Below are 230,686 nucleotides of genomic sequence, written 5' to 3' on the forward strand. Positions count from 1 at the left end.
AGCGGCAAGCCTACTGGTCGCCGCCAGCCGCGATCAGCCGAGAGTCTCCGGGTCGACCGTGACGCTGAGCAGGCCGCGTTCCTTGCGGGCGGAGCGGATGGCGGCGGCGTTCTTGAGGCGACGCACGAGGTCGCGAGCCCCGTCGAGCGGCGCCCTGAGCAGCGCGGCCCACTGCTCGTCGTCGACCTCAGTGGGGCCGAGCACCTGGACGCCCGCCCAGTCGTCGTTGTCGAGGAACTCGTCGAGCGCCTCCTTGTCCCCGACGATGCGGGCGAGCTTCACGGCCGGCACGAGGCCGGCGTCGGCCCGGTCATCGAGCTCGCGCGAGATGTAGCCCTGCAGGTCCGCCCGCATCAACGCCTGCACCGCCGGATGCGTGGACTCCCCGACGATCAGCACCGACCCCCCATCGCGGGGTGCCCTCGCCAGCGCGGCCGCCGCGCTCCACCGGCGCACGGCCTCCTCGCCGGCGCGAAGGTCCGCGCGGGCGAGCGTGACGTCCGCGTCGAGGATCAGCACACCGGCGTAGCCGGATGGCGACCTCGGCTCCGCGCCGGGAGTCGCGACGACGATCGCCGGCTCATCGGGGATCTCGTCGCGGATCCGATCCGCAGAGCTGTTGACAGCGAGCACGCCGGGGAACGCCCGGGCGAGCTCCTCCGCGGTGCGGGCGGCGCCGGGCAGCGGGGTCTCCAGCTGCGAGGTGTGGCAGTGCGGGCAGTTCCACCTGGCCGGCCGGAAGCCGCACAGGGCGCACTCGGGCTGATCCCGTCGGCGGGCACGCATCGGGCCCGAGCACTTCGGACAGCGGGCGAGGTTGCGGCAGCGGGCGCAGCGCAGCGTGGCCGAGTGTCCGACGCGGGGCACCTGCACGAGCACGGGGCCGACGGACAGGTGGTCGCGCAGGAACCGGAACGCAACCGACGGGATGCGCAGCCGGGCGGCGGCCGGGTCCCGTTGGCGGTCCCTGTCGTTGACGGCCCGCACCGGGGCCGAGACCTCACGGGCCGGGCCCGGGGGCAGTGTGAGGTCCCCGAGCCAGCCGCGACGCAGCAGCGCCTGGGCATCCGTGCTGCGTCCGTGCCCCGCGAGCAGCAGGGCGGCCGAGTCCCGGGCGGCCCGCAGGATGGCGACGGAGCGGGGATGCGGGTGTGGGGTCCGAGGCTCGGCGTGTGCGTCGTTGCCGTCGTCGACGACGACGATCAGGCCAAGATCCGTCAGCGGGGCAAACATCGCCGCCCTGGTGCCGATCATGATCCTCGCCTCGCCGCGCAGCGCGGCCAGGTAGTTACGGTAGCGGGCGGACTGCCCCGCGTCGGCTGACAGGGTACCGACGCATCCGTGACCGAAGACCTCCACCAGGCGTGCGGTGGCCGAGGTGAGGTCCCGGACGGTGGGGACCACGATCAGCGCGGACCGGCCGGAGTGGAGCGTCGCGGCGACGGCCTCGACAATCCCGCCGACGAGGTCCCCGGGGCCGCCGTGCACCGCGGCCACCTGCCACAGGGCGCGGGGGGAGCGCCCCTCCCGGACGGCCTCGAGGAACGATCCGCCCGCCGGGTAGGAGGGCAGCACCGTCGGCGCGGGCGCCTCGAGAGGCTGGGGCCAGACGCGCTGGGCGGCCTTCTCCGTGCTGGCGTGGCGCGGCGGCACCGCAAGCCGGGACACGTCGGCGAAGGTGCCGGCGTAGTGGTCCGCGACCGCCCGGATGAGGCCGTACACGGCGGGGGTCATGACGGGTTCGCTCGAGATCACCTTGCCGAGCGGCGCGAGCGTCTCGACGTCGGACTCCTCGGCGAGCTCGACGATCCAGCCGCGCTGCTGCTGGCCGCTGAAGCGGACCTGGACCCGCGCACCGACGACCGCGTCGTCCGCGAGCTTGTCCGGAATCTCGTAGTCGAAGAGCCGGTCAAGGTGTGACAGCGGCACGTCGACCGCCACGCGCGCGATGCGGCGCGGCGCGCCCCGGTGGGCGCCCATCAGCGCAGGCTGCCCACCGGTCACGCACTTACCCCTTGACGGCGGCCGCCAGCGCGGCGGCGCGGTCGGTCCGCTCCCAGGTAGCGTTGGGCAGGTTGCGGCCGAAGTGGCCGTAGACCGTCACGTCGCTGTAGATGGGGCGTAGCAGGTCGAGGTCGGAGATGATGGCACCGGGCCGCAGATCGAACGTTGCGAGCACGGCGTCGCGGATCTGTGACTCGGGGACGGCGGAGGTGCCGAACGTATCGAGGTAGAAGCCGACCGGGTGGGCCTTGCCGATTGCGTAGGCGACCTGCACCTCGCAGCGGCGGGCCAGCCCTGCCGCGACGACGTTCTTGGCCACCCAGCGCATCGCGTAGGCGGCGGAGCGGTCGACCTTCGACGGATCCTTGCCGGAGAAGGCGCCGCCGCCGTGGCGGGCCATGCCGCCGTACGTGTCGACGATGATCTTGCGGCCGGTGACACCGGCGTCGCCCATGGGCCCGCCGATGACGAACTTGCCCGTCGGGTTGACCAGCACGCGGCCGGGGGTCCCGAGCCCGTAGCCCTCGAGCACCGGGCCGATGACCTCTCGGCGCAGATCGGCCGCAATGCGCGACTGGGTGGCGTCCTGGTGGTGCTGGCTGCTGACCACGACGGTGTCGATGCCCTCGACTGCCCCCTCGGCGTCGTACGCAACGGTGACCTGGGTCTTGCCGTCGGGCCGCAGGTAGTCGAGCGTGCCGTTCTTCCGCACCGCGGTGAGCTGCTCGGCCAGTCGGTGGGCGACGTCGATCGGCAGCGGCATCAGGGACGGGGTCTCGTCGCAGGCGTAGCCGAACATCAGGCCCTGATCGCCGGCGCCCTGCAGGCTCGCGACGTCACCGTCGACCTCGACACGGTGCTCGTAGGCCTCGTTGACGCCCTGGGCGATGTCGGGAGACTGGTTGCCGATCGCGACGCTCACCCCGCAGGAGGAGCCGTCGAATCCCTTGGCGGACGAGTCGTAGCCGATGTCGAGGATCCGCTGGCGGGCCAGCGAGGCGACGTCGACGTAGCCGGACGTCGAGACCTCGCCGGCGACGACCACGAGGCCGGTGGTGATGAGCGTCTCGACGGCGACGCGTGCGTTCGGGTCCTGCCGGAGCAGGCCGTCGAGCACGGCGTCGGAGATCGAGTCCGCGATCTTGTCGGGATGACCCTCGGTCACCGACTCGGACGTGAAAAGACGGCTCATGACAGAGCACTCCTAGCGCGGCGACAAGCCGCATCGACAATGGGGTGCGATGGCGGCGACAAGCCGCCCCCCGGGGGTTGGCCGGATGGACTTCAGGCCTGGGTGGTGTCGGTCTCCCCGCCGGTGGCGAAGGGATCGACGAAGGTGAAGGCCGGGTCGACGTCGGTCGTCGCGACCTCTTCGTTCGGGTCGATCTCGGTGTACTTCAGGAGGCCCTCCTCCATTTCGCGCAGAGCGATCGAGAGGGGCTTCTCCTCGGGGGCGGCGGGGACCATGGGGCCGACGTTCTCGAGCAGGCCCTCGCCGAGCTGCGAGTAGTACGCGTTGATCTGCCGTGCACGCTTCGCGGCGAAGAGCACGAGGCGGTACTTGGAGTCGATGTTCTCCAGCAGACCGTCGATCGGCGGGTTGGTGATGCCTTCAGGCTGAGTGTTCAAGGTGATCCTTCGAAGATGGGTGATTGATCACAGGCCCATCAAGCTTACCAGAGCGTCCACAGTTTCATCGAGGCGCTCGTTGACGATGACGTGGTCGGCCTCGGCCATGTCCTGCAACTCGACCCTGGCCGTGGCGAGCCTGCGGGCCTGCGTGGCCTCGTCCTCCGTGCCACGCCCCTTGAGCCGGTTGACGAGCTCGTCCCAGGACGGTGGCGCGAGGAAGATCAGCCGGGCCTCCGGCAGGTTCTCCTTGACCTGACGCGCGCCCTGCAGGTCGATCTCCAGGACGACCTGCTGCCCCCTCGCCAGGGCATCGAGGACGGGACCGCGCGGGGTTCCGTAGGAGTTGGTCCCGTGCACGACGGCCCATTCGAGCAGCTCGCCCTCCGCAGCCAGCTGCGCGAACCTGTCAGGGGTGACGAAGTAGTACGACTCGCCGTCCACCTCGCCGACGCGTGGTGGTCTGGTGGTCATGGAGATCGAGTAGTACGCCTGCGGGTAGCGCTCCTTGAGCCGGGAGCACACGGTGCCCTTGCCCACCGCGCTCGGACCGGAGATCACCCACACCTGAGAATCCGTCACAGCCACGAGGATATCGTCAGGTGAACAGCTCCGTGAGTCGGTCGACCTGATGGCGCCCGAGTCCGCGGATGCGGCGGTTGGGGGCAATCTGGAGGTTCTCCATGATCTCGGTGGCGCGCGTGACGCCGACCCGGGGCAGTGCGCGCAGCAGATCGATCACCTTGATGCGCGAGAGCGTGTCGTCGTCGACGGCCTTGTTCAGCGCCTCGGTGAAGCTGATGGTGCCGTTCTTGACCTGCTCCTTCAGCTCAGCGCGGGCGCGCCGGGCCTCGGTGGCCGCACTGCGCGCGGCCTCCAGCTGCTCCGTGCTCAACTGAGGAATTGCCATGTGTCCAACCCCGTTCCCGGCCGTCGTCACCGACGGCGATGTGTTTACCGAACAGGTGCAATCTAGCGCGCAGGTGAGCCATACCGAAGCACGGCGGAACACTGAATCGCGCAGTCAAACCCCTAGTAGGGAAGATTCTCAGCCCAGAACGGCAACCTGGGCGAGCAGCCGCCCGGCCCGGGCCGTCAGCTCACCGGCGCCGTGTCCGATGACCTCGCGGCTGGCCGTGGGCAGCACATGCCCGAGCGCCTGCCCGAAGATGGATGCCAGCGACTCCACCGTGCCGCCCTGCGCGCCGATGCCTGGCACGAGCAGGGAGCCGTTGAAGGCGTCGAGGCGGCAACCGGAGTCGGCGTGAGTCGCGCCGACGACCAGCCCGATGGCGTTGTCGCGGGTCTCGTTCAGACTAGCCGCGGCGTCGACGACGTGCTGTGCGACGGTACCCTCCGCGGTATCGGCCAGCTGGATGGTGGCGCCGTCGGGGTTGGAGGTGCGGGCGAGCACGTAGAGGCCCTGTCCACCGGCCACGGCGGCGTCGATGGCGGGGCTGAGCGACCCGACGCCGAGGTAGGGGCTGAGCGTGATCGCGTCGGCCCACAGTGGCGCGCCCTCGCCGAGGAAGGCCGAGGCGTAGCCGGCCATCGAGGAGCCGATGTCTCCGCGCTTCACGTCGAGGATGCTGAGCGCGCCTGCCTCGCGGATGTCGACGAGCACGCGCTCGAGCACCGCGATGCCCGCGGAGCCGTGTGCCTCGAAGAACGCGGACTGCGGCTTGAACACCGCGACGGTGCCTCCAAGACGCTCTACTATGCCGCGTGCACAGGCCTCGAGGCCCGCCACGTCGTTGTCGAGGCCCCAGGCGTTCAGGACCGAGGCCATGGGGTCGATGCCGACGCACAGCCGACCGCGATCGGTCGTGGCGGCCGCCAGGCGTTGGGCGTAGGTGCTCATCGGGTGCTCCCCAGCTCCTGGATCCCGCGGATCAGCGCGGGGCCCTCGTAGATGAATCCGGTGTACAGCTGCAGCAGCTGGGCTCCCGCGTCGAACATACGGGCCCCGTCCGCGGGGCTCATGATGCCGCCGACCCCCATCACGGGCAGGTCGACCGTGGTGGCGAGGTGCTCGACGAAGGCCAGGGCCTTCGCGGTGAGCGGGCGCCCGCTGAGGCCGCCCTCCTCCTGCGCCAGCCGGGCGTCGGCGGGCGAGAGCCCGTCGCGGGTCAGTGTCGTGTTGGTCGCGATCACCCCGGCGACGCCGGAGTGCGCGACGGCCGCGAGCGTCTCGGTGAGGTCGTCGCCGACGAGGTCCGGGGCGAGCTTCACGAAGATCGGCACCGGCCGTTCCGACAGCTCCGCTGCCTCGGCGGTCAGCGCGCCGAGGAGCCCTGCGAGCTCTCGGGCCTCCTGCAGGCTGCGCAGGCCCGGGGTGTTGGGACTCGACACATTGACGGCGATGTAGTCGGCGTAGGGGGCGAGCAGCCGCATGGAGAACAGGTAGTCGTCAGTGGCCTCCGCCAGCGGGGTGACCTTCGACTTGCCGATCGAGACCCCGAGCGGGATTCCGAGAGCCTGGTTGCCGCGCGCCACCTTCCGGCGCCCGAGGACCTCGGCCAGCTGCGTCGCGCCACGGTTGTTGAAGCCCATACGGTTGACGATGCCCTGGCTGGCGACGGCCCGGAACACCCGGGGTCGGGGGTTGCCCGGCTGGGCCTTGGCAGACACCGTCCCGAGCTCGGCGAAGCCGAACCCGAAGTGCGCCCAGGTGTGGGCGGCGATGCCGTCCTTGTCCATGCCGGCCGCCAGGCCGACGCGGTTCGGGAATCTGATGCCCGCGACCGTCACCGGATCCGCGACCCTTCCCCGGCCGCCGCCGGGGAGCTTCGACAGGACCTTGATGGTCAGCTCGTGGACCTTCTCCGGGTCTCCCCCGGCGTAGCGGAAGAGTCCGGCACGAGCGAGGTGGTAGGCCGAGCGAAGGGCGTTGGTCGCGGCGGAGGTCACAGCTCGGCCCCCAGCGCGGCCCACTCCTGTAGGGAGCGCACGTCGATGGCGCCCCTCTGGAGCGCCTCGATCCCCTGCGTCGCCGCGCCCAGGCCAGGGACCGTGGTCACGAGCGGCACGTCGGCGAGCACGGCCGCGGTGCGGATCTGGTAGCCGTCCTCGCGGGTGCTGGCGCCGGAGTCGCCGGTGCCCTCGGGGGTGTTGAAGATCAGGTCGATGTCGCCCGAGGTGATCCGCTCGATGATGCTCGGCTGCGTGGCGCCCTCAGCCATCTCCGACAGCTTCAACACCTCCTCGGCCTGCACGCCGTTGCGGCGGAGGACCGACGCGGTGCCGCTGGTGGCCAGCACCGTGAACCCGAGGTCGACCAGCCGCTTGATCGGCCAGATGGCGTGACGCTTGTCGCGGTCGGCGATCGAGACGAAGATCTTGCCGGAGGTGGGCAGCGGGCCACCGCCGGCGGCCTGCGACTTGGCGTAGGCAGTGCCGAAGTTGTCCGACAGACCCATCACCTCGCCCGTGGAGCGCATCTCGGGGCCGAGAAGTGTGTCGACGAAGGCGCCGGAGGCGGTGCGGAACCGGTTGAACGGCATCACGGCCTCCTTGACCGCGACGGGGGCCCCGGCCAGCGGGATCGAGCCGTCGCCGGCGGCGCGCAGCATCCCCTCGGCCCGCAGCTCGGCGATGCTTGTGCCGAGCATGAGGCGGGCCGCGGCCTTCGCGAGCGATGTGTTGGTCGCCTTGGACACGAACGGCACGGTGCGCGACGCACGCGGGTTGGCCTCAAGCACGTAGAGCGTGTCGGCGTGCAGGGCGAACTGGATGTTCAGCAGGCCGCGGACTCCGACGCCGTCGGCGATCTCCCGCGTGTAGTGCCGGATCTGGTCGATGACGGCATCACCGAGCGTGATAGGCGGCAGCGAGCAGGCCGAGTCACCGGAGTGGATGCCAGCCTCCTCGATGTGTTCCATCACGCCGCCGATGTACAGGTCAGTGCCGTCGTACAGCGCGTCGACGTCGATCTCCACCGCGTCGTCCAGGAATCGGTCCACGAGTACCGGGCGCTCCTCGCTGACCTCGGTCGCGTTCGCGATGTAGGTCTCAAGCGCCTCGTCGTTGTAGACGATCTGCATGCCGCGGCCGCCGAGCACGTAGCTTGGGCGCACGAGCACCGGGTAGCCGATCTCCTGCGCGATGGCCTTGGCCTCGGGAGCCGAGGCCGCCATGCCGTGCTTCGGCGCGGGCAGGTCGGCGCGGGCGAGCACGCGGCCGAAGGCGCCGCGCTCCTCGGCGAGGTTGATCGCCTCCGGCGAGGTGCCGACGATCGGCACTCCGGCGTCCTTGAGCGTCTGTGCCAGCTTGAGGGGGGTCTGGCCGCCCAGCTGGCAGATGACGCCCGCGACGGGGCCGGCCTTCAGTTCGGCGTGGTAGACCTCGAGGACGTCCTCGGCGGTCAGCGGCTCGAAGTACAGGCGGTCGGAGGTGTCGTAGTCCGTCGAGACGGTCTCCGGGTTGCAGTTGACCATGACGGTCTCGTAGCCGGCCTCCCGCAGGGCCATGGTGGCGTGCACGCATGAGTAGTCGAACTCGATGCCCTGCCCGATGCGGTTGGGGCCGGAGCCGAGGATGATGACGGCCTCCCTGGTGCGGGTCGGCACCTCGGATTCCTCGTCGTAGGTCGAGTAGAAGTACGGCGTGGTGGCGGCGAACTCGCCGGCGCAGGTGTCGACGGACTTGTAGACCGGCCGGATTCCGAGCGCCCAGCGGACGCCGCGCACGACGTCGGTGCTCAGGTCGCGCAGGGCGGCGATCTGCGAGTCCGCCAGCCCGTGCCGCTTGGCGGTGCGCAGCAGCTCCGGGGTGAGCTCGTCAGCCTGCTTGACCTCGAGCGCGACGTCCATCAGCAGGGCCAGCTGGTCGAGGAACCAGGGGTCGATCTTTGTCGTCTCGAACAGCTGCTCGACGCTCGCGCCGGCCCTCATGGCCTTCATGACGTCCTGGATGCGGCCGTCGTGCGGACGTGAGGCACTGTCGAGGATCTCCTCGAGAGGGGGCAGCGGCCGGTTGAACTCGAAGGGCGCCTTGGGGTCCTCCAGGGAGCGCAGCGCCTTTCCGAGGGCCTCGGTGAAGTTGCGGCCGATGCCCATCGCCTCGCCGACGGACTTCATGTGCGTCGTCAGGTAGGGGTCGGCGGCGGGGAACTTCTCGAAGGCGAAGCGCGGGATCTTGACGATGACATAGTCGAGGCTCGGCTCGAAGCTGGCCGGGGTGACGCGGGTGATGTCGTTGGGAATCTCGTCGAGCGTGTAGCCGACGGCAACCTTGGCCGCGATCTTCGCGATCGGGAAGCCGGTGGCCTTGGAAGCCAGCGCCGAGCTGCGGGACACACGCGGGTTCATCTCGATGACGATCATGCGGCCGTCGGCCGGGTTGATCGCGAACTGGATGTTGCAGCCGCCGGTGTCGACGCCGACCGCGCGGATCACGCCGATGCCGACGTCGCGCATGCGCTGGTACTCGCGGTCCGTCAGCGTCATCGCCGGGGCGACGGTGATGGAGTCGCCCGTGTGGACGCCCATCGGGTCGAAGTTCTCGATGGAGCAGATGATGACGACGTTGTCCTTCGTGTCGCGCATCACCTCCAGCTCGTACTCCTTCCAGCCGAGGATCGACTCCTCGATCAGGACCTCGGTCACGGGCGAGGCGGCGAGCCCGGCGCCGGCGATGTTGCGCAGCTCAGCCTCGTTGTGGGCGAAGCCGGAGCCGACGCCGCCCATCGTGAAGGACGGGCGCACGACCACGGGGTAGCCGAGCTCCTCGGCGGCGGCGATGACCTCGTCCATCGTGTGGCAGATGCCCGACTTCGCAACCTCGGGCGCGCCGCCCGGGATGTCGGTCATGGACAAGCAGATCTTCTTGAACTCCTCGCGGTCCTCGCCGCGCTGGATCGCGTCGATCGAGGCGCCGATGAGCTCGACTCCGTACTTCGCCAGGACGCCGTTCTCGTGCAGCGCCACCGCGGTGTTGAGCGCGGTCTGGCCGCCGAGGGTGGCCAGGACCGCGTCGGGGCGCTCCTTGGCGATGACCCGCTCGACGAACTCCGGCGTGATGGGCTCGACGTAGGTGGCGTCGGCGAAGTCGGGGTCCGTCATGATCGTCGCCGGATTGGAGTTCACCAGGATGACGCGGAAGCCCTCCTCCCGCAGCACGCGGCAGGCCTGGGTGCCTGAGTAGTCAAACTCGCAGGCCTGGCCGATGACGATCGGGCCCGAGCCGATGACGAGGATCGAGGAGATGTCCGTGCGGCGGGGCATTCAGGCGTCCTTTCCGGCCGACATGACGTCGACGAAGCGGTCAAAGAGGTAGTTCGCGTCGTGGGGGCCGGCCGCCGCCTCTGGGTGGTACTGCACGGAGAAGCCGACCAGCCGGCCGTCGCGGTGCAGCTCGAGGCCCTCGACGACGTCGTCGTTGAGGCACATATGGCTCACGGCGGCCTCGCCGAACTCGGTGGTCGTGGCGCGGTCGGTGGGCGCGTCGACGGCGAAGCCGTGGTTGTGCGCGGTGACCTCGACCTTGCCGGTGGTCCGGTCCATCACCGGCTGGTTGATGCCGCGGTGGCCGAACTTCAGCTTGTACGTGCCGAACCCGAGCGCCCGGCCGAAGAGCTGGTTGCCGAAGCAGATGCCGAAGTAGGGGATGTCGGCTTGCAGGACCTCGCGCAGCAGCGTGACGGGGCCGTCGGCGGTGGCGGGGTCGCCGGGGCCGTTGGAGAAGAAGACGCCGTCCGGTGCGATCGCGCGGATCTCCTCGATCGTGGTCGAGGCGGGCAGCACATGGACCTCGATGCCGCGGGCCGCGAGCTGGGCGGGCGTCATGGATTTGATGCCGAGGTCGACCGCGGCGACCGTGAACCTCTTCTCGCCCACGGCCGGCACGACGTAGGGCTCGGCGGTGGTCACGTCGCCGACGAGGTCGGCCCCGGCCATCTGCGGCTGGGCGAGGACCTTGTCGAGCAGTGCCGTCGGGTCGGTCGTGGTGGTGGAGATGCCGACGCGCAGCGCTCCCCCGTCGCGGACGTGGCGGGTCAGCGCGCGGGTGTCGACGCCGCTGATGCCGACGACCCCCTGGCGGTCGAGTTCCGCGTCGAGGCTGCGACGCGAGCGCCAGTTCGAGGGGCGAGGGGCTGGATCCCGGACGATGTAGCCCGCGACCCAGATGCGGGCTGACTCGTCGTCCTCGTCGTTCCAGCCCGTGTTGCCGATGTGCGGGGCCGTGGCGAGCACGACCTGCCGGTGGTAGCTGGGGTCGGTGAGGGTCTCCTGGTAACCGGACATGCCGGTGGAGAAGACCAGCTCGCCGAACGTCTCGCCGGCGGCGCCGAAGGAGTGGCCACGAAACACGCGCCCATCCTCCAGAACCAACAGTGCAGGAATGGGAGTCATGCGTGACCTCTCGTTCAGTTCGTCGTGGGCTTCTCAGCCAGCGCCTTGGACAATAGTCCGTTCAGGAACGCCGGTGATTCGTCGGTGGAAAGGTCGCCCGCCAGTCGGACAGCTTCCGCGATCACAGCCTGGGGTGGGGTGTCGGTGTAGTCCATCTCGAAGACGGCGATGCGGGCCAGGTTGCGGTCGACGGCCGGCATCCGCTCGATGGGCCACGCATCGGTGGTCGCGTGCATGATGCGCGTGTCGATGTCGTGACCATGTTCGACGACGCCGAGGATGATGCTGCGCGTCAGCTCACGGGTCGGGTTGCCGGTCAGCGTTCGCTGCTCGGCGAATGTCTCGCTCAGGTCGGCGTCGCGCTGCTCCGCCATGAACAGGATGTCCAGGGCTGCTTTGCGCGCCTTCGTCTGGGCGCCGTAGTGGGGGGCGACCTCTGCCATGGTCAGTTGGAGACCCGGCCCTGGTAGGACGCGTCGCGGGTGTCGACCTTGATCTTCTCGCCCGTCGTGATGAACAGCGGGACCTGGATGATCTTGCCGGTCTCCAGCGTTGCGGGCTTGGTGCCGCCGGTGGAGCGGTCGCCCTGCAGGCCGGGCTCGGTGTACGTGACCTCGAGCTCGACCGAGGCCGGGAGCTCGATGAACAGCGGGTTGCCCTCGTGCGTGGCGACGATCGCGTTCTGGTTCTCGAGCATGTAGTCCTTGGCGTCGCCAACGGTCTCGCCGGGGATGGTGAACTGCTCGTAGGAGGTGTTGTCCATGAAGACGTAGTCCTCGCCGTCGAGGTACAGGTACTGCATCTCGCGGCGGTCGACGGTGGCGGTGTCGACCTTGGTGTCGGAGTTGAACGTCTTGTCAATGATCTTGCCGGTCAGCACGTGCTTGAGCTTCGTGCGGACGACGGTGTTGCCCTTGCCGGGCTTGTGGTGCTGGAACCAGAGAACCTGCCACAGCTGGCCGTCGAGGTCGAGAACCATTCCGTTCTTCAGATCATTGGTGGATGCCATGGGCTTCTCCTCGTTGTTTCTGCGTGCGACCGTCCCCGGCCAACGGACCATCATAGTCATGGATCGGCCCCGCACCTAACGCGCCGCGAAAGCCGTCGCTGGGGTGTGAACCGCGCTGCGAACCACACCGCCGAGCTTCCTCGGGTCGCCGAGCACTTCGACAAGCTCAGCACCAGCCCGTCGAGGTGCCTCGAGCGAAGCGAGAGGAAGTCCCTTCGCTCCGCTCAGGGCCCTTCGACAAGCTCAGGGAACCGGGTCACCGGGCCTCCTCGGGTCACCGGGCCTCCTCGGGTCACCGGGCCTCCTCGGGTCGCCGAGCACTTCGACAAGCTCAGCACCAGCCCGTCGAGGTGCCTCGAGCGAAGCGAGAGGAAGTCCCTTCGCTCCGCTCAGGGCCCTTCGACAAGCTCAGGGAACCGGGACAGGCTCAGGGCCCTTCGACGCTGATACTTGTTAGGTCCTCGTCTCGGCGGGGTGTGGCTCTCCCTTCGACTGACTTCGTGTCTTGGGTTTGATCTGTCCACTCCGCCCGGGGCGGGGACACATTCTCGGAGTCCTGCCCGGGGACCCGTGGCATGTCTTGATAGGAGCCTGGGGCTTGATTGGCAAGCCGCCGTCAGCGTCCTGACTGCCTGGTCCCCGAGCAGGTGTCACCCCCCTTGAAAGGCGACACCTCACATGATGCCAACCCATCCATCCACAGTGGTAGCGGGAGTCGATACCCATCTCGCCACCCACCACGTCGCGGTCCTCGACCACACCACCGGGGCACTCCTCGGCGACCTGGAGATCGAGACCAGTCTCACCGGGTACCGCCAGCTGCTGGACTTCGTCACTTCGTTCGGGACGGTCGCACTGGTCGGGGTCGAGGGAACCTCGTCGTATGGGGCGGGCCTGTCCCGGTTCCTGACCCGGGCCGGGATCGCAGTGCGTGAGGTGATCCGCCCGAAACGCGCCGCCCGCAGACTCCATGGCAAGACCGACCCGTTGGACGCGATCCTGGCCGCCCGCACCCTCCTGACCGGCGAGACCCTCCCCCTGCCGAAACCCGGCACCGGCAATGTTGAAGCGATCCGGGTCCTCCTGACGGCGCGGGAGTCCGCGGTCAAGGCCCGCACCCAGGCCATCGTCCAACTCAAAAGCCTGCTCGTGACCGCCCCGGACCAGGTCCGCGACACCTACCGCCGACTCACTGGGAAGGCCCTCCACGCGAAGCTGGCCGCCTGCCGACCCCACGGCCCCGTCGACCAGTCCTCCACCATGACCGCGCTGCGGTCCCTGGCGCGACGGATCCGTGACCTCGACGACGAGATCAACCTCCTCAACCCCCAGCTGCAGACCCTGGTCGCCCAGACAGCACCCGGCGTCCTCGATCTCGTCGGGGTCGGGGTGATCTCCGCCGCCCAACTGCTGGTCACCGTCGGCGACGACCCGACCCGGATCCACTCGAAGGCAGCGTTCGCGAAACTCTGCGGCGTCGCCCCGATCCCCGCCTCCTCCGGCAAAACCCACCGGATGCGCCTCAACCGCGGCGGAGACCGACGCGCGAACCGGGCCCTACACACCATCGCCCTGGCCAGAGCCCGCATCGATCCTGACACGATCGCCTACCTCGCGAAGAAACAAGCAGAAGGCAAAACCCGCCGCGAAGCGACCCGCTGCCTCAAGCGCTACATCTCCCACCTGATCATCACCGCGATCTGGACCCCACCCGTGGTCCCACCCATCAACGACCTCAGACCCCTCCGCCACGCCAAAGGCCTCACCACCACCCAAGCCGGCCACGCACTCGGCGTCTGGCCAGCCCGCATCTCCGGCATCGAACGCGGAACACTGCGCAACGACACCCTCACCACCCGCTACAGAGAATGGCTCACAACCGCTTGACACCACATAGGAGCATCAAGCTCAGGGAACCGGGACAGGCTCAGGGCCCTTCGACAAGCTCAGGGAACCGGGACAGGCTCAGGGCCCTTCGACAAGCTCAGGGAACCGGGACAGGCTCAGGGCCCTTCGACAAGCTCAGGGAACCGGGACAGGCTCAGGGAACCGGGACAGGCTCAGGGAACCGGGACAGGCTCAGGGAACCGGGACAGGCTCAGGGAACCGGGACAGGCTCAGGGAACCCGCACGTCAGCGGGTGCCGTCGAGGGCGAGGATGCCGACGACTTCCTCGCGGGTCAGGTCGGCGTACGTCCGGCCGTTGTCGTCTTTCGCGCGGCGCCCGAAGTAGCCCTTCGCGGCGTCGTGCTTCATGGGGCCGATCGTCCGGACCGTGACGCGGCCCTCGCGACGCGCCCTCCCCCACGACGACAGCGGGGCGGTGGGCCAGCGGCCGGGGAATGCGACGGGACCCAGGAGACGCGTGGTGTCGCGGGAGCCGCGGAGATCCCAGACGTGTTCCATGCGGTCGAGGCCGGGATCGTCGCTGAAGATGCCTCCGACCGAGATCAGCGAGACGGGGACGCCCAGACCCGAGAGGAACCAGCCGGCCCCCAGTGCCATCTGCGCTCCGCCAGAGAAGCCGACGAGGTAGACAGGGTCACCTGAGCCGGGGACGTAGCCGTGTCGCTGGAGCGATCGCCACAGTTCCTGCGCCAGGCCGATGCTCTGAGTGGGGCCGTAGCGCGGGTCGGATGAGACGAGCACCTGGGCGATGTTGCGGATGTTGATGATGAAGTGGATCGGGTTGCTGCGCCACTGTCGGCGCGCGTTGTCCAGGAACTTCCACAGGTGCATGGTCGCCCGCTGCAGCAGGCCGCGGTTGTCCACCGAGTAGGGGAAGACGTCGGCGACGACGCAGACGTCCCGGAGGTCGTCATCGAGCGAGTCGAGCCAGGCGATCTCACGGCCGGACAACTCATCCCCGCCGAGCACCCCGACGCCGGAGAGGTAGACGACGAAGCGGTGCGAACGGTGCTCCTCCTCGACCTCGCTCGCGACGACTTCGAAGGTGCCGCGCACCTCCTTCTCCCCCTTGTCGGCCCACCACCGGAGCGACTCGAGCGGCGACAGGAGGACGAAGAGGAACAGGATGACTACGACGCTTCCGATCAGCCAGGAGATCACCGTTCCACCTCCTTCCGGAGGCCTGAGACCGGAATCAGCGGCGTGCCGGAGAGGATGTCACGCGAGGTGACCATCGTCGGGCGTCCGGTCGCGAGCGTCCACAGATGCGAGGACACCCAGCTGAACGGACGTTGCCCCACCCGGGAGATGACCTGAATGACCAGCCACCCGGCCAGGGTGAAACCGAAGGCCCACGTGATGCTCACGCCGAAGGCGTGGGACACGCCGACGAGTACGAGGAGGTAGCTCCACGCCTCGAATACGCGGCCGAACGCGAGCCCGAAGTGCGGCATGGCAGTGACGAAGTTGAACACCAGCGGCGCGGTGGAGAGGAGCGCGACCACGACGAGCGGGACCAGGGGCACGGGTCTCCCGAGCACCAGAGACGCGACGCTCCAGGTGATGGACATCTCCACGACCTTAAGTACCGCCAGCACCGCCGTCGACAGCAGCAGCGCCGCAAGGAGGCGCAAGCCTCGCACACGGTTGAGCGACAGCACCGCGACGTGCCCCAGCATGGTGGAGCCGGCGGCAAGGATCGCGATCCCGAGGGCGGCGACGAGCAGGGCGTAGGGACGGTCGTCGACCATCGAGAAGAGGGCAGGATCGAGGCGCAGGGCGCGGCCCATGACCCGCAGCATCTCGATCATGAGGCCACTTTAGGGCTAAGGACACGCCCTGCGACCATCGGACCTCACTGGATGCCGAACGCGATCAGTTCGTCGAAGGCGGCCAGCAGGGCGAGGTCACCCTCGCGCGAGGAGATGGCCGGCCGGCTCCAGACGAGCCGGTCCAGGTCCGCTGCCTCCCCCGAGATCACGGCGCGCGGCTCCGCACCGTCGTCCGCCCGGCGGCCTGCGACCTGGTCGGCGAAGTCCCTGCCCCAGAGTCGGCCGCTCCAGCGGTAGAGCTCGACCAGCCGGGACCCGCCTCCGCGCGGGCGCAGTTCGATGACCCCGAGCGGATGCTGTTCAACGTCGCCGGGGACCCAGTTCCACATCACGTCCAGCACGTGGTCGATGCCCGCGACGGCGACCTCGATGGGGATGTCCGAGACGGGCAGACCCGCGGTCAGCTCGGCGTCCACCCGGTGGATGGTGGCCTCGTGCGTCTGCATCCGACGGGTGAACCCGATGGTCTGGTCCGCCTCGAACCAGCTCCAGGCGCTATCGCGGTCGTCGCCGCTGCTGAGCACCGTGCCGAGCTCGTCCGTGGCCCGCTGCAGCAGGTCGAGTGCCTCGGCGCGCCCGGTGGGGCGCAGCGGCTTGGCCTTCTCGATGTCCTCGATCTGCTCGTCCGTGGTGGCGCCCGACGCGATGACGGCGCTCCAGAACAGGTGCACCTCGGTCAGGTGCCACAGGAGCTCGTCGGCGTCCCAGCCCGGGCAGGTCGGCACCGGCGTGGCCCCGTCGACGTTCTGGAGCGCCTCGGCGAACCTCGCCGTCTCACGCCGCATCACTTGGACCGGATCGAAACTCATGCGTGAGACTCTAGCCACCCGGCGGGGTCCGACTGCCGAGACGCGATTGACATTCTTCGTCGCATGAAGGCTCGCGGAGGTGTTCGAGCCATGCCTTGAAACGCGGGCGTGGAACGTCCTTCCACCATGTCCACGGCCGTCGCCAGCAGCAGTGGGCAGCGCTCGAACCGGGGCGAGTGGTTCGGCCACCGATCAGCCGACGAGCTCCTCGTACGCTGAACGCAGAACCGCCTCGTCCGGCGCGTCGATGATGCGCGGGTGCCCCTGGGCGGTGATGCCGACCAGCCTCAGCGTGGTGCCGCGCGCCTTCTTGTCGAGGCTCATGATCGGCCGCAGTTCGTCGTAGCTGGCGGGGTAGCTGAGCGGCAGCCCGAGTCCGCCGAGCAGGTCGTCGTGCAGTGCCACCAGCGCGGGGTCGAGGCCGAGCAGGTCCCTGCTGACGCGCGCGATCCACGCCATGCCGACGCTGATCGCCTGCCCGTGGCGCCACGTGAAGCGCGCGTGTTTCTCGACGGCGTGTCCCAGCGTGTGCCCGTAGTTCAGCGCCTCGCGTCCGACGCGGTCGCCGTGCGAGGTCGCCTCGCGGAGGTCGGCAGCGACCACGCGGGCCTTGACGGCGACCGCGCGGGTGACGAGGTCCGCGAACCGCGGCCCGGTGACGTCGCGGCAGTCGGCGAGGTCCTCCTGCGCCAGCCGCAGGATCTCGGGGTCCGCGATGAAGCCGCACTTGATGACCTCCGCGAGCCCAGAGGCGACTTCCACGTCGGCCAGGGTCCTGCAGAAGTCCAGGTCGCACAGCACTGCGCGGGGCTCGTAGAAGGCGCCGACGAGGTTCTTCCCCGCGGCCAGGTTGATGCCGGTCTTGCCTCCGACCGCCGCGTCGACCATGCCGAGCACGGTCGTCGGGACGCTGACGTAGGCGACTCCGCGCAGCCAGCTGGCCGCGACGAAGCCCGCGAGGTCGGTGGTCGCTCCCCCGCCGACGCCGACGACAAGGTCGTTGCGGGTGAACCCGGCGTCCGCCAGAGCGTCCCAACAGTCGGCGAGCACCGCGGGGGTCTTCGCGGCTTCGGCGTCCGGGACGCCGATCAGGGTCACCTCGCGGTCGATCAGCCCGGCGACGCGCTCCGCTAGCGACGGCAGCGAGGCCGGGTGGATCACGGCGACGCGTGAGGCGTCCCCGAGCAGATCCGGCAGGCGCCGAACCGCCCCCGGCTCGATGTGCACGTCGTAGGGACCCAACGCGGAGGCGACGTGGATGCTCACTCGGCGTCCTCGGCCGGCAGCCGCTCAGCGACGAGCTGGTCGGCGACCTCGGAGGAGCCGCGCCCGTCCGTCTCGACGACCTGCGTCGCCAGCTGCTCGTAGACGGGGGTCCGCTCGCGGAGCAGCTCGATGAGCCGACCGCGGACGTTGCCCAGCAGCAGCGGGCGGACGGTGTTCATGCCGACCCGGCGGCTGGCCTGGCCGATGGAGACCTTGAGCCATATGATCTCGTGGCCGTCGAGGGCCTCCCGGATGGCGGGGTTCATGACGGCGCCGCCGCCGAGCGAGATGACCTCGTGGCTGCCGAGCAGCTCGATGGTCGCCTCCTCCTCGAGGCGGCGGAAGTGCTCCTCGCCCTCGTCGGCGAAGATCTCGGCGACGGGCTTGCCGATGACCTCCTCGATGCGGGCGTCGACGTCCACGAAGGAGCGGCCGAGCTTGCGGGCCAGCCGCTTGCCGACGGTGGACTTGCCGGCGCCCGGCGCGCCGATCAGCACGATGGCCATCAGGCGATCTCCAGTCCACGGGCCGCGACGTCGGCCAGGTAGGCCTCGGCGTTGCGGCGGGTCTCGGCGACGGAGTCTCCCCCGAACTTCTCGAGCACCACCTCGGCGAGCACGAGCGCGACCATGGCCTCGGCCACCACGCCGGCGGCGGGGACGGCGCACACGTCGGAGCGCTGGTGGTGGGCGGCGGCGGGCTCGCCGGTCGCCGTGTCGATCGTCCGCAGGGCCCGCGGGACCGTGGCGATCGGCTTCATCGCCGCACGGACGCGCAGCACCTCGCCGGTCGACATGCCGCCCTCCGTGCCGCCCGAGCGATGCGAGGCGCGGCGGATGCCGCCCTCGGTCGGGAGGATCTCGTCGTGCGCGAGGGAGCCGCGGGTGCGGGCGAGCTCAAAGCCGTCGCCGAGCTCGACGCCCTTGATGGCCTGGATGCCCATCAGCGCGCCGGCAAGCTTCGCGTCGAGGCGGCGGTCGCCCTGCGAGTGCGAGCCGAGGCCCGGCGGAAGACCCCAGGCCAGCACCTCGACGACGCCGCCGAGCGTGTCGCCGTCGCGGTGGCAGGCCTCGACCTCCTCCAGCATCAGCGCGGAGGCGTCCTTGTCGAAGCACCGCAGCTCGTCGGCGTCGATCGCGGGCAGGTCCTCGATGGTCGGCAGGTCCTCGCGGGTCGCCTTGACGTGCCCGAGCTCGACGACGTGGCTGAGCACGGTGACGCCCAGCGCCTGCTGCAGGAAGGCCTGCGCCAGCGTGCCGAGCGCGACACGCGCGGCGGTCTCACGGGCGGACGCCCGCTCGAGGATGGGGCGGGCCTCGTCGAAGTCGTACTTCTGCATGCCGGCCAGGTCGGCATGCCCGGGGCGGGGTCTGGTCAGCGGGGCGTTGCGGGCCAGGTTCGCCAGCGTCTCCTCGTCGACGGCGCCCGGCGCCATCACCTGCTCCCACTTCGGCCACTCGGTGTTGCCGACCTGGATGGCGACGGGCGAGCCGAGCGTCTCGCCGTGTCGGAAGCCCGCAAGCAGCGTGATCTCGTCGACCTCGAACTTCATCCGCGCCCCGCGGCCCGCGCCCAGCCTGCGTCGGCGCAGGTTCTCGGCGATCTCTTTCTCGCCCACCTCGATGTGGGCCGGCAGGCCCTCGATGGTCGCGATCAGGGCCTGGCCGTGGGACTCCCCGGCCGTCAGGTAACGGAGCATGCGCCCCATTGTGTCAGAGAGCCGCCCTGCGGCTGAGTTCGCGACCGGCAGCTGAGCGGCACAGCTCGTAGCTGACTTCGGACCCCGTGAGCAGGAAGAACTGGTCGACGGCCTGCCCGGCGAGCAGGTCGAGCCCGTTCAGCCCGGGGATCCCCCGCAGCTGAGCCGCCTGCCCCAGCGGGGTTGGCCACGGGTCGTAGACCACGTCGAAGACCGCGCCGGCCGCGGCGGCCAGCCCCTCGGCGTGGGGGGCGGTGGCGGCGGCCGGGATGGTGTTGGCGACGAGGTCGACCTGCTCGATGCCGTCCCCCAGCAGCTGGACGCCGACCGCGAGCCCCAGGTCGCGGCCGAGCGCCGCCGCCGTCGTTGCCCGCGCCGGGTCGCGGACCACGAGCGTGACGTCGTGCGCGCCGAGCCCGGCGACGGCGAGCATGATCGACCGTGCGGTGGCGCCGTTGCCCACGATCGCGACGCTGGAGGGGGCGGCGAGCCTGTGGGCCCGCCAGGCGCGCACGAACCCGGGGACATCGGTGTTGTAGATCCGGGCGGCGCCGCCGTCGAACACGAGCGTGTTGCCGGCGCCCAGCAGCCGGGTGGGTTCGTCGGGCTCGCCGAAGGCGAGGATGGCCTCCTTGTGGGGGGCCGTGACGCTCAGCCCGGCCCACGCCGGGTCGGCGCACCGCTCGCGCACGAAGCCCTCCAGGTCTGCGGGCGCCACGGTGAACGCCTCGTAGTCCCAGTCGAGGCCGACCGCCGCGTATCCTGCGCGGTGGATCGCCGGGGACAGGGAGTGCGCCGCCGGGTTTCCGACGACGCCCGCGTGCCTCAGCAGAGCCCCTTGTCCGCGTTGGCCTGGCACCACTGCTGGAACTCGGCCACATTGGCGTTGTGCTCGTCGAGCGTGTCGGCGAACTTCGTCTCGCCCGTCTCGAGGTTGACGGTCACGAAGTACTTGTAGTCGACGTCGGCCGGATGCAGGGCGGCCTCGAGCGCGGTTTCGCCCGGGTTGCTGATCGGACCGGGCGGCAACCCCTTGTGCACGTAGGTGTTGTACGGCGAGTCCGACTTCCGGTCCTCCGCGGTGGTGGTGACCGTGCCCGACTTGCCGACCGCGTAGTGCACGGTCGAGTCCATCTGCAGCGGCATGTCGGCGTCGAGGCGGTTGTAGATGACGGCGGCGACGTTCGCCTGGTCCTCGACGTTACTGACCTCGCTGGCGATGATGGACGCGACGGTGACGACCTCGTCGGGGCTGTAGCCGAGATCCTCCGCGCGGCCCTCCAGCGACAGCTTCTCGGCGATCTTGTTGAACTGGGTGATCTGCGACGCGAAGATCGACAGCGGCTTGACGGGCTCGGCCACCTCGTAGGTCGACGGGAAGAGGTAGCCCTCCAGGTCACCGTCGGCGAACTCCGGCAGCGACGCGAGTTTGTCGGTCTGCTTCGCGGCCTTCTGGACAGTCTCGAGGTCGACGTCAAGCTTCGAGGAGATGATCTCAAACTGCTCCGCGTCGGTCGTCCCCTCGGGGAAGGTCACCTTCAGCCGGACCAGGTTGTCCGAGTCGAGCAGCATCGCGAACGCGGTCTCCGCCGGGAGCTCCTTCTTCAGCTCGTAGCGACCCGCCTGCAGCTTGTCGGCCTGGCCGGAGTCCTGCGCCGCCTGGCGGAAGGCCTTGGTGGAGCGGACGACGCCGTCCTCGGTCAGGATGTCACCGATCTGAGTGATGGAGGCACCCTTGGGGATCAGCACCTCGACGGGGTCGGTGCCCTCGCCGATGTAGTCGTCCGTGGTTCGCCAGGCGATGTACGCGTCGTGCGCCTTCGAGTAGACGAACCAGCCGCCGCCGACGAGCACCGTCAGCGACAGAAGGACCGCGAACACGCTGCGCGCCCAGTAGCCGACGGTTCGCCAGTTCAGGCTCTTGTCGTCGTTCCGGAATGCTGGGCTCACGTTTCCTCCCTCGGTGCGGGTCTCCCGACAGGCGCCCCGGTCCGCCCCTCGGCGTCCAGCGCTCGTTGCAGAATGTCGACAGCGGCCGCCTGATCGATGACACTGCGCTGCTGCTTCGCCTTACGACCCGCGCTCCCCATGCTGCGCGACGCCGTGACAGTGCTCATTCTCTCATCCACGAGCCGGACCTCCACATCCGCCACGGCGGTGGCGAGCGAAGCGGCCTTCTCCAGCACGAACTGCGCGGCGAAACCGTACTCCCCCGACAGCGTGAGCGGCAGGCCGACGTAGATCACTCCCGGCTCGTACTCGGCGACGATCTCCAGAAGCCGACGCTGCTCGTCGGCGCCGGCCGGCACGGTCGTCACCGGGTACGCGAAGTCCGTGCCGGCCCCGGAGGCGGCGACGCCGATACGTGCCTTGCCCCAGTCGATGCCGAGCCGAGCGCGGTCAGCCACGCTGGGCGATGGCCTCACGCACCGCGTCGAGGGCGCGCTGCGCGCCGGACGCGTCGGTGCCGCCGCCCTGCGCGAGGTCGTCCTTGCCGCCGCCCTTGCCGCCGAGCTCCGCGCAGGCGCGGGAGATCAGCCGGCCGGCCCCGAGGCCGAGGCCGCGGGCCGCCTCGTTCGTCGCGACGATGGCGGTGGGCTTCGCGTCCCCGCCGACCAGGGCGACGACGGCCGCCTCCGAGCCGAGGCGCTCGCGCAGGTCGATGGCGAGGGTACGGAGGTCTCCGCCGGAGACGCCGGGCACCGCGACGCCGAGGTAGCGCACCCCGCCCGCGTCCACGGCCTTGGACACCATGGCCTGAGCGCCGGCGAGCAGCTTCTCCGCGTTGAGGGCCGCGATCTGCTTCTCGGCATCCTTCAGCTGCGCGATCAGCTTCTCGACGCGGCCGACGACCTGGTCGGGCTGGACCCGCAGCGTGTCGGTCAGGGTGTTCACCAGCGCTCGCTCCGCGGCGAACTTCGCGAAGGCGTCGGTCGAGACCAGCGCCTCGACGCGGCGCACGCCCGAGCCGATGGAGGACTCGCTGAGCAGGTTGAGGACGCCGATCTCGGCGGTCGCGGCGACGTGCGTGCCGCCGCACAGCTCGCGGGACCAGGGACCGCCCAGCTCGACCATGCGCACGATCGGCGGGTACTTCTCGCCGAACATGGCCATGGCTCCGAGAGCCTTGGCTTGCGCCAGGGGCATCTCGGTGGCGGTGACGGCGTAGTTCGAGGTGATCGCCTCGTTGGAGACGGCTTCGACCTCCTGCTTCAGCTGCTCGGAGAGCCCCTTGGTCGACGAGAAGTCGAAGCGCATGTAGCCGGGCTTGTTGTAGGAGCCGGCCTGCGTGGCGGTGGAGCCGACCAGCTGGCGCAGCGCGGCGTGCACGATGTGGGTCGCGGTGTGGGCCTGGCAGGAGCCGTGGCGCGCGGCGGCGTCGACCCGGGCGTCGACCCCGGCGCCGAGCGGCAGCTCGCCGAGGACCTCGACGCGGTGCACGACCATGCCGGGGACGGGGCGCTGCACGTCGATGACGTTGAGGGAGAAACCGTCGCCGGTGATGATGCCGCGGTCGGCATCCTGGCCGCCGGACTCCGCGTAGAACGGGGTCTCCTCCAGCACGATCTCCACGGTGGACCCGTCGGTGGCGCGGTCGACCACGGCGCCGTCGGCGATGATGCCGCGGATCTTCGTGGTCACGTCGAGGTCGGTGTAGCCGAGGAACGGTGTCTCGCCGGCCTCGCGGAGCTCGCGGTAGGCCTCGTGCGAGCTGAGCCCGCCCTTCTTGGCCTTGGCGTCGGCGCGGGCGCGGTCCTTCTGCTCCTTCATGAGCGAGTCGAACTTCGCGCGGTCGACGCTCAGGCCGGCCTCGGAGGCCATCTCCATCGTGAGGTCGATCGGGAAGCCGAACGTGTCGTGCAGCTGGAAGGCCTTGTCGCCGGGCAGCGCGGTGGACCTGGCGGCCTTCGCCTCCGTGACGGCGGTGTCGAACATCACGGTCCCGGAGGCCAGCGTGCGGCGGAAGGTCTCCTCCTCCGCCTCGGCCGACTGCGAGACGCGCTCCCAGGCCTGGTCGATGTCCGGGTAGGACACGCGCATCAGGTCGCGCGAGACGGGCAGCAGCTCGCCGAGCACCGGGTCCTGCACGCCGAGCAGGCGCATGGCTCGGATGACGCGGCGCAGCAGGCGACGTAGCACGTAGCCGCGTGCCTCGTTGCCGGGGGCGACGCCGTCGGTCATCAGCATCAGGCCGGAGCGGACGTGGTCCGCGACGACCCGGAAACGGATGTCGTCGGCCGGGTCGGCGCCGTAACGGCGGCCGGACAGCTCGGATGCCTTGTCGATGACGGGGCGGATCTCGTCGATCTCGTACATGTTCGCGACGCCCTGCTTGAGCAGCGCGACGCGCTCGAGGCCCGAGCCGGTGTCGATGTTCTTCGCGGGCAGGGGGCGCAGCACGTCGAAGTCGTCCTTGGCGCGGACGGCGGAGAGCTCCTCGGACTGGAACACCAGGTTCCAGATCTCGAGGAAGCGGTCCTCGTCGGCCTCGGGGCCGCCGTCGGCGCCGAACTCCGGGCCGCGGTCGATGTAGATCTCCGAGCAGGGGCCGCCGGGGCCGGGGATGCCCATGTGCCAGTAGTTGTCCTTGAGCCCACGCTCCTGGATCCGCTCCCGGGGGATGCCGGCCTGCTGCCACAGGTCGATGGTCTCGTTGTCGCCGTGCAGCGCCGTGACCCAGACGCGGTCGGCGTCGAAGCCCCACCCGCCTGCCGACTCGGCGCCGGTGACCAGATCGAAAGCGTAGTTGATGGCGCCTTCCTTGAAGTAGTCGCCGAAGGAGAAGTTGCCGAGCATCTGGAAGAACGTGCCGTGGCGGGTGGTCTTGCCGACCTCGTCAATGTCGAGGGTCCGCACACACTTCTGTACGGAGACGGCCCGCTTGTACGGCGAGGGCTCGTCGCCCAGGAAGTACGGCTTGAACGGCACCATGCCGGCGTTGACGAACAGCAGAGTCGGATCGTTGTACAGCAGCGAGGCGCTGGGCACGACGGTGTGGTCGAACTTCGCGAAGAAGTCGAGGTAGCGGCTCCGGATCTCGGAGGTCTTCATGTGGTGTGGTCCTTAGCGGAGGTTCAGTCGTTGGTGGTGGTGGGGATGTTCAGCTCGCGGCGCAGCTCGGCCTCACGGTCGGCCATGGCGACGCGGAACGTCGCGACGAAGTCGCCGAACCCGGAGGCGGCCCGGTGGCCCTGCTGCTCGACCTGCTCCGCGATGCCGCGGGGCGTGATCCGGCGGTACAGCTCCCTGCCCTTGAACACCACGGCCACGGCGATCCCGGCGCCGACGAGGATCCAGAAGAGGCGGCGCATCACTTGCCCTTCTTGCCCTTGAACGCCTGGCGGACGCCGTAGGTGAAGGCCGCGGTCTTGACCAGCGGCCCGCCGAGGGTGGCGGCGAACAGCGTGGACAGCTGGGCCGCGTTCTCGGTGACGACGGTCGCGTGTCCCGAGACGCGGCTCGCGTCCTCGGTCACCACACTCAGCTTGGCGATCTCGTCGTTCGTGGCGACGACGGTGCCCTTGAGCTCCTGGAGGATCGGGACGCTGTTGTTGCCGACGTCGCGCACGGCCAGGCGCAGCTCGTCCAGCACGCGCCCGAGCTTCAGCAGCGGCACGGCGGCGAGCGCAACGAGCACGCAGGCGGCGATAGCCGCGATCAGTCCAGCGATTTCCCCTACGGTCATGGCGGCTACTGTAGCCGAACGGTCAGGGCCGCAGCAGGTGGCGTAGGGCCGCGACCCGCTCCGCGATCACGGCCTCCTGGCCGTTGTCCGTCGGGCGGTAGTACGACGCCTCCGCGAGGTCGTCCGGGAGATAGGTCTGCGCGACGACCCCGTGCGGGTAGTCGTGGGGGTAAAGGTAACCCTGCCCGTGCCCTAGCGCCTTCGCCCCCGCGTAGTGCGCGTCGCGCAGGTGCGGCGGGACCAGCCCGCCCCTGCCCGCCCGCACGTCGGCGATCGCCTCGTCGAGAGCCAGGTAGGCCGCGTTGGACTTCGGGGCGGTGGCGGCGGCCACGGTCGCGTGCGCGAGCGTGATGCGCGCCTCCGGCATGCCGAGCAGCTGCACCGCCTGTGCGGCGGCCACGCAGGTCTGCAGCACCCCGCTGGCCGCCATGCCGATGTCCTCGGAGGCCGAGATCATCAGGCGCCTGGCGATGAACCGCGGATCCTCGCCCGCCTCCAGCATCCGCGCCAGGTAGTGCAGGGCAGCGTCGACGTCCGAGCCGCGGATGGACTTGATGAAGGCGCTGATGATGTCGTAGTGCTGGTCGCCGTCGCGGTCGTAGCGGACCGCCGCCCTGTCCGCGGAGGACTCGACGGCGGCCTGAGAGATCTGCGTGGCGCCCAACGCATCGGCCGCGGCCGCCGACTCCTCCAGATAGGTCAGCGCCCGGCGCGCGTCGCCGCCGGCCAGCCGGATGATCAGGGCGCGGGCGTCGTCGTCGAGCGTCAGCTGTTCCCCGTCGGCGGTGCGGACGCCCCGCTCGTCGGTCAGCGCGCGTTCCAGCAGGCCGCCGAGGTCGTCGTCGGTGAGCGGCTGCAGCCGCAGCAGGAGGGAACGCGACAGGAGTGGTGAGATGACCGAGAACGAGGGGTTCTCCGTGGTGGCCGCGATGAGCGTGACAAGCCGGTTCTCGACGGCGGGCAGCAGCACGTCCTGCTGGGCCTTGGAGAACCGGTGCACCTCGTCCACGAACAGGACCGTCGCCCTGCCCCTGGCCAGCTCGGCGCGGGCCATCTCCAGCTCCGCTCGCACCTCCTTCACCCCGGCGGTCACCGCGGAGAGCTCCACGAACCGGCGCTTCGTGGCGCGGGAGACCACCGAGGCGATCGTCGTCTTGCCCACCCCGGGCGGCCCCCAGAGGAACACCGACATCGGGGCGCCCTCGGCGAGTCTGCGGAGCGGCGATCCCGGAGCCAGCAGCTGACGCTGCCCCACGATCTCGTCGAGCGTGCGCGGCCTCAGCCGAACGGCGAGCGGGGCCTGAGGGTTGGTGGCGTCGCTCAGCGACCCGCCACGCTGCGGCGGCGTGGGGTCGGGGTTGCCGAAGAGGTCGGTGGACACTCCCCCACCCTATCCGTCCACGCCTCGTTCCCGGTTTCGTGAAAACGGAATGGCACTCGGTATGCTCGTCGTTTGTCTCCTTCCGCAACTGATCCGCTGAGGCTGCCCATGGAATCCGACCTCGGTAACCGCTTCTCGAAGCGGCGCCGCATCGCCCTGATCGTCACTCTCGGCCTCCTGACGGGGCTTGGCCCGTTCACGATCGATCTCTATCTCCCCGCCTTCCCGGTGATCAAGCAGCAGTGGGCGCTCAGCGACGCGCAGATCCAGGTGACCCTGTCGGCCACGACGATCGGGTTCGCGCTGGGCCAGCTGATCGTCGGGCCGCTCAGCGACCGTCTCGGCCGCCGGTGGCCGCTGGTGGTCTGCTCGGCCGTTCACGTCCTCGCCTCCGTCATGGTCGCGATCGCGCCGAGCGTCGGCTTCCTGACGGCGATGCGCGCGCTGCAGGGCATCGGCGCCGCGGGCGGCGCCGTCGTCGCGATGGCCATGGCGCGTGACCTGTTCAGCGGTCGTCCGCTGGTGGTCATGCTGTCGAGGCTGGCGCTGATCAACGGGCTTGCGCCGATCGTCGCCCCCATCGTCGGCTCCTGGATGGTCTCCTTCATGCCCTGGCAGGGCATCTTCTGGGCCCTGGCCTGCTACGGCTCTCTCGTCGTGCTGCTGATCTTCGTGGTGACCGTCGAGACGCGCCCGCCGTCCGAGCGCACCACCGGCGGCCTCGCGCCGCTGCTGGGGGGATTCGGCAGCGTGCTGGGCGACCGCGTCTCGCTCGGCGCCATCACGGTGTCTGCGTTCGCCTTCGGTGGCCTGTTCAGCTACGTCTCGAGCTCATCGGTCCTGCTGCAGGAGGTCTACGGGCTGAGCGCGCAGGGCTTCGGCGCCGTGTTCGCCATCTGCAGCTGCGGCGTGTTCATCGGCGTGCAGTCCGGCAGCCGTCTCGCCACCCGGTTCGGACCCCAGTGGGTGCTTGCGGGATCGACCGTGCTGATGATGCTGGCCGGTGGCGCGGTGCTGCTTCTCAACGCGGCGCACGCCGGATGGCAGCCGCTGGTACCGGCGCTGTTCGCGTTCACGCTCGCCTTCGGCAGTTCGGCACCGTGCACGCAGCTCCTGACGCTCATGAACCACCGCGACAGGTCCGGCACCGCCGCGTCGCTGCAGGGTTCGACGACCATGCTGATGGGCTCGCTGGTGGGCCCGCTGATCGGTCTGGTGCCGATGACCAGCGCCGCCCCGATGGGCACGGCCATGCTCGCGTGCGCCGTCTGCGCGACGCTGGCGCTGTGGCTGGTGCTGCGGCCCTGGACGCTGCCGCGCGGCCTGATCTGAGGGCCTGACAACGCAGGGACGCCGACGGCCAGCGGCCGTCGGCGTCCTTCGTCTGTGGGATCAGGCCGAGGGGGCCACGACCTTCTTCTCGGCGTCGCCCTTCTTCTCCGGCTTCGCGTCAACACCGGCCTCGCGGCGCTGCTTGACGGAGATCTCGGCCGGGGCCTCGGTCAGCGGGTCGAAGCCGCCGCCGCTCTTCGGGAACGCGATGACGTCGCGGATCGTCTCGAAGCCGCCGAGCAGCATGACGAGGCGATCGAGGCCGAAGGCGATGCCGCCGTGCGGCGGGGCGCCGAAGCTGAACGCGTCGAGCAGGAAGCCGAACTTCTCTTGCGCCTCCTCGGCGCCGATCCCCATCACGTTGAACACGCGCTCCTGCACGTCGCGACGGTGGATACGGATCGAGCCGCCACCGACCTCGTTGCCGTTGCAGACGAAGTCGTAGCCGTAGCTGAGCGCGGAGCCGGGGTCGGTGTCGAACGTGTCGAGGGACTCGGGCTTCGGCGAGGTGAAGGCGTGGTGCACGGCGGTCCACGTGCCCTCGCCGACCGCGACGTCACCGGAGGCGACGGCGTCGGCCGTGGACTTGAACATCGGCGCGTCGACGACCCACAGGAAGCTCCACGCGCTCTCGTCGATCAGGCCGGTGCGTCGACCGATCTCCAGGCGGGCCGCACCGAGCAGCTCCTGGGACGCCTCGCGGGCGCCGGCGGCGAAGAAGATCGCGTCGCCGGGGTTGGCGCCCATGGCCTCGGCGATGCCCTCGCGTTCGGCCTCGGAGATGTTCTTGGCGACGGGGCCGCCGAGCGTGCCGTCCTCAGCCACGGTGATGTAGGCGAGGCCCTTGGCGCCGCGCTGCTTGGCCCATTCCTGCCAGGCGTCGAACTGGCGGCGGGGCAGCGAGGCCCCGCCGGGCATGACGACGCCGCCGACGTAGGGGTTCTGGAACACGCGGAACGGCGTGTCGGAGAAGAACGAGGTCAGCTCGCGGATCTTGAGATCGAAGCGCAGGTCGGGCTTGTCGGAGCCGTAGTTGTCCATCGCGTCGTGCCACGACATGCGGGGCAGCGGCGTGGGCATGTCGACGCCGATGAGCTTCCAGCAGGCGGCCATGACGGCCTCGCCGAGCGCGATGACGTCGTCCTGGTCGACGAAGCTCATCTCGATGTCGAGCTGGGTGAACTCCGGCTGGCGGTCGGCGCGGAAGTCCTCGTCGCGGTAGCAGCGGGCGATCTGGTAGTAGCGCTCCATGCCGGCGACCATCAGCAGCTGCTTGAAGAGCTGGGGGCTCTGCGGCAGCGCGTACCACTTGCCGGGGTGCAGGCGGGCGGGGACGATGAAGTCGCGGGCGCCCTCCGGGGTGGAGTGGGTCAGCGTCGGCGTCTCGATGTCGTAGAAGTTGCGCGCCGCGAGGACCTCGCGGATGGTGTGGGTCACGTCCGAGCGGAGCACCATGGCGTCGTGCTGGCGCTGGCGGCGCAGGTCGAGGTAGCGGTACTTGAGTCGTGCGTCCTCGCCGACGCCGGAGCGCTCGTCGATCTGGAACGGCAGCGGCGCGGCGGGGTTCAGGACCTCCAGCTCGCGGATCGCGACCTCGACCTCGCCGGTGGGGATGTTCGGGTTGACGTTCTCCGGGGTGCGCGCGTCGACGACACCGGTGACCTTGATGCAGAACTCGTTGCGCAGGTCGTGGATGCCGGCCGATTCGAGGTACTCGTCGCGCACGACGATCTGGGAGATGCCAGAGGCGTCGCGCAGGTCGATGAAGGCGACGCCGCCGTGGTCTCTACGCTTGGCCACCCACCCGGCGAGGACGACCTCCTTGCCAACGTCTGCGGCGCGGAGCGTTCCGGCTTCATGGGTGCGGATCACGGCATATTCCTCTCGTCGTCGGCTGCATAGACGGTGCAGCTCGCGACGGCCATGATATCGGCCCCGCGCTACTGACGCCGAATCCCCTTCAGCGCTTCGGCGGCGCGCATCGAGGCCGCCACGAGCGGGGCGCCCAGGATCATGCCGAGCGTGCCGGCGATGGTCCCGCCGACGAGCGTCGCGAGGAGCACGGCGACGGGATGGATCCGCAGCGATGAGCCGAGGGCCCACGAGCTGACGGCGCTCTGGACGGTGCCGTTGGACACCAGCAGCGACAGCGCCACGATCAGCGCCGCGGACGCCCCGCCGGTGCCGAACGCGATCAGGATCGCGAAGGCGCCGGTGAGCCAGGCGCCGAGGAACGGGATGAAGGAGAGGAAGAAGTAGAGGATGAAGATCGGGACGGCCAGCGGGACCTTCAGCAGGAGCAGCGGGACCATGAAGATCGGTGCCGTGATCAGCGCCGTCACTGCGATGCCCTTGAAGTAGCCGCGGATCGAGTCCTTCGCCGCCGACGTCACCGCGTCCACCGCGTCCGGTTCCAGCCGGGTCACGCGGGCCAGCCACTGCGGGAAGGTGCGCGCGTCGCGCAGCACGAAGAAGAGAAAGAAGATCGCGAAGAACGTGCCGACGCCGAACGAGAGGAGGCCCGAGAAGGTGCTCGACACGGCACCGAGGATGCCCTGGCTGACGGCGGGCACAGAGTCCTGGACCGCCAGCCTCGCGCGCTCGAGCCACACGGCGTCCAGCTCGAGCCCCCTCGCCCACTCCACGAGGGACACCCAGCCGAGCATGAGCTGCGCCGAGATCTCGGGCAGCTGGCGCAGGAATCCCCACACGACGATCAGGAGCACGCCGACGGCGACCGCGACCGCGACGAGCAGCGACACCACGGTGGCGAGCGTCGGCGTCAGGCCGCGCCGCTCGAGCCACTCGACGAGCGGCTCGAGGACGACGCCGACGATCACCGCGACCACGAGCGGGACGACGATGCCCCTGATCGCGCCGATCGCGGCCGCGGCGACCACGACGAGCACGATGGTTCCGAGCAGCGCCCAGCTGCTGCGGCCGAGCCTCCGCAGCCGCACGTCATCCACGGCGCGCCCTAGCCGGCGACGATCCCCGGGCGCAGGTCCGCCTCGGGAGGGGCCCAGCTGTCGGGCGAGGCCGACGTCTGGTCGCCGGAGCGGATGTCCTTGACCGAGTCGTCGTGACCGGCGCCGAACCACACGTACGGGATGCCGCGACGCTCGGCGTAGCGGATCTGCTTGCCGAACTTGTCGGGCTTCGGGGCGACCTCGACCGGGATCCCGCGGGCCCGGAGCCGGGCCGCGACCGCGATGGAGGCCTCGCGGGTCTCCTCCGCGTCGACGGCGACAAGCACCGCGGACGGTACCGAACGGTTGGCCGTGAGCTGACCCCTGCCGATCAGCGGCGCGAGGATGCGCGTGATGCCGAACGAGTAGCCGACGCCGGGGAAGGTGGTCTTCCCGTCGGAGGCGAGCGAGTCGTAGCGGCCGCCCGAGGCGACGGACCCGAGCTTGTCGGATCCCTCGAGGAGGGTCTCGTAGACGGTGCCGGTGTAGTAGTCGAGGCCGCGGGCGATCTTGAGGTCGACGACGACGCGGCCCGGGGCGGAGGCCCGGGCGACGCGGATCAGGGACGCCAGCTCGGCGAGTCCCTCGTCCAACAGCTCCCCGGTGACGCCCAGCGCGCGGACGGCGTCGACGAAGGAGTCGTCGGTGGCGCTGATGCCGGCCAGCGCGACGCACGCATCCGCCTGGGCTGCGGTCAGCCCGAGCTCGTCGGTCAGCAGCGCCGTGACGGCGGCCGGGCCGATCTTGTCGTACTTGTCGACGCGCTGCAGCACCTGCGCCGGGTCCTCGATGCCGAGTCCGCGGTAGAAGCCCTCCGAGAGCTTGCGGTTGTTGACGTGGATCGTGACCGGAGGAACGCCGAGCTCGCGGTGCAGCCGCTCGAAGACGTCGATCGCCACGAGCGGGATCTCCACGTCGTGGTGCGCGGCGAGAGCTCCCTGGCCGACGATGTCGATGTCGGCCTGCGTGAACTCGCGATACCGGCCCTCCTGCGGGCGTTCACCGCGCCACACCTTCTGCACCTGGTAGCGGCGGAACGGGAACTGCAGGTGCCCGGAGTTCTCCAACACGTAGCGCGCGAACGGAACGGTGAGGTCGAAGTGCAGGCCGAGCTCGTCGGCCTCACCCTCCTGCGCGTGCAGGCGCCGCACCACGTAGATCTCTTTGTCGATCTCCCCCTTGCGCGCCAGCTGGTCCAGTGGCTCCACCGCGCGGGTCTCGATCGGTGCGAAACCATGCAGCTCGAACGTGGACCGCACGATGTCGAGGACGCGGTTCTCGACGAATCGGCCGGCGGGCAGGAACTCGGGGAAGCCACTGAGCGGCTTAGGGCGTGCCAAGGCGGGACCTCACAGGTTCTCGGGTGGGTACATCGCGGCCATGCTACCGCCGCGTCAGGCGCCGCGAGGAGCGCCCCGTCGAACGCGGATTCCGGTCACGACGGCGTAACAGTTTCACGCACGCGCGTGAAACAGGGGTGGGCCAGGTGAGCGCCGTGTCGGCGGATCGGGATAGATTGGGGTCATGAGCGAACTGCAAGCGCCCTCCGACTTCGGCCGCGTCGATCCCGACGGAACGGTCTACGTCACCCAGGGTGGCATCGAAAGAAGTGTCGGGCAGATCCCCGACTCCACCCCCGAAGAGGCGATGGCGTTCTACGTCCGTCGCTACGAGAACCTGGCCGCGGAGGTCAGCCTCCTCGAGTCGCGCGTCGACGCGCACGCCATGAGCCCCGAGGAGGCGAAGGCCGCCATCGCGACGGCCCGCGGCTCCGTCGCGGAGGCGAACGCCGTCGGCGACCTGGACGCGCTGCTGCGTCGCCTCGACGCGATCGGCGAGCTGCTGCCTGCACAGATCGAGGCGCGCAAGGCCGCCAAGGCGGAGCAGCACGCCGCCACGGCCGCCGCCAAGGAGGCCATGGTCACCGAGGCCGAGACGCTGGCCGCCGGCAACGACTGGCGCGGCGGGGTCGACCGGTTCCGGGTCCTGCTGGAGGAGTGGAAGGCGCTCCCCCGCATCGACCGCGCGACCGACAACGACCTGTGGCACCGGTTCTCCTCGGCGCGCACGCAGTACACCCGCCGGCGCAAGGCGCACTTCGCCGAGCTGAACACCCGACGTGACTCCGCGAAGGCCGTCAAGGAGGCCATCATCGCCGAGGCCGAGCCGCTCGCCGACTCGACCGACTGGGGTGCCACCTCGGGTGCGTTCCGTGACCTGATGGCCCGCTGGAAGGCAGCCGGCAGCGCCCGCCGCGCTGACGACGACGCCCTGTGGGCGAAGTTCCGGGCGATCCAGGACCGGTTCTTCGACGCCCGCACCGCCGCGCAGAGCGCGGTCGACGGCGAGCAGGGCGAGAACCTGGCCGCCAAGCAGGCTCTCGTCGAGCAGGTCACAAAGGACCTCGAGGGCGTCACCGACGTCGAGCAGGCAAAGGGCATCCACCGCGAGTTCCTCTCGAAGTTCTCCGAGATCGGTCACGTGCCGCGTCAGGCAATGCGCGACCTGGACAACAAGGTCCGCTCCCTCGGCTCGAAGATCGCCGACCTGGAGGCTGCCGAGTGGAAGCGCACGGATCCCGAGGCGCGCAAGCGTGCCGAGGACACCGTCGCGATGTTCAGCGCCCAGATCGAGAAACTGAACAAGGACCTCGCCGCTGCGGAGGCCAAGGGCGACGCCCGCAGGGCACGCGACGCGGCCAAGTCCATCGAGACCTACACCTCCTGGCTCGACCAGGCAAAGGCGACCCTCGAGGACTTCACCCGCTGACCTGACCAGACCCGGCGGGGCCGCCGACCTTCTCCGGTCGGCGGCCCCGCGGCGTTGTGGGTCCTGTCGGGGATCAGCCGCTGACCCGGTACACGTCGTAGACGCCGGGGACGCGGCGGACCTGGTTCATCACGTGCTGCAGGTGGGTCGGGTCGGCCGACTCGAACGTGAACTTGCCGGTGAACTGGCGCTGCCGGTTGCTGGAGATGTTCACACTCAGGATGTCGACGTGCTGCTCCGACAGCGCGGCCGAGACGTCCGAGAGCAGGCGGGCGCGGTCGATGCCCTCGATCTGCACCGTCACGAGGAACGTGCTGCCCTGCTCGATGCCGGACCACTCCACCTTCACGAAGCGTTCGGGCTGCTTCATCAGCGCCGGCACGTTGGTGCAGTCGGCCCGGTGCACGCTGACGCCCTCGGTGCGCGTCACGAAGCCGACGATGTCGTCGCCGGGCAGCGGGTAGCAGCACTTGGCGAGCTTGACCTGCATGGAGTCGTCGCCGTCGACCAGAATGTGTGCGCCGTCGCGGACGGGGCGTCGTCGCCGGGTGACGACCACATCCTCCGTGACTGTGTCGGCCGTCTCCTCCTCGCCGCCGTGCAGCTGCACGAGCTTCTCGACAACCGACTGGGCGCCGACCTGGCCGTCGCCGATGGCCACGTAGAGGGAGGGCACGTCCTTGTGGCCCAGGTCGTTCGCCACCGCGGTGAGGTTCTCGAGCGTCAGCAGCCGCTGCATCGGCAGGCCAGTGCGGCGCAGGTCGCGGGCAAGCATCTCCTTGCCCTGCTCGATGGTCTCGTCGCGCCGCTCGCGCGAGAAGTGGGCCTTGATCTTCTGTCGCGCCCGCGAGCTGACGACGAAGCTCAGCCAGTCTCGGCTCGGCCCGGCACCCTCCGCCTTCGACGTGAGGATCTCGATCTTGTCACCCTGCTGCAGCGGGGTGCTGAGTGCCACCAGCCTGCCGTTGACGCGCGCGCCGATGGTGCGGTAGCCGATCTCGGTGTGCACGGCGAAAGCGAAGTCGACGGGCGTGGCGCCGACGGGCAAGGCCATCACCTCGCCCTTCGGCGTGAAGACGTAGATCTCGTCGGAGTTGATCTCGAACAGCACAGAGTCGAGGAACTCTCCTGGGTCCTCGGTCTCCTTGCTCATCACCGACAGCTGGTGCATCGCCTTGAGGCCCGCCTCCTCCGGCGTGACGCCGTGGCGCAGGTCCTCCTTGTACTTCCAGTGGGCCGCGACACCGTACTCGGCGCGGCGGTGCATCTCGTAGGTGCGGATCTGGAACTCGACCGGCTCGTTGTTCTGTCCGAGCACCGTGGTGTGCAGCGACTGGTACAGGTTGAACTTCGGGCCCGCGATGTAGTCCTTGAACCGGCCCGGCACCGGCTTCCAGCCCGCGTGCACCACGCCGAGCACGGCGTAGCAGTCCTTCACGTCGGCCACCAGGACACGCAGCCCGATGAGGTCGTAGATGTCGCGGAAGTCGCGGCCGCGAACCATCATCTTCTGGTAGATCGAGTAGTAGTGCTTCGGTCGGCCGTAGACGGTGGCCTGGATCTTGGACTCCGCAAGCATCGTCTGGAACTCGGCGATCAGCTCGCGGAGGTAGCGCTCCCTGCCGGGCGCCTGCTGCGCGACCATCTCGACGATCTCGGCGTAGATCTTCGGCTCGATCGTGGCGAAGGAGAGGTCCTCGAGCTCCCACTTGATGGTGTTCATGCCCAGCCGGTGGGCAAGCGGCGCGAAGATGTTGAGGGTCTCGGTGGCGATTCGGACGCGCTTGTCCGGACGCAGGTAGCCGATGGTGCGCATGTTGTGGAGGCGGTCCGCGAGCTTGATGACAAGCACGCGCACCTCCTCGCTGGTGGCCATGATCATCTTGCGGATGGTCTCGGCCTTCGCGGTCTCGCCGTAGGTGAGCTTGTCGAGCTTCGTGACGCCGTCGACCATCCGAGCGACCTCGTCGGAGAACTCGGCGCGCAGGTCCTCCAGCGTGTACTCAGTGTCCTCGACGGTGTCGTGCAGCAGCGCGGCGACGAGCACGGGCTCCGTCATGCCGAGCTCGGCCAGGATGGTGGCGACGGCGAGCGGATGCGTGATGTACGGGTCCCCCGACTTGCGCGTCTGGCCCTCGTGGTAGCGCTCCGCGACCCGGTAGGCGCGCTCGAGGATGGCGAGGTCGGCCTTCGGATGGTTCGACTTGACGATGCGGAAGAGCGGGTCGAGGACCGCCGACTTGGAGCGCACCGCTCCGAGCCGCGCGAGCCGATGTCGCATCCGCAGGCGCGGCTGTTCGGGCCCGGTCACGAGCCGGGAAGCACCGGTGGGCGCCGCCTCTTCAGCCATGCGCCCACTCTAGTGTGTCCGGCAACCCCGCTCCGAACCGCCCGCGGTGCCGAAACTCAGTCCTCGTCCCTGCGCAGCACGTCACGGTTGCTCGGCGGCTGGGCGCGACGCACCACGATCAGCTCGTCGCCCACCTCGATGCGGGTGGCCGTCTTGTCGTAGAAGCGGCGCAGCGTCCCGTTGCGGACCACGCCGATGACGCGCTCACCCTGGACCGCGGAAGGCGGCTGCCCGGCCTCGGAGGCCTCGGCGAGCCGCTGGTGCACCTCGAGCCCCTCCCCTCCGGTCAGCATGTCCTGGATGATGGTGCCCATGTCCGGCCCGATCGCGGACAGGCCGAGCAGGCGGCCGACCGTCTCGGAGCTGGTGACCACCGATGAGGCCCCGGACTGCTTGACCAGGGGAACATTGGCCTGCTCCCTTACGGCGACGATCACGCCGGCGGTCGGGTTCAGCTGGCGCACTGTCAGCGTCGCCAGCACCGCCGCGTCGTCGCGATCGAGGCAGATGATGACCTGGCGGGCCTTGCTGACCTCCGCCCGCCTCAGGAGCTCCCTGCGGGTGGCGTCGCCCTGGAAGGCGGCCAGCCCGTCGATGTTGGCCTCGTTGACCGCGACGGCATCGGAGTCGATGACGACGATCCGCTCGGCCGTCTCGCCCTGCCTGCGCAGCGTGTTGACGGCGCTGCGGCCTTTGGTGCCGTAGCCGATGACGACGACGTGGTTGCGCATCTTCTTCCTCCAGATCGAGTCCCGGATGCTGCGGCTGCCCTGGTTCGCGAGCACCTCGATGGTGGTGCCGACCAACACGACGAGGAAGGCTACCCGCAGCGGCGTGATGACCAGCGCGTTGAGCAACCTGGCGTGCGCCGTGATGGGGGTGATGTCCCCGTAGCCGGTGGTGGTGACGGTGACGGTCGCGTAGTACAGCGCGTCGATCAGCGAGACGCCGTCGGCGGCCGTGTTGTCGATGTAGGAGCCACGGTCGAGCCACACCATCCCCGTGATGGCGAACAGCAGGAGGAGGGCGAAGAGGCCTCGCCGTGCAAGTTCCTTGAACGGCGAGGTCTCGATCCTCGGCATGGAGACCAGGGACATGAGTTCGCCCCTGGAACGCAGCTTTGCCATGGGCTCAGACTGTCACCAGAGCGGAGTAGTTGTCGATGCCGAGCTCCGCCAGCTTGTCGCGGCCGTTCAGGAAGCTCAGTTCCATCACGACGCTCACCTGGGCGACCACGGCGCCGAGTCCACGCACCAGCGCGGCGGTCGCTCCGATGGTGCCGCCGGTGGCGAGCACGTCGTCGACCACCATCACGCGGGCGCCGGGCCGCACCGCGTCGCGGTGGATGCTGAGCGTGTTCTCGCCGTACTCCAGCTCATAGCTGGCGCTGACCGTGTCTCCCGGCAGCTTGCCGGGCTTGCGGACGGGCACGAACCCGGCTCCGAGAGCCAGCGCGACGGGGGCGGCGAAGATGAACCCGCGCGCCTCCATCCCCACGACGGTGTCGATGGGGCGCGGCGCGCTCGTCACCAGCTCCGTGATCGCGGCCTGGAATCCGATCGGGTTGCTCAACAGCGGCGTGATGTCCTTGAACATGATCCCGGGGCTCGGGAAGTCAGGCACGTCACGGATCAGTGACGCGACCCTCTCGACGCGGGACTCGCGTGTCGACATCACTTCTTCCGCCCCTTCCGCTCGGCTCGGCTGCCGGAGGTTCGACGCTGCTGCCGCGGTGCGGTCTCGACCGGCGCGGGACCTCCTGCGGTCGCCAGGGCAAGGGCCTCGGCCTCGCGCTGGGCCGCCTTGCGCTCCGCACGCTCTGCACGACGCTGGATCTGCTCGCGGTGCTTGACCATGCCGGGCTCCCGCTCCCGCAGCCACGCGAGCAGCGGGGCGGCGATGAACAGCGAGGAGTAGGCGCCGGCGATCATGCCGACCAGCAGGGCGAGGCCGAGGTCGGCAAGCTGAGCCGACTGGAGCCAGGTCCCGGCGACGAAGAGCGCGACGACCGGGATGATGCCGATGACGGTAGTGTTGATCGAGCGGACAATGACCTGGTTGACCGCCAGGTTCGCCTGCTCCGAGTAGGTGTGGTTGGTCTCCTCGAGCCCGTGCACGTTCTCACGGATCTTGTCGAACACCACGACGGTGTCGTAGAGCGAGTAGCCGAGGATCGTGAGCACGCCGATCACGGTCGACGGCGTGACGGTGAATCCCACCGCCGCGTAGACGCCGACGGTGACGATCAGGTCGTGGGCCACGGCCACGATCGCCGCGATCGACATCTTCCAGTCCCGGAAGTACACGGCGATCAGGAGCATGACCAGCACGGTGAACACCAGCAGCGCGATCACGCCCTGCCGGGAGATCTCCTTGCCCCAGGACGCGCCGATGGCGTTGTAGGCCACCTCGGAGCTGTCCACGCCGGCGATCTGGGCGATCTCGGCGCGGGTCGTCTGCAGCTCCTCGGTGTCGAGCGTGCGGGTCTGGATGCGGATGGCCGTCTCGCCGAGCGAGAAGACCTGAGGCTCCAGGTCGGAGACCGTGAGGTCGGCCGCCTGTGCCCGGACGGCGTCCACCGTGCCTGCCTCGATCTTCATCGGGGCCTGGAAATCTGTACCGCCGGTGAACTCGATACCGAGCGTCAGTCCTCGCACCAGCAGCAGCAGGATGCTCGCCACCACCAGCACGCCGGAGACGATGAACCACTGCCTACGGTGCTTGATGAAGTCGTACGAGAGGTGGCCGGTGTAGAGCCGGTGGGCGATGCTCATCTTGGGGGTCGACATCACGCCTCCTGAGTGGTCTGGGTCGCGGTGACGTCGTGAGTGACCGGGGTGCGGCGACGCAGCCGCCGACCGAGCAGCGAGTCGCGGCTGACGCCCATGTGCTCAGCATCCAGGCCGGACCACTTGTGGCCCTCGCCGAAGAACTTCGTCCGGCCGAGCAGCTGCACGAGCGGCTTGGTGAAGAAGAACACGACGGCCAGGTCGATCATCGTGGTCAGGCCGAGCGTGAAGGCGAAGCCCTTCACCGAACCGATGGCGACGATGAACAGGATCACGGCAGACAGCAGCGACACGGCATCGGAGATGATGATCGTGCCGCGGGCCTTCTCCCAGCCGGAAACCAGCGACGAGCGCAGACTGCGGCCGTCGCGGATCTCGTCGCGTATCCGTTCGAAGTAGATGACGAAGGAGTCCGCCGTCACGGCTATACCGACGATGGCGCCGGCGATGCCGGCGAGGCTCAGGGAGAACCCGACCGCGGAGCCGAGCAGCACCATCATCGCGTAGGTCGCGGAGGCGGCCACCACGAGGGAGGCGACGACCACGATGCCCATGCCGCGGTAGTAGATGAAGGAGTAGAGCGCGACGGCCGCGATGCCGATGAGGCCCGCGATGATGCCGACGCGCAGCTGCTCGCCGCCGAGCGTCGCGGAGACGGTCTCGACCTGGCTTGGCTCGAAGCTCACGGGCAGCGAGCCGTACTTCAGCACGTTTGCCAGTGAGGCCGCGGAGTCGGCGGTGAACGAGCCACTAATCTGCGCCTCGCCGTTGGTGATCTGCACCTGCGGCTCGACCGCGGACTCGACGATGCCGTCGAGCACGATCGCGAACAGGTTCTCGGGGCTCGTCTTGTCCAGGAGCGCGCCGGTCAGCTGCTTGAACTGCTCGGCCCCCGTCGACTTGAGCGACAGGGTCACCACGTAGGAGAGGTCGCCGGTCGGGATGCCGTACGCGGCGGTATCCAGTTCGGTGCCGAGGACGGCCGTGGGGCCGAGGAGGTACTTGTAGGTGCCCTCGTCGTCGCACGCCACGATGGCCCTGGAGGGATCGTCCACGACGGTGTCGCCGCAGACGAAGTTCGCGAAGTTCTCGAGGTCCTCCTCGGTCGCCGTGTACGCGAGCACCTCGTCGATGGAGAGCTGCTCGTTGTCCACCGAGGGCCCGTCCGCGGAGGCGGAGGGCTCCGGGCTCGGCGCGGGCGTGGGCAGTCCGGGGACGGCGTCCGCGTCGTCCGACGGGCCGGTGCCGGCCCCGGACTGGAGCACCGGGCGGAAGCTCAGCTGCGCGGTGGCGCCCACCAGCTCCACCAGGTCGTCGCTCGTCACGTTCGGTGCGGAGACCACGATGCGCCGGTCGCCCTGCACCGCCACTGTCGCCTCGCCGACGCCGAGGCCGTCGACGCGTTGCTGGATGATGTTGCGCGCCAGCTCGAGCGACTCGGGGGTCACGTTCTCGCTGGTGGCGGTCAGCGTGATGGTCTGACCGCCCTGCAGGTCGAGGCCCAGCTTCGGGGCCCAGGTTTTCGTCAGGCCCATGATGAGGTACAGGCCGACGATGATCAGGAGGAAGACTGTGAGGACGACTCCTGGGCGTCCTCGCTTCGCGGAGGTGGCCACTGCTACTTGTTGTCCTCGGTACGCGGCTGCTCGTCGGCAAGGCCCTCACCCGGCGCCGGCGTGGGGTCGAAGGTCTCGGCCGGCTCGGCCGCCTCGGGGGCGGCGTCGGCGGTCAGCGAGGAGGCGTCGTCCGGGACGATCACGTCGCCGGTCGCCAGCTCGTCGGCGGGCTCGGTCGCGGCGACCTCGTCGGTGAACTCGAACTCCTCGTCGGAGGGCTCGACCTTGCGTGCGACGTTGCCCTTGAGGATCGTCACCTCCAGGTCGGGGGCCAGCTCAACGATGAACTGGCGCTCACCGAGGTGCGAGATGGTCGCGAAGATGCCGGAGGTCAGGAGTACGCGGTCGCCGACGGCAAGCGACGAACGCATCTCCTGGTCGGCCTTCATGCGCTTCTGCTGCGGGCGAATCATGAGGAAATACATGATCGCGAACAGCGCGATCATCATGATGATGAGTTCCATGGGGTCACTTCCGATGTTGGTCAGGGCCAGCGCTCAGGATAGCCGAGCGCTCTGTGTTCCGCTCAAGGGCGGTTCACGGGGTGCCGGGGTCGTCGTCAAACAGCGCGGGCATGGTCGACGGGGGCCTCACTCCGAGGTGCCGGTAGCCGGCCCTGGTCGCGATCCGGCCGCGGGGCGTGCGCACGAGCATCCCCTCCCGGATCAGGAAAGGCTCGGCGACCTCTGACACCGTCTCGATCTCCTCCCCGACGCTCAGCGCGAGCGTCGACAGCCCGACGGGGCCGCCGTCGAAGAGTCTGATCAGGGCATCCAGGACGCCGCGATCGAGCCTGTCGAGCCCCCTCTCGTCGACCTCGTAGAGCTCCAGCGCGGCCCGGGCGACGTCGCGTGTCGCGACCTCGTGCCCCTTCACCTGAGCGAAGTCACGCACGCGGCGCAGCAGCCGGTTGGCGATCCGGGGCGTGCCCCGCGAGCGGCGGGCGATCTCTACACGCGCGTCGTCGTCGATGCGGATGCCCAGTTTCGACGAGGAGGCGCCGACGATGAAGGCCAGGTCGGCCGGGTCGTAGAAGTCGAGCTGCGCCGTGAAACCGAAGCGGTCGCGCAGCGGGCCGGGCAGCATGCCGGCGCGCGTCGTGGCACCGACCAGCGTGAACGGGGGAAGCTCGATGGGGATCGCGGTCGCGCCGGGACCCTTGCCGACGATGACGTCGACCCGGTAGTCCTCCATCGCCAGGTAGAGCATCTCCTCGGCGGGCCTGGAAAGGCGGTGGATCTCGTCGAGGAAGAGCACGTCACCCTCGGCCAGGCCGGACAGGATGGCGGCGAGGTCGCCGGCGTGCTGGATGGCCGGCCCCGACGAGATCCTGAGCCCGACACCAAGTTCGGCGGCGATGATCATCGCCAGGGTGGTCTTGCCCAGCCCGGGGGGCCCGGACAGGAGCACATGGTCCGGCGCGGTGCCGCGGTGGAGGGCGGCATCCAACACGAGACCGAGCTGTTCGCGGACACGGGGCTGGCCCTCGAACTCGGCAAGCGAGCGGGGCCTCAGCGCTGCCTCATAGTCGCGCTCCTCGACGGTGGCGTGCGGGTCGACGGCGGAGTCGTCCATCAGCGCCTGGCCAGCGAGTTCAGGGCGGCGCGCAGCAGCTGCGCCACGCCGACGTCGGGCGTCTCGTCGACCAGGTGGGCCACGTTGTCGCAGGCTGCCTCCGCGTCACGGGCGGACCAGCCGAGCCCCTGCAGGCCGTCGCTGACCTGCGCACGCCACAGTTCCTGGGCCTGCTCCGCGGGAGACTCCTGCGGCTCGGGCGAGTCCGCGTCGACGAGGGTGACGACCTTGTCCCGCAGCTCGATCACAATCTTCTCCGCACCCTTGCGCCCGATGCCGGGCACGGCCGTCAACCGGGCCAGGTCCTCGCTCTGCACGGCGCGGCGCAGCTCGGAGGGGCTGAGCACCGACACGATAGCCAGCGCGAGCTTCGGTCCGACGCCCGAGGCCGACTGCGCGAGTTCGAATGCGTCCCGCTCGTGCTCGTCGGCGAACCCGAAGAGCGTCACGGCATTCTCCCGCAGCATGAGGGACGTGGCGAGCATCACCTGCTCCCCCGGCCTGAGACACGCCGCGGTAGCGGGCGTGACGTGCAGGAGGTAGCCCACGCCGCCCACATCCAGCACGCAGGTGGTGGCACCTGCGCGGACACAGGTACCGGTCAGCTGGGCGATCATCGCTTCCCCTTCGCTGCCGCGACAGCCGCGGCATAGCGGTTGGTGGCGCCGCCGCGCCAGATCTGGGTGACGGCCACCGCGAGCGCGTCGGCGGCGTCCGCGGGCCTGGGGGCCTCGGCCAACCTGAGGATCCGGGTGATCATCTGCGTCACCTGTGCCTTGTCGGCCGTGCCGGAGCCCGTCACGGCCGCCTTGACCTCGCTCGGGGTATGGAAGGTCACGGGCAGGCCGCGGCGTGCCGCGGAGACTGCCGCGACCCCCGAGGCCTGCGCGGTGTCCATCACGGAGTTCAGGTTGTGCTGGGCGAAGACGCGTTCGATGCCGGCAGCCTCCGGGCGGTACTCGTCGAACCAGGCGGCCAGCCCCTCCTCGAGGGCCAGCAGCCGGCGGGCGAGGTCCAACCCCGTCGAGGTACGCACCACGCCGACGGCCACCAGCCTGGGTGGCCTGCCGAGGGTCCCCTCGACAACACCGACCCCGCAGCGGGTCAGCCCGGGGTCGATGCCGATCACGCGCATGGCAGGGTGCTCAGTCCTCGTCCTCGAGCGCCGCAGCGACCTCGGGGGTCAGGTCGACGTTCGTGTAGACGTTCTGGACATCGTCGGAGTCCTCTAGCGCGTCGATGATGCGGAAGATCTTCGACGCCACGTCGACGGAGTCGACACTCTGGCCGAAGGACGCGACGAACTGCACCTCCGAGGAGTCGTAGTCCAGGCCCGCGGCCTCGATGGCCTTGCGCACCTCCACGACGTCGTTGGGGTCACTGAGGGCCTCCCATTCGTCGCCCGAGTCGCTGACCTCCTCGAGGCCGACCTCCAGCGCCGCCTCTAGGACCTCGTCCTCGGAGATCTCCTTGCCGCCCGAGACCTTCGGCACGGTGACGACGCCCTTCCTGGCGAAGAGTCGCTGGACGGAGCCCACGTCGGCCATGGTGCCACCGTTGCGGGTGACGGCCACGCGGACGTCGGATGCCGAGCGGTTGCGGTTGTCGGTGAGGCACTCGATCAGGATCGCGACACCGGCCGGGCCGTAGGCCTCGTACATGATCGTCTCGTAGTCGGCGCCTCCGGACTCCGCGCCGGAGCCGCGCTTGACCGCCCGGTCGATGTTGTCGTTCGGGACAGAGGACTTCTTGGCCTTCTGAATCGCGTCGTACAGGGTGGGATTGCCGGAGATGTCACCGCCGCCGAGCCGCGCGGCGACCTCGACGTTCTTGATCAGCTTGGCGAAGAGCTTGCCGCGCTTCGCGTCGATCACGGCCTTCTTGTGCTTGGTCGTGGCCCACTTGGAATGCCCGCTCATACGGACCCCACCTTCTCGTCTTTATGGGAACTTGGCTAACTGCTACCGGTCGATCCTACCGAAGCGTCAGGGAAGTGACCTGCTCAGGAGCTGCACGGCGTCGCGCGTTGTGTAGCCGAGGTCGGCGACGAGGCGGGACAGGGCCAGCCCGTCGGGCGTGTCGATGCCGATGCCCGCCTCACGGCAGCCGTCCGCGCGCATCGCACGCAGCGCCTCGCTGAGCAGCTTCAGCGCGACCCCACGTCCCCGGTCCCGGGGCCGGACTCCGAATCTCTCGGTCCAGCCGGCCGGGGCGCCGGTCTCCTCGTTGACGTCTGCAGAGCTCATCTCGTAGCCGATGAGTGCGTCGTGCTCGTCGAAGGCGAGGAAGCTCCACTCGGCACGAAAGTCGTCGTCGGCGATGCGCGCGGCCCAGTCGGAGGCGGCGACCTCTCCGCCCCCGATGGAGGAGAAGGCCTCGTTGTGCAGCACGCGGACCTCCTCGCTGTGCTGGGGCGAGAATGGTTCGATGCGCACCCCGGCCGGCGTCGGGCGCTCCCGGGGCAGCGTATCGAGGTCGCGCACGAGGTCGTAGTAGTAGCGCTCCCGGGCGAAGCCGAGTCGGCCGGCGATCCTGTCCAGCCCGGGTCGGCCCAGCTCGAAGTAGCAGCCCAGCCACAGAGGCTCCCCCGGGTGGTTGGCGTCGCGCCACGTGGCCGCCTGGCTGACCTGCCACTGGAGGATCTTCCCGCCGATCCCGAGATGCCGGTACACCGGGTGCACCCCGCCGAGCAGGAACAGCCGCAGCCCCCGCCCTGGGGCGGGGTCGCGGTAGGCGGCGCCGTAGGCCGACAAGGAGCGGTACGCGTCCCACCCGCCGATGGTCAGCTCGGGGACCATCGTGTCCGTGGAGGTCGGGATCTCCTTGCCCATGGCCGAGAGCACCGAGTTGTCCAGCGCGTCGAGCTGGCCGCCGAAGGCCTCCAGGTCGCCGAGGTCGGAGGGTTCGAGGAGTCTCCACGTGAGATGCGGCTCGACATAGGGCTCCATGTCCACCACAGTACCGGCCCTGGCCATAGCTCGCCCCGGCCGGGTCAGGACCAGATCCGCCGGGCGTCCTGCTCGGTGGGGGCCGCCTGATCCCAGAGCCTGCGCCAGCGCGGAATCGGCTCGGGCGACGGGGCTCCGCTGGGGGCGACGCGCCGCTTCTCCACGTCCCACCAGCTAAGGTCTCCCTCGTGCACGAGCTGCTCGACGGTGCCCTGAAGTTCCGCGGTCGCCTGCGAGATGCGCCGCCCCCGCACATAGATGGGTGCACCGATGCGGATGGAGACCTTCGGCCTCGTGGACACCGGCAGCTTGATCAGATCGTTGAGTTTGAACGTGCCGACCAGGCCGATCGGCACGATCGCGACGTTGTGCTGGTTTGCGAGTCCGGCCGCCACGGGCGAGAACTCCCCCACCAGGCGACCCGCCTGCGGGTCGTCGGTGAACACCACAACGTTGCGTCCCCGGGCGAGCGCCCGCGAGGGGGCGATCATCGTGGGGCGGAGACGCTTGGGCAACGAGAGCCTGAACAGGTGGTAGTCCATCGCCCCCTGCTCGTTTGCGCCGAAAACGAAGGGCTGGCGCAGGCCGTCCAGGTTCCCCGAGCCGACGAACTCGATGTCGAAACGCAGGCTCAGGACCCGCAGCAGGAGATGCCGCCCGATCAGCTCGGCGCGCGGCGACATCTCCCGCGAGAGGCGGGTTCGCGCGGGAGCGCCCGCGGGCTTCTGCCGGAAGATCGCCTGGCGGGCTGCGGCGAGCAGGTCGGCCGGGAGGGTGAGCCGAGGGCGCGGCCGGGTACTGCGCCGCTGGGCCCAGCTGGGCAGGTCCCTGCTCACTTCACGTCCCCGACGACCAGCCCGACGCCGCGGAGCATGGTGATGGACGGGCTGAATCCCACGGACCCGGACGCGATCTCCAGCGCGTCGGCCGCGGTGCTCGCGGCCCTGTGCCCGAGCACGGCGGCGCTGCGCCGGTCGGCCCCGACCCAGATCACGTCGGCGAGAGGGGCGGTGGCGCGCGCGATGGCGTACCAGTCCTGGAACACCCGCAGCGGGTGCGGAGCGAAGCGCTTGCGGTACAGGTCGAGATACCACGCGTCGTCGATGGCGGCGAGCTCGAAGCGCGCTGCGATCTCGTCCGGGTCGGTCGTCTGGGGCAGCACGGTCGCGAAGAAGTCGGCCGCGGCGCTGTGCCGCCGGTTCGAGAACCGGTGCCGCAGCGGATGCTGGGCGATCAGCACGCCGCCCTCGCGCACGAACGGGGTGCCGAGGTTCGATCCGGCCTGAGTGACAAGCGCGTGTCTGGCGGCGGCCAGCGGGTTGCCGATGGGATCGGACTCGTCGATCGCGGCGCCCCACACGGGGGTGACCAGCACGTCGGCGGGGCCGGGGACCTCCACGCCGTTGGCGGCCCGCCACACCTGGCGGGCGTTCTCCATCACCGCGGTGTGCGCGCCGCCGATGACGTCGATGACGGCGTAGTCGGCGCGCGGGGTGCCGTGCAGGAGTTGGGCCCCCCGGCGAGGCAGCGCCGCGACCGTCTGGCGGGCGCCGGCGAAGGCGAGCCGGTCGGCGAGCCCCCACTCCCACTCCCGCCGCGACGCGAACCGCAGCGAGTGGCTGAGCAGCGGTTGGCCGAGGACGGCCACCAGGGAGAAGACCGGGATCTGGGCGGCGATGAGCTCGCAGACCTGGCGGCCGAACTCCGGCTCGCTGTCGGCGGAACCGAGCCGCTTGACGGTGGCGAGATCCGTGATGCCCTCGGCGAGCGGACAGCTCTGCCCGTGGTCGGCGCGCAGGCCGATGACCACCAGCAGGTCCGAGTCCGCGACGCGCGCGTTGACGCTGACCGGGTGCCCGTCGATGTCGCCGATGGTGACAAGTGTCTCCGCCGTCACGTCGTGGCTGCTGATCAGGTCGTCGGGGAGGAAGGAGGTGGCGACGCGGTCGCCGAGCACCCGGGTGACCTGGGCGTCGGACCAGCGCTGCCTCAGCCCGCTGGCGACCACGATCTCGACGTCATCGACCCCGGCGCGCGCGGCCTGCTCCAGCACCCGCTCGGCCAGCGTCCGCCTCGGGTCGAAGTACGGCCGCGGCAGCGGGGCGTCCGAGTCGAGCAGCACGAGCGTGAGCCTGGTCGCGGGACTCAGTTGCGCGGCCAGCGGATCGACCCCCAGCGGGGCCTGGAGCGCCGCGTCGATCAGGCCGACCGGGTCGGTTGAGCGGTCGGCGTCGGGTCCGTAGACCACCCGCGTCCCGACGCCGAGCCGTTCGAGGCGCAGCAGCGCCCCCGACATCGTCATGAGCGGCGGGGTCTTGGCGTCGACCTCCAGCACGAATCCTGGGCGTGACATCAGTCGTCCTTTCCGTTCACGACATCTTCAGCCGCGGCAGCGGCGACATCTCTGGCCATTCGACGATCGACCAGCCCTTGCGTTTGGCCTCCCGCATGAGCGGGATGTCCGGGCTGACGGCGACCGGGTTGCCCACCGCATGAAGCATCGGGTAGTCCACGTGGCTGTCGGCGTAGGCGTAGCTCTTCGCCAGGTCGATGCCGTGCAGCTGCGCGTAGTGGGCCAGCCAGGCCGAGCGCGACTCCCCGACCATCGGGGGGCCGCTGAGGAACCCGGTGCACTTCCCCTCGGCGTCCGTCGCGAGTTCCGCGGCGACGATCGTGTCGAAGAGCCCCTCGAAGGGCCGCGTCAGGGGGCGGATCACGCCGGTGAGCAGGATGGTGGTGTGACCGGCGTCGCGGTGCTCGCGGATCCGTCGGATGGCCTCCGGGGACATCCGGTCGAGGATCAGCGGCGACAGCCTGTCGTCGACGAAGCCCTCCAACCGGGCCAGGTCGGCGCCCGCGTAGCGGCGGTACATGGAGCGGAGAAACACGCCGCGGTCGCGTCGCTCGGCGCCCAGGTAGAGCGGCAGCTGCGCCGCGACCCGGGCGAGCTCCGCGGCCCGGCGGAGCGGGGAGAGTTCGGGCAGCCGAGCCCACAGGTACGTCTCGACGACGTTGGTGGCCATCACGGTGCCGTCGAGGTCGAAGGCCGCGAGCACCGTGCCGGGCTCGGTGGGCTTCAGGTCCCGGTACGTCGTGGACCTGGCGTTGCGCCGCTTACGGGCCGCCTCGAGCCGCTTGACGGGGTCGGTGATCGCCGGGATGTGCACGTCCTGCAGGTAGTGGTCCCAGCTGAAGTCCGCGGAGTCGAAGCCGAAGCGCTCGGCGTCGTCGGCGTGCAGCGAACGGTGCAGGGCCAGCGTGCAGTCGTCGACGAAGTGCAGCTCGGACTGCAGGTACTCGCCGTAGAGGCTGAGGTACTTGCCGAGGAAGTCGAGCTGTTTGCGCGAGGAGTCCAGGGCGGTCGCCCACGTACGGGTCCGCCGACCGCGTGGGGCGAAGCTCAGCAGCCGGTTGCCGACCTTCACGCCCTTGTCGGCGACCCACATCAACTTCTCGACGGGCTCGGCTCCCGGGAACGTCCAGGTCGCCAGCGGGGTCGACCCCTGACCGCTGGTGTAGGGGTGCTCCGAGAAGTAGCGCCGCACCTGCTCGTAGACGCCGCGGAACGTGAGCGGGTTCCTGGCCCCGGAGGACAGGTGGTAGTACTCGGGCTCACCGACAGTGGGCCGCGTTGCGCAAACGGCGACGATCGCGTTGACGACGTAGTCGCAGGGGATGATGTCGATGACGGCGTCGGGCGAGGCGGGGAACTCGGGCAGCTGGCCGCGGCCGTAGGCGAGGATGATCGGGTCGGCCATCTTGAAGCCCTCGATCCACCCGGCGTAGGGGAACCGCAGGGAGGACTCGACGATCGCGGGGCGCACCACGGAGACCCGGAACTCGGACCCGAGGTCCGCGACGACGCGCTCCCCCAGCGCCTTGGCGAACGTGTAGACGTCCGTCCAGCCCAGCGAGCGGGCGCGCTCGGTGCCGGCCTTGACCAGCTCGGCTTTGACCCATTCCTTGCGGCGGCGCTCGGTGTCCTCGCTGGTGGTGAGGTAGCCAGCCTGGCGGTGCTCGGCCTCGGCCTCCTTGCGCAGCACGGCGAGCTGTTCGGCGGTGCGCGACCGGGCCTCGACGTGCTCGGCCATCGCGAGCGCGGCCCGCGTCTCTGCCTCGTAGTCGATCGTGTGGATGTGCGCGGCCTCCGGGATGGCGCCGCGGCGCCGGCCGGCCGTGTAGGCGGTGGAGATGTGCACGTAGTGCGGGATGCGTGTCAGGTCGCCGTTCTCGTCGGAGCACGCCTCCCTCAGGCGCGTCAGCAGCGAGCGTGCCCCCAGGACGTTGGTCCGGAAGGCCTGGTCGATGGGCGGGTCGAAGGACACATCGCCCGCGCAGTGGACGAGCACGTCGGTGTCTCGCGGCAGCTCCGGCACGTCGGGCAGGTCACCCGGGATGACCTGGACACGGTCGGCCATCAGCTGCTCGACCGAGCCGGCCTCGGCCACGAGGTCGGCGAAGATCTTCTTCTTCAGCAGCGAGGCGACGCGCTGCTGGGCCGTCACGGAGCCCTTGGGCCGGACGATGACGCCGGTGGTCGTGTCGGGACATTCGCTCAACACGGTCCAGAGCATCTGCTCGCCGATGAAACCGGTGACGCCGGTCATAACGATCTTGCTTCCGGCCAGCAGGTCGCGGATGCGGCCCTCTAGCAGCGGCGGCGTGTGCAACGCTACGCCGTCGACGGTCCCGAAGGTGCTCGCCGGAGGGGTCGACATCACGCGTCGCCCTCAGCGACGGCCAGCGCATCGGCGAGGGTGAACCGCCCGACGTAGAGCGCGGTCCCGATGATGGCCCCTTCGATGCCGTCGTCGACCAGGGCGCGGAGGTCGCGGAGGTTGTCGAGGGTGGCGATGCCGCCGGACGCGATGACCTTGCGGCCGCTGCGCCGCGCGACTGCAGTGAGCAGCTCGGTGTTGGGGCCGGTCAGCATGCCGTCGGAGTTGACATCCGTCACGACGAAGCGCTCACAGCCTGCCGCGACCAGGCGGTCGAGCGTCTCCATCCACGGGCCGCCCTCGGTGGTCCAGCCGCGCGCGGCGAGGTTCTCGCCTCGCACGTCGAGGCCGATGGCGACGCGGTCGCCGTAGGTGCCGACGACCCGGTCGCACCACTGTGGGTTCTCCAGGGCGGCAGTGCCGATGTTGACGCGGCGGGCGCCGGTCGACAGCGCGCGCTGCAGGGTCTCGTCGTCGCGGATCCCGCCGCTCAGCTCGACGTTGAGGTCCAGCCGGCCGACGATGTCGCGGAGGAGGTCGGCGTTGGAGCCTCGCCCGAAGGCGGCGTCGAGATCGACGAGGTGCAGCCAGGAGGCGCCGCCCTCCTGCCAGCGAAGCGCCGCGGTCAGCGGGTCACCGAACTCCTTCTGCGTGCCTGCGACTCCCTGGACCAGCTGGACGGCCTGACCGCCCTGCACGTCGACGGCGGGCAACAACTGCAACTTCTCCACGACACGTCACCCTAGCGGACGCCGCCCCTGATTCCGGCCGGTCGCGGGCGGGGCGGGATGCCTCAGAGCTGGCCGAGCCAGTTGGAGATCAGCCTTGCCCCGGCGGCCCCGGACTTCTCCGGGTGGAACTGCGTCGACGACACGGGTCCGCTCTCCAGAGCGGCCACGAAGACGGCGTCCTCGTGCCTGGCGGTCGTCACGAGCCCATCGCCTGCGACGGGAGTTGCCGCATAGCTGTGCACGAAGTAGAAACGGCTGCGTTCGACGCCAGCGAACAGGCGCGAGCCGTCGGGGGCCTCCACGGTGTTCCAGCCCATGTGCGGAAGCCGCCTGGCCGCAAGTTGCGACACGGTGCCGCGGTGAATCCCGAGGCCGGCGATACTCGTGCCGTGCTCGGTTCCCAGCTCGAACAGCACCTGGTGTCCGACGCAGATGCCGAGCAGCGGCCGCCCGGACGCGACCCAGTCGCGGATCAGCTCGACACCCCCCGCCTGACTGAGCCCCGTCATGCAGGTCGCGAAGGCCCCGACGCCCGGCACGACGAGTCCGTCGCAGCCGGCAAGCTCGTCGAGGTCGCCGGTGAGGACGACGTCGGCCCCGGCGTTGGCGAACGCCCGACGGGCCGAGTGCAGGTTGCCGGAGCCGTAGTCGAAGAGCCCGATGCGGGGACTCACAGCGCTCCCTTGGTGCTGGGCACCCCCGTCTGGCGGGGGTCGGGTTCGACGGCCTCGCGCAGCGCCCTGGCCAGGGCCTTGAACTCGGCCTCGACGATGTGGTGCGGGTCACGGCCGGCGAGCAGCCGCAGGTGCAGGCAGAGGCCGGCGTTGAGGGCCAGGGCCTCGAAGACGTGGTAGGTCATGGACCCGGCGTAGGGCACGCCGCTGCCGCCGATGCGGGCGTAGACCTGGCCGTCGGGCTCCCCGGTGCAGGTCACGTAGGGGCGGCCGGCGACGTCGACCACGACGTCGGCGATGGCCTCGTCCAGCGGGATCACGGCGTGCCCGTAACGACGGATGCCCGACTTGTCGCCGAGCGCCTCCTTCAGGGCCCGTCCGAGGCAGATGGCGACGTCCTCGACGGTGTGGTGGCCGTCGATGTGCAGGTCCCCGGTCGCGGCGACCTCGATGTCGATGAGCGAGTGCTTCGCAAGCGCCGTGAGCATGTGGTCGTAGAAGCCGACGCCGGTCGAGATCGTGGATGCTCCAGTACCGTCGAGGTCGATGGAGACGGTGATCTCGGACTCGCTCGTGGTGCGGGTGACGGTGGCGGTGCGGCTCATGGCCTGCTCCCTTCGCGGGTGGGGTCGAGGTCCTCGAGCGCGTGCTTGAGGAGGTTCATCTCCTGGGGGGTGCCTGCGGAGACCCTCAGGAACCCGTCGGGGCCGGTCTCGCGGATGAGGATGCCGCGGTCCAGGAGGTCCTGCCACACGCGGTGGCGGTCCGGGAACCGGCCGATGAGCGTGAAGTTGGCCTCCGAGTCGACGACGTCGTAGCCGTGCTCGCGGGCCCACGCCTCGAAGGAGCGGGCTTCGGCGGCCAGCGACCGGACCTGCGCGAGCAGCTCGTCGGCGTGGGCCAGCGCGACGCGGGCGACGGCCTGCGTCTGGGCGCTCAGGTGGTAGGGCAGCCTCACGATGCGGCAGGCGTCGACGATCGCGGGGTGTGCGGCCAGGTAGCCGACGCGGCCGCCCGCCAGCGCGAACGCCTTGCTCATGGTGCGCGACACGACGAGGCGGGGGCTCTCGGCCAGCAGCTCCAGCGCGCTCGGGCGCCCCGAGAACTCCTGGTAGGCCTCGTCCGCCACAACGATGGCGTCCGAGCCGGCCAGCACGGCCTCGAACACCTCAAGGCCCACCGACGTGCCGGTCGGGTTGTTCGGCGTCGTGATCACCACGACCGTCGGATCGTGCCGCTGCACGGCGTCGAGGACGAGGTCGGCCGTGAGCGTGAAGTCCGGGTTGCGCGGCTCGGTCACGTAGCCCGTGAACGTGTTGCGCGCGTACTCCGGGTACATGGAGTAGGTGGGCGTGAAGGTCAGGACAGAGCGCCCCGGGCCGCCGAAGGCGGTGAGCAGGTGGCTCATGACCTCGTTGGATCCGTTGGCCGCCCAGATGTTGTCGGCGGTCAGGCCGTGGCCGAGGTACGCGGCGAGGTCGGTGCGCAGCCCGAGGGCCTCGCGGTCCGGGTAGCGGTTGAGCCCACCCGCTGCCCGGACGACAGCCGCGGCCATCTCCTGGCGGATCAGCGGGGACGGCGGGTACGGGTTCTCGTTGACATTCAGCACCACGGGCACGTCGAGCTGGGGGGCACCGTAGGGCTCCTCGCCCACGAGGTCGGCGCGCAGCGGCAGGTCGTTCAGGGAGAAGCTCACCGTGGCCTCCTGACCGTGACGGCGGCCGCGTGGCCGGGGAGGTTCTCCGCCTGTGCGAACCTCTCGATGCCGTCGGCAAGGTCCATCAGGCCGGCCTGCGAGTAGTCGATGACGTGGACCGTACGCATGAACGAGCGCACGCTCAGCCCGGAGCTGTGGCAGGCGCAGCCTGCGGTGGGCAGCACGTGGGTGGAGCCGGCCGAGTAGTCGCCGAGCGACACCGGCGAGTAGCCGCCGACGAAGATCGCGCCGGCGTTGCGGATGCGCGCGGCGACCGCGCGCGCGTCGGCCGTCTGAATCTCGAGGTGCTCCGCGGCGTAGGCGTCGGCGACAGCCACGGCCTGGTCGAGGTCGCGGACGAGCACGACGGCGGACTGCCTGCCGGTCAACGCGGTCCGGATGCGCTCCTCGTGCAGCTGGCCGACGACCTGTCGCTCGACCTCGGCGACCACCTTCTCGGTCAGCGCGGTCGAGTCGGTGATCAGAACGGACGCCGCCATGGGATCGTGCTCGGCCTGCGAGATCAGGTCGGCCGCCACGAACGCAGGGTCCGCCGTGTCGTCCGCCACGACGGCGATCTCGGTGGGGCCGGCCTCGGAGTCGATGCCGACCAGGCCGCGCACGAGACGCTTGGCCGCCACGACGTAGATGTTGCCGGGGCCCGTGATGAGCGAGACGGGATCGCAGAGGCCCTCGACGCCATGCGCGAACATGGCGATGGCCTGGGCACCGCCGACGGCGTAGACCTCCTCGACGCCGAGCAGGGCGCAGACGGCGAGGATGCTGGGGTGCGGCAGCCCGCCGAACTCGCGCTGCGGGGGCGAGGCGACTGCGATGGAGGTGACGCCGGCGACCTGGGCGGGCACGACGTTCATGATCACGCTGGAGGCCAGCGGGGCGAGCCCGCCCGGCACGTAGAGGCCGACGCGCTCGACGGGGATGTTGCGGAGCCCGACGCTGGCTCCGTCGGCCAGGATGGCGGGCCCGGGATCGGGATCGAGTTCGAGGGCTCCGGCCACCTCGCGGCGGCGGCGGATCGACTCGAGGAACGCCTCCCTCAGCTGCGGGTCGAGCTCGTCGGCGGCCTTCCGGAGGTCGGCTGCTCCGACCCTCAGCGACGGCGGGACGACGTGGTCGAACTTCTCCGAGTACTCCAGCAGGGCCTCGGCTCCCCGATCCGCGACGTCCGCGACGATGGGATGCACGACGGCGACAGCGGCCTCCACGTCGAAACTGCCGCGCGGCAGGAGGGTCCGGTAGGCACCGTCGACGCCTGTCAGGTCAAGAGTTCTCAGCACGCGGTTAGTCTAGTGGGAGCGTCGCCTCGTCCTGATCGCCGGCGGCCTCGGGCCAGAAAGCGGACAGGAGCATGATGGGGATGATCGCGGCGAACGGTGCGATCAGCAGCGCGGACATCGACCGGAGGGTCAGGTCCACCTCCACCACGTCGCCGGCTCCTGCCGAGGCGAGCCGCTCCACGAAATCGTGCGGGCCGACGCTGACCCCGAAGCGCCACGCCATCACCGAGGAGGCGATGGCCGCAACGAGGGTGGCGACGATGACCCACCAACCGCGGCGGTGCAGCATCAGCCAGCCGATCACCCCGACGAGCAGCCCCAGCACGGCCGTGATGAACGTGAACGTGACATCCGCCGCGACGATCTCCGCCTGGCCGCGCTCCGAGATGGACGCGGACAGATCCTCCAGCACGGTGTAGCTGGCCCGGGGGGTCACGGCGGACCACAGGAGTCCCGCCGCCGCGCCGAGCACGACGGAGCCTGCGATGTAGACGATGAGCCGCCACAGCGTCCGGTCCCACGGGAGCGCCAGCTGCCCGGGGTTGCGGGGGGCGGTGACGATCTCCTCTGAGCCTGTCACGAGCTCTCCCTCCCGACGCCGACACACGATGGGCCGAGCACGGCCTTGAGGTCGGCGAACAGCGCAGAGGTGAGTTCGACGCGGAAGCCGTCTCCGAGCCTGAACGTCTTGATCTGCTCCCCCGTCCGGAGGTTGAGGTGGACCTCGGCCGCGCCGGGGTACTGCGCGAGGATCGACTTGAGCCTGCCGACCACGCCCGGCGTGCAGCGCACGGCGGGCAGGGTCAACGCGAGCGGCCCGACGTTGCCCTCAGCGCTGACATGCGGGGCGATGACGTTCTGCGCTCGCATGCGTCCCCTGTCCTCGCCGGACTCGACGACGCCGTCGACGGCCACGATGGTGTCCGGCGCGAGGTGCATCGCGACCTGGTCGTAGACCCGTGGGAACACCGTGACCTCGATCGAGTTGCCGAGGTCCTCGAGAACCACCTGCGCCCAGATGTTGCCGGCCTTGTTCACGCGACGGTTGACCGAGGTGATCAGTCCGCACAGCTTGGTGTTGCCGCGGTAGCCGTCCTCGGCGACGGCGGAGGCGATGGAGCGGTCGCTGTTGGCCTGCAGCACGTGTTCGAGCCCGTTGAGTGGATGGTCGGAGACGTACAGGCCGAGCATCTCCCGCTCGAACGCCAGCTTGGTGCGGCGGTCCCACTCGTCGACGTCCGGGACGGCCTCGTGCAGCGGGCTGGCCTCGTCGGCGCCCGCCCCGTCGTCGAAGCCGAAGTCGAAGCCGTCCTGGCCGTTCTCGGCGTTCTTCTTGAGGTCGATGATCGAGTCCACCGCCGCCTCGAAGATCCCCATCAGGGACCGGCGCGTGTGCCCGAGCTCGTCGAAGGCGCCCGCCTTGACCAGCGACTCCACGACGCGCTTGTTGCACATCAGCAGCGGAGCCTTGTCCAGGAAGTCGTAGAAGTCCTTCGCCGGTCCCAGCCTCGTGCGCTCCTGGACCCACGCCGTGACCACCTTGTCGCCCACGTTGCGCACCGCACCCATGCCGAATCGGATGTGCTCCCCGACGGGTGTGAAGGCCACCTCCGAGGAGTTCACGTCCGGGGGCAGCACCTCGATGCCCATGTGGCGGCACTCCGCCAGGTAGAGGGCGGACTTGTCCTTGTCGTCGCGGACCGACTGCAGCAGAGCGGCCATGTACTCGACGGGGTAGTTGGCCTTGAGCCAGGCCGTCCAGTAGGACACGAGCCCGTAGGCGGCCGAGTGGGCCTTGTTGAACGCGTAGTCGGAGAACGGCAGCAGGATGTCCCACAGGGTCTGGATGGCGTCCTTGGAGTAGCCGCGCTCGATCATGCCGGCCGAGAAGGTCGCGTACTGCTTGTCCAGCTCGGACTTCTTCTTCTTGCCCATCGCGCGGCGGAGCATGTCCGCGCCGCCGAGCGTGTAGCCGGCGAGCTTCTGCGCGATAGCCATGACCTGCTCCTGGTACACGATCAGGCCGTAGGTCTCGCCCAGGATGGACTCCAGCGGTTCCGCGAGCTCCGGGTGGATCGGCTCCACCGGCTCGCGGCCGGTCTTGCGGCGCGCGTACTTGTTGTGCGAGTCCGCACCCATGGGGCCGGGGCGGTAGAGCGCGCCAACGGCGGAGATGTCGTCGAAGCAGTCCGGCTGCATGGATCGCAGCAGCGCCCGCATGGGGCCGCCGTCGAGCTGGAACACGCCGAGCGTGTCGCCGCGCTGGAGCAGGGTGAATGTCTTCTCGTCGTCGAGCGCGAGGCTCTCGAGCTCGACCTGGATGCCCCGGTTCAACTCGATGTTGTGCAGCGCGTCGGCGAGCACCGTGAGGTTGCGCAGCCCGAGGAAGTCCATCTTGATCAGGCCGAGGGACTCGCAGCCTGGATAGTCGAACTGCGTGATGATGGCGCCGTCGGCCTCTCGCTTCATCAGCGGCACGACGTCGGCGAGGGGTGCCCGGCTCATGATGACGCCGGCGGCGTGCACGCCCCACTGGCGCTTGAGGCCCTCGATGCCGCGGGCTGTGTCGACGACCGTGCGCACGTCGGCGTTGGACTGGTACAGCTCGCGGAACTCGGCGCCCTCGGCGTAGCGCTTGTGCTCCTCGTTGAACAGGTCGCCCAGGGGCACGCCTTTGCCCATCACGTCCGGCGGCATGGCCTTGGTGATCTGCTCGCCGATGGCGAAGGGCATGTCGAGGACGCGGGCGGCGTCCTTAACGGCGGCCTTCGCCTTGATGGAGCCGTAGGTGATGATCTGCGCAACGTACTCGCTGCCGTACTTCTCGGTGACGTAGTTGATGACCTCGCCGCGGCGGCGATCATCGAAGTCGATGTCGAAGTCGGGCATCGAGACGCGCTCGGGGTTGAGGAAGCGCTCGAAGAGCAGGCCGTGCTCGAGCGGGTCGAGGTCGGTGATGCGCATGGCGTACGCGCACATCGAGCCAGCTCCGGAGCCTCGGCCGGGGCCGACGCGGACCCCGTTGTGCTTGGCCCAGTTGATGAAGTCCGCGACGACGAGGAAGTAGCCGGAGAACCCCATCTGGACGATGATGCCCGTCTCGAACTCGGCCCTGTCCAGCACCTCCTGCGGGATGCCGTTCGGGTAGCGGACGTGCAGTCCCCGCTCGACCTCCTTCTTGAACCAGGACTCCTCCGTCTCGCCCGGCGGCACGTCGAAGCGCGGCATGTAGGTGCCGATGCCCTCGTCGAAGCTCGTCTCGACGCGCTCGGCGATCGCCAGCGTGTTGTCGCAGGCCTCGGGGAAGTCGCGGAAGAGGTGCCGCATCTCCGCGGGGCTCTTCAGGTAGTAGCCGTTGCCGTCGAAGCGGAACCGGTCGGCCTGGGCCTTGCGGGAGCCGGCCGACACGCACAGCAGGGTGTCGTGTGAGTCGGCGTCCTCGGCGTGCACGTAGTGGAGGTCATTGGTGGCGACCAACGGCAGGCTCAGGTCCCTGGCAACTTGCAGGAGGCCCTTGCGCACCCGGGTCTCGATCTCGAGCCCGTGATCCATCAGCTCGACGTAGAAGTTCCCCTCGCCGAAGATGTCGCGGAACTCGGCGGCGGCGGCCACGGCGTTGTCGTACTGGCCGAGCCGCAGGAACGTCTGCACCTCGCCGGAGGGGCAGCCGGTGGTGGCGATCAGCCCCTTGCCGTAGGTGTTGAGGAGCTCCCGGTCGGCGCGCGGCTTGTAGAAGAAGCCCTCCAACGACGAGTACGTCGACAGCTTGAACAGATTGTGCATGCCGACCTTGTCGGCGGCCCACATCGTCATGTGGGTGTAGGCACCCTTGGAGGCGACGTCGTCGCCCGTGCCGTCGCCGAACTGGACCCGCTTTCGCTCGGAGCGGTGCGTGCGGGGCGTCAGGTACGCCTCGAGCCCGATGATGGGCTTGACATCGAAAGCCTTGGACGCCTTGTAGAACTCGTAGGCCCCGTACAGGTTGCCGTGGTCGGTGATCGCCAGCGCCGGCATCTTCATCTGCTCGGCTCCGCTGAAGAGGTCCTTGATCCTGGCCGCACCGTCCAGCATGGAGAACTCGGTGTGGCAGTGCAGGTGGACGAACGAATCCGACAACGAGTCCTCCTAGAGATGCGCGCTCCGGCCCCACCTTACCCGTCCCGTCGCGACGGCCGGACACCCGGCCGGGCACCCTTCCCGATCACGCCAACCACCGGTGCCGAGTCGGCCCGCCGCTAAATGGGCCGGACTTTGAACGGTTTTCGGGGGCGGGAATCCTTGTCCCTGGATTCGCACGGGTGTGTGATTCGACATGGATTCTATGAGGACGCGGGAGCAGGCGCGTGGGAGTTCGCCTCCCAGCGCGCGGGCTTCATCGCGGGCCAGGCCGCCTAGCTCAACGCCGATCTGGTGGATCTGATGGTCGAGGTGCTGGAGACCACTGCTGGTCCGGCGGCGGGATCAGGTCCCCGGAGCACTGGCTGCAGCTGATGACCGCCGTCTCACCCGCCCATGCGGCCGACATCGTGGCCGGGGCACGCTCCGGGGACCCGGACGCGACCCTGGCCGAAGGCGACCTCACCCACGCGCCTGGGTCCCCGCGCCCGTGCCTCAGTCGGTCGTGCGGCCCCGCCGGGGGTCGTTGAGGAAGGCGTAGTAGAACCCGATCAGCACCCCTCCGCCAACGAAGTTGCCGAGCAGAGCCACCCCGACGTTCAGCGCGGCTGCGCCGACGGCGACCTCGCCCTGGAGCCCGACCACCATGAACAGCACCGTGTTGGCGACGGAGTGCTCCAGCCCGAGGAAGACGAAGAGGAACACCGCGGACAGCATCGAGATGATGATGGCGAGGTAGTCCTTGAGGTAGCCGTTGTAGACCACCAGCATCGCGATGTTGATCAGCAGGTTGCAGAGCACGGCGCGGAAGAAGAGGTCGCTCAGGCCCAGCATGGAGGTGGTGTAGCCGAGCTTCACGTCGACCGAGTGCTGCATTGCCTCCAACAGGCCGCCCGTGACGATCGTGCTGCCCTTCAGCATGAGCGCCAGAACGAGGCCGCCCAGCGCGTTGCCGAGCAGGCACAGCGACAGGATGCCGAGTTGGCGGGAGGGCGTGATGCGCCGGTGGTAGACGGCCACCGAGGTCAGCATCATGTTGGAGGTCAGTAGCTCCGACTTGGTCAGGTAGATGAATACCAGGGCCCAGCCGAAGACCGCCGCTCCGAGGATCTTCCCGACCCCGGAGAAGTCGACTCCGCCGAGGTCGGTGAACGTCGCGACGATCTGGTAGTGCGCCACGTACAGGATCCCGATCAGCAGGCCGGCCATGGCCGCTCGCATCAGGTAGGGGCCCTTGATCCGCCTGGACATGGTGTCCTTGGTCTCGGCGGCCTCGAGCACGGTCTGGATGAAGACCTGCCCGGGGAAGAGTCTGGTGTCGCTCATGCGGTGGGGATCCCTGGTCGGTGGCGTCATTCGGGGGTCCGAAGCAGCATCGATCCTAACGAGCGACCCCGCCGGCCCGGGAGCCGGGGTCGGCGGGGCCGGCGGTCGCCGGTGGGTCAGCGCCAGTCAACCCCGGGCGCCCGGTGGAACGCGATGCCCTGTGCCTCCCACAGCGGTGCGATGCCCGCGAGGCGGCCGGAGAAGGACGTCCAGGTCCGCCAGGCGTGCCCCTCAGGGGCCGGAGACCAGCCGATCTCGGCCGCCGAGGCGATGCGCGGGAACATCATGTGGTCGAGTTCCTCCAGGCTGGTGAGCTTCTCCGTCCAGGTGGGAGCCTCGACGCCGAGCACGGCGTCCTCGCCTATGCCGTCGATCAGGGTCGCGGGGTCCCAGTCGTAGGACTGTTCGAGGCTCACGAAGCCCGCCCATGTCAGGCCGAGGGGCTCGTCCTCGTCGTACTTCATGTCGAGGTAGATCGCGTCTGCCGGGGACAGGATGACGCCGCCGCCCCGCTCCGGGAACGTGCGGGCCTTCGCGGCGACCTGCTCGTCGTTGGACCGGAGCCCCCAGAACTGACCGACCGTCCCGCGGGCCAGGCCCTCGGCCGCGCCCGCCTCGTGCCAGACCACCGGCGTCTTGCCGAGGCCGGCCACCAGTGTGGTGACTCGCTCCATGAAGTACGCGAAGTCCGCCGGGTCTGTGCCGAGGCACTCGTCACCGCCGACGTGCACCAGCGGGCCCGGGGTCAGCGCGGCGACCTCCCCGAGCACGTCGGCGAGGAAGTCGTAGGTGGGCTCATGGTGGATGCGCAGCTGCGAGAAGCCAACGGGGATGGAGGTGCAGGGTTCGCCCTTGACGGGCACGTCGCCGCCGAAGGCCTCGACCGTGTCGAGCATCTCTCGGGTGAGAACGGGCTCCTCGACGAGGTCCGGATAGGCGACGCCGACGGCGTGCGTGTGGCCGGGCAGGTCGATCTCCGGCACGACGATCATGTCGTAGGAGGCCGCGTGGGCGACGATCCGTGCATAGTCGGCTTGCGTGAAGTGGCCGCCGGAATCCCCGAAGGCCGCGGTCCCCGACGCCTTCGCGGTCAGCTCGGGTCGCGAGGCGATCTCGAGCCGCCAGCCCTGGTCGTCGCTGAGGTGCAGGTGCAGCGCGTTGAGCTTCAGACGGGCGGCGCGGTCGATCAGCGTCTCGACCGTGGCGACGTCGAAGAAGTGACGCACCACATCGATCATGAAGCCGCGGTAGGCGAACCGGGGCGCGTCGTGGATGTCGAGGGCCGGGATCTCCCAGCCTTCTCCGGACCGGCGGACGGCCTGGACGAGCGTCCAGATGCCGTACCGCAGGCCGGCGCGGTCGGCGCCAGTGAGGGTGACCCGGTGCTCGGTGACCGTCAGGTGATAGGACTCCGACCTCCCCTCCCCCGAGATCCGGAGCCGGATCTTGCCGTGACCGCCCACGTGCGGGCGCGCTCCGGTGATGGTGTGCAGCTCGTCGGCGAGCAGGTCGGCCAGCTCCCCGCTGACCGGAGTGGTCGCGACGAGCCGGAACGCGCCGTCGGCGATCTCGATGCGGGTCGGTGCGGGGATGAGGGGAAGGTGTTGCATCTCGGTCCTTGGTTGTTGCTCAGCCCTTGACGGCGCCGGAGGTCATGGACGACGTCATCCTGCCCTGAACGATCAGGAAGAAGATCACCACGGGCAGGGCCATCAGCGTCGAGCCTGCCATGACGACCGACCAGTCGGTGGCCTTGGTGGCCTGGAGGAAGGACCGCAGCCAGATCGGGAGGGTCTGGCTCTCCTCCCGCGTCATGATGACCAGCGCGAAGACGAACTCGTTCCAGGCCTGGATGAAGGCGAAGATGCCGGTGGACACCAGGCCGGGGGCGAGCAGCGGGAACGTGATCCGCCAGAACGCGCCCGCCTTGGAACAGCCGTCGATCTGGGCGGCCTCCTCGAGGTCTGCGGGCACTCCCTGGACGAAACCGCGCAGGGTCCAGATCGTGAACGGCAGGACCATGGCGATGTAGACGGCCGACAGGCCGAGAACCGTGTTGACCAGGTGCCAGCCGTCGAGCAGGCGGAACATGGAGATGATGAGGGCCTCTGCAGGCACCATCTGGATGACGAGTACGGCGACGATCAGCGACTTGCGCGAGCGGAAGGTGAACCTCGACAGCGCCAGCGCCGCCATGAAGGCGAACACCAGCGCGGTGACGAGCGTCAGTCCGGTCACTGCCAGCGACATCCACATGGCCGGGATGAAGCCGTCGCCGAGGGCGGTGGCGTAGTTGGAGAAGTTCAGCGACTCGGGCAGGAACGACGGCCTCGTCGACTTGATCTTGGCGCCGGGCAGCATCGAGGTGTTGACCATCCAGTAGACGGGGAACACCGAGCACACGAACACGATGACGGCTGCGATGTTCAGCAGGGACCTGGAAAGCAGTGAGCCTTTCATGTCAGTCCTCGTTCCTCAGGGTCAGGCGGATGTAGTAGGCCGAGATCGCCAGCAGGATCGCGACAAGGATGACGGAGATGGCGCCGCCGGTGCCGAGTCGGCCGGAGGCCATCGACTCGGTGTAGATGTAGACGCCGATGGTGTTGGTCTGCTCCCGGATGCCGCCGATGGTCTGCAGCGCGTAGATCTGCGCGAACACGCGCAGGTCCCAGATGATCTGCAGGATCAGGACGACGATCACGATGGAGCGGATGTAGGGGAAGGTGACGTTGACGAAGCGCCGCCAGCCGTTCGCCCCGTCGAGCGATGCGGCCTCGAGCACCTCGGACGGCACCTGCGTCAGGCCGGCGTAGAGGCTGAGGGCCACGAACGGGATGGCGCCCCAGACGATGATGATGGCCGCGACGCCGAAGAAGCTGAGCGGGTCGATCAGCCACGAGTGACCGAACCAGTTGTCTCCCGTGAGCTTGGTCATCAGCCAGTTGACGAGTCCATAGGACGTGTCGAAGATCCACCCCCACACGATCGTGGCGGTCAGCGCGGGCATCGCCCACGCGAGCAGCAGCCCGACGGACACGACGGTGCGCATGAGCTTGCCGAGCTTGGTCATCATGACGGCGATGGCCATGCCCAGCACCATCGTGGCCACGACACAGACCGCGGCGAGCGCAACGCTGCGCCCGAGCACGGCCCAGAAGATCGGATCGGTCAGGACCTTGGTGTAGTTGCCCAGCGCGATGAACTCAGGGTCGGCGCCGAAGATCTGGGCGCGTCCGTACTCCTGGAAGCTCATCACGATCATTTGTACGACGGGCCAGCCGATGAAGATGGCCAGCATGATGAATGCCGGGGCCAGGAGCAGCATCGGGGTCAGCTGCGGACGTCGGCTACGTGGCGTGTCCACCTCGGTGGTGGCGCGGGCATCACTGGTCGCGAGCATTCCGGTGAGCCTTTCTGCAGTGGGAGGGTCGTGGGGATGACGCGGGGCCCGGAGGGACGACCCTCTCCGGGCCCCGCATCGGGTTCTGATGGGATCAGGCGTTGAGGATCGACTCGATCTTGGTGTCCAGCTCCGCAGCCAGCGTGGCGGCGTCGCCGCCGTTTGCGATCTGGACGAAGAAGTCCTGCAGGAGGCCCTGTGCCTCGACCTCGGCCCAGTTCGGGCTGGCGGGGGTCAGCTTCGCGGAGGCGGCGGCCTCGGCGATGATGGAGGCGAGCTCGGGCGTCGCGCCGGCGACCTTGGAGCCGAGGCTGGTCTTCGCAGGAACCAGCCCGTTCTCGGCGAGGATGGTCTGGTACTCGTCGCTCAGCATGATCTCCAGCGCGGCCTTGGACAGGTCGACGTTGGCGGACTTGGCCGAGATCCCGACATTGGAGCCACCCGCGAACACGGAGGCGGCGCCGCCGTCCTTGCCCGGGAGGGCGAAGTAGCCGAGCGAATCGGTCACGTCGGTGTCGTTGCCGTCCTCGTCAGCGACGATGGACCAGTACGCCCAGCTCGGGGCGGACAGGGTGGCGGACTTCGAGGTGCGCAGCGGGACCCAGGCGTCGGTCTCGTCGCCGTCCTTGGGTGCGGTGGTGCCCTCGGTCATCAGCGTCTGGACCTGGGCGATGCCTGCCAGGGACTCGGCGCTGGAGAACTGGGCGTCCCACGAGCCGTCATCGTTCTGCACGGCGATCTGGCCGCCGTTCTCCCAGATGAACGGGAGCGCGTTGTACCAGTCCTTACCCGGGAACCAGACACCCGCGACGTCGTCGAGCTTCTCGTTGATGGTCACGGCGTTGGAGACGTACTCGTCGAGCGTGGTCGGGACCTCGACGCCGGCTTCCTTGTACTGCTCGGTGTTGTAGAACACCACGCGCGCACCGGAGTAGTACGGCGCCGCGAAGAGCTTGCCGTCGTACGAGCCGGCCTCGACGAAGCCGGGCAGCAGGTCGTCACCGCCGAGGGAGTCCTGGATGTCGCTCAGGTCGAGCAGCGCACCGGCCGAGGTGAAGGCGGCGGCCTGGGTGTTACCCATCTCCACGATGTCGGGGCTGTCGTTGCTGGACAGCGAGGTGGTGAGCTTGTCGACGAGACCGGTCCACTGCTGGACCTCGATGGTCAGGGTCGATCCCGGGTTCTGCTCCTCGAAGGTCTTCTTGAGGTAGTCCCGCGCGTCCTGCGGCGTGTCGGTGTCACCGACGAGCCAGACGCGGATGTCGCCGGTGGCGGCGCCAGCGGATGTGGTGGCGTCCGACGTGGACTCCGCGGTGGTGTTGGCTCCGCATGCGCTGAGCGCGAGAGCGGAAGCCCCGACGAGGGCAACGGCCGAAAGCTTGAGCTTCATTGCCTGACTCCATTTTCCTAGGTGGTGTGTAACTTCGTTGGTTGTTTCCCTGAAGGGTGCTGCCGTGGCAGCTGAGGTCAGAAGACCCCGAGCTGCGAAGAGAGAACCTGGACGGCGGCACCGCGCAGCACGATGTCGTCGCCTTCCCCCGCCATCCGCACTGTGACCCCGTGGAACCGGGTCAGGATGCGAGACTCCAGGGTCTCGGTCGCGGCCTCACGGAGCTCGCCGTCAAGCAGCTCCGAGGGGCCAGAGAGGAGGACCTCCGAGATGTCCAGTACGCCGACGACCGGCGCAAGGGCGATACCGAGCCGTTCCCCTGCAACACGCAGCGCGTCCTGGTGACCGGTCGACAGGCGGGCGGTGAGTGCGGGCTCGGAGAGCCACGCCTCGAGGCAGCCGAGCTTGCCGCAGCCGCACAGGGGACCGCCGTCGGTGCCGACGGTGACGTGGCCGAGTTCGCCGCCGGCGAGATGCGCGCCGTCCAGCACGCGGCCGGAGACGAGCAGTCCGGAACCGACGCCGCGGCCGACGCGGATGAGGAGAACGTCCTCGGCTGCGTCCGCGAACGTGAACTCGCCGAGCACGGCAGCGTTCGCGTCGTTGGTGACGATGGCTGGGACACCGGTCGCGTGGCGCAACTCCCCGGCCAGGTCGACCGACTCCCAGCCGAGGTTGGAGGCCTTGAGGACGACACCGTCGTGGTTGACGATGCCGGGCGCGCCGACGCCGACGCCGAGCACCCGAGCGGGCGCCCGTGCGACCATGTCGGCTGCCAGGTCGACGATGACGCCGAGGGCATCGCCCAGATCCTGGGGGATCGGCACGGCACAGTGCTCGACGACGACGCCGTGCAGGTTGAGCCGCGCGGCCCGGAAGTGCTCGTTGCCCGACAGGTCGATCGCCACGAGACACAGGTGGTCGTCGTCGATGTCGATGAGGGTGGCCGGCTTGCCGGGTCGGACGTCATCGCTGACGCCCATTTCCCTGACCAGCTGCTCGACGAGCAGGTCGGCGACCAGCGCCGAGATCGTGACACGGGTCAGGCCGGTGGCCCTCGCCAGGTCCGCGCGGCTCATCGGCGCCTCGTGGAAGAGGGTCGAGAGGACAAGGGAGCGGTTGTAGCGCCTCGCATCCTCGGGGAGCACCTTGTGCTGCCCGAGACGGATGGCGAAGGGGCGCTCTCCCCTGCTCGTCGCTGCCTGACTCATGTTTGTTAGTTAACCATATGTACTAACGCGCGCCAACTGGGACTACCCGTCGTTACGCAACTGTTACGACAGCGGCGCGGGCCTCAGTACGTCACGCCAGAGGGTCCACCTGGTCGGCGATCTCCAGGCCCTCGTCGAGCGCGTTCAGCTGGTTCACGCGCCGCTGGTGGCGGCCCCCCTCGAACTCGGTGACGAGCCACTCGCGGGTGATCATCTTCGCCATCTCGTCGCCGACAACCCGGGCCCCGAAGGCCAGCACATTCGAGTCGTTGTGCTGACGCGACAGCACCGCGGAGTAGGGCTCGGAGCACACGACGCAGCGCACGCCGGGCACCTTGTTGGCGGCGATGGAGATCCCGATGCCCGTGCCGCAGATCGCGATGCCCCGGTCGACCTTCCCGGACGCGACCGCCTCGCCCACAGCCCGGCCGTAGACCGGGTAGTCGGCCCGGCTCGGATCGTTCGTGCCGAGGTCGACGACCTCGTGGCCCATTGCCCGAACGAGTTCCGCGACGTTCTCCCGCAGTTCCATGGCCGTATGGTCGCTGGCGATCGCCACCCGCATGCGTCGTCTCCTCTGTCGATGGGTCACCCAGTCTAGGGCGCGTCTCCTTATGCGTGAAGCCAGAGGGTGATCGCGCGTAGGACAACGCCTCCTCGGTAGATGGCTGCGTGTTTGTCGTATCGGGTAGCGATGCCGCGCCATTGCTTGTGGTCGTTGAAGGAGCGCTCCACGACGTTGCGGTTCTTGTAGGTGACCTTGTCGAACGCTGGAGGGCGTCCGCCTGCGGACCCGCGGCGTTGCCGGTGTCCGATCTCGTCGGCCCGCTGCGGGATCACGGCGGTGATGCGTTTGCTGCGCAGCAGCGTCCGGTTGCCGCGACCGGAGTAGGCCTTATCGCCCAGCACCGCCTCAGGGCGGGTGCGTGGTCGGCCTGGCCCGGGCCGTTTGACAGCGAGGTCGGCCAAGAGGAACTTCAGCACCGGCGAGTCAGCGGCCTGGCCCGCGGTCAGCGTGATCGTCAGGGGGCGTTTGCGGCCGTCGACCAGCTGATGGATCTTGGTGGACAACCCGCCGCAGGAGCATCCGATCGCGTGGTCGGGTGGCTCGTGGGCGGGGTCTGCGGAGGAGTTCTTGTAACTCCATTCAGCCCCCTGTGAGGCCCGCTGGTCGCTCGACGCGCTTGGTGTTGGTGGCGTGTTGGTGGGCGCGGTTGATAGTGGCGTCCACGCTGACGGTCCAGTCGACCTCGCCCTTGGCGTCGGCCTCAGCGACCAGCCGGGCGTGGATGCGATCCCAGGTGCCGTCGGTGCTGAATCGCTTGTGTCTCTTCCACACGGTTTGCCAGGGGCCGAAGGACGCGGGGAGGTCCCGCCAGGCGATCCCGGTCCGCAGACGGTAGATGATCCCTTCGATCACCTCGCGGTGGTCACGGAAGGGCCGCCCCCGGCGGCCGTCCGAGGACGGCATCAACGGCTCGATCCGGGCCCACGAAGCGTCATCGAGCACAGCAAAACGAGACATGAGTCAACAATCCCGCCCATCGACCCAGATCTTTGGGAGACACGCCCTAGCCGACGAGGGCCCGCGCAGGCTTCGCGAGCGCGCCGTCGGGCGCTGCGACGTAGAGCTGGACCACCTGCCGCGACGCTCGCGCCCCCGAGTTGGTTACGTCCACCGCGACCCGCACCACGTCACCCGCCTGGAACGTGACACCCGAGTGGCCGAAGGTGGTGTACGACAGCCCGAACCCGAACGGGAACTGCACCGCATCCGGCGCGAAGGTCTCGAAGTAGCGGTACCCGACGAACACGTCCTCGGCGTAACAGTTGTAGGCCTTGTGGCCGAAGTTCGCGGCGGTGGGATAGTCCTCTTACCGGCCGGCGATGGTGTCAGTGAGGCGCCCCGATGGCGACACGGCCCCGGTCAGCACGTCGACGAGCGCGCGGCTGCCCTCCATTCCGCCCTGCCACGCGAGGATCAGGCCGGCGAGGCGGTCCCCATACTCCTCCGCCCACGAGAGGTCCATCACGTTGCCGGCGTTGACGATCGCCACCACCCGCTCGAACCGCGCGACGACGGCGTCCAGCATGGCCCGTTCGGCGTCTGTGAGGTAGTAGGAGCCCTTCTCCAGGACGTTCTCGCGATCCTCCCCCGCTGCGCGGCCGAGCACCACGACAGCGGTCCCGGCCGTGTTCGCCGCCCGCGACACCAGCCCGGGGTCCAGCGGCATCTCCTCGAAGTGTCGCGGCCAGTTGCCCCAGTACCCCTGATCGGGCGGGTTGGCGGCGGACCACGCCTCGTACACCTCGGCCACCTCGCCGCTCACCAGCACGCCAGCCTCGCGCAGCGCATCCAGCAGCGACACCTCGTAGGGCGCTTTCACGTCGCCGCCTGAGCCGTAGCCGACGGCGAACCAGTCGCACTGCACGCGCCCGAACACGGCGACCTCGCCGTGCGGCGCCAGCGGCAGGACGTTGCCCTTGTTGCGTTTCGACGCCGCCAGTGGTCGTTCACCTCACGGCGCCAAGCCCGGCACGCGAACAGACCCACGTCATCCCTGTGGACGACGTGGGTCTGGTGGCTGACGAGCTCTCCGCTCAGAGGCCGAGCAGCTTCGCCTTCGCCGAGGTGAACTCTTCGGCCGACAGCAGGCCCTTCTCGTGGAGCGCCGCGAGGCGCTCGAGCTGGGCCAGCGGATCCACGGCCTCGGCGGCGAGTGCCGGGGCGGCGGGAGCCGCAGCCGCGACAACCGGGGCCTGCGCGACCACGGCCTGCTGAGCCGCGACCGCGCGGGCGGCCGCGTCGTCGAGCGCGGCCTGCTGGGCCTGTGCCCTGGCGGCGGCGAGTTCGGCCTGCTGGGCGGCCTCGGCCTGCTGCTTGGCCGCGACGTTGCCGGAGACCTTGGTGGCGGTGCCGGCGATGACGGCGGTGCGGGCTGCGGTGCCGAGAAGGCCGGGGCGGCCCCTGCGTCGAATCATGATGGTTACCTCCTGGGTTGTGGACGGACACCCGGCAATAGCCGGGGCCGGGACGCCTGATCCGCTGAGCGCGCACCAGGCCGGGAACCGGCCACCACCCGCGGGCGATGACAGGCTGTGGGCCCGGTCAGCTGCCGATGCGAGCCGCGATCAGGCCGGTGACGATGACTGACGTGATGGTCACCGTCGAGAAGCCGGCGATGATCATCTTCGGAAGGATCGCGCCCTCGATGGCCGCGACCTCCTCAGGGGTCTCGCCCGCACCCTTGGCCGCCTCCTGGGAGAGGATCATGGTGCCGGGGAAGCCGTACAGCGAGGTGAGGCCGATGGCGATCGACATCGGCACGGTGTAGCCGAGCAGCTTGCCCGCGATCCCCGCGAAGAGCGCGATGCCGGCGATGCCGAACACGAAGGCGATCAGCAGCGGGACGGCCAGCGCGGCGACGTCGGCCGGCTGGACGGTGGCCAGTGGGCCGAAGACCAGGATCATGATCGAGAGCATCATGAGGCCGTAGGCGTCGATGCCGTTGAGGATGCCGGGCTTGAAGAAGCCGAAGGCACGCAGGGCGATGCCGAAGATCAGCGCCACGACGAAGGTGTTGAGGATGCCGTTTGTGAGGTTGTTGATCAGGATCGAGATCAGCACCACCGCACCCACCACCAGCAGCGTGCCGGGGGTGGTGCTGAGGAACGCGGGCATCTTCGACGGCGCCGCTTCCTTCGTGGCGGCGGCCGCGGCCGGGGCCTCCAGCCGGCCCGCGCGGTACTCGCCCTTCAGGCGCGCGGCCTCCTGGCGCAGGATGATGGAGGTCAGCGGGAAGCCGATGAGCCCCTGCAGCGCGGCGATCAGCACCGGGAAGATGGCCACCGACGTGAGGCCGACGCCGAGCGCGGCCTCCTGGATGATGAGCACCGAGATGGTGCCGCCGCTGAGCGAGCCGATGCCGGCCACCACGTAGTCCATGGCCTGCGAGACCCCGTCGTAGGCGCCCTGGCGGCGGCCGCCGCCGAAGATGAAGCCGGCGATGTAGAGCAGGACGCCGATGCCCACGACGGTGGAGATGCCCACCACGAGGGTCTTCCACTGGCGCTTGAACTCGTCGATGCTGATCAGAGTGCCGAGGTGGACGATGATGAAGCCCACCACGACGCCGCCGAGGCCGAGCAGCGACGAGCTGGCGAGGAGATCGTCGGGGAAGATGTCGGTGAGGAAGCCGATGAAGAAGATGATCGACGCGACGAACAGCGACGACAGCAGCGACTGCGTCTTCTTCGCCACCCAGTCGCTGACCGTCCAGACCGCCATGACGATGGCGAAGGCGAGCACCGCGTTCATAAATTGATCCCTCCCGATCAGCCTGATGAGCCAGCTAAACCATTGCCCCCTCCGCGGGGGCCTGCATCACCCGTGGCGGGTTAATCGACCCCCGCGACCGATCAGCCAGGCTCAGAACGGCCAGAACAGCGGCACGAGGAAGATGCCGACCGCGCCGTAGATGAGTAGGAGCGGCAGGCCGAGCTTCCAGTAGTCGCCGAACCGGTAGCCTGCGGCCTCCATCACCATCAGGTTGGCCGGCGTGGCGACGGGGGTGAGCAGCGCGCCGGCCGCGAACACGGCCACCGACAGCAGCACCGGGATGGGGGAGACGTCCAGCTGGGCAGCGGCGGACAGGCCGACGGGAATCACGATCAGGGCCGTGGCGGTGTTGCTGATCAGCTGGCCGAGGACCGCCGAGATAAGGAAGAGGCCCGCGAGCAGCGCGTAGGGGCCGGCGTCGCCGATGAGGTTGACCAGTCCTTCGGCGAGCATCTCCGCGGCGCCGCTTGCCACCATGGCCGTCGAGAGCGACATCATCCCGCCCACCAGGATGACCGTGGTCCACGAGATCCCCCGGTAGGCCTCGTCGACGGTGAGGACGCCCAGCACGATCATCGCGATGGCGGCGGCAATCCCCGCCACCGGCGCGGGGACCAGCCCCGTCGCGAGCAGCACAACCATGCCCAACAGGACGCCGATGGCCCGCTTCGCGCCGACGCCCAACGGCACCGCCTGACGGCGTACCGTCTCCGGGGAGTCGACGGCCATGATGTTGGGGTCCTGGGCGGCGTTGTCGAGGGCGGTCCAGGGGCCCTGCAGCAGCAGGGAGTCACCGGCGGAGAGGGTGAGCTCCTCGCGCACGTCCTGGCCCTTGTGGTGCATGGCGGCCACCACCAGCTCACCGCTCTCGGTGACCATCCCGCGGTGGACCTTGTCCCCGATGAACGACGAGCGGGGCGGGATGATGAACTCCCCCACGCCACTGCCCCGGGCCATGAGCGTGCTGTGCGACTCGTCGACCCCGTAGTGCGTGGCCAGGGTGTCTCCGTGGGAGCCGAAATCCCGCAGCGCCTTGGCCGGGGTGCGCGTGGGGATGAGCGTGGAGCCGAACAGGATCACCATCGCGATGGTGGCGAGCAGCAGCGGCACACCGATGATGCCGATGGTGAACAACCCGATCCGGTAACCGGAGGCCTCCTCCACGTAGTCCGCCACCAGGACCGTCACGGGAGAGCCCGTGAGCATGAGAAGGGATCCGGCATGGGCTGCGAAGGCCGTGGGCAGCAGGAGCTCCGACGGCGACCGCTTGCCCCTGATCGCGATGACCACCACCACCGGGGTGAGCGCCGCGACCGCTCCGTTGGGGCTGATCAACGCCGTCAGCACGGCCACCACCAGCATCACGATCACCATGATCCGGGTGGGGCTCTCGCCCCCGTGCCGCATGGCGAACTCCCCCACCCATGCCGTGACCCCGGTCTTGTCGAGCGCCTCGCTCACCACGAACAGCGCGGCGATGAACAGGACCGTGGGATCCCCGAGGCCCGCCGTCGCGACGCCGAGGTCCAGGACCCCGGTGGCCCACAGGCTCAGCGGGACCAGCAGCGCCACGACGGCGACGGGAAGACGGTCCAGGACGAAGAGGACCACCGTCAGGCCCAGGATGACGAGGGTGATGGCGCTGTCGGTCAAGAGTGCTCCTACTCCAAAGATCGCGACGGTGGCTGAGGACGACGCGGGGGCCGCCCGGGGATCAGGCCTCGGTGCCGGAGAGTTCCTCGGCCAGGGCCTTCTCGTCGGCGTCGGAGAGGGAGGTCTTCAGCACGGTGCCGCCGAACTCGGCCATGGCGGCCGAGAACTTGTCCTCGGTGATCTTCGACGCCATCACGACGAGGGCGGCCTTGCCCGGGGTCAGGAGCCCGTCGACGCGCTCACGCAGGCTGCGGTTCACGCCGGCCTTGCTGGCCACGCCGGCGAGGGCGCCCCAGGCGCCGCCGATGAGCAGGCCGAGCCCGGGCACCAAGAACAGCAGGCCGATGATCATGCCCCACAGTGCGCCGCCGGTGGCCGAGACGCCGACGATGGATCCGGGGGTGTCGATGTGTTTCTTGCCGTCCTCGTCGACGCGGACGACGGCGAGGCCGGTGAGACTGAGCACGAAGTCGCGCTGGAGTTCGATGACCTTGGCCTGGGCGCGCTCGGCGGTGGCGTGGTCGTCGTAGCCGATGATGATGAGTTCAGACATGGCGAAAGGCTCCTTATGGTGGGCCGCGCGCCGAAGCACGCGGGGACTCTCACTCAACCCTCCCCCTGGCCCCACCCCTGGGCATCACCCACCACGGGTAATCCGCAGTCCCCGGACCGGGGCCATGATGGGGGGAGCGACCCGGCGCCAGCCGGGGTCAGAGAGGACCTGACGATGAGCACCAGTGAGAGACCCCCGGCCGGCTTCCTCCGCTCGCCCCGGACCTGGGTGGGGCTGGCGATCGCCGCGGTCGCCGTCGCGTTCATCGTGCAGAACCGGCAGAGCGTGGCCATCGAACTCCTCTTCGTCAGTGTCGCGGCCCCCCTGTGGATCACGTTGAGTGGGGTCTTCCTCGCCGGGTTCGTGACATGTTGGCTGATCGCGCGCCGGCGGAGGTGATGGGCGAGCGCCCGCCGCTGGAGCTCCGGATCCACGCGGAGGGCGTGTTCGACGACGCCCTCGTCGCCGAGCTGGGCAGGCTGGAGGTCCGGCACGTGCCGGGCGGCGCCATCCTGCACGGCCCCGTCATGGACGCCGCCGAGCTCTGGGGAGTCCTGCACCGGCTGCACCGCGCGGGGATCCGGCTGAGGTCCCTCGAACGGCTCGGCGCCCCGGACACCCACCCCGCCACGCCCCGGGTGGAGCCCGCGGAGGTCGCCGAGGTCGAGGTCCGGATCGAGGTGAACGGCTATGCGGCAGGGGTGGTGTCGGTCGTCGTCGGGAAGGCCGACGTCTTCGAGAGCCCTCCCTCCACCACCCTGGTCATGCGCCTGCCCACCGACGGCGATGTCCTCTTCGACGTCCTCGACCGCCTGGAGGGCCTCGCCTTGGACATCCGGGGGATCCGGGTGGAGGACCACTCCCCTGACTGACCGATCCGTTTCGCGTCGCGGTCAGCGGGTCACCTATGATGGCCGCAACGGCCATCCTTGGGAGGAACTGGTGAGCGCGCGCGCGGAGGTGCGGCCCTTCGGGGAGACCAGATTCCGCGTCCCCCTCCCCTCGGACCGCTTCATCCACCGCCCCCGCATCGCGGGCCTGCTCGACGAGCACATGGCCCGCCCGGTCACCCTCGTCACCGGCCCCGCCGGAACCGGCAAGACCCTCGCGGTGGCCGACTGGACCACGGAGGGCAACCCTCCGGGCCCGGTGGCGTGGCTGTCGCTGGATCGGGGCGACGCGAGCGTCTCGCGCTTCTGGGTGTCGGTTCTGTCCGCTGTCGCGGCGGTGGTTCCCGCAGCGCTCAAGGGGGTGCAGATCCCGGACTCGCCCGATCCGTCGCTGCTCCACGCGATCGCCATCAACGCTGGCGGCACGCTCGTGCTCGTGTTCGACGACGTCCAGGAGCTCGACGGCGGCACCGCCATCGAATGGCTCGAGCAGGTGCTGCGCTGGCCGCCCGAGGGCGTCCGGTTCGTGCTCGTCTCCCGCCACGACCCCCCGGTGGCGCTGCAGAGACTCCGCCTGGAGGGCAAGGTGGGCGACGTCCGGGTCGCGGATCTCGCCTTCACCCGCGCCGAATCCCAGGAGCTGCTCGAGGACTCCGGCATCTCACTGACCGCCCCCGCGCTGGACCAACTGCTGGACACCACCGGCGGATGGGCCGCGGCCCTCCGCCTGGCGGCACTGACGCTGCGGATCGCCGACGACCCGTCGGAGGCCATCGACCGGTTCGGGGGGCTGAGCTTCCTGGTCTCGGAGTATCTGTGGGACGAGGTCTTCAACCTGCTGCCCCCGGAGTACAGCGAGTTCCTCCTGAAGACGTCGGTGGCCGGGCGCCTGTGCGCACCGCTGGCCGTGGCGCTGACGGATGAGCCCCGCGCCGACGAGATGCTGCGCACGCTCGCCCGCGAGCAGCTTCTGGCCCACGAGGTGGAGGGCACGGGCTGGTACCGCACGCACTCGCTTCTCACCGGGGTGCTCCGCGCCCGCCTGAAGGCCTCCAGGCCGGAGCTCAAAGAGGAGCTACAGCGCAAGGCGGCCCTCTGGTTCGAGGAGAACGGCGCCTGGGTGGAGGCGCTCAGCCACGCCGTCTCGTCCGGGGACTGGGACTTCGCGGGGCGCATGGCCATGCGATCGGGGGCGGTTCCCCTGTTCACCACCGACCGGCAGCCCTACGTCGAGGCCATGGCGCGCGTCCCCGCCGCGGCGACGGTGGACCACCCGGAGCTGGCCGTGGCGCACGCCGTCGCCGCCTACTGCCGCGGGGACCGCAGCGCCGTCGAGGCGTTGCTGGCCAGGGCGGACCTCTCCGCGTTGCCGGAGCGGAGGAGGGACCTGGCCACCATCACGATCGAGTCGCTGCGGACCGCCCAGGCCCACCGGCACGGCGACGCCCTGGTCATGCGCGAGGCCGCCACCCGGGCCGACGAACTGCTCGCAGGCATCACCGCGGCAGAGGCGCCCGGTTGGGCGGCCTACAGCGGCTTCTCCCACGCCCTCCGCGGCGTGGCCGAGCTGTGGGCCGGCCGGCCGGACGTGGCGGCCCAGCTGCTGGCGCAGGCGGTGGAGTCCTACCCGGCCGGCCCGTTCAACCCGTACGGCGCGGTGTACTACGGCGGCCTCCTGGCCCTGGCGCAGGCCGGGAGCGGGCGCCTGGCGTTGGCGCGCGGCACTGCTGAGGAGGCACTTGGCGTGGCGCGCACGCACGGTCGTTCCCGCTCCTACGAGAGCCAGTGGGCGTGGCTCGCCCTGGCCATCACCCTGCTCTACGCGGGAGACACCGACGGCGCCGCTGCGGCCCGCAGCCATTGCACCGAGGCCGGCGGGGAGGCGATCAACCCCTTCGTCGCAGCGACGCTGCAGATCCTCACCGCACGCCAGGCGCTCGGCACCGGTGACCTGGCCGGCGCCCGACGGGGGGCCGCTGTCGTCCGCGCCGCCGTCGCGAAGCGCCCCGGGATGCTGACACCCATGGCCCTGCTCACCTCCCTCCGCGTCGACCTCGCGCTCGCCGAGGGCGACACCGGTGCCGCCGCCGCGGCTCTGGCCGAGTACGACGCGTCGCCCATCGGGCGCGGCGAGGCCCCGGCCCCCCGGCCCGACGCGGTCTCCAACTGCCGGGCTCGCTTCTTCCTGGCCACCGGGAGGCCGGAGCGCGTGCGTGGCGCCGTCGCGCACCTCCTCGACGTGGTGGGCGCCGAGGCGGTGCAGGCGTGGCTGTCGGTCGCGGCGGCCGAGGACCGCCTGCGGCACGACTCGCTCGCCATCGAGGCGATGGGCCGCGCGCTGGACCTGGCCGAGAGCGAGGGCGCGGAGCTGTTCCTGCTGCGCCAGTCGCGCCAGCTCGCCGCGGCGCTGCGCCGCCATCGCGACGTGGTGGGCAGCCATCTACCGCTGGTGGACCGCGCGCTGGCGATCGCCGAAGGGGCAACGCCCCCGCCCGGGCGCAGGGCCCTCGTGCCGCTGACCGAGCGCGAGCGGGCGGTGCTGTACTACCTGCCCACGATGGGGTCCAACGCCGAGATCGCGGCGGCGCTCAGCGTCTCCGAGAACACCGTCAAGCAGCACCTCAAGTCCATCTACCGGAAGCTGACGGTCAACAGCCGCAGGGAGGCCGTGCGGGTGGCCCGCGACGCAGGGCTGCTCGACGGGCTGACGCGCACCAACCCCAACTAAGAATCGGGGCGCCGAGGCTCAGGCGCTTCCCCGGCCGGTCTCGGCGGCGGCGGTGTCCGGCTCGGCCCGAGACTGCAGCAGGTCCAGCCCCAGACCCCTGGCGAGGTGGCGCGCCACCAGTTGGCCCTTGACGCTGTTGCCGGCCTCGTCGAGCGGCGGCGCGAACGTGGCCAGGCCGCCCTTGCCCGGGGAGATGGTGACAATCCCGCCGCCGATGCCGCTCTTGCCCGGCAGGCCCACCTCGTACAGCCAGTCCCCCGAGGTCTCGTAGAGCCCCGCCGTCAGCATCACCGCGAGCACCGGGTGGCAGAGGTCCTCGTCGAGCACCCGGACGCCCGTGACCGGGTTGACCCCGCCGTCGGCCAGCGTGGCGCCCATGGTGGCCAGGTCCCTAGCCGTAACCCGGAGGCAGCTCTGGCGGGTGTACAGGTCCAGGGCGAGGTCCGGGTCCGCGCCCAGCACGCCCCGGCTGTGCAGCAGGTTGGCCGCCGCCCGGTTGACGTGATTGGTGGCCGACGCCGACGCGTAGGTCTCCTCGTCCACCTCCAGCTCACGCCCCGCGAAGGCTGACAGCCCGTCGACGATGGCGGTCCACTTCGCCTCGCCATCGCCGGGCACCAGGCTGGTGGCGGTCATGGCCCCTGGGTTGACCATCGGGTTGGTCCGGCCGTCGGGTGAGCGTTCGACGGCGGCGGCGGAGTTGAACGGCAGGCCGGTGGCGTTGGCGCCCACCCGTCGACGGGCCTCCGAGGCCCCCAGCGCGCGGCACACGAGCGCGAAGACGAAGGGCTTGGCCACGCTCATGATGGTGAACGGATGGTCCGCGTCCCCCGCCGTGAAGACCGCGCCGTTGACGCCCACCACGCACACCCCGAACATGCCCGGGTCTGCGGCGGCGAGCGCCGGGTACACCTGGGAGGGCTGCCCCTCCGCGGTGTCGCGGTACCGCTCGTGCGCCTCGGCCACCAGGGCCGAGACAGTGGACGCACCCGGGAGGCTTCCCGTCGAGACATGGGAGGGAATGAGGGACGCCTCCCGGGTGCCCGTCACGGGACGCTCGGCGGGTAGCCCGGCCCGAGCGGGATGCCCAACGCGAACCATGCGATGAACATGACGGTCCACACCACCAGCAGGATCACGGAGTAGGGCAGCATGAGCGCCACCACCGTCCCGATGCCGGCCTTCTTCGTGTAGCGCTGGGCGATGGTGACGATGAAGGGCAGGTAGACCATGAGCGGCGTGAGTGCGTTGACGGGCGAATCCGCGACGCGGTAAGCCGCGAGCAGGGTCTGCGGGGCCACACCGAGACGCATGAAGAGCGGCACGAAGATGGGCGCGAAGATGGCCCACTTGGGCAGCGCCCCGGGCATGATGAAGTCCAGCAGCACGATCACCAGCACGAACCCGATGAGCAGCGGGATGGCGCCGATGTTGGCCTGCTCCAGCAGCTCCGCCAGCGAGCCGGCGATGACGCGCGGCAGGTTGGTCCAGTTGAAGTAGGCGATGAACTGGCTGATCATCAGCAGCATCAGCACCATGCCACCGAGGCCGGCGAACGTCTTGGTGATGGCCTTGATCACGTCCGAGCTGCCCTTGATGGTGCCTGCGCCCGCCCCGTAGGCCACGCCGGAGACGAGGAAGGCCAGCATGATGATGAACAGCAGGCTGTCCATGAACGGCGTGTTGCCGATGATGTTTCCGGTCTCGGGGTCCCGCAGGGGGGCGCCGGGCAGGAACGTGGCCAGGGACACGATGGCCATCACGATCAGGAATCCGATGAGGGCGAACCGGCTGCCGCGCTTGTCCGCGTCCGCCGGGATGTCGCCCGCGTCGGAGTGGACGACTGCCCCAGGCTCGGGCGTCCAGGGCCCCAGCCTCGGCTCGACGATCTTCTCGGTGATGACCGCGGCCACCATGGCCATGACAAGGGACGACGCCACCATGAAGTAATAATTGGCCACGATGGTGATGGGTTCGCCGCCTGCCAGCGCGAGTGACTCGTTCGCGATCTCCGTGATCATCGCATCGGTGGGAGTCAACGAGATGTTGACCATGAAGATGGCCGCGACACCCGCGAACCCCGAGGCCAAGCCCGCCAGGGGATGTCTACCGACGCTGGCGAACGCCGCCGCCGCCAACGGGATGAGGATGAGGTACCCGGCGTCCGAGGCCACCGACGACACCACACCCACCAGGATGAGGATGAACGTCAGGGCCCACTTCGGGGCGGCGCCCACCAGCTTGCGGATCAGTGACCCCAGGAGCCCGGACTCCTCCGCGACGCCTGCGCCCATCATGGCGATGAACGTCACCGCGACGACGCCGAACCCGGCGAAGTTGCTCACGAAGGAGGAGAAGATGAACCGGATGCCCTCCACCGAGAGCAGGCTCTTGATGGGAATGGTCTCCTCGACGATGGTCCAGTCCTCGTCATAGGGGGGCGTGCCGGGCGCAAGCCCGGGCTGGGTGGTGTCCTCGTAGTAGTCGTAATCGGGGGCGCCCTCGGCGATGGGCACGGCCACCTGCTCGGTAACGCTCACGCCCGCGAGGCTCAACCCCCACGACAGCACGATGACGAGCAGGATCAGGTACCCGAACATGAGCACCGGGTGCGGCACCTTGTTGCCGATGCGTTCCACCGCACCGAGCAACCCTCCGGGTGCCGACTCCATGTCCTCCACTGGCTTCGCGGTCATCTTGCCCCCCACTCCTTCCGTCAGGCCTTGAAGTTCAGGGCCAGGTCGATCAGCAGACGCGTGCCGAAGCCGGTGGTGCCCTTGTTGCGCCACTTGCTTGCGGTCCAGGACTGCGCGGTGCCGGCGATGTCGATGTGCACCCACGGCTTACCCGCGACGAACTCCTGCAGGAACAGGGCCGCCGTGATGGTGCCCGCGTTCGCGCCGCCCATGTTGCGCAGGTCGGCGAGCGTCGAGTCCAGCTCGGGCCGGTAGCGGTTGGCCAGCGGCAGCTCCCACACCGGCTCGTCGACCCGCTCGGCGGAGGCCTTCACCTGGTTCATCAGAGCTTCGTTGTTGCCCAGCACGGCCGCGATGTCGGTGCCGAGGGTGCGCAGCGCCGCGCCGGTGAGGGTGGCGATGTCGACGATGGCGTCCACCGGCTCCTCGGTGGCGAGCACCAGGGCGTCGCCCATGACCATGCGGCCCTCGGCGTCGGTGTTGATCACCTCGACCGTCTTGCCGCCGCGCATGGCCACGATGTCGCCCAGCCGCAGCGCGGAGCCCGACGGCATGTTGTCGGTGCACATCAGGTAGCCGGTCACCTGAGCCTGGCAGCCGAGGTCCTTCAGCACCGTCATGGCGGCGAGGATGGCACCGGCGCCGGCCATGTCGTTCTTCATCACGGCGTGCACCTCGTCCCCGGGCTTGAGGGCCAGGCCACCCGCGTCGTACATGATGCCCTTGCCGACGAGTGCCAGCTTGCCGGTGGGCTCACCCTCGGGGCGGTAGACGAGCTTGATCATGGCCGGCGGCTCGACGCTGCCGAGGTTGATCCCCAGCAGGCCGCCGCAGCCGAGCTCGACGAGTTCCTCCTCGCCGAAGACCTGCACCTCGAGGCCGGCGTCGGGGCCCATCTCGAGGGCGATCTCTCCGAGCTTGGTGGCGGTCAGCATGCCGCCGGGGGTGCCGGCGAGGTCGCGGGCCAGCTTGGTGGCCTTGACCAGCAGCAAACCGCGGACGACGGCGGCCTCGGCCTCCGCGACCGCCCCCTCGTCGCAGACCAGCGCCAACGCGCTGAGCTTCGCGTCCGGGCCGTCCTCACCGATGCGATAGACGTAGCGCGCCAGGGCGGCGCCCTCGATGGCCGCCACCACCGTGTCCGACACGCTCGTGGAGGTCTGCGGAAGAACGACGGCGAGCCGGTCCTGGCCGGGGACGGCGCGGGCGAAGTGGGACACCACGTCTCGCAGAACGGTGGCGTCCGCGGTGCTGCGGTCGCCGCCGCCGACCAACACGGTGAGCGGGCCGTCGGGGCCGACGAGGACCAGGGTCTTGCCGACGGCGGCGTCGAAGCCCAGCGAGGCGGCGCGCTCGGCCGAGATGCCGCTGGCCGCCGGGGGCTGCTCGCCGGAGAAGACGATGTGAGCGGCCGCGTCGATGCCGTCGGGCAACTCGCCGACGGTGACCGCCAGCTCACGGGTGGGGAGGGAGAACGGGGGGTACGGGGCTGCGTGGGTCATGGAGTGTCCTTGCGTCTGGCGATGGTGTGGTGTGGGTGCGCCGTCAGGCGCGGGTCAACTGGACGGCGATGGCGTCGTCGGCGGTGCGCATCTCGAGCATGTCGCCCTCGATGCTGAAGGTCGCGGCACTCTCCAGGGCCGCGATGACGGCCGCCTCCTGGTCCATGACACCATCTGCGCCGCAGAACATCTGGGTGCTGGCGAGGATGCCGAACGAGATGGTGCCGTCGCCGGCGGTGTAGCTGCCGAGCACCCGGTTGCAGCCGCCGGTACCGGAGATGGTGCCGTCGTCGGCGAACGTGAGGTTGGCCTCGGCGCCCTCGAGGACGCTCACGACGGCGGAGACGCCGTCGTTGTAGGCGGTGATGTTCCAGGTGGTGTCGGCCAGGTCCTGCGACTGGGCTGCTAGGGTGCCCAGGGCCGCGCCGCTCTCGTCGTTGAGGGTCAGCGTCTCGTCCTCGACGGCGAACCCGCGGGCGCTGGTGAGTGCGGTGAAGAAGGCGGACTCGAGCGCCATCACGTCGTCGGCGCAGGCCATCATGGTGGAGGGGAGCGCGTCCCCGACGGTGAGGGTGCCTCCGTCGATCTCGTAGGTGCCCGAGAATCGGTTGCAGCCGCCCGAGCCGAAGAGGGCGCCGTCGTCCGCGAAGTGGACCGTGACCGGGGAACCGTCCACGGGGGCCTCGCCGGCGAGATTCTCCAGCAGCCAGGTGACGCCCACGAGGTCCCCCGACGAGGGTGGGGCGGCAGGGGTCGCGGATGCGCACGAGGCGAGCAGCAGCGACATCGCCACCACCGCCGTCGTCCAGAGTGCCTTCGCCATTGATGATCTCCTTCGTGGTCGGCCCAGCCATCGTTTCCCCCGATCCGGCCCTGGACATCACCCGAACTGGGTAGTCCGCGCGGACATCCAGGTGGCTACGCTGCAGGCGCGGGCCACGCCACCGCACGTGAGAAGGGCCCCACATGGAGCAGAACATCCCCCTGGCCATAGCGCTGACCGTGGTCACCACTGTTTTCTTCGCGGCCGCTGCCACCGTCCAGCACACGGTGGTCGGCGAGCAGTCGGACGGCGAAGGCCACGACACGAGCCTGAGCGGCGGGCAGCTGTGGGCGCTGGTGCGCTCCCCGCGTTGGTGGCTCGGCATGGTGCTCAACGGCGTGGGCGCGATCATCTCGGTGGTGGCGCTGCTGATGGCGCCGGTCAGCGTGGTGCAGCCCCTGGCCATCCTGGCGGTGCCGTGGACGGTGCTGCTCGCCAGCCGCATCCACGGGCACAGGCTCCCGCTGAGGCTGTGGGGTGCCGTCGGCCTCGCGGTGGCCGGAACCATCTGGTTCGCCGTGGTGGCGGTGCAGCACGCCGTCGAGGAGGACGTGTTCGACGACGCCTACCTCGTGGGCGGAGCCCTCGCCGGTTTCGCCGTGGCAGGCGGGCTCGCCGTGGTGGGTTGGCGCGGCCCGCAGCGGTGGCGCTGCTTTGCGTGGGCCTCGGCAAGCGCCACGATCTTCGGCCTGGAGGCCGGGCTGATGAAGGCGGTCGGGGAGATCGTCGCCGACGGCGAGTGGGCGCAGTCCGCGACCTTCTGGACGCTGGCCGTGATGATGGTGGTGGGCTCGCTGGCCGCGACCGCCTTCATGCAGCAGGGCTACGCCAACGGCCCGGCCGAGACGGTGGTGGGCGCCATGAACGCCTTCGGGCCCATCGCGGCGGTGGTGTTCGGCTTCGTGGTCCTCGGCGAGGGGGCGGAGGTGACGCCGTCGGCGGCGGCGATGATGGTGGCCGCGGCGGGCCTGGCGGTGACCGGCGTGGTCTTGCTGTCGCGGTTCCATCCGGCCACCTCGTCGGCGCAGGTCGCGGCCGACCCTCCCGGCTGACCCTCTCCCCCACACCCTGCCCATTCCTGGCACAACACGCCGCCCCAGTGGCACGTCGGTGTCGCATGCGACGCCGAACCCCGCCTCAGACGGCGTTTCGTGCACGCTCGACGGCGGCGCCGGGGCGGCGCGCGTAGGCTAAGCCGCATCGGGAAGGACGGGCGATGAAGGCCGTTGTTGTCTACGAGTCACTGTGGGGAAACACCGCGGCCGTCGCGCGTGCCGTGGCGGAGGGGATCGGTGAGGGCGCCGTCGCGCTGCCCACCAAGGACGCCGGGGCCGACGACCTTGCAGGGGCGGACCTGATCGTGGCGGGCGGGCCGGTGTTCGCCTTCCACCTCTCCTCGGAGCGGACGCGGCACGACATCGCCGAGCACCCCGAGCCGGGCGCCCCCGCACCTGACCTCAGCGGGCCGTCGATCCGCGACTGGCTGGACGCGCTGCCCTCCGGCACGGCCGCGTTCGCCTCCTTCGACACCGAGGTCCGCGGTCCCTTCGGCAAAGGCGCGCCCACCATCGCGAAGGAACTCGAGGAGAAGGGCTACCGGAGGGTGGCCAAGCCGGAGGGGTTCATCGTTCAGGGCAAGTACGGCCCGCTCAAGGACGGCGAGCTGGACCGTGCCCGACGGTGGGGCGCGTCCCTGCGCGCGGCGCTGTAGCCCGGCCACCTACCCGCCGCTGGCAGCTCCGCCGACGATCGGGCTGAGTGTCACTCGGGCTGATTGTCACTCTGAGTGTCTGGGCGGCCTAGGGATTTCGGACGGTGGGCCCTCTTGAGCTGAGGGCGCTACTGAAAGAGAGATCGGCAGGATGAGTGCATCATGACGGCGATTCAGCCAGGAGTTCAAGGACGAGCTGTGCCAGGAGGTGATCTCGACCTCGAAACCGATCCGGGAGGTCGCTGAGGCCTACGGTGTCGGCTCGGAGACGCTGCAAACTGGCTGATCAAGTACCGCGACGCGCACGGGGGCACCGAGACGGAGCTGACGGTCACCGAGCGTGCTCGGTTGAAGGAACTCGAGCGGGAGAATCAGGAGCTCCGTGCGGAGACGGCGTTCCTAAAAAACGCCGCGGCCTACTTCGCGAGGGAACCGCGGTAGTGGGCAAGTACGAGTACATCGATTCCCTCCGAAACGACCCGACCGAGACGACCCCGGTGTGGAAGATGTGCCTGTGGTTGGCGGTGTCAACCTCGGGGTTCTACGACTGGCTCAAGCGCCCGCAGTCAGCGACCGCCGCGCGCCGGGAAGCACTGGCTGCACGGGTCCGGCACTTCTTCACGGCCTCTGACGGCACCTACGGCTATCGACGCATCCACGCCGACCTTGCGGCTGAGGGCGTGGAGTGTTCACCGGAGCTGGTGCGCCAGATCATGCGGCAGGAACACCTGGTGCCTTGCCAACCGCGCCCGTTTCGGGTCACAACCCAAGCAGACGCGGAAGCTGCGGCATGCATGCCTGACTTGGTGAAACGGGACTTCACTGCCGAGCGGCCCGGGGTGAAGTTCGTCGGCGACATCACCTACATCCACACCTGGCAGGGTTTCATCTACCTGGCCACGGTGATCGACTGTTACTCGAAGAAGGTCGTCGGCTGGTCGATCGCTGATCACATGCGCACCGAACTCGTCGAGACCGCGCTGCGTAACGCGGCCGCGACGGCAGTGATCGAGACTGACGCGATCTTCCACTGCGACCGTGGCAGCGTCGGCGGAATCAAGTGGTCGTCGCAACACCTCGATGACGGAGGTGTGTGTTGGGTAGTTCCAGGAAGCCGTGGCCACAGCGGCCGGCGGGTGCTCGTCGACAGTGGGGAGCGGACCGGGCGTTGCGGCCGGCGATGCGTTCCCCGGGGCGGCCGGAGCCCTCGCGTGCGGTGCAGCGTGAGTTCTGGAGACTGATCGCCGCCGGCGTCTCGACGGAGGAGGCGGCTGAGCGGGTCGGCGTGTCGACGCCCGTGGGGTCCCGGTGGTTTCGCCACGCTGGCGGGATGAGCCCGATCAGTCTGGCCGAGCCCACCGGCCGCTACCTGTCCTTCGCCGAGCGGGAGGAGATCGCCCTGCTGAAGGTGGAGGGCTACGGCGTGCGTGAGATCGCCTGGGCGATCGGGCGGGACCCGGGGACGATCTCACGGGAGCTGCGCCGTAACGCGGCCACGCGGGCCGGGAAGCATGCCTACCGGGCGAGCGTGGCGCAGTGGAAGGCGCAGCAGGCCGCGAAGCGCCCCAAACCTGCGAAGTTGGCGACCAACCCGCGGTTGCGCGCCTACGTGGAAGACAAGCTCTCCGGGGCGGTCACCGACGCCGACGGGCGACCGATCGCCGGCCCGGACGTACCCTGGGCCGGTCGCCGGCACGGGCGTCGGCAGGACCGCCGTTGGGGCACCGCGTGGTCCCCAGAGCAGATCAGCAACCGGCTCAAGGTCGACTTCCCCGACGATGAGTCCATGCGGGTCAGCCACGAGACCATCTACCAGTCGCTGTACGTCCAGGGCCGCGGCGCGCTGAAGCGGGAGCTGACCGCGTGCCTGCGCACCGGCCGCGCGTTGCGCGAGCCACGCGCCAGGACTGGCCGCAGCGGCCGCACCTTCGTCACCGACGAGGTCAAGATCTCCGCCCGGCCTGCCGAGGCGGACGACCGGGCGGTACCCGGTCACTGGGAGGGCGACCTGATCATCGGGCTGGACAAGTCAGCGATCGGGACGCTTGTGGAGCGCACCAGCAGATACACGATGCTGCTGCACCTGCCCAGGATGGGGGGGGGGCTTCGGCGAGGTCCCGTACGTCAAGAACGGGCCACCCCTGGCAGGTCACGGCGCCCAGGCCGTCCGGGACACGATCACCGCCCAGCTGGGCGACCTGCCCCAGCAGCTGCGCCGGTCGCTGACCTGGGACCAGGGCGGGGAGATGGCCCAGCACGTCCAGCTCAAGATAGACGCTGGCGTCGCGGTCTACTTCTGCGATCCGCACTCACCATGGCAGCGTCCGAGCAACGAGAACACCAACGGCCTGCTGCGCCAGTACTTCCCCAAGGGAACCGACCTATCACGATGGTCCGCCGAGGAGGTTGCAGCCATCGCCCTCACCCTCAACAGACGACCCCGCAAGGTCCTCGGATGGCGAACTCCTGCCGAGGTCTACGCCGAGCAGCTATCCTCCCCACCACAGGCCGGTGTTGCATCGACCCCCTGAACCTGCCGTCTACACCTCGGCCGGTTATCGGGCACTGGTGGCAGGGCTGGGCATGCGGTCCTCGATGGGACGCACGGGCGTTTGCTGGGATAACGCGATGGCCGAATCGTTCTTCTCCGCGTTGAAGAACGAGCGGGTCTACCGCACCGTCTACGCGACGAAAGAACGTGCCAGACGTGACGTCATCGCCTACATCGAGGGGTTCTACAACAGCCGCCGCCGGCACTCCGCCCTCGGCTACCGCAGGCCCAACGAGGTCCACTACAGTAACCAACAGCCAGCACTGGCAGCGTAAGAGAAACCAATCAACTCCGCTGTCCGGAAACACCGCGCCAGCCCAGTTCTTCATGGGCCGCAACGAGGTGGGGGTAGGCGACGAGGGATTCCTCACCTCCATGATTCCGCACCATTCACGCGCCATCCTGGTGTGCCAGGAGGCCAGCATCACCGATCCTGAGATCGAACGGGACTGTACGTTTTCCGGTGTAACTCCGATGTAGGAGGTAGCCGATGAGGATGCAGGTTGAGCCGGTCGCTGAGGCGGTCGTGATGGAGGTCGAGGACCAGGTGACGGCGACGGGAACGCCCCCGCTGGTGGACAAGGATTTGGTGGCGCAGCTCGTGGGCGACGCGCAGCGGCTGGGGCTGTCCGTGGAGGGCGAGGGCGGGCTGCTGGCTCAGCTGACCAAGCTGGTCCTGGAGTCGGCCCTGGAGGGCGAGATGACCGCGCATCTGGGCTATGACAAGCACGAGCGGGTCGAGGGCAGCGACAACGCTCGTAACGGGACGCGGTCGAAGACGGTGCTGACGAAGGCCGGCCCGGTCGAGATCGCTGTGCCTCGGGATCGGGCCGGGTCGTTTGAGCCGGTCGTGGTGGCGAAGCGGCAACGGCGTTTGGGGGCGATCGAGGACGTGGTGTTGTCGCTGTCGGCTCGCGGGCTGACCCATGGCGACATCGCGGCGCATCTGGCCGATGTTTATGGCTCTGAGGTGTCGAAGACCACGATCTCGACGATCACCGACAAGGTCCTGGACTCGATGGGCGAGTGGCAGAACCGACCACTGGACCCGGTGTATCCGGTGGTGTTCATCGACGCGATTCATGTGAAGGTCCGCGACGGGCAGGTCGCGAACCGGCCGATCTACGTCGCGTTGGCGGTCACTGTCGACGGGAACCGCGACATCCTCGGGCTGTGGGCCGGGGACGGCGGCGAGGGCGCGAAGTACTGGCAGCAGGTGTTGACCGAGATCAAGAACCGTGGCGTCGCCGACGTGTTGATGCTGGTGTGCGACGGCCTGAAGGGGTTGCCCGAGTCGGTGGGCAACGTGTGGCCGCAAACGATCGTGCAGACCTGCGTGGTGCACCTGATTCGCGGGTCGTTCCGTTACGCGGCAAGGCAGGACTGGGACAAGCTGGCCCGCGCGCTGCGGCCGATCTACACCGCCGACACCGTCGCCGCGGCCGAGGACCGGTTCCTGGAGTTCACCGAAGTATGGGGCGCTAAGTACCCGGCGATCGTGCGTTTGTGGGAGAACGCGTGGCCGGAGTTCGTGCCATTCCTGCAGTTCGACAAAGAGATCCGCCGGATCGTGTGCACCACCAACGCGATCGAGTCGGTCAACGCCAGGATCCGCAAGGCCGTCAAGGCCCGCGGGCACTTCCCCAACGAGCAGGCCGCACTCAAGTGCGTCTACCTCGCTGTGATGGCGCTGGACCCCACAGGCAAGGGACGAGCACGTTGGACACAGCGCTGGAAGGGCGCCCTCAACGCGTTCGAGATCACCTTCGACGGACGGCTCTCCGCCGGCCGCCGATACTGAGAGTCAAACAACCATGAGATACACCGAAAACTTGACAGACCCGATCGAACAGCTCTGCAGCGAGATCGTCGAGGCGCAGGAAAGGGAGATCGCCCAGATGAAGGAGATCCTCAAGCGGTACCAGTGAGTTGAAGCCGCCGCGGGGCACTCGGACCGAACGACACGTCCCCCGCAATGACTTCACCGCAGTCGCGTAGTGACTTCGTCGAGGAGTTCCTGGGGGTCGAGCCACATGGAGGGGTAGTTGCCGTACCAGCGCTGGACGCCCTCGCCGTCGATGAGGACGAAGCCGTGTCCGGGCATCCCGGGGTGCATGCCCTTGTCGAGGACGTCGTAGGCCTTGGACACGGTGCCGTCGTCGAGGAGGTAGGGGGTGGTGACGCCGAACTGCTGCATGTCGGGCAGGATCTGCTCGGCGCTGTTCATGACGATTGGCAAAACCTGGATGCCGGCCTCGGCGAAGCCGGGGTTCTTCTCGATCTCGGCCATCTGCATGGTGCAGGAGGCGCAGCCGGCGCCTTCGTTGAAGTAGATGAGCACCGGGCTGGGTCGTAGGTCGCTGAGGGTGACCGTGGCGCCGGCTGTGGTGGTGAGGGTGAAGTCGGGGGCGAGGCGCTGGGTGTCGCCTTGTTCTGGGATGGCGGTCCACAGCCCGTAGCCGACGACGACGACGATCAGGGTCACTACTCCGCCGATGATCCGGCTCCACGTGCGGCGCTTCGTGTCGCGGCGCGTCTCGGCCTCCTGGCGGGCTTTGAGTTGCTCGCGCCGTGAGGGTGCGGGGTTCGTGGTGGTCATCGTGGCTCCTGGGAGAGTGTCGTCGGAGCGCTGGCTCCTTCGGGCGCGGGGGTCGGTGTTGGTTGGGTGTCGCAGCAGTCATGGACGGCGGCGGTGGGCTTGGCGTGTCGGCGGTCGCGAAGGGTGGCGATGACGAACACGGCCACCAGCGCGAGCAGTGCCAGTCCGAGGACGGCCTCGGGGATAGGGGCGGTGATCGCGATCAGCCACGCGAAGACCTCGGAGAGCCAGGCGCCCATGCCGACCAGCGGGGCGTCGGCGCCGGTCATCTCGGTGGCGCCGGCTTGGCCGATCACGAGGATGCCCATGATCACGAACCCGACGGCGACCAGCAGGTTGACGCTGTTGGTGGCCAGCGTGAAGCGGCCCAGGTTGATCCGGATGGGCTTGGCGCGGAGGCTGCGCATCCGCTCGGGTCGCTTGTCCCACAGCAGTGCCATCACGAACAACGGGATCACCATCCCGAACACGTAGGTCAGACCGAGCACCAGCCCACCGACGGGCGAGCCGGACAGCGCCGACAGGGTCATCACGCCCGCCAGGACCGGCGCGCAGCAACTGGAGGCGATGCCGGAAAACACGCCGAGGCTGAAGAAGGTGGCAGTGTCCCCGCGTGCGGTGTCAGGCGCCCGGAGGAACGACGGCATCGACCACATCGCCCCCGACAACGTCAACAGGCCGAGTCCGATCATCAACAGGCCGCCGGCCCAGTAGAGAACCACGTGGTACTTGGCAATGGCGCCGGCGATCAGGCTGACCCCCATGGTGATCGGGACCAGGACCGCTGCCAGGCCGGCGGCGAACACGAAGGTCAGCGGGATCAGGCGCCAACGGCGGTTCTTCGCCGCCGCGGCCAGATAGCTGGGGGCGAGGAAGACGATGCAGCACGGGGCGAACAGCGCGACGCCGCCGGCGAGGAACGCCGCCAGGATCCCTCCCGCGCTGAGCAAGTCGGCACCCATCAGCGGGCACCGAGGCGGTCGACGAGCCGCGCCAGCTTGCCTCGCGGAATGCGGCCGGCGTGGAAGTACCTGCCCGCCACCAGGGTCAGCGGGAAACTCCCAGGGCGGTGCTCGGCGATCAGCGCCTCACCTTGCGGTGACTCCGCCGGCACTGCCGTCAGCCGCAACAATCCTGCACGTTCCAGAGCGTGGAGGCGTTGATGGGCGTCGTCGCAGAAGTGACAGGCGGGGGTGGTCACCAAGGTGACGTTGACCACCTCGGTCGGGGCGGTCGGCGGTGCTGATGCCGGAATCTCGTTCACGATCCCAGCCTCAACCCTCCAGATCAGGGAACGGTTCAGCCCGGGTCAAGATTCGGCCAAGAACACTCCCCCAGCACCGTGAGGGGGTGGGGTGGCGGGCGGGGAGTGTCAATAATGGCTGTATGGCTGAGCCCCGCAGGTCGAGTGTGTTGGTGATCGACGACGAGCGCCCGCTGGCAGGGATCGTCGCCTCCTACCTCAACAAGGCAGGCTTCGACACCGCCCTGGCCTACACCGGCCCAGACGGCGTCTCCTCGGCGCAAGACCTGGACCCCGACGTCATCATCCTTGACCTGGGCCTACCCGGCATCGACGGCATCGAGGTGTGCCGCCAGATCCGGCTGTTCTCCGACTGCTACATCCTGATGCTGACCGCCCGCGCCGACGAGGTCGACAAACTGATCGGCTTGTCGGTGGGCGCCGACGACTACCTGACCAAGCCGTTCAGCCCCCGCGAGCTCATCGCCCGCGTCAACACCGTGCTGAGACGCCCGCGCCGCCAGACCCACGGCACACAACTGACCGCGCCGCGCGAGTTCGGGCGGCTGCGGGTGGACGCGGAAGGCCGCGACGTGTGGGTCGACGACCAGCAGGTGGGGCTCACCCGCACCGAGTTCGACATCCTCGACGCACTCTCAGCCCGACCCAACGTGGCGCTGAGCAGGCGGCAGATTATCGACTCGGTGTGGGGCCCGGGCTGGGTCGGCGATGATCACGTCGTCGACGTGCATGTGGCAAATCTCCGCAAGAAGCTCGACGACCCGCCCGCGGAACCGTGCTACATCCTCACCGTCCGCGGAGTCGGCTACCGGATGGGACCAGGAGCATGACCAGGCTGCGCGGTCTCGTGGGCCGGATGCGGTGGGGAACCCGCACCTTCCTCACCCAGGCCCTGGTGGTGGCGGTCGGCGTGATCACCGCCGCCCTGGTCGCTGTGGTGGTCGGGCCCCCACTGTTCCACGAACACCTGCAACAACTCGGGCACTCTGTCGGAACTGCCGAGATGGGGCATGTGGAGCAGGCGTTCCTCGACGCTGGCGTCAGATCGTTGGGCATCGGACTGGTGGTGGCGCTCACGCTGGCTATCGGCCTGGCCTGGATCGAGACCAGGCGGCTGCGCCGCCCACTGGAACAACTGACCGCAGCCGCCGCCCAGCTCGAGGCAGGCGACTACACCGCCCGCGTCCCCCAGAGTGGAACAAGTCCCGAGTTCACGGCCGTCGCCGACGCGTTCAACGACATGGCCAGCCGCCTGGACTCCACCGAGACCAGCCGACGGCGGCTTCTCTCCGACGTGGCACACGAGCTCCGCACCCCCCTGGCCACCCTGACCGCTGAGCTGGAGGCCGTCATCGACGACGTGGTCCCCTGGGACCACGACAGCCAACAACTGCTCACCCTCCAGGCCGCCCGGCTCAAGAAGATCGCCGCCGACCTCGACGACGTGTCCCGCGCCGAGGAAGGCCGATTCACCCTCGACACCCAGACACAGCCGGTCTGGGACCTCATCGAACCCGCCGTCGCCTCCGTCACCACCCGATACGAGGCCAAGGGAGTCGTCTTGTCCGCGGACTCCGACCCGGGCCTCGTCGCAGCCGATCCGCAGCGGGTGGGTGAGATCCTGGGCAACCTCCTCGACAATGCGCTGCGGCACACCCCACCCAGCGGGATCGTGCACATCAGTGCACGCGAGTCCAGGGACGAGGTGGTGATCACGGTCACCGACACCGGCGATGGCCTCACCCCGGAGCAGCTCTCGAAGGTGTTCGAACGGTTCTACCGCGCCGACACGGCCAGGGCCCGCGACGCCGGCGGTTCCGGGATCGGGCTGACCATCGCCCGCAGCCTCGCCCTGGCTCACGGCGGCTCACTGACAGCCGCCAGCCCCGGCCCCGGACACGGCTCGATCTTCACCCTGCACCTGCCCACCGCGCCAGCACCTGAGCGGGTCTTGATCGATTCTTGACCATACACGGGTTGGCTCTTGAGCTGATCGTTCATAGCCTCGACGTTAGGGCCGGCGGCCCCCGTCGGCCAGGAATGGAGCATCTTTCATGACACGCACTAAGCGGATCACTGCCACTTTGGCGGGGCTGGTCCTGACGGCCACCCTGGCGGCCTGCGCGGACCAGGGCGCCACTCCCCCGGCGGCGACCACCTCCCCGACAGGCAGCACCTCCGCCACGGCCACTGAGTCCGAGTCGGCGTCGGCGAGCGCCTCATCTGAGGTGTCCGCCGACCACAACGACCAGGACACCACGTTCGCGCAGATGATGATCATCCATCACGAGGGCGCCATCGAGATGTCTCAGCTGGCGATCGAACGCGCCGAATCCCCCGAGGTCGTGGCCCTCGCGGAGCGGATCGCCGAGGCCCAGGGCCCGGAGATCGAGGAGATGACCGCCTGGCTCAGCGCCTGGGGTGAAGATGTCTCCCCCGGTGGGCATGGCGGCATGGACATGGGCGGCATGGACATGAACGGAATGAGCCAGGAGGAGATGATGACCCAACTCGACGGCATGTCCGGCGCCGACTTTGATCAGGCGTTCCTCGAGGCCATGATCGCCCACCACGAGGGTGCGATCGGGATGTCCGAGCAGCAGTTGGCCGAGGGGCAGAACCCGGATGCTCTCATGTTGGCGGAGAAGATCATCGCCGACCAGCAGACTGAGATCACCGAGATGCAGGAGATGCTCACCAGCCTCTGACCAACCCAGGCGTGCAAGCGATGAGGCGCCCGTCCAGCCGTTGTGGCTGGGCGGGCGCTTCGTCGGTTGCCCTGGTTGGCGCGAACGCCGTACCTGGCGGGGTTAGGCGGCTGGGTTGCTGGCGAGATGCTCGGCGTCGAAGAGGTCCTGGCAACGTCGGCAGCAGAAGTAGAACCGCTGGCCTTCGACGTCGCGGAACAGTCCCGCCGCCTCGGCGGTGGACTTCAGCGTGCTGGTCCCGCGGACCGTGCAGGTGACCAGCTCGTCGCCTGGGCCCGCCACCACGTCATGTTGACAGTGATGGCCCCCACCCTGACCGCCGCCGGCGTGACCGCCGCAGCAGCCTGCCTCCTGCTGGTTCCCGTGCTGGTGTCCATGCTCGTGATTGCACATGTGCTTGGTTTCCTTTCATTTCATTGTGGTGTTGATCATGGGGTGGGCGAGGCGCTGTGGTGCCCCTCGTGGTCCTCGGTGCCGGACGCGCTGGCGGAGGCCGCCGATGACGGCGTGTCTGGTTGGTTGGGGGTGGCGGGGTTGAACAGTGGCCCGATCACGAACGCGGACAGGGCGAACAGGGCGGTGAACACCGCGACCCCGATCGCGGGGGCCTTCCGGGTGCCGAATCGGCGACGCAGCCGTCGCAGCAGCGGGATGCTCAGCAGCAACCCGACCACATAGAGGAGCGAGTTGCCGAGGAACCCGGTCAGGAACGCGGCCCCGGCCAGGAAGCCGATGTGATGCATCACGTGCGGCGCCAGTCCCATCAGGGCGCCGACGGTGGCCCTGGTCCCGGCCCACAGCGCACCCCAGAACCCGCGACCACCCCTCACGGCTGTGGCCGGCTCGGTGATCGTGTCCATGGCGCCGCTCACCTCCCGACCGGGTGAGAGCTAAGGACGGCCGATTCGGAGCCCACAGGAGCATCTGAGGGCGCAACTGCGGGGTGGAAGGCGTCTCGCAGGATCAGGGCGACGCCCAGAATGATACTGACGATGCCGATCAGCTGCGCCTCGGTGAGGCCCAACAGGACGTGCGGGTTGATCCGGACGACCTCGGCGAGCAGGCGTGCCGCGCCGCTGAGCAGCAGGTAGGACCCGAACACGGCCAGCGGTCGCAGCCTGCGACCCAGCGCCCACAGGATGCCGGCGATCAGGAAGGCGCCGGCGGCCTCATACAGCTGGACGGGATGCACCGGCACGTTCACCGGCACCACCCCGTTGGGGAACGCCATCCCCCAGGGCAGGTCGGTGGGTGTGCCGTACGTGCCGTCACCGGCGAGGAAGCAGCCGATCCGGCCGATGCCGTAGGCCACCGACAGCGGCGCCGCCATCGCGCCCGCCACCCGTCCAAGGGGCAGATCGTGGCGTCGAGTCATCACGATCACCGCGATCGACCCGGCGATCAATCCCCCGTACCAGACGAACCCGGACCCGCCGAACAGGTGCCAACTGAAGTTGTCCCAGTTCGCGATCAGGTAGTACACCTTCGCGCCGACGAACCCCCACACCGTCGCCCACAACGCGATCGAGTGCGCCAGTTCCTTGTCGTAACCGATCCGCGTGAACGCGCGACCCAACAGGAACGCGCCGACCAGCAGCGCCAGCGCCTTACTCAGCCCATAGCTCTGGATCCCCACACCAAAAATCGAGAACACCTCAGGCCACACAGCCCACTCCCATCGTCGAAACTGTTCCAGGCGCGCGACGTGACCGCGGGGCCTCACTGCCAGTCTCAACCGGTCACCTCAAGCAACGAGCAGGACCCGGACAAGGTTTGGTCAAGATCCCCGTCCACGTGCCTGGACGAGGTAACGCCACACAGTAAGGCGGATCTTGAGCGAAGCCTGACCACCTGACCGTGACTTTTTGGATTGCACCCTGCCTACCCTGATGACATACCCCTTTGGGGTGTGGTGGCGGCGTCGATACCACGGGTCCCCCGTGTCGGCTCGGAAGTTGAGGAAAGGGCTCTTCGGCGTAGGTCGAAGCTCCGTGGCGGGTGCGTGCCAAACTCGAGATTCAATGGCTGGTGGTCGAGATGGGTTCAAGCGGCAGCTCTTCAGATGGCGTCCGAGCGGATGTGGTGCTCGCGGGGCACCGCGATCTCCAGAATCTGGCGTCCACTGCGTCGACCTGGATCTGGAGCCGCCGATGGAGTCGCTGTTGCCCCCGGCCGGGGCCGTGACCAGCGAGTTCTTTCCCGCCCCGGTCAGGGCCACGACGGCCTGAGACCGGACGGACGGGCAGGCATCCGCCGAGCCCGTCGGCGCACGACCTGTCGGCCAAGCGGTCGGAGAGGAAGACCCGATCATGAAGAGTCAAACCACGGTCCTGGAGGCCGGTGGCCTGCACTGGGCCACCTCGGAATCAGTGATCGAGAGAACGCTACTTGGGGTACCCGGCGTGCTGGCCGTCGAGGCCAGCGCCGTCTCCCAGACCGCGACGGTCACATATGACCCGAACCAGACGTCGGTCGCCCAACTGGTCGGCTGGGTCAATGACTGCGGCTACCACTGCACCGGCAGTCGGTACCTAGCCACACCACGGCGGAACCGGTCTCGACCGACCCCCACATCGGCCACGAGCGGCACACAGGCCACGGGGGCGGTGAGGATGAGGATGGCCGGGTCCGCGCAGGCGGTGATGGGCCACGGCGGGCACGGTGGGTCGATGGTGGACATGGTGCGCGACATGCGCAACCGGCTCCTGGTCGCCGCGGTCCTGTCGGTGGTCATATTGTTCTGGTCGCCGATCGGGCGAGAGGTCCTGGGGTTCACCGTGCCGGCACCCTTCGGGCTGCGCGACGACGTCTTCTCGCTGATCTTGTCCCTTCCGGTGGTGTTCTACTCGGCGTGGATCATCTTCTTCGACGGGGCCTTCCGGGCGCTCCGCGCGAGAACGCTGGACATGATGGTCCTGGTGGCGGTCGGGGTCGGGGCGGGCTGGTTGTACAGCGTGGTGGTCACGTTCACCGGCGGGGGTGAGGTCTTCTACGAAGCCGCCACGGTCCTGACCACCTTCGTCCTGCTCGGGCACTGGCTGGAGATGCGGGCTCGTGGCGGCGCGACCGACGCTGTGCGCACGCTGCTCGAACTCGCGCCCTCCCAGGCAGTCGTGCTCCGGGACGGTCAGCCCGTGCAGGTCCCAACCTCCGAAGTCGTCACCGGTGACCTGCTACTGGTACCTGTCCGGGTCCTACTCGTTGTTCATGTGACCGGTGGTGTGGGTGCGGTGAAGATCCGCCCACCTGGCCGGGTCTTGTCGGGATCTTGACCCCACCCAGACCGGTTCCCGACACCGCGGGGGGCACCATCGAACATGAACACGCGAAACCGACCAGGAAGAGAGGGTGATTCGACGTGACGACGATTCCACAGGCCACCTACGGGGTGCGCGGGCTCAGCTGTTGGCGCCGCATGATCAGCGCTGTGGACGCGGTCCGGGCCTTGCCCGGGGTGCATACCGTCGGGATGGATTTGGAGCCGCACGGCGAGTCGCTGTTGACGCTGGCACCGGCCGGCGCCTTGACCAGCGCCCAGGTCCGGGCCACCCTCGACCGCTCCGGATTCGAAGTGACCCGACGCCGGCGCCGGCCCCGACCCAGCCTGCTCCGACATGCCCTCACCACAGCCCCCGTGGACGACGGCCGGGAAATCTTGACCGAAGCCTGACCCCATCGGGGTCGTCCGGGCCTGCGCGGGCCTACACTGGATACATACCCCCCCAGGGTATTGGGTGGGAGTCGAGTGGAAGTGGAGGTTGTGATGCTCTGGCTGGTCATAGGTGGGGCGGTGGTCCTGACCGGGTTGCTGCTGTGGTTCTTCTTCGGCCCGAAACGGGCAGGGAAGGTCCGCATCGAAGATGGTGTTCAGGTGGTGGAGGTGACTGTCGACGGCGGCTACAACCCGGGGGTGATCGACGGGGTGCGTCCGGGGATGCCGGTGCGGATCATGTTCGACCGCCGAGAGGGTGGCGAGTGCACCTCGCGGGTGGTGATGCCGGACTTCAAGGTCAACGCGAGCCTTCCCGCGTACCGGACCACGGCCGTCGAGTTCACCCCGACTGAGGCCGGCGAGTTCCGCTTCGCATGCGGCATGAACATGGTCTCCGGTCTGATCCGCGTCACCGGCGACCCCCACACCGCACCCACCCCCACCACAGCATCGGATCATCACCGCGCGCAGGTGGCCGCCTCCCCGGCAGTGGCCGGTCTTGCGACCGACGGCGCCGATGATGAGGCAGAGCGGGCTGCGGAGATCCGGGACCTGACCCGGCGGGTGATCATCGGCGCTATCCTCACCGCCCCGGTGCTGATCGCGGTGATGGCCGTCGAGCTGTTCGGCGCCACCTGGGTGCCTGAGATCTTGATGAGTCCCTGGTTGCAGCTGGCGCTGATTGCGCCGGTGATGCTGTGGTCGGGCTGGCCGATCCACCGCGTGGGGTGGCGTGCACTGTCGCACCGCACCGCAGACATGAACTCGCTGATCACGCTCGGCACCGTCGCGGCGTTCGGTTACAGCCTGGTGGTGACCTTCGCCCCCGGACTACTGCCTGAGGAGTTGCGGCAGGTGTACTTCGAAGCCGTCGGGGTGATCATCACGTTGATCCTGCTCGGCCGGCTCCTGGAAACCAAAGCCAAGGCCGGCACCGGTGAGGCGATCCGCAAACTGATCGGCCTGCAGCCCCGCACCGCCCGCGTCCTCCGCGAAGATGTGGAGCTGGAGATCCCGGTCGAGGACGTCGTGGTCGGGGATGTGATCGTGATCCGCCCCGGGGAGAAGATGCCCGTTGACGGTGAGGTGATTCACGGATCCTCCGCGGTCGACGAGTCGATGGTGACCGGGGAGTCGATCCCTGCGGCCAAGACGGTCGGTGACACCATCATCGGCGCAACCATCAACGCCACCGGGGCACTGCGCTATGTCGCCACCAAGGTCGGCTCCGATACCTTGCTCGCCCAGATCATCAAACTGGTCCGTGAGGCCCAGGGCTCGAAGGCCCCCATCCAACGGCTGGTGGACAAGGTCTCGAGCTACTTCGTCCCGGTCGTGATCATTATCGCGGTGTGGACGCTGGCGATCTGGCTGCTGGTGGGTCCCCCGCCGGTGTTCGTGTTTGCGTTCGTCGCCGCCGTCTCGGTCCTGATCATCGCCTGCCCCTGCGCCTTGGGGCTCGCGACCCCGATGTCGATCACCGTGGGCACCGGCAAGGGAGCCGAACACGGAATCCTGATCCGCTCCGCTGAAGCGCTGGAAACCGCGCACAAGCTTGACGCGATCATCCTCGACAAGACCGGCACCATCACCAAGGGTGTACCGACCCTCACCGACGTGGCCACCGTGGCAGCGTTCGATGAGAACCAGCTCCTCGGCTGGGTCGCCGCTATCGAGAACAGCTCCGAGCACCCCCTGGCGGCGGCGATCGTGACCGGCGCCACCGACCGCGGTCTCACCCTGGGCGAGGTCACTGACTTCGACTCGGTCACCGGGCAAGGCGTCTGCGGCCACGTCGACGGCCACGACGTCCTGGTCGGCAACCGGCGACTTCTCGACGAAAATGGCATCAGTACCGACACGCTGCGGCCGCTGCATGACGCGCTCGCAGCAGGGGGCAAGACGCCGATGCTGGTGGCCGTCGACGGGCTCCCCGCGGGAATCGTGGCGGTCGCCGACACCATCAAGGACGGCTCCCCGGCCGCGGTCGCGGCCCTCCAGGCACGCGGCATCGAGGTCATCATGATGACTGGCGACAACCGGGCAACCGCCGCCGCGATCGCCTCCCAGGTCGGGATCCGTCGCGTGGTCGCCGAAGTGATGCCCGCCCACAAGGCCGCCGAGGTCCGACGCCTCCAGGACGAAGGCAAGATCGTCGGAATGGTCGGCGACGGCATCAACGACGCCCCCGCCCTCGCGCAGGCAGACGTCGGCTCCGCGATCGGCACCGGCACCGACGTGGCCATCGAATCCTCCGACATCACCCTGATCTCCGGCGCCCTGTCAGGGGTGGTCACCGCCGTTGACCTGTCGCGGGCCACTATGCGCAACATCAAACAGAACCTGGTGTTCGCGTTCCTGTACAACACCCTCGGCATCCCCATCGCCGCAGGTTTGCTCTACCCCGTCTTCGGGATCCTGCTCAGCCCCATGGTCGCCGCCGCAGCCATGGCCCTGTCCTCACTGTCGGTGGTCACCAACGCCAACCGGCTCCGCCGCTGGGCACCACACCCCATCCACGAGTCCCCCACCACCGGCTCCCCCGTCACCCCCGTCGTCGAAATCGGCGGCGAGACCCCCACCACCCAGCACCACACCACAGGAAAGGACAGCCCCATGTTCGGCAAGAAGACCACCGCCACCACCCACATCGATCCCGTCTGCGGAATGAAGGTCAAGCCCGCCACCGCGGCCGCTACCCGCACCCGCAGCGAGACCACGATCTACTTCTGCTCCACCCACTGCGCCGAAGCCTTCGACGCGGACCCCGCCCGCTACGGACACCCCCAGATCGCGGCCGAGCACCAACCCGAGGCTCACACCCCCGCACCGCACCACCACTAGCCGCCGAACCAGACCAGGTCCAGGACACATGACCGGCAACCCACAGCGTCCGGAACTCATCGGCCAACTCGCCGTGATCGAAGGCCATATCCGCGGCATCGCCCGCATGGTCTATCAGGACGCCAACTGCATCGAGATCCTCACGCAGACCTCAGCAGTCACCGGCTCGCTGCGCTCAGTCGCCCTGGACCTGGTCGACAACCACCTCCAGCACTGCCTCACCCAGGCCATCCACTCCCCAGACCCCGCCTACCGCGACGCCAAGGTCGCCGAGGCCTCCACAGCCATCGCCCGCCTCGTCCGCAGCTGAACCGTTCTTGATCAGAGGTTGACCGGCCGCGGATCGGATCTGAATCCGGACCCCGCACAGTGGAAGCAGCACCCGAACGAGAGGAACCCGGCTCATGAGCCTCCACAGCCAACACCGCCCCACCGACACCGGCCCCGACACCCCACCCGCGGCCACCGGACCCGCCCAGCAGCACCAGGACCACGGTGGCCACATGTGGCACATGCTCCTGATGTGCCTACCGTTGATCGGGTTCGGCCTGTGGTCGCTGTTCAGCGGAGGCGGCGCAGGCGCGCTGATCGGCGGCCTCCTCTGCGCAGGCATGATGCTGCTCATGCACGGCCGCCCCGGCGCCGGGCACCGCCACTGAAACTTGGCCGCCGCGGAGTGCCCGACCCACAGAAACCCAGCGAACGCCAAGGCGCCCAGATCGGGACGCGCCTGCACGTGTCCCTGGCGTCGGTGAAGGCCCACCTGTCGCACATCCTCACCAAGCTCGGCGTCGACAAACCGCGTGTCAGCCGCCCTGGTCTGATTACCAGTTCGGCGACTGGTTCGCCACCTGAAAGCACGGAAGGTCCCGAGCTGCTGGACGCTGATCATGCCGCCATGTTGCCGTTGATCCGGCCGCGATCGGAAGGCTCGACGTGAGCGATGACCGACCACGCCCGCGACACCGGCTGACCCACGAGGAGTACCTGGTCGCCGGCTAGTGGTCATCACCGTTAGTTCGTCGGGGGGATGGGTGGTTCAGGTGCGTGCAGTGCAAGGCGGAGGAGTGAGGCGATGCGGGGGCATCATCGATCGACGACAACGATGCAATGTGCGTGCCTGGGCCGGCTAGACCCCTGGCGAACTAGGGCGCGTGGCCGGACGGATGACGGCCACCCCCACGCAGGGAGGTGGCCGTCACGATGGTCCGGTTCAGGCGAGGAGCTGGCGCAACTCGGGCCCGATGGGCCGCGGCAGCTTGGAGGTGCCGGACAGGAACGTGTCGACGCCGGCCGCGCAGCTGCGCCCCTCGGCGATGGCCCACACGATGAGCGACTGGCCGCGCCCCGCGTCACCGCACGCGAACACGCCGTCCACGTTGGTCGCGTAGGCGTCGTCGCGCACGATATTGCCGCGGCCGTCGAGCTCGAGCCCGAGCTCCTCAACCAGGCCGGCCTTCTCCGGTCCGACGAAGCCCATCGCGAGCAGCACGAGCTGCGCCGGGATGTGCTTCTCGGTGCCCTCCACCTCGACGAACCGGCCGGCCTCGAAGCGCACCTCGACGATGTCGAGTCCCGCGACGTTGCCGTCCTCGTCGCCCACGAAGCGCTGGGTGTTGACCGCGTAGACCCGGTCGCCGCCCTCCTCGTGGGCGGAGGTGACCTTGAAGGTCATCGGGTAGGTGGGCCAGGGCTGGTGGTCGGGGCGCGCCACGGGCGGCATCGGCATGATCTCCAGCTGCGTGATAGACGCGGCGCCCTGGCGGATCGACGTGCCCAGGCAGTCGGCGCCGGTGTCGCCGCCGCCGATGATGACGACGTCCTTGCCGGCGGCGGTGATCTGGTCGGGGACCTCCTGGCCGACAGCGACGCGGTTGGCCTGGGGCAGGAACTCCATCGCCTGGTGGATGCCGTTCAGCTCGCGGCCGGGGGCGGGCAGGTCGCGGGCGACGGTGGAGCCGACGGCCAGCACGACCGCCTCGTACTGCTCGCGCAGTTCCGCGCCCGTGATGTCGACGCCGACGTTGACGCCGGTCTTGAACTGGGTGCCCTCGAGGATCATCTGCTTGAGGCGCCGGTCCAGGACGGACTTCTCCATCTTGAACTCGGGGATGCCGTAGCGCAGGAGGCCGCCGATGGCGTCCGCCCGCTCGTAGACGACGACCGTGTGGCCGCGCCGCGTCAGCTGCTGCGCGGCGGCGAGCCCGGCGGGGCCGGATCCAATGACCGCGACGGTCTTGGCCGTGTGCCACGGCGGCTGCTGCGGGGTGACGCGCAGGTCATCCCACGCCTTGTCGATGATGGCGACCTCGACGTTCTTGATCGTCACCGGGTCGCGGTTGATGCCGACGACGCAGCTCGTCTCGCAGGGCGCGGGACACAGCCGCCCGGTGAACTCCGGGAAGTTGTTGGTGGCGTGCAGCCGCTCGAGCGCGGACTGCCACTCGTCGCGCCACACCAGGTCGTTCCACTCGGGGATCAGGTTCCCGAGCGGGCAGCCGTTGTGACAGAACGGGATGCCGCAGTCCATGCATCGGCCGGCCTGCTCGGTGATGATCGGCAGGAGGGCACGCCCGGGTGTCCCGGGGTAGACCTCCTTCCAGTCGTGGATGCGCTCCCCCACCGGCCGACGCGCGGCCAGCTGCCGCGGCGTCGTCATGAAACCCTTGGGATCAGCCATGAGCGGCCTCCATCATCAGCTTGGTGGTCTCGGTCTCGGCGAGCCCGTCGGCCATCGCCATCTCGCGCACGGCCATCAGCCGTGCGAAGTCGCGGGGCAGCACCTTGGTGAAGCGCAGCCCAAGTTCGGCGTCGCTCAGCTGGAGCAGCGCGTCGGCGACCAGCGAGCCGGTCTCCGCGCGGTGCTCCGTCATGAGCTCGCGGACGCGGGCGAGGTCACCCTCGTTCAGGTCGACGGGGTCGACCAGTTCTGAGTTCAGCCGCAGCGGGTTCAGGTCGAGGACCCAGGCGACGCCGCCGGACATGCCGGCCGCGAAGTTCCGCCCAGTCGGGCCGAGCACGAGAACCTCGCCGCCCGTCATGTACTCGCAGCCGTGGTCGCCGACCCCCTCGACGACCGCAGTCGCCCCGGAGTTGCGGACGCAGAAGCGCTCGCCCACAAGGCCGCGCAGGAAGAGCTGACCCGACGTCGCGCCGTAGCCGATGACGTTGCCGGCCACGATCTGCGTCGCGGGGTCGAAGTGCACGTCATCCTGCGGGGTGACGACGAGCCGGCCGCCGGAGAGGCCCTTGCCGAAGTAGTCGTTCGAATCGCCGACCAGCCGCAGCGTCACGCCGCGGGGCAGGAACGCGCCGAAGCTCTGGCCTCCGGTGCCCTTCAGGGTGAACTCGATGGTGCCGTCGGGCAGTCCCTTGCCGTCGGTGGCCTTGGTCACCTCGTGTCCGAGCATTGTGCCGACCGTGCGGTCGACGTTGCGGACCCCGAGGCTCTGGCGGACCCGCTCGCCGCGGGCCAGCGCGGGCTCGGCCAGCCGGATCAGTTCGACGTCGAGCTTGGTGTCGAGACCGTGGTCCTGGCCCTGGATGCGGTGCAGCGCATTGCCGTGCACGTCGTCGACCTTCGTCAGGATCGGCGTGAGGTCGAGGCCCTGCGTCTTCCAGTGGCCGACGGCCTCGGCGATGTCGAGGACGTCGACGCGGCCGACGGCCTCCTCCAGCGTGCGGAAGCCGAGCTGGGCGAGCAGCTCTCGCACCTCCTCGGCGATGAACATGAAGAAGTTGACGACGTGATCGGGGTCGCCGTGGAACTTGCCGCGCAGCTCCGGGTTCTGGGTCGCGACGCCGACCGGGCAGGTGTCCTTGTGACAGACGCGCATCATGACGCAGCCGGACACCACGAGCGGTGCCGTGGCGAACCCGAACTCCTCCGCGCCGAGCAGGGCGGCGACGATGACGTCGCGGCCGGTCTTGAGCTGCCCGTCGCACTGGACGACGATGCGGTCGCGCAGGCCGTTGAGCAGCAGCGTCTGCTGGGTCTCGGCCAGGCCGAGCTCCCAGGGTGCGCCCGCGTGCTTGACGGAGGTCAGCGGAGCCGCGCCGGTGCCACCGTCGTGCCCGGAGATGAGCACGACGTCGGCCTTGGCCTTACTGACGCCCGTCGCGACGGTGCCGACGCCGACCTCGGACACCAGCTTGACGTGCACGCGTGCGACGGGGTTGGCGCACTTCAGGTCGTGGATCAGCTGCTTGAGATCCTCGATCGAGTAGATGTCGTGGTGCGGCGGCGGCGAGATGAGGCCGACGCCCGGCGTCGAGTGCCGAGTCTTCGCCACCCAGGGGTAGACCTTCGGGCCGGGCAGCTGGCCGCCCTCTCCGGGCTTGGCACCCTGCGCCATCTTGATCTGGATGTCGTCGGCGTACGTGAGATACTCCGACGTCACGCCGAAGCGGCCGGAGGCGACCTGCTTGATCGCCGAGCGGCGCGCCGGGTCGTGCAGGCGCTCGGGATCCTCGCCGCCCTCGCCCGTGTTCGACTTGCCGCCGATGCGGTTCATCGCGACGGCCAGGGTCTGGTGGGCCTCCATCGAGATGGAGCCGTAGCTCATCGCGCCTGTGGAGAACCGCTTGACGATCTCGCTGGCGGGCTCGACCTCGTCGATGCTGATGGGCTCCCGCTCGGAGAACTTCAGCATGGAGCGGAGCGTCATGATCCGCGAGCTGTTGTCGTTGACGAGCGCCGAATAACGCTTGAAGGCCTGGTAGTCGCCGGTCTGCGTCGAGTGCTGCAGCCGGAACACCGTCTCGGGGTCGAACAGGTGCGGCTCGCCCTCGCGGCGCCACTGGTATTCGCCGCCCACGGGCAGCGTGCGGTGCGCCAGCGGGATGCCGTCGCCCGGGTAGGCCAGCTTGTGGCGCGCCTTGATCTCCTTGGCCAGCTCGGCGATGCCTAGTCCGCCGAGGCGCGACGTGGTGCCGGTGAAGTACTGGTCGACGACCTCCTGGCTCAGCCCGATGCACTCGAAGATCTGCGAGCCGGTGTAGGAGGCGACGGTGCTGATGCCCATCTTGCTCATCACCTTCAGCACGCCCTTGCTGAGCGCCTTGGCGACGTTGGCGATCGCCTTCTCCGGGGTCACGTTGACGTACATCTCGCGGCGGGCGAGGTCCTCGGCGGACTCGAACACCAGGTACGGGTTGACCGCGGCGGCTCCGTAGCCGAGCAGCAGCGCGACGTGGTGCACCTCGCGCACGTCGCCCGCCTCGACGACCAGGCCCACCTGCGTGCGCGTCTTCTGCCGCACGAGGTGATGGTGGATCGCGGCGGTGAGCAGCAGCGAAGGGATGGGAGCCAGGTCGGCGTTGGAGTGTCGGTCGGACAGCACGATCGCGCGGGCGCCGCCGCGGATGGCCGACGACACCTCCTCGCACAGCTCGTCGATGCGGGCCTGCAGGGCCCGGCCTCCGCCGGCGACCTTGTAGACCCCCTTGATGACGTGCGCATTGAAGCCGGGCAGCTCGCCATCGCGGTTCATCCGCACGATCTTGGCCAGCTGCTCGGAGTCGAGGATCGGGCTGGTCATGGTGATCTGGCGGGCCGCGTCGGGGGTCGGCTCGAGCAGGTTCCGCTCGGGGCCGATCTTGGTGGTCAGGCTCGTGACGAGCTGCTCACGGATCGCGTCGAGCGGCGGGTTGGTCACCTGAGCGAACAGCTGCTTGAAGTAGTCGAAGATGAGCCGCGGGCGGGAGCTCAGCACCGCGATGGGGGTGTCGGTGCCCATCGACCCGATGGCCTCCGCCCCCTGGTTCGCCATGGGAGCGACGAGCTGGCGCAGTTCCTCGTGCGTGTACCCGAACACCTGCTGGCGTCGGATGACCGAGCTGTGCGAGTGGACGATGTGCGCGCGGGTCGGCAGCTTGTCGAGCTCGATCTTCTGCTCGGCGACCCACCTGCGGTAGGGGTGCTGCGAGGCAAGCGCGCCCTTGACGTCCTCGTCGGAGAGGACGCGGTGCCGCTCCAGGTCGAGCAGGAGCATGCGGCCGGGCTGCAGCCGCCCCTTGCGGACGACGTCCCTGGACTCGATCGGCAGGACACCCGCCTCGGAGGCGAACACCACGAGCCCGTCCACGGTCTCCCAGTAGCGGCCGGGGCGCAGGCCGTTACGGTCGAGCGTGGCGCCGATGATGGACCCGTCGGTGAAGGTCATGCAGGCCGGGCCGTCCCAGGGCTCCATGATCATCGAGTGGTACTCGTAGAACGCGCGGCGCTCCGGGTCCATCTCCGCGTGGCCCTCCCAGGCCTCGGGGATCATCATGAGCACGGCGTGCGGCAGCGAACGGCCGCCGAGGTGCAGCAGCTCGAGCACCTCGTCGAAGGACGCGGAGTCGGAGCCCTCGGGGGTGCAGATCGGGAACAGTGCGTCGACGCCGCCGGGGAACTTCTCGGAGGTGAGGAGGGCCTCGCGGGCGCGCATCCAGTTGCGGTTGCCACGCACGGTGTTGATCTCGCCGTTGTGGGCGATCATGCGGTACGGGTGCGCCAGCTCCCAGGCCGGGAAGGTGTTGGTCGAGAAGCGCGAGTGGACCAGCGCAAGGGCCGACGCCATGCGCTCGTCGTGCAGCTCGGGGAAGACCTCCTCCAGCTGGGCCGTGGTCAGCATGCCCTTGTAGACGAGCGTGCGGGCGGACAGCGAGGAGAAGTAGACGCCCGCCTCGTGCTGGGCGCGGCGCCGGAGCACGAACGCGAAGCGGTCCAGCTCGATGCCGGACTGGCCGTCGCGGCCGGCGACGATCAGGTGCTCGAAGTGCGGCATGGCGCCGATCGAGATGGGCGACAGCGTGCCGGTCTCGACGGGGACGTCCCGCCAGCCGAGCACGTCCAGCTCGACCTCCTCGGCGATGGCCTCGATCCGGCTGCGCGCCTCGGCGCGCTCGGCCTCGTCGACGGGCATGAACGCCATGCCGACGGCGTACTCGCCGAGGTCGGGGAGCTTGACTCCCGCGACGTCGCGGAGGAACTTGTGGGGGACCTGGATCAGGATGCCCGCGCCGTCGCCGGCCGCCTCGTCCGCGCCGGTGGCGCCGCGATGGTCGAGGTTGCGCAGGGCCTCGAGGCCCTTCGACACGATGTCGTGGGTCGGTACCCCGTCGAGGCGTGCCACGAAGGCGACGCCGCAGGCGTCATGCTCGTACGCCGGGTCATAGAGACCCACCTTGGCCCGCTGGGGAAAAACACTGTGGGACATGGGCGGGTCCTCCTCGAGGGTCGGTGGGCACGCGTCCGCTCACGCGGCAGCGTGCAAACATTACGGCCAGCAGTTCTGCACGACAATCCAGTCTCACCGAGCGGGCGGCCGGTTTGCCAGGTTGTAACGAACCCGCAACAACTGATCCCCCGGGCCGGCCGGGACACGGGATCAGTCGCCGGGATCAAGGGCGGGCGCTCGCGACGCCCGCGGCCAGTTCGCCCGACAGCGCCCGCAGGCGCCGCAGGTCCCCCGGCATGTCTGCCCCGTCGGAGTCCAGGCACTTGAGCAGCGCCGAGCCGACGATCACGAGGTCAGCGTAGCCGCCGATCTCGGCCGCCTGCGCCCCGTTGCTCACGCCGAGACCGATGCCGACCGGGACGGTCGGGTCGATGGCGCGGGCGCGTCCCACGATCACGGGCGCGGCGTCGGAGGTGGCGGAGCGCGCTCCGGTGACGCCCATCACGCTGGTGGCGTACACCCAGCCACGGCACGATCCCATCGTGAGCGCGATGCGCTCGTCGGTGGAGCTGGGGGCGATCAGGAACACCCTGTCGAGGTTGTGCGCGTCGCTGGCCTCGAACCACTCCGGACAGTCGTCCGGGGGCAGGTCCGGGGTGATGACGCCGCGGCCGCCAGCAGAGGCCAGGTCGCGGGCGAACCGGTCGGGGCCGTAGGCCTCGATCAGGTTCCAGTAGGTCATCACCATCGGGGCGGCGCCGGTCGCGGCGACCGTCTCCGCGGCGGTGAACGCGTCGCGCGTGTGGACCCCGCGCGCCCTTGCCTTCACGGTGGCGTGCTGGATGACCAGCCCGTCCATCAGCGGATCGGAGTACGGGATGCCGATCTCGACGATGTCGGCGCCGCGGCCGTCGCTGCCCTCGACCACGGCACGGAAAGCCTCCATCGACTGCGCGACGCACGGGTAGCCGACGGGGAGGTAGCCGACGAGCGCCGGTCGCCCCGCATCGAGGCAGGAGCTGACGACAGCGCCGGTGTTGCCCAGCCGGGCGGCGTCGGTGAAGCTGCTCATTCCAGACCTCCAACGGTCTTGTCCGGCACGCCGGGCAGCCCGAACCAGTCGAACGCCGTCGCCACGTCCTTGTCGCCGCGGCCCGACAGGCACACGAGGATCTTCGGGTGCAGGTCCGGGCGCTCCTGAGCCAGTCGCAGCCCGAGCCGCTTCGCGCCGGCGACCGCGTGGGCCGACTCGATGGCCGGGATGATGCCCTCGGTGCGGGTCAGCTGCTTGAACGCATCCATGGCGTCCGCGTCGGTGACCGGTTCGTAGACCGCACGGCCGGTGGTGGCCAGCCAGGCGTGCTCGGGGCCGACACCCGGGTAGTCGAGGCCGGCCGAGATGGAGTGCGACTCGATGGTCTGCCCCTCCTCGTCCTGCAGGACATAGGTGCGGGCGCCGTGCAGCACGCCGGGGCTGCCCGCCGTGATCGTCGCCGCGTGGCGCCCGGTGGCGATCCCCTCGCCCTCGGCCTCGAATCCGTAGAGGCCGACGGACGGATCCTCGATGAAGTCGTAGAACATGCCGATGGCGTTGCTGCCGCCCCCGACGCAGGCTGCAACATAGTCGGGCAGGCCTCCGTGCTCGGCGATCATCTGGCGCCGCGCCTCCGTGGAGATCACCCGCTGCAGCTCGCGCACGAGGTACGGGAACGGGTGGGGGCCGCCGACGGTGCCGATGAGGTAGTGCGTGTCCTCGACCGTGGTGACCCAGTCGCGCATCGCCTCGTTCATGGCGTCCTTGAGCGTCCTGGAGCCGGCGGCCACGGCGTAGACCTCCGCGCCGAGTAGCTGCATCCGGGCGACGTTCAGCGCCTGACGCTGCGTGTCGACCTCCCCCATGTAGACGCGGCACTCGAGTCCGAGCAGGGCGGCGGCGGTTGCGGTGGCCACGCCGTGTTGGCCGGCGCCGGTCTCCGCGATGACGCGGGTCTTGCCCATCCGCTTGGTGAGCAGGGCCTGGCCGAGCACGTTGTTGATTTTGTGCGCGCCGGTGTGGTTCAGGTCCTCGCGCTTGAGCAGGATCGTGGCGTTGCCGCACTGCCGCGAGAAGTTCCCCGCGACGGTGATGGGTGTCGGACGGCCCGAGTAATCGCGCTGCAGCTTCTCGAGCTCCGCGTGGTAGCTGGGGTCCGCCCAGGCTGCGTCGAAGGCCTCCGTGAGCTCCGCCAGCGCAGCCTGGAGTGCCTCGGGGACGAAACGCCCCCCGAACTGGCCGAAGTGTCCCGTGTCGGTCGGCAGGCTCATCGGATGCCCCTTTCTGCGGCCGCCATGAACTCGGAGATCGCCGCGGCGGGGTCGCCGTGGCGGACGAGCGCCTCCCCCACCAGGATGGCGTCGGCTCCCTGCGAGGCGAGGAGTTCCACGTCGGCGGCGGTGAGGATGCCGGACTCGGCCACCTTGACGGCGTCGGAGCCGATGCGTCCGGCCAGCGCCCCGAAGGCCGCCAGGTCGACGTCGAGCGTCTTGAGGTTGCGGTTGTTGACGCCGATCACCTCGGCACCGGCTTCGAGCGCGCGGTCGACCTCCTCTGCGGTGTGCGTCTCGACGAGAGCCGTCATGCCGAGGTCGGACGTCAGGGTGAGGAAGCTCCTCAGGTGAGCGTCGTCGAGGGCCGCGACGATGAGCAGCACGAGGTCCGCTCCGTGGGCGCGGGCCTCAAAGAACTGGTACTCGTCGATCATGAAGTCCTTGCGCAACACCGGCACGTCGACGCGGGCGCGCACGGCGTCCAGGTCGTCGAGCCTGCCGTTGAAGCGGCGCTGCTCGGTGAGGACGGAGATCGCCGCCGCGCCGCCCGCCGCGTAAGAGGCGGCGAGTTCCGCCGGGTCGGCGATGTCGGCCAGGTGTCCCTTGGACGGCGAGCTGCGCTTGACCTCGGAGATCACGGCCAGGCGCGGGTCGCGCAGTCGGGGGACGATCTCCAGGGGCGCGGGCGCACTCTCCGCGGCGCGCCGCACATCGGCGAGCGGGGTGAGTGCGGTACGGGCGTGGAGGTCTTCGCGGACTCCGGCGATGATGTCGTCGAGGACGGTCACGGTTGGCCGAAGCCCATGGTCTTCATGACCATGGTGACGAGGCAAGCGACCAGGATCACGGCAGCGCCGGTGATGACGAGCGGCCAGCTGGGACCGATCATGGCCGCGATGGCGACCAGCACGAAGCCGATCGCGACGCCGACAGAGCCGACCCAGGCCGCAGGGCTCCGCCCGTGGTGGTAGTACTTCGCGGTACGCGCCATCGCTCAGCCTCTCTGGTTTGGTCGGATCGCTGACTCCGGTGAGCCTACCGCCATCAGGCGGCGCGGTCAGGCCGTTGTTCATCCCCGGTGGTGGTCGGGTCGAGGCCAGCATCCATGGCCGACCAGTCGTCGAGGCGCCGCTCGGCGGCGGGCGAACGACGGACCCAGCGCGGCCCCCACACGACGACGCCGAGCAGCCCGGCCGCCGCGACGGCGAAGCCCGCGCCGACGATCCACGCCCCGAGCGAGACGGCCCACCCCAGCCCCGCCACCGACAGCGCGGTGACCGCGACGCCGAGGACCCGCAGTGCGGTGCGGTACAGCATGAGGCTCAGCGCGAGGCCGGCCAGGACCGCCAGCGCCGGCCCGATGAGCGGCGACGACGCCGCCTGCGAGCCGAGGGTGGCCAGTAGCGCCCCGGCCATGGCCACGAGTGTCGCGGGCGCGCGCCCCGTCATACGGGCGCCACCATGGCCTCTGCCCTCCCGATGGCCGTGATGACCGCCCTGGCCTTGTGCGAGCACTCCGCGTCCTCGAGTTCCGGGACCGAGTCGGCGACGATCCCGGCTCCCGCCTGGACGTGCGCCACGCCGTCGGCGATCAGCGCGGTGCGGATGGCGATGGCCACGTCGGCATTGCCCGCGAAGTCGAAGTACCCGACCACTCCCCCGTAGAGCGCGCGTCGGCTCACCTCGAGCCGGTCGATGATCTCCATCGCCCGCACCTTCGGGGCGCCGGACAGAGTGCCGGCCGGGAAGCAGCTGAGCACCGCGTCGAGACCTGTGGCTCCCTCCCGGAGGCGACCGGAGACCGCGGCCTCCAGGTGCATGATGTGCGAGTAGCGGCGGACCTTCATGAACTCGTGCACGGTGACGCTGCCGGGGGCGCAGATCCGACCGAGATCGTTGCGCCCGAGGTCGACGAGCATGAGGTGCTCCGCCTTCTCCTTCGGATCGGCGAGCAGCTCCTCGGCGAGGCGGCGGTCGGCCTCGGGCGTGGCCCCGCGCGGACGGGACCCGGCGATCGGCCGGGTGGTCGCGACGCGGTCTTGCACCGTCACCAGGGCTTCGGGGCTGGACCCGACGACGTCGAAGCCCGGCAGCCTCAGCAGGTACAGGTAGGGACTCGGGTTGGTCAGGCGCAGCGCCCGGTAGACCTCGAACGCATCGGCGCTGGTCGGCACGTCGAAGCGCTGCGACACGACGATCTGGAAGGCCTCCCCCGCGCGGATCTCCTCCTTCGCCTCCTCGACGATCGCGCGGTACTCCTCGGAGGAGCGCTGGCGGATCACGGTGGGCGTGCGGGGCTCGCCCTCCTGCACGACGAGGCTCGCCCGAGGGCGCCTCAGCTGGGCGGCCATGTCCTCGATGGCGCCCACGGCAGTGTGGTAGGCGCGCTCGACGCCCTCGTCGGTGCCGTCGAAGTTGATGGCGTTGGCCACGAGCCACAGCTCGCCGCGGTGGTGGTCGAGGATGGCGAGCTCGCTGGCGAGCATCATGACGAGCTCGGGGCGGCCGAGGTCGTCGGTCGTGGTGTTGGGCAGCCTCTCGAGCCGCCGCACGACGTCGTAGCCGAGATAGCCGACCATGCCGGCGTGGAACGGCGGGAGCCCAGTCTCTGGCGGGGTGGCGAGCTCGGCGAGCGTGGCGCGGAGCACCTCGAGAGGGTCGCCGTCGTCAGGGATGCCCACGAGCTCACGGCCGATCCAGGCGGCGTGGCCGTCCCCCTCGGTGAGCGTCGCGGCGGCGCGGACGCCGACGAACGACCAGCGCGACCAGACCCCACCGTCGGCCGACTCGAACAGGAAGGTGCCCTCCCTGCCGCCGCAGAGCTGCTGGTAGAGGGCGACGGGTGTCTGGTCGTCGGCAAGCAGCCGCGCGTGGACGGAGATGACCCGGCGCGTCCTGGCCTGCTCGGTGAACTCCTCGAGCGTGGGCGAGATGATCATGCGGCGCCGCCGTCGTTCAGCTCCGTGAAGAAGCAGGTGCGGTTGCCGGTGTGGCAGGCGGCCCCCGTCTGGTTGACCGTCAGGAGGATGGTGTCGCCGTCGCAGTCCAGCTCGACCTTCACGACACTCTGGTGGTGCCCGGAGGTCTCTCCCTTGACCCAGTACTCATGGCGGGACCGCGACCAGTAGGTGGCCCTGCCTGTGGCGAGGGTACGGCGCAGGGCCTCGGCATCCATCCAGGCCAGCATCAGGACCTCCCTGGTGTCGGCGTCTTGGGCGATCGCGGGCATGAGGCCGTCCGCGTTGAAGGTGAGCTCTGGCATGGGCCCTATTGTGCCCCGCGCATTCCCGGATGTCGCGTCCGCCGGGTTGGCTCAGAGTGTCTAGTCTTGTGCCCATGACCCTCGCCCGACGCCAACGCGCTGCCCTGGCCGACCTCCTCGAGGAGCTCGGCCCCTTCGCCCCGACCGAGTGTGCGGGGTGGCAGACCCAGGACCTCGCCGCTCACCTTTACGTGCGCGAGCACAAGCTCGGCGCGCTGCCTGGCATCGGCTCGGAGAAGTTCGCGCCGAGGACCGAGCGCATCCAGCGCGAGACGCTCCACGAGCTTGGCTACCCGGCCCTGGTCGAGGCCATCCGCACGCCCGGCTGGATCATGTTCCCGGTCGACAACCTGGTCAACTCGGGCGAGTACTTCATGCATCACGAGGATGTGCTGCGCGCCAACGGGCGCGTCCAGGTGCTGAGGCCCGGCGACCAGCGCGACCTGTGGCCGATAACCAAGGTGCTGGCCCGCAAAACGAACATGCAGTTCAAGGGGCACGTCCGGCTGCAGCGCACCGACACGGGCGAGGTGGCCCAGCTCGGGCGCGGCCCGAAGCCCCTGACGATCGCCGGGCTGCCGTCCGAGATCCTGCTGCACCTGAGCGGGCGCAAGGCCGACGTCGCCGTCACGGGCGAGCCCGCCGTCGTGGAGGCCTGGCAGAAGGCGATCAAGGGACTCTGAGTCCGACCCGACGCCTGACGGCCCGTCCCCTGCCGGGGGACGGGCCGTCGCATGTCCGGGGCGTCAGAGCAGCTCGGGGGTCTCCATCGCCCTGCCCTCGCGGTGGGCGGCGAGGAACTCGATGACGGTGTCGTACCAGACCTTCGCGTGCTGCGGGGACAGGATCCAGTGGTTCTCGTCGGGGAAGTACAGGAATCGGTGCGGCAGGTCGGCGGGTTCCCCCTCGTGCTTCTCGTTGAGCGCCCACCACAGGGCGAGCCCCTCGCCGATCGGCACCCGGTAGTCGCGGTCGCCGTGGATGACGAGCATCGGGGTGACGATGTCGGCGGCAAAGAGATGTGGCGAGTGGGCGGCCATCATCTCTTCGCTGAGTTCGCGCTTCCAGTACCACGAGGCGTCGGTGGTCGGGCCGAAGGACTGGAGGTTCCAGAGCGAGGCGTGGCTGACGATCGCGGCGAAGCGGTCGGTGTGCGTAGCGATCCAGTTGGCCATGTAGCCGCCGAAGGAGCCGCCCATCATGACGGAGGCGTCGTCGCGGACGTCGTCGCGCGCCTCCGCGGCGTCGGTCAGCGCCATGATGTCGGTGAACGGCTCGGCCCCCCACCGTCCCCAGCCGCGCTGGATGTGGTCGAGGCCGTAGCCGGTGGAGAGTGCGGGGTCGGGGAGCAGGACCGCCTGGCCGCGCGAGACGAGCAGCCAGGGGCACCACCGCCAACTCCAGGCGTTCCAGGAGCCGAGCGGGCCGCCGTGCACCCACAGCGTCAGGGGTGCCGGGTTGTCGTGAGATGCACCGTCGGGCAGGACCAGCCAGCCTGGGATCCTGGTGCCGTCGGCGGCGGTGGTCTCGACGCGCTCGATGCGGCCGGGCAGCGCCGGGTACTCGACGGGGCCGGGCAGCACCCGGGTCGTGGCGCCAGCGATGTCGATCGCGACGACCTCGCCCGGGATGTCGTAGGCGGTGCGCACCGCGTAAGCGGTGGCGCCGTCGGGGCTGAGCTGGACGGAGCTGTACGCGCCGTGCTGCGTCAGGCGGCGCACCTCTCCGGTTGCGACATCGATGGCGAAGACGGGGCACTCGCCGTCGTCGTCCGCGGTCACGATGAGCGTGGCGTTGTCCGGAGTGAACGCGACGGGGTGCGCCCAGCGGTCCCAGTCGGCCGCCAGCGGGCGCGACTCGCCGTCGCCGTCGATCAGCCACAAGGTGGCGTCGGGGCTCAGCGCCGAGGTCGAGCGGCGGTTCCGGACGGCGACGATCAGGCTGCCGTCGTCGCTCACGACCGGGGTTCCGAACTCGTCGTCGGCGTGCGACGCGATGACGGTCTGCTCGCCCGTGGCCGAGTCGATGCGGACGAGCTCGGCGCGGGTGACGCCGTGCGCCTCGGGCACCGACCACTCGGCCACGATGAGCGATCCGTCGCGGGAGACCGCGACGTCGCCGAGCGCGCGACCGACGTCGCCGGTGAGGTCTTCCACGTCGGCCAGCTCACGGTCGCCCTCCGCGGTGACGCGGCCGACGCGCAGGCGCGTGGTCTCCTGGCCAAGGTCGTGATCCCAGTAGCGGACGGGGTAGCCGGTGTGCAGCAGCGCGGCGACCTTCTTGTCCCGGCGCGCCGTCCGCTTGGCGGAATCGGCCTCGTCGTCCGCGGCGCCCTGGTGGACGGGCACGCCGAGGATGACCCGGTCGCTGTCGGTGGTGAGCACCTGACCCCAGCCGCCGTCACGGCGGGCCAGTTCGTAGGCCTCTCCCCCGCCGGCCGGCAGGCACCACAGCGCGGCGGTCGTCTCGGACGGCTTGTCTCCCGCCTTGCCGAGGAGGTCGCGCTTCGAGGTGAACAGCAGCGACCCGTCAGGCAGGAACGCGCTGAGGCTCTCGCCCTTGACGGAGCGCGTGAGGCGGGTCGACGGGGTCTCCCCCGTCGGGTCGACCCGGCACAGCGCGGTGGTGTAGGCGGTCGCCTCCGCATCGGTGCCCTGGACAGCCACGACGAGCGACGAGCCGTCACGGCTCAGCGTGAGCCCGCCGAGCCGGGGCGTCGAGATGTAGGTGTCCAGATCGAACCAGGGGGATGGGGTGGGATCAGTCATGGTCCCAACCTATCCCCGCCGTCAGACGCCGAGCTCGCCGAGGACCTGGGAGAACGTGTGCCGGGCCTGCTCGGCCAGGGGTGGGAGGGTCAGGCGGTAGAAGGACAGCTGGAACGCGGCCTGCGCGAACGCCCGGGCCCGCGCCCGGCGCCACGTGGCGTCGGGCACGTCGATGGCCCGCCGGAAGGCCTCGCGGGCGTTCGGTGTGAACAGATTCCAGGCGACCTGCAGGTCGTTGGCGGGCTCCCCCACCCCGACGCCGCCCCAGTCGATGAGCCCGACGAGGCTCCCATCGCGGACGATCAGGTTTCCCGGCGCCACGTCGCCGTGCAGCCAGAGCGCGCCGCCGCCGTCCCAGGGCGGGGTCGCCTCGAGCAGGGTGGTCCAGACCGCGGCCAGGTCATCGTGAACCTCGGGACCGTCCGCGCCGCCCGCCTGGGGACCGTCCGCGCCGCCCGCCTGGGGACCGTCCGCGCCGCCCGCCTCAGGACCGTCCGCGCCGCCCGCCCCGGGGGTCCGCGCGCCGATGCCGAGGTCGCCGACGCTGCCTGCCAGCGCGGCAAGACGCTCTCGCACGTCGGCGTCCATGTCGTGAGGGCTGAGCCCTGCCGTCGGTGCCCCTTCGGGGATCGGGAGGGCCCGCAATTCGCGCAGGAAGTCGGCGATCTCGACGGCTAGACCGGCGTCGTCGCTGCCGGGCTGGAGCCGACGCCCTGGCACCCATTGCTGGACGCACCACGGCGCCGGGTAGCCGCAGGCCGGCGCGCCGTAGAACTCGGGCACGGCGGGCGGCAGGCTGAGCCGGTCGCGTAGCCAGGGCAGCCAGGGGCGGACGCGCTCCTGCTGGTCGAAGGCCCAGGTCACGATCGGAAGCCGCACGCAGTGCCGGTCCCCGACGCGGTACACGTCCGTGTCTGTGCCGTGCATAGGGACGTCCGCGATGGGCTCACCGGCGAGCACGGGATACTGCTCCTCCAGCAGCCGACGCACGAGCCCGGCGCTGGTCGCCACCTGGTTCTCGTGCATCCTGCCTGCCATGGCCGCAAGCTATCACCCGCGTGCCTGAGCTCCCCCGGTCACCTGAGCTTGCCCCGGTCACCTGAGCTTGCCCCGGTCACCTGAGCTTGCCCCGGTCACCTGAGCTTGCCCCGGTTCCCTGAGCTTGTCGAAGGGCCCTGAGCGAAGCGAAGGGGAAACGCCGGTTCCCTGCCCGCCGGCGCCCGGCTCGCCTGAGCACCCCGCTCCGACGCCCACCCCGGCCCCCTTTCCGGCACAAAAATGCCTATGTCGGGGCCGCTGCAACATGGCAACAGCAGCACCGATATACGCATCGTTGTGCGCGGGAGTTGAGGTGGACCGGGCAACGTCATGGTCGGCGATCAGGGGTGTGATCAAGTAGACGAGCCTGTGGATAATTCAGACGGGCGTGCGAAAAGTGTCGGTGGCGGGTCGTAGCGTCAGTGTCATGGAAACCCGGCGACGTGACGATTCCCGGGAGGCGACCATCCGCCTCCGCGCCGGTGTTACTCTTCGTCGCCGGGGTGAGGCCGAGGAGCTGGAGGTCATCTGCGACCTGGCCGTCGCGTACAGGGTGGATGAGGCGGACCTGCTGGATTACGGGACCGAGATCTACCGGGACCGCGACACCAGACTCCCGGAGAAGCTGATCCGTCCCGGCGGGGAGGGAACCCCATCGGTGTCGGAGTTCCTGGCGATGGAGGTCGCCTCGTTGCTGCGGTGTTCCCAGACCTCGGCGATCGAGACGATCGCTTCCGCGCTGAACCTGAAGTACCGCCACCCCATGTTGTTCGAGGCAGTGATCAACGGGGAGGTCGAACGCTGGCTCGCAGCGAAGGCCGCCTGGCTGTGTCGGGAGCTGGATCCGATGCAGGCCGAGACCGTCACCGCCCATTGGCTGCCTCGGCAGTACGGCCTGGTGCCCAGCGCCGCGCTGGGAGAGCTGAAGAAGCTGATCATCCGCGCCGACGCGGCCGCCGCCAGGGAACGGGAGGCTGAGGCCCGTGCCCGGCGCGGGGTATGGCTCCTGCGGCTGCTGCGCCCAACCGAGGCGTTCCCGTTCTCCACCCGCACCCGCCGCCTGGACGTCGACCACAACACCACCTACCAGCCCGGCCGACTCGGCCAGACCCGGCTGGACAACCTCGCCCAGCTCTGCCGCCGCATCCACCGCGGCAAGACCAAAGGCGCCTGGGTACTGAACCAGATCACACCCGGCCACTTCCGCTGGACCAGCCCCCTCGGCTACGTCTACGAGGTCACCAGCGACGGTGCATGGTTGGAATGCACCCCCGACCTCGGCCCCCAGCTCAGCACCGTCGACAAGTCCATCCAGGACTGGTGCGACACCATCGCAGACGCCGCCACCCTCGCCCGCTGCAGCTGACAACACTCGCGCACGGGTACCCCGACGCCCGACAAGGCCTGTGCTGAGCCCGTCGGAGTGCTCAACGACCCGACATGGCCGGGACTACGCGAGCTTCTCCAGGATCAGCTCACGGACCTTGGCCGCGTCGGCCTGACCGCGCATGGCCTTCATGACCTGACCGATCAGGGCGCCGGCCGCCGCGACCTTGCCGTCGCGGATCTTGGCCGCGACGTCAGGGTTCTTCGCGATCACGTCGTCCACCGCGGCGCTCAGCGCTCCTGTGTCGGAGACGACGGCGAGTCCGCGCTTCTCCACGACCTCGGCGGGTTCGCCCTCGCCGGCGAGCACGCCGTCGATGACCTGGCGGGCCAGCTTGTCGTTGACCCTACCCTCGTCGACGAGCGCCTGAACGCCCGCGACCTGCGCCGGGGTGATGGCGAGCGCGTCGATCTCGACGCCGGTCTCGTTGGCGCGGCGGGCCAGTTCCGTGACCCACCATTTCCGGGCCGCGGCCGGCGTGGCGCCCGCCTGGACGGTCTCCTCGACCAGCGTGAGGGCGCCGGAGTTCACGACCGCGCCGAAGTCGATGTCGCTGAACCCCCAGGCGGCCTGCAGTCTGCGGCGGCGCTCGGCGGGCGGCTCCGGCAGGGTGGCGCGCAGCTCCTCGACCCACTCGGCGCTCGGGGCGATGGGCATCAGGTCGGGCTCCGCGAAGTAGCGGTAGTCCTCGGCCTCCTCCTTCGAGCGTCCGGGCGACGTGGTGCCGTCCGCCTCGTGGAAGTGACGGGTCTCCTGCTTGATGCGGCCGCCGTCGTCGAGGATGGCAGCCTGGCGGGTCATCTCGTACGAGATGGCCGTCTCGACCGAACGCAGCGAGTTGACGTTCTTGGTCTCCGTGCGGGTCCCGAGCCTGTCGGCCCCGATGGGCGCCAGCGAGATGTTCGCGTCGCAGCGCAGTGACCCCTGCTCCATGCGGGCGTCCGAGACACCGAGTGCCTTCACGAGCTCGCGCAGGTGCGCGACGTAGGCGCGGGCAACCTGGGGCGCCTTGTCGCCGGTGCCGAGGATCGGCTTGGTGACGATCTCGATCAGCGGCACACCGGCACGGTTGTAGTCGATGAGCGAGTAGTCGGCGCCCGTGATCCGACCCGAGCCGCCGACGTGCGTCGCCTTGCCCGCGTCCTCCTCCATGTGGGCGCGCTCGACCTCGACGCGGTAGGTCTCGCCGTCGACCTCGAGGTCGACGTAGCCGTCGAACGCGATCGGCTCGTCGTACTGCGAGGTCTGGAAGTTCTTCGTCATGTCCGGGTAGAAGTAGTTCTTCCGGGCCATGCGACACCAGGACGCGATGGAGCAGTTCAGCGCCAGCCCGATCCGGATGGCGGACTCGACCGCCTTGCCGTTGATGACGGGCAGCGAGCCGGGCAGCCCCAGGCAGACCGGGCAGGTGTGGGTGTTCGGCTCGCCGCCGAACTCGTTGGCGCAGCCGCAGAACATCTTGGTGGCGGTGTTCAGCTCGACGTGCACCTCGAGCCCGAGGGCGGGCTCGTAGCGGGTCAGCAGGTCGTCGTAGTCGGCCAGCTCGGTCATGCGGTCACCGCCTGGGTGTCGATGGTGGGAAGTACGTCCAGCAGCGGGTGGCCCCAGGCCGACTCGAGCGCCCGCTCCAGGACGCCGCCGACACGGTAGAGCCGCTCGTCGGCCATCGGCGGGGCCATCACCTGCAGCCCGACGGGGAGACCGTCGCTCAGCCCGCAGGGGAACGACGCGGACGCGTTGCCGGCCATGTTCGACGGGATGGTGCAGAGATCCGCGAGGTACATGCTCATCGGATCGCTCATGCGCTCCCCGATCCGGAACGCCACGGTCGGCGTGGTGGGCGAGATGAGCACGTCGACGGTCTCGAATGCCTTCGTGAAGTCGGCCTGGATAAGCGTGCGGACCTTCTGCGCTGAGCCGTAGTAGGCGTCGTAGTAGCCGGCCGACAGCGCGTAGGTGCCGATGATGATGCGGCGCTTGGCCTCGCGGCCGAAGCCCTCCTCGCGGGACAGGTTCATGACCTGCTCGGCCGAGTGGGTGCCGTCGTCGCCTGCCCGCAGCCCGTAGCGCATGCCGTCGAAGCGAGCAAGGTTGGAGCTCAGCTCCGCGGGCTGGATCAGGTAGTAGGCGGGCAGCGCGTAGGTGAACGCGGGACAGCTGACCTCGAAGATCTCGGCACCGGCCGCGCGGAGCAGCTCGACGGCCTCGGCGAAGCGCTCCAGGACCCCCCGCTCGTAGCCCTCCCCCTGGAACTCCGTGACGACGCCGATCCGCACGCCGGTCAGGTCTGCCGCCTGCGCAGCCGCGATGAGGTCCGGCACGGGCATGTTGAGCGAGGCAGAGTCGTGCGCGTCGTAGCCACCGATGACGGCCTGCAGCAGCGCGGCGTCCTCGGTGCTGCGCGTGCATGGGCCGGGCTGGTCGAGGCTCGAGGCCATCGCCACCAATCCGTAGCGGGACACGCCGCCGTAGGTGGGCTTCACGCCGACGGTGCCCGTCACCGCCCCAGGCTGCCGGATGGAGCCGCCCGTGTCGGAGCCGACGGCCAGCGGCACCATGAAGGACGCGACGGCAGCCGCGGACCCACCACCGGAGCCGCCGGGGATCCGGTCGGTGTCCCACGGGTTGCGGGTCGGGCCGTAGAACGACGTCTCGGTCGACGACCCCATGGCGAACTCGTCCATGTTCGTCTTGCCGACGATGACCAGCCCCGCCTCGCGAAGCCGCTTCACGACGGTGGCGTCATACGGCGGAATCCAGCCCTGCAGCATCCGCGAGCCGCACGTCGTGGGCATGTCGGTGGTGCAGTAGTTGTCCTTGACGCCGATCGGCACGCCGGCCAGCGGGCCGAGCTCGTCACCGGCGGCACGCCGGGCGTCGACGGCGCGGGCGGCGGCAAGCGCCCCCTCGGCATCGACGTGCAGGAAGGCGTTCAACGTCGGGTTCAGCGCCTCGATGCGGGCAAGGCAGGCGCGGGTCAGCTCCTCGGAGGTGAGCTCGCCGGCTGCCATGCGGCGGCCGAGCTCTGCCGCGCTCAGGCGGATCAGTTCGTCCATGCTCACTCCTCGCCCAGGATCTGCGGGACGCGGAAGCGCCCGTCCTCGTTGTCGGGGGCGCCGGAGAGCGCCTGCTCGGCCGTCATCGAGGGCTGCACCACGTCGTCGCGGAACACATTGGTCATCGTGATCGCGTGCGTCGCCATCGGCACCTCGGGTGTCGCGACCTCCGAGACCCGTCGGATCGATTCCAAGATGACGTCCAGCTCGGGGGCGAGTTCGGCGCATTCCTGCTCTGAGAGCTGGATGCGGGCCAAGGCGCCCAGTCGAGCCACGTCGGCGGCGGTGAGACCCACAGCGCTGCTCCTAGGTTGTCCAGTCGACCGCTGGCGCGGCCGGGACCATCTTAGGGCGAACCGAGTTGGGCCCCTACGCGCCGGTCAGAATGAGGTAGAACATGCGGCCGAGGAAGAACAGGCCGATGGCGATCGCGACGGTGACGATCGGGATGAGGATCCGCTGGACCTTCTTCCACCTGGTGGTGGGCACGCCCGTCGGCCCCCAGGTACCACGGTTCGCGTGGGCACGCACGGGGTTGTCGCCGTCGAGATTCAGGTCGGAGAAGACGCGCACGGCGCCAGTCTAGGCGCTGCGCATGGGTCAGCCGCGCGCCAGCGACTCCTCGACCAGCGCGGCCGCGCGGGTCAGGGCGTCCAGCTGCGGCACGACGTCGCCGAGACGCCAGCCGCCGAGCCCGCAGGCCGTGCCGAGCAGCAGGTCGTCGTACACCTCGGTGCCGACCTGCCTCAGGATGCGCAGCGCGGTCCGCACGAGCTCGTCGACGCCCTGTCGGGTGCGGGATGCGGTGTCGACCACCCCGAGAACGAGCCGGCGACGCTCGTCGCACCACTGCGCCAGCTCGTCGAGGTCGACGAGCGCCGCGTCGACGGCGACCCCGTGGAAGCGCGCCCGGCTGGCCACGCCGAGCCAGCGTCCGGGCGCGCAGCAGTGCAGCAGGGAGGCCTCCCCGCCGAGGGGCCGCAGCGCGTCGACGAGCTCGGCCTCGCCGACGCGACGGTGCCGCGAGAACCCGCTGGCGGTCGGCACCGACCCGGACCCGACCGCGATCAGCCCGGGTTCGTCGACCTGCACCCACACCGTCGCGCGCGGGAGGCGGCGGGCCAGGTCGGCGCGCAGCACGGCCGCGGCCTCGGCCAGCGCCTGGGCGAGTTCGCGGCGTGCGCCGTGGTCGGCCAGCAGCCGGTCCCCAGCTGGCCGCTCGACGCCGGCGGCCAGCGTCCAGGGGCCGGTCAGCGCGACCTTGACCACCCCGTCGAAGTCCTGCAGCAGCTCCTCGGCGTCGTCCAGGTCCCGCCGCCACTCGGCGCGTGCCCGGCGGAATGCGGCATCGCCGTGCGCGGTCAGTCGCCAGCCGGCGGGCTGCAGGTCGAACTCGAGGCCGTCGACCATGGCGAGCGTGCGCCCGAACATGTCGGATCCGACGCCGCGCGCCGGCAGCTCGGGCAGCGGCAGCACGTCCGGCAGCGCCTCGGACATGGCCCTCACCGCGCCGCGGAAGTCATCGCCGGGCAGGGACCCGGCCGCCGTGACACGCATCAGCGGGCCTCGGCGATCACGGCGCTGCCGACGACCCGGTCGCCGTCGTAGAGCACGACGCTCTGGCCGGGAGCGACCCCGGAGGCGGGCGCGTCGAGGGCCACGACGAGCCCGTCGCCGACCGCTTCGATGGTGGCGTCCTGCGGCGCGCCGTGCGCGCGGTACTGCGCCTGGCCGCGCCAGGGGCCGACGACCGGGGCTCCGGTCCAGGTGACCCGGATGCCTGTCAGCGTGTCGACGGCCAGCTCCCCCCGCGACCCCACCACGACGGTGCGGCTGGCGGGCTCGATGCTGAGCACGTAGCGCGGTTCGCCCGTCGGGGCCGGCACCCGCAGGTCGAGCCCCTTGCGCTGGCCGACGGTGTAGTTGTGCGTCCCGGCGTGGGAGCCCAGCACGGCCCCCGCCCTGTCGACGATCTCCCCGGGGGCGTCGTCGAGGTGACGGGACAGGAACCCCTGCGTGTCCCCGTCCGCGATGAAGCAGATGTCGTGGCTGTCCGGCTTCTTCGCGACCCCGAACCCGAGGGCGCGGGCCTCCTCTCGGACCACGGGCTTCTCGACGTCGAACAGCGGGAACAGGCACCGGGACAGCTGCGCCTGCGTCAGCATGCCCAGCACGTAGGACTGGTCCTTGGCGGCATCGGCGGCGCGGTGCAGCGTGACGGCGCCGTCGGCGGACCGGCGGAGGTCGGCGTAGTGGCCCGTGGCCACAGCGTCGAACCCGAGCGCGATGCCCCGGTCCAGCACCGCGGCGAACTTGATCTTCTCGTTGCACCTCAGGCAGGGGTTGGGGGTCCGGCCGGCGCGGTACTCGTCGATGAAGTCCTCGACGACGGCCTCGTGGAACTCCTCGGCGAAGTCCCACACGTAGAACGGGATGTCCAGCTTGTCGGCGACGCGGCGGGCGTCGTGGGAGTCCTCCAGGGAGCAGCAGCCGCGCGCGCCCGAGCGGTAGGAGGCGGGATTCTTCGAGAGCGCCAGGTGCACCCCCGTGACGTCGTGGCCCTCGGCCACGAGCCTGGCCGCCGCGACGGCGGAGTCGACCCCGCCGGACATCGCCACCAGCACCCTCATCCGCGCCTCCTGACCCTGGATCCGGCGCACCAGTCTACGCGCCGCGCCCGAAGGCCCCGCGCGCCCGATCCAGCGCCTGCGGCAGCGCGACCTCCAAGGCTTCGACGTCCGCCCCCGTCGAAGTGTGGCCGAGCGAGAAGCGCAGCGAGCTCGTGGCGTCCTCGAGGCTGCGACCCATCGCGAGCAGCACCTCGCTCGGCTGGTGCACCCCCGCTCGGCACGCGGACCCGACGGAGGCGTACACCCCGAGCTGGTCGAGCAGGAACAGCACGTCGTCGGCTCGGACGCCGTCGAACGTGGCGTTCACGATGTGTGGCGCGCCGCCTTCGCGGCTGTTGAGCCGCGCCCCGAGCCCGACGACGAGCGCGACGATGCGGTCCCGCAGGTCGACGAGCCGGCCCGCTTCGGTGGCGAGCTCGTCGACGGCGAGGCTCGCGGCGCGCGCGAAGGCCGCCGCCAGCGCGACGGGGCTCGTGCCGGACCGCACTCCCCGCTCCTGTCCGCCGCCGAGCCCGACCGCAGCGGGCGTCGTCTCCCTGCGCGCCAGCAGGGCGCCGATGCCGACGGGCCCGCCGACCTTGTGGGCGCTCAGGCTCATCAGGTCGAGTCCGCTCGCGGCGAAGTCCACGGGCACGTGGCCGAGCGCCTGCACGGCGTCGCTGTGCAGCCAGGTGTCCCGCGCCAGCGAGCGGACGGCGGCAAGCGGCTGCACGACGCCGGTCTCGTTGTTGACCCACTGCACGCTGACCAGCCCGACCGACGCGTCGACCAGCGTCGCCGCGCGATCGAGGTCGACGAGCCCGTCGCCGTCCACCGGGAGCACCTCGGCCCCGCGCGCCACGGCGTCCGCGACGGCCGGGTGCTCGACGGCAGACACCAAGCAGCGGGGCAACCCGGCGTCGCGGCGGGCGGCCCAGCCGCCAAGGACCGCGATGGTGTCCGCCTCGGACCCTCCCGAGGTGAGGATGACCTCGCTCGGGTGCGCCCCGACGGCGGCCGCCAGCTCCTCGCGGGCCTCCTCCAGTGCCGCGCGGGCCCGCTGTCCAGACCGGTGCAGGGAGGAGGCATTGCCCACGATCCGCGAGGCTTCGACGAAGGCCTCCAATGCCTCTGGGCGCAGGGGTGACGTCGCGGCATGGTCGAGGAACACGGACATGTGTGCAACTTATCCGACGCGCCAGTTGACACCCGGGTTAACGTTCACATCGTCGGCAATGACAGTATTGGTTGCGGCAACCTACGGACAGAAAGCCAGCTGATGACTCCTGCCCCGCTCCCCGCGACCGACGCTCTCGGCGCCACGATCACCGGGACCGGCACCCGCTTCGGTCTCTGGGCGCCGCGCGCAGCCCGGGTGGAGCTGGCCCTCGTCGACTCCCGTAACCGGGAGCGGCGGGTCCCCATGGAGGTCGACGGGAACGGGGTCTGGACCGTCGAGGTGCCCGGCGTCGGCGCGGAGCAGCTCTACGGGTACCGGGTGTTCGGCACCTGGAACCCCAACGGCGGCGACCGCTTCAACCCGCACCAGCTGCTGCTCGACCCCTACGCCCGCGCCATCAGCGGCGGCGTCGACTTCCGGGGCCCCATCCGCGACCACGTCCCCGGCCACCCCGGCACCATGTCGACGCTGGACTCGCTCGGCTCCGTCCCGCTGTCGGTCGTCGTCGCAGGCACCCCGGCGCCGACGCCCGTGGCCCAGCGACGGGACCTGTCGCAGACCATCATCTACGAGACCCACCTGCGGGGATTCACGAAGCTCCACCCCCAGGTCCCCCACGAGCTGCGCGGCACCTACCTCGGCATGGCGCACCCGAGCGTGATCGACTACCTCGTCGACCTCGGCATCACCGCCGTCGAGTTCCTGCCGCTGCACCACTTCGTGTCGGAACCCTTCATCGCCGAGAAGGGCCTGCGCAACTACTGGGGCTACAACACGCTCGGCTTCTTCGCCCCGCACGCCCTGTACGCGACGCGCGGCACCGTCGGACGCCAGGTCGACGAGTTCAAGCAGATGGTCTCGGCCCTGCACGAGGCCGGCATCGAGGTCATCCTCGACGTGGTCTACAACCACACCGCAGAGGGCGGCTCCGACGGGCCGACGCTGTCCATGCGTGGCATAGACGACGCCGCCTATTACCGCCTCACGGACAACGGGCGCGACGACTACGACGTCACCGGCTGCGGCAACTCCCTCGACACCTCAACGCCGATGGTGCGCGCGATGGTGCTCGACTCCATGCGGTACTGGGTCACGGAGATGGGCGTCGACGGCTTCCGATTCGACCTGGCCACGACGCTGGTGCGCAACAGGAAGCACCACGTCGACCAGCACCATGCCATCAAGCGACTCATTTCCGCCGACCCGACGTTCGACGACATCAAGATCATCGTCGAGCCATGGGACATCGGGCCGTTCGGGTACCAGGTCGGCGCGTGGGGCGCCGGCTGGCACGAGTGGAACGACCGGTTCCGTGACCTGGTGCGCGACTACTGGCGCGGCGCCGTCCACGGTGTCCAGGAGCTCGCGACCCGGCTCGCCGGCTCCCCCGACCTCTTCGACGCCCCCGGCCGCTGCCCGCAGTCGAGCATCAACTTCATCACGGCGCACGACGGGTTCACGATGCGTGACCTCGTCAGCTACGACGTCAAGCACAACCTCGCCAACGGCGAGTCGAACCGCGACGGCACCGACAACAACCGCTCCTGGAACCACGGCTGGGAGGGCGAGACCCCCGACGAGGAGATCAACGCGGTCCGGCGCCGCCAGGTGCTGAACCTGATGGCAACGCAGCTGCTCGCCATCGGCACGCCCATGCTGACCGCCGGCGACGAGTTCGGACGCACGCAGCAGGGCAACAACAACGCCTACTGCCAGGACTCGCCCATCAGCTGGGTCGACTGGAACATCTCGCCCGAGTGGCGCAGGGTGCACGACAAGGTGCGCTCGCTGATCGCCATCCGCCAGGCCTACAGCGTCTTCCAGCCGACCGACTTCGCCTATCACAACGAGATCCTCAGCCCCCAGGGCGAGAACCTGCACCGGGTCGACATGACGTGGATGAACGGCAAGGGCGGGCAGATGACCGAGATCGACTGGCACGACGGATCCCGCCGCCTGCTCGGCATGTACGTGTCGAACGAGCACGAGGCGTTCCTCACCTGGTTCAACTCCGGTGCCCACGACGTCAGGCTCCAGCTGCCGGAACTGCCCTGGGGTCGCAGCTACCGGGTGGTGTGGCACAGCGGGGACGACGGCGAACTGCCCGACGTCCTGCTGCCCGCCGGGGCGAAGCTCACCCTGCCGGGCCGCACCGTCGCGGTGATGCGCGCCGAGGTGCCGACGAGCTCGCTGGAACTGCTCACCTGGGAGCGGGAGGCCTCGGCCGGGGAGCCCTGACGCGTCACCTGGACACTCGACCAGACCCGAAGTAACGCGCGGGTCCATTGGCTAGGCTGTGCAGCGTGACAGACGAGTTTCCGGCCCGCGCCGCACGCCAGCGAATCATCCGTACCGAGGGTGGCCTCGGACGCATCCCCGTCACCGGTGTCACCCCCGTCCTGCAGGGCGGCGCGTACCCGGTCAAGGCCGTCGTCCACGAGCGCCTACTCATCCAGGCCAACGTCTTCCGGGAGGGGCACGACGCCGTCAACGCGTCGGTCATCCTGACGGCTCCTGGCGGCACCCAGCGCCGCATCGACATGACCCAGGTCGAACCCCTCGGACTCGACATCTGGCAGGCGCACGTCCGGATGGCCGCCGAGGGCGACTGGACGTACCGCGTGGAGGGTTGGAGCGACCCCTGGGGCACCTGGACCTACAACGCGACCAAGAAGCTCCCGGCCGGCGTCGACGTCGACCTCGTCTGCCTGGAGGGGCGCGACCTGCTCGAGCGCGCGGCCGCGCAGGCCGAGACGCTGCGGACCCCCGGCGCCGCCCACCTGCTGCGCGGCACGGCCGAGTCCGTCACGGCCGACGCCGACGTCAACGAGCTGCTCGAGCTGATCAGCTCCGCCCCCATCCGCCGCGCGATGGCCCGCTTCGGCCCGCGCGAACTGGTCTCCCCCACGCCCGACTACCCCATCCGCGTCGAGCGCCGCCGCGCGCTCTACTCGTCCTGGTACGAGTTCTTCCCCCGCTCCCAGGGCGCGTGGCAGGGCGACGACGGCCAGTGGCACTCCGGCACGTTCGCCTCCTCGCACGAGCGCCTCGAGGCCGCCGCCGCCATGGGCTTCCACATCGTCTACCTGCCCCCGATCCACCCGATCGGCTCAGCATTCCGCAAGGGAAAGAACAATTCGCTGACCCCCTCACCGCAGGACCCTGGCTCCCCCTGGGCCATCGGCTCCCCCGAGGGCGGCCACGACGCGATCCACCCTGACCTCGGCGACTTCGACGACTTCGACGAGTTCGTCTCGAAGGCCCGCTCGCTCGGGCTGGAGGTGGCGCTCGACCTCGCGCTGCAGGCCTCCCCCGACCACCCGTGGGTCACCGAGCACCCCGAGTGGTTCACGACGCGCCTCGACGGCACCATCGCCTACGCGGAGAACCCGCCGAAGAAGTACCAGGACATCTACCCCATCAACTTCGACAACGACCCCGTCGGGATCTACCACGAGGTGCTGCGGATCGTCCGCTTCTGGATCGACCGTGGCGTGACGGTCTTCCGCGTCGACAACCCGCACACCAAGCCCGTCGAGTTCTGGGACTGGCTGCTGCAGCGCGTCCACGAGACCAACCCGGAGATCATCTTCCTCGCGGAGGCCTTCACGAAGCCGCAGATGATGTCGGCGCTCGGCACCGTCGGCTTCCAGCAGAGCTACACCTACTTCACCTGGCGCAACCTCAAGTGGGAGCTGACGGAGTACCTGACGGAACTCAGCGACGAGATGGCCTCGCACTACCGTCCGAACTTCTTCGTCAACACCCCCGACATCAACCCCTTCTTCCTGCAGTCCGGGAACCCCGCCGCCTTCGCGATCCGCGCGATCCTCGCCGCGACCATGTCGCCGACGTGGGGCGTCTACTCCGGCTTCGAGCTGTTCGAGCACGAAGCGCTGGCGCCCGGCAAGGAGGAGTACCTCAACTCCGAGAAGTACGAGTACCGGCCGCGCGACTACGACGCCGAGCCGAACCTCAACGTGCTGATGGGGACGCTGAACCGCCTCCGGGAGGCCCACCCGGCGCTGCAGCAGCTCCGCGACGTGCACTTCCACCACGCTCCGCATGACAAGGTCATCGCGTTCTCCAAGTCGGACGGCGACGACGTCGTGCTCGTGGTCTGCTCGCTGGACCCGGACAACACCGTCGAGTCGAGCCTGAACCTCGACTTCGCCGCACTGGGGCTTCCCGGTGCACGTCAGGTGGCCGTCTTCGATGAGCTGAACCAGGAGCGCTACACCTGGGGCGAGGAGGCATTCGTCCGCCTCTACCCCGGTCGTCCCGCACACGTCCTGCATGTGACCGCGGAATGAACCACGACGACGTGACCTCCGCCCTGTTCGAGCTTGCCTCGACGCAGCGCTGGTTCTCAGGCCGCGCCGGCACTCCCGAGGGGGTCGAACTCGGAGACTGGGTCGTGCGTCCCGGTCCCGGCCCGGGTCTGCGCCCAGCGGTCCTCCTCGTCTCCTATCCCGACGGCCGCGTAGACCGGTTCCTCATTCCGCTGCGCATCAACCCCGACGGCAGCTTCGTCGACGCGTGCGACGAAGCGCTGATCCTGCTGGACGCGCTCCGCGCCGGCGCTCCCGGCTTCGAGGCGTACCGGCAGATCCCGGACGGGCTTGGCGCCCGCCGGTTCTCCGGCGAGCAGTCGAACACCACAGTGTTCTTCGGCACGGCCCTGCTGGCCAAGGTCTTCCGGCGCCTCGAGTCGGGTCGCAATGTCGATGTCGAACTGCACCGCGCGCTCGCCGGTACCGGAACCGTCGCTGAGCTCTACGGGACGTGGAGCGTCGGCGACACCGACCTCGCCGTGTTCCTCGAGTGCCTGCAGGACCCGACCGACGGCTTCGAGCTTGCGCGTCGCCACGCCGCAGCCCGGTCCGATTTCTCCGACCACGCACGGGAAGCAGGTCGCGCCCTGGCCCGGCTGCACGAGGCCCTTGCCGAACGCCTCGGTACGGCCACGCTGTCGGGTGAGGAGCTCGCGGCGGCCTTCCGCGAACGCTTTGCCGACGTCGTCGAACAGCAGCCGGCTGTGGGTCCCTTCGCGGACGCGGCGGCAGCTGTTTTCGACGCCGTCCCCACGGGCGACCTGCCGGCGCAGCGGATCCACGGCGACTGTCACCTCGGACAGGTGCTCCTCACTCAGGGGCGCTGGGTCTACGTCGACTTCGAGGGAGAGCCCCTCAGACCGATGGCCGATCGACGGCTCCCCGACTCCCCGCTGCGCGACGTGGCGGGCATGCTCCGCTCCCTGCGCTACGCCTCGGTCATGGAGGAGGCACCCGACGGGTGGCTCACCGCTGCCCGCGACGCGTTCCTCACCGGCTACGGCCTCGACCCGGCCCGCCCTGATCCGGTGCTCGCCGCGTACGAGACGGACAAGGCCGGATACGAAGTGTCCTACGAGTCACGATTCCGCCCACACCTGGTGCGGGTGCCGATAGATTTTCTGGCAGCACTTCCACAAAGGAGCTCATGATGGCGCACGACCAGTTCGGCGGACTGACCGGATGGGACCTCGAAGGTTTCCACGGCGGCGGGGACACGGAGGTCTGGCGAAGGCTCGGCAGCCACGTCGTCACCGTCCCCGACGACGAGCGGGGCGAGGTGACGGGCGTCCGGTTCGCCGTGTGGGCCCCCAATGCGAAGTCGGTCCAGGTGATCGGTGACTTCAACTGGTGGACGGGCGACCCCATGCGGCTGGTCCCGGGCAGCGGAGTGTGGGCCACGTTCATCGAGGGCCTCGGCGAGGAGACTCTCTACAAGTTCCGGATCGAGACGGCCGACGGCACGTGGATCGACAAGGTCGACCCGATGGCCCGCTTCAGTGAGCAGGCCCCGACCAATGCCTCCATCGTCTACGAGTCCCGCTACGCGTGGAGCGACGACGAGTGGATGGCGCGACGCCGCGAGGCGCAGGCGCACCGCGAGGCGATGAGCATCTACGAGCTGCACCTCGGCGGCTGGCGACGCAACAAGAGCTACCTCGACCTCGCGGAGGAGCTCGTCAGCTACATCAAGTGGCAGGGCTACACGCACGTCGAACTGATGCCCGTGGCCGAGCACCCGTTCGAGCCCAGCTGGGGCTACCAGGTCACGGGCTACTTCTCGCCCACGTCGCGCTTCGGCAAGCCGGACGACCTGCGCCACCTGATCGACAAGCTCCACCAAGCCGGCATCGGCGTCATCATGGACTGGGTGCCTGGTCACTTCCCGAAGGATGAGTGGGCGCTGGGCCGCTTCGACGGCACCGCTCTGTACGAGCACGCCGACCCCCGCCAGGGCGAGCACATGGACTGGGGCACCTACATCTTCAACTACGGCCGCAACGAGGTGAAGTCCTTCCTGGTCAGCAACGCGCTGTACTGGGTCAAGGAGTTCCACATCGACGGCCTGCGCGTCGACGCGGTCGCCTCGATGCTGTACCTCGACTACTCGCGTAACGAGGGTGAGTGGGTGCCGAACGAATTCGGTGGCCGCGAGAACCTCGAGGCGATCGACTTCCTGCGCTACGTCAACCGCCATCTCTACGAGCGCGAGCCCGGCGTCCTGATGATCGCCGAGGAGTCCACCAGCTTCCCTGGCGTCACCAAGCCGGTGCACCAGGGTGGTCTGGGCTTCGGCTTCAAGTGGAACATGGGCTGGATGAACGACACGCTGCGGTATCTGCAGCTCGACCCGATCTACCGCCAGTACGAGCACAACCTGCTGACGTTCGCCATGGTCTATGCGTACTCGGAGAACTTCGTGCTGCCGATCAGCCACGACGAGGTCGTGCACGGCAAGGGCTCGATGATCAACAAGGTCCCGCAGGACGACTGGCGCAAGTTCGCCACGCTGCGCGCCTACTACTCCTTCATGTGGAGCTTCCCCGGCAAGCAGCTCGTGTTCATGGGCTGCGAGTTCGGCCAGCGTCCGGAGTTCAACGAGTCCGTCTCGCTCGAGTGGTGGGTCTCGGAGTTGTGGGGCCACGGCGGTCTGCAGCGCCTGTTCCGCGACCTGAACATGATCTACCGTTCCTCGCCCCCGCTGTACCGCCTGGACAGCGACCCGGCGGGCTTCAGCTGGATCAACGCAGACGACAACGCCCACAACGTCCTGTCGTGGATCCGTCACGACGGCGAGGGCAACCACGTCGCCTGTTTGACGAACTTCTCCCCTGAGCCGCTGCGCGACTACGAGATCGGGCTGCCGCTGGCCGGCACCTGGGAGGAGATCCTCAACACGGACGCGCCCATCTACGACGGCGCCGGCGAGTTCGGCAACCTCGGCGAGGTCACCGCCGTCGAACAGCCGTGGGGCCACTTCCCGGCCCGCGCGAACGTCACCGTTCCCCCCCTCGGCTCCGTCTGGCTCAGGCGAAGCGACGCTCAGTGAGCGACTTCAAGGTCGAGGTGGACATCGCCGACGGCGTGGGTCGGCTCCGCTGGGAACAGCAGAGCGTCGACGCCGAGACTCTGCAGCGCGCGGTCTCGCTCGCCGCGGACGACGCGATCATCGCCCATGACCTGCGGCGCCTGCAGGTGGAACTGCCCGACTGGGACGTCACCGCCCGCACGGCGCTGCACCGCTGCGGATTCCGGCTCGAGGGACGTCTGCGGTCCGCCATCGAGCCGGAGCCGGGCATCTACCGGGATGTGCTGGTCTACTCCCGGCTGGCGGTCGACACCGTCTACGGCGAGCACGGGTTCTCCGGCATGCTCGACTCCATCCTGCCCACCAAGCGCCTCATCGCGCACGTCCTGTTCCGCGACGAGCAGGGCCGCGTGTTGCTCCTGGAGACCACATACAAACAGGACTGGGAGCTGCCTGGCGGCGTCGTGGAACGAGGCGAGTCGCCCAGGGCAGGCGCCGAGCGGGAGGTCGAGGAGGAGCTCGGCCTCGAGGTCGCGCTCGGCCAGCCGCTCATCGCGGACTGGATGCCGCCCTACCTCGGCTGGTCCGACGCAGTGGAGTTCATCTTCGACGGCGGGGTCCTCGACGCCGTGACGGTCGCGACCATCGCCGCCTCCGACCACGAGATCCGAGACGTGCACTGGGTGGCGCCCCATGAGATAGGCGAGTTCGTCACGGAGCTGTCCTTCCGACGCATCACCTGGCTGCTGGAAGGCGGCCGGGGCTATTCGGAGGCCGGCTACCCCGTCACCTGACGACATAAGACGCCCGCCGGTGCCCTGAGGCGCCGGCGGGCATTCCTGTGTCCGGATCAGAACAGGACGGTCGCGAGCCGGCGGCGCGCCTTGAGCACGACCGGCTCCGTGCGCCCGACGACCTCGAACAGCTCGAGCAGCCGGACCCTGATGGTGTCCTTCTCCTCTGGGCCGACCTCGGCCGCCAGCCCGAGCAGCCGGTCGAAGGCCTCCTCGTAGCGGCCGTTGATGACCTCGAGGTCGGCGGCGTCGAGCTGCGCGGGCACGTCGCCCGGCCCGGCGGCGGCCTTCTCGACGATGCCCTGCGCGTCGAAGCCAAGGCTGCGGTTCAGGAGCGCCGCCTGCGCCCGGCCCGCGATGACCTCGGCGTCGTGCGGGGTCTGGGCCAGCAGCGTGTCGAACTCCGCCAGCGCTGCCGCAAAGTCGCCGGCCTCGAGGGCCGCATCCGCTTTCGCGAAGCGCGGGTCTGCCACCGGAGCAGCTTCGCCCTCGGGCCCGGCCGGGCCGTCGACCGGCGTCGCCCGCCCTGTCAGGCCGTTCCCGACGGCCACCTGCGCGACCTGGTCAAGCACCTGGGCGATCTCCTCGCGGGTCTTGGTGCCCTGGAACAGCGGCGCCAGCTGGCCCCCGATGACAGCGACGACCGTCGGGACGGCCTGCACCCCGAACCCCTGGGCCAGGCGCGGCTCCGCGTCGACGTCGACGCGGCCGAGCAGGAAGCGGCCGTCGGCCTCGTTGACCAGCTCCGCGAGCGCGGCCGACGTGGCCTGCCCCGCCTGGTCACGCGACGAGTGGAACTCGACGATCACGGGATGCTGCATCGAGCGCGCCGCGACTGCCTGGAACTCGACCTCCGTCAGCGGCATCACGTAGTTGGCGCCGGAGTGCTGCCCTGCGGCGGTGGAGAGCGTGGAAAGGTCGACGGCCCCGGGACGTGAGAAGTTGGCTTGCGTCATGGTCCCTATTCTGGCCGCCGCGTCGGCACCCTTCAAACACGGGCCGTTACCTTCCCGCACGAGGAGAGTCGCCACTAGGATCGCTGCATGGCACATGAGCGCGCCGGGCTTCCGGCTCAGGAATCCGATCTGATCGACGTCGACGAGGTCATCGCCGCCTACTACGATCGCGTCCCCGATCCCGCCAACCCGGACCAGCAGGTCACCTTCGGTACCTCCGGCCACCGCGGCTCCTCACTGGACACCGCGTTCAACGAGGCCCACATCGCCGCCACGACGCAGGCGATCGTCGAGTACCGCGCGGCGCAGAACACCACCGGCCCGCTGTTCATCGGCAAGGACACCCACGCGCTCAGCTACCCGGCCTGGAAGACGGCGATCGAGGTGCTGCACGCGCACGGAGTCGAGGTGCTCGCCGAACGTGACGACGAGTACACGCCCACCCCGGCCGTGTCACGGGCCATCATCCGCCACAACCTCGGCAGCGGACCCCGCGCCGACGGCATTGTCGTCACCCCGTCCCACAACCCCCCGCGCGACGGCGGCTTCAAATACAACCCGCCGAACGGCGGCCCGGCCGACACCGACGCGACGAAGGTGATCGCCGCCCGCGCCAACGAGTTGCTCGGAGACTACCGCTCCATCCGCCGCACGCCGTACGAGCGGGCCGCCTCCGAGATCACCCGCTACGACTACCGCACCCCGTACTGCAATGAGCTGTCGCAGGTGCTGAACCTCGACGCGATCAAGGCGTCCGGGCTGGTCCACGGCGCGGATCCGCTCGGCGGCGCCTCGGTGCAGTACTGGCAGTTCCTCGCGGAGCAGGGGCTCCCGATCGAGGTCGTCAACCCGACGGTCGACCCCACCTGGCGGTTCATGACGCTCGACACCGACGGTAAGATCCGGATGGACTGCAGCTCCCCCGACGCCATGGCGTCCCTCGTCCAGCAGAGGGACCGCTACACGGTGGCCACCGGCAACGACGCGGACTCCGACCGGCACGGCATCGTGACCCCCGACGCCGGCCTCATGAACCCCAACGCCTACCTGGCCGTCGCGATCAACTACCTGTTCGCACACCGCCCCGGCTGGTCTCCCGAGGCCGGGGTCGGCAAGACGCTGGTGTCCAGCTCGCTGATCGACAAGGTCGCCGCCAAACTCGGTCGCCGCCTCGTCGAGGTGCCCGTCGGCTTCAAGTGGTTCGTACCCGGGCTCAGCGACGGCTCGATCGGCTTCGGCGGGGAGGAATCCGCCGGCGCCTCGTTCCTGACGCTGGCAGGGAAGACCTGGACCACCGACAAGGACGGCATCCTGCTCGCGCTGCTCGCCAGCGAGATCATCGCGGTGACCGGCCGCACCCCGTCGCAGCACTACGCGGACCTGGAGGCCGAGTTCGGCCGCTCCTACTACGCCCGGGTGGACGCGGACGCCGACCGGGCGCAGAAGGCGCGCCTGTCCAAGCTGAGCTCCTCGGACGTCACGGTCGACGAGCTGGCCGGCGAGCCCATCATGGCCGTCCTGTCGCACGCCCCGGGCAACGGCGCGGCCATCGGAGGCATCAAGGTGACCACCGAGCACGCCTGGTTCGCGGCCCGCCCGTCGGGAACGGAGGACAAGTACAAGATCTACGCGGAGTCCCTCAAGGGCGCCGACCACCTGGCCGAGGTGCAGTCCGCTGCGAAGTCCCTCGTGGACGCCGCCCTCGCCTGACGGGGTGCCTCTACCCCTTGACGGTGGTTATCGATTGTCGTTAACATAACGACAATCGATAACCCAAGGAGGGGTCATGTCCGCAGTGACACTCGCCGGCTTCGCGCTGATCCTCGGACTGCTGGCGGTCGCCGCCGCCGTCCTCGCCCTGCTCTGGCAGGCGGGGCGCGACCGTGCCGTCCTCGCCAGGCTCACCACGATCTTCGCCATCCTGACCCTGATCGGCGTCGGGATCTCCACGGTCCTCGTCGGCTATGCGCTGCTCCTCAGTTCCTCGGTCGAGGCGACCGTCCCGCTCGAGGTGGTGCAGGCCCGCCCCCCGGAGGGGGTCACCGACGCGGTGCAGGTCGCCACGGTCATCTCTGGCGGAGCCGACCGCGCGACCCTGGTCGTCTCGGGCCTCACGCTTCCGACGCGCCTGCTGCTGCTCGTCGGCGCGCTCGCGGGCAACGTCACGATCGGCGCGGTGGCAGTCGTCGCGCTCCGTGCGGCGCGTGCCCTGCGCGACGGCGACATCTTCGACTTCGCCCCGCGCGCCATCATGGTCACCGCCGGGATCGTCGTCGTCGGCGGGCTGATCTGGAGCATCGTCGGCGACATCGGCTCGTGGCGGGCCGGCGTCGAGGCCCTTCAACTCACCGGCTGGGGCGCGGAGGGGACCATCGCCGAGGAACTGGGCGCCACCGACGTCGACCCGCAGGTGCTGCTCGCCCAGCACGGATGGCTCGCGCCGGCGGGCTTCACCCTGACCATGCCGTTCTGGCCCCTGAGCGTCGGGCTCGGCCTCGCGCTCGTCGGGACGGCCTTCCGGGCAGGCCGGGGCCTGCGCACCGACGTCGCGCACCTGAAGGACGACGTCCGGGGGCTCGTCTGATGCCGCCCGAGGACGACGGCCGCGTCCGCTGCCGTCTCACCGAGCTCCTCGAGGAGCGCAACATGACACTGACCGAGCTCTCCGGACGCGTCGGGATGAGCCTGGTCAACCTCTCGGTGCTGAAGAACGACCGGGCACGGGCGATCCGGTTCTCGACCCTGACGGCGATCTGTGACGCCCTCGGATGCCAGGTCGGCGACCTCCTCGTGGTCGACCCGGCGTAGGCCCGGGTCCCCCGGCTCAGGTGCCGTCAGGGTCCGCCTCATCGGCGGTCCACTTCTCGACCTTCATCGTCTGCCTCAGGCCGGAGAGCTGGATGACGCGCTGGATGGTCAGGTCGCGGCGCTCCGGATCCCCGACGAAGCGGATGTCGCGGAGCCCCTGGTCCTGGGCCGCGGACTCGAACACGAAGTGGCCGTAGCCGAGCAGGTGTCCCCACAGCGTGCGCATCATCGAGATGTCGAGGATCCGGGTCATCGGCATGGTGGCCAGGTGCGTGGTGAAGACCCCGTGCACCCGGAAGACCCGCATGTTCGTGATGACGAACCGGTCCATGTGGGCGACGTGCACCTTCCAGGCCCCGACGGAGACTGCGGCGAGCCCGAGCAGCATCGGCGCCCAGAAGAGGCCGCGGGCGAAGACCATCGACACGAAGAGGGGGATGCTCAGCAGCATCAGGGCGTACCACCAGATGGTGGCAGCCCAGTGCTTGCGGACCTCGTCGATGACCACCTCCCCCTCGACGTCGAGGAGGTGGGCCTCGATGTTCGGATCGAGGAAGCGCCCGAGGACGCCCACGGGACTTATCCTGCCAGCGTCGTGAAGAAGCGGACGAAGGACTCGAAGGCCCCGAAGAAGGCACGCACCGCCTCGGCGGCGGCCTCCGGCCTGGTGACGAGGTACCAGATGACGAACGCCGCCACGAGCAGGAGCAAGAGCTTCTTGATCCAGTTGAGCACGATTGCCCTCCTCAGGGTGTCGACCCTCAATTCTGCCTGAGAGCACCCCCGGCGGCGAGTGGACGCGCCGGTGTGGGAAGCTTGGATACATGGAGAATTCGGATCTTTTCATCTGCATTGATCACGTCGGCCTTGCCGTCCCGGACCTCGACGAAGCCGTCAAGTTCCACACTGAAGTCCTCGGCTGGCGCGAGCTGCACCGCGAGGTCAACGAGGAGCAGGGCGTGGCCGAGGCCATGATGGGCACGGGCGACCAGCTCGCCGAGAACGCGCGTATCCAGCTGATCGCGCCGCTGAACGAGGATTCCACCATCGCGAAGTTCCTCGCGAAGAACGGACAGGGCATCCAGCAGATGGCCTACCGCGTCGCGGACCTCGACCACGTCAGCGCCGTCCTCAGGGAGCGCGGCATGCGCCTGCTGTACCCGGAGGCCCGCCGCGGCACCTCGGGCTCGCGCATCAACTTTGTCCACCCGAAGGATGCCCGCGGCGTCCTGCTCGAGCTGGTCGAGCTGCCCAAGGAGGCCGAGGAGCACTGAGTCTGACGACTCCCAGGAACATGACGGGGCGCCGCGGTGAAAGCCGCGGCGCCCCGCCTGTCATCTCTGGCTTTACTGTTCCCACCGACTACCCTCGGAGGTGGACTCATCCCTGAAGGAGCTGGACTGGTGACTGATTCGCAGCGCGACCTCGAGACCGAGGAGACCGGCCTCAACCTGTTCGACGAGAGCGCCTCGGCGGCGGGCAGCTTCCCGCACGCCATGCTCGGCTACGACAAGCACACCGTCGACAGCTACGTGCGTGAGGTCGAGATGAAGGTCAGCCAGCTTCGGGTACAGCTGCGCGAGGCCAACCGTGAGCTGCAGTTCACCAGGGCGGAGAAGGGCACCACCGACTTCACCCGGCTGGGCGCCCACGCGACCGGGCTGCTGAAGGCGGCGGAGGCACAGGCGGCGAGCCTCGTCGACCACGCCAAGCGCGAGGCTGAACGCATCAAGGCCGAGGGCCGACGCTCGGCCGCGGCCCTACGCTCCGCAGCCCAGCAGGAGGCCGACGACGTCAGGCTCACCGGGCTCAACGCCCTGCGCCAGCTCCGCCAGGAGCAGGCGGAGGTCGGCAAGTCGACGCTCGAGACGGCCAGGCGCGACGGCGAGCTCATAGTCGCCGACGCCCGCAGCCGCGCGACCAGCATCGAGGAGGCGGCCGGAGCCCGAGCCGAGGCCCTGCTCGCCAGCGCCCGCGCCGAGGCCGAACGCGTCGTGCAGGACGCCACCTCGCGGGCCACCAACCTGATGCAGGAGGCCACAGCCAAGGCCGCCGAGACCGTCCGGGCGGCGGAGCAGACCGCCACGGAGTCTGCGACGAAGACCGCCGCAACAGCCAAGGCCGCCGAGGAGTCGATTGCCGCCCGGCTCGCGCGCGCCGACCAGGATGCCGCCGAGGCCGCCTCGCGGGCTGCCCAGGCACGCGAGGAGGCGGCCGCGATCCGCGCCGAGGCCGTGCACGCCGCGGAGGAGATCCGCGTCTCGGCCACCCGGCTGAGCGAGGACACGCTCACCACCATGCGCGAGCGCGCCCGCGAGGCGGAGAACGAGCTCGAGGAGAAGCTGGCCTGGCGCCGCGAGCAGCTCGAGCGCGACATCGCCTCGCTGGAGACCCGTCGCTCGCAGGCGCTCGCCCAGCTCGGGAACCTCCGGGATCTCGCAGAGCAGTCCGGCGCGGAGTTCTCCGACGACGACACCACCGTCATCCGCACGCCCGATTCCCGTCAGTGAGCGATCTCCCCGAGCCGGAGCTCCCCGAGGAGCCCGCCTCGCGCCGCAGGCGCATCGGCCCGCCACGCCGCGGGGGGCTCGGCCAGCGGGTGCGCGGGCTGCTGGCCCCGCAGCCCATCGAGATCGTCGCCCCGGTTCCCCCGGAGCCTCCCTCCCAGGACACGTTCCGCCGCGCGCCCTTCATGATCGGGTTCCTGGGCGCCCTCGGAGTCCTTGTCGCCATCGGGCTGGCCCAGGCCGTGCTGGCCGTCCAGAGCGTCCTGATCCTGGTCGTGCTGTCGCTGTTCCTCGCGCTCGGGCTCAATCCGGTCGTCGAGTTCCTCACCCGCCGCCGGGTACGCCGCGGCCTGGCCGTCACCATCGTCACGGTGCTGCTGCTCGGCGTCATCGCGCTCGGCTTCACCGCGCTCGTGCCGCTGCTGACGGAGCAGACGACCACCCTGACGAGCAACCTCCCCGGCCTGCTGCGGAACCTCGCCGAACAGCCGCAGCTCAAGGCCATCGAGGAGCGCTACCAGGTCTTCGACAAGATCGAGTCCTTCATCACGTCCGGGGACCTGCTCAACAACCTCTTCGGCGGCATCCTGGGCGCGGGCCGGGCGGTGGCGGGGCTTGTCTTCTCGGTCATCATCACGCTCGTGCTCACCATCTACTTCATGGCCTCGCTCCCGACGATCAAGGAGACGATCTATGCGCTGGCCCCCGCGAGCCGACGGGCGCGGGCGCGCTACCTCGCCGACGAGATCTTCCGCGGCGTCAGCGGCTACATCACGGGCATGTTCGTCATCGTCACCGTCGCCTCCGTGTGCGCCTTCGTGTTCATGAACATCGCCGGGCTCGGCGCCTACTCGCTCGCACTCGGCTTCGTCGTGGCCATGTTCTGCTTCATCCCACTGGTCGGCTCGTCGCTGGCGATGATCACCGTCGCGCTCGTCGGCTTCGCCGTCAACCCGCCCATCGGCGTCGCCACGATCATCTACTTCCTGATCTACCAGCAGTTCGACGCCTACCTGCTCTACCCGACGGTGATGAAGCGGACCGTGAAGGTGCCGGGCGCTCTCGTCGTGCTCTGCGCGATCATCGGCGGCATGCTCTTCGGGGTGATCGGGGCCGTGATCGCGATCCCGACCACGGCGGCCGTGCTGCTGCTCTACCGCGAGATCGTGCAGCCTGCGTTGGACGCATCCTGAGACTCGGGTAGATTGGCACGGTGCGTTTGGTCATTGCCCGCTGCCAGGTTGACTACGTGGGCCGGTTGACCGCCCACCTCCCCATGGCCACCCGTCTGATCCTCGTGAAGGCGGACGGGTCCGTCTCGGTCCACGCCGACGACCGCGCGTACAAGCCCCTGAACTGGATGAGCCCGCCCTGCACCATGCAGGTCAGTGACCCGGAGCCCGAGGTCGCCGAGCACGGCGTGACGCAGGTCTGGCAGGTCAGGTCCAAGGACGGCGACACGCTGCGCATTCTGCTGGCCGACGTCATGCACGACTCCGACCACGAGCTCGGCATCGATCCCGGGCTGCAGAAGGACGGTGTCGAGGCGCACCTGCAGGCTCTGCTGGCCGAGCACCCGACGACGCTGGGTGACGGCATGAAGCTCGTCACCCGCGAGCACCTGACGCCCATCGGCCCAGTCGACCTGCTCCTGCGCGACGACGGCGGCAGGCTGGTCGCCGTCGAGGTGAAGCGGCGCGGCGAGATCGACGGGGTGGAGCAGCTGACGCGCTACCTGGACCTGATGAACCGCGACCCGCTGCTGGCCCCCGTGCGCGGCATCTTCGCGGCCCAGCAGATCAAGCCCCAGGCCCGGACGCTGGCCACCGACCGCGGCATCGAGTGCCGCCTGGTGGATTACGACGCGCTGCGCGGCCTCGACAACGCCGAGGATCGGCTCTTCTGATGGCGAGGCGTCGCCCCTCGAAGCATACGCGGCCGCCGAGGCCGCTGCTCTCGGGCGGGTATCAGCGCCGCGAGGCGCGGCGTGGAGCCACCTTCATCGTCCGCGACGTGCCGGCGCACCGCTCAACCAAGACCTACGTGTGCCCGGGCTGCCGGCACGACATCCCGCCGGGCACGGCCCACATCGTCGCCTGGCCGGAATCCGCGCCCTACGGCGCCGACCTCGGCCTGGAGGCGCGCCGGCACTGGCACAAGCACTGTTGGGGACTCGCATGAAGCTGAACTCGCTCACCGTCGGCTCGGGCTCCCGCGAGGTCGTGTTCCTGCACGGCCTCTTCGGGCAGGGCAAGAACTTCGGCACCGTCGCGGCTCCGCTCGGCGACCTCGCGACCTGCCACCTGGTCGACCTGCCCAACCACGGCCTCTCCCCCTGGACCCGCACGTTCGATCTCGACGAACAGGCCGAGATCGTGGCCGACTGGATCTCCGACGTGATCGTGATGCCGGTGACCCTCATCGGCCACTCCCTGGGAGGCAAGGTGGCCATGCGGCTCGCGCTGCGCCGCCCCGAGCTGGTGGACCGCCTGATGGTCGTCGACATCTCCCCCGCCCGCAACGACGCGGCCTCGCAGTTCGACTCGCTGGTCGGCGCGCTGCGGTCGCTGAACCTGGACACCCTGACGAGCCGCACGGAGGCCGACCGTCTCCTGACCGACCAGATCCCCGATACGACGGTGCGCCAGTTCCTCCTGCAGAACCTGCGTCACAAGGGCGACAGCTGGTTCTGGTGCGCGAACCTCGACCTGCTCGGCGACTCGCTGCACCAGATCGGCGGTTGGCCGCCGATCCAGAGCGAGTACGACGGGCCGGTTCTGTGGGTCGCGGGAGGTCAGTCCCCCTACATCCTGCCCGGGCACACGGAACCCATGCGCGAGCTGTTCCCCCGCATGACGCAGGTGACGCTCAAACGGGCCGGCCACTGGGTGCACGCCGACGAGCCCGCGGCGTTCGTGGAGCTCTGCCGGGCCTTCCTCGGCCGCGTCTTCTGAGGCCCCGCTCAGCCCAGCGTGATCGACGTGATCTTCGCCTCCGCGATGGGCGAGGTCTGGTCCACGGCGTCGACGCCCTGCGAGGCGATCGACCCGACGACGTCGATCCCGGCCTGGTCCATGGTGCCGAGCACGGTGTAGTCGGCCGGCAGGTCGGTGTCGGCGTAGACGAGGAAGAACTGCGAGCCACCCGTGTTCTTCGCGCCGCGGTTGGCCATCGCGACCGTCCCGGCCGGGTACGTGGTGCCCGAGGTCACCTCGTCGGGAATCGTGTAGCCGGGGCCGCCCGTCCCCGTGGCCGTCGGGTCGCCGCACTGCAGGATGAAGATCCCCGTGTCGACGAGCCGGTGGCAGACCGTGTCGTCGTAGAACCCCTGCTCCGCCAGCGAGACGAAGGAGTTCACCGTGCACGGGGCCGTCGCGCGGTCCATCGTCACGTCGATGTCACCCGCCGTGAGCTCGATCGTGGCGACCAAGGTGCCCGCCGCCGGCACTCCGGTGGTCTCCGGCGGGTCGACAGCCCGCGCCGGCTCGCCGTCGCTGGGGTAGCTACACGTCGTCAGCCCCTCCGAGGCAACCGCGCCGGCCGACTCGTTGGCGTCCGCGCATCCGCTCAGGGCGAAGGCGGCTGCGGCGGTCAGGACTGCGGCGAGGCGTAGCGTGTGCACGCCGCCCACTCTGGCATAGATTGACCCAATGGTCACTTTGTCGAAGATCTACACGAAGACCGGCGACGGCGGCACGACCCGCCTCGTCGACAACTCCGAAGTCCGCAAGACGGACGTGCGCGTCGAGGCGTATGGGCACGTGGACGAGGCCAACTCGGCCATCGGGCTCGCCCTGGCCCTCGGCGGCCTGCCGCCCCGCCTCGTCGAGATGCTGCGGCTCATCCAGAACGAGCTGTTCGACGTCGGCTCGGACCTGGCGAACCCCTTGGATCCCGAGCCGAAGTGGCAGCCGCTGCGCATCGAGGAGCACTCGGTCGAGCGGCTCGAGGGCTACATCGACGAGCTGCAGGAGGGCCTCGAGGTGCTGCGCAGCTTCATCCTGCCCACCGGCACCCCCGCCGGCGCGCAGCTGCACGTGGCCCGCTCCATTGCACGCCGGGCGGAACGCGCCGCCTGGCGGGCCCGCGAGGAGCACGGCGTCAAGGAGGTCGGTGGGATCAACCCGCTGGCGGTCCGCTACCTGAACCGCCTGTCGGACCTGCTGTTCGTGATGAGCCGGGTCGCCAACGGCACCGAGCATGAGGTTCTGTGGGTGCCGGGCACCGACCGGGAGAAGCCGGAAACCGGCCGCCACTGAGGCGTCAGCGGGGAGAACTCGCGCTGCCTGGCAGGTAATGGCTGCCGGGTGGTGCGGACTCCAGCCAGCTCATCAGGGCGAGCACCTCGTCGGGCGACATAGACAGCGAGCTGACCTTGTCAGTGACCCGGTTGCGCACCGACACGACGACGGAGTCCTCGAAAAGCGCGATCGCCTCCAGCCCTGCCGGTTGTCGCTGGTGGACATACGCTGTCACGGCGCGGCCGAAGAGCGCCTTGGGCCGGAGGCTCAGTGAGAAGGAGCGGAACCACTCGAGGTTCTCCCCTCGGTAACGGGCCACGCCGAGGACCCAGCCGGCCCCGCCAGGGTCCTCCCGCATCCGGTAGGCGCAGTCAAAAAGGCCGCCCTGGCCTGTGAGCCAGCGGCGGCGGAGATAGAGGAGCACGAACGGGAGGAGCACCACGAGCGCGCAGATCAGCGTGACGATCACGATCTGCCAGCCCATCGGGGCCCTCCCTTCAATGTGCCTCAGGGCAGCCCGTGGTAGCGGGCCGCCCTGAGTGGTGGTGTGAGCCTAGTGCTCCGACGTGTGTGAAGCGTACGCCTCGCCGGCGACGATCTGCGCCTGGAGGATCCTCAGGTGGTGCAGCTCGTCGTCATCGGCACGGCCCTGCAGCGCCTTGGCCTCGAGGGTCGCGGCCTGCTGCTGGGCCTCGTCGAGGCCAACCTCATGTCCGAGGTGCGCCCGCTCGGCGAGGATGGACACGCGGCCATGGGCGACGGAGATGTACCCTCCATCGACCGCGATGGTCTCGCTTCGCCCGTCGTCCGTCACGATCTCGACCGCGCAGGGCACGAGCAGGGCCATCAACGGCTCATGGCCCGGCAGGATGCCCACGTCACCCTCGACCGTGCGCGCGATGACGTTGACGGAGTCCCCCGACCAGACCAACCGGTCGGCTGAGACCACCTCGACGTGCAGCGGAGGACGCTCCACGGCTCAGCCTTCCTTCTGGATCTTGGCCCAGTTGGCCATGACGTCATCCATGTTGCCGACATTGAAGAACGCCTGCTCCGCGATGTTGTCGACCTCGCCGTTGCAGATCATCTGGAACGACTCGATGGTCTCGGCAAGCGGCACCGTCGAGCCCGGGATATTGGTGAACTTCTCCGCCATGTAGGTGTTCTGCGACAGGAACTGCTGGATGCGGCGCGCACGGTTGACGACGATCTTGTCCTCCTCGGACAGCTCGTCGACGCCGAGGATCGCGATGATGTCCTGCAGCTCCTTGTTGCGCTGCAGGATCTGCTTGACGCGCACCGCGGTGTCGTAGTGGTCCTGGCCGATGTACTGCGGGTCGAGGATGCGGCTGGTGGAGCTCAGCGGATCCACGGCCGGGTACAGACCACGCGAGGCGATCTCACGCGACAGCTCGGTCGTGGCGTCGAGGTGCGCGAACGTCGTGGCCGGGGCCGGGTCGGTGTAGTCGTCGGCGGGCACGTAGATCGCCTGCATCGAGGTGATCGAGTGGCCGCGCGTCGAGGTGATGCGCTCCTGCAGCTGGCCCATCTCGTCGGCCAGGTTCGGCTGGTAGCCCACGGCAGAGGGCATGCGGCCGAGCAGCGTGGAGACCTCGGAGCCGGCCTGCGTGAACCGGAAGATGTTGTCGATGAAGAGCAGCACGTCCTGGTTCTGCACGTCGCGGAAGTACTCCGCCATGGTCAGGGCGGAGAGCGCCACGCGGAGACGGGTGCCCGGGGGCTCGTCCATCTGGCCGAACACGAGCGCGGTGTCCTTGAGGACGCCGGCCTCCTCCATCTCGTTGATGAGGTCGTTGCCCTCACGGGTGCGCTCCCCCACGCCGGCGAACACCGAGGTGCCGCCGAAGTTGTGAGCGATGCGGTAGATCATCTCCTGGATCAGGACGGTCTTGCCGACGCCGGCGCCGCCGAACAGGCCGATCTTGCCGCCCTTGACGTAGGGCGTCAGCAGGTCGAGCACCTTGATGCCCGTCTCCAGCATCTCAGTGCGGGGCTCGAGCTCGTCGAACTTCGGGGCCGGGCGGTGGATGGGCCAACGCTCCGTGACCTCGATGCTCGACGGGTCGACGTTCAGGACGTCGCCGGTCACGTTCCACACGTGACCCTTGGTGACGTCGCCGACGGGCACGGAGATCGGGGCACCGGTGTCACGGACCTCGGCGCCACGGCGCATGCCGTCGGTGGGCTTCAGTGCGATGGCGCGAACCAGGGAGTCACCCACGTGCAGGGCGACCTCCATGGTCATGGTGCGCTGCTCGCCCATGACCTCGGTGTCGACGAGCAGCGCGTTGCCGATCTCGGGGATCTGGTCACCCGCGAACTCGACGTCGACGACGGGGCCGATGACGCGGGCGACGCGGCCGATGCCACCGGTGGTGGCCGGCTGCGTCTCGCTCACAGTGGCAGTCATTTCGGTGTTCCTCACTCGTTTCAGGCGGTTTCGGACAGCGCCGAGGCGCCGCCCACGATTTCAGTGATTTCCTGCGTGATCTCGGCCTGGCGTGCCTGGTTGGACTCGCGCGTCAGCTTCTCGATCAGGGTGTCGGCGTTGTCGGTGGCGGACTTCATGGCCCGCTGTCGGCTCGCCAGCTCGGAGGCCGCGGACATCAGCAGCGCCGTGTGGATCCGGTTCGCGATGAACAGTGGCAGCAGCTTGTCGAGCACCTCCTTGGCGTTGGGCTCGAAGTGGTAGAACGGGTGGATATCGTGCACGGTCCCGTTCTGGTCGATGTCCCTCAGCTCGGGCGCGTCGGCCTCCTCGACCACCAGCGGCAGCAGACGCCTGGTCACGACGGTCTGCGTCAGCATGGACACGAAGCGGGTGGTCACGATGTGGATCTGGTCCACCCCGCCCTCCTCGGTCGGGGTGAGGAACTTCTCCAGCAGCACGTCGGCGATCTCGCGGGAGTGCCGGTACTCGGGCCGGTCGGAGAAGCCCGTCCAGCTCTGCTCGATCCTCCGGCGCCGGAAGTCGAAGTACGCCAGCCCCTTGTTGCCGGTGATGTACTGCACGACCTCCTGGCCCTCCCCGATCAGCTTGGCGTGCAGCTGCTCGGCCTCCTTGATGGCATTGGCGGAGTAGGCGCCGGCCAGGCCACGGTCGGAGGTGATGAGCAGCATGGCGGAGCGCTTCGGCTTCTCGACGTCCACCAGCAGCGGGTGGTCGATGTCGTGGTGCGCGGAGGCCAGGGCCGAGACGGCCCTGGTCAACTCCTGCGTGTAGGGAACGGCGGCCCTCGCCGTCGCCTGCGCCTTGACGATGCGCGAGGCGGCGATGAGTTCCATGGCGCGCGTGATCTTGCGCGTCGTCTGGACTGACCGACGACGCTCCCTCAGTTCGCGCAGACTGCTCGCCATGGCGTCAGCTCCGCTTCTGACGGACGATCGTCTCCTGGCCGATCTCCTCGTCGGTGAGAGGCTTGTGCTCTTCCTTGCCGGGAAGCAGCTTGCCCTCCGATGTGCGGAAGATCTGGCGGAAGTCGACGATCGCCTTCCGGACGGCGTCCTTGCGGTCGTCGCCGAACACGAAGTCGGCCGCGATTCCGGTCAGAGTGTCGCTGTTGTGGCGCAGGTAGTCCAGGAACTCCTGCTCGAACCGCAGCACGTCGTCGACGGGGACGTCGTCGAACAGGCCCTCGGTGCCGGCCCAGACGCTGATGACCTGGTCCTCGACCGGGTACGGCGCGTACTGGCCCTGGCGGAGCAGCTCGGTGAGACGGGCGCCCCGGTCGAGCTGGCGACGGGTGGCGGCGTCCAGGTCGGAGGCGAACATGGCGAAGGCCTGCATGTCGCGGTACTGCGCCAGCGAGATCTTCAGCGATCCTGCGACCTGCTTCATCGCCTTGACCTGCGCGGCGCCGCCGACGCGGGACACGGAGACGCCGACGTCCACGGCGGGACGCTGGTTGGCGTTGAACAGGTCGGACTGCAGGAAGATCTGGCCGTCCGTGATCGAGATGACGTTGGTCGGGATGTAGGCCGAGACGTCGTTCGCCTTGGTCTCGATGATCGGCAGGCCGGTCATCGATCCCGCGCCCAGCTCGTCGGAGAGCTTGGCGCAGCGCTCCAGCAGGCGGGAGTGGAGGTAGAACACGTCGCCGGGGTAGGCCTCACGGCCCGGCGGGCGACGCAGCAGCAGCGACATGGCGCGGTAGGCCTCGGCCTGCTTGGTCAGGTCATCGAAGACGATGAGGACGTGCTTGCCCTGATACATCCAGTGCTGGCCGATCGCGGAACCGGAGTAGGGGGCGATGTACTTGAAGCCCGCGGGATCGGACGCCGGAGCGTGCACGATCGTCGTGTATTCCAGCGCACCCGCGGCCTCCAGCGTCGAGCGGACCTCGGCGATGGTGGAGCCCTTCTGGCCGATGGCGACGTAGATGCAGCGGACCTGCTTCTTCGGGTCACCGGAGGCCCAGTTGGTCTTCTGGTTGATGATCGTGTCGAGCGCGATGGCCGTCTTGCCGGTCTTGCGGTCGCCGATGATCAGCTGACGCTGCCCACGCCCGATCGGGATCATGGCGTCGATGGCCTTGAGGCCGGTCTGCAGGGGCTCGCGCACCTCCTGGCGGTCCATGACGCCGGCGGCCTGCAGCTCGAGCGCGCGGCGTCCCTCGATGCCGCTGATGTCGCCGAGGCCGTCGATCGGGTTGCCCATCGCGTCGACCACGCGGCCGAGGTAGCCCTCGCCTACGGGGACGGAGAGGACCTCGCCGGTGCCGTACACGGTCGACCCCTCGTCGATGCCCTCAGAGTCGCCGAGCACGACGACGCCGATCTCACGCTCGTCCAGGTTCAGGGCGATGCCCAGCGTGCCGTTGGCGAAGCGCAGCAGCTCGTTGGCCATCGCCGAGGGCAGGCCCTCGACGCGGGCGATGCCGTCGCCGGAGGTGACGACGGTGCCGACCTCGGTCTTCGAGGCCGAAGCCGGCTCATACGACTTGACGAAGTCGTCAAGAGCGCTGCGGATCTCGTCCGGACTGATGGTGAGTTCAGCCATTGCGTTCTACTTTCTTGGGTGTCACAGGTTGACGAGTTGCCGGCGGGCGTCTTCGAGCCGGGCAGCAACAGTGGATTCGATGACGTCGTCGCCGATGGCCACGTTCACCCCGCCGATGACGGAGGGGTCGACGTGCACCTGCAGCGACAGGGGCTTGCCGGCGGACTTCTCGAGTGCGGCCTTCAGGCGGGCCGTTCGGGACTCGTCGAGCGGGCGGGCGACGGTGACGCGGGCGATGGTGAGACCGGCGAGTTCGGCCGCCGCGCGGAGGAACCCGCCTACGGTGGGCACGAAGGCCGCCAGGTTCGGCCGGACCGCCCGGTCGAGGAGCGCCTGGGCCACGGGGCTGATCCTCCCGCCAAAGAGGCGTTCGAGCAGCTCACGCTTCTCGGCCGCGCCGTACGACGGGTTGCGCAGCGCCACCGCTAGCTCCGGGTGGTCACGCACCACGCTCAGCGCCTGGAACAGGTCGCTGGTCACGGTGTCGAGCGTCCCGTCGCTCCTGGCGGCCTTCAGCTTCAGCCGGACCCCCTCGCGCTCGAGTGCCTCGACGAACGCCGCACCGCTCTCGAACTCTGCGGCCGAGAAGGCGCTGAGCACCTCGAGGGTGGCCGGGGCGACCTTCCCGCGGAAGATCCGGGAAGCGAGCTCGACGCGCGAGCTCTCCGCCGCGGACGGGTCCGACAGCGACCGACGCAGCATCACGTTGCCGTCGAGCAGGTCGACGACCGCGAACAGCTCGTCGGAGGTGACGGCATCGGTGTCGATGCCGTCGACCTGAGCGTCGAGCTGCGCGATGACAGCGTCGCCGGCCTTCATCGGGCCTGACCTGCCGACTCGAGATCAGCGAGGAACCGGTCAATGGTGCGCTGGGCGCGCTCGTCGTCGCTGAGCGACTCGCCGACGATCTTGCCGGCCAGTGTGGTGGCCATGGTGCCCACCTCGCCGCGGAGCTCCCCCACCAGGTGGAGACGCTCGGCCTCGAGCTGGACCCGGCCTGCCTCGAGGATCCGCTGGGATTCCCTCGTCGCCTTGTCGCGTGCCTCGGCGAGGATCGTGGCGGACTGGTTCTTCGCGTCCTCACGGATGCGGGCGGCCTCCTCGCGGGCAGCCTTGAGCTGCTCGGTGTAGTCGGCCAGCGCTGCCTCGGCCTTCGCCTCGGCCCGCGCCGCGCGCTGCATCCCGCCCTCGATCTTGTCGGAGCGCTCCTGATACATCTTCTCGAAGGCAGGAACGACGACCTTCCACATGATGACGAAGATGATCAGCATCAAGACGATGCCGACGATCACCTCCGACATGTGATGGGGCGCAAGAGGACCGAGATCGATCTCCTGCAGCACCCCAAGGTTCGGGGACATCAGGCGACTCAGAGGACGAAGGCGAGCGCGATGGCGATGATGGCCAGGGCCTCAACCACCGCGAAGCCGATGAACGCGGTGCTCATCATCGCGCCACGGGCCTCGGGCTGACGGGCGGTGCCGTTGATGACGGAGGCGAAGATCCAGGCAACACCCAGCGCCGGGGCGATGGTCGCGATCGCGTAGCCGATCATGTTCAGGCTGCCGGTGATTTCGATTTCGAGGAGGGACATTGTTTTCCTTTCGGATGGCTCGCCCGGCCACTTCGCTGACCGGGGAAGTCGGGTTGATCAGTGCGCCTCGGCGATCGAGGTCGACACGTACTGGGCGGTGAGAACCGTGAAGATGTAGGCCTGCAGCGCACCGATGAACAGCTCGAGCAGGAGGATGATGAGGCTGAAGGCGAGCGAGACGCCGCCGGCGACGTTGTAGAACGTGTTGTCGGCGTAGGTCAGCAGGAACCCGCCGCCCACCACGAACACCAAGACGACCAGGTGGCCGGCGAACAGGTTGGCGAAGAGACGCAGGGCCAGCGTGACGGGCCTCGTGATGAACGTCGCCAGGAACTCCAGCGGGATCACCATGATCAGCAGCGGGGCGGGCACCCCGTCGGGGATCAGCGCCTTCTTGAGGAAGCCGGGCCCCCACTTCTTGAAGCCGGCTCCGACATAGACCAGCCACGACAGGATCGCGAGCCCGTAGGCGTATCCGACGTTCGAGAACGTCGGATACATGAACAGGAAGAACTCGCCGAACCAGTTGTTGATCAGCAGGAACGAGAACAGACCGAGCAGGTACGGCAGGAACCGGCGGAAGTCCTCGTGGAGGATGTCGCGCGCCACGCCGTTGCGGATGAACTCGTAGATGTACTCCGCCGCGAACTGCGCCTTCGACGGCTGTGTCTTCAGGCGCCGCGAGGCGATCCACCAGAGGATGATGACCAGGGCAGCGCCGATGACGGCCTGGAAGAAGGGCTTGTTCATCCAGTCAGGCAGCACGCCCGGCCAGACGGAGTCCCAGAGGAAGTCCTCGACACCGGGTGGCGTGTAACCGCCGCCGTCGGTCTCCATCGGAAGTAGCCCAAGGCTCACGTACCGCTCCCGTATCGCTTGATGATCAGATACACGCTGAACCCGAGGCCCACGATGAGGCCGATCGGCAACAGCCAGGTTGTCTTCAGGAAGTAGTCACCCAGCCAGCCGAGCCCACCATAGAAGATGAGGCCGGCGAGGATGTAGCTGAGCGCAACCATGCCGTCTTCCTTGCCGTCCGGACCGCTCGGTCCGGGCTGCGTGTCAGGCGTCTTCGGCGTGGTCCCCATGTCGTGGCTGAGCCTAGCGGAATCGGCGGGCTCTTACACGTCGAACCATCAGTTTGAACGCGGCGGGGTGTACTCGGTGTCGTAGACGGGAACACGTTGCCTTGACGCGATGACCACCACTCCGCTAACCCAGGCCAGCACCGTGCCGGCGACGCTCAGCAGCAGCCACCCGTCGCGCACGTGGGGCGCCACGGCGTCGAGGTTCAGCACGCCCCACAGGCCGGCCGCGATACCGATTACGCGCACCGCGTAACTGACCATCACGAGCCCGAGGCCCTGGAACGGCTCGAGCTCGGAGGCGACGACCTCGAGGGCCTGGCCGATGCTGTAGAAGACGACGACGGCGGCGAATCCAAGGGCGGCGGTCAGGGCCGCGGAGGCACCGTCGAGCGCGAGGGCGAGCCCGATGATGGTCAGCCCGACGACGTGACCGGCGACGAGCCCGCCGATCATCATCTCCAGGGCCCGGCGGGTGGCGGCCGAGACGCGTCTCTCAGCCATCGTCGCCGACATGGGCTGGCTGGTCGATGACGTCGGCCTCGCGCCCGCCGATGGCCGCGGGCGCGGTGCGCACTGGCATGATGGTCAGCCCTACGGCGACGACGACCGCAAGCGCCACCACCCAGGCGACGGTGGACTGATGGATGAGCGCGATCGCCACGAGGCCGACCGAGAAGACTGCGGCCCAGGCGTACATCAGCAGGACGGCCCCCCAGTGTGAGTGGCCCCGCGCCAGCAGCCGGTGGTGGAGGTGCAGCTTGTCTGCGGCGAACGGGCTCTGACCGTTCCAGGCGCGCCGTACCCAGGCGAGGACGAGGTCGATCAGCGGCAGTGCCAGCGCCGCCACGGGGAGCAGGATCGGCAGCAGGGCCGGGACGACGTCGCCGACCGGGCTGAGCGCACTGGGGTCCAGCTGGCCCGAGTACGAGATGGCGCTCATGGCCATGAGCAGCCCGATCAGCATGGACCCGGAGTCGCCCATGAACATCTTGGCCGGGTGCCAGTTGTGGAAGAGGAAGCCGAGGCAGATGCCGCACGTTGCGACGGTAATGAGGCTCGCGGTGGTCGCCCGCACGAGTTCCTGCTCGTAGGCCAGCACATATGTATAGCTGAAGAACGCGCCGGAACCGATGGCGACGATGCCGGCGGCGAGCCCGTCGAGCCCGTCCACGAAGTTCACGGCGTTGACGCACACTGCGATGATGAGCAGGGTCAGCAGGATGGAGGTGGTGTCGTCGAGCGAGACGATGCGGTCCGGCAGCGGGATCCAGTAGATCCTGACCCCCATCAGCACCGCGACACCCGCGGAGACGCCCTGTCCGCCCAGCTTGACCCACCACGGCATGTCGTACTTGTCGTCGAGCACGCCCACGAAGCAGATGATGACGCCGGCCAGCAGCACCGCCGTGGCGTCGTGAGCGACCGCGGCGTAGCGGCCCAGGAACGGCAACTGCAACGCAAGCAGGAATGCCATCGCCAGGCCGCCGAGCATCGCCACTCCCCCGTAGTACGGGATCGGCTGCGTGTGGACGTCGCGGCTACGGACCTTCGCCATCGCCCCCGTGCGCAACGCGATGCTGCGGCACAGTCCGGCCAGCAGATAGGTCGTGCCGGCCGCCACGAGGAGGACCAGGAGGTATTCGCGCACCGGTCAGCCGGCCGGCTCGGCGTCGGCAGTGTCCTGGTCGCCCGCGACCTGGGGAGCGTGGCGGCGCAGCTCGTCCAGCCCGATGGCGCCGGCCCGCAGCACGACCCCGTCGGGGGTGGAGGCGAAGTCGACGATCGTGGAGGCGACTCCCCCGGCTGCCGGGCCGCCGTCGAGGTAGACGGCGACGCGGTCGCCGAGCTGGTCGTGGGCCTCCTGCGCAGTGGTGGCCGCGGGCCGGCCCGAGACATTCGCGGAGCTGACGGCGAGCGGGCCGGTGGCCCGCAGCAGGGCACGCGCGCTCTCGTCGTCGGGGACGCGCACGGCGATGGTGCCGCGGGTCTCGCCGAGGTCCATGCCGGTGCGGGGCTGGGCGTTCAGGATCAGCGTCAGGGCCCCGGGCCACAGCGCGGTGGCGAGCGCGCGGGCCGCGTCGGGCACCTCGTCGACGATCGCGCGCAGCATGGAGGGTTCGGCGATCAGCACGGGCGGGGGCATGTCACGGCCGCGCTCCTTGGCGTCCAGGAGCCGCTGGACCGCCTCGGCGTTGAAGGCGTCCGCACCGATGCCGTAGACGGTGTCGGTCGGCAGCACGATGCACTCGCCGGCCGTGACGGCGGCCGCCGCCTCCGAGAGGGCGGATGCGCGGTCGCTCGCGAGGTCGAGTACCCGGGCCTGATCTGTCACGCGTCCCATCCTATTACGGCGCTCGTGAACCGGTCGCGCCCGGCGAGGTCCGGATGCGTCGCGGCCTCGGAAAGGCCGGCCGACGCGAGGACGGCGCGTACCCCGGCGGCATGGGACTCGTCGTGCTCTGTGACGACCAGTCCGCCGGCGCACAGGAGCCGGCGGGCCACCGCCGCCACCGTGCGGATGGCGTCGAGCCCGTCGGCTCCCGAGAACAGCGCGAGCTCCGGGTCGTGCTCGACGACATCGGTCGGCAGGAAGGCCCGGTGGCCGGTAGGAATGTAGGGAGGGTTCGCGATCACCAGGTCGACGGTGCCGTCCAGGTCGCGGAAGGCGTCGGCCATGTCACCCAGCCGCAGGTCGACACTGCGGCCGGCGAGGTTACGTTCGAGATAGGGCCACGCGTCGGCGGAGAGCTCGACGGCGTGCAGGTCGCAGCCGCCCAGCTCGGAGGAGATGGCGGCGGTGATCGCCCCGGAGCCGGCGCAGAGCTCGACGACGCGGCGCGACCCGGCGGGCCGCGCGGCCAACTGTCCGAGAGCCCAGCCGACCATCTCCTCGGTCTCCGGTCGTGGAATGAACACGCCCGGCCCGACGGCCAGCTCCTCGTAGCGGAAGTACGCGACCCCGGTCAGGTGTTGCAGAGGCTCGCCGGCGGCCCGGCGCGCGACCAGCTCCTCGACGCGGGCGCGCTGCTCGTCCGTTACGTCGTCCACGGTCATGAGGACCGAAACGTCGATGCCGAGCACGTGGGCAACGAGCTGGCGCGCCTCCGGACCGGGACTCGGTGACCCGGAGCCGGTCAGGGCGAGGGCGACCTCGTGGGCCAGCTGGCTCACGCGCCCACCTCGGCCAGCCGTTCGGCGAGGTCCTGCTCGGCCAGCGCGTCGAGCAGCGTCCCGATCGACCCGTCGAGCACCTGGTCGAGATTGTGCGCCTTGTAACCGATGCGGTGGTCGGTGATGCGGTTCTCGGGGAAGTTGTAGGTGCGGATGCGCTCCGAGCGGTCCACCGTGCGGACCTGCGACTTGCGGGCGTCCGAGGCGGCCGCCGCGGCCTCGGCCTCGGCGAGCTGGATCAGACGTGCTCGGAGCATGCGCATGGCCGACTCGCGATTCTGGAGCTGCGAACGCTCGTTCTGGCAGCTGACCACCGTGCCGGTCGGCAGGTGCGTGATGCGCACGGCGGAGTCGGTGGTGTTGACGCCCTGCCCGCCCGGCCCGGAGGAGCGGTAGACGTCGATGCGGAGGTCGTCGTCGTTGATCTCGACCTCATCCGCCTCGACGTCCGGCATGACCAGCACGCCGGCGGCCGACGTGTGGATGCGACCCTGCGACTCGGTGACGGGCACCCGCTGCACCCGGTGCACGCCGCCCTCGAATTTGAGGCGCCCGTAGGGTGCGAACTCGGCTCCGGAGCCGGCCTTCACTGCGACGGTGACGGACTTGTAACCGCCGAGGTCCGTGTCCTGAGAGTCGAGGACCTCGACCTTCCAGCCGACATGTTCCGCGTAGCGGGTGTACATCTTCAGGAGGTCGCCGGCGAACAGCGCGGACTCCTCTCCACCCTCGCCCGACTTGATCTCCACCAGCGCGTCGGCATCGTCGTTGGGGTCGCGCGGCGCGAGCAGCCGGGTGAGCTTCTCCGTCGCGCGCTCCAGCTGGGCGTCGAGGTCGACCAACTCGTCGGCGAAGGAGGAGTCGTCGGCGGCCAGTTCGGCTGCGGCCTCGCGGTCGTCGCTCAGCCTGCGGAACTCCTCGATCCCCTCGACGATCGGACGCAGCGCGGCGTATCTCCGCCCCACCCTGCGCGAGCGCGCGAGGTCTGCGTGCAGCTGCGGGTCCGCGAGCTGGGTCTCCAGGTCGCGGAACTCGTCGATCAGAGGCTGGGCGTTGTCGAACATGGGGTTCCTCTATGCGGGGGCAGAAACAGACGAACGCCGGGGTGGGTCAGTGACCCTGCCCCGGCGTTCGCCTCGACGTGAGTTGTCAGTCCTTCTTCGCGTAACGACGCTGGAAGCGGGCGACGCGGCCTCCGGTGTCGAGAATCTTCTGCTTACCCGTGTAGAACGGGTGGCACGCGGCGCAGACGTCGGCGTTCATGACGCCCTTCGTCAGGGTGCTGCGGGTGGTGAACGTGTTGCCACAGGTGCAGGTCACCTGGGTCTCCACGTACTCAGGGTGAATGCCCTGCTTCATGATGGGTTCTCCTTCAGTGAGGCGGCCGGGTCGCTACGTCCCCTCTGGGGCCGTACATGGGTGCGTGAACCGGCACACCTGACAACTATGCCGGGTGGGGGGATTATTCCCAAATCCGGCCGGCGGTCAGCCTTCCTGCGCCGGGGTGGTCTTGAGGACGCTGAGCAGGAAGTCGTGGTTGTTGTGCGTCTTGGTCATGCGCGACTTCAGCGTCTCGAGGGCCGCCTGATCGTCGAGACCGGACAGGGCGCGCCGAAGCTTCCAGATGATGTTCAGCTCGTCGCGTCCAAGCAGCAGGTCCTCGCGGCGGGTGCCGGAGGCGTCGACGTCGATCGCCGGGAAGATGCGCTTGTCGGCGAGCTCGCGGCGGAGCCTCAGCTCCATGTTGCCCGTGCCCTTGAACTCCTCGAAGATCACCTCGTCCATCTTCGACCCGGTCTCGATGAGCGCGGTGGCCAGGATGGTCAGCGAGCCACCGTTCTCGATGTTGCGCGCGGCGCCGAAGAACTTCTTCGGCGGGTACAGGGCCGCGGAGTCGACGCCACCCGAGAGGATGCGACCGGAGGCGGGCGCCGCGAGGTTGTAGGCGCGGCCCAGCCGCGTGATGCCGTCGAGGAGGACGACGACGTCGTGACCGAGCTCGACCAGCCGCTTCGCCCGCTCGATGGCCAGCTCGGAGACCGTCGTGTGGTCCTCGGCCGGGCGGTCGAACGTGGACGCGATGACCTCGCCCGAGACGGTGCGCTGGAAGTCGGTGACCTCCTCGGGTCGCTCGTCGACCAGGACGACCATCAGGTGGACCTCGGGGTTGTTGGCCGCGATCGCGTTGGCGATCGCCTGCATGATCATGGTCTTTCCGGCCTTGGGCGGGGAGACGATCAGGCCGCGCTGGCCCTTGCCGATGGGCGAGACCAGGTCGATGATCCGGCCGGTCAGGTTCGTCTGCACCGTCTCGAGGCGGAGCCGCTCCTGCGGGTACAGCGGCGTCAGCTTGGCGAACTCCGGACGACCCTTGGCCTTCTCGGGGGCGTCACCGTTGACGGTGTCGAGTCGCACCATCGGGCTGAACTTCTCCTTGCGCTCCCCCTCCTTGGGGGTGCGGATGGCGCCGGTGACCACGTCGCCGCGGCGCAGTCCGTAGCGGCGCACGGTCGACATGGAGAGGTAGGCGTCGGCCGGGCCGGGCAGGTACCCGGTGGTGCGCACGAAGGCGTAGTTGTCGAGGATGTCGACGATGCCGGAGATGGCTGCGAGCACGTCGTCCTCGGCGATGGTCGGCTCTGCCTCCATCCGGTCGAAGCCCTGGCCGGTGCGCGAGCGGCGGTTGTTGTTGTTGCCGCCGCGGTCGTTGCGGTCCCGGTTGCGGCGACGACGGCTGCGTCGCGAACCACCCTGGTCGTCGTCGTAGGCGATGGGCTCGGGCGCCGACTGGCGCTGCTCGGGGGCCGGCTGGGCCGCCGCCTTCGGCTGGGACCCGCCGAGCGCCGCGTCGAGCAGCTCGCCGACCTCCTCGTTCGTCTCGGCCTGAGCCTGGCGATCACGGTTGCGGCGACGACGGTTGTTGTTGCGGCTGCCGCCGCCGTCGGTCTGCTGCTGGTCGCCCTGGGGGCGCTTCTCCTGCGGTCGGTCGCCCTGCTGCTGGCGCCTGTCCTGCTGCTCGCCCTGCTCGCGGGGCTCGCGCTCCTGGCGCTTCTCCTGCTGCTCGGCCTGCTGACGCTTGTGGGGCGCCTCCGCCTGCGGAGCGCGTTCGCTCACCAGCTCGGCCTGCTGGGGCTCCGGCCGGGACGCGCGGCGCTGATGCTCCGCCCCGCCCTTGCCCGCGGCCTGGATCGCGCCGACGAGGTCGCCCTTGCGCATACCCGAGACGCCCTTGATGCCCATCGAGGAGGCGACGGACTTCAGCTCGACCAGCTTCATGCTGGTGAGCTCGACAGATTCGCTCAAGACGAATCTCCTTCCATGGAGCCGGCTCGCCGTGGACTGTCCATGCATGGACAGGGCGCGCCACCGGCATCAGAAAAACGGATGATCTCCGACCTGCGGCCAACTTTTCGGGCGTCTCGCCACCAGCGGCGCATCGGGGGAACACGGAAAGACTACCGTGCCGGGCGCCGCGCGCAAAGCGCCACGCCCGAAGTCCGGCCTCAGGCCAACAGCTGGACCCCGCCGCCGGGGGCCAGCCTGTGCACCGCGAACCCGTCCGCGGCAACGCCCTCGGCGGCCGCGAGCTGGTCGGGCAGGCCGACGGCGATCACCGTCGGCCCGGCCCCCGAGATGGCGGCGGGCACGCCGACGGCACGCAGGCCGGTCATGAGGTCGAAGGACTGAGGCATCAGCGGCGCGCGGTACTGCTGGTGCAGCCGGTCGAACGTCGCGTCGAAGAGCAGGTCGGGCCGCACGGTCAGCGCAAGGGGCAGCGCGGCAGCGGTGATGGCCTGGGCGACGGCGTCGCCACGGGCCACCGTTTCGGGCAGGACGGCGCGCGCCTCGCTGGTGCCGCACTCGAAGTCCGGCACGTACACGATCGCACGGAAGCCCCCTGGGAGAGGAAGCTGCACGAGCGAGACCCTGTCGTCGCGTGCCCAGGCGAGGATCGCCCCTCCCCAGGCCGCGGCCCCGACGTTGTCGGGATGCCCCTCGACCTCGGTGCCCAGGCGGGTGATGGCGGCCCGGTCCAGGTCGACGCCGGGGCGGGCGATGCCCCAGGCCGCCGCCAGACCCGCGACGATCGCGGAGGCAGACGAGCCGAGTCCGCGGGAGTGCGGGATCGTGTTGTGGCAGGTCAGCCGGAGGCCAGGCCGCGCGGCGCCAAACGCCTCAAGGCCGAGGAGGATCGACGAGACCACCAGGTGCCGCTCGTCGAGCGGCACGTCCCCCGCACCCTCCCCCGTCACGACCACCTCGAGGCGGCCGTCGTCGAAGGTCTCGAGCGTGAGCTCGTCGCACCAGTCGAAGGCCATCCCGACGCAGTCGAAGCCGGAGCCGAGGTTTGCGGTCGTGGCGGGGACCCGGACGCGCAGCCGCACGTCAGAAGCCCTCGACCCGCATCATGCGCACCTGCGACCCGACGAAGTCGGCCTCGCGCAGTTCGGACAGCACCTGGCTCAGACGGGCCTCCTGCGTGGCGTGCGTCATGATGCCGAGCCGGGCGGGATGCTCCTCGGCCGACGACTCGTCGTCCAGGTAGCTCTGCTGGACGACGCGTAGCGACACGCCGTGCGAGCCGAACACCGCTGCGCAGCGGGCGAGCACGCCGGGCCGGTCGACGACCTCGAACGAGACGTAGAACTGCGCGGTCGACTCGCCGATCGGCGCGACGGGGCGGTGCGTGTACGCGGCACCGACGTGCCCGGCGGTCCCGCGTCGGCGGTTGCGGGCGACGGTGACCACGTCACCCATCACCGCGCTGGCCGTGGGGGCACCGCCGGCGCCGGCGCCGACGAACATCAGCTCTCCCGCCTCCCTGGAGTTGACGAAGATGGCGTTGCGGGCACCGGAGACGGCTGCGAGCGGGTGCTTGCGGGAGACCATCGCGGGGTGCACCTTGACGATGACGCTGCCGGCGTCGGACGTCAGCTTCGCGGTCGCCAGCAGCTTGACAGTGCAGCCCAGCTGGTCAGCCGCGGCGATCTCCGCCTCGGTGATGCCGGTGATGCCCTCGCAGAACACCTCGTCGCGGGTGACCTCGGTGTGGAACGCCAGCCCGGCGAGGATCGCGGCCTTGGCCGCCGCGTCGTGTCCCTCGACGTCGGCGGTTGGGTCGGCCTCGGCGTACCCGAGCGCCTGGGCCTCGGCGAGGGCCTCGTCGAAGCTGAGGTGGTCGGTGACCATCTTGTCGAGGATGTAGTTCGTCGTGCCGTTGACGATGCCCATGACCTCGGTGATCTCGTCGCCGACCAGCGACTCGCGCAGCGGTCGGATGATGGGGATGGCTCCGGCCACGGCGGCCTCGTAGTAGAGGTCGACGCCCTTCTCCTGCGCGGCGCGCGACAGCGGGCCGAGCTCGTCGGCCAGCAGGGCCTTGTTGGCGGTGACAACGGATGCGCCGTGCTCGATGGCTGTCTGGACGAGCGCGTGCGCAGGCTCGATGCCGCCGATCAGTTCGACGACGACGTCGAGGTCGCCGCGGCTCACCAGGCCCTCCAGATCGGTGGTCAGCAGCGCGGGGTCGATGCCCTCGCGGGGCACATCCAGGTTGCGCACACCGATGCCGACCAGCTCCAGCCTGCGCCCGATGCGCTGCTCGAGCGTGTCCTGCTCGTTGAGGATGATGCGGGCCACCTGCGACCCGACCACGCCGGCTCCGAGGAGGGCGACCTTGAGGGGCTTGCTCACTGACCCACGTCCAATCTCATCAGGTCGTCCAGGGTCTCGCGGCGCAGCATCGTGGTCACGACACCGTCCCTCGCGCTGACGACCGGGGGCTTCGTGACCTGATTGTAGTTACTTGCCATGGAGCGTGAGTACGCTCCGGAGCCCGGGACGGCGATGAGGTCGCCGATGGCAACATCCCCGGGCAGGAAGACGTCGCGGATGAGGATGTCGCCGCCCTCGCAGTGCTTGCCGACGACACGGCTGAGCACCGGCTCGGCCGACGACCTGCGGTTGGCGATCGCCCCCGAGTACTCGGCGGCGTAGAGCGACGGACGGATGTTGTCGCTCATGCCGCCGTCGACGCTCACGTAGACGCGCGACCTGCCGCCCTCCAGCTCGACGGTCTTCACCGTCCCGACGCGGTACAGCGCGACGCCCGCGGGGCCGCAGATGGCACGGCCGGGCTCGATGCTCAGCATGGGGCGCGACATGTCGAAGGCGCGGCACTCGTGCTCGACCATCTCCTCGAAGGCCGCGGCAAGCTCGGTCGTCGGGCGCGGCTGGTCGGCGCTCGTGTAGGCGATGCCGAAGCCGCCGCCGAGATCCAGCTCGGGGAGCTCGACGCCGGTGGCTGTCCTGAACTGGGATGCCAGCTTGCACGTGCGGCGGATGGCCACCTCGAAGCCGAGCGTCTCGAAGATCTGGGATCCGATGTGTGAGTGGATGCCGCGCAGGTCCAGGTACTGCGACGAGTGGCAGCGCACCAGCGCGGTCAGCGCCTGGCCGCCCATGATGCTCAGCCCGAACTTCTGGTCCTCGTGCGCCGTGGCGATGTACTCGTGCGTGTGGGCCTCGACCCCGGTGGTGACACGAACCAGGACCGTGGCCTTCACCCCGAGGTCGGCGCAGGCCCGCTCGAGCCGCTCGATCTCGTCGAACGAGTCCACGACGATGCGGCCGACGCCCTCCGCCAGCGCGAAGCGGATCTCCTCGTCGGACTTGTTGTTGCCATGCAACGCGAGCCGGGCCGCGGGCATGCCGCCGGCCAGCGCGATGCGCATCTCCCCCATGGTCGTAACGTCGAGCTTCAGCCCCTCCTCGGCTGCCCAGCGCGCGACGGTCCTCGTGAGGAGGGCCTTGCCCGCGTAGTAGATCTGCCACCCGGAGAAGGCCTCGCGGAAGTCGCGGGCACGGGAGCGGAAGTCGGCCTCGTCGATGAGGTACGTCGGGGTGCCCTGCTGCTCGGCGAGCTCGGTCAGCGGCACGCCCGCGACGACGACGCGCCCGGCCTCGTCCCGGAAGGTGCCGCGCGGCCACAGTCGCAGATCCAGCGCGTTGAGATCCTCGGGCAGCTGGAGCCACGTCGGCCCGCCCTGGACCGCGTCGGCGTGGATCGAGCCGGCGATGTGCATGTGCGTCATAAGGAGCAAGATTGCCAGAAGGCCCCGCGTAACGTCCCATCGGCGCCGGGTGCGTCCACCGCCCGTGCGACAGCCCCTGCGACTTGGTGCTAACCTTTCCTGCGTCGCCCGCAGCGGTGACGGCAGGCCCCCGTAGCTCAGGGGATAGAGCACCGCCCTCCGGAGGCGGGAGCCGAGGTTCGAATCCTCGCGGGGGCGCCAGCCGACGGCCGGCCATGAGGAGGAAGAACTCGTGACCCACGCGCCACGGCGCCCAGCCTCGTCCGATCTGCCGATGATCGTGGCGCTGGTCAGCACCTTCCTAACCACCAGGATCCTGATCGTCGCATCGCTGCGTCTCGAACAGGTGGCCTTCGTGGCCAACGACGTCTCGTACTACGGCTACTACCTCTGGAAGCTCCTCGAACAGGGCGACACGTCCGTCATGGTCGAGTATCCGGTGCCGGCCGTGTGGATCCTGCAGGGGCTCTACGCGCTCGGTGGTGGATGGCAGACCTGGACGCCCGTCTACGCCGTGTTCTTCCTCCTTCTCGACGCCGTCGTCGCCGTCACGTTCTACCGGCGAGGCAACGCGGGCGGGGCCTGGTTCTGGATCCTCTTCACGGGTGCCCAGGGCGGCATCCTGTGGTACCGCTTCGACCTCATCCCTGCCGCCCTTGTCGCGTGGGCCTGCCTGCTGGTCGCGAGGCGACCTGCGGTCGCGGGCGGGCTCGTCGGGCTCGGGGCCGCGATCAAGCTGTGGCCAGCGCTCCTGATCGGCCCCATGCTCGCCCCCGACCCGCGGCGCGGCTCCGCGCGGCGACGGCTGGTCGGCTTCCTTGTCGTCGGCGGTGCACTGGCGGCAGCGTCGCTCATCACCAGCGGGTGGGCCAGGTCTGCATCGCCGATCACCTGGCAGTCCGAGCGTGGCCTACAGATCGAGTCGGTCCCCGCGATGCCGCTGATGATCCTGCGGACATTCACCGACAACCCGTCGTGGAACGTGTTCCTCTCCGACTACAACGCTCTGGAACTCGAGGGTCCGGGGGTCGGCCTGATGCTGAAGGTGGCCACGGCGCTGACCGCGGCCACGATCCTCGCGACGGTGCTGCTGACCGTACGCCTGGTCCGCAACCTGCGGCGGGCTCCGCAGGCGGTGGTCGTCGAGGCAGTCCTGCTGGCGGTGCTGACGGTCGTGCTGGCCACGGTCATCTCGAACAAGACCCTCTCCCCGCAGTACATCTGCTGGCTCGGCGGGCCCGTCGCCGCCCTCCTCGTGCTGCGCACCAGCGGCTGGCTGCGCCGCCACGTTCTGGTGCTGGCCGTGTCGTTCGTCCTGGTGGGGGCCCTGACGCAGTTCGCGTACCCGTGGGGCGCCTACGGGATCATGGCCATCCCGCTGGGCTCCGGCCCGGAGACCTCGGTGCTGGTCCTGCGCAATCTCGCCCTGATTTCTCTTACCGCGTACACCGCGGGCCTGACGTGGCGGGCAAGCCGTTCACACGCTCCCGACCCGTCGGATTGTGGGTAAGCTGCCCGGGAAGCAGTCGCAGGAGCCTGCGTCTGACAATACGTAGAGGGGTTTGTGGCGTTTCCCATGTCAGCACCTGAGTCCAATGACGAGTTCGGGGCCAACTCCTGGCTGATCGACGAGATGCGTGAGGCGTACCAGAGCGATCCGCAGTCCGTGGACGCCTCCTGGCGTGACTTCTTCGCCGCGGAGGCGGGCCAGGGTTCTGAGTCGACGCAGAAGGCCGCAGCATCCAGGCCGACGACCGCTCCGAAGCCGACGACCGCTCCGAAGCCGACGGCTGCCGCGAAGGCGACGCCCGCTGCGAAGCCCGCGCCCCAGGCCCCGAAGCCCGCGGCCGCCGCGCCGGCCCCCAAGGCCGCCCCGGAGGCGAAGCCCGAGCCGACCCGCCCGTCGGTCGAACCCGTGCAGAAGGGCGGCGAGGGCACCCCGACGAATCCCGGCAGCGGCGCCAACCTCTCTGCCAACGCGCCCAACCCGGCGCTGCGACCCGAGCCCGGCGACGCCACCCCGCGCCACACCGTCCTGCGCGGCGCCCCGATGCGCACCGCGAAGAATATGGACGCGTCCCTCACGGTCCCGACGGCGACCTCGGTGCGCGCCGTGCCGATGAAGCTCGTCATCGACCAGCGCACCCTCATCAACAACTTCCTGCGCACGTCCAAGGGCGGCAAGGTCTCCTTCACGCATCTCATCGGCTACGCGATGGTGCAGGCCCTGAAGGCCATGCCCGACATGAACAACGCGTACGACGTGATCGACGGCAAGCCCAACCTCATCGAGAACCCCGCGATCAACCTCGGCATCGCCATCGACCTGAAGAAGGGCGACACCCGCCAGCTGCTGGTCCCGAACATCAAGGGGTGCGAGCACCTCAGCTTCTCGCAGTTCTGGGCCGCCTACGAGCAGGTCGTCGCCAAGACCCGCGACGGCAGGCTGGAGGTCAGCGACTTCGCAGGCACCACCGCCTCCCTGACGAACCCGGGAGGCATCGGCACCAACCACTCGGTCCCCCGCCTCATGAACGGCCAGGGCATGATCCTGGGCGTCGGCAACATCGACTACCCGGCCGAGTTCCAGGGCATGAGCCCCTCGAAGATGACCGACCTTGCCGTCAGCAAGATCACGACGCTGACCAGCACCTACGACCACCGCGTCATCCAGGGCGCCACGTCCGGCGAGTTCCTGAAGAAGATGCACGGCCTCCTGCTCGGAGAGGACGGCTTCTACGACGCGATCTACGAGTCGCTGCGCATCCCCTACGAGCCGCTGCGCTGGGGCCCGGACATCTCCGCACACCGCGATTCCCAGGTCTCCAAGACGGCCCGCGTGCTCGAACTGGTCAACGCGTACCGGACATTCGGGCACCTCGTCGCCGACGTCGACCCGCTGGAGTACCGGCAGCGCTCGCACGAGGACCTGCGGCTGGAGACGCACGGCCTCAGCCTGTGGGACCTCGACCGCGAGTTCGCCGTCGGCACCTTCGGAGCCCAGGAGCGGGTATACCTCCCGCTGCGCGACATCATCTCGATCCTGCAGGACTCCTACTGCCGCACCATCGCGGTCGAGTACATGCACATCTCGGACCCGCGGCAGCGCAACTGGTTCCAGGAGCGCATGGAGGTGCCGCACGTCCCGCTGACGCACGAGGAGCACATGCACGCCCTCGACAAGCTCAACGAGGCCGAGGTCTTCGAGACCTTCCTGCAGACCAAGTTCGTCGGCCAGAAGCGCTTCTCTCTCGAGGGCGGCGAGTCCCTGATCGTGCTGCTCGACGAGATCGCACAGAAGGCCGCCGACGACTCGATCGACGAGGTCTGCATCGGCATGCCGCACCGCGGCCGCCTGAACGTGCTCGCCAACATCGTCGGCAAGAAGTACTCGCAGATCTTCCGCGAGTTCGACGGCGTCATCGACGTCAGCGGCACTGGCGACGTGAAGTACCACCTAGGCGCGGAGGGCACGTTCGTCGCCAACTCTGGCGCGACCATCAAGGCCTCCGTGGCGGCGAACCCGTCGCACCTCGAGGCCGTCAACCCCGTCCTGCAGGGCATCACGCGCGCCAAGCAGGACGCGCTCGGTTCCGACGAACACCCCGTGCTCGCGATCACGCTGCACGGCGACGCCTCCTTCGCCGGCCAGGGCGTCGTCTACGAGACGATGCAGATGAGCCAGCTGCGGGGCTACAAGACCGGCGGCACGATCCACGTCGTCGTCAACAACCAGGTCGGCTTCACCACCGCGCCGACCGAGTCAAGGTCGTCGACCTACTGCACCGACGTCGCCAAGGCCATCGGCGCCCCGGTGCTGCACGTCAACGGCGACGACCCCGACTCATGTGTGCGGGCCGCCCGACTGGCCTTCGAGTACCGCCAGCGCTTCGGTCGCGACGTCGTCATCGACCTCGTGTGCTACCGCCGCCGCGGCCACAACGAGGGCGACGACCCGAGCTTCACGCAGCCGAACATGTACGACCTGATCGAGCAGAAGCGCTCGACGCGGCGCCTGTACACCGAGTCACTCATCGGTCGTGGCGACATCTCCATGACGGATGCCGAAGACGTGATGAACCGCTTCCGCGACCGCCTGGAGCACGTGTTCCGGGAGGTCAGGCAGGCCGAGGCGAACGGGGAGGACGACGACTACCGTCGCGTTCCCTACTACCCCACCAAGCCGGCCGAGCGGCTGACCGAGATCACCGACGAGATGCTGCAGGCCATCGCCTCGGTGCACACGCAGTTCCCGGACGGGTTCACGGTGCATCCCAAGGTCAAGCCTCAGCTGGAGCGCCGCGCCAAGGCGATCCTGAACGGGCCGATCGACTGGGCAACGGCCGAGATGATCGCGCTGGGGTCGCTGCTGATGGAGGGTCGCCCGGTCCGCATGGCCGGGCAGGACACGCGACGAGGCACGTTCTCGCAGCGCTTCGGCGCCATCGTCGACCGGGTCACCAACGAGTCGTGGGTCCCGCTGAAGCACCTCACGCAGGACCAGGCGAGCTTCGAGATCTGGGACTCCCTGCTCAGCGAGTACGCGGGGCTCGGGTTCGAGTACGGCTACTCCGTCGCCCGACCCGAGGCGCTGGTGCTGTGGGAAGCGCAGTTCGGCGACTTCGTCAACGGCGCGCAGATCATCTCGGACGAGTTCGTCGCGGCCGGCAACGCGAAGTGGACCCAGAAGTCCGGCGTCGTGCTTCTCCTGCCGCACGGCTACGAGGGCCAGGGGCCCGACCACAGCTCCGCGCGCATCGAGCGCTGGCTGCAGCTCTGCGCCGAGGATGCCCTGGCGGTGTGCCAGCCCTCGACCCCGGCCAGCTACTTCCACCTGCTGCGTCAGCACGCCTACGTCAACTACCACCGGCCGGTGATCATCGCCACGCCGAAGTCGATGCTGCGTAACAAGCACGCCATGTCGATGCCGCAGGACTTCACTTCCGGGTCCTGGCAGCCCGCCCTCGACGACCCGACCATCACGGACCCGTCGAGGGTTGAGAGGCTGGTGCTCTGCTCCGGCAAGGTCCGTTGGGACCTTGCCGCGGCGCGCGAGGCGAAGGGGCTCGACGGCACGGTGGCGATCGTGTCGCTGGAGAGGCTGTACCCGCTCCCGACAGACGCGCTCGCCCGGATCCTCGAGCGCTACCGTCACGTCACGGACGTGAGGTATGTGCAGGACGAGCCCGCCAACCAGGGCGCCTGGTCCTTCCTGTCCCAGCACCTCGCCGCGGACCTGAAGCATGTGCTGCCCGACTACCAGCTGACCATGCAGCCGGTGACGCGCCCCGCGTCGTCCGCGCCGTCCGTGGGCTCGCTGAAGGTTCACAAGGTCCAGGAGGAGGCGCTGCTGACCGCGGCGCTAGGCTGACCTCCATGTACTTCACTGATCGCGGGCTCGAAGAGCTCATCGACCGGCGGGGCCAGGAGGAGATCACCTTCGAGTGGCTGGCCGACCAGCTGCGCACCTTCGTCGACCTCAATCCCGACTTCGAGACCCCCGTCGAGAGGCTTGCCTCCTGGCTTGCCCGACTCGACGACGAGGAGGACTGATGAGCGGATACGACGCGATCGTCGACAGGTACCGCGGCGTCACGGGAGAGGCCCCCGAGGGGCTCTGGTACGCGCCGGGCAGGGTCAACCTGATCGGGGAGCACACCGACTACAACGACGGCTTCGTGCTGCCGTTCGCCCTCGAGCGGAAGGCCGTCGTGGCGGCCGGTCGCCGCGTCGACGGCAGGCTGCGGCTGCTCTCGCTCGAGCTCGACGAGGACGTGGACCTCGCGTTGTCAGACCTGGCGCCCGGCCAGGAGGGCTGGTCGGCCTACCTCGCGGGCGTCGTGTGGGCGCTGCGTGAGGCCGGGCACGACGTCGGGGGCGCAACCCTGGTGCTCACGTCCGATGTCCCGCTGGGCGCCGGCCTGTCGAGCTCCGCGGCCATCGAGTGCGCCGTCGTGGCCGCCTACTGCGATCTCTACGGGCTGGACATCGCCCCCATCGACCGGGCGAAGCTGGCCCGCGTCGCCGAGAACGCCTACGTCGGCGCGCCGACCGGGCTCCTCGACCAGGCCGCCAGCACCCTGTGCCAGGCGGAGGCCGGGCTGTTCCTCGACTGCCGCTCCCTCGAGACCGAGGTCGTGCCGCTGCCGATGGCGGAGCAGGGCTACGAGATGCTCGTGCTGGACACGAAGACGCCGCACAGCCACGTCGACGGCGAGTACGGCACCCGCCGCGCGACCTGCGAGGAGGCCGCCCGCCTGCTGGGGGTCCCCGCGCTGCGCGACGTGACGGACCTCGACGCGGCGCTGGCCAGGCTGGACGACGAGACCATGCGCCGCCGCGTGCGCCACGTGGTCACGGAGGATGAGCGGGTTCTCAGGGCCCTCGAGGTGGGCCGCTCCGGCGATCTCGCCGGCCTCGCGCCGCTGCTGACGGCCTCACACGCATCCATGCGCGACGACTACGAGATCACCGTCCCCACCGTCGACCTGGCAGTGGAGACCGCACTGTCGGCCGGGGCGCTCGGCGCCCGGATGACCGGCGGCGGGTTCGGGGGCTGCATCATCGCGCTGACGCACGCCGGTGAGGCCGACGGGATCGGCAGGGCCATCGCGAGGTCGTTCGCCGAGGCCGGCTACGCCACCCCCGAGTGGTTCACCGCTGTTCCCGCCCAGGGCGCCGGCCGCCTGGCGTGAGCGGCCTCAGGCGTTCTGCCTGACCGCCTTGTCGAGCTCGCCCCTGGTCACTGACAGCACCGAGGTGACCAGGGTTGCGAGCGCGAAGGGCGCGAGCAACAGCGAACCGATCAGCTGCGCAGTGTCCCCCGCGGTCATGAAGCTGCCGAGGACGCACACATGCAGCAGCGAGCTCGCGACCACCAGGCCCAGAGCGAAGGTCCCTCCCCTTGACACCCGCCACGCGAGCAGCAGCTGCACGAGGCCGTAGCCGGTCAGCCAGAGCCCGAAGCCCAGTGCAAGCCAGTTCCGGCCGGCCGCCCACGACGCGATCCCGATGCCGATCATCACGAGCCCCGCGAGGACGGTGAGCGCCACGGCGGTGGCGGGAAGGGGACGGCGCAGCACGGGGGTCACCACGCCAGAGTGCCAAACGCATCCGAGTCCTTCAAGCCCCTTGGGGTGCGCTGGTACCGTTGGGTTCATTGACAAGAAAGCCCGCCGGGACCATTGCGCACCAGCCCCGCTAGGGGGTAGCCTGCTTTGGTTTGCGGCCGCTGGTCGTTTCATCCCCCGTACAGCTATCGAAGGAGAACACCTATGGATTGGCGCCACAAGGCCGCCTGCCTCACTGAGGATCCGGAGTTGTTCTTCCCTGTCGGCAACACTGGCCCCGCGCTCGCCCAGATCGAGGAGGCCAAGAAGATCTGCATGCGCTGTGTCGTGCGCGAGCAGTGCCTCGCGTGGGCACTGGAGGCCGGCCAGGACCATGGAGTATGGGGCGGCCTGAGCGAGGACGAGCGACGCGCCATCAAGCGCCGCGCCGCCCGCTCCCGCCTGCGCAACTCCTGACCCCGGCTACTTCTCCGGCACCCGCAGCTCGATCCGGGCGACCGTACCCGGCCCGTCCGTCCGGTTGGTGAGACTCAGCTTCCCGTCCAGGTCCTTGATGAGAGTCGAGATAATCGACAGCCCGAGCGAGCTCTGCCTGCCGAGCTTGAATCCCTCGGGGAGGCCGACCCCCTGATCGCGGATCTCGATCGACAGCCTGCTGCCGACGCGTTCCGGTACCACCTCGACGCGACCCGAGGCGCTGGCGTGGCCGTGCTCGATCGCGTTCTGGCACAGCTCGGTGATCACCATCGACAGGGACGTCGCCATCGCGGCCGGCACCACTCCGAAGGTGCCGATCCGCTCGGCCCGCACCGTCCCGGTCGAGGCCGCCAGGTCGCCGACCATCCGCAGGATCTTGTCGCACACCTCGTCAAAGGCAACCTCCTCGACCAGCGAGTAGCTCAGCGTCTCGTGCACCATCGCGATGGACCGCACCCGTCGCATGGCGTCGCGCAGGGCCTCCTTGCCCTCCTCGGACTCGAGCCTGCGTGATTGCATGCGCAGCAGCGCCGCAACCGTCTGCAGGTTGTTCTTCACCCTGTGGTGGATTTCACGGATGGTCGCGTCCTTGGTGACGAGCATCCGGTCGCGCCTGCGCAGATCCGTCGTGTCGCGACACAGCACGAGCATGCCCTCGCTGGTCCGGTCCCCCCACAGCGGCAGGAGCATGAACCGCATCGACGTGCCGCGCAGCCCGACGACGTCGAACTCGAGGCTCAGCCTGCCGTCGATCTCGGCCCCCACGGTCTGCCCGACCTGCTCGACGCCCTGCCGGAGCACGCGGATCAGGTCGCGGAACTTCTCGCCCTCGATGTCGCCGACCGCCCCGAGGCGGCGGAACCCGGTGACGGCGTTCGGGCTGGCGTACGAGACGGTCCCGTTCGGCTGGACCCGCACGACACCGTCGGCTGCGCGCGGGGCGAGCGCCTTGTCGGAGGGTGGCACCAGCGGGAACTCGCCGCGCATGAGCATCCGGGTGAGGATGTCCGCGATCTGCAGCGAGTTCTCCTCGAACGCGCCGTTGGCGCGCATGCCCATCTGGTTCGTGTGCCGCTCGACCACCGCGATGGGTCGCCCGTGCCGAAGCACCGGCACCGCCCACACGTCGACCGGGATGCCCGCGCTGAGCTGGTTGTCGCCGGTCTCGGCGATCTCGCCGGTCATGAACGCGACCGTCACCTGGTGCTCGACGTCGAACTCGATCCGCTCGCCGACGATGTCCTCCTCGAGCGCCGTCGGGCCGGTCACCGGGCGCACCTGGGCCACGCACTCGAACACCTCGCCGGCCTCGTCGAGGGCCTTCCACAGCACCAGGTCGGAGAAACTCAGGTCGGCCAGCAGACTCCACTGCGAGACGAAGCCGTCCAGCCACTCGTCGTCGGTCATCTGGTCCACGTCGCGCGCCATGGGGTCACTCTGCCAGATGGCGCGAGGTGCTCGCGCTTTCTCCCTCACGCGTGGATCTGGCACAATGTGGTGTCGCATAGTCATCCAGACGAGGAGTCACCATGGGTAAGACCGGTCGTAAGCGCCGCGCCCGTCGCAGGAACAAGGCGAACCACGGCAAGCGTCCCAACGCCTGAGCCGCGCGCCGTCCCCGACGGACTGTCAAGCCCCCGCTGGTAGCGGGGGCTTTGTCATGCCCCGAGACCTCAGCCGGGCGAGACCCAGATCCGTGACCGTGGGTCCCACGTCGCGTTCGTGGCCGAGTCGGTCAGAACCGGATCACAGAAGCGCACACACTCCAGCAGCAGGTCCGCGAACGACTCCGGCGTGGACTCACCGAGGCGCTGCTTTCGCCGCCAGACGGCCCACTTGGCCTGCGCGGCAGCAGGCATGCGTTCAGCAAGGGGGCCGAGGGACTCCAAGGTCACCTTGCGATAATCAGCGCACACCTCGATGGCACGCCTGAGCATGTCGGCCTCGATCGTGCGCGTCGCCGTGATCGAGTCGATGTCCACGAAGTCACGCCAGCGTGTGTTCTCGGGTCCCCTGTCAACCGCTGTCACGATCTTCTCCGCCAGGACCATGTGATCCGGGTAGCCACGCACCGTCAGCGTGCCGCCCAGAAGCCTCGGCAGGATCGCCTGCGTCGCCCCCGGCCAGATCGGATCCCCGAAGTTGACGTCGACGTGCAGAGGGATTCGCGCGGAGGCGAGGCTCGCGACCATGTGCACCCGCACTCCGGCGTAGGCAGCCTCCTGCCGGATCTCCTCCGCCCTCAGCGACCCGTCATCGAAGTCGAGTCCGACCTCGAGGCCCTCTGCGACGATCTCCCCCACCCGGCCCAACACGTCGCTCACGTCGCCGGGGATGCCCGACGCCGCGACGTCGATGTCCCGCGTGGGACGTCGTGCGGCGAATGCGGCCATGAGGACCCCGCCCTTCAGGACGAAGTGGTCTGCCTGGAGGGACGCGGCCATTCTCGCCAGGAAGCCCTCCAGCGCGTAGAGGGTGTAGTACTCGAACGGGTCTCGACCCTGCCGCTTCGCAAGATTGCGCAGATCGTTGAAGGCGCGGCCGGCAGGTGAGTCTCGCGGAGGCGCCGGCGGCGTCACAGCAGCGCCTCCAACGCCAGCCTGAGCCGCGGGAGTGCCTGTGGGAACGCCTCAGCGGTCCTGATCAGGCGCGACGGCGAGGAGCGGGGACGCCGCAGCCAACGGCGCAACGCCTCGTGGGCGACGTCGGCGCCTTCAAGATGCATCAGGCGGAACGAGTCCACGATGGTGCGCTCGGCAGAGTAGACCGCCACCTCCGTGCCCCCACCCGCATCGATGAACTCGCGGCCCACTGCGAAGGTCGACGCCTCGAAGCTGTGCCAGGACACCTGCTCGAAGCCCGCCGGGTGGCGGGTCCCCCGTGGCAACGCCACGTCCACCGCAAAGGGGATGGCATCACTTAGCCCGTGATGGACCAGCGCGCTGGTCAGACACATCGTCGATGCGGGCCGCGCCGCCGCCGCAGCCGCCAGAGCGGCATGGGCGGGATCGATCAGGTCGACCCGTACGAACACTCCCCGCCCCAGGCGGTCCAGCTGGCCCCGCGCCACAAGGTCATAGACCTGGTCCTTGCGCACACCGATGGCCCGTGCGTCACGAAGGGTGAAGGCCGCACCAAGCTCAGTCACCGTCACTCCTGCTCCTAACTGTGTACAGACACAGCCTACCTGTACACAGTTAGCAGTTGAGCGGAACGGTGATGACACAACTGAGCCCCCGCATGACTGCGGGGGCCTGGGCGAGGTGGGTTCAGAAACGACGGGTGATGCGCATCGTCGAGACCCGGGCCAGCAGCGTGTCGGGAGCCTTCTCCTCGGGCTGGCTGCGCTGGATCATCTCGGTGATGGTTGACTCGATCTCGTAGTTCTCCATACATCGCTCACAGGCGTGCAGGTGTACGCGAATCACGTCCGCGTCGGCCTCCACCAGCTCGCTGTGCAGGAACGCGTGGACCCGGGCGAGCGCGGCGACGCACTCGTCCATCTCGTCGTGGTCGTGGGACGGCGCGGACATCACCGGCCTCCCTTCCGGGTGCCGATGCCCTGTTCGCGGGCGTAGTCAGCCAGCATGTCGCGCAGCTGGGAGCGGCCGCGGTTCAGGCGGCTCATGACGGTGCCGATGGGGGTTCCCATGATCTCGGCGATCTCCTTGTACGAAAAACCCTCGACGTCGCTCAGCAGGACGGCCATCCGGAAGTTTTCCGGAAGCCGCGCGACGGCCTCCGCTACGGCAGCGTCAGGCGTCTGGTCGAGGGCCTCCATCTCGGCGCTGCGCAGGCCCGTGGCGTCGTGGGACGCGGCGCGCGCGAGTTGCCAGTCGGTGACCTCCTCGTCACCGCTCGACTGCGGGGCCCGCTGGGCCTTGCGGTAGGCGTTGATGTAGGTGTTGGTGAGGATGCGGTACAGCCAGGCCTTGAGGTTCGTCCCCATGGTGAAGGTGTGCCTCGAGGTGAAGGCCTTCGCGTAGGTGTCCTGCACCAGGTCCTCCGCGTCCGCGGGGTTGCGCGTCATGCGCAGCGCGGCGGCGTACAGCTTGTCGAGATAGCTCAGCGCCTCCTCCTCGAACGCCGCGGCCTGCGCGTCGTCGAGTTGCGCGTCCAGCGACGCCGAAGTCTCCTGCTCGTCCATCGAGATGAACTCTAGCGCTTCGGACACAATCGACCCTGCGTCGACCAGGACGCCGGGGATCAACTGGGTGGCTCGCATGCCAGGTGCAACAGGACCGCCTCGCGGGTTATTCCCGCGTCACGCCACCTCTGCGATGAGCTCCGGACCGTCCGTTCCCACGCGGTTGACGGCCCTCGACACCTTGCGGTGGGACAGGTCGACCGGCGGCGTCAACAGCGCGACGGCGGCCGCCGCGTCCGTCAGGCCCGGATCGAGCCAGTCGTCCCAGCTGTCCGCCGGCACGGTCATCGGCATGCGGTCGTGCACCCAGCCGACGGCGTCGGTCGCCTCGGTCGTGATGACGGTCGCCGACGCGAGCCACCCGTCGGGGCCCTTCCAGAACTCGTAGAGGCCCGCCATGACGAGGGGCCCGACGGGCGGGGCGAAGAACCAGGGCTGCTTGACCGGTTTCCCTCCGCCGGCTGGCTGTTCCTCTCGCCACTCGTAGTAGCCCAGCGCCGGCAGCAGGCAGCGTCGCGCGCTCGCCGCCTTGCGGAACGACGGCTTCGACGTGACGGTCTCCACACGGGCGTTGATCATCGTCGCGGTGGGTGCCTTGGCCCAGCCCGGGACGAGCCCCCAGCGGACGGGGACGAGCTTGCGGGTGACCTCGCCGTCGCTGGCCCGCTCGACGATCGCGGGGATCTGGTCGGTCGGCGCGATGTTGTATCTGGGCCCGCATACCGCGGGCACGCCGTCGTCGATGAAGTCGATGTCGAACTCCTCGACGATCTCTTCCACCGAGGCCGACGCTGCGTACCGCCCACACATGTTTCCACCCTAGTGCAGCGCCCTTCACTAGTAGTGTGGCCACATGAGCCTGTTGCGATTCGTTGCCCGGAGCCTGTTCGCAGGCCAGTTCATCGCCGACGGCGTCAGGGCCGTCGCGCACCCCGCGGAGATCGCGCCCGACGCGGAGCGACTCACCAGCACGATCGCGCCGCTGGTGCAGCGCGTCGTGCCTGCCCACCTGGCCTCCAGCGTGCCCGAGAACACCGAGACCTGGGTGCGCATGATCGGCGCGGCACAGATCGTCGGAGGCGCCATGTTCGCCACCGGGCTGGGTCGTCGGCTCGGCGCCGGGCTCCTGACGGCGACGAGCGCTGCCCACCTCGTCGCGGCATGGCCGGAGCGGAACGCCCCCGCGGCCGCGAAGGAGTCCGCACGCGGCGACGTGCTCCGCGGGGCCGCCCTGTTGGGTGCGACCGCGCTCGCGGCCATGGACACCCAGGGCAGGCCGAGCCTGTCCTACCGGGCGGACCAGGCCGCGAAGGCGACTGGGCGGAGGGCGTCCGACGTGAGCGACGACGTCTCCAAGGCCGCGAAGTCCCTCTCGGCCAAGGCCGAGAAGAAGACCAAGAAGGTGGCCAGGCAGGCCAGGCGTGAGGCGAAGAAGCTCGGGAAGAAGCTCGATGCGGTGACCTCCCGATGACCACGGCGCTGCCGTTCGCGGCGGCACCCGTGACCGGGGGGCTTGTCGTCCCCGGGTCGAAGTCCGAGACCAACCGTGCCCTGCTGCTGGCGGCGCTGGGCGACGGCCCGTCGAGAGTTACGGGCGCCCTCGACTCGAGGGACTCCCGCCTGATGATCGACGCCCTGCGCGCACTGGGCGTCTCGGTGGTCCCCGACGGGCCGGCGCTGGTGGTCACTCCACCGCCGCAGTTCACCGGCGCTGACCGAATCGACTGCGGCCTGGCCGGCACGGTGATGCGCTTCGTGCCACCGCTCGCCGCCCTGGCGGACGGCGCTTCGACCTTCGTCGGCGATCCGCACGCGAGCGAGCGGCCGATGGGTCCCCTCCTAGACGGGCTGCGGCAGCTGGGCGCTGCTGTGGACGGAGACTCGCTCCCGTTCCGCGTGGACCCGCCCGAGACGCTGGGCAACCGGGCGGAGATCGACGCGTCGGGTTCCAGCCAGTTCGTCTCCGGGCTGCTGCTGATCGCGCCGCGCCTGCCGCGCGGCCTCACGCTCCGGCACACCGGCGAGCGGCTTCCGTCGCTGCCGCACATCGCGATGACGGTGGCGATGCTGCGGGCCCGCGGCGCCACCGTCGAGACGCCCGACGAGCGGACCTGGGTCGTCGCGCCGGGCGGGCTCAGGGCCTTGGACAGCACCGTCGAACCCGACCTCACCAACGCGTCGGTGTTCCTCGCAGCCGCCGCGGTGACGGGGGGCCGGGTCACAGTGCCCGGCTGGCCGGCGCAGAGCCTGCAGCCCGGCGCGCTGTTCCTCGACGTCATCTCCGCCATGGGCGCCACGGTGGAGCGCCACGCGGGCGAGGTGGCGGTCGTCGGCTCCACGCCACTGCACGGCATCGACGTCGACCTCACTGCCGCCTCCGAGCTGACCCCGGTTGTCGCGGCGCTCGGCGCGCTCGCGTCGGGCCGGACGACCATCCGGGGCGTCGCGCACATCCGCGGTCACGAGACGGACCGGCTCGCCGCGCTGACCCGAGAGCTCCGTCGCGCAGGCATCGACGCCGAGGAGACCCCCGACGGGCTCACGATCCTGGGCGGGACGCCGCGGGCGGCGGCCTTCGAGGCGTACGCGGACCACCGCATGGTGCACTTCGCCGCACTGCTCGCGCTCGTCGCCGAAGGCTCGACCATCGACGACATGGCGTGCGTCGGCAAGACGATGCCGCACTTCCCCGTCGACTGGGCGGGGCTGGTCTCGTGAGCATCCGCACCGACGACCACGAGGGCTTCGACCGGCCGAAGCGCCGCAGCCGGCCACGCACGAAGGACCGCCCCGACTACTCGAATCTGCCCGTCGCACGGGTGGTCTCCATCGACCGCGGCCGCTACCGCTGCCTGATCGGCGACCGCCATGTCACAGCGGTGCGCGGGCGCCTGATCGACCGCAAGGGGATCATCGTCGGCGACATGGTCCGTCTCGACGGCGACGTCAGCGGAGCCGAGGGCACGCTGTCCCGTGCCGTCGAGGTCCTGCCCCGATCCACCATGCTGCGGCGCAGCGCGGACGACGCGGACACTTTCGAGCGGCCGATCGTCGCCAACGCGGACCAGCTGTTCATCGTCACGGCGCTGGCCGACCCGCAGCCCCGCGTCGGCATGATCGACCGGATCCTCGTGGCCGCCTACGACGCCCGCATCGACCCCGTCCTGTGCCTCACCAAGGCGGATCTGGCCAGCCCCGACGAGTTGCAGGAGGCCTACGGCCCACTGGGCGTGCCGATCCTCGTGACCGAGCCCGGCTCGGACCTGACCGCCGTCGCTGAGGCCCTTGCCGACCGGGTGACCGTGTTCGTCGGCCACTCCGGGGTCGGCAAGTCGACACTGGTAAACCGGCTGGTCCCCCACGCGCACCGCGCCACCGCGGCCGTCAGCGAACTGACGGGCAAGGGGCGCCACACGTCGACGTCGGCGCTCGCCATGGAGCTTCCGGGCGGAGGGTGGATCATCGACACGCCCGGGGTGCGGTCCTTCGGGATCAGCCACGTCAGCCCGGACTCGGTCGTCGGCGCCTTCCCCGACCTGGCAGAGCTGGCCGAGGACTGCCCGCGCGGCTGCCGCCACGATTCGACGGCCATCGACTGCGCCTTCGACGACGCCGTCGCCGAGGGCCGTCTCTCCCCCGAACGGCTGGCGTCGTTCCGTCGCATGGAGCGCGCGTTCGCCTGACCCCGTCGCGATGAGCACATCCTCCTGCTCGTCGCCAGAAACCGCCGATGTGAACGCTCACCTGACGACGACAAGTGTGTCGTGCTCATCGCGGCCCGGCTGACGCGGCACTGCGGGGGCCGGTAGGTTTGTCACATGGCTCAATCAAAGGACCTCACCGACGACGTGCGGCTGGCGCACCTCATGGCCGACGACGCCGACTCGCTCTCGATGAGTCGGTTCAAGGCCCTCGATCTGAGGGTGAAGTCCAAGCCCGACAACACGCCGGTGACCGAGGCCGACACCGCCGTCGAGGAGGCCGTCCGACGGACCCTGGCGCGTACCCGCCCGCGGGACGCGGTGCACGGCGAGGAGTACAGCGACACCGGCGATTCGGTCAGGCGTTGGATCGTCGACCCGATCGACGGCACGAAGAACTACGTCCGGGGTGTGCCGGTCTGGGCGACGCTGATCGCGCTGGAGGTCGAGGGCAGGGTGGTGGCGTCCGTCGTCTCCGCCCCGGCGCTCGGACGCCGTTGGTGGGCATCGGAGGGCGGCGGCGCCTACACGGGCCGCTCGATCCTCAACGCCACGGAGATCCGCGTCAGCCAAGTCTCCGAGGTCGCCGACGCGTCGCTGTCGTACTCCGAGATCCCCGAGTGGGTCACGTCGGGCCGCGGCCAGGGCTTCATCAACCTGATGCACGACGCGTGGCGCTCCCGGGCCTACGGCGACTTCTGGAGCTACATGCTCGTCGCGGAGGGCAGCGTCGACATCGCCAGCGAGCCCGACCTCGAACTGCACGACATGGCAGCGCTGGACATCATCGTGCGGGAGGCAGGCGGCCGCTTCACCAATCTCGACGGCGTCGACGGCGTCGGCGGCCCCGGGGCACTCGCCACGAACGGCCTGCTGCACGATCGCGTGCTGGAGTACCTCGCGCGCGCCTGAGCGACCACGCGAAACGGCCGGCCGCCCATTCGTGGGCGGCCGGCCGTTATGCGCGGTGTGACGTCAGAGGACGCGGACGCGGATGGTCTCCGGCAGCTGCTCCAGTCGGTGAAGCAGGCCGTCGATGTTGTCCCCGTGGACATCGGTGACCGCGTAGCCGACCTGGCCCTTGGTCGACAGCGTCTGCGAGCCGATGTTCATGTTGTACTCGGCCAGCACCGAGTTGAGGCGGGCCAGCACGCCGGGCACGTTGTGGTGCAGGTGCACGACGCGGGCGGCGGGCTTGAGGCCGGCTGTGACGTCGGGCAGGTTGACGGCCATCGAGGTCGAACCGAGGTCCTCGTAGTCGGCCAGCTTGCCGGCCACGTAACGGCCGATGTCGACCTGGGCCTCCTGCGTCGAACCGCCGATGTGGGGCGTCAGGATGACGTTGGGCAGGTTTTGCAGGCGCGAGATGAAGGGTTCGTCCTTCGTCTTGGGTTCAGACGGGTACACGTCCAGGGCGGCGCCCGCCACCTTGCCGCTGACGAGGTTGTCGTGGAGCGCGTCGAGGTCGACCACGGGCCCGCGGCACAGGTTGAGGAACAGCGCACGGGGGCGCATCTGCGCGAACTGCTCCGCGCCGAACATGCCCTTGTTCTCGGCCCGGCCGTCGACGTGCAGCGAGATGGTCTCGGCGACGCCGAGCAGCTCCTCGAGCGAGTCGACGCGTTGCGCGTTGCCGAGCGCGAGGCGGTCGGCAACGTCGTAGAAGTAGACGCGCATGCCGAGCGACTCTGCCACCACAGACAGCTGCGAGCCGATGTTGCCGTATCCGACGATGCCCAGCGTGCGGCCGCGGACCTCGTGCGAGCCGGCCGCCGACTTGTTCCAGACGCCGGCGTGCATGTCACGGTTCCGGTCGGTCAGGTGGCGTGCCATGGCGATGATCTCGCAGATCGCGAGCTCGACGACAGAGCGGGTGTTGGAGTACGGGGCGTTGAAGACCGCGACGCCCTTCTCGGTGGCGGCGTCGAGGTCGATCTGGTTCGTCCCGATGCAGAAGGCACCCACCCCCTTGAGGCCGGGCGCATTGTCGAGCACCCGACGCGTCACGAAGCTGCGCGATCGGATGCCGAGGTAGTCCACGCCCTGCAACGCGGAGATCAGCTCGTCCTCGTTCATCGCCCCTGGGTGGGTGACCACCTCGAAACCGCGGGCGGTGAGGGTCTTGACGGCGTCGGAGTGGATGTTCTCGAGTAGCAGTGCCTTCACAGCCTGGCAGTCTACTCGGCGGAGGTGGGAACCCTCAGCGCTGCCCACCGCGCCCGCGGCCGACGACGTCGGGTTGTCACAGGGACAGGGACGCGTCGATCAGATCGCGCGTGTAGGGATGACGAGGGTCGTCGAGCACGGCCTGCACGCCCCCCTGCTCCACGACGACGCCGTCCTGCACGACGATCAGCCGCTGACACTGGTGCCGCACGACGGCCAGGTCATGGCTGACCAGGATCAGCGCGAGCGACCGTTCACGCACCTGGGTGGTGAGCAGGTTCAGCACCTGGGCCCGGACCGAGACATCCAGCGCGGAGACGGGCTCGTCGGCAACCAGCATCAGCGGGTCGGAGATCAGCGCCCGCGCGATGGCGGCGCGCTGCCGTTGCCCGCCGGACAGCTGATGCGGGAATCGCTCCAGCATGGCGACGTCGAGCCCCACCCCGCGCACGGCCGCCTCGAGGTTCTCCCTCGTCGGCTCGGGGACGTCCCCGCGGCCGCGCAGCACTGGCGAGCGCAGCGGCTCGCCGATGATGTCGGCAAGCCTCATGCGCGGGTTCAGCGACGAGTTCGGGTCCTGGAACACCATGGAGGCCGAGGCCCTCAACCACCCACGGTCGCGCTCCTTCAGGCCGACGATGGAGCGGCCCTGGAACAACACGTCTCCCCCGCCCGGGTGCTGCAGGCCGAGGATCAGCCGGGCCAGAGTGGTCTTTCCCGACCCCGACCCGCCCACGATCCCCAACCGCTCCCCGGGTTCCACCACGAGATCGGTGGGTCGCAGCGCGACGAACGGCCGCCCGCCTCGGTGGAAGGTCACGCTCGCACCGCGGAGCTCGACGAGGCTCATGCCTGCTCCTCGGGCCGGTAGTAGTCGGCGACGCTCGGCAACCGGTCCCCCGGCGCGACGCGGTCGATGCGGGCCGACGCGATCAGGCCCCGCGTGTACGGGTGCTGCGGGTCCTCGATGAGGGCCTCGATGTCGCCGGTCTCCACGATCCGGCCGTCGAGCATGACGGCGACGCGGGGACACACCTCGCGCACGACGGCGAGGTCGTGGGACACGAAGATCGACGCCCGGTCCGCCAGCTCGTCGCGCAGCAGCGCGAGGATCTGCCTCTGCACCAGCACGTCCAGCGCGGTGGTGGGCTCGTCGCAGATCACGAGGCCCGGCCGGTTGGCCAGCGCCATCGCGATCAGGGCCCGCTGTCGTTGGCCGCCGGACAGCTCGTGCGGGTAGGAGTCGGCGATGCGCTCGGGCTGTCGGATGCCGACGCGGCCCAGCCACTCGATTACCTCGCCGCGGATCGAGCCGTGGTGCTCCCCGTGGTGAAGCGCGACGACCTCGCCGATCTGCCGGCCGACCCGCATGGTGGGGTCCAGTGCGGTCATCGGCTCCTGGAAGACCATGGACAGCTCGTTGCCGCGCAGGTGCCTCAGCTCGCGCTCCGGCATGCCGATCAGCTCAGTCCCCTCGAGCCGGATCGACCCCGTGACGTGGGCGTGCTCGGGCAGCAGCCCCATGATCGCGAGCGCGGTCACCGACTTGCCGGAGCCGGACTGGCCGATGATGCCGAGGCGCTCGGTGCGCTCCACGGAGAAGGACACGCCGTCGACGGCCACGATGTTGCGGCGGCCGAACGAGATGGTGAGGTCATCGACCTCGAGGTAGCTCATGCGACCTCCCGGAGCTTGGGGTCGAGCAGGTCGCGCAGCCCGTCGCCGAGCAGGTTGAAGCCGAGCGTGGCCACTGCGATCGCCAGGCCGGGCCAGAGCGCCAACTCGGGGGCGTTGAAGAGATAGTCCTGGGCCTCACGCAGCATGCGGCCCCAGGTGGGCTGGTCGGCGCCCGAGCCCAGGCCCAGGTAGCTCAGCCCGGCCTCCGCGAGGATCGCGATGCCGAAGCTCACGGACGCCTGCACACCGAGCACCGGCGCGATGTTGGGCAGCACGTGGCGCCACGCGATGCTGAGCGTCGGCGTGCCGGACAGCCTGGCGGCCTCGATGTAGGCCTGGCTCATCACCTGGAGGGTCGCGGCGCGGGCGATCCGCACGAAGGCCGGGATGGTGGCGACGCTGATGGCGAGCATCGCCGTCCACGTCGATCCGCCCACCGCGGCCGCGAACAGGATCGCGAGCAGCAGCGCAGGGAAGCCGTAGAGGATGTCCGCCAGCCGCGAGGGGATCTCGCTGACCCAGCCCCGTGTCATGCCGGCGAACACCCCGAGAGGCACGCCGATGACCGCTGCCCCGGTGACCGACAGCATGCCGACCAGCAGGCAGATCCGGGCGCCGCTCATGATCCTCGAGAGCACATCGGACCCGAAGCCGTCGGTGCCGAGCACGTGCGGCCAGCCCGGGGGAAGCAGGCGCTCGGTGCTCACGGCCGTCGGGTCGTACGGGGTCCAGATCAGGCCGGCAACGGCGAGCAGGATGACCAGCGAGATGCAGGTGATCCCTATGTAGAGCGAGGCGCGTCTCATGCCGGCGCCTCCGCGGTGCGCCGGAGCCGGGGATCGACGACCTGGTAGGCGACGTCGACCAGGAAGTTGATCAACAGCACGGCCCAGACGAGCAGTAGCACGACCGCCTGCACGACCGCGAGGTCCCGCTGGCCGACGGCCTGCAGAAGCAGGGACCCGAGCCCTGGCAGCACGAAGACCTGCTCGATGATGATCGCGCCCACCAGCAACGTGGCCAGCTGGAGGCCGATCACGGTCAGCAGCGAGATGGCGATGTTCCGCAGCCCGTGGCGCCACAGCGCGCCGGAGCGGGACCAGCCGACGGACCGCGCGGTGCGGAAGTAGTCCTCGCCGGTGACCTCGATGACCGAGCTGCGGACGTACCGGGAGATGACAGAGGCCTGGACGACCGCCAGCGACAGCACGGGCAGCACGAGGTGCACGGCCCACTGGCCGAGGGAGTCCCAGTAGGACACGTAGCCGCCGGACGGGAGCCACTGCAGCTTGACCGCGAAGATGATTACCAGCCAGATGCCGGCCCAGAACGCCGGGACCGCAAGACCGACCTGGCTGAGCGCCGAGACGACCGCCCCGTCGGCGTGCCGCCGTCGGACGGCCGCGTAGGCGCCCACGGGCACGGCCATGACGATCGCGAGGAGCATGCCGAAGGCGATCAGCCAGAACGACACCTCGAAGCGCGAGGCGATCAGCGGGGCCACGGCGCGGCCGGAGATATACGACGTGCCGAAGTCGAAGTGCAGGGCGCCGAGCAGCCATTCGGCGTAGCGGGCCAGGAAGGGGCGGTTGAGCCCGAGCTGCTCGCGCAGCGCGTCGGCCTCCCCCGCCGACGCGTTGGTACCCAGCACGATCTGGGCGATGTCGCCGGGCAGCGCGTTGGTGGCCGCGAAGATGAGCAGCGAGGCGAGCAGGAGCGACGCCACGAGCCACGCGAGGCGGACCGCCACGCGACGAAGCGTGGTCACGATCGGCTCAGTTCCTCGCAGCCAACGTGGTCAGGTCGAACGACATGGACACCTGGTTCGCCTGGATCCCGGAGATGTCGGTGGTGGCGATCACGATGTTGGGCAGCAGGAACAGCCAGTCGGCGGCGGCGTCGTCGGCGAGCACTCGGGCCGCCTCCTTCAGCTTGGTCGTCTGGTCCTCGACGGTGCCCTCGTCGGCCTGCCTCAGGAGTTCGTTGAACTGCTCGTTGTCGTAGTTCCAGTAGTTGCCCTCGGTGGCAAACGCGCGCATGTCGCGTGGCTCGACGTGGGCCACGATCGTCATGTCGTAGTCGTGCTTGGTGTAGACGAGGTCGAGCCAGCGGGCCCACTCGAGCTCCTCCAGCTTGACCGTGATGCCGACCTCGGCCAGCTGCGCGACGATGAAGCGACCAGAGGTCGGACCGTAGGGCAGCGTCGGGACGCTCAGCGTGATGCTGAGCCCGTCCTCGTAGCCCGCCTCCTTCAGCAGCGCCCTGGCAGCCTCCGGGTCGTAGGCGTAGGTATCGGACAGGTCCTCGAACCAGGGATCGGTCGGGGGCACCATCGAGCCGATCAGCTGCCCCTTCCCTCCCCACACCGAGTCCATCAGCGCCTGCCGGTCGATGGCGTGGTTGATGGCCTGGCGCACCTTGAGATCGCTCAGCGCCTTGTTCTCCTGGTTGAACCCGAGCACGACCTCGCCCTGGCTGCTGCCCTCGTAGACAGTGAAGCGCGACGCGTCTGAGAACTGGTCGACGGCGGTGGGCACCGGCAGGTTGGAGATGATGTCCAGCTGCGAACTGAGCATGGCGGTGGTCATGGCGTTGGAGTCGCTGTAGAAGCGGAAGAACACATCGTCGAAGCGCGCGGCGGTCCCCCAGTAGGCGTCGTTTGCCGTCAGCTCGACATGCGAACCCTGCTCCCAGGACGCGAACCTGTAGGGGCCGGAGCCTGCCGGCGTCGTCGCGAGGTCGGTCGCCGTCGGGTCGGAGATGATGCCTGCCGAGCCCGTCAGGTCGTAGAGCCAGCGGTTCGACGGCTTCCTCAGCGTCACCGTGACGGTGTGGGCGTCTGTGGCCTCGATCGTGTCTACGACGTCCCACTGGCTGCGGATCTGCTCGGTGGCCGCGTCGCTGCGCGCCCTTTCGAAGCTGGCGACCACGGCGTCGGCGTCGACGGGTGCGCCAGAGGCGAACTTCGCGTCGGGCTGAAGCGTGAAGGTGTACACGGTGCCGTCGGCTGAGTCCGTCCACTCGGAGGCCAGCAGCGGCCGGATGTTGCCGTCGGCGTCGAGCTTCACCAGCGTCTCATAGACGTTGTAGAGCAGCACGAAGGGGATCGCCGCGCCGGACGTGGTGATCATGTCCATCCCGACCGGCTCGGCGGTGGCGCCGATGTTCAGGACGCGCCCGGTCTCCTCCTGCGAGTCCGGCCTCGAGCAGGCTGCTGCGGTGATGGTCAGCATGAGCGCGACCACCAGGCCGACCAGTCGTCGGGTATGGCGCATGGTCTTCGGTTCCTTCCGCGGTGACTACGGCGAGCACAGTCTAGCCCTCGGCATCGTTGAGCTTCGACCATCGGGGGGCACGGCCGTCCGCGGGCGTGCGGACGAACTCGATGAAGGGGCACGATGGGACCGTGAGCACACCCGAGCGCAATCCCCTCTGGCAGTCGACGGGCCGCAGCATCGTCCGAGCCTCCCTGCGGGCCTTCGACGCGTCGGAGCGCACGGCAAAGGCCGGCTGGGCCTCGCAGGTGCGCCGGGTCGGGCGATGGCGCGCGTGGCTGTTCATGATCGTCCAGATCTCCGTGGCCGCAGGCATCTCCTGGGGGTTCTCCAGATATGTGCTGGGCCACGAGGCCCCGTTCCTGGCCACTGTCGCAGCGATCATCTGCCTCGGCTTCTCCTTCGGCCAGCGTCTCGGTCGGGTGGTCGAAGTCGCGATCGGCGTCACGGTCGGGGTGTTCTGCGGGGATCTCTTCGTGCATTTCTTCGGCACCGGCGTGTGGCAGATCATGCTCGTGATCTTCGTCGCGATGTCCATCGCGACGTGGCTCGGGGCCCGGACGATCATGGTCACGCAGGCGGCGGTGCAGGCCGCGACGGTGCTCACCGTGTACCCCGGCATCAACGCCGGTCTGGCCCGCTGGCAGGACGCGCTTGTCGGCTGCACCGTCGCGCTGCTGTTCGCGACCGTCGCGCCGACGACCCCCATCGACCGGCCGCGCATGCTCGCGGCGAAGGTGCTGCACGGGGCCGCGGGCACGCTCCGTTCGATTGTCGCGGCCCTGCGGGACACCGATGCCACCGCCGCCGACGGGGCCCTCGAGCAGGCCCGCGCCTCGGAGGCCCAGCTGTCGGCCCTGCTGACCGCGTCGAACGAGGGGGTCTCGGTGGTGCGCACCTCTCCCTTCCTGCGCCGCCATCGCACGGCAGTCCTGCAGGTGGCCGACCTGGTGGTGCCGCTGGACCGCTTCATCCGGAATCTGCGCGTCATGGCCCGCCGGGCCGCCGTGGCGGTGTACCGCGACGAGGCGATCCCCGCCGCCTACCTCGAGCTCATCGAGGAGCTGGCCCAGGTGACAGACGAGTGCGCGGCGGAGCTGTTCGCGCGCCGGACGCCCGAGTCGCAGCGCCCGGCACTGGGCGCCCTCGGAGAGAAGACGTCGCACCTCGATCTCGGCGCCGGCCTGTCGACGACGGTCCTGCTCGCCCAGCTGCGCTCCATGATCGTCGACCTGCTGGAGCTGACGGGAGTCCCCTACACCGATGCCCGCACAAGCGTGCCCGACATGGAGTGATTCTCCACGCCGGGCCCACCCTCACGGGCCGTCAGGGGTGTCGCGGGTTGACCAGCTTGCGGAGGATGCGCATGCCGGCCGACGTGAGCTCCTCCTCGATCGCGGCGGTGTTCGGCGTGTTGAGACCGACCACGACGATGCTGTGGTCGAGTTGGCCGCGGTGCACGGCGAGGTGCGAGATGTTGGCCTGGTGCTTGGCCGTGATGCCGGTCAGGAGCGAAAGAACCCCGGGCTCGTCCTTCGCCTCGATCGTCAGCCGGGTCCCGGGGTCACGGAACCCGAGGATGTCGATGTAGGCGTCGAGCAGGTCGGACTCCGTGATGACGCCGACCAGCGCGCCGTCCGCCACGACGGGCAGGATCTCGATCTTCTCGTCGCGCATCAGCACCGCGGCCTCCTCCAGGAGGGTGTCGGGGCCGATGGTGATCGCCGGCCTGCTCATGACCTTGCCGACGGTGAGCTTCGCGATGAGGTAGGTGGCCTCCTGCGCGCTGAGCGTGGTCGCCTTCGACGGTGAGGCGGCCGCGATGTCGTTCTTCGAGATGACGCCGGTGACGCGTCCCTCATCCACCACCGGCAGGTGGCGCACGCCGTTGGAGGTCATCACCTCCAGCGCCTCCGGGATCTTCGTCGCCGACGTCACCGTGAAGGGAGTGGCGGTCATCCGCGTCTTGACGAGCATGTTCTTCTCAGCCTCCGAGATACGCGCGCTTGACCTCGTCGGTCTGCGCGAGGGCCTTCGCCTCTCCGGACAACACTATCGAGCCGGTCTCCATGACGTAGGCATGGTGGGCGATCTGCAGCGCGATGTTGGCGTTCTGCTCGACGAGCAGGACGGTGGTGCCCGCCTGGTTGATGGAGATGATGATGTCGAAGATCTCCTGCACCAGCAGCGGCGCGAGTCCCATCGACGGCTCGTCGAGGAGCAGCATCTTCGGCTTGGCCATCAGCGCCCGCCCCATGGCGAGCATCTGCTGCTCGCCGCCCGAGAGTGTGCCGGCCAGCTGACGGCGTCGCTCCGCGAGGATCGGGAAGCGGGTGAAGATCTCGTCGAGGTCGGACTGCACGACGTCCCTGCGGAGGAACGCGCCGAGCTCGAGGTTCTCCATCACCGTCATGTCGGGGAAGATCCGGCGTCCCTCGGGCACGTGCGACATCCCGCGGCGGACCCTGTCCTGGGCGGACAGGCCCGTGATGTCCAGCCCGTCGAGCGTGACGGTGCCTGCGGTGGGCTTCTTGATACCCGACAACGTCCGCAGGGTCGTCGTCTTACCCGCGCCGTTGGCGCCGATCAGCGTCACGATCTCGCCGGCGGGGACGTCGAAGGAGATGCCCTTGATGGCGTTGATGACGCCGAAGTGCACCTGCAGGTCACGCACCTCAAGCATTGCCGACTTCCTCTCCTCCGAGGTAGGCCTCGATGACCTTGGGGTTGTTGCGGACCTCGTCGGGTGTGCCCGATGCGATCACGATGCCGTGGTCGAGGACGTAGATCCGCTCGCAGATCTTCATCACCAGGCTCATGTCGTGCTCGATGAGCAGGACTGTCAGCCCGAAGTCTGCGCGCAGCTTCGCGATCAACGCGGTCAGCTCGGCGGTCTCGAACGGGTTCATGCCGGCCGCCGGCTCGTCGAGCAGCAGCAGCGACGGGCGGGTGGCGAGGGCCCTGGCGATCTCCAGGTGGCGCTGCTCGCCGTAGGAGAGGTTGCGGGCCAGCTCGTTGGCCTTGCCTCCAAGCCCCATGACCTCGAGCAGTTCGAGCGACTCGGACCGGATGCGCCGCTCGGTGGCGCCGAAGGGTGGGATGTGGAACAGCGCGGAGAACAGCGGGTAGGGCAGGTTCTGCTGCAGCGCGGTTGCCACGTTGTCCAGGACCGAGAGGTCCTTAAAGAGGCGGATGTTCTGGAAGGTGCGCCCGACGCCGGCCGCGCAGATCCGGTACGGCTTGCGCCCGCCGATGTCCTCGGTCTTCCCGTCGATCGTCAGCGTGATGGTGCCCGATGACGGCGGGTAGACACCGGTGAGCAGGTTGAACAGCGTCGTCTTGCCAGCGCCGTTCGGCCCGATCAGGCCGACCAGTTCGCCGGCGTCGATGTGCAGATCCGCCTCGTAGACGGCCGTCAGTCCGCCGAAGTTACGGGTGAGCTTTGTCGCCTCGAGCAGGCTCATGCCTTCGCCTCCTTGCGCCGGAACACCTTGCCGAGCACGGTGTCGGTGATCTCCTTCGAGCCCATCAGGCCGCCGGGCCTGAAGATCATGATCAGCACGAGGATCAGGGAGTAGATGATCATGCGGATGTCGGAGAAGTCCGCCAGCACCGTCGAGACCAGGGCCAGGACGATCGCCGCCACGACGGTGCCGGACAGCGAGCCGAGGCCGCCGAGCACCACGATGACGAGGATGTCGATCGACTTCAGGAACCCGAACTGGTCGGGCTTGATGACGTAGAAGTAGGTGGCGTACAGGCCGCCGCCGATCCCCGCGAAGAACGCCCCTATCGTGAAGGCCTGCACCTTGACCGCGGTGGTGTTGATGCCGATGGCCTCGGCCGCGATCTCGTCCTCGCGGACGGCGATGGCACGACGGCCGTGCGAGCTGCGGATGTAGTTCCACAGCACGATCAGCGTCACTGCGGTCAGCCCGAACACCCAGTTCCAGTCGGCGTACTGCGGAATGCCGGACAGGCCCGCCGCGCCGTTGGTGATACCGAGGTTCAGCAGGATGACGCGGATGATCTCCGCCATGCCGAGGGTCGCGATGGCCAGGTAGTCGCCGCGGAGCCTGAGTGTCGGAAGCCCGACCAGCGCCCCCACGAGGGCCGAGACGACGGCGCCGCCGAGGATGCCGAGCGCGAAGCCGAACACGGAGTCGAAGTGCATCGTGATCAGCGCGCAGGTGTAGGCGCCGAGCGCCATGAAACCCGCATGACCCAGCGAGAACTGGCCGGTGAAGCCGGTCACCAGGTTCAGGCTGGCGGCGAGGATGATGTTGATGCAGATCGTGACGATGATCGCGAAGATGTAGTCGTTGATCACGCCGGCCGAGATGAGCGCCAGCACCACCACGTAGGCGACGATGAACGGCAGTGCCCGCCAGAACATGGGCTTGAGGGTTTTCATCAGACCTTCTCCTTGACGTTCTTGCCCAGCAGACCGGTCGGCTTGACGATCAGGATGAGGATGAGGATGGCGAAGACCACCCCGTCCTTGAACAGCGAGTAGCCGATGCTGCTGACCAGCGTCTCGGCGCCGCCGATGACATAGCCGCCGATCAGTGCGCCCGGGATGATGCCGATGCCGCCGAAGACCGCGGCGACGAACGCCTTGAGTCCGGGGATGATGCCCATCAGGGGGTTGATCGAGTTGTAGTACACGCCGACGAGCACGCCTGCTGCGCCGGCCAAGGCGGAGCCGATCGCGAACGTGAAGGAGATCGTCCTGTCAACGCTGATGCCCATCAGCCTCGCTGCGTCGGGGTCCTGCGACACCGCCCGCATCGCCTTGCCCATCTTCGTCTTCTTGACGATGAACTGCAGGGCGATCATCAGCACGACGGCCACCCCGATGATGATGACCTGCTGGTTGCGGATGATGACGCCGCCCACCGCGAAGGAGCCCGTCAGGTAGTCAGGCATCTCCGGGTAGGCGCGCGGGTCGGCGCCCACGAAGTACATCATCGTGTACTCGATCAGCAACGAGACGCCGATGGCGGTGATGAGCGCCGCGATGCGGGTGGAGTTGCGCAGCGGCCGGTAGGCGACGCGCTCGATGAGTACGCCGAGGATCGTGCAGATGATCATGGCCGCGATCAGCGACTCGAAGAAGCCGAGGTGCAGATGTGTCATGCAGGCGTAGCCGACGTAGGCGCCGACCATGTACACGTCGCCGTGGGCGAAGTTGATCAGTTTGATGATGCCGTAGACCATCGTGTAGCCGAGCGCGATGAGCGCGTAGATACTGCCGAGCGACAGGCTGTTGATGAGCTGCTGCAGGAACTCTGTCACGGGCCACCTCCTTCTGGTGACCCGACGCGGCCGGGGCGCTGCCCCGGCCGCGTCGGGCGTGGAATCGGACGAAGAGGAACGGTCAGCCGACCTTCTCGCTGGAGTCCTGCACGCCGTCCTTCAGACCGATCACGAGGATGGTCTTGACGGGGTTGTGGTGCTCGTCCATGTCGAACGTGCCGGTGACGCCGACGAAGCCCTTGGTCTCTGCCATGGCCTTCTGGACCGCGTCACCCGTCAGCTCGGAGGCGCGGGAGATGGCGTCCGCGACGAACTTGCCGACGTCGTAGCCCAGCGCGTTGAACGCGCTCGGCTCGGCCCCCTTGGCCTCCTTGAACGCCTTGATGAAGTCCTGGACCGTCGGGTCCTCGTCGATCGACGAGTAGTGGTTGGTGAAGTAGACGTCGTTCAGCGCCGACGCGCCGGCCAGCTCCAGCAGCGTCGGGGAGTCGAAGCCATCGCCGCCGAGGAAGGGGGCGGTGATGCCGAGGTCACGGGCCTGCTTGATGATCAGGCCGGCCTCCGAGTAGTAGCCCGGCAGGTAGATGACGTCGAAGCTCTGTCCCTTGATGCGGGTGAGGATCGTGTTGAAGTCGGTGTCACCGGCGACGTACGCCTCGGAGGTGACGATCGTGCCGCCCTGATTCTCGAACTCGGTGGTGAAGGCGTCCGCGAGGCCCTTCGAGTAGTCGTTCGAGTTGTCCTTGATGATCACCGCGCTGCTGGCGCCGAGGTTCTCGGCCGCGAACTTCGCCATGATCGTGCCCTGGAACGAATCGTTGAAGCAGATGCGGAAGGCGTACTCCTGGACGGTCGACCCGTCCCAGGTGACGTCGTCGGCGGTGGCCGAACCCGAGACCACGGGAACACCGTTCTTGTTCGCGACCGGGATGATGGCCTTGAAGTTGCCGGAGGTGGCGGGTCCCATGCCGACGAGGACGTTGTCCTGCGTGAACAGCTTGTTCGCCAGGGTAGTGGCCTCGGCCGCGTCCGACTTGTTGTCGTACGAGATGATCTCGAGCTTCTTGCCGTTCACACCGCCGGCGGCGTTGATCTCGTCGATGGCCATCGTGATGCCGTCGACGGAGGCCTGTCCGTAGGTGGCGACTGCGCCGGAGAGCTCGTAGTTGACGCCCACCTTGATGGTGTCCCCGGTGACGGCCGAGCCGCCGGAGCCGCCCGGCTTGGCGGAACAGGCGGTCGTGGCGCCGACGGCTGCCACCGCGGCGGTGGCACCCAGCAGGGTTCGACGACGAAGGTTCATGGTTCTACTCCCGTTTCATGGCTCCAGGCGGCCCTTGGCCGCCGGGAGCTGCAACATGATGGGGTCATTCAAGCACCTTCAGTGAGTGGCTTCGGTCCCCTCCACACATTGCGGCCCGTCTCCCACGCTGTTTGCAACCGTCAACGATTCGCGGTAGTAGACGTGCTCACGGGCGTGACGACATGGACGGCGTAGAGTCTCGCGCCGTGGCTGTGAAGTTCGGAGCATCATCGGATCCCTTCGCGTCCAGGCGTCAGCTGGTCGTGTTCACCGCGGCAGCCATCTGCGCCGCCATCGGCATCGGGCTCGTGGGTGGCGCCTTCCGGTGGGCGCTCGAGTGGGCTCAGCGCCGACTTGGCACCGGGCTGGCGTTGGCCCGCGACATGGGTCCGTTGGGGTTGGGCGCGCTGTGCGCGGCGGTGGCGCTACTGGCGATGGCCGGGCGGGCTCTGGCGATGGCCACGCCACGCGCGTCCGGTTCCGGGATCCAGGACGTCAAGGCGGTCTGGCTCGAGGAGGAGGAACTCCCCGGCCGCGCAGTGCTGCCGGCCCGCTTCGTGGGCGGCATCGCCGCCATCGGGTCCGGGCTGGTGCTGGGCCGGGAGGGGCCGAGCGTGCACATCGGCGCCACCATCGGCGCGGAGGTAGGTCGCTGGTTCCGGCTGGGCGAGTACGAACGCAAACTCCTCTACACGACGGTCGGAGGCGCGGGCCTGGCCGTCGCCTTCAACGCGCCGATCGGCGGCGCCCTGTTCACCATCGAGGAGATCACCCGCTCGTTCCGGGCCCGGGTCGTGCTGATCACGCTGGTCAGCACCTGCATCGCGGTGGCGACGTCGCACTACCTGATCGCCGATGAGGCTGTCTTCCAGGTCGCCAGGCAGGTCACGCCGGATCCTGTGCAGCTGTGGGTGTTCATCCTGTTCGGCGGGCTGACCGCGCTGCTGGGCATGGGCTACAACTGGCTGAACATGGCGCTGCTGCGGTTCGCGGACCGGACGCGGATCCCCTCGCTTGCATGGGCGGCGATCGTCGGCGCGATCGTCGGCGCGCTGCTGTACACCGATCCCCTGTACGGCGGCGGAGGGGAGGCTGCGGCGCAGTGGGTCATCGACGTGCCGGCCCCCGCTCTGGGCGGGCTGCTCCTGCTGATGGCCGTCCGCTTCGTGGCGGGACCTCTGTCGTACTCGACCAGGGCACCCGGCGGACTCTTTGCTCCGACGCTGGCGGTCGGCGCTGTCTGGGGCGTCGTGTTCCATGCCGTGGCCGCGCCGCTGGTGGGAGGCATCTCCCCCGCCACGTTCGCGGTGGTCGGCATGGCCGCCCTGTTCACGGCGACCGTCGGGTCGCCGCTCACGGGCATCGTCCTGATCCTGGAAATGACGGCGGCCACCTCGTTGACCACGCCCATGTTCCTGGCAGCGGCGGCCGCGATGTTCGCGGCCACCCTGCTGCCGGGACGTCCTATCTACGAGTCGCTGCGGCGCCGGATGCTGCAGCAGAATGCCCTGTGGGTCGAGGCATCGCGCGGGCGAAGGCGAACGCGACGCACCACATGATCACGACGGCGGTCACGGAGTAACCGACGGCGATCGTCGCCTGGATGCCGTTGGTCTGGCCCGCGTCGATCCCCGCGCCGAGGATGATCATGCCGAGGCCGAGCTCGACAATGAGGGACACGACCAGTGCGAGGGCCAGCCCGCCCGCGCCGGCGCGACGGACCCGCTCGGCCAGAGCGATGATCGCGCCGGCGGCGACGACGGCCATCGCCATGCGCAGGCCCTGCAGCGCCGGGGACCCGTCGATCTCGACCATGGTCCACAGCGGCCAGCTAAGGCAGCGCGTGAACGACCCTGTCCCCGTGGCGGTGGTGCCGGCGACGACGCTCCCCAGCAGGTGCATGACCACCAGCAACGCGAACGCGCCGCCCGCGAGGCGGCGGGTGGGCACGGCGTCGGCGAGCATCTCGCCCCTGCGCAACGCCAGGTAGGTGGTGGTGGTCAGCAGGAGTGCGACGAGCGCGAGGCCGAGGTCGAGCAGCCCGAGCAGCAGCGGCAGGGTGAACAGGATGATCATCATCCCGAAGACGGCGGAGCCGACGGCGCAACCGAGCGCGACCCACGGCAGGACGCGGACCCGGCCGTCGGGGTGTCTGCGGCCAAACCAGCCGGTCAGCCCGGTCAGGACGAGACCGGCGAAGGCGATCGCGCGGTGCACGAACTCGATGACCGGGTTCTCGAGCCAGCCGACTTGCAGCTGCGGGGCGATCTGATCGGGATAGCACGCCGGCCACGCAGGGCAGGTGGAACTCGAGTCGGTGGCGCACACCATCGAGCCGAGCAGGATCGTGACGAAGACCAGGCCCATGGCCCAGGCACTGAGCTTGGTCAGTCGGGAGTCGTTCACTGAAAAACCTCCTTGGTCGAGAGCATCCAATCAGCCGCGCATCGCCCGTTTCCCCGAGGGTGGGATAACGCACAGACCACCCTGCCTGGTCTCACAAGCGACTCACAGCTTCGGCGGATGTAGTAGTCACATCGACCTGACCCGAACCGGAAGCAGAAGACCGTGACCACCACCTCCCTCACCCTCATCGCAATCGATCTCGTGGCCGCCGCGATCCTCGTCTTCGGACTGTTCTTCCCCCGGCACCACCGACGTGACCTCGTCGTCGCGTTCCTCGGCGTCAACGTCGGCGTGCTCGCCGTCACGACCGTCCTCGGCTCCGCCGAGGTGGCGATGGGAGTCGGGCTCGGCCTGTTCGGCGTCCTGTCGATCATCCGACTGCGGTCCTCCGAGATCAGCCAGCGGGAGGTGGCCTACTACTTCTCGGCCCTGGCGATCGGCCTGATCTCGGGTCTGCCCCACACCGACATCACGGTGCCGATCGTGCTGGTCGCCCTCATCCTGCTCGTGATGTTCGTCGCCGACCACCCCGGGTTGCTCGCGTCCGCCGGTTCCCAGACCATCCGCCTCGACCGCGCCATCACGGACCAGGCGGAGCTGAGGTCCGAGCTGGAGCAGCGCCTCGGCCTTGCCGTCACCGGCGTCACCGTGATCGAGGTCAACTTCGTCAACGAGACCACGCTGGTGGAGGCCCGCTACACCACGCGCCGCCGCGCCGCCAGCGGCTCGGCCCAGCTCCGGAAGGTCGCCTGATGTTCTCCCTCCCCCTCGCAACCTTCCCTGACGTGACGCTCGACGAGCTCAACGAGGACGCCGAGATGCTGACCCGCATCGACCGCAAGTACGTGCTCGATCGCGACGGCGCGGACGCCTTCGTGCGGGCGTTGGATCCCCGGATGCGCGTCCTCGAAATTGACGGGCGTCGACAGAGCGCCTACGAGACCGTGTACTTCGACACACCTGACCTGCTCAGCTACCGGATGAGCGCGCAGTCGAGGCGAGTGAGGATCAAGGTCCGCACCCGAACCTACGTCGAGTCGCGCACCAGCTTCCTGGAGGTCAAGACCCGAGGCGGCAACGACGTGACGGTCAAGGACCGGATCGGCTACCAGTGGATCCGTCGCGGAGCGCTGTCGAAGGAGGGCCGCGCGTTCGCGTCGGACGCCTTCGACATGCTCGGCCAGCGCGCCGAGAGCGCCGACGACCTGCACGTCGCCATCACCACCCGCTACCGCCGCGCGACGCTGCTCGCCCCGGACGACGGCCGCATCACGATCGACACCGATCTCAACTGGATGCTGCCCGACGGGCGCAGCCTCGACCTCCCGGATCTCGTGATCGTCGAGACCAAGTCGCGGTCCGCAGCCACCGACGTCGACCGCCTCCTGTGGCGCGCGCGGTGCCGACCGCAGCCGGTCAGCAAGTTCGCCACCGGGCTCGCCGCGCTGCGGCCCGAACTCCCCCACAACCGCTGGGCGCGCCTCCTGCGCGGCCCGTTCACCCCCGACACCTCCAAGGAGCAGCTGTGCGCCGCCGTCTGATCGCCTCCATCGCCGTCCTCGCCCTCGCCGGATCCATCTCCGGCTGCACCGCGGCCTCCGACGCCTCGTCGTCGTCGGCCTCGGGCGGCGGCACCTCCTCCACCACGAACGCCGCGACCGTCGACACCACCCTGACGGCCGACGCCGTCGTCGCGGCCAACTCCGACCCGACGACCGTGAACGACGACGAGTGGTCCGCCGACGACGCCGCCGACATCACGCTGTCCGGCACCTCGGCCACCACGGAGGCCGACGGCGTCACCGCCGAGGACGGCACCGTCACGATCACCGCAGCGGGGGTCTACCGGCTGACCGGATCGCTGACCGGCGGCGTCGTCGTGGCCGCCGGGGAGGACGACCGGGTCGTCCTGATCCTCGACGGCGCGACGATCACCAACGACGCCGGCCCGGCTATCTCCGTCACCTCGGCCGACGACGCCGCCATCTACCTCGCCGAGGGCAGCACCAACGCCGTCTCGGACGCCTCCGGCTACGCCGACGACGCCGACGCCAACGCGGCCATCTGGTCCGACGCCGACCTGACCCTCAGCGGCACCGGATCGCTGAGTGTCGCCGGTAACGGCAACGACGGCATCACCAGCAAGGACGACCTCGTCGTGCTCAGCGGCACCATTACCGTGACCGCCGCCGACGACGCCCTCGTCGGCAAGGACGCGCTCGTCGTCGAGGGGGGCACGCTGAGCCTGACCGTCGGCGGCGACGCCCTCAAGAGCGACAAGGACGACGACGAGACCAAGGGCTGGGTCTGGGTCCGGGGCGGCACGATCGACGCGACCGCCGGCGACGACGGGATCTCGGCGGCAACCGACGTCGTCGTCGAGGACGGCACCATCACCATCACCGCGGGCGGCGGGGCCGACCAGGCCTCTGACGAGAACACCGCAAAGGGCCTCAACTCGGGCACCGTTACGATCGTCGCGGGCGGGACCATCGCCGTCGACGCAGCCGACGACGCCATCGGCTCCGACGGGTCGATCGGCATCACGGGCGGCGAGCTCAGCCTCTCGGCTGGCGACGACGGCGTGCACGCGGACCTGACCGCCCAGATCAGCGACGGCATCGTCACCGTGACCAGGTCGGTGGAGGGCCTCGAGGGCAACGACATCCTCGTCAGCGGCGGGACCGTCGACATCACCTCCAGCGACGACGGCATCAACGGCTCCGGCGACGTCGGCACCACCGACACGAGCACGGACACCACCCAGCAGGGCATGGGTGGCGGAATGGACCAGGACACGGGCGAGACCGTGGAGATCGCCGGCGGGACCGTCACGGTCAACGCCGACGGCGACGGCATCGACTCCAACGGGTCGCTGACGTTCAGCGGCGGCACGATCACCGTCTACGGGCCCACGAACAGCGGCAACGGCACGTTCGACGCGAACGGCACGTTCCTGGTGACAGGAGGCACGATCATCGGCGTCGGCAGCACCGGCATGGCGCAGACCCCCGACGACTCGTCGACCCAGAACTGGGTCGCGACCACCGCCGACATCGCGGCCGGCCAGCAGGTCGACGTCGTGGACTCCGACGGCACCACCGTCGCCAGCGTCACCTCGCCCAAGCAGGCGGGCATGGTGTTCTACTCGTCGGCCGACGTCGCCGACGGCGGCACCTACACCGTCAAGGTCGCGGGCACGGAGTCCGGGACGGTCACCGAGGGCGAGTCGAACGTCGGCGGCGGCATGGGCAAGGGTGGAGGCACCGGCGGCGGTCAGCCGGGCGGAGACGGCGGCGGCCAGCGCGGCGGCGGCCAGGGTGGCCAGCAGCCCGGCGCCGCTCCCTCGACCGACAGCTGACCCTCCCCCTCCCTGACGCGATGAGCACGACACACTTGTCGTCGGGCGACACCGGCCTTGTGACCGTTCGCACCGTCGATGAACAGGAGGATCTGCTCGTCGACCCTCTCCGCACGGAAGCTGCGTCCAGATTCCGCCAAGCCGAAACAGCGTCGGGGCGTCCAGCTACCGTCGTTCCATGGCCACAGTTCAGCTCGTCACGTCGAAGCAGTCCGCATCCCAACTCGCCGACCTGCTGAACGGGGCGACGCGCCGAAAGCCGGTCGTGGTGGTGACCACCTCGTCGGGGCAGGAGCGGCCGTGGATCGACCCCCAGCGGATCGCGCAGGAGGCAGGCTCGCTCGCCGACGTCTACCTCATGCCGACGGGCGACATCAGCTGGGCCTTCGCCCACCAGATGGCCGACGAGACCCAGGTGTACGGCGGCGCCGGGCGCGTCTACCCCGTCGGGCACGAATGGACCTCCAACCCGCGGAGGTCGCCGCTGCGCTTCGCCTTCAACCCGGCCGACGGTGAATGGGCCACCGACAAGCTCATCTCGGACGCGCTGCGCATGGCCGCCGACGCCGGCCTCCTGCAGCCAGTCGCACAGGCGCGTCCCGTCGCCGGAATCGTGACGGGTGTCATCTCCGGCCGCGGCATCGTCGACCTCAGCCAGGGGCTGCGCGCCACGATCGCGGAGGAGCTGACCGTCCCAGGCGTGCGCATCGAGCGGCTCCTCACGGTGGGTCAGCAGGTTTCGGGGCTGTACGACCCCGAGGCGGGCCGCGTCGACGTCCGGGGCGGGCTGCGCCCGGCCGAGGAGGCCCTGGCCGGCTACGGGATCGGCGACGTCGTGCTCGCGCGGGTGGCGATGGTCCGCAACGGCAAGGCCGAGCTGGTCCTGTACCCGAAGACCGCCCAGCCCGAGGTGCGGGTTGCCGTCCTGCGCGCGGCGGTGACCACCAACGAGGCCGACGACCTGCGCACCCTCATGTCCCTCGACGAGGTGGTCCGGGCCCGAGTGACGGCCACTGGGCCGTCGTGGTGCCTGACGATGGCGGACGTGGACGACGACGAGCCCGTCGCCCCGGCCCCTGCGCTGCTCACGGGCGGCCCTCCCTGGCTCGTCGAGGAGCTGCCGACGCTCGACGTCGAGACGCCACCCACGGTCGCGATGCCGGCGCAGGCACCGCCCGCGGCCCAGGAGCCGATCGAACCGGAGCCAGCGGTCGCCGAACCGGAGCCCGAGGCCCCCGCCGCGCCGGCCCCGCCGACGCCCGCCATCTTCGGCCGCCGCCCCACCGGGACACCCGCCGCGAGGCCCGCCACGCCCGGCCCGGTGCCGCGTCCACCGTCGACACCCCCTATCGTCGCGACGCCTCCGGAGGCCCCCAGCGACACCCGTCAGCAGCTGCTGCTGCAGATCACTGCATTGAAAACGAGGATCGCCACGCTGGAGGCCGAGGCCGAGAAGGCGCGGGCGCTTGCCGAGGCGAACTCCGACGAGATCCGCCAGCTGCGGTACGTGATCAACAAGGTCGAGGCCGAGCGCGACCGCGCGGAGAACGGGCTGGCCAGGTCACGGACCGAGCTGCGGAAAGCCCGGGGAAAGAGATCCCGACCGGCCGCGGAGGAGCCGCAGTTCGCCGACCCGGAGCTGGGGTTCCGTCACCTCGTGCAGGCCCGTTGGGCCACGAGGACCCCCGTCGCAGAGCAGGCCGCCAGGCCGCTGCCGGAGTACGGGATCGGTGCGGGGTTCATCCAGTCACTGGCCGACCTCGAGGGGGTCAGCCGGGAGAAGGTCGCCGACGTGGTCGTGGAGGTCGTGACGGGCGTCGCGCCGAAGGTGGCCGGGCGCGAGGTGCATCGGCTCCGCTCGGGGATGGGCGGGGCCGACCCGGTGCGGACGCGTGCGGACGGCGCCGTGGGATACCGGGCCAGTCTGCAGACGGGCACGCCGTCGGCCAGGCGCATCCACTACTGGATGCTGCCGGGCGGTCAGATTGAGCTCGCGCGGGTCTGCACGCACGACGACTTCTCCATCTAGCCGACAACGGCGCGTTGACCGCGGACCGGGCCCACCGCCCACCCCGAGTGCCCTACGGTGCAGACAGGCACGGGCGAGGAGGCAACGGATGGCCGAGGTCATCGTCATCGGCGCGGGCATCGTCGGACTCTCAACGGCCCACGAACTCACGCGTCGCGGCCACCGGGTCACGGTGCTGGAGAAGGAACCCGAGGTCGCCCTGCACCAGACGGGCCGCAACTCGGGCGTGATCCACTCCGGCCTCTACTACTCGCCGGGCAGCCTCAAGGCCAGGATGGGTGCCGCCGGGGCGGTGTCGATGCGCGATTTCGCCGTCGAACACGGCATCGGGGTGGAGGTCTGCGGCAAGCTCGTCGTTGCGACGAGCGAGAGCCAGGTCCCTGCCCTGGAGCAGCTGCTCGCCCGGGGAATCGCGAACGGGGTGCCGGTCAGGCGCGTCGACCAGTCAGAGGCCCGCGAGTACGAGCCGCACGTCTCGTGCGTGGCGGCCCTGCGCGTGGATACCACCGGCATCGTCGACTACGTGGGCGTCTGCCGGACCCTGGCCCGGCTCATTACCGACGGCGGGGGCGCCCTGGTGACGGGAGCAGAGACCGCCGCGATCGACGCGCGCGCCGACGGCGTCACGGTCGCCACGACGGGTGGCGAGTTCCGCGCCGACCGGCTCGTCAACTGCGCCGGTCTGCAGGCCGACCGCGTCGCCCGCCTCGCCGGGCTCGAGCCGGACGTGAGGATCGTCCCGTTCCGCGGCGAGTACTTCGAGCTCGCACTCTCAGCCCAGCACCTCGTCAACGGCCTGATCTACCCCGTCCCCGACCCGACGCTGCCCTTCCTCGGCGTGCACCTCACGAAGATGATCGGCGGCGGGGTACACGCGGGACCGAACGCGGTCCTTGCCCTCGCCCGCGAGGGCTACGACTGGCGCACCCTCAGCCCCCGCGACATCGGCGACTACCTCGCCTGGCCCGGGCTGTGGCGGCTGGGCCGCCGGTTCTGGAGGACCGGCGCAGCGGAGGTCGTGCGGTCGTTGTCCCACCGACGCTTCCTGACCAGCCTCCGCGAGCTGGTCCCCGACCTGCCCGACGGCTGCCTCACCCCCGCCCCGGCCGGGGTCCGGGCCCAGGCGCTCCGCCGTGACGGAACCATGGTCGACGACTTCGCCTTCCTGCGGGCAGACCGCCAGATCCACGTCCTGAACGCCCCCTCGCCCGCGGCCACCGCTTCACTGGAGATCGGACGCTCCATCGCCGATGAGGTCGACCTTCTGCGTGGCGACTGAGCGCACCCCCGCTCGAAACTCAGGCCGGCAAGAAACGCTCGGCAACGAGGTCACGGACCCCGGCGACGTCCACCCCGCCGATTCGTTCTGCCATCACTTTCACGAGACGCTTGGGCCAGAGGACGTACACACCCCTGGTCTTGAACGATCCTCCAATGAGCGGCCAGTCGGCCTCCACGAAACAGAGCACCCCGGTCACGGGCACGTCGCCGACCAGTTCCTGCACCAGGCCGACCTGCTTGAGCACTCCGTCGACAAGCTTGGTGCAGTCCCGCCTCCCGACGGTGAGCTTCTCCACCCGCGGCCGGATGATGCCACCCTCGATCTTCAGATCGGGACGCCCCTTGTAGCGCTTCGCGTCGATCACCCAGACGCCGCCCGTGGTCACGACGATGTGATCGATGTTGGCCCTGGTCCGAGGAATCCTCCGGTCGTGCAGCACCGCGCACGAGTGGGACGCCAGCTTGTCGAGGCGGGCGCCGAGCAGTTCCTCGCCGACGGCGCCGGTCGCCCAGGCGCGCGTGCTCTGCTTCTCGCTGGAGAGTGCGACGGCGATGCCCCCGAATCGGCCCCACTCCTCTCGCAGTTTCGCCTCGTCCCTGGCCTTGCGCCGCTCGTACTCGCGCCGGGCAGACGACCCTGCCACGCCCACCTCGACGGTCGCCGCATCTGCGGGTACCGCAGCCTCAGGCACCGCCTGCACCTCGGGAGCCACCTCCATCAGGTCGACCGCCCGGCGCGGCACTGGAGCAGACGCGGCTCCCTGGCCCGGCTCCACCGCAGGAGCCGTACCGCGCACCGCGTGTGCGGGCGTCGAAGAACACCGCTCGGCCGGAGCCGAAAGACCGGCACCTGGCTCAGGGCATGACACGCACCGAACAGTCTTCGTGGAGCGCTCGTAGACGGCCTCCGCCTTCGCCGGGATCGCCAGGCCGCAGATCCGGCAGGCGCCGGCGTAGCGCAGCTTCATCTTCTTCTCATCGAGCGCCTGCTCCGACATCGACCACACTCCACCGTGCACTGACCGGCAGTGATGCCGAGTTCCTAGTCAGGAGCATATCGACGGGGTCCCCGGCTCACCAGCCCCAACCTCGTCATTGCGGGAACCAGCCCCTTCCCCTCGTCGATGAGCTGGCCTCAAGTCCGCCGTTTATGGGCTCACCCGCCGCGATCCTACGAGTTGTAGGTTTACGGCTACTAGGCATAGTTTTGGATCATGCCCCGCGCCAACCTCACCCCCGACCTCGTCGTGGCCACCGCCTCCCACCTCGCCGACCGCGACGGGTACAACCAAGTCACCCTCTCCGCCGTCGCGCGGGAACTCGGCGTTCGGCCAGCCAGCCTGTACGGCCACGTCCGCGACCTCGCCGCGCTCCTGTCGGGGATCCACCGCCTGGCGTTGGCCGAGCTGGGCGAGGCCGTCGCGGCCGAGGTGGCGGGCAGGTCCGGGCGCGAGGCCCTGGCAGGGCTCGCCGCCGCCCATCGCGACTACGCGACTCGGCGGCCGGGCGCCTGGGCGGCCCTCCAGCGCCCGGCGGACGACGAGACGGCGGCATCTCCCGAGGCGGCCCGCGTCGCCTCCCTCATCGCCGCGGTCATCCGCGGCTACCGGCTGCCGGAGTCCGACACCGTGCACGCGGTCCGGCTTGTCGGCGCCACCATCACAGGATTCGTCGCGCTCACCGACGCCCGCTCCTTCGCCCACCGCAGCGAGTCGGTGGATGCGTCGTGGCGGCACGCCGTCGACGCCCTCGACCGCGCACTCACCTCATGGCCCCAGGAAGGACCCACAGCATGATCACCGTCCCGCTGACCCCCGACCTCGTCCGCGGCGTGGCCGAACTCGAGCCGACCGACCGGGGGCTCGTCCTGCACCGGCTGCCCGCCTGGGTCAGGCGCCAGCTCCCCGACCCGCAGCTCATGAGCATGGAGACCCAGCCCTCGGGCGCGCGCGTCGCATTTCGGACGACGGCCACCCGCGTCGAACTGGAGTTCCGGAGCAGCCGGGTCGCCTACGTCGGCGCCGACCGCCCCCGGGGCCGGGTGGACGCCTTCGTCGACGGCACGCTCGTCACGACCGACGAGATCACCGGCGGCGACGCGGTCGAGGTCAACCTGCTCACCGGCTCCACCAGGCCGGTCCAGGGCGACCCGCACACCACCGTGCTCGCCGGCCTGTCGCCGACGGACAAGCTCGTCGAGCTCTGGCTCCCACACAACGAGGCATTGACACTCGTCGCGCTCCGCGCCGACGCGCCCGCCGTCCCCGACGACCGGCCGCGTCGCCGCTGGGTGCACCACGGCAGCTCGATCAGCCAGGGCTCTGCGGCGACCAGCCCGAGCCTGATCTGGCCGGCGCTCGCGGCCCGCGCCGCGGACCTGGAGCTGCGGAACCTCGGCTTCGGCGGCGCCGCCATGGCCGACCAGTGCCTTGCCCGCGTGATCCGCGACACCCCGGCGGACGTCATCAGCATCAAGCTGGGCATCAACATCGTCAACGCCGATGCGATGCGGCTGCGCGCGTTCATCCCCGCCATGCACGGGTTCCTCGACACGGTCCGCGACGGCCACCCCGAGACCCCGCTGTTCCTCGTCACCCCGATCTACTGCCCCATCCACGAGGACACCCCCGGGCCAGGCGCGTTCGACATGGCCACCATCGGATCGCCCCAGGTGCGGTTCATCGCCACCGGCGACCCCGCCGAGGTCGCCTCGGGCCGGCTGACCCTCCGATCCATCCGCGACGCCCTTACACAGATCGCGGCGACGCGTGACGACCGGAACCTGCACCTCATCGACGGGCTGAGCCTGTTCGGCCCCACCGACGAGGCGGCGCACCCCCTGGCCGACGCCCTCCACCCGGACACCGCATCGCACGAGCTGATCGGCACCCGCTTCGCCGAGCAGGCCCTCACACGCCTCGACTGACCCTCAGCCGCCGAGCAGCGGCACGTCCAGGTGACTCAGCCCGTAGCGTCGTCGCGCCGTGCGAACATGACACGCGACAAGGAGGCCTGGCATGAACTCAGACGAGGCGCTCGAGAAGCCGATCACGCGCGAGAAGGTGGAGGCGCTGGCCCGACGACGGGCCACGGACCCCACGACCGTCGCCGAGGTCCTCCATTCCGGCTTCAACGCCGACCCCGTCTCGGGCGGATTCGCCTTCGTCTCCGACCGTGAGCTGCTCGTCTACAACGTCGACGGAAGCCGCATGTACGCCCTGACCGGCACCAACCCGGACGAACTCTCCTCCCGTGTCGACCAGTGGTGGCAGGAAACCCGCCACCATAACCGGACCCTGAACCTCGACGACGTCACAGTCTGGCACCGCGCGGCGACCGCCGCGATCGTCGGCGGCCACGACAGCGTGGCGCTCCTCCCCGTCGACCAACGTGAGGGGATCTCCAACATCGACGTCGCCGACCACCTGCTCGTGACGCTGGGGCGGTACGCCGAGGAACCGACCGAACGGGCCCTGCTCCGCGCGATCGCCTCGGACGACTGGCTGCTCTCCGCGCCGCGGGACAGTGACCGGGACCACCCGTGCCCGGTGTGCGGACGGCCGGCCATCGGAACCCCCTGGCGGTACCGCAGCGTCTGCGACGCCTGCTACTCCCGCGCAACCTGCAGCCACGGACGGCTCGTCGTCGGATACAACACCTCGATGGGCGGCGGATTCGAGGCGCGCCACACCGACGATGACACGGTCTGCGGACAGGTCACGGGCGACAGGGTCGTATGGATCGACGGGCACCGGTGTCGGACGGGCGAGGCGAAGTTCGGCGGGGTCTTCGTCGGCGTGGCAGCCCCCGGCTCGCCGCTGTAGCCCCGGCCCGGCTCTACTTGTACGCCTGTGAGGCTTGTGAGGCTTGCGGGCACCACTCCCAAGACGAAAGTCTTCCTGTACAGGAGGTTCCTTCATGAAGACGATGAGCTACACGGAGTCCCGGGCACGCTACGCCGAGGTTCTCGATTCTGTCGTTGATGACCGGGAGGAGGTCGTCATCACCCGAGCGGGCCACGACCCGGTGGTCATCGTCTCCCTGGACGAGTACGAGGCCCTCAAAGAGACCGCCTACCTCCTGCGCTCTCCCGCAAACGCCCGGCGCCTTCTCGACGCGATGGAGCGGCTGGAGGGCGGCCGCGGCGACCCCCACGACCTGACCGCCGACTGACCATGCTGTTGGTGTGGGACCAGAACGCCTCGGAAGACTACCTCTGGTGGCAGACACAGGACCGCCGGGTCCTCAAACGCATCAGCACCCTCATCCAGGACGTCTCCCGCAACGGCAACGAGGGACTCGGAAAGCCGGAGGCCCTCAGGCACGACTTCGCCGGCTACTGGTCACGCCGCATCACCGAGGAGCATCGCCTCGTCCACAAGATCGTCGGCGATGAAATCCGGATCGCAGCCTGCCGCTAGCACTACGGGCAATGAGAGTGCGCAGTGCCGGCAGACATAAAGCAGAAGTCCCGACCAGCCAGTTGGCTGATCGGGACTTCGATTTGTAGCGGGGACAGGATTTGAACCTGTGACCTCTGGGTTATGAGCCCAGCGAGCTACCGAGCTGCTCCACCCCGCGTCGGCTCAATGAACTATACAGACTCCCTGACGGGGGCACAAATCGGCGGTGCCGTCGGGTCTGGTTCCCGGTTCGTTGAGCACTTCGACAAGCACAGCACAGGCGCTGTCGGGGCTCCTGAGCCTGTCGAGGGGAAGACACCGTCGACAGCTTCTCGCCTCGCTGCGCTCGGCGCCCTTCGACAAGCTCAGGGAACCGGGAAAAGCTCAGGGAACCAGGACAAGCTCAGGGAACCGACCGAGTCGTTGAGCCTGTCGAAACGCCCTGAGCGAAGCGAAGGGACACACCCGACCCCAACCCCCGCCTCGCTCCGCTCGGCGCCCTTCGACAAGCTCAGGGAACCGGGACAAGCTCAGGGAACCGGAGGCGGCTCAGGAAACCGACCGGGTCGTTGAGCCTGTCGAAACGCCCTGAGCGAAGCGAAGGGACACACCCGACCCCAACCCCCGCCTCGCTCCACTCGGCGCCCTTCGACAAGCTCAGGGAACCGGGACAAGCTCAGGGAACCAGGACAAGCTCAGGGAACCGACCGAGTCGTTGAGCCTGTCGAAACGCCCTGAGCGAAGCGAAGGGACACACCCGACCCCAACCCCCGCCTCGCTCCGCTCGGCGCCCTTCGACAAGCTCAGGGAACCGGGACAAGCTCAGGGAACCGGAGGCGGCTCAGGGAACCGACCGGGTCATTGAGCCTGAAGCGCCCCGGGTTTCGTGGAGGCTCGGTTATCTGGAACCGGCTCCGACGGGAACCTGTTCTCCAACGTAGCTGACGGGCTCGTGGGATGCCCAGTGGGCGGCCTCGAACTCGGCGGGCGGGATGTGTCCGATCTCGCCGTGCAGGCGCCGGTGGTTGTACCAGTCGACGTATTCGGCGACCGCGATCTCGACGTCGCGGACCGACGCCCACCCGCCCTTGGGGCGCATGACGGGGTTGCGGATGCACTCGGCCTTGAACAGCGAGTTCAGCGCCTCGGCCATCGCGTTGTCGTAGCTGTCGCCGACCGTTCCGACGGACGCGACCGCGTCGGCTTCGGCGAGCCGCTCGGTGTAGCGAATCGCACGGTATTGAACTCCGGCATCGCTGTGATGGATCAGCCCGGTGATGTCTTGACCTGCTCTGCGGCGCTCCCAGAGGCCCATCTCGAGCGCGTCGAGGGCGAGATCGGTGCGCAGCGACGTGGACACCTGCCAGCCGACGACACGGCGAGAGAACACGTCCAGGACGAACGCGGCATAGGTCCACCCGGCGTGGGTGCGGATGTAGGTCAGGTCCGCAACCCAGAGCTGGTTCGGTGTCGTCGCGGTGAACGCGCGCTTGACGAGGTCGGCGGGCCGATCGGTCTCCGCGCCGTCCCCGAAGGTGGTCTTGCGGGTCTTGTCGCGCCGGATGCCCTGGATGCCCGCGGCGCGCATCAGCCGCTCGACCGTGCAGCGGGCGACCTCGACGCCCTCCCGGTTCAGGGCCGCGTGGATCTTCCGGGCGCCGTAGACGCCAAGGTTCGCCTTGTGGACCACCCGGATGTCCTCGGTCAGTTCCGCGTCCCTGACCGCCCGCGCGGACGGCGGACGCGCCTTGGCGGCGTAGTAGGTGCTCGGGGCGATCTGGACGTCCGCGTCACGCAGGACCTGGCAGATCGGCTCGACCCCGAACCGGTCGCGGTGCTCGTCGATGTACTCGACGAGCACCGCGGTCGGCACCTCGGCTACTTCAGCTTGCGGTCGAGGCTCCGCCGCGGCGAAAAACGCCGACGCGGTCTTCAGGATCTCGTTCGCTCGCCCGCAGCTCCCGCACCTCGGCCTCAAGCTCCTTGATCCGCTGCGCCTCCGCGGTCGTCATCCCGGGCGCCTGCCCGGCGTCGATCTCGGCCTGCTTCACCCAGCCCCGCAGCGTCTCCGGGTTGATCCCGAGTTGCTCGCCGATACGCTGCAGCGCACCGGCCTTCCGTGCGGGGTCCTGCCTCGCCTCGACCGCGAGCCGCGTCGCGCGCTCACGCAACTCGTCCGGGTACTTCTTCGGTGCTGCCATGACTCTCATCCTCCGTGAGTTGAGAGCCTCCACCGAACCCGGCACGCTTCAGCCTGTCGAAACGCCCTGAGCGAAGCGAAGGGACACACCCGACCCCAATCCCCGCCTCGCTCCGCTCGGCGCCCTTCGACAAGCTCAGGGAACCGGGACAAGCTCAGGGAACCGGGACAAGCTCAGGGAACCGGAGGCGGCTCAGGAAACCGACCGGGTCGTTGAGCCTGTCGAAACGCCCTGAGCGAAGCGAAGGGACACACCCGACCCCAACCCCCGCCTCGCTCCGCTCGGCGCCCTTCGACAAGCTCAGGGAACCGGGACAAGCTCAGGGAACCGGGACAAGCTCAGGGAACCGGAGGCGGCTCAGGAAACCGACCGGGTCGTTGAGCCTGTCGAAACGCCCTGAGCGAAGCGAAGGGACACACCCGACCCCAATCCCCGCCTCGCTCCGCTCGGCGCCCTTCGACAAGCTCAGGGAACCGGGACAAGCTCAGGAAACCGGAGGCGGCTCAGGGAACCGGCTCAGGCGAAGAGCGACTCCCCCACCCAGTGCCCCACGCTCGCGGCGCCGGGCGGGACGAGGAAGACCGCCGACCCGGTGGTCTTGAGGTATTCGACGAACATGTCGTCGCGGGCCATGTTGCGGTGCACCGTCGCGAACCGGTCGGGAGACTTCACGAAGCCGATGAAGAACAGGCCCGCGTCGAGCCGGCCCTGGACGTCGTTGCCGTCAACGAAGTTGTATCCCCGCCGGAGCATGGCGATGCCGCCATTATTGTCACATTTAGCCAAGCCTTAACTACCTAAAACGGCTCTTCACAATCGAGGGTGTAGGTAGCGCTGTTCGGGGTTGCGGCGTGGCGGCTGGCTGAAGGGGTCGAGGCCCTCCGAAGATGGAAGTTCTCACGCTCCCCATCTGGAAGACCTCGACGTGTCCGACGCTACCTTCACGTGCCCTGATCTGACTAGTTTCTGCCGTCTCGACGGCCTCGGGTTGGAAGTCACCGGCCAGCGCATCGAACCCGACCGTGCGATCCTGGCCTGCCGCCCGGTCGACGCCGACGACTGGTGCCGAGACTGCGGCGGCCAGGGCCTCATCCGGGGCTCGGTGGTGCGACTCTTGTCGCATGTCCCGCTGGGGTGGCGCCCTACCGTGCTGCACGTGCGGCTCCGGCGCTATCGGTGCATCGAGTGCGGGCGGGTGTGGCGTCAAGACACCAGTGCCGCAGCCGAGCCGCGTTCGAAGCTGTCGCGTGCGGCGCTGCGTTGGGGACTGGAAGGACTTGTGGTCCAACACCTGAGCATGTCCAGGATCGCCGCCGGTCTCGACGTCGCGTGGAACACCGCCAACGACGCCGTGCTGGCAGAAGGACAGCGCGTCCTCATCAGCGACCTGGCCCGGTTCGACGGGGTCAAGGTGATCGGGGTCGACGAGCACTGCTGGCGCCATACCCGCCATGGTGAGAAATACGTCACCGTGATCATCGACCTCACCCCCACCAGGGACGGCACCGGTCCGGCGCGCTTGTTGGACATGGTCGAGGGACGCTCGAAACAGGTGTTCAAGACGTGGCTCGCCGCCCGCCCCCGAGCCTGGCGCAAGGGGATCGAGGTCGTCGCGATGGACGGATTCACCGGCTACAAGACCGCGGCGGTCGAGGAACTCGGCAACGCCACCACGGTGATGGACCCGTTCCACGTCGTCCGGCTCCGCACGAAGCGCTCACCCGCTGCCGCCAGCGCGTCCAGCAAGACACCTGCGGGCATCGGGGCCGCGCCGGTGACCCGCTCTACCGCGCCCGCCGCACCCTGCTCACCGGCGTCGATCTACTCACCGACAAGCAAGTCGCCCGACTGGAGGCACTGTTCGCCGACGAACAGCACACCGAGGTCTACGCGACATGGAGTATCTACCAACGGCTCGTCGTGGCTTACCGACATCCCGACAAGCAACTTGGACGGTTCCTCCTTCAAGGCGTGATCGACTCGGTCAGCACCGGCGTCCCGAGAGACCTCGTCGAGCTCGTCAGCCTGGGCCGGACCCTCCACCGACGGGCGGCCGACGTGCTCGCCTTCTTCGACCGCCCAGGCACCAGCAACGGCCCAACCGAAGCGATCAACGGACGCCTCGAACACCTCCGCGGGATCGCCTTGGGATTTAAGAACCTGACCCACTACATAGCCAGAAGCCTCCTCGAAACCGGAGGATTCAAACCCCACCTACACCCTGCATTGTGAAGAGCCCCTAAAACGGGAACCTACTCGCCGCACCCTCCCAGCGCAAACCAGTCTCACGGCGACCGGGCCGGGGCAGCGAAGCGGCGCCGCCCCTGTTAGGGGCGGCGCCGCATGAGGTGGGAGGGCCTGATTGTCAGGCCGGGCGGGTCTCCAGCGCACGGGTGAGCGACGGGTCGCGCTCGACGACGTCGCCGAGGGCCTCATCGATGCGGGTCATCAGCTCGGCCGGGATGACGACGCCGCTGGCCTTCACGTTCTCGGCGATCTGCTCCGGGCGCGAGGCGCCGATGATCGCGGCGGCCAGGTTGTCGTTCTGCAGGACCCAGGCGACGGCCAGCTGGGCCATGGTCAGGTCCAGCTCGTCGGCGACAGGCTTCAGCTTCTGCACGCGGGTGAGAACGTCGTCGTTCATGAACCGGGAGATCATGCCGGCACCGCCCTTGGTGTCGGTGGCGCGCGAGCCGGCGGGGGCGGCCTGCCCGGGCAGGTACTTGCCGGTCAGCACGCCCTGCGCGACGGGCGACCAGACGATCTGCGACATCCCCTCCTCGCGGGAGGCGGGCACGACCTTGTCCTCGATCACGCGCCAGAGCATGGAGTACTGCGGCTGGTTCGAGACGAACGGGATCTTCAGCTCGCGCGCCAGCGCGGCGCCCGCATGGATCTGCTCGGCGGTCCACTCGCTGACGCCGATGTACAGGGCCTTGCCCTGGCGGACGATGTCGGCGAACGCCGTCATGGTCTCCTCGAGTGGGGTCTCGACGTCGTAGCGGTGCGCCTGGTAGAGGTCCACATAGTCGGTGCCGAGCCGCTTCAATGAGCCGTTGATCGACTCCATGATGTGCTTGCGCGACAGGCCAGTGTCGTTGGGGCCCTTGGGGCCGACAGGCCAGTAGACCTTGGTGAAGATCTCCAGCGATTCGCGGCGCTCACCTGCCAGCGCCTCGCCCAGCACCGACTCCGCGGCGGTGTTGGCGTACACGTCGGCCGTGTCGAAGCTGGTGATGCCGGCGTCGAGGGCCGCTCTGACGCACTTCTTCGCCGTCTCGTTCTCGACCTGGGAGCCGTGGGTGAGCCAGTTGCCGTAGGTGATCTCGGTGATCTTGAGTCCGGAATTGCCGAGGTAGCGATACTTCATGGGCACCACGCTACCCCGCTCCGGGAGAGGCGCGCACGCTGACTGAACCCGATAGTCTCACGCCCATGAACCAGCCCCTGCCAGGCTACGAGCTGGCCACAACGACCCTCGACAACGGACTCCAGGTGACCGTCGCCCCCGACGCCGACGCGCCGGGCGTCGCGGTCAACCTGTGGGTCGAGGTGGGATCGGCCGATGAGGCGACGGGTCGCACCGGCTTCGCCCACCTGTTCGAGCATCTGATGTTCCAGGGGTCGTCGGAGGTCGGTTCCGGTGAGCACATGGCGACGATCGAGGCCATGGGTGGAACCGTGAACGCCACCACCTCCAGCGACCGGACCAACTACTTCGAGACCGTTCCCCGCGGTGGCCTCGACCTCGCGCTGTGGCTGGAGGCCGACCGCTTCGCGAGCCTCGCCATCACGCCCGAGAACTTCGAGGCGCAACGCCAGGTCGTGAAGGAGGAGAAGCGCCAGCGCTACGACAATCAGCCCTACGGCGACCTACTCGAACTCCTCACGGCGCAGCACTTCACCGAAGAGCACCCGTACGGTCACCTGACCATCGGGTCGATGCGCGACCTCGACGACGCCTCACTCGACGATGTGTCGGGCTTCTTCGACACCTGGTACGGCGCCTCCAATGTGCGCCTCGTGCTCTGCGGCCCCGTCACTGCCGACGAGGGGTTCACGCTCGCCGACCGGTTCTTCAGCAGGCTGCCCACCGTCGCGAAGCGGCACCGGGCCCAGCAGCCGCTCTCGGGTCTCGTCGACCCGCAGAGCACCACGGTGCTGCGCCGGGTGCCCCACACCCTCACCTACCTGTCGTGGTCGCTGCCGCCCGCGACACACCGGGAGCTGCCTGCCCTCGATCTCGCGCTGGCGATCCTCGCCGACGGTTCCACGTCGCGACTGCACCGCTCGCTGGTCCGCTCCGGCGACCTCGCCCACGAGGTGCACGGCGCCATCCTCGGCCACCGCAGCGCGCCGTCCATCGGCACCGTGCTGGGTCGGCCCACCCACGACACCAGCTCCCCCGCGCTCGCGGAGTCCATCCTGCAGCAGGTCGCCCGCTTCGCGGAGGACGGCCCGACGGGCGCTGAACTCGAGCGCGCGCAGGCCCAGTACGAGCGCGACTGGCTCTGGGAGCTGGCCACCACCAGCGGCCGCGCGGACGCCATCAACGAGTCGTGGCAACTACACGGCAGCCCCGAGGCGCTGAACTCCCACCTCGGCAACGTGCTCTCACTGACCCCAGACGACGTCCGACTCGCCGCGGCGCGCTGGCTGAGGGCCGACGACGCACACCAGCTCCACTACCTCGCCGAGGACGCCCGATGAACCGCCCCGCCATCACACACTCCCATGCCTGGGAGTTCCCGGTCCCCCACGTCACCCGGCTCGGCAACGGGCTCGATGTGTGGTACTTCCCCATGCCCGGCCAGCACATCGCCTCCTTCGACCTTGTGCTGCCCGCATCGCTCGCCGACGAGCCGACCACCGCCGAGGGTGTCGGCGCCGTCGCGCTCAACGCCAGCGACGAGGGCACCCTGTCCCACCCCGACGGCGCTATCGGCGAGCTGCTGGAGGCCCACGGGGCGACGCTGCACGGGGCGGCGCACCACCATCACACGACGTTCGGGGGCGTCGCGCCCTCAACGCGGCTGGGCGACGCGCTCCCGCTGTTCCTCGAGGTGTTGCGCGAGCCGGAGTATGCCGATCAGGATGTGACGCACCATGTGGAGGGCCTCACGGCCGCATTCGACTCGAAGGTCGCCACCCCGGAGACAGCCAACCGGATGGCGCTGCGCGCTGCCCTGTTCGGCGGCGACCACCGCGAGGGGCGCCCCGCCTCGGGCACCCCGTCGACGCTGCTCACCATCACGCCCGACGACGTCCGGGCCTGGCACCAGGCCCACTACGGGCCCGCCGGGGCGACGCTGCTGATCGCCGGAGCCGCGGCCCCCGACGCGTGGTTCCCGCTGCTGGAGGCCTGGTCGGGTCAGGCAATCCCGGCTCCCCGCCCGACGCCGGCGCCGACCCTGCCGCCGTCGGTGGTGGTCGTGGACCAGCCGGGCGCCGTGCAGGCGACCATCTCGCTGGCCACGCGCACGCCCACCAGAGACGACCCCCGATGGCCCCAGCTGCGCGTCGCCGGGCACGCGGTGGCCGGTGCCTTCGCGTCGCGGCTGAACCTCGAGCTCCGCGAGCGCCTCGGCTACAGCTACGGCATCGGCGGCGGCTTCTCCCCCGGCGTCGCCGAGGGCATGCTGCTGGTCGGCGGCAGCGTCCGCACCGAGGTCGCCGGCGACTCGGTCGCCCGGCTGCTCGACGGCCTGGCGCTGGTCGCGGCGCTGACCGACGCGGAGGTTGCGGATGCCCGCAACTACCTGATCTCGGTGGCCCCGCTCGCCAACGAGACGTCGTCGGACATCGTCGCCCAGGCGTCCGCGCTCGCCGCGGCGGGGCTCGCACCCGGCTACCTGCACGCGCACTTCGCGCAGCTGGCCCGTGTCACGCCCGGCGAGGCGACCGCCGCGTGGCGCGACGTCGTCGCGCCCGACCAGGTCACGATCGCCGTCAACGGCGACGCGGACTCCCTGCTGCCGGCCCTGGCCAGGCTCGGGCTTGCTCCGCAGGTCGTGGACCTGCAGAGCTGGAGCTGACGAGCCGGCTCAGTTGTCGAGGGCCTTTGCGGCCTCGGCAACCTTTTCCTCGGCGCTCGTCATGGCCTCCTGGTAGGCCGCGAGGTCGCTCGCCTTGAGCGCCTCGTCGGCCTTCACGAAGTAGGCCTCGGCCTCGTCGAGGAGCTGTCGCGCCCGGGACTTGTCGCCGGACTCGTCGTCCTTGGTACCGGTGTCGGTGTCATCGCCCGTGCCGGTCGAGCCGGCCATGTCCTCACCCGTGTCGGCCCCCGCGTCGCCTTCGAAGACCTGGTCGAGGGCCTCCTGGAGGGTCTCGCCGATGCCGAGCTCCTCGCCGAAGCGCACGACGATGAACCGTAGCGCCGGGTAGGCACCGGTGGTGGCCGTCGTCTGCGTGTAGATCGGCTGCACGTACATCAGGCCGCCGCCCACCGGCAGCGTGAGCAGGTTGCCGTAGATGGCGGTCGCGCTCGACCCGGAGCGGTTGAACGGGAGCAGCTTCTCCGCCACGACCGGGTTGGTCGAGATGAAGTTGTAGGTCTGCCCCGGGCCGGCGATCTGCTCGGAGTCGGAGAGCTTCAGCACCCGCATCCGGCCGTAGTCCTTGCTCGTCGCGTCGGCATTGACCGCCATGTAGACGCTCAGATTCTCCCGGTCCTTCGGCACGAACACCGTCGTGTTCGCGAAGTGCGGATCCTCGTCGTTCGGCCATCGGATGGTCAGGAAGTACGGGGGCTCCTTGGTGCCGGACTCCGACCCGTTGACCGGATCGTTCGGCACCTGCCAGATGTCCGACTGCGAGTACCAGGTCTGGGCGCTGGTGGTGTGGTAGCGGCCCAGGATCTCGCGCTGGGATTTGAACAGGTCCTGCGGGTAACGCAGGTGCGACAGCAGCGACGCGGGGATCTCGTCCTTCGGGGTCACGACGCCGGGGTAGGCCTTCTCCCACGTCTTGAGGATCGGGTCCTCGCTGTCCCACTCGTACAGCGTCACGGTGCCGTCGTAGGCGTCGACGACCGCCTTGACGGAGTTGCGGACGTAGTTGACCTGCTGGCCGATCAGGAGGCTGTCGGCCGACGTCCGCGAGTCCGAGATCGCCGTGGTCCAGTCCTGGCGCGTGGAGTTCGGATAGTTCTGCGTCGTGGTGTACGCGTCGATGATCCACACGATCTTCCCGTCGACGACGCTCGGGAAGGGGTCGGAGTCGATCGTCAGCCACGGCGCGGCGGCCTTCACCCGGTCGACCGGCACCCGGTTGTCGAGGATGCGCGAATCGGCGTTCACGCGGTCGCTCAACATCATGTTGATGTCCCCGTAGCGGATGGCGTACGCGGCACGCGTGAGGTAGTTGCCGATCGGCACCCCGCCGGATCCGGTGTAGGTGTAGAGCGACTCCGTGCGTCCCTCGCCGCCTGAGGGGGTGTCGAGCTCGACGGGATCCTGCCCCTGGGGGGCTCCGACGATGACGTAGTAGTCGGTGCGCTCGCCGAAGTAGATGCGGGGCTCGTGCTCGGGCAGCAGCCCGGTCGTCGGGATGCCCCCGGAGAAGAACACCGGCTCGCCGTTGGCCTGGCGCTGGTTGCCGTAGGCCGCGACCATGCCGTAGCCGTGCGTGTACACCGTGCGGCGGTTATTCCAGGTGTCGCCCGACTCGACGGAGCCCAGATCGAGCTCTCGGACGGCCACCACCGAGTCGGTCGACCTTCCGTCGATCACGTAGCGGTCGACGTCGAGCGTGGAGGGGAACGTGTAGTAGCCGCGGACCTGCTGCAGCTGCTCGAATGTGCGGGGCACGATCGTCGGGTCGATCAGACGGATGGCCGGCAGCGCCTCCGCGTCGGCGCGGAGCTGGCCGGCGCTGACGGTGGTCGTCGCCTCGTAGTCCTCGATCTCGACCTTGTCGATGCCGAACGCGAAGCGCGTCGCCTCGATGTTGCTCGAGATGTAGTCACGCTCCTTGTCCGGCTCATCGGGGGCGACCACGAAGCTCTGGATCAGGAAGGGATACAGCATGCTGAGCAGCAGCGTGGAGACGATCAGCAGCGCGATGGAGGCGCCGGGCACGCTCCAGCGGACTCGCCACACGTTGAAGAAGCACGCCGCGGCGCAGATGAAGCAGATCGCGGCCAGAATCAGCCCGATGGGCATGCGTGCTGTCGCGTCGGAGTAGTTGACGCCCGTGAACAGCGTGTTGTCGCTGACGGACAACGCGAACCTGTCCAGCAGCGTGTTGGCGCCGATCAGCAGCATGACGATCCCCAGCATCAGCGACAGTTGGCGCTGCGCACCGACACTCACGGGCGAGTTGCCCACCCGCCGCAGCGCGACGGAGTTGAGCGAGCCCGTCATGAAGTGGACGCCCAGAGCGAAGATGCCGCCGGCAATGAAGGCGAACATCAGGTACCCGACTATGAACTGCAGCCACGGCAGCGTGAAGACGTAGAAACCGGCGTCGAGCCCGAAGTACGGGTCGCTTCTGCCGAACGGAGTGCGGTTCCACCAGGCAAGGAAGACCTCGGTCATGCCGAGGGCCGACAGGCCCCCGAGGACGCCGAGCAGGGCCGCCGGTACGGCCATCAGCAGGCCGGAGCGCTCGTCGAGGACGTCGCGCAGCTGGACGAGGAACTCCGAGTCGAGGTTGGCCCGCCTGACCTTCGGACGCAGCCGGTAGGCGATCCGCGCGCTGAAGAAGACCACGGCGAACAGCAGGGCACCGAACCCGACGAGCAGCCCGATCTGGGCAGCCAGCCGCGTCGTGAAGACCGTGGCGAAGTCGATGCTCCTGAACCACAGGTAGTCGGTGGCGACCCTGGACGCGATCACCGCCAGCAGCACCAGGAGGCCGACGATCACCACCGTCCACAGCAGCGGGCCCCTGCGGGGGGCGTCCTGGATGGCCTCGTCGCTCATTCGACCACGCTCCTGAAGGTGTTGAGCAGCGCCTCGCCCAGGCCGGGCACCAGGTTCTCGGCACCCAGCAGTTCGTCGGGCTCCGAGACGACGCGAGCGAGCCCGTGTCGGGTGCCGTCCCGTAGCACGCCGACCACGACGCGCACGTCGGAGCGCTCAGGGTGCTTCGCAACGAACTCCGCCGCCTCGGCCGGATCCTCCGGAACATCGGCCTCGTACCTGGCGGGCAGGAACGCCCGCTCGAGAGCGAGCGCGCACCCTTCGACGGTGTCGGGCCAGAAGATCGACTCGAGGCGCTCCTCCAGATCGTCCCCGACGTGGAACTCGTCCTGTTCGATGGCGGTCAGCGCGTCGAGCGACGCCTCCGGCACACGCCCGACGAGCTGGGGCTCCACCTCCAGCAGCGTCGCGGTGGTCACGAGCGCGAACAGGCGCGCCGGCTGGTCCCAGCCGGCGGTCGAAACGTGCCGCTCGATGTCCATCAGGCAGGCGATGAGGGGGTTCTGGTCAGCCACAGACGGGCACCTCCGCGGTGTTGGATTCGTTGATGAGTTGCAGCGCCGAGATGGCGTCCTTGAGGGTGGCCACGGACACCAGCGTCAGCGGTGTGTCGAGATCTCCGACGTCGTCGCAGTTCCCCTCGGGCACGAGGAATACGGTGGCGCCGTCACGTTCGGCGCCCTTGATCTTCTCCCTGATGCCGCCGATGTTGCCGACCCGGCCGTTGGGGTCCATGGTCCCGGTTCCCGCCACGACGCGGTCGGAGATCAGCTGGCCATCGGTGATGCGGTCGTAGATGCCGAGCGCGAAGACCAGGCCTGCGCTCGGGCCGGTCACCGAGCTGTCCACGTTGAACGTCACGACGGGGTCGTACTGGTACCCGGTGTCGATGCTGATGCCCACGATCGGCAGCTTCGCGTCGGTGGGGCTGGCGTCGCTCGTCACCGAGACGGTCAGCTCGCTCCCCTCGCGCAGCACGTCGAAGACGATGGCGTCGCCCACCTCATGCGTGCTGATCTGGGCGGCCACCTCGTCGCGGCTGGTCACGGGAATGGTGTCGACGGCCGTGATGAGGTCCCCGGGCTGCAGCTTCTCCGCGCTGGGACCGGACATCGTGACCGAAGCCACCCGCGGAAGCTCGGTGACCTTGATCCCGTCGGCCCGCAGCGCCGCGACGGTCGCGTTGCTCCTGGACGTGTCCATGCTGGCGACGGCCTCGCTCTGCACCTGCTCCGTGGTCTTGCCGGGGGGGTAGATGACCTCACGCGGCATGGCGTCGGAGCTCGGGTCGAGGAAGACGTAGATCGCCTCCGGCAGGCTGAGCGACGAGTCGACGCGCGTGGCGGACACCGTCGTCATCAGCAGCGAGCCCGACGCCTCGAAGCTCTGCAGTCCGGTCACGTCGATGACGGGACCCGAGTCAGTGGCGGCCAGTACATCCAGAGTCTGTCCCGGACGCCACGCGACATAGGGCGCGGGGATCAGCACCAGTGCGGCGGCGAGCGCGGCGAACAGCAGCGACGACACGATCGCCAGCGCGTTACGTGACACGGTCCCGCTCCTCACCGCTGTGTATTGACTGTGAACGGGGCGTCAACGATGGCCCCATGACTGTCCATGACCCTATCAACCCCGCCAAGGCCCACTCCCACCCGCTTGCACCGTGGGGAACAATGGAGCCGGTAGGAGGGATCCATGTCCAGCAACAACCCGTTCGGGCCGTTCGACTTCGAGCAGCTCCGCAAGATGCTCGAGCAGCTCGGCCTCGGTGACGCCGATCAGCTCAACCTCGAGGACCTGATGACCCAGGTCAGCAAGATGAGCCAGAGTGGCCTCATGTTCGGCATGACCAATGCCGACAAGGATCCGGAGGCGGCGTGGCGCACGACGCTGACCGCGGCCAAGGCGATCGTCGCCGAGGGCGGCGACCCCGCGTTGAGGGCCGACGAGCTCAGCGCAGTGGTCGACGCCGAGCGGCTCGCCCAGTCCTGGCTGACCCCCGTCACGTCCTTCGCGGAGACCGGCCGCCCGGCGCGCGCGACCACCCGCTCCGGCTGGCTGGACGAGACCGGCGAGGGCTGGCGGGCCACCATCGAGCCGATCATCGACGGGCTGGCCGACGCGCTCGAGCGCGGCACCGCGCTGGAGGGCGACGACGAGCTCGCGCCCATGGCGCACATGATGGCGCCGATGCTGCGGACCTCCGCCTCGCTGATCTACCGCGACCGTCTCAAGCGCGAGCTGGCCGCCGTCGCCGGCGACGTCCTCACCGGCACGGAACTCGGCATCAACCTCCTCGGCACGAGCGACGTGCTCCTGGTGCCCGCCAACGTGGCGGAGCTGACGCGCGACCTCGATGCCCCCGAGACGGATGTCGTGCTCTACCTGCTGCTGCGCGAGGCCGCGCGCCAGCGCCTGTTCCACGCGGTCGGCTGGCTCTCCCCTCAGCTCAGCGCGCTTCTCGCGCACTTCTCGCGCGAGATCACCATCGACTTCGACGCGATCGCGAGCCAGTTCCGCCCCGAGGAGATGACCGGCTTCTCCCTGGAGGACGTCGTGAAGGTCGGCGAATCCGTCAAGGGATCCTTCTTCCGGCCGACGCGCACGCAGGCCCAGGTCGAGATCCTCGAGCGCCTCGAGGTGCTGCTGGCGCTCGTCGAGGGCTGGGTCGACCACGTCGTCGCGCAGGCCGCCGGCCCGTGGATGCCGCACGCGGCGCAGCTCGAGGAGGTCATGGGTCGCCGCCGGGCCTCCGCCAGCCCCGTGAACACCGTGTTCGCCGAGCTGCTCGGACTGGATCTACGACCTCGGCTCGTCCGGGACGCGAAGAACCTGTGGGCCGCGGTCCAGCACTCCAGGGGCCAGGAGGGGCGCGACGCGGTCTGGGGCCACCCGGACCTCCTGCCGACTTCCTCGGACCTGGGCGACCCGCTCGCGTTCGCCGCCGGTGGGCTGCAGGACGGGCCCGTGGAGGATGACCTGGACGCCGAGCTGCGCAGGCTGCTGGGCGAGTAGCGAACAGACGCTTGACGTGGGCGGTTGCGACGCGCCACACTTCCTGTGAGAGTCCCGGTCAGTGTGGTTCGCAGGGGAAGGCGGGCCGCACGCCGGGACTCCGCTCGTTAGGCGTCGGTCCCCCGCTCAGCGCGTGTCGCGTTGAGAGCATGGGCCTCGCAGCTACAGTGAATGCGGTAAGCCCGATCCCCGGGCACCCCAACCAAGGAGGAAATATGGCTACGGAGACCTGGGAAGGCTCTTTCTACTGCGTCAAGTGCAAGGAGAAGCGCGACGCCAAGGGCGAGGTGGTCGTCAACGCCAAGGGCACCAAGATGGCCAAGGGCAAGTGCCCGGTCTGCGGCACGAACCTCAACCGGATCCTCGGCAAGGCCTGAGCAGGCCCACTTCTCGTGCGCTGATGGGCGGCGGTCGGTTACCCGACCTGCCGCCCATCACTGCGTCCGGGGCCTGTGGTGTCCGGCGGTGCCGAGGTGTTGTCCTAGCGTCCGGTCCTCCGCCCTCCCGGCCAGCCGCATCGCGAGGGTGGCCCCATGAACCGCACCCTGACCCTGGTGGGCGAGCCCACCCACACCGAGATCCTCGCCGCCGGGCTGGCCCGGCTGGACGCGGGGCTGCGCCCCCGCCTGCACGATTCCCTGACCGGCGCGCAGGCACACCGCTCCCCCGGCAGCCTGTCCGGCCGCGGCCTGGCGGTGTTCTGCTGGCCCCCTGGAAGTGACCTGCCCCTCGAGGCGGAGGCCTACGCCGACGGCGTCGTCGCCCTGCACGCCTGGTGGGACGCGGAGGCAGGCTCCGTCGGCCCGCTGGTGGGTCGCCGGCTGGGGATGTGCCCCGCCTGCAACGCCGCGGCCTTCGACCACGCACACTCCGGGCAGGGAGAGGCCGCCGACCTCGGCGCGTGGGTGGCCGCGACGGCGGCGCTGGAGATCCCGCTCGTCGGAACGCGGTCGACGCTGCGGGACCGCAGCCTGACCTGGTGCCGTCCCTGCGGCTCGGTGGGCATCATGAGGTGGGCACGCCAGGCGGGGTGCCGCACCCCCGGTTGCGCCTCTCAGGCCTGATGCCCCCGGACCACATCCAGCGCCGCCTTCCCATAGCGCTCCAGCTTCGAGCGGCCGATGCCGGGCAGCCGCAGCAGGCCAGCCTCGTCGGTGGGCGCCGCCTCGGCGATGGCCTGCAGCGTGGCGTCGGTGAAGACCACGAAGGCCGGCACCTTCGCCTCCTCCGCCGTCTCCTTGCGCCAGGCCCGCAGCGCCTCGAACAGCGCCTCGTCGTAGGCCACCTCGCAGTCGTGGTGCCTCCCGAGCTTCCGCTCAGCCGCGTCGGTCAGCCGCTGACCGCAGACGCGGCAGGTCCGCGACCGCGAGGAACTGGCCGACCGCGGCTCCCGTCCGACGGTCACAGGCCCCGTCACCTGGTCCGCGATGAACCGTGACCGGGTGGCTGTTCCCCGCGACGCGGCCCAGCTGACCCGCAGCGCCCTGCGGGCACGCGTGAACCCGACGTAGAGCAGTCGCCGCTCCTCGGACAGCGCCGGCTCCTCCTGGCTGAGCACGAACGGGATCATGCCCTCGCGGACTCCGATGATCGCGACCGCGTCCCACTCGAGCCCCTTCGCGGCGTGCAGCGTCGACAGTGTGACCGCGCGGGCCACCGGGCTCGACTGCCAGGCGGCCCTCTCCCGGACCCAGCCAGCGGCATCGGCGACCGACCAGTCGTTGTCGCGGCGGTCGTCCTCGTCGACGAACATCGTGCGCAGCGCCGACAGCGACTCCCAGCGCTCGCGCTGGCGGCCCTGCCCGGCGGGGGCATCCGGCTTCCACCCGAGGCCCTGCAGGACGGACTCCAGGGCCTCGACCGCCTCGGCGTCCGGCTGCCGCTCGGCGGCACGGCCCACCTCGACGATCGCCTGGCGGACCTCCGCCCGGTCGTAGAACCGCTCGGTGCCACGCACCGTGTACGGCACGCCTGCCTGGGTGAGCGCGGCCTCCAGCGCCGGGGACTGCGCGTTGATGCGGTAGAGGACGGCCTGCTCCTGCCACGGCACCCCCGCCGCGTGCTGCTCCTTCAGCCAGGCGGCGACGTCGTCCGCCTCGGTGGCCTCGTCCGCCGCACCCTGGAACACCGGAGCGGGCCCGGAGCCGCGCGTCGGGCGCAGCGCCCCAGGGGAGCCGGGCCGGACCCGCAGGACCCTGTTGGCCGCCGTGAGGATCTCCGGGGTGGAGCGGTAGTTGCGCACCAGCCGGACCGTCCGGGACCCGTCGTGCTCAGCCCCGAACCCCCTGAGGTAGCCGGCGTCGGCGCCGGCGAAGGAGTGGATGGCCTGGTTGGGGTCGCCGACGACACACACGTCGTCGCGGCCGTCGACCCACAGCGAGATCAGTCGGTGCTGCAGGGCGGAGACGTCCTGGTACTCGTCGACGACGAAGTGCCGGTACGTGGCGCGGATCTGCGCCGCGATGTCCGGGTGCTCCGCGAGCAGGGCGGCGTTGCAGAGCAGGATGTCGTGGAAGTCGACCGTCCCCTCGGTCAGCTTGAGCTTCTCGTAGTGCGTCATGACGCTGGCGACCTGCGCCGGCGTCGCCCCATTCACCGCGCGGCCGGCCGCGACGTCCGCGTAGCGGGCCGCCGTGACATTGCTGGTCTTGGCCCACGAGATCTCGGAGTCGAGGTCACGCACCAGCGCGACCTCCGAGGAGCCCAGCACCTGATGCGCCGCCCGGGCGACGAGCGCGAAGGTGTTCTCCGCGACCCGCGGGAACTCGACGTTGAACGCCTGCGGCCAGAAATACTGACACTGACGCAGCGCCGCGGCGTGGATGGTGCGGGCCTGCGCCCCGCGCACCCCGAGTTGGGCGAGCCTCCGGCGCATCTCGCCGGCCGCACGGGTGGTGAACGTGACCGCCAGCGTCGCGGAGGCCTGGTAGCGGCCCTGCGCCACGGCGTGCGCGACGCGGTGCGTGATGGCCCGCGTCTTGCCGGTCCCCGCACCCGCGAGCACCACCACCGGATGGTCCAGCAGGGTCGCCACCTCGCGCTGCTCGGGGTCGAGGGGGTCCAGGATCTGGTCGGTCACCCAGCCATTGTGGCCGCAGCCTCCGACAGGTGGCCAACCCGGCCCCGTGACAACGGTCGGACCCTGCCGAGGTGCGTCCCCACCCCTTCACGTAGCATTCGTCCTGAGTTCAGTGTGATAAGGCCGGGGGGCGTCTTGGGAAGGTAAGGACACATGCGGGCGCTCCACCTCCGCGCAGCATCGGCCGGGGTCGTTCTCGGCCTGGTCGCGACCGGTCTGGCCATCGCGATGCCGGCGGACGCGGCCGACACCGCGTCCATCGCCGGATCGGTCACCTATCCCACGGGGGTCACGGCCATCGAGGCCATGACCCGCGCCTACGCCTACCCCACCTCCGGCGCCACCTACAACGACGACGCCGAGTCCTGGACCGCCGTCGCGACGGTCGGCGCGGACGGCACGTTCGTGATCACGGGCCTGGCGGCCGGCAGCTACAAGGTGCTCTTCGACGGATTCGGCGCGGACGCCGCCGCCCGGTGGTGGCCGGCCGCCGACGACTTCGAGTCGGCCGCCTCGGTCACCGTCGGGGAGGGCGAGCAGGTCGGCATCGAAGCCGAACTCGACGCCGGCGCCACCATCTCCGGCACCGTGGTCGGCGGCACCGTCTCCGAGGGCCTCGGCTGGGCTCTGGCCTACCGGAGGGAGACCGGCGGCTGGCGCACCGAGGGCTCCGCCGAGATCGCCGACGACGGCAGCTACCGGATCGAGGGGATGCGGGCCGGCACCTACCGGCTGATGTACAGCGCCGTCGGCGGGTTCGAGGGAGACCTCGACGGCGAGGCGTTCACCGGCTGGCAGGAATGGTCCGGCGACGCCATGTCCAGCGCGAAGGCGTCCACGGTCACCCTGACCGCGGAGCAGGATCTCACCGGGGTCGACGCCGACCTCGACACCGTCGCCGGCGTGCGCACCTGGCCGACGGTCTCCGGCACGGCCAGGGTCGGATCGACGCTGAAGGCCAAGGCCGGGGCGTGGCCGGCGGGCACGAAGCTCACCTACCGCTGGTACGCGAACGGCCGGCTGATCCCGGGCGCGACGTCCTCGACGTGGAAGCTGACCGCCGCCCAGCGCGGCGCGCGCGTCATGGTCGGTGTCTTCGGCCGCAAGACCACCGACGTCGGCTGGGAGGCCACGTTCTCCCCCGCGACTGCCACGGTGGCGGCCGGCACCCTGTCCACGGCCACCCCCACCGTCTCCGGCACGGCGGTCGTCGGCACGAAGCTGAAGGCGAAGACGGGCACCTGGACCAGCGGCACGAAGCTGACCTACCGCTGGTACGCCAACGGCAGGGCCATCTCCAAGGCCACGGGCTCCGCGTACACCCTCACGTCGGCCCAGAAGGGGAAGAAGATCACCGTCAAGGTGACCGGCACGCTCAACGGCTACACGACGGTGGGCAGGACCTCCAGGGCCTCCACGAAGGTCGCCACCGCCGCGACCCCGAAGATCAGCGGCACCGCGAAGGTCGGGAAGAAACTGACCGCGAAACCCGGCACCTGGACCAGCGGCATGAAGCTGGCCTACAGGTGGTACGCGAACGGCAAGGCCATCTCGAAGGCCACCGCCTCCACCTACACGGTGAGGAAGGCGCAGAAGGGCAAGAGGATCACCGTCCGGGTCACCGGCACGAAGGCCGGCTACCCGACGGTGTCGAGGACCTCGAAGGCGACCTCGAAGGTCCGCTGAGGCCTCCTCGGTCGGCCACGGACACGTCTGTCGGTGGCCCCGGCTAGGGTTGTGGGCGACAGGGCGGAAGGGTGGTTCAGGGTGGCGCTGGAGGTCGTGAGGGGCAACCGGTTCGGCACCCTCGTGGATGGACTGGCCGATGCGCTGCGCCGTCTGCAGAACGACCCGTTCGCGAGGGTTCGGGTCCTCGTGGGTTCCCCCACCACCGGACGCGTCGTCGGGCAGGAGGTCGCCCGGAGGCTCGGGATCTCCGCCGGCGTGGACTATCTGACGCCCGCCCAGCTCCTCGGCCGGCTGGCGGAGCCCGCGGGGCTCGTCCGCGACAGGTCGCGCTGGCTCGGCAGCCCACTCGACCTTGCCGTCTGGGAGGCCGTGACCTCCATGACGGACGAGTTCCCCGTCCTGGCCCGGGCGGCGCACCCCGAACGCCCAGGCGGCCGGCGGGCGCTGGCCACCCGGCTGGCGAGGCTCCTGCGCTGGTACCTCGACCACGACCCCGATCTGCTCGCCGGCTGGCTGGAGGGCGCCGACGAGGGCCCCGGCGGCGCCGAACTGCCGGAGCGGCTCGCCTGGCAGCCGGAACTGCTCAGGCGCAGCGTCGAGGCACTCGAGGTCGATCCCTGTGAGCTGCTCGACGCGCTCCTGGCGGCCGCCCGCGCCGATGCGGTGCCGACGCTGGCGTTCGGGCTCGACGAGCTGACCATCCCCCGCACCAGGCTGCTCGCGGCGCTGGCCGAGTCCAGGGACGTGACGGCCTTCCAGCCGCCGGCGGCCGGAGACGCGGAGTGGATCCGCGCCCTCGGCGCCGAGGTCCACCCCGCGCGCGACGAACCCGCCGCGCCGCCCCACCTCACGCTGCACGGCTCGCACGGACCCGCCCGGCAGGTCGAGGTCCTGCGCGACGAGCTCGCGCGCGCGTTCGCGGAGGACCCGACCCTCGAGCCGCGCGACGTCGCCATCGTGTGCCCGCGGCCGGGGCGGTACGCCACGCTGCTCGACTCCGCGTTCGCGGCCGTCCCCGGCCGGGCGCACCCGGGCCGGAGCCTGCGGGTGGCGCCCGTCGGGGGGCGGGAGTCGAACCCCGTGCTTAAGTGCGTCGTGCAGCTCCTGCGCCTCGGCGAGTCCCGCGCCTCCGCGACGGCCATCACCGAGCTCGTCACCTCGTCCCCGATCGCGCACCGCTGGCGCCTGGAGGACCGCGAGTCCGTCACGGAGATCGTCGAGGCCGCCGGCATCCACTGGGGCATGGACGCCGGGCACCGCGCCTCCTTCAACCTCACGGTGACGCAGAACACCTGGATGCGCGGGCTCGACCGGGTGCTCGTCGGCCTAGCGGTGTCCCCCCGCCACGACTCCGGGCTGTCGCTGACCGGCACCGACGCCGTGGGGTCCTCTGACCTGCCGATCGTCGGCGCCCTCTGCGAGCTGGTCTCTCGGATGCGGCGGCTCATCGCCCAGACCGCGGCCCCCGTCACGGTGCCTGAGTGGGTGGCGACGACCCGCCAGCTCCTCGCCGACTTCGTCGGCGTCCCCTTCACCGACGAGTGGCTCGTGCTCCAGGTCCATGCGGCGCTGGCCCGGCTCGCCGCCGATCATGCGGGCTCGCCCACCGAGCTGACGCGCCACGAGTTCGCGCACCTCCTCGAGGCGACCGAGCGTTCCACCCGCCGGGTCTCGGCCGGGAACGGGTCGCTGCACGTCATCGACCTCGGCGAGCTGGCGCACGTGTCGTTCCGGCTGGTCGCCATGATCGGCATCACCGACGACGTCGTGCCCGGCCGCGACGCAGCCCAGCCGGACACCCTCGAGGTGGCCACCGTCGGCCGACGCGCGGTCCGCTTCCGCCAACTCCGCGCGCACGCGCTGGCCGCCGAGCGGCTGATCGTCGTGCGCCAGACCCGGTCGGAGCGCACCGGCGATGAGGTTGCCGACGGCGCAGCCGTCGACTGGCTGGTCGACGCCCTCGGCTCGCCTGTCACCCGGATCGAACACCCGGCCACTGCGACGTCGGAGGCCAACTTCCACACGCGGCCAAGCTTCGACGAGGCCGCGCGCGCCGGCGCGTTGGCCAGGCGCGTCGCGACCACTCTCCCCCCTGCGCACGCCCGCCGCAGACACGACGCCCGCAGGCTGCCCGTCGGCGACCCGCCGGCGCAGGTGGACCTCGGCCAGCTGGAGCGCTTCCTCATCGACCCGGCGAAGGCGTTCCTCCGCTCGGCCGCCGGGATCTCCGCGTTTCCCGGGGCCGTCCTCAGCGACGAGCTCCCGCTGGCCCTCGACGGCCTCGAGCAGTGGAAGATCAGCGACGAGCTCCTCAACGCCCGCATCGAGGGCCGCGACCCGGCGGATGTCGCGGCCCGGCTGCGGGAGACCGAGTCGCTCCCTCCGGGCGAGCTGGCCGCGCGCGCGTTCCGGAAGGCCGACGCGAAGGCCACCGAGCTGTGGGGCGAGGCCGCCCCGCTGTTCGAGAGACCCGCCACCGACCACCGCATCGACCTCACGGTCCCCGTGCCGGGCATCGGCGAGGTCCGCGTCATCGACACCGTCCGGTGCCACGGCGGGGAGCCGATGTCCGCGACTCTGTCGAAGGGCGCCGAGAAGTTCGTCCGCCCGTGGCTCGAGTCCCTCGCGCTCAGCGCGTCGGGCGATCCGACGCCCGCCAGCCTCGTGCGCTACGAGGCCGGCGCTGACCCCTTCCTCCAGCTGCCCACCACGCGCCGCGTCGGCGTCCCGGACGCGGCGGTGGCGACCGACCGGCTCACCGCGGTGCTCCTGGCCTTCGCGCTCGGCCAGCACCGCCTGATCCCAGTTCCCGCGGACGCGGCGCTTGCCTACGCGAGCCAGCACGCGCGCGGGACGCTGTCCCCCCGCGACTGGCGCGGCGCACCCGGCTGGCGTCATCCGAAGTGGTCGAAGCCGGGCGACGCGTGGCCCCTGTTCTTCTCGGACGTCGGCGAGCTGTTCGACGACGCGCCGCTGCCCGAGGACCCGGCCCTCGGACTGACCAGCGCCTTCCAGAACTGGGCCCTGGCCCTCTACTCCGGATTCGGAGGTCTCTGACGTGGCGGCACCCTTCGACCTGCTCGGCCCGCTGCCGCAGCGCACCACGCTTCTGGAGGCGAGCGCCGGCACCGGCAAGACCTACGCCATCGCAGCCCTTGCCGCCCGCTACCTCGCCGAGGAGGGCCACGCGCCCCGTGACCTTCTCATGATCACGTTCGGCAGCCAGGCCGCCGGCGAGTTGCGTGACCGCGTCCGCGGCCGGATCTCCGAGTCCCTTGCGTACCTCGACCGCCTCGCGGACGGAGCCGTCGCGGACCCGTCCGACGACCCGGTCTCCCGACACCTCGCCGCAGTGCCGGGCGCGCGGGACGCTCTGGCCGCCGCACTGCAGCAGTTCGGCGAGATCACCATCTCCACCACCCACGGGTTCTGCCAGGACATGCTGCAGGAGCTGGGGGTGCTCGGCGACTGGGACCCGAGCGAGACCGTCGGCCCTGACGACGACGTCCTCGCCCACCAGTGCGCCTCCGACACCTACCTCGCGCTGTGGGCCGGGGAGCAGAACCCTCCCATCGAGCCCGCCGACGCGCTGAACCGCGGCGTCGCGGCCGCCACCTCGACCCTCCCTCTCCTGCCCGACCAGGGCCCGTTCCACGAGTACGCGACCCGGACCCGCGAGCTCTATGCCCAGCGCAGGATGAGCGAGTCGCTGTGCACCTTCAACGACATCGTCGCCCGGCTCAGGTCCGCGCTGGCCGACCCGGAGCTCGGCGCCCAGGTGCGCGCCCGCCTGCGGGAGCGGTTCCCCGTCGTGCTGGTCGACGAGTTCCAGGACACCGACCCCGACCAGTGGGACATCCTGCGGGAGGCCTTCGTCGGGCCTGACCGCCGAACTGTCCTGATCGGCGACCCGAAGCAGTCCATCTACGGCTTCCGCGGCGCCGACCTCGGCAGCTACCTGCAGGCCCGCTCCCACGCCCAGGTCTGCTCCCTGGACGTGAACTACCGCTCGGATGCCGCCGTCGTCGACGGGGTCGTCGACCTGTTCCGCGGCTCGCACCTCGGCGACGAGACCATCACCGTCGAGCCCGTGCGCACCCACCGCACGGGTTCGGGGCTGCAGGTGCCCGGTACGGCCCGGCTGTGGCTGCGGCGCTGCTCCGTCGGCGAGCTGACCTCCGTCACCGCGGCCGAGGCCGTCGGGCACGACGTCGTGCACCAGGTTCGCCTGCTGCTGAGCCGGGCGACCCTGACCGACGGGTCCGCGCTCAGGCCCTCGGACATCGCCGTCCTCGTCCGCCGCGGGGCGCGCGCCGAACAGCTCCGCGACGCGCTCACCGCCGCGGGGCTGCCCGCGGTCCTGACCGGCAGCCAGTCCGTGTGGACGAGGCCGGCCGCCGACAGCTGGCGCGTCCTCCTCGAGGCCATGGCCGAGCCGTCGCAGGCCAACATCCGGCTCGCGGCACTCTCCCCCCTGATCGGTTCGGAGTTCGGCCAGCTCGTCACGCCGGGCAGCAGCGAGCCGGCCCGCGTCAGCACGCTCGTGAGGGAACTCGCGCACGCGCTCGAGGCCGGCGGCATCGGGCACGCCTTCACCGAGCTCCAGACGCAGACGCGCCTCGCGGAGCGGACGTTGGCTGAGCCGGACGGGGAGCGGCTGCTCGCCGACCTCCAGCAGGTCGCCGAGCTCCTCGGCGCCTCGGGCGCGACCACGGCCGCCCAGCTCCTCGAGGTCGTCTCCCGCGGTCGCGGGGAGGACGACCTGAGCGACGCCATCCGGCTGGCCTCCGACGGTGACGCCATCCGCGTCATGACGCTGCACGCCGCCAAGGGGCTCGAGTTCCCCGTCGTGCTGCTCCCAGAGACGGACGGGGTCAGGCCCATCACCCGGCGGCCGTTCACCGTCCTTGAGGACGCGACCCGCAGCCTGTGGATCGGCCCCCGCCCCGCCACCAACGACCGCATCACCACCCTGCTCCGGGCCCAGAACCTCGCCGAGGAGCTCCGCCTGCTCTACGTCGGGTTCACCCGCGCCAGGCACCTGGTGATCGCCTGGCACGTCGACTCCGGACGGAGGCCGGACGGCGACCCGATGGCGCATCTGCTCACGCAGCACGGCTGGCGCCCCGACAAGCAGCAGCGCCGCCCCATCAGCTCGCTGACCGGCGTGATCGTCGACTCGCCGCTGGACCCGACGCCGCCCGCCGCGGCCCCCGGACCCGCGGCGGCGGGCACGACGACCCCGCTGGCGCTCGGCGTGTGGGATCGTCTGATCGACGCCACGTGGCGCCGCACGTCCTACTCGGGGCTGACCGCGGGCCTGCACGAGGCGCCCGCCGGCGTCGTCACCGACGAGGCGGAGAACCTCGACCTGTCCGCGTCCGTGGAAGCCCGCGGCGACCTCGCGGCCGCCTCCCCCATGAATGGGCTGCCCGCCGGCACCGGGTTCGGGACGCTGGTCCACGCGGTGCTCGAGCGCACCGACTGGTCCCCCTTCGCGCTCGAGGCGAGCACCGCGACGCAGCTCGCGGAGCTGGGACCGGCCGCCGGCCTGACGGTCGACGAGTGCGGCCGACTCGCCGAGGCCCTGGTGGCGGTCTGCCGGACCCCGCTGACCCCGGTCGCGGACGTCACGCTGTCCGACGTGCCCGTGGCGCGCAGGCTGCCCGAGCTGGACTTCGACCTCCCCCTGGCGGACGGCGGCGCCCCCGCGACGCTGCGCGACCTCGCCACGCTGATGGCCACGCATCTGCCCGACGACGACCCGCTGTCCGCCTACCCGCCACGGCTGGCCTCCTCGGAGGCCGCCGACGCCGTCCTCAATGGCTTCCTCACCGGGTCGATCGACGCGGTGCTCCGCTTCGACGACGGCCGTTTCGGCGTCTTCGACTACAAGACGAACCGCCTCTCGCCGCCGGGGGTCGACACCACGCTGGGTCACTACACCCCCTCGGCGATGGCCGAGGCCATGATGCAGGCCCACTACCCGCTCCAGGCGATGCTCTACTGCGTCGCCCTGCACCGGTTCCTCCGCGCCACGCTGCCCGGCTACGACCCCGCCACGCATCTGGGCGGCGTCGGCTACCTGTTCGTCCGCGGCATGGCAGGGCCCACGACCCCTGTCGTCGAAGGATCCGTCTGCGGCGTGTTCGGCTGGTTCCCGCCCGCCGCCCTCACCGTCGCCGCGTCGAACCTGCTGGGAGGACACCATGCGTGAGCGCCCCATCTCCGCCACCGGGCTGCTCGCCGAGTTCATCGACGCGGGCATGCTGCAGCTGATCGACTTTCACCTGGCTCGGCGCGTCGGTCAGCTCGCCGACGAGGCCGACCCGCGGGTGCTGCTCGCCCTGGCGCTGGCCGTGCGCGAGCTGCGCCTGGGGTCGGTGTGCCTCGACCTCACACGCGCGCACGAGCTCGCCCCCGAGGGCGACCTGGACGACGGAACCGCGGCGGACCCCACGACGCTCGACTGGCCGGAGCCGGCCACCTGGGTCGACGACGTGGCCGCGTCCCGCACGGTCGCGCCCCCCGGTGGCCCGGCCGCCCCCTTCCGGCTGGACGGCACGCTGCTGTATCTCGACCGGTACCACCGCCTGGAGACAAGGCTCGCGGCGGCGCTGCGCGACCGCAGCCGCCTCCCCGACTTCGTCGCCGAGGCGGCCCCGGAGCCGCCCGCGCATCTCGACGAGCACCAGCGAGCCGCGATCGCGGCGGCGCTCACCCACGGAACCACCGTCATCACCGGCGGACCGGGCACCGGGAAGACCACCATCGTCGCCGAGCTGCTCCGCGCGCTCGCCCCCCACTCACCGCGCGTCGCCCTGGCCGCGCCGACCGGCAAGGCGGCCACCCGGCTGCTCAGCACCGTCGGCGGAAGCGGCGGCGCCGTGTGGGGAGGCACGCTCCACAAGCTGCTGAAGATGCGACCCCGGTCCGCCGTCTCGCCCCACTCGCCCGCCGACCCGCTCCCCTACGACGTGGTCGTGGTCGACGAGACCTCCATGGTCTCCCTCGAGCTCATGACCGTCCTGGTGGAGGCCCTGGCTCCCTCCACCCGGCTGGTCCTGCTCGGTGACCCGCACCAGCTGAGGTCGGTCGAGGCCGGGGCGGTGCTGGCCGACATCGAGTCCGCCGACGACCTCGTCTCCGCGCCCGGCGGGGCCGTGGCCCGGCTGGTCACGAACTACCGGTCCAACGCGCAGATCAACGCGCTCGCCGAGGCTATCGAGTCCGGGGATGCGGGGCGCGCGGCGGCCCTCATCGAGGCCTCCGAGGCACTCGAGTTGATCGACTTCGACCCGACGACGGACCCCGCCTCGCTACCGCAGGTGCGCCGGGACGCGCTGGCCACCGCCGAGGCGGTCCGCGGCACGGCGCTGGTGGGCGACGGGGAGGGCGCGAACCGGGCGCTCGGCGGGCACCGTTTCCTGTGCGGGCACCGCGAGGGACCGTTCGGGGTCACCCACTGGGCCAGATCGCTGCGGGCGTGGCTCGGCGGGCAACTGCCGGACTACGGCTTCGACACGCGTCACTACGTCGGCGAACCGCTGCTCATCCAGCGCAACTCCGACCTGTTCAGCAACGGCGACACGGCGGTCGTGACCCTGCTCGGCGATCAGCTGCAGGCCGTCGTCGACCGCCCGGAGGGTGCGCTGAGCCTGCCGCCGTCGCTGTTGGTCAACGCCGTCGATCTGCACGCCATGACGGTGCACAAGTCCCAGGGCAGCCAGTTCGACACCGTCTCGGTCGTGCTGCCCCCCGTCGGATCACCGCTGCTGACCCGCGAACTGCTGTACACCGCGGTCACCCGGGCGCATGAACGCGTCCGGATCTACGGGAGCGCCGAGGCGCTGGCCGAGGCCATCACCACCCCCGTCCGCCGGGCCAGCGGGCTGGCTCAGGCGCCGGCCGGGGACGCCGCCCGCACGGACGCGATCGCGTCCGCGACGTAACCGAGGTTGCTGTCGTTCAGCGCCGCGACGCAGATACGGCCCGAGTCGAGACCGTAGACGCCGAACTCGGAGCGCAGCGCGACCATCTGTTCCCGGGGCAGGCCCGAGTAGCTGAACATCCCACGCTGCTGCGCGATGAACTCCATGTCGTCGATGCCGCGCTCCGCGAGAGCCGCGACCAGGGAGGTGCGCAGCGTCTGGATGCGGGTGCGCATGTGCGAGAGCTCGTCGGCCCACATCGAGCGCAGCTGCTCGTCCAACAGCACGGTCGACACGATCGCCGCCCCCTCGGTGGGCGGGTTCGAGTAGTCGGTCCGGATGAGCGTCTTGAGCTGGCTGAGCACGCGTGCCGCGACGGTCGCGTCCTCCACGACGACCGACAGCGAGCCGACGCGCTCGCCGTAGAGGCTGAACGACTTCGAGTACGACGTCGACAGCAGGAACACCAGGCCCGACGAGGTGAACCGCTCGACGACCGCGCCGTCCTCCGCGACGCCGGAGCCGAAGCCCTGGTAGGCCATGTCGAGGAAGGGTACGAGCGAGCGCCTGATCAGGACCTCGATCACGCGGTCCCACTGCGCCGCGTCCAGGTCGTAACCCGTGGGGTTGTGGCAGCAGGCGTGCAACACGACCACCGTGCCGGCTTCAGCGGCGTCGAGATCGGCGATCATGCCCTCGAAGTCGATGCCCTTGAGCTCGGCGTCGTAGTAGCGGTACGTGTCCACCTCGAAGCCGGCGCGGCTGAAGATGGCGCGATGGTTCTCCCAGCTCGGGTTCGAGACGAGCAGCTTCGGGCCCGCAGACAGCACCCGCAGGAGGTCGCCACCGACGCGCAGCGCGCCGGTGCCGCCAAGGCTCTGGACCGTGACCACGCGGCCGTCGCTGATGGCATTGGACTCGCCGAAGACCATGGCACGGACGGCGGTCCGGTAGGCGGGCATGCCGTCGATGGGCTGATAGGCGTGTGGGCGGGCCGCCTGCGTGATGCGCTCGCTGGCCTCCTGCACAGCCCTCATCAGGGGGAGCCTGCCGTCCTCGTCGAGGTAGACGCCCACGCCCAGATTCACCTTCTGCGCGCGCTTATCGACGGAGAAGGCCTCGGTGAGTCCGAGGATCGGGTCGGCGGGGGCGAGTTCGGCGCGTTCGAAAAGCGACATCAGGGGTGAACCTCTCTTTCGGCCGTCACTGTATCGCCGGGAGGGGCTGCCCGCACCCATCTCCGCCCGTGCTGGACTAGTCTTCACGCAGAAAGCTTGGGAGGCGGGATGAAGATTCCTTTCGGCCAGTCGCGTCAGTCCACGATCGGCATCGAGTGGGAGCTGGCGGTGGTCGACGCGACCACGCTGGAGCAGGTCCCCGCCGCCGAGCTGGTCCTCGCCCACGTCGACGACCCCGTGGACGGGCCGATCCGGCGCGAGTACCTGACCTCCATGATCGAGATCGTCTCCGGGGTACACAGCCACGTCGACCGGGCCGTCGCGGAGATGCGCTCTCACCTCGACTTCGTCCTGGACAAGCTCGACGCGCACGGGCTCACGCTGATGGGCGCGGGAGCCCATCCGTTCGGCGACCCCACGAGGCAGAGCCCGGGCGACAAGGCGCAATACCGCCGGGTCACGGAGCGCAACGGCTGGTGGGGCCGCCACATGGCGATCAACGGCCTGCACATCCACACCGGGATCGACTCCCGCGACAAGGCGCTGCCCATCGTCTTCGGGCTGGCCCGCTTCACCCCGTACTTCATCGCGCTGTCGGCCTCGTCCCCGTACTGGGAGGGTGAGGACACGAACTTCGCGTCGCAGCGCACCAT

Annotated in this window: 207 protein-coding genes, 2 tRNA genes, 6 pseudogenes and 1 other annotated feature (1 of these 216 running past the window's edge); of the genes and pseudogenes, 71 read left to right on the forward strand and 144 right to left on the reverse strand. The window is 69.6% G+C overall.

Translation table 11 applies throughout. The features are described 5' to 3' along the window. Positions 1-33 precede the first annotated feature (33 nt). The 11 genes from QH948_RS07130 to efp all read right to left on the reverse strand — a co-directional run bounded on the left by QH948_RS07130 (position 34) and on the right by efp (position 11,994). On the reverse strand, positions 34-2,004 hold the full coding sequence (locus QH948_RS07130) for a primosomal protein N' family DNA-binding protein (RefSeq protein ID WP_281143782.1): 1,971 nt from the start codon (positions 2,002-2,004) through the stop codon (positions 34-36). A 4-nt stretch (positions 2,005-2,008) separates the two neighbouring features. Further along, positions 2,009-3,196 carry a methionine adenosyltransferase gene (gene metK / locus QH948_RS07135; protein ID WP_281143783.1) on the reverse strand — a complete coding sequence of 396 codons (1,188 nt, stop codon included), beginning with the start codon at positions 3,194-3,196 and terminating at the stop codon, positions 2,009-2,011. Positions 3,197-3,288: 92 nt separating this feature from the next. Next, the gene (gene rpoZ / locus QH948_RS07140) at positions 3,289-3,633 is read right to left on the reverse strand and encodes a DNA-directed RNA polymerase subunit omega (protein WP_281143784.1); all 345 of its coding nucleotides are present in this window, start codon (positions 3,631-3,633) and stop codon (positions 3,289-3,291) included. Positions 3,634-3,660: 27 nt separating this feature from the next. Next, on the reverse strand, positions 3,661-4,215 hold the full coding sequence (gene gmk, locus QH948_RS07145) for a guanylate kinase (protein ID WP_281143785.1): 555 nt from the start codon (positions 4,213-4,215) through the stop codon (positions 3,661-3,663). Between the two features lie 16 nt (positions 4,216-4,231). Continuing rightward, positions 4,232-4,543 (reverse strand): integration host factor, actinobacterial type, encoded by a 312-nt coding sequence (mihF, locus tag QH948_RS07150; RefSeq protein ID WP_281143786.1) that lies wholly within the window; start codon positions 4,541-4,543, stop codon positions 4,232-4,234. A gap of 138 nt (positions 4,544-4,681) precedes the next feature. After that, on the reverse strand, positions 4,682-5,494 hold the full coding sequence (gene pyrF / locus QH948_RS07155; protein ID WP_281143787.1) for an orotidine-5'-phosphate decarboxylase: 813 nt from the start codon (positions 5,492-5,494) through the stop codon (positions 4,682-4,684). Further along, positions 5,491-6,543, reverse strand: a complete 1,053-nt coding sequence (locus tag QH948_RS07160; RefSeq protein ID WP_281143788.1) for a quinone-dependent dihydroorotate dehydrogenase — start codon at positions 6,541-6,543, stop codon at positions 5,491-5,493. The genes pyrF and QH948_RS07160 overlap by 4 nt, the downstream gene beginning before the upstream one ends. Then, positions 6,540-9,857: a carbamoyl-phosphate synthase large subunit gene (gene carB, locus QH948_RS07165; RefSeq protein WP_281143789.1), complete on the reverse strand. Its 3,318-nt coding sequence runs from the start codon at positions 9,855-9,857 to the stop codon at positions 6,540-6,542. Before carB ends, QH948_RS07160 begins: the two co-directional genes overlap by 4 nt. Then, positions 9,858-10,985, reverse strand: a complete 1,128-nt coding sequence (gene carA / locus QH948_RS07170) for a glutamine-hydrolyzing carbamoyl-phosphate synthase small subunit (protein ID WP_281143790.1) — start codon at positions 10,983-10,985, stop codon at positions 9,858-9,860. It abuts the gene before it with no gap. A gap of 14 nt (positions 10,986-10,999) precedes the next feature. Then, positions 11,000-11,428 carry a transcription antitermination factor NusB gene (nusB, locus tag QH948_RS07175; RefSeq protein WP_281143791.1) on the reverse strand — a complete coding sequence of 143 codons (429 nt, stop codon included), beginning with the start codon at positions 11,426-11,428 and terminating at the stop codon, positions 11,000-11,002. Positions 11,429-11,430: 2 nt separating this feature from the next. After that, positions 11,431-11,994 carry an elongation factor P gene (gene efp, locus QH948_RS07180; RefSeq protein WP_281143792.1) on the reverse strand — a complete coding sequence of 188 codons (564 nt, stop codon included), beginning with the start codon at positions 11,992-11,994 and terminating at the stop codon, positions 11,431-11,433. 678 nt (positions 11,995-12,672) lie between these two features. Here efp and QH948_RS07185 point away from each other — a divergent pair. Beyond that, complete coding sequence (locus tag QH948_RS07185; RefSeq protein ID WP_281143793.1) at positions 12,673-13,881, forward strand: IS110 family RNA-guided transposase; 1,209 nt, start codon at positions 12,673-12,675, stop codon at positions 13,879-13,881. 246 nt (positions 13,882-14,127) lie between these two features. Here the strand turns inward: QH948_RS07185 and QH948_RS07190 are convergent, their stop codons facing one another. From QH948_RS07190 to QH948_RS07250, 13 genes are all read right to left on the reverse strand, one after another. After that, the gene (locus QH948_RS07190) at positions 14,128-15,063 is read right to left on the reverse strand and encodes a hypothetical protein (protein ID WP_281143794.1); all 936 of its coding nucleotides are present in this window, start codon (positions 15,061-15,063) and stop codon (positions 14,128-14,130) included. Next, on the reverse strand, positions 15,060-15,713 hold the full coding sequence (locus QH948_RS07195) for a hypothetical protein (protein WP_281143795.1): 654 nt from the start codon (positions 15,711-15,713) through the stop codon (positions 15,060-15,062). Before QH948_RS07195 ends, QH948_RS07190 begins: the two co-directional genes overlap by 4 nt. 44 nt (positions 15,714-15,757) lie before the next feature. Continuing rightward, a complete protein-coding gene (locus QH948_RS07200) occupies positions 15,758-16,543 on the reverse strand; it encodes a maleylpyruvate isomerase family mycothiol-dependent enzyme (protein ID WP_281143796.1) in 786 nt (261 codons plus the stop codon). Positions 16,544-16,735: 192 nt separating this feature from the next. After that, positions 16,736-17,809 carry a 3-dehydroquinate synthase gene (gene aroB, locus QH948_RS07205; protein WP_281143797.1) on the reverse strand — a complete coding sequence of 358 codons (1,074 nt, stop codon included), beginning with the start codon at positions 17,807-17,809 and terminating at the stop codon, positions 16,736-16,738. Then, positions 17,806-18,315 carry a shikimate kinase gene (locus QH948_RS07210; RefSeq protein ID WP_281143798.1) on the reverse strand — a complete coding sequence of 170 codons (510 nt, stop codon included), beginning with the start codon at positions 18,313-18,315 and terminating at the stop codon, positions 17,806-17,808. The genes aroB and QH948_RS07210 overlap by 4 nt, the downstream gene beginning before the upstream one ends. After that, a complete protein-coding gene (gene aroC, locus QH948_RS07215) occupies positions 18,315-19,508 on the reverse strand; it encodes a chorismate synthase (protein ID WP_281143799.1) in 1,194 nt (397 codons plus the stop codon). Before aroC ends, QH948_RS07210 begins: the two co-directional genes overlap by 1 nt. Positions 19,509-19,521: 13 nt before the next feature. Beyond that, complete coding sequence (locus tag QH948_RS07220) at positions 19,522-20,367, reverse strand: shikimate dehydrogenase family protein (RefSeq protein ID WP_281143800.1); 846 nt, start codon at positions 20,365-20,367, stop codon at positions 19,522-19,524. Further along, the gene (gene mltG / locus QH948_RS07225; RefSeq protein WP_281143801.1) at positions 20,334-21,458 is read right to left on the reverse strand and encodes an endolytic transglycosylase MltG; all 1,125 of its coding nucleotides are present in this window, start codon (positions 21,456-21,458) and stop codon (positions 20,334-20,336) included. Before mltG ends, QH948_RS07220 begins: the two co-directional genes overlap by 34 nt. Continuing rightward, positions 21,455-21,916, reverse strand: coding sequence for a Holliday junction resolvase RuvX (gene ruvX / locus QH948_RS07230; protein WP_281143802.1), 462 nt, complete (start codon positions 21,914-21,916; stop codon positions 21,455-21,457). The genes mltG and ruvX overlap by 4 nt, the downstream gene beginning before the upstream one ends. Next, on the reverse strand, positions 21,909-24,560 hold the full coding sequence (gene alaS, locus QH948_RS07235; RefSeq protein ID WP_281143803.1) for an alanine--tRNA ligase: 2,652 nt from the start codon (positions 24,558-24,560) through the stop codon (positions 21,909-21,911). The genes ruvX and alaS overlap by 8 nt, the downstream gene beginning before the upstream one ends. A gap of 23 nt (positions 24,561-24,583) precedes the next feature. Further along, positions 24,584-24,820 (reverse strand): hypothetical protein, encoded by a 237-nt coding sequence (locus QH948_RS07240; protein ID WP_281143804.1) that lies wholly within the window; start codon positions 24,818-24,820, stop codon positions 24,584-24,586. Continuing rightward, positions 24,820-25,194, reverse strand: a complete 375-nt coding sequence (locus tag QH948_RS07245) for a DUF948 domain-containing protein (protein WP_219084067.1) — start codon at positions 25,192-25,194, stop codon at positions 24,820-24,822. The genes QH948_RS07240 and QH948_RS07245 overlap by 1 nt, the downstream gene beginning before the upstream one ends. Positions 25,195-25,216: 22 nt before the next feature. After that, positions 25,217-26,575: a replication-associated recombination protein A gene (locus tag QH948_RS07250; RefSeq protein WP_281143805.1), complete on the reverse strand. Its 1,359-nt coding sequence runs from the start codon at positions 26,573-26,575 to the stop codon at positions 25,217-25,219. A gap of 108 nt (positions 26,576-26,683) precedes the next feature. Between QH948_RS07250 and QH948_RS07255 the strand changes: the two genes are divergently transcribed. Next, positions 26,684-27,907: a multidrug effflux MFS transporter gene (locus QH948_RS07255; RefSeq protein WP_281143806.1), complete on the forward strand. Its 1,224-nt coding sequence runs from the start codon at positions 26,684-26,686 to the stop codon at positions 27,905-27,907. Positions 27,908-27,967: 60 nt separating this feature from the next. Here QH948_RS07255 and aspS read toward each other — a convergent pair whose 3' ends face one another. From aspS to hisS, 3 genes are all read right to left on the reverse strand, one after another. Next, entirely contained in the window at positions 27,968-29,779 is a 1,812-nt protein-coding gene (gene aspS / locus QH948_RS07260) for an aspartate--tRNA ligase (protein WP_281143807.1), read from the reverse strand. Between the two features lie 68 nt (positions 29,780-29,847). Continuing rightward, a complete protein-coding gene (locus QH948_RS07265) occupies positions 29,848-30,876 on the reverse strand; it encodes an AI-2E family transporter (protein WP_281143808.1) in 1,029 nt (342 codons plus the stop codon). A gap of 8 nt (positions 30,877-30,884) precedes the next feature. Further along, the gene (hisS, locus tag QH948_RS07270; RefSeq protein WP_281143809.1) at positions 30,885-32,216 is read right to left on the reverse strand and encodes a histidine--tRNA ligase; all 1,332 of its coding nucleotides are present in this window, start codon (positions 32,214-32,216) and stop codon (positions 30,885-30,887) included. A gap of 184 nt (positions 32,217-32,400) precedes the next feature. Here hisS and QH948_RS07275 point away from each other — a divergent pair, with 184 nt between their 5' ends. Continuing rightward, entirely contained in the window at positions 32,401-33,645 is a 1,245-nt protein-coding gene (locus tag QH948_RS07275; protein WP_281143810.1) for a DUF349 domain-containing protein, read from the forward strand. A gap of 73 nt (positions 33,646-33,718) precedes the next feature. Here the strand turns inward: QH948_RS07275 and QH948_RS07280 are convergent, their stop codons facing one another. The 35 genes and pseudogenes from QH948_RS07280 to QH948_RS07450 form a co-directional block, all read right to left on the reverse strand. Next, on the reverse strand, positions 33,719-35,995 hold the full coding sequence (locus tag QH948_RS07280; protein WP_281143811.1) for a RelA/SpoT family protein: 2,277 nt from the start codon (positions 35,993-35,995) through the stop codon (positions 33,719-33,721). A 56-nt stretch (positions 35,996-36,051) separates the two neighbouring features. Next, positions 36,052-37,122 (reverse strand): potassium channel family protein, encoded by a 1,071-nt coding sequence (locus QH948_RS07285; RefSeq protein WP_281143812.1) that lies wholly within the window; start codon positions 37,120-37,122, stop codon positions 36,052-36,054. Between the two features lie 4 nt (positions 37,123-37,126). Next, entirely contained in the window at positions 37,127-37,669 is a 543-nt protein-coding gene (locus QH948_RS07290; RefSeq protein WP_281143813.1) for an adenine phosphoribosyltransferase, read from the reverse strand. After that, the gene (gene secF, locus QH948_RS07295) at positions 37,669-38,784 is read right to left on the reverse strand and encodes a protein translocase subunit SecF (protein WP_281143814.1); all 1,116 of its coding nucleotides are present in this window, start codon (positions 38,782-38,784) and stop codon (positions 37,669-37,671) included. Before secF ends, QH948_RS07290 begins: the two co-directional genes overlap by 1 nt. Further along, positions 38,784-40,400, reverse strand: a complete 1,617-nt coding sequence (secD, locus tag QH948_RS07300) for a protein translocase subunit SecD (RefSeq protein ID WP_438874083.1) — start codon at positions 40,398-40,400, stop codon at positions 38,784-38,786. The genes secF and secD overlap by 1 nt, the downstream gene beginning before the upstream one ends. Before the next feature lie 2 nt (positions 40,401-40,402). Beyond that, positions 40,403-40,864: a preprotein translocase subunit YajC gene (gene yajC, locus QH948_RS07305; RefSeq protein ID WP_281143815.1), complete on the reverse strand. Its 462-nt coding sequence runs from the start codon at positions 40,862-40,864 to the stop codon at positions 40,403-40,405. A gap of 73 nt (positions 40,865-40,937) precedes the next feature. Further along, positions 40,938-41,975, reverse strand: a complete 1,038-nt coding sequence (gene ruvB / locus QH948_RS07310; RefSeq protein WP_281143816.1) for a Holliday junction branch migration DNA helicase RuvB — start codon at positions 41,973-41,975, stop codon at positions 40,938-40,940. After that, positions 41,975-42,592, reverse strand: coding sequence for a Holliday junction branch migration protein RuvA (gene ruvA, locus QH948_RS07315; RefSeq protein ID WP_281143817.1), 618 nt, complete (start codon positions 42,590-42,592; stop codon positions 41,975-41,977). Before ruvA ends, ruvB begins: the two co-directional genes overlap by 1 nt. Next, a complete protein-coding gene (ruvC, locus tag QH948_RS07320) occupies positions 42,589-43,101 on the reverse strand; it encodes a crossover junction endodeoxyribonuclease RuvC (protein WP_281146162.1) in 513 nt (170 codons plus the stop codon). Before ruvC ends, ruvA begins: the two co-directional genes overlap by 4 nt. A gap of 19 nt (positions 43,102-43,120) precedes the next feature. Next, positions 43,121-43,894, reverse strand: a complete 774-nt coding sequence (locus QH948_RS07325; protein WP_281143818.1) for a YebC/PmpR family DNA-binding transcriptional regulator — start codon at positions 43,892-43,894, stop codon at positions 43,121-43,123. Between the two features lie 66 nt (positions 43,895-43,960). After that, positions 43,961-44,923 carry a GNAT family N-acetyltransferase gene (locus QH948_RS07330; protein WP_281143819.1) on the reverse strand — a complete coding sequence of 321 codons (963 nt, stop codon included), beginning with the start codon at positions 44,921-44,923 and terminating at the stop codon, positions 43,961-43,963. A gap of 44 nt (positions 44,924-44,967) precedes the next feature. Next, positions 44,968-45,759 (reverse strand): lysophospholipid acyltransferase family protein, encoded by a 792-nt coding sequence (locus tag QH948_RS07335; protein ID WP_281143820.1) that lies wholly within the window; start codon positions 45,757-45,759, stop codon positions 44,968-44,970. Then, entirely contained in the window at positions 45,756-47,276 is a 1,521-nt protein-coding gene (locus QH948_RS07340) for a lactate racemase domain-containing protein (RefSeq protein WP_281143821.1), read from the reverse strand. Before QH948_RS07340 ends, QH948_RS07335 begins: the two co-directional genes overlap by 4 nt. Positions 47,277-47,292: 16 nt before the next feature. Next, positions 47,293-49,641, reverse strand: a complete 2,349-nt coding sequence (locus tag QH948_RS07345; RefSeq protein ID WP_281143822.1) for an SDR family oxidoreductase — start codon at positions 49,639-49,641, stop codon at positions 47,293-47,295. Then, positions 49,641-50,372 carry a bifunctional 1-(5-phosphoribosyl)-5-((5-phosphoribosylamino)methylideneamino)imidazole-4-carboxamide isomerase/phosphoribosylanthranilate isomerase PriA gene (gene priA, locus QH948_RS07350; RefSeq protein WP_281143823.1) on the reverse strand — a complete coding sequence of 244 codons (732 nt, stop codon included), beginning with the start codon at positions 50,370-50,372 and terminating at the stop codon, positions 49,641-49,643. The genes QH948_RS07345 and priA overlap by 1 nt, the downstream gene beginning before the upstream one ends. Before the next feature lie 62 nt (positions 50,373-50,434). Further along, entirely contained in the window at positions 50,435-51,046 is a 612-nt protein-coding gene (gene hisH, locus QH948_RS07355; RefSeq protein WP_281143824.1) for an imidazole glycerol phosphate synthase subunit HisH, read from the reverse strand. Continuing rightward, complete coding sequence (hisB, locus tag QH948_RS07360) at positions 51,043-51,651, reverse strand: imidazoleglycerol-phosphate dehydratase HisB (RefSeq protein ID WP_281143825.1); 609 nt, start codon at positions 51,649-51,651, stop codon at positions 51,043-51,045. The genes hisH and hisB overlap by 4 nt, the downstream gene beginning before the upstream one ends. Next, positions 51,648-52,742, reverse strand: a complete 1,095-nt coding sequence (locus tag QH948_RS07365) for a histidinol-phosphate transaminase (protein WP_281143826.1) — start codon at positions 52,740-52,742, stop codon at positions 51,648-51,650. The genes hisB and QH948_RS07365 overlap by 4 nt, the downstream gene beginning before the upstream one ends. Beyond that, a complete protein-coding gene (gene hisD / locus QH948_RS07370) occupies positions 52,739-54,040 on the reverse strand; it encodes a histidinol dehydrogenase (protein WP_281143827.1) in 1,302 nt (433 codons plus the stop codon). Before hisD ends, QH948_RS07365 begins: the two co-directional genes overlap by 4 nt. 4 nt (positions 54,041-54,044) lie before the next feature. Further along, a complete protein-coding gene (locus QH948_RS07375; RefSeq protein ID WP_281143828.1) occupies positions 54,045-54,620 on the reverse strand; it encodes a hypothetical protein in 576 nt (191 codons plus the stop codon). Continuing rightward, positions 54,617-58,111, reverse strand: a complete 3,495-nt coding sequence (gene dnaE / locus QH948_RS07380) for a DNA polymerase III subunit alpha (protein ID WP_281146163.1) — start codon at positions 58,109-58,111, stop codon at positions 54,617-54,619. The genes QH948_RS07375 and dnaE overlap by 4 nt, the downstream gene beginning before the upstream one ends. Before the next feature lie 540 nt (positions 58,112-58,651). Further along, on the reverse strand, positions 58,652-59,482 hold the full coding sequence (locus tag QH948_RS07385; protein ID WP_281143829.1) for a formate/nitrite transporter family protein: 831 nt from the start codon (positions 59,480-59,482) through the stop codon (positions 58,652-58,654). Positions 59,483-59,598: 116 nt separating this feature from the next. Continuing rightward, complete coding sequence (locus QH948_RS07390) at positions 59,599-61,092, reverse strand: beta-N-acetylhexosaminidase (protein WP_281143830.1); 1,494 nt, start codon at positions 61,090-61,092, stop codon at positions 59,599-59,601. Positions 61,093-61,111: 19 nt separating this feature from the next. Then, positions 61,112-61,942 carry a carbohydrate ABC transporter permease gene (locus QH948_RS07395; protein WP_281143831.1) on the reverse strand — a complete coding sequence of 277 codons (831 nt, stop codon included), beginning with the start codon at positions 61,940-61,942 and terminating at the stop codon, positions 61,112-61,114. Position 61,943: 1 nt separating this feature from the next. Continuing rightward, positions 61,944-62,882: a carbohydrate ABC transporter permease gene (locus QH948_RS07400; protein WP_281143832.1), complete on the reverse strand. Its 939-nt coding sequence runs from the start codon at positions 62,880-62,882 to the stop codon at positions 61,944-61,946. 94 nt (positions 62,883-62,976) lie between these two features. Beyond that, the gene (locus QH948_RS07405) at positions 62,977-64,272 is read right to left on the reverse strand and encodes an extracellular solute-binding protein (RefSeq protein WP_281143833.1); all 1,296 of its coding nucleotides are present in this window, start codon (positions 64,270-64,272) and stop codon (positions 62,977-62,979) included. A gap of 77 nt (positions 64,273-64,349) precedes the next feature. Continuing rightward, positions 64,350-65,483, reverse strand: coding sequence for an ROK family protein (locus tag QH948_RS07410; protein WP_281143834.1), 1,134 nt, complete (start codon positions 65,481-65,483; stop codon positions 64,350-64,352). A 91-nt stretch (positions 65,484-65,574) separates the two neighbouring features. Continuing rightward, the gene (gene rpiB, locus QH948_RS07415) at positions 65,575-66,048 is read right to left on the reverse strand and encodes a ribose 5-phosphate isomerase B (protein ID WP_281143835.1); all 474 of its coding nucleotides are present in this window, start codon (positions 66,046-66,048) and stop codon (positions 65,575-65,577) included. Between the two features lie 19 nt (positions 66,049-66,067). Next, positions 66,068-67,008 (reverse strand): annotated as a pseudogene (locus tag QH948_RS07420) (IS5 family transposase); the annotation flags it as partial. Positions 67,009-67,054: 46 nt separating this feature from the next. Further along, the gene (locus tag QH948_RS07425) at positions 67,055-67,297 is read right to left on the reverse strand and encodes a hypothetical protein (RefSeq protein ID WP_281143836.1); all 243 of its coding nucleotides are present in this window, start codon (positions 67,295-67,297) and stop codon (positions 67,055-67,057) included. 60 nt (positions 67,298-67,357) lie between these two features. After that, entirely contained in the window at positions 67,358-67,915 is a 558-nt protein-coding gene (locus QH948_RS07430) for a glycoside hydrolase family 3 protein (protein ID WP_281143837.1), read from the reverse strand. A 169-nt stretch (positions 67,916-68,084) separates the two neighbouring features. After that, complete coding sequence (locus QH948_RS07435) at positions 68,085-68,465, reverse strand: SHOCT domain-containing protein (RefSeq protein WP_281143838.1); 381 nt, start codon at positions 68,463-68,465, stop codon at positions 68,085-68,087. A gap of 127 nt (positions 68,466-68,592) precedes the next feature. Further along, on the reverse strand, positions 68,593-69,801 hold the full coding sequence (locus tag QH948_RS07440) for a hypothetical protein (protein WP_281143839.1): 1,209 nt from the start codon (positions 69,799-69,801) through the stop codon (positions 68,593-68,595). A gap of 111 nt (positions 69,802-69,912) precedes the next feature. Then, complete coding sequence (locus QH948_RS07445) at positions 69,913-71,475, reverse strand: SLC13 family permease (RefSeq protein WP_281143840.1); 1,563 nt, start codon at positions 71,473-71,475, stop codon at positions 69,913-69,915. 61 nt (positions 71,476-71,536) lie between these two features. Beyond that, a complete protein-coding gene (locus QH948_RS07450) occupies positions 71,537-72,028 on the reverse strand; it encodes a DUF1269 domain-containing protein (RefSeq protein ID WP_281143841.1) in 492 nt (163 codons plus the stop codon). 174 nt (positions 72,029-72,202) lie between these two features. Here QH948_RS07450 and QH948_RS07455 point away from each other — a divergent pair, with 174 nt between their 5' ends. The 3 genes from QH948_RS07455 (at position 72,203) to QH948_RS07465 (ending at position 75,646) form a co-directional block, all read left to right on the forward strand. Continuing rightward, complete coding sequence (locus QH948_RS07455) at positions 72,203-72,427, forward strand: LapA family protein (RefSeq protein ID WP_281143842.1); 225 nt, start codon at positions 72,203-72,205, stop codon at positions 72,425-72,427. After that, complete coding sequence (locus tag QH948_RS07460) at positions 72,397-72,900, forward strand: DUF8691 family protein (protein ID WP_281143843.1); 504 nt, start codon at positions 72,397-72,399, stop codon at positions 72,898-72,900. Before QH948_RS07455 ends, QH948_RS07460 begins: the two co-directional genes overlap by 31 nt. A 70-nt stretch (positions 72,901-72,970) precedes the next feature. Next, the gene (locus QH948_RS07465) at positions 72,971-75,646 is read left to right on the forward strand and encodes a winged helix-turn-helix domain-containing protein (RefSeq protein ID WP_281143844.1); all 2,676 of its coding nucleotides are present in this window, start codon (positions 72,971-72,973) and stop codon (positions 75,644-75,646) included. 18 nt (positions 75,647-75,664) lie between these two features. On the opposite strand, the gene glsA is transcribed toward QH948_RS07465, so the two are convergent. From glsA to QH948_RS07485, 4 genes are all read right to left on the reverse strand, one after another. Beyond that, positions 75,665-76,612: a glutaminase A gene (gene glsA / locus QH948_RS07470; protein ID WP_281143845.1), complete on the reverse strand. Its 948-nt coding sequence runs from the start codon at positions 76,610-76,612 to the stop codon at positions 75,665-75,667. A gap of 80 nt (positions 76,613-76,692) precedes the next feature. Then, positions 76,693-78,342, reverse strand: coding sequence for an AbgT family transporter (locus QH948_RS07475; RefSeq protein ID WP_281143846.1), 1,650 nt, complete (start codon positions 78,340-78,342; stop codon positions 76,693-76,695). 20 nt (positions 78,343-78,362) lie between these two features. Then, positions 78,363-79,844: a leucyl aminopeptidase family protein gene (locus QH948_RS07480; protein ID WP_281143847.1), complete on the reverse strand. Its 1,482-nt coding sequence runs from the start codon at positions 79,842-79,844 to the stop codon at positions 78,363-78,365. 43 nt (positions 79,845-79,887) lie between these two features. Then, positions 79,888-80,667, reverse strand: a complete 780-nt coding sequence (locus QH948_RS07485; RefSeq protein WP_281143848.1) for an META domain-containing protein — start codon at positions 80,665-80,667, stop codon at positions 79,888-79,890. Positions 80,668-80,810: 143 nt separating this feature from the next. Here QH948_RS07485 and QH948_RS07490 point away from each other — a divergent pair, with 143 nt between their 5' ends. From QH948_RS07490 to QH948_RS07515, 6 genes and pseudogenes are all read left to right on the forward strand, one after another. Further along, complete coding sequence (locus QH948_RS07490) at positions 80,811-81,719, forward strand: DMT family transporter (protein WP_281143849.1); 909 nt, start codon at positions 80,811-80,813, stop codon at positions 81,717-81,719. 164 nt (positions 81,720-81,883) lie between these two features. After that, positions 81,884-82,378: a flavodoxin family protein gene (locus QH948_RS07495; protein WP_281143850.1), complete on the forward strand. Its 495-nt coding sequence runs from the start codon at positions 81,884-81,886 to the stop codon at positions 82,376-82,378. Positions 82,379-82,574: 196 nt separating this feature from the next. Then, positions 82,575-83,427: pseudogene (locus QH948_RS07500) on the forward strand (IS3 family transposase); the annotation flags it as partial. 131 nt (positions 83,428-83,558) lie between these two features. Then, positions 83,559-84,909: pseudogene (locus tag QH948_RS07505) on the forward strand (IS30 family transposase). Positions 84,910-84,913: 4 nt separating this feature from the next. Beyond that, a pseudogene (locus tag QH948_RS07510) lies at positions 84,914-85,204 on the forward strand (integrase core domain-containing protein); the annotation flags it as partial. 254 nt (positions 85,205-85,458) lie between these two features. Beyond that, positions 85,459-86,730: an IS256 family transposase gene (locus QH948_RS07515; RefSeq protein WP_281146164.1), complete on the forward strand. Its 1,272-nt coding sequence runs from the start codon at positions 85,459-85,461 to the stop codon at positions 86,728-86,730. 180 nt (positions 86,731-86,910) lie between these two features. Here the strand turns inward: QH948_RS07515 and QH948_RS07520 are convergent, their stop codons facing one another. The 3 genes from QH948_RS07520 to QH948_RS07530 are packed head-to-tail and all read right to left on the reverse strand — an operon-like array spanning position 86,911 to position 88,792. Then, positions 86,911-87,528 carry a peroxiredoxin family protein gene (locus tag QH948_RS07520; RefSeq protein WP_077350317.1) on the reverse strand — a complete coding sequence of 206 codons (618 nt, stop codon included), beginning with the start codon at positions 87,526-87,528 and terminating at the stop codon, positions 86,911-86,913. Further along, positions 87,525-88,490, reverse strand: a complete 966-nt coding sequence (locus tag QH948_RS07525; protein ID WP_281143851.1) for a cytochrome c biogenesis CcdA family protein — start codon at positions 88,488-88,490, stop codon at positions 87,525-87,527. Before QH948_RS07525 ends, QH948_RS07520 begins: the two co-directional genes overlap by 4 nt. Continuing rightward, positions 88,490-88,792, reverse strand: coding sequence for a thioredoxin domain-containing protein (locus QH948_RS07530; RefSeq protein WP_202970176.1), 303 nt, complete (start codon positions 88,790-88,792; stop codon positions 88,490-88,492). The genes QH948_RS07525 and QH948_RS07530 overlap by 1 nt, the downstream gene beginning before the upstream one ends. A 122-nt stretch (positions 88,793-88,914) precedes the next feature. Here QH948_RS07530 and QH948_RS07535 point away from each other — a divergent pair, with 122 nt between their 5' ends. The 3 genes from QH948_RS07535 (at position 88,915) to QH948_RS07545 (ending at position 91,500) form a co-directional block, all read left to right on the forward strand. Next, entirely contained in the window at positions 88,915-89,622 is a 708-nt protein-coding gene (locus QH948_RS07535) for a response regulator transcription factor (RefSeq protein ID WP_077350313.1), read from the forward strand. Then, complete coding sequence (locus QH948_RS07540) at positions 89,619-90,758, forward strand: sensor histidine kinase (protein ID WP_281143852.1); 1,140 nt, start codon at positions 89,619-89,621, stop codon at positions 90,756-90,758. Before QH948_RS07535 ends, QH948_RS07540 begins: the two co-directional genes overlap by 4 nt. Before the next feature lie 88 nt (positions 90,759-90,846). Then, positions 90,847-91,500 carry a DUF305 domain-containing protein gene (locus tag QH948_RS07545; protein ID WP_073186934.1) on the forward strand — a complete coding sequence of 218 codons (654 nt, stop codon included), beginning with the start codon at positions 90,847-90,849 and terminating at the stop codon, positions 91,498-91,500. A gap of 102 nt (positions 91,501-91,602) precedes the next feature. Here QH948_RS07545 and QH948_RS07550 read toward each other — a convergent pair whose 3' ends face one another. The 3 genes from QH948_RS07550 to QH948_RS07560 form a co-directional block, all read right to left on the reverse strand. Further along, positions 91,603-91,782 carry a hypothetical protein gene (locus tag QH948_RS07550; RefSeq protein WP_068752814.1) on the reverse strand — a complete coding sequence of 60 codons (180 nt, stop codon included), beginning with the start codon at positions 91,780-91,782 and terminating at the stop codon, positions 91,603-91,605. Positions 91,783-91,928: 146 nt separating this feature from the next. Next, positions 91,929-92,360: a hypothetical protein gene (locus QH948_RS07555; RefSeq protein WP_281143853.1), complete on the reverse strand. Its 432-nt coding sequence runs from the start codon at positions 92,358-92,360 to the stop codon at positions 91,929-91,931. An 8-nt stretch (positions 92,361-92,368) separates the two neighbouring features. Next, positions 92,369-93,166: a prolipoprotein diacylglyceryl transferase gene (locus QH948_RS07560; protein ID WP_077350309.1), complete on the reverse strand. Its 798-nt coding sequence runs from the start codon at positions 93,164-93,166 to the stop codon at positions 92,369-92,371. A gap of 643 nt (positions 93,167-93,809) precedes the next feature. Here QH948_RS07560 and QH948_RS07565 point away from each other — a divergent pair. The 5 genes from QH948_RS07565 to QH948_RS07585 all read left to right on the forward strand — a co-directional run bounded on the left by QH948_RS07565 (position 93,810) and on the right by QH948_RS07585 (position 98,996). Next, on the forward strand, positions 93,810-94,772 hold the full coding sequence (locus QH948_RS07565) for a cation transporter (protein ID WP_281143854.1): 963 nt from the start codon (positions 93,810-93,812) through the stop codon (positions 94,770-94,772). 491 nt (positions 94,773-95,263) lie between these two features. Beyond that, positions 95,264-98,056 carry a heavy metal translocating P-type ATPase gene (locus QH948_RS07570; RefSeq protein ID WP_281143855.1) on the forward strand — a complete coding sequence of 931 codons (2,793 nt, stop codon included), beginning with the start codon at positions 95,264-95,266 and terminating at the stop codon, positions 98,054-98,056. Between the two features lie 28 nt (positions 98,057-98,084). Then, the gene (locus tag QH948_RS07575) at positions 98,085-98,366 is read left to right on the forward strand and encodes a metal-sensitive transcriptional regulator (protein WP_077341932.1); all 282 of its coding nucleotides are present in this window, start codon (positions 98,085-98,087) and stop codon (positions 98,364-98,366) included. Between the two features lie 94 nt (positions 98,367-98,460). After that, on the forward strand, positions 98,461-98,715 hold the full coding sequence (locus QH948_RS07580; protein ID WP_281143856.1) for a hypothetical protein: 255 nt from the start codon (positions 98,461-98,463) through the stop codon (positions 98,713-98,715). Between the two features lie 17 nt (positions 98,716-98,732). Beyond that, on the forward strand, positions 98,733-98,996 hold the full coding sequence (locus tag QH948_RS07585; RefSeq protein WP_281143857.1) for a helix-turn-helix domain-containing protein: 264 nt from the start codon (positions 98,733-98,735) through the stop codon (positions 98,994-98,996). A gap of 273 nt (positions 98,997-99,269) precedes the next feature. On the opposite strand, the gene QH948_RS07590 is transcribed toward QH948_RS07585, so the two are convergent. The 9 genes from QH948_RS07590 to hisI form a co-directional block, all read right to left on the reverse strand. Further along, on the reverse strand, positions 99,270-100,736 hold the full coding sequence (locus tag QH948_RS07590) for a glutamate synthase subunit beta (protein ID WP_281143858.1): 1,467 nt from the start codon (positions 100,734-100,736) through the stop codon (positions 99,270-99,272). Then, complete coding sequence (gltB, locus tag QH948_RS07595; protein ID WP_281143859.1) at positions 100,729-105,258, reverse strand: glutamate synthase large subunit; 4,530 nt, start codon at positions 105,256-105,258, stop codon at positions 100,729-100,731. Before gltB ends, QH948_RS07590 begins: the two co-directional genes overlap by 8 nt. Before the next feature lie 184 nt (positions 105,259-105,442). After that, positions 105,443-106,291 (reverse strand): tryptophan synthase subunit alpha, encoded by an 849-nt coding sequence (trpA, locus tag QH948_RS07600; protein WP_281143860.1) that lies wholly within the window; start codon positions 106,289-106,291, stop codon positions 105,443-105,445. Then, on the reverse strand, positions 106,288-107,523 hold the full coding sequence (gene trpB, locus QH948_RS07605) for a tryptophan synthase subunit beta (protein ID WP_281143861.1): 1,236 nt from the start codon (positions 107,521-107,523) through the stop codon (positions 106,288-106,290). Before trpB ends, trpA begins: the two co-directional genes overlap by 4 nt. Continuing rightward, positions 107,520-108,314: an indole-3-glycerol phosphate synthase TrpC gene (gene trpC / locus QH948_RS07610; protein WP_281143862.1), complete on the reverse strand. Its 795-nt coding sequence runs from the start codon at positions 108,312-108,314 to the stop codon at positions 107,520-107,522. The genes trpB and trpC overlap by 4 nt, the downstream gene beginning before the upstream one ends. Next, positions 108,311-108,517, reverse strand: a complete 207-nt coding sequence (locus QH948_RS07615; protein WP_281143863.1) for an HGxxPAAW family protein — start codon at positions 108,515-108,517, stop codon at positions 108,311-108,313. The genes trpC and QH948_RS07615 overlap by 4 nt, the downstream gene beginning before the upstream one ends. Positions 108,518-108,570: 53 nt before the next feature. Then, positions 108,571-108,942, reverse strand: a complete 372-nt coding sequence (locus QH948_RS07620) for a hypothetical protein (protein WP_281143864.1) — start codon at positions 108,940-108,942, stop codon at positions 108,571-108,573. A 29-nt stretch (positions 108,943-108,971) separates the two neighbouring features. Further along, positions 108,972-110,465 (reverse strand): anthranilate synthase component I, encoded by a 1,494-nt coding sequence (locus tag QH948_RS07625; RefSeq protein WP_281143865.1) that lies wholly within the window; start codon positions 110,463-110,465, stop codon positions 108,972-108,974. Then, positions 110,462-110,788, reverse strand: a complete 327-nt coding sequence (gene hisI, locus QH948_RS07630) for a phosphoribosyl-AMP cyclohydrolase (protein WP_281143866.1) — start codon at positions 110,786-110,788, stop codon at positions 110,462-110,464. Before hisI ends, QH948_RS07625 begins: the two co-directional genes overlap by 4 nt. Before the next feature lie 74 nt (positions 110,789-110,862). Here hisI and QH948_RS07635 point away from each other — a divergent pair, with 74 nt between their 5' ends. Beyond that, on the forward strand, positions 110,863-111,471 hold the full coding sequence (locus QH948_RS07635; protein WP_281143867.1) for a TIGR03085 family metal-binding protein: 609 nt from the start codon (positions 110,863-110,865) through the stop codon (positions 111,469-111,471). Positions 111,472-111,534: 63 nt separating this feature from the next. On the opposite strand, the gene QH948_RS07640 is transcribed toward QH948_RS07635, so the two are convergent. Beyond that, entirely contained in the window at positions 111,535-113,556 is a 2,022-nt protein-coding gene (locus QH948_RS07640) for a prolyl oligopeptidase family serine peptidase (RefSeq protein WP_281143868.1), read from the reverse strand. 21 nt (positions 113,557-113,577) lie between these two features. Further along, positions 113,578-114,594 (reverse strand): phosphotransferase, encoded by a 1,017-nt coding sequence (locus QH948_RS07645; RefSeq protein ID WP_281143869.1) that lies wholly within the window; start codon positions 114,592-114,594, stop codon positions 113,578-113,580. A gap of 427 nt (positions 114,595-115,021) precedes the next feature. Here QH948_RS07645 and QH948_RS07650 point away from each other — a divergent pair, with 427 nt between their 5' ends. Next, positions 115,022-115,960, forward strand: coding sequence for a hypothetical protein (locus QH948_RS07650; RefSeq protein ID WP_281143870.1), 939 nt, complete (start codon positions 115,022-115,024; stop codon positions 115,958-115,960). 84 nt (positions 115,961-116,044) lie between these two features. On the opposite strand, the gene gatB is transcribed toward QH948_RS07650, so the two are convergent. The 7 genes from gatB to QH948_RS07685 all read right to left on the reverse strand — a co-directional run bounded on the left by gatB (position 116,045) and on the right by QH948_RS07685 (position 122,823). Continuing rightward, positions 116,045-117,532 carry an Asp-tRNA(Asn)/Glu-tRNA(Gln) amidotransferase subunit GatB gene (gatB, locus tag QH948_RS07655; RefSeq protein WP_281143871.1) on the reverse strand — a complete coding sequence of 496 codons (1,488 nt, stop codon included), beginning with the start codon at positions 117,530-117,532 and terminating at the stop codon, positions 116,045-116,047. Continuing rightward, entirely contained in the window at positions 117,529-119,037 is a 1,509-nt protein-coding gene (gene gatA, locus QH948_RS07660; RefSeq protein WP_281143872.1) for an Asp-tRNA(Asn)/Glu-tRNA(Gln) amidotransferase subunit GatA, read from the reverse strand. The genes gatB and gatA overlap by 4 nt, the downstream gene beginning before the upstream one ends. A gap of 2 nt (positions 119,038-119,039) precedes the next feature. Further along, positions 119,040-119,333, reverse strand: coding sequence for an Asp-tRNA(Asn)/Glu-tRNA(Gln) amidotransferase subunit GatC (gene gatC / locus QH948_RS07665; RefSeq protein ID WP_281143873.1), 294 nt, complete (start codon positions 119,331-119,333; stop codon positions 119,040-119,042). 73 nt (positions 119,334-119,406) lie between these two features. Then, positions 119,407-119,610, reverse strand: a complete 204-nt coding sequence (locus QH948_RS07670; protein WP_219084017.1) for a hypothetical protein — start codon at positions 119,608-119,610, stop codon at positions 119,407-119,409. A 27-nt stretch (positions 119,611-119,637) separates the two neighbouring features. Beyond that, positions 119,638-120,594: a uroporphyrinogen decarboxylase/cobalamine-independent methonine synthase family protein gene (locus QH948_RS07675; protein WP_281143874.1), complete on the reverse strand. Its 957-nt coding sequence runs from the start codon at positions 120,592-120,594 to the stop codon at positions 119,638-119,640. Further along, entirely contained in the window at positions 120,594-121,667 is a 1,074-nt protein-coding gene (mnmA, locus tag QH948_RS07680; protein WP_281143875.1) for a tRNA 2-thiouridine(34) synthase MnmA, read from the reverse strand. Before mnmA ends, QH948_RS07675 begins: the two co-directional genes overlap by 1 nt. 34 nt (positions 121,668-121,701) lie before the next feature. Beyond that, positions 121,702-122,823 (reverse strand): cysteine desulfurase family protein, encoded by a 1,122-nt coding sequence (locus QH948_RS07685; protein WP_281143876.1) that lies wholly within the window; start codon positions 122,821-122,823, stop codon positions 121,702-121,704. A 102-nt stretch (positions 122,824-122,925) separates the two neighbouring features. Here QH948_RS07685 and glgX point away from each other — a divergent pair, with 102 nt between their 5' ends. The 5 genes from glgX (at position 122,926) to QH948_RS07710 (ending at position 130,982) form a co-directional block, all read left to right on the forward strand. After that, positions 122,926-125,064 carry a glycogen debranching protein GlgX gene (gene glgX, locus QH948_RS07690; RefSeq protein WP_281143877.1) on the forward strand — a complete coding sequence of 713 codons (2,139 nt, stop codon included), beginning with the start codon at positions 122,926-122,928 and terminating at the stop codon, positions 125,062-125,064. A 65-nt stretch (positions 125,065-125,129) separates the two neighbouring features. Then, a complete protein-coding gene (locus QH948_RS07695; RefSeq protein WP_281143878.1) occupies positions 125,130-127,139 on the forward strand; it encodes an alpha-1,4-glucan--maltose-1-phosphate maltosyltransferase in 2,010 nt (669 codons plus the stop codon). Continuing rightward, a complete protein-coding gene (locus QH948_RS07700; protein WP_281143879.1) occupies positions 127,136-128,311 on the forward strand; it encodes a phosphotransferase in 1,176 nt (391 codons plus the stop codon). The genes QH948_RS07695 and QH948_RS07700 overlap by 4 nt, the downstream gene beginning before the upstream one ends. Next, complete coding sequence (gene glgB / locus QH948_RS07705; RefSeq protein WP_281143880.1) at positions 128,311-130,209, forward strand: 1,4-alpha-glucan branching protein GlgB; 1,899 nt, start codon at positions 128,311-128,313, stop codon at positions 130,207-130,209. Before QH948_RS07700 ends, glgB begins: the two co-directional genes overlap by 1 nt. After that, positions 130,206-130,982 carry an NUDIX hydrolase gene (locus QH948_RS07710; RefSeq protein WP_281143881.1) on the forward strand — a complete coding sequence of 259 codons (777 nt, stop codon included), beginning with the start codon at positions 130,206-130,208 and terminating at the stop codon, positions 130,980-130,982. Before glgB ends, QH948_RS07710 begins: the two co-directional genes overlap by 4 nt. Positions 130,983-131,038: 56 nt before the next feature. Here the strand turns inward: QH948_RS07710 and QH948_RS07715 are convergent, their stop codons facing one another. Continuing rightward, the gene (locus QH948_RS07715) at positions 131,039-131,938 is read right to left on the reverse strand and encodes a tetratricopeptide repeat protein (RefSeq protein ID WP_281143882.1); all 900 of its coding nucleotides are present in this window, start codon (positions 131,936-131,938) and stop codon (positions 131,039-131,041) included. A gap of 87 nt (positions 131,939-132,025) precedes the next feature. Between QH948_RS07715 and pgm the strand changes: the two genes are divergently transcribed. The 3 genes from pgm (at position 132,026) to QH948_RS07730 (ending at position 134,746) form a co-directional block, all read left to right on the forward strand. Further along, entirely contained in the window at positions 132,026-133,648 is a 1,623-nt protein-coding gene (gene pgm, locus QH948_RS07720; RefSeq protein ID WP_281143883.1) for a phosphoglucomutase (alpha-D-glucose-1,6-bisphosphate-dependent), read from the forward strand. Positions 133,649-133,724: 76 nt separating this feature from the next. Further along, positions 133,725-134,522 (forward strand): hypothetical protein, encoded by a 798-nt coding sequence (locus QH948_RS07725; protein WP_281143884.1) that lies wholly within the window; start codon positions 133,725-133,727, stop codon positions 134,520-134,522. Then, a complete protein-coding gene (locus QH948_RS07730) occupies positions 134,522-134,746 on the forward strand; it encodes a helix-turn-helix domain-containing protein (RefSeq protein WP_281143885.1) in 225 nt (74 codons plus the stop codon). Before QH948_RS07725 ends, QH948_RS07730 begins: the two co-directional genes overlap by 1 nt. Positions 134,747-134,762: 16 nt before the next feature. Here the strand turns inward: QH948_RS07730 and QH948_RS07735 are convergent, their stop codons facing one another. After that, positions 134,763-135,320, reverse strand: coding sequence for a PH domain-containing protein (locus QH948_RS07735; RefSeq protein ID WP_281143886.1), 558 nt, complete (start codon positions 135,318-135,320; stop codon positions 134,763-134,765). A gap of 5 nt (positions 135,321-135,325) precedes the next feature. Further along, positions 135,326-135,481, reverse strand: a complete 156-nt coding sequence (locus QH948_RS07740; RefSeq protein WP_219084006.1) for a hypothetical protein — start codon at positions 135,479-135,481, stop codon at positions 135,326-135,328. An 89-nt stretch (positions 135,482-135,570) separates the two neighbouring features. Here QH948_RS07740 and mce point away from each other — a divergent pair, with 89 nt between their 5' ends. The 6 genes from mce (at position 135,571) to QH948_RS07770 (ending at position 140,207) form a co-directional block, all read left to right on the forward strand. Continuing rightward, complete coding sequence (gene mce / locus QH948_RS07745) at positions 135,571-136,020, forward strand: methylmalonyl-CoA epimerase (RefSeq protein WP_281143887.1); 450 nt, start codon at positions 135,571-135,573, stop codon at positions 136,018-136,020. A gap of 129 nt (positions 136,021-136,149) precedes the next feature. After that, a complete protein-coding gene (locus QH948_RS07750) occupies positions 136,150-137,256 on the forward strand; it encodes a coiled-coil domain-containing protein (protein ID WP_281143888.1) in 1,107 nt (368 codons plus the stop codon). Next, positions 137,253-138,446, forward strand: a complete 1,194-nt coding sequence (locus tag QH948_RS07755) for an AI-2E family transporter (RefSeq protein ID WP_281143889.1) — start codon at positions 137,253-137,255, stop codon at positions 138,444-138,446. Before QH948_RS07750 ends, QH948_RS07755 begins: the two co-directional genes overlap by 4 nt. An 11-nt stretch (positions 138,447-138,457) precedes the next feature. Next, a complete protein-coding gene (nucS, locus tag QH948_RS07760; protein WP_438874138.1) occupies positions 138,458-139,159 on the forward strand; it encodes an endonuclease NucS in 702 nt (233 codons plus the stop codon). Next, positions 139,159-139,434, forward strand: coding sequence for an Rv1322 family protein (locus tag QH948_RS07765; protein WP_281143891.1), 276 nt, complete (start codon positions 139,159-139,161; stop codon positions 139,432-139,434). The genes nucS and QH948_RS07765 overlap by 1 nt, the downstream gene beginning before the upstream one ends. Then, positions 139,431-140,207 (forward strand): alpha/beta fold hydrolase, encoded by a 777-nt coding sequence (locus QH948_RS07770; protein ID WP_281143892.1) that lies wholly within the window; start codon positions 139,431-139,433, stop codon positions 140,205-140,207. The genes QH948_RS07765 and QH948_RS07770 overlap by 4 nt, the downstream gene beginning before the upstream one ends. Positions 140,208-140,215: 8 nt before the next feature. Here the strand turns inward: QH948_RS07770 and QH948_RS07775 are convergent, their stop codons facing one another. Then, entirely contained in the window at positions 140,216-140,875 is a 660-nt protein-coding gene (locus QH948_RS07775; protein ID WP_281143893.1) for a peptidylprolyl isomerase, read from the reverse strand. A 28-nt stretch (positions 140,876-140,903) separates the two neighbouring features. On the opposite strand from QH948_RS07775, the gene QH948_RS07780 reads away from it, so the two are divergent. Then, positions 140,904-141,512: a cob(I)yrinic acid a,c-diamide adenosyltransferase gene (locus QH948_RS07780; RefSeq protein ID WP_281143894.1), complete on the forward strand. Its 609-nt coding sequence runs from the start codon at positions 140,904-140,906 to the stop codon at positions 141,510-141,512. 4 nt (positions 141,513-141,516) lie between these two features. On the opposite strand, the gene QH948_RS07785 is transcribed toward QH948_RS07780, so the two are convergent. The 20 genes and pseudogenes from QH948_RS07785 to lysA form a co-directional block, all read right to left on the reverse strand. Next, positions 141,517-141,978 carry a DUF2550 domain-containing protein gene (locus QH948_RS07785; protein WP_281143895.1) on the reverse strand — a complete coding sequence of 154 codons (462 nt, stop codon included), beginning with the start codon at positions 141,976-141,978 and terminating at the stop codon, positions 141,517-141,519. A 69-nt stretch (positions 141,979-142,047) separates the two neighbouring features. Beyond that, on the reverse strand, positions 142,048-142,470 hold the full coding sequence (locus QH948_RS07790; RefSeq protein ID WP_219083997.1) for a F0F1 ATP synthase subunit epsilon: 423 nt from the start codon (positions 142,468-142,470) through the stop codon (positions 142,048-142,050). A 3-nt stretch (positions 142,471-142,473) separates the two neighbouring features. After that, positions 142,474-143,925: a F0F1 ATP synthase subunit beta gene (atpD, locus tag QH948_RS07795; RefSeq protein ID WP_219083996.1), complete on the reverse strand. Its 1,452-nt coding sequence runs from the start codon at positions 143,923-143,925 to the stop codon at positions 142,474-142,476. A 20-nt stretch (positions 143,926-143,945) separates the two neighbouring features. After that, a complete protein-coding gene (locus tag QH948_RS07800) occupies positions 143,946-144,872 on the reverse strand; it encodes a F0F1 ATP synthase subunit gamma (protein WP_281143896.1) in 927 nt (308 codons plus the stop codon). A 4-nt stretch (positions 144,873-144,876) separates the two neighbouring features. Further along, positions 144,877-146,514, reverse strand: a complete 1,638-nt coding sequence (gene atpA / locus QH948_RS07805) for a F0F1 ATP synthase subunit alpha (RefSeq protein WP_281143897.1) — start codon at positions 146,512-146,514, stop codon at positions 144,877-144,879. A gap of 21 nt (positions 146,515-146,535) precedes the next feature. Beyond that, positions 146,536-147,333, reverse strand: coding sequence for a F0F1 ATP synthase subunit delta (locus QH948_RS07810; RefSeq protein ID WP_281143898.1), 798 nt, complete (start codon positions 147,331-147,333; stop codon positions 146,536-146,538). Next, positions 147,330-147,875: a F0F1 ATP synthase subunit B gene (locus QH948_RS07815; protein WP_281143899.1), complete on the reverse strand. Its 546-nt coding sequence runs from the start codon at positions 147,873-147,875 to the stop codon at positions 147,330-147,332. Before QH948_RS07815 ends, QH948_RS07810 begins: the two co-directional genes overlap by 4 nt. Before the next feature lie 8 nt (positions 147,876-147,883). Next, on the reverse strand, positions 147,884-148,108 hold the full coding sequence (gene atpE / locus QH948_RS07820; protein ID WP_281143900.1) for an ATP synthase F0 subunit C: 225 nt from the start codon (positions 148,106-148,108) through the stop codon (positions 147,884-147,886). A 57-nt stretch (positions 148,109-148,165) separates the two neighbouring features. After that, entirely contained in the window at positions 148,166-148,945 is a 780-nt protein-coding gene (gene atpB, locus QH948_RS07825) for a F0F1 ATP synthase subunit A (protein WP_281143901.1), read from the reverse strand. A 17-nt stretch (positions 148,946-148,962) separates the two neighbouring features. Next, entirely contained in the window at positions 148,963-149,196 is a 234-nt protein-coding gene (locus QH948_RS07830; RefSeq protein WP_281143902.1) for a hypothetical protein, read from the reverse strand. Between the two features lie 48 nt (positions 149,197-149,244). Then, positions 149,245-149,697: a hypothetical protein gene (locus tag QH948_RS07835; RefSeq protein WP_281143903.1), complete on the reverse strand. Its 453-nt coding sequence runs from the start codon at positions 149,695-149,697 to the stop codon at positions 149,245-149,247. Beyond that, entirely contained in the window at positions 149,690-150,844 is a 1,155-nt protein-coding gene (locus tag QH948_RS07840; RefSeq protein WP_281143904.1) for an MraY family glycosyltransferase, read from the reverse strand. The genes QH948_RS07835 and QH948_RS07840 overlap by 8 nt, the downstream gene beginning before the upstream one ends. A gap of 3 nt (positions 150,845-150,847) precedes the next feature. Next, a pseudogene (locus QH948_RS07845) lies at positions 150,848-151,510 on the reverse strand (L-threonylcarbamoyladenylate synthase); the annotation flags it as partial. 14 nt (positions 151,511-151,524) lie between these two features. After that, positions 151,525-152,367, reverse strand: a complete 843-nt coding sequence (prmC, locus tag QH948_RS07850) for a peptide chain release factor N(5)-glutamine methyltransferase (RefSeq protein WP_281143905.1) — start codon at positions 152,365-152,367, stop codon at positions 151,525-151,527. Further along, entirely contained in the window at positions 152,364-153,431 is a 1,068-nt protein-coding gene (gene prfA / locus QH948_RS07855) for a peptide chain release factor 1 (protein WP_281143906.1), read from the reverse strand. Before prfA ends, prmC begins: the two co-directional genes overlap by 4 nt. An 85-nt stretch (positions 153,432-153,516) precedes the next feature. Then, on the reverse strand, positions 153,517-153,726 hold the full coding sequence (gene rpmE, locus QH948_RS07860) for a 50S ribosomal protein L31 (protein WP_219083985.1): 210 nt from the start codon (positions 153,724-153,726) through the stop codon (positions 153,517-153,519). Positions 153,727-153,852: 126 nt separating this feature from the next. Then, on the reverse strand, positions 153,853-155,643 hold the full coding sequence (gene rho / locus QH948_RS07865) for a transcription termination factor Rho (protein WP_281146165.1): 1,791 nt from the start codon (positions 155,641-155,643) through the stop codon (positions 153,853-153,855). Positions 155,644-155,870: 227 nt separating this feature from the next. Next, positions 155,871-156,752, reverse strand: a complete 882-nt coding sequence (gene thrB / locus QH948_RS07870) for a homoserine kinase (RefSeq protein WP_281143907.1) — start codon at positions 156,750-156,752, stop codon at positions 155,871-155,873. A 1-nt stretch (position 156,753) separates the two neighbouring features. Further along, complete coding sequence (locus tag QH948_RS07875; protein WP_438874084.1) at positions 156,754-158,061, reverse strand: homoserine dehydrogenase; 1,308 nt, start codon at positions 158,059-158,061, stop codon at positions 156,754-156,756. Continuing rightward, positions 158,058-159,461: a diaminopimelate decarboxylase gene (gene lysA, locus QH948_RS07880; protein WP_281143908.1), complete on the reverse strand. Its 1,404-nt coding sequence runs from the start codon at positions 159,459-159,461 to the stop codon at positions 158,058-158,060. Before lysA ends, QH948_RS07875 begins: the two co-directional genes overlap by 4 nt. 126 nt (positions 159,462-159,587) lie before the next feature. On the opposite strand from lysA, the gene QH948_RS07885 reads away from it, so the two are divergent. The 5 genes from QH948_RS07885 (at position 159,588) to galK (ending at position 166,156) form a co-directional block, all read left to right on the forward strand. Further along, a tRNA-Arg gene (locus tag QH948_RS07885) sits at positions 159,588-159,662 on the forward strand. 31 nt (positions 159,663-159,693) lie between these two features. Further along, the gene (locus QH948_RS07890) at positions 159,694-160,971 is read left to right on the forward strand and encodes a glycosyltransferase 87 family protein (RefSeq protein WP_281143909.1); all 1,278 of its coding nucleotides are present in this window, start codon (positions 159,694-159,696) and stop codon (positions 160,969-160,971) included. 66 nt (positions 160,972-161,037) lie between these two features. After that, a complete protein-coding gene (locus tag QH948_RS07895) occupies positions 161,038-164,832 on the forward strand; it encodes a multifunctional oxoglutarate decarboxylase/oxoglutarate dehydrogenase thiamine pyrophosphate-binding subunit/dihydrolipoyllysine-residue succinyltransferase subunit (RefSeq protein WP_281143910.1) in 3,795 nt (1,264 codons plus the stop codon). 5 nt (positions 164,833-164,837) lie between these two features. Continuing rightward, positions 164,838-165,014: a DUF6104 family protein gene (locus tag QH948_RS07900; protein WP_281143911.1), complete on the forward strand. Its 177-nt coding sequence runs from the start codon at positions 164,838-164,840 to the stop codon at positions 165,012-165,014. Continuing rightward, positions 165,014-166,156 carry a galactokinase gene (galK, locus tag QH948_RS07905; RefSeq protein WP_281143912.1) on the forward strand — a complete coding sequence of 381 codons (1,143 nt, stop codon included), beginning with the start codon at positions 165,014-165,016 and terminating at the stop codon, positions 166,154-166,156. The genes QH948_RS07900 and galK overlap by 1 nt, the downstream gene beginning before the upstream one ends. A 6-nt stretch (positions 166,157-166,162) precedes the next feature. Here the strand turns inward: galK and QH948_RS07910 are convergent, their stop codons facing one another. Further along, positions 166,163-166,552 (reverse strand): hypothetical protein, encoded by a 390-nt coding sequence (locus tag QH948_RS07910; RefSeq protein WP_281143913.1) that lies wholly within the window; start codon positions 166,550-166,552, stop codon positions 166,163-166,165. 183 nt (positions 166,553-166,735) lie between these two features. Between QH948_RS07910 and QH948_RS07915 the strand changes: the two genes are divergently transcribed. Continuing rightward, a complete protein-coding gene (locus tag QH948_RS07915; protein ID WP_281143914.1) occupies positions 166,736-166,987 on the forward strand; it encodes a WhiB family transcriptional regulator in 252 nt (83 codons plus the stop codon). A 6-nt stretch (positions 166,988-166,993) separates the two neighbouring features. Here the strand turns inward: QH948_RS07915 and QH948_RS07920 are convergent, their stop codons facing one another. Continuing rightward, entirely contained in the window at positions 166,994-168,436 is a 1,443-nt protein-coding gene (locus QH948_RS07920; protein WP_281143915.1) for a sensor histidine kinase, read from the reverse strand. Between the two features lie 101 nt (positions 168,437-168,537). Between QH948_RS07920 and QH948_RS14230 the strand changes: the two genes are divergently transcribed. Next, positions 168,538-168,612 (forward strand): 50S ribosomal protein bL37, encoded by a 75-nt coding sequence (locus QH948_RS14230; RefSeq protein WP_425443342.1) that lies wholly within the window; start codon positions 168,538-168,540, stop codon positions 168,610-168,612. A gap of 69 nt (positions 168,613-168,681) precedes the next feature. On the opposite strand, the gene QH948_RS07925 is transcribed toward QH948_RS14230, so the two are convergent. The 5 genes from QH948_RS07925 to QH948_RS07945 form a co-directional block, all read right to left on the reverse strand. Then, positions 168,682-169,587, reverse strand: coding sequence for a nucleotidyl transferase AbiEii/AbiGii toxin family protein (locus QH948_RS07925; RefSeq protein WP_281143916.1), 906 nt, complete (start codon positions 169,585-169,587; stop codon positions 168,682-168,684). Continuing rightward, entirely contained in the window at positions 169,584-170,162 is a 579-nt protein-coding gene (locus tag QH948_RS07930; RefSeq protein ID WP_281143917.1) for a type IV toxin-antitoxin system AbiEi family antitoxin domain-containing protein, read from the reverse strand. Before QH948_RS07930 ends, QH948_RS07925 begins: the two co-directional genes overlap by 4 nt. Positions 170,163-170,277: 115 nt before the next feature. Further along, positions 170,278-170,541, reverse strand: coding sequence for a zf-HC2 domain-containing protein (locus QH948_RS07935; protein WP_281143918.1), 264 nt, complete (start codon positions 170,539-170,541; stop codon positions 170,278-170,280). Then, complete coding sequence (locus QH948_RS07940) at positions 170,541-171,155, reverse strand: sigma-70 family RNA polymerase sigma factor (RefSeq protein ID WP_281146167.1); 615 nt, start codon at positions 171,153-171,155, stop codon at positions 170,541-170,543. The genes QH948_RS07935 and QH948_RS07940 overlap by 1 nt, the downstream gene beginning before the upstream one ends. A gap of 117 nt (positions 171,156-171,272) precedes the next feature. Beyond that, on the reverse strand, positions 171,273-171,935 hold the full coding sequence (locus QH948_RS07945; RefSeq protein WP_281143919.1) for an SOS response-associated peptidase: 663 nt from the start codon (positions 171,933-171,935) through the stop codon (positions 171,273-171,275). Positions 171,936-172,008: 73 nt separating this feature from the next. Between QH948_RS07945 and QH948_RS07950 the strand changes: the two genes are divergently transcribed. The 4 genes from QH948_RS07950 (at position 172,009) to QH948_RS07965 (ending at position 175,768) form a co-directional block, all read left to right on the forward strand. Next, the gene (locus QH948_RS07950) at positions 172,009-172,626 is read left to right on the forward strand and encodes a DoxX family membrane protein (protein ID WP_281143920.1); all 618 of its coding nucleotides are present in this window, start codon (positions 172,009-172,011) and stop codon (positions 172,624-172,626) included. Further along, positions 172,623-173,873, forward strand: a complete 1,251-nt coding sequence (gene aroA / locus QH948_RS07955) for a 3-phosphoshikimate 1-carboxyvinyltransferase (protein WP_281143921.1) — start codon at positions 172,623-172,625, stop codon at positions 173,871-173,873. Before QH948_RS07950 ends, aroA begins: the two co-directional genes overlap by 4 nt. Further along, positions 173,870-174,838, forward strand: a complete 969-nt coding sequence (gene rsgA / locus QH948_RS07960; protein WP_281143922.1) for a ribosome small subunit-dependent GTPase A — start codon at positions 173,870-173,872, stop codon at positions 174,836-174,838. Before aroA ends, rsgA begins: the two co-directional genes overlap by 4 nt. A 135-nt stretch (positions 174,839-174,973) precedes the next feature. Further along, entirely contained in the window at positions 174,974-175,768 is a 795-nt protein-coding gene (locus tag QH948_RS07965; RefSeq protein WP_219083966.1) for an inositol monophosphatase family protein, read from the forward strand. 63 nt (positions 175,769-175,831) lie between these two features. Here QH948_RS07965 and serA read toward each other — a convergent pair whose 3' ends face one another. The 6 genes from serA to QH948_RS07995 all read right to left on the reverse strand — a co-directional run bounded on the left by serA (position 175,832) and on the right by QH948_RS07995 (position 181,974). After that, on the reverse strand, positions 175,832-177,022 hold the full coding sequence (gene serA / locus QH948_RS07970; RefSeq protein ID WP_281143923.1) for a phosphoglycerate dehydrogenase: 1,191 nt from the start codon (positions 177,020-177,022) through the stop codon (positions 175,832-175,834). A 76-nt stretch (positions 177,023-177,098) separates the two neighbouring features. Continuing rightward, positions 177,099-177,872, reverse strand: a complete 774-nt coding sequence (locus tag QH948_RS07975) for an ABC transporter ATP-binding protein (RefSeq protein ID WP_281143924.1) — start codon at positions 177,870-177,872, stop codon at positions 177,099-177,101. Beyond that, entirely contained in the window at positions 177,869-178,699 is an 831-nt protein-coding gene (locus QH948_RS07980; RefSeq protein WP_281143925.1) for an ABC transporter ATP-binding protein, read from the reverse strand. Before QH948_RS07980 ends, QH948_RS07975 begins: the two co-directional genes overlap by 4 nt. Continuing rightward, positions 178,696-179,505 carry an ABC transporter permease gene (locus tag QH948_RS07985; RefSeq protein ID WP_281143926.1) on the reverse strand — a complete coding sequence of 270 codons (810 nt, stop codon included), beginning with the start codon at positions 179,503-179,505 and terminating at the stop codon, positions 178,696-178,698. Before QH948_RS07985 ends, QH948_RS07980 begins: the two co-directional genes overlap by 4 nt. Then, positions 179,502-180,467 carry an ABC transporter permease gene (locus tag QH948_RS07990; protein WP_281143927.1) on the reverse strand — a complete coding sequence of 322 codons (966 nt, stop codon included), beginning with the start codon at positions 180,465-180,467 and terminating at the stop codon, positions 179,502-179,504. Before QH948_RS07990 ends, QH948_RS07985 begins: the two co-directional genes overlap by 4 nt. A 7-nt stretch (positions 180,468-180,474) precedes the next feature. Then, positions 180,475-181,974: an ABC transporter substrate-binding protein gene (locus QH948_RS07995; protein ID WP_281143928.1), complete on the reverse strand. Its 1,500-nt coding sequence runs from the start codon at positions 181,972-181,974 to the stop codon at positions 180,475-180,477. Positions 181,975-182,105: 131 nt separating this feature from the next. Between QH948_RS07995 and QH948_RS08000 the strand changes: the two genes are divergently transcribed. Next, the gene (locus QH948_RS08000) at positions 182,106-183,269 is read left to right on the forward strand and encodes an FUSC family protein (RefSeq protein ID WP_281143929.1); all 1,164 of its coding nucleotides are present in this window, start codon (positions 182,106-182,108) and stop codon (positions 183,267-183,269) included. A gap of 31 nt (positions 183,270-183,300) precedes the next feature. Here QH948_RS08000 and QH948_RS08005 read toward each other — a convergent pair whose 3' ends face one another. From QH948_RS08005 to QH948_RS08030, 6 genes are all read right to left on the reverse strand, one after another. Beyond that, positions 183,301-183,951, reverse strand: coding sequence for a CBS and ACT domain-containing protein (locus tag QH948_RS08005; RefSeq protein ID WP_219083958.1), 651 nt, complete (start codon positions 183,949-183,951; stop codon positions 183,301-183,303). 7 nt (positions 183,952-183,958) lie between these two features. After that, on the reverse strand, positions 183,959-184,657 hold the full coding sequence (locus tag QH948_RS08010) for an ABC transporter ATP-binding protein (RefSeq protein WP_281143930.1): 699 nt from the start codon (positions 184,655-184,657) through the stop codon (positions 183,959-183,961). Continuing rightward, positions 184,650-185,438 (reverse strand): ABC transporter ATP-binding protein, encoded by a 789-nt coding sequence (locus QH948_RS08015; RefSeq protein ID WP_281143931.1) that lies wholly within the window; start codon positions 185,436-185,438, stop codon positions 184,650-184,652. The genes QH948_RS08010 and QH948_RS08015 overlap by 8 nt, the downstream gene beginning before the upstream one ends. Further along, positions 185,435-186,388 (reverse strand): branched-chain amino acid ABC transporter permease, encoded by a 954-nt coding sequence (locus QH948_RS08020; protein ID WP_281143932.1) that lies wholly within the window; start codon positions 186,386-186,388, stop codon positions 185,435-185,437. The genes QH948_RS08015 and QH948_RS08020 overlap by 4 nt, the downstream gene beginning before the upstream one ends. Continuing rightward, entirely contained in the window at positions 186,388-187,272 is an 885-nt protein-coding gene (locus QH948_RS08025) for a branched-chain amino acid ABC transporter permease (RefSeq protein WP_281143933.1), read from the reverse strand. Before QH948_RS08025 ends, QH948_RS08020 begins: the two co-directional genes overlap by 1 nt. Positions 187,273-187,354: 82 nt before the next feature. Further along, on the reverse strand, positions 187,355-188,536 hold the full coding sequence (locus QH948_RS08030) for an ABC transporter substrate-binding protein (RefSeq protein ID WP_281143934.1): 1,182 nt from the start codon (positions 188,534-188,536) through the stop codon (positions 187,355-187,357). Positions 188,537-188,742: 206 nt separating this feature from the next. Between QH948_RS08030 and QH948_RS08035 the strand changes: the two genes are divergently transcribed. Further along, positions 188,743-190,095 (forward strand): chloride channel protein, encoded by a 1,353-nt coding sequence (locus QH948_RS08035; RefSeq protein ID WP_281143935.1) that lies wholly within the window; start codon positions 188,743-188,745, stop codon positions 190,093-190,095. On the opposite strand, the gene QH948_RS08040 is transcribed toward QH948_RS08035, so the two are convergent. After that, positions 190,001-190,942: a COX15/CtaA family protein gene (locus QH948_RS08040; protein ID WP_281143936.1), complete on the reverse strand. Its 942-nt coding sequence runs from the start codon at positions 190,940-190,942 to the stop codon at positions 190,001-190,003. The two genes, QH948_RS08035 and QH948_RS08040, sit on opposite strands and share 95 nt — an antisense overlap. A 162-nt stretch (positions 190,943-191,104) precedes the next feature. Here QH948_RS08040 and QH948_RS08045 point away from each other — a divergent pair, with 162 nt between their 5' ends. The 5 genes from QH948_RS08045 (at position 191,105) to lhgD (ending at position 197,611) form a co-directional block, all read left to right on the forward strand. Continuing rightward, complete coding sequence (locus tag QH948_RS08045; RefSeq protein WP_219083950.1) at positions 191,105-191,695, forward strand: DUF4956 domain-containing protein; 591 nt, start codon at positions 191,105-191,107, stop codon at positions 191,693-191,695. Further along, a complete protein-coding gene (locus QH948_RS08050) occupies positions 191,695-192,483 on the forward strand; it encodes a polyphosphate polymerase domain-containing protein (RefSeq protein ID WP_281143937.1) in 789 nt (262 codons plus the stop codon). Before QH948_RS08045 ends, QH948_RS08050 begins: the two co-directional genes overlap by 1 nt. Beyond that, positions 192,468-194,303: a carbohydrate-binding domain-containing protein gene (locus QH948_RS08055; RefSeq protein WP_281143938.1), complete on the forward strand. Its 1,836-nt coding sequence runs from the start codon at positions 192,468-192,470 to the stop codon at positions 194,301-194,303. The genes QH948_RS08050 and QH948_RS08055 overlap by 16 nt, the downstream gene beginning before the upstream one ends. A gap of 178 nt (positions 194,304-194,481) precedes the next feature. Then, positions 194,482-196,332: a BAR domain-containing protein gene (locus tag QH948_RS08060; RefSeq protein WP_281143939.1), complete on the forward strand. Its 1,851-nt coding sequence runs from the start codon at positions 194,482-194,484 to the stop codon at positions 196,330-196,332. 88 nt (positions 196,333-196,420) lie between these two features. Further along, complete coding sequence (lhgD, locus tag QH948_RS08065) at positions 196,421-197,611, forward strand: L-2-hydroxyglutarate dehydrogenase (protein WP_281143940.1); 1,191 nt, start codon at positions 196,421-196,423, stop codon at positions 197,609-197,611. A gap of 19 nt (positions 197,612-197,630) precedes the next feature. On the opposite strand, the gene QH948_RS08070 is transcribed toward lhgD, so the two are convergent. Beyond that, the gene (locus tag QH948_RS08070) at positions 197,631-198,611 is read right to left on the reverse strand and encodes a nuclease-related domain-containing protein (protein WP_281143941.1); all 981 of its coding nucleotides are present in this window, start codon (positions 198,609-198,611) and stop codon (positions 197,631-197,633) included. A 216-nt stretch (positions 198,612-198,827) separates the two neighbouring features. Here QH948_RS08070 and QH948_RS08075 point away from each other — a divergent pair, with 216 nt between their 5' ends. The 5 genes from QH948_RS08075 to QH948_RS08095 all read left to right on the forward strand — a co-directional run bounded on the left by QH948_RS08075 (position 198,828) and on the right by QH948_RS08095 (position 202,034). Then, a complete protein-coding gene (locus tag QH948_RS08075) occupies positions 198,828-199,409 on the forward strand; it encodes a TetR/AcrR family transcriptional regulator (RefSeq protein WP_281143942.1) in 582 nt (193 codons plus the stop codon). Then, positions 199,406-200,539 carry an SGNH/GDSL hydrolase family protein gene (locus QH948_RS08080; protein WP_281143943.1) on the forward strand — a complete coding sequence of 378 codons (1,134 nt, stop codon included), beginning with the start codon at positions 199,406-199,408 and terminating at the stop codon, positions 200,537-200,539. Before QH948_RS08075 ends, QH948_RS08080 begins: the two co-directional genes overlap by 4 nt. 91 nt (positions 200,540-200,630) lie before the next feature. Next, positions 200,631-201,437, forward strand: a complete 807-nt coding sequence (locus QH948_RS08085; RefSeq protein ID WP_281143944.1) for a hypothetical protein — start codon at positions 200,631-200,633, stop codon at positions 201,435-201,437. 94 nt (positions 201,438-201,531) lie between these two features. Then, positions 201,532-201,786 (forward strand): type II toxin-antitoxin system Phd/YefM family antitoxin, encoded by a 255-nt coding sequence (locus QH948_RS08090; protein WP_281143945.1) that lies wholly within the window; start codon positions 201,532-201,534, stop codon positions 201,784-201,786. Positions 201,787-201,788: 2 nt separating this feature from the next. Next, a complete protein-coding gene (locus QH948_RS08095; protein ID WP_281143946.1) occupies positions 201,789-202,034 on the forward strand; it encodes a Txe/YoeB family addiction module toxin in 246 nt (81 codons plus the stop codon). An 86-nt stretch (positions 202,035-202,120) separates the two neighbouring features. On the opposite strand, the gene QH948_RS08100 is transcribed toward QH948_RS08095, so the two are convergent. From QH948_RS08100 to QH948_RS08110, 3 genes are all read right to left on the reverse strand, one after another. Then, positions 202,121-202,194: transfer RNA gene (locus QH948_RS08100), tRNA-Met, on the reverse strand. Between the two features lie 720 nt (positions 202,195-202,914). Further along, positions 202,915-204,217, reverse strand: a protein-coding gene (locus QH948_RS08105; protein WP_281143947.1) for an IS3 family transposase whose coding sequence is annotated in 2 segments (ribosomal slippage) — positions 202,915-203,967 and positions 203,969-204,217 — 1,302 coding nt in all. Because the reading frame shifts where the segments join, the coding sequence is not laid out codon by codon here. Continuing rightward, positions 203,785-203,938: a sequence feature (AL1L pseudoknot), on the reverse strand. Its footprint overlaps the gene before it by 154 nt. A 516-nt stretch (positions 204,218-204,733) precedes the next feature. Continuing rightward, positions 204,734-205,003, reverse strand: a complete 270-nt coding sequence (locus QH948_RS08110) for a Dyp-type peroxidase (RefSeq protein ID WP_281143948.1) — start codon at positions 205,001-205,003, stop codon at positions 204,734-204,736. Positions 205,004-205,142: 139 nt separating this feature from the next. Here QH948_RS08110 and QH948_RS08115 point away from each other — a divergent pair. After that, positions 205,143-206,449 (forward strand): annotated as a pseudogene (locus QH948_RS08115) (ISL3 family transposase). A gap of 133 nt (positions 206,450-206,582) precedes the next feature. Here QH948_RS08115 and QH948_RS08120 read toward each other — a convergent pair. Further along, positions 206,583-207,587 (reverse strand): aldo/keto reductase family protein, encoded by a 1,005-nt coding sequence (locus QH948_RS08120; RefSeq protein WP_281143949.1) that lies wholly within the window; start codon positions 207,585-207,587, stop codon positions 206,583-206,585. Positions 207,588-207,652: 65 nt separating this feature from the next. Between QH948_RS08120 and QH948_RS08125 the strand changes: the two genes are divergently transcribed. Both QH948_RS08125 and QH948_RS08130 read left to right on the forward strand, forming a co-directional pair. Then, the gene (locus QH948_RS08125) at positions 207,653-208,927 is read left to right on the forward strand and encodes a M16 family metallopeptidase (RefSeq protein ID WP_281143950.1); all 1,275 of its coding nucleotides are present in this window, start codon (positions 207,653-207,655) and stop codon (positions 208,925-208,927) included. Beyond that, positions 208,924-210,252, forward strand: coding sequence for a M16 family metallopeptidase (locus tag QH948_RS08130; RefSeq protein WP_281143951.1), 1,329 nt, complete (start codon positions 208,924-208,926; stop codon positions 210,250-210,252). Before QH948_RS08125 ends, QH948_RS08130 begins: the two co-directional genes overlap by 4 nt. Before the next feature lie 9 nt (positions 210,253-210,261). Here the strand turns inward: QH948_RS08130 and QH948_RS08135 are convergent, their stop codons facing one another. The 3 genes from QH948_RS08135 to QH948_RS08145 are packed head-to-tail and all read right to left on the reverse strand — an operon-like array spanning position 210,262 to position 214,692. Beyond that, positions 210,262-213,141 (reverse strand): UPF0182 family membrane protein, encoded by a 2,880-nt coding sequence (locus tag QH948_RS08135; RefSeq protein ID WP_281143952.1) that lies wholly within the window; start codon positions 213,139-213,141, stop codon positions 210,262-210,264. Then, the gene (locus QH948_RS08140) at positions 213,138-213,656 is read right to left on the reverse strand and encodes a PPA1309 family protein (protein WP_281143953.1); all 519 of its coding nucleotides are present in this window, start codon (positions 213,654-213,656) and stop codon (positions 213,138-213,140) included. Before QH948_RS08140 ends, QH948_RS08135 begins: the two co-directional genes overlap by 4 nt. Next, complete coding sequence (locus QH948_RS08145) at positions 213,649-214,692, reverse strand: YlbL family protein (protein WP_219083930.1); 1,044 nt, start codon at positions 214,690-214,692, stop codon at positions 213,649-213,651. Before QH948_RS08145 ends, QH948_RS08140 begins: the two co-directional genes overlap by 8 nt. A gap of 144 nt (positions 214,693-214,836) precedes the next feature. Here QH948_RS08145 and QH948_RS08150 point away from each other — a divergent pair, with 144 nt between their 5' ends. From QH948_RS08150 to QH948_RS08160, 3 genes are all read left to right on the forward strand, one after another. Then, positions 214,837-216,156, forward strand: coding sequence for a zinc-dependent metalloprotease (locus tag QH948_RS08150; RefSeq protein WP_281143954.1), 1,320 nt, complete (start codon positions 214,837-214,839; stop codon positions 216,154-216,156). Between the two features lie 215 nt (positions 216,157-216,371). Continuing rightward, positions 216,372-216,533 carry a DUF5679 domain-containing protein gene (locus tag QH948_RS08155; RefSeq protein ID WP_193432368.1) on the forward strand — a complete coding sequence of 54 codons (162 nt, stop codon included), beginning with the start codon at positions 216,372-216,374 and terminating at the stop codon, positions 216,531-216,533. A gap of 156 nt (positions 216,534-216,689) precedes the next feature. Next, positions 216,690-217,220 carry a hypothetical protein gene (locus QH948_RS08160; protein WP_281143955.1) on the forward strand — a complete coding sequence of 177 codons (531 nt, stop codon included), beginning with the start codon at positions 216,690-216,692 and terminating at the stop codon, positions 217,218-217,220. Here the strand turns inward: QH948_RS08160 and QH948_RS08165 are convergent. After that, positions 217,211-219,235 (reverse strand): ATP-dependent DNA helicase UvrD2, encoded by a 2,025-nt coding sequence (locus tag QH948_RS08165; RefSeq protein WP_281143956.1) that lies wholly within the window; start codon positions 219,233-219,235, stop codon positions 217,211-217,213. The two genes, QH948_RS08160 and QH948_RS08165, sit on opposite strands and share 10 nt — an antisense overlap. Positions 219,236-219,388: 153 nt before the next feature. Here QH948_RS08165 and QH948_RS08170 point away from each other — a divergent pair, with 153 nt between their 5' ends. The 4 genes from QH948_RS08170 to recD all read left to right on the forward strand — a co-directional run bounded on the left by QH948_RS08170 (position 219,389) and on the right by recD (position 228,876). Beyond that, the gene (locus tag QH948_RS08170) at positions 219,389-220,921 is read left to right on the forward strand and encodes a hypothetical protein (protein WP_281143957.1); all 1,533 of its coding nucleotides are present in this window, start codon (positions 219,389-219,391) and stop codon (positions 220,919-220,921) included. A gap of 81 nt (positions 220,922-221,002) precedes the next feature. Then, positions 221,003-223,981 (forward strand): exodeoxyribonuclease V subunit gamma, encoded by a 2,979-nt coding sequence (locus QH948_RS08175; RefSeq protein ID WP_281143958.1) that lies wholly within the window; start codon positions 221,003-221,005, stop codon positions 223,979-223,981. A 1-nt stretch (position 223,982) separates the two neighbouring features. Then, on the forward strand, positions 223,983-227,141 hold the full coding sequence (locus tag QH948_RS08180) for a UvrD-helicase domain-containing protein (protein WP_281143959.1): 3,159 nt from the start codon (positions 223,983-223,985) through the stop codon (positions 227,139-227,141). Beyond that, a complete protein-coding gene (gene recD / locus QH948_RS08185) occupies positions 227,134-228,876 on the forward strand; it encodes an exodeoxyribonuclease V subunit alpha (RefSeq protein ID WP_281143960.1) in 1,743 nt (580 codons plus the stop codon). Before QH948_RS08180 ends, recD begins: the two co-directional genes overlap by 8 nt. Here recD and QH948_RS08190 read toward each other — a convergent pair. Further along, the gene (locus QH948_RS08190; protein WP_281143961.1) at positions 228,822-230,033 is read right to left on the reverse strand and encodes an amino acid aminotransferase; all 1,212 of its coding nucleotides are present in this window, start codon (positions 230,031-230,033) and stop codon (positions 228,822-228,824) included. The genes recD and QH948_RS08190 overlap by 55 nt on opposite strands. A gap of 108 nt (positions 230,034-230,141) precedes the next feature. Between QH948_RS08190 and QH948_RS08195 the strand changes: the two genes are divergently transcribed. Continuing rightward, on the forward strand, positions 230,142-230,686 hold the 5' portion of the coding sequence (locus tag QH948_RS08195) for a carboxylate-amine ligase (protein WP_281143962.1). Its footprint extends 598 nt past the window's final position; only the first 545 of its 1,143 coding nucleotides appear in the window; its start codon is at positions 230,142-230,144; the stop codon falls past the right edge of the window.

This window comes from Tessaracoccus lacteus (genome assembly GCF_029917005.1).
Taxonomy (GTDB): domain Bacteria; phylum Actinomycetota; class Actinomycetes; order Propionibacteriales; family Propionibacteriaceae; genus Arachnia; species Arachnia lactea.

Excerpts from the sequence above, each read along its gene's own strand:
- metK (WP_281143783.1), bottom strand. The coding sequence starts at position 3,196 with ATGAGCCGTCTTTTCACGTCCGAGTCGGTGACCGAGGGTCATCCCGAC.
- mihF (WP_281143786.1), bottom strand. The coding sequence starts at position 4,543 with ATGGCAATTCCTCAGTTGAGCACGGAGCAGCTGGAGGCCGCGCGCAGT.
- pyrF (WP_281143787.1), bottom strand. The coding sequence starts at position 5,494 with ATGAGCACCTACGCCCAACGCCTGGCGGCCGCCACGACCGATCGCGGT.
- carB (WP_281143789.1), bottom strand. The coding sequence starts at position 9,857 with ATGCCCCGCCGCACGGACATCTCCTCGATCCTCGTCATCGGCTCGGGC.
- carA (WP_281143790.1), bottom strand. The coding sequence starts at position 10,985 with ATGACTCCCATTCCTGCACTGTTGGTTCTGGAGGATGGGCGCGTGTTT.
- nusB (WP_281143791.1), bottom strand. The coding sequence starts at position 11,428 with ATGGCAGAGGTCGCCCCCCACTACGGCGCCCAGACGAAGGCGCGCAAA.
- efp (WP_281143792.1), bottom strand. The coding sequence starts at position 11,994 with ATGGCATCCACCAATGATCTGAAGAACGGAATGGTTCTCGACCTCGAC.
- QH948_RS07185 (WP_281143793.1), top strand. The coding sequence starts at position 12,673 with ATGATGCCAACCCATCCATCCACAGTGGTAGCGGGAGTCGATACCCAT.
- QH948_RS07195 (WP_281143795.1), bottom strand. The coding sequence starts at position 15,713 with ATGATCGAGATGCTGCGGGTCATGGGCCGCGCCCTGCGCCTCGATCCT.
- QH948_RS07200 (WP_281143796.1), bottom strand. The coding sequence starts at position 16,543 with ATGAGTTTCGATCCGGTCCAAGTGATGCGGCGTGAGACGGCGAGGTTC.
- QH948_RS07210 (WP_281143798.1), bottom strand. The coding sequence starts at position 18,315 with ATGGCCATCGTGCTGATCGGCGCGCCGGGCGCCGGCAAGTCCACCGTC.
- aroC (WP_281143799.1), bottom strand. The coding sequence starts at position 19,508 with ATGCTCCGTTACCTGACGGCCGGGGAGTCCCACGGCCAGGCCCTGATC.
- alaS (WP_281143803.1), bottom strand. The coding sequence starts at position 24,560 with ATGAAGACCTCCGAGATCCGGAGCCGCTACCTCGACTTCTTCGCGAAG.
- QH948_RS07240 (WP_281143804.1), bottom strand. The coding sequence starts at position 24,820 with ATGCGCCGCCTCTTCTGGATCCTCGTCGGCGCCGGGATCGCCGTGGCC.
- QH948_RS07245 (WP_219084067.1), bottom strand. The coding sequence starts at position 25,194 with ATGACCGTAGGGGAAATCGCTGGACTGATCGCGGCTATCGCCGCCTGC.
- QH948_RS07255 (WP_281143806.1), top strand. The coding sequence starts at position 26,684 with ATGGAATCCGACCTCGGTAACCGCTTCTCGAAGCGGCGCCGCATCGCC.
- QH948_RS07275 (WP_281143810.1), top strand. The coding sequence starts at position 32,401 with ATGAGCGAACTGCAAGCGCCCTCCGACTTCGGCCGCGTCGATCCCGAC.
- QH948_RS07280 (WP_281143811.1), bottom strand. The coding sequence starts at position 35,995 with ATGGCTGAAGAGGCGGCGCCCACCGGTGCTTCCCGGCTCGTGACCGGG.
- QH948_RS07285 (WP_281143812.1), bottom strand. The coding sequence starts at position 37,122 with ATGGCAAAGCTGCGTTCCAGGGGCGAACTCATGTCCCTGGTCTCCATG.
- QH948_RS07290 (WP_281143813.1), bottom strand. The coding sequence starts at position 37,669 with ATGTCGACACGCGAGTCCCGCGTCGAGAGGGTCGCGTCACTGATCCGT.
- secF (WP_281143814.1), bottom strand. The coding sequence starts at position 38,784 with ATGTCGACCCCCAAGATGAGCATCGCCCACCGGCTCTACACCGGCCAC.
- yajC (WP_281143815.1), bottom strand. The coding sequence starts at position 40,864 with ATGGAACTCATCATCATGATGATCGCGCTGTTCGCGATCATGTATTTC.
- ruvB (WP_281143816.1), bottom strand. The coding sequence starts at position 41,975 with ATGGACGACTCCGCCGTCGACCCGCACGCCACCGTCGAGGAGCGCGAC.
- ruvA (WP_281143817.1), bottom strand. The coding sequence starts at position 42,592 with ATGATCGCCCAGCTGACCGGTACCTGTGTCCGCGCAGGTGCCACCACC.
- QH948_RS07325 (WP_281143818.1), bottom strand. The coding sequence starts at position 43,894 with ATGAGCGGGCATTCCAAGTGGGCCACGACCAAGCACAAGAAGGCCGTG.
- QH948_RS07330 (WP_281143819.1), bottom strand. The coding sequence starts at position 44,923 with ATGGAGCCCTATGTCGAGCCGCATCTCACGTGGAGACTCCTCGAACCC.
- QH948_RS07340 (WP_281143821.1), bottom strand. The coding sequence starts at position 47,276 with ATGTCACGCCCAGGATTCGTGCTGGAGGTCGACGCCAAGACCCCGCCG.
- QH948_RS07345 (WP_281143822.1), bottom strand. The coding sequence starts at position 49,641 with ATGTCGACCCCTCCGGCGAGCACCTTCGGGACCGTCGACGGCGTAGCG.
- hisB (WP_281143825.1), bottom strand. The coding sequence starts at position 51,651 with ATGAGCCGCACCGCCACCGTCACCCGCACCACGAGCGAGTCCGAGATC.
- dnaE (WP_281146163.1), bottom strand. The coding sequence starts at position 58,111 with ATGCTGGACGGTGCGGCCAGGATCAAGGACCTCTTCAGCGGAGCCGAG.
- QH948_RS07385 (WP_281143829.1), bottom strand. The coding sequence starts at position 59,482 with ATGAGCGACACCAGACTCTTCCCCGGGCAGGTCTTCATCCAGACCGTG.
- QH948_RS07390 (WP_281143830.1), bottom strand. The coding sequence starts at position 61,092 with ATGCAACACCTTCCCCTCATCCCCGCACCGACCCGCATCGAGATCGCC.
- QH948_RS07395 (WP_281143831.1), bottom strand. The coding sequence starts at position 61,942 with ATGAAAGGCTCACTGCTTTCCAGGTCCCTGCTGAACATCGCAGCCGTC.
- QH948_RS07400 (WP_281143832.1), bottom strand. The coding sequence starts at position 62,882 with ATGCTCGCGACCAGTGATGCCCGCGCCACCACCGAGGTGGACACGCCA.
- QH948_RS07405 (WP_281143833.1), bottom strand. The coding sequence starts at position 64,272 with ATGAAGCTCAAGCTTTCGGCCGTTGCCCTCGTCGGGGCTTCCGCTCTC.
- QH948_RS07410 (WP_281143834.1), bottom strand. The coding sequence starts at position 65,483 with ATGAGTCAGGCAGCGACGAGCAGGGGAGAGCGCCCCTTCGCCATCCGT.
- rpiB (WP_281143835.1), bottom strand. The coding sequence starts at position 66,048 with ATGCGGGTGGCGATCGCCAGCGACCATACGGCCATGGAACTGCGGGAG.
- QH948_RS07435 (WP_281143838.1), bottom strand. The coding sequence starts at position 68,465 with ATGATTCGACGCAGGGGCCGCCCCGGCCTTCTCGGCACCGCAGCCCGC.
- QH948_RS07440 (WP_281143839.1), bottom strand. The coding sequence starts at position 69,801 with ATGAACGCGGTGCTCGCCTTCGCCATCGTCATGGCGGTCTGGACGGTC.
- QH948_RS07450 (WP_281143841.1), bottom strand. The coding sequence starts at position 72,028 with ATGTCTGAACTCATCATCATCGGCTACGACGACCACGCCACCGCCGAG.
- QH948_RS07455 (WP_281143842.1), top strand. The coding sequence starts at position 72,203 with ATGAGCACCAGTGAGAGACCCCCGGCCGGCTTCCTCCGCTCGCCCCGG.
- QH948_RS07460 (WP_281143843.1), top strand. The coding sequence starts at position 72,397 with ATGTTGGCTGATCGCGCGCCGGCGGAGGTGATGGGCGAGCGCCCGCCG.
- QH948_RS07475 (WP_281143846.1), bottom strand. The coding sequence starts at position 78,342 with ATGACCGCGAAGCCAGTGGAGGACATGGAGTCGGCACCCGGAGGGTTG.
- QH948_RS07480 (WP_281143847.1), bottom strand. The coding sequence starts at position 79,844 with ATGACCCACGCAGCCCCGTACCCCCCGTTCTCCCTCCCCACCCGTGAG.
- QH948_RS07485 (WP_281143848.1), bottom strand. The coding sequence starts at position 80,667 with ATGGCGAAGGCACTCTGGACGACGGCGGTGGTGGCGATGTCGCTGCTG.
- QH948_RS07490 (WP_281143849.1), top strand. The coding sequence starts at position 80,811 with ATGGAGCAGAACATCCCCCTGGCCATAGCGCTGACCGTGGTCACCACT.
- QH948_RS07495 (WP_281143850.1), top strand. The coding sequence starts at position 81,884 with ATGAAGGCCGTTGTTGTCTACGAGTCACTGTGGGGAAACACCGCGGCC.
- QH948_RS07515 (WP_281146164.1), top strand. The coding sequence starts at position 85,459 with ATGGAGGTCGAGGACCAGGTGACGGCGACGGGAACGCCCCCGCTGGTG.
- QH948_RS07520 (WP_077350317.1), bottom strand. The coding sequence starts at position 87,528 with ATGACCACCACGAACCCCGCACCCTCACGGCGCGAGCAACTCAAAGCC.
- QH948_RS07525 (WP_281143851.1), bottom strand. The coding sequence starts at position 88,490 with ATGGGTGCCGACTTGCTCAGCGCGGGAGGGATCCTGGCGGCGTTCCTC.
- QH948_RS07535 (WP_077350313.1), top strand. The coding sequence starts at position 88,915 with ATGGCTGAGCCCCGCAGGTCGAGTGTGTTGGTGATCGACGACGAGCGC.
- QH948_RS07540 (WP_281143852.1), top strand. The coding sequence starts at position 89,619 with ATGACCAGGCTGCGCGGTCTCGTGGGCCGGATGCGGTGGGGAACCCGC.
- QH948_RS07545 (WP_073186934.1), top strand. The coding sequence starts at position 90,847 with ATGACACGCACTAAGCGGATCACTGCCACTTTGGCGGGGCTGGTCCTG.
- QH948_RS07555 (WP_281143853.1), bottom strand. The coding sequence starts at position 92,360 with ATGGACACGATCACCGAGCCGGCCACAGCCGTGAGGGGTGGTCGCGGG.
- QH948_RS07565 (WP_281143854.1), top strand. The coding sequence starts at position 93,810 with ATGAAGAGTCAAACCACGGTCCTGGAGGCCGGTGGCCTGCACTGGGCC.
- QH948_RS07570 (WP_281143855.1), top strand. The coding sequence starts at position 95,264 with ATGCTCTGGCTGGTCATAGGTGGGGCGGTGGTCCTGACCGGGTTGCTG.
- QH948_RS07575 (WP_077341932.1), top strand. The coding sequence starts at position 98,085 with ATGACCGGCAACCCACAGCGTCCGGAACTCATCGGCCAACTCGCCGTG.
- QH948_RS07580 (WP_281143856.1), top strand. The coding sequence starts at position 98,461 with ATGAGCCTCCACAGCCAACACCGCCCCACCGACACCGGCCCCGACACC.
- QH948_RS07590 (WP_281143858.1), bottom strand. The coding sequence starts at position 100,736 with ATGGCTGATCCCAAGGGTTTCATGACGACGCCGCGGCAGCTGGCCGCG.
- gltB (WP_281143859.1), bottom strand. The coding sequence starts at position 105,258 with ATGTCCCACAGTGTTTTTCCCCAGCGGGCCAAGGTGGGTCTCTATGAC.
- trpA (WP_281143860.1), bottom strand. The coding sequence starts at position 106,291 with ATGAGCAGCTTCACCGACGCCGCCCGGCTGGGCAACACCGGCGCTGTC.
- trpB (WP_281143861.1), bottom strand. The coding sequence starts at position 107,523 with ATGAGCCTGCCGACCGACACGGGACACTTCGGCCAGTTCGGGGGGCGT.
- QH948_RS07615 (WP_281143863.1), bottom strand. The coding sequence starts at position 108,517 with ATGGCGCGTACCGCGAAGTACTACCACCACGGGCGGAGCCCTGCGGCC.
- QH948_RS07620 (WP_281143864.1), bottom strand. The coding sequence starts at position 108,942 with ATGGCCGGGGCGCTACTGGCCACCCTCGGCTCGCAGGCGGCGTCGTCG.
- QH948_RS07625 (WP_281143865.1), bottom strand. The coding sequence starts at position 110,465 with ATGATCATCTCGCCCACGCTCGAGGAGTTCACCGAGCAGGCCAGGACG.
- hisI (WP_281143866.1), bottom strand. The coding sequence starts at position 110,788 with ATGCCAGAGCTCACCTTCAACGCGGACGGCCTCATGCCCGCGATCGCC.
- QH948_RS07635 (WP_281143867.1), top strand. The coding sequence starts at position 110,863 with ATGACCCTCGCCCGACGCCAACGCGCTGCCCTGGCCGACCTCCTCGAG.
- QH948_RS07640 (WP_281143868.1), bottom strand. The coding sequence starts at position 113,556 with ATGACTGATCCCACCCCATCCCCCTGGTTCGATCTGGACACCTACATC.
- QH948_RS07645 (WP_281143869.1), bottom strand. The coding sequence starts at position 114,594 with ATGGCAGGCAGGATGCACGAGAACCAGGTGGCGACCAGCGCCGGGCTC.
- QH948_RS07650 (WP_281143870.1), top strand. The coding sequence starts at position 115,022 with ATGGAAACCCGGCGACGTGACGATTCCCGGGAGGCGACCATCCGCCTC.
- gatB (WP_281143871.1), bottom strand. The coding sequence starts at position 117,532 with ATGACCGAGCTGGCCGACTACGACGACCTGCTGACCCGCTACGAGCCC.
- gatA (WP_281143872.1), bottom strand. The coding sequence starts at position 119,037 with ATGGACGAACTGATCCGCCTGAGCGCGGCAGAGCTCGGCCGCCGCATG.
- QH948_RS07675 (WP_281143874.1), bottom strand. The coding sequence starts at position 120,594 with ATGCGTGTCACGGCGGCCGGGTCCCTGCCCGGCGATGACTTCCGCGGC.
- mnmA (WP_281143875.1), bottom strand. The coding sequence starts at position 121,667 with ATGAGGGTGCTGGTGGCGATGTCCGGCGGGGTCGACTCCGCCGTCGCG.
- QH948_RS07685 (WP_281143876.1), bottom strand. The coding sequence starts at position 122,823 with ATGTCCGTGTTCCTCGACCATGCCGCGACGTCACCCCTGCGCCCAGAG.
- glgX (WP_281143877.1), top strand. The coding sequence starts at position 122,926 with ATGACTCCTGCCCCGCTCCCCGCGACCGACGCTCTCGGCGCCACGATC.
- QH948_RS07700 (WP_281143879.1), top strand. The coding sequence starts at position 127,136 with ATGAACCACGACGACGTGACCTCCGCCCTGTTCGAGCTTGCCTCGACG.
- glgB (WP_281143880.1), top strand. The coding sequence starts at position 128,311 with ATGGCGCACGACCAGTTCGGCGGACTGACCGGATGGGACCTCGAAGGT.
- QH948_RS07715 (WP_281143882.1), bottom strand. The coding sequence starts at position 131,938 with ATGACGCAAGCCAACTTCTCACGTCCCGGGGCCGTCGACCTTTCCACG.
- pgm (WP_281143883.1), top strand. The coding sequence starts at position 132,026 with ATGGCACATGAGCGCGCCGGGCTTCCGGCTCAGGAATCCGATCTGATC.
- QH948_RS07725 (WP_281143884.1), top strand. The coding sequence starts at position 133,725 with ATGTCCGCAGTGACACTCGCCGGCTTCGCGCTGATCCTCGGACTGCTG.
- QH948_RS07730 (WP_281143885.1), top strand. The coding sequence starts at position 134,522 with ATGCCGCCCGAGGACGACGGCCGCGTCCGCTGCCGTCTCACCGAGCTC.
- mce (WP_281143887.1), top strand. The coding sequence starts at position 135,571 with ATGGAGAATTCGGATCTTTTCATCTGCATTGATCACGTCGGCCTTGCC.
- QH948_RS07765 (WP_281143891.1), top strand. The coding sequence starts at position 139,159 with ATGGCGAGGCGTCGCCCCTCGAAGCATACGCGGCCGCCGAGGCCGCTG.
- QH948_RS07770 (WP_281143892.1), top strand. The coding sequence starts at position 139,431 with ATGAAGCTGAACTCGCTCACCGTCGGCTCGGGCTCCCGCGAGGTCGTG.
- QH948_RS07780 (WP_281143894.1), top strand. The coding sequence starts at position 140,904 with ATGGTCACTTTGTCGAAGATCTACACGAAGACCGGCGACGGCGGCACG.
- QH948_RS07785 (WP_281143895.1), bottom strand. The coding sequence starts at position 141,978 with ATGGGCTGGCAGATCGTGATCGTCACGCTGATCTGCGCGCTCGTGGTG.
- atpD (WP_219083996.1), bottom strand. The coding sequence starts at position 143,925 with ATGACTGCCACTGTGAGCGAGACGCAGCCGGCCACCACCGGTGGCATC.
- QH948_RS07800 (WP_281143896.1), bottom strand. The coding sequence starts at position 144,872 with ATGGCGAGCAGTCTGCGCGAACTGAGGGAGCGTCGTCGGTCAGTCCAG.
- atpA (WP_281143897.1), bottom strand. The coding sequence starts at position 146,514 with ATGGCTGAACTCACCATCAGTCCGGACGAGATCCGCAGCGCTCTTGAC.
- QH948_RS07810 (WP_281143898.1), bottom strand. The coding sequence starts at position 147,333 with ATGAAGGCCGGCGACGCTGTCATCGCGCAGCTCGACGCTCAGGTCGAC.
- QH948_RS07815 (WP_281143899.1), bottom strand. The coding sequence starts at position 147,875 with ATGTCCCCGAACCTTGGGGTGCTGCAGGAGATCGATCTCGGTCCTCTT.
- atpE (WP_281143900.1), bottom strand. The coding sequence starts at position 148,108 with ATGTCCCTCCTCGAAATCGAAATCACCGGCAGCCTGAACATGATCGGC.
- atpB (WP_281143901.1), bottom strand. The coding sequence starts at position 148,945 with ATGGAGACCGACGGCGGCGGTTACACGCCACCCGGTGTCGAGGACTTC.
- QH948_RS07830 (WP_281143902.1), bottom strand. The coding sequence starts at position 149,196 with ATGGGGACCACGCCGAAGACGCCTGACACGCAGCCCGGACCGAGCGGT.
- QH948_RS07835 (WP_281143903.1), bottom strand. The coding sequence starts at position 149,697 with ATGGCTGAGAGACGCGTCTCGGCCGCCACCCGCCGGGCCCTGGAGATG.
- prfA (WP_281143906.1), bottom strand. The coding sequence starts at position 153,431 with ATGTTCGACAACGCCCAGCCTCTGATCGACGAGTTCCGCGACCTGGAG.
- rpmE (WP_219083985.1), bottom strand. The coding sequence starts at position 153,726 with ATGAAGCAGGGCATTCACCCTGAGTACGTGGAGACCCAGGTGACCTGC.
- rho (WP_281146165.1), bottom strand. The coding sequence starts at position 155,643 with ATGAAGCTGGTCGAGCTGAAGTCCGTCGCCTCCTCGATGGGCATCAAG.
- lysA (WP_281143908.1), bottom strand. The coding sequence starts at position 159,461 with ATGACGCACATGCACATCGCCGGCTCGATCCACGCCGACGCGGTCCAG.
- QH948_RS07895 (WP_281143910.1), top strand. The coding sequence starts at position 161,038 with ATGTCAGCACCTGAGTCCAATGACGAGTTCGGGGCCAACTCCTGGCTG.
- QH948_RS07900 (WP_281143911.1), top strand. The coding sequence starts at position 164,838 with ATGTACTTCACTGATCGCGGGCTCGAAGAGCTCATCGACCGGCGGGGC.
- galK (WP_281143912.1), top strand. The coding sequence starts at position 165,014 with ATGAGCGGATACGACGCGATCGTCGACAGGTACCGCGGCGTCACGGGA.
- QH948_RS07915 (WP_281143914.1), top strand. The coding sequence starts at position 166,736 with ATGGATTGGCGCCACAAGGCCGCCTGCCTCACTGAGGATCCGGAGTTG.
- QH948_RS07920 (WP_281143915.1), bottom strand. The coding sequence starts at position 168,436 with ATGGCGCGCGACGTGGACCAGATGACCGACGACGAGTGGCTGGACGGC.
- QH948_RS07935 (WP_281143918.1), bottom strand. The coding sequence starts at position 170,541 with ATGTCCGCGCCGTCCCACGACCACGACGAGATGGACGAGTGCGTCGCC.
- QH948_RS07940 (WP_281146167.1), bottom strand. The coding sequence starts at position 171,155 with ATGGACGAGCAGGAGACTTCGGCGTCGCTGGACGCGCAACTCGACGAC.
- QH948_RS07950 (WP_281143920.1), top strand. The coding sequence starts at position 172,009 with ATGAGCCTGTTGCGATTCGTTGCCCGGAGCCTGTTCGCAGGCCAGTTC.
- aroA (WP_281143921.1), top strand. The coding sequence starts at position 172,623 with ATGACCACGGCGCTGCCGTTCGCGGCGGCACCCGTGACCGGGGGGCTT.
- QH948_RS07965 (WP_219083966.1), top strand. The coding sequence starts at position 174,974 with ATGGCTCAATCAAAGGACCTCACCGACGACGTGCGGCTGGCGCACCTC.
- QH948_RS07975 (WP_281143924.1), bottom strand. The coding sequence starts at position 177,872 with ATGAGCCTCGTCGAGCTCCGCGGTGCGAGCGTGACCTTCCACCGAGGC.
- QH948_RS07980 (WP_281143925.1), bottom strand. The coding sequence starts at position 178,699 with ATGAGCTACCTCGAGGTCGATGACCTCACCATCTCGTTCGGCCGCCGC.
- QH948_RS07985 (WP_281143926.1), bottom strand. The coding sequence starts at position 179,505 with ATGAGACGCGCCTCGCTCTACATAGGGATCACCTGCATCTCGCTGGTC.
- QH948_RS07995 (WP_281143928.1), bottom strand. The coding sequence starts at position 181,974 with ATGCGCCATACCCGACGACTGGTCGGCCTGGTGGTCGCGCTCATGCTG.
- QH948_RS08005 (WP_219083958.1), bottom strand. The coding sequence starts at position 183,951 with ATGCTCGTCAAGACGCGGATGACCGCCACTCCCTTCACGGTGACGTCG.
- QH948_RS08010 (WP_281143930.1), bottom strand. The coding sequence starts at position 184,657 with ATGCTTGAGGTGCGTGACCTGCAGGTGCACTTCGGCGTCATCAACGCC.
- QH948_RS08015 (WP_281143931.1), bottom strand. The coding sequence starts at position 185,438 with ATGAGCCTGCTCGAGGCGACAAAGCTCACCCGTAACTTCGGCGGACTG.
- QH948_RS08020 (WP_281143932.1), bottom strand. The coding sequence starts at position 186,388 with ATGAAAACCCTCAAGCCCATGTTCTGGCGGGCACTGCCGTTCATCGTC.
- QH948_RS08030 (WP_281143934.1), bottom strand. The coding sequence starts at position 188,536 with ATGAACCTTCGTCGTCGAACCCTGCTGGGTGCCACCGCCGCGGTGGCA.
- QH948_RS08050 (WP_281143937.1), top strand. The coding sequence starts at position 191,695 with ATGTTCTCCCTCCCCCTCGCAACCTTCCCTGACGTGACGCTCGACGAG.
- QH948_RS08060 (WP_281143939.1), top strand. The coding sequence starts at position 194,482 with ATGGCCACAGTTCAGCTCGTCACGTCGAAGCAGTCCGCATCCCAACTC.
- lhgD (WP_281143940.1), top strand. The coding sequence starts at position 196,421 with ATGGCCGAGGTCATCGTCATCGGCGCGGGCATCGTCGGACTCTCAACG.
- QH948_RS08070 (WP_281143941.1), bottom strand. The coding sequence starts at position 198,611 with ATGTCGGAGCAGGCGCTCGATGAGAAGAAGATGAAGCTGCGCTACGCC.
- QH948_RS08075 (WP_281143942.1), top strand. The coding sequence starts at position 198,828 with ATGCCCCGCGCCAACCTCACCCCCGACCTCGTCGTGGCCACCGCCTCC.
- QH948_RS08080 (WP_281143943.1), top strand. The coding sequence starts at position 199,406 with ATGATCACCGTCCCGCTGACCCCCGACCTCGTCCGCGGCGTGGCCGAA.
- QH948_RS08085 (WP_281143944.1), top strand. The coding sequence starts at position 200,631 with ATGAACTCAGACGAGGCGCTCGAGAAGCCGATCACGCGCGAGAAGGTG.
- QH948_RS08090 (WP_281143945.1), top strand. The coding sequence starts at position 201,532 with ATGAAGACGATGAGCTACACGGAGTCCCGGGCACGCTACGCCGAGGTT.
- QH948_RS08095 (WP_281143946.1), top strand. The coding sequence starts at position 201,789 with ATGCTGTTGGTGTGGGACCAGAACGCCTCGGAAGACTACCTCTGGTGG.
- QH948_RS08120 (WP_281143949.1), bottom strand. The coding sequence starts at position 207,587 with ATGAAGTATCGCTACCTCGGCAATTCCGGACTCAAGATCACCGAGATC.
- QH948_RS08125 (WP_281143950.1), top strand. The coding sequence starts at position 207,653 with ATGAACCAGCCCCTGCCAGGCTACGAGCTGGCCACAACGACCCTCGAC.
- QH948_RS08130 (WP_281143951.1), top strand. The coding sequence starts at position 208,924 with ATGAACCGCCCCGCCATCACACACTCCCATGCCTGGGAGTTCCCGGTC.
- QH948_RS08135 (WP_281143952.1), bottom strand. The coding sequence starts at position 213,141 with ATGAGCGACGAGGCCATCCAGGACGCCCCCCGCAGGGGCCCGCTGCTG.
- QH948_RS08150 (WP_281143954.1), top strand. The coding sequence starts at position 214,837 with ATGTCCAGCAACAACCCGTTCGGGCCGTTCGACTTCGAGCAGCTCCGC.
- QH948_RS08155 (WP_193432368.1), top strand. The coding sequence starts at position 216,372 with ATGGCTACGGAGACCTGGGAAGGCTCTTTCTACTGCGTCAAGTGCAAG.
- QH948_RS08160 (WP_281143955.1), top strand. The coding sequence starts at position 216,690 with ATGAACCGCACCCTGACCCTGGTGGGCGAGCCCACCCACACCGAGATC.
- QH948_RS08170 (WP_281143957.1), top strand. The coding sequence starts at position 219,389 with ATGCGGGCGCTCCACCTCCGCGCAGCATCGGCCGGGGTCGTTCTCGGC.
- recD (WP_281143960.1), top strand. The coding sequence starts at position 227,134 with ATGCGTGAGCGCCCCATCTCCGCCACCGGGCTGCTCGCCGAGTTCATC.
- QH948_RS08190 (WP_281143961.1), bottom strand. The coding sequence starts at position 230,033 with ATGTCGCTTTTCGAACGCGCCGAACTCGCCCCCGCCGACCCGATCCTC.